Source organism: Limnothrix sp. FACHB-406, from assembly GCF_014698235.1.
Lineage (GTDB): Bacteria > Cyanobacteriota > Cyanobacteriia > CACIAM-69d > CACIAM-69d > CACIAM-69d.
In genome coordinates this window covers 1-230,686 of the sequence record NZ_JACJSP010000006.1, presented here as the reverse complement: position 1 = coordinate 230,686, position 230,686 = coordinate 1, and the positions used below count along the sequence as shown (strand labels likewise).

The window sequence follows — 230,686 nt, the reverse complement described above, 5'->3', positions numbered from 1 at the left end:
TCAGTAATACAGGGATAATTTAACTCAATTGCTGGGTGATGGTGGGTGGCTCCACGGGCCAGGGGGCTGCCCGTTTGGGGAGTTCACTGGGGCGATCGCCAGGCAGAACCCACCTTGCCAACTCGGGGGATTGGGCGATCGGGCAGGGGTAACCCAAGGCCAAGGAGAGCCAACGCTAGAGGCCCCCTCACCAAAATTTAAACCATCAGTTCGAGCCGCTAGTTCGAGCCATGGAAAAACTAGGGCGATCGGCAGTTGGGCCGCCGAAAGCACCAGTAGTTTCTATGGAGGCAGAATGAAGGAGAATCCAGCGTTGCGAACCCTGGATAGCAGTGAATTGGGAAATACAATCGGGATGACTGGATTCGAACCAGCGGCCCCCTCGACCCGAACGAGGTGCGCTACCAAGCTGCGCTACATCCCGAGGCAGATTCCGCGATCGAGCCAGTGATTTGACCGGCGCGAAATTTGACCTTCAGAATTATAGGGGATGGTGAGCCATTTGCACGCAACTGGATGAGGAATTTTTTGATTTTTCTCGCGCCATTTTCTTGTGCGCCATTTTCTTGCGCGCCTGGTTTGACCAGTTTCCTCTTGCCAGACCTGTTTTGATCACTCGTCTTGCTCAGCTCAGCCCCCGAGCTACAAAACCGATTCGGCCAGTGCTCCATCCACCGCCGTTTCCCGAAACTGAATGGAATCTTGGCGGGGATCCGCGTGGCTCACCTCCAACCAGAGGCGATCGCCCGGCGACAGATCGCGATGGAACCGCGTTGCCAGCTCCACCCCCAAATCCTCCAGCAGCACCGCCGCCAGCCCATCATCCTCGCGCAACCACCGCAACATCAGTGTTTGCCAAGGGCCGCGGTTGCGTCGTAAATATTCCAAAATCCAGTAGCGTGTGGTTTGGCGCTCCACCAAAGTCGCTTCATAGGCTGTGGAACTCACCCCTTGCACCAACTCCTGCATTTCGTTAATCGAAAAGGGCAGGGTTTCGCCTCGCAGGTGCGCCTTAATTTGAAAGTGACCCAAGAGATCGGTGTAGCGGCGAATGGGTGATGTGATTTGGGTGTAGGTATCCAGGGCGAGGCTGGAGTGGCGGGCGGGCGTGGTGCTCATTTCGCTGCGGGGCATACAGCGGCGGATGGCACAGGCGCGCACGGGGCCCGCTGGCAACAGCATCAATTCTTCTGCGGGGGGAAGTTCCGGTTGGGGTTGGCTGCGGAAGGGCATCGGCAGGCTATGTTCTTGGCCGTAGCGGGCGGCCACTTCCCCCGCCAGAATCATCATTTCTGCCACCAGCCCCCGTGCGGTGGAATCGCCCAGGACACGGATTTCAATTTCGTCATCCTTGACGGCGATCGAGGTTTCGGGCATTTCAATGCGGATTGCCCCTTGGCTGGCCCGCCAGCTTTCGCGGCGCTTGGCCCACTTGGCCAGGGCTGTGAGTTGTGGTTCGTCGGTGATGCCCAAATCGAGCATTTCGTCCACATCGTCGTAGGTGAGGCGGTAGGTGGGTTTGACGTGACTGGCGCGAATTTGGTAGTCCGCGACGGAGCCATTTTCGTTAAGGACGATGCCGAAGCTGAGGGCACAGCATTGCCGGCCTTGCACGAGGCTCATGGGGCCGGTGGCCAGCTCGTGCGGAAACATGGGCACGGGGCCCGTGGGCAAATAGACGGTGGTGGCGCGGCGGCGGGCTTCGAGGTCTAGCTCGTTTCCGGGTTCTAGCCAGCGGGTGGGATCGGCAATGTGTACCCAAATGCGCTCGGTGCCATCGCTGAGGAATTCCAGGCTGAGGCCGTCGTCAATTTCACGGGTGCTTTCGTCGTCGATCGTGTAGGTTTTGAGGTGAACGAGGTCGAGCCGATCGCGATCCAGATCGGGGGGTGGGGATTCGAGGTACGCACGGGCCACATCAAGCACCTTGGCAGAAAAACGGGTGGGCAGTTGCGATCGCCGCAAGTGCAAATTTTCGTGGGGACTCCACAGGCCCAGGGCCACAAGCAGATCAAATGCACCGCGTTCGGTGGTCGGGCGATCGAGCTTTGCGAGTAAGTCTAACGCAGCCGATCGATTGGTCATTTCATCGCCTTGGACGGCATACCGTTCCAGTAATTCAAGGCGCTGACGAAATGGGGAATCGTCGGGAATTTCGGGGCGATCGCCCGGGCTGCTGATGGCCGATTGAACCCACTCGCAAAAGGCCTGCTGTTCCTGTTCTCGCTGCCGGGTCAGCTCCTGTTGGCGGCGCATTTCTGAGACTTGGCTAGCGGGTCGAGGTTCGTAGCGATCGCCCTTCTGCTTAAAAAATAGCTTATCCTCGCTCAGCATCCGGTGAGCAGCGTAACAAGTGACCGGCGAAGCTTCCGAAAAAAGAATGAGGCTCAGTTCCTTGGCATCCACGGCGCGGTTGTCTTCCTCGCACAGCAGTTCCCAAGCCACTTCCAAACTGTCGGGGTCAAAGTAAGGCGCTGTGGCGGCTCGAAAGGCAGCAATGTCGGCGGGCTGAAACCCACCCCCAACGGTGTAGGTCACATCCTGGGGACGGATCTTGTGGTTTTTGCCCTGCTCGCCGATCGCGATGAAGAGTTTTTTGCCTTCTGGGCGATCGATTGTGGCCAACACCCGCTCGTCATCGAGTCGCAATTCAACCAGCGTTCCTTTGTCCATAGACTCGACACCAAGCCTGCACAGTTCGGCTCTTAGTGTAGGGGATTGACTGGGCCCGCGAACCGATCGCCCGGGAGAGGTTGTCGGCCGGAATTCAGAGCGTTAATCAACCGGTGGGTTAGGTTGAATGGACACATACAATTGCTTTCAATTGCCTTCAATCGCTTGTGGCTCCAACGTTGAGTTTCAATGTTGAGTTTTGCCATTGCTGTCACCCTCGCTGTAATCACCTCGCGGTCAGTCGCTGAAAATCTATGGCTACCTCAACGGTTAATCTGCCCTACTTCGATGCTTTGTTGGGCTTGCTGGATCGATCGCCCGCTGTGCAAACGGCCTTCCGCCGCCACGTCCATTGGGGCTATTGGGCCGATCCCGATCGGGCCCAAATCAGTCCCGCCGCCTTTGATGAAGCGGCCGAGCAGCTCACCCGTGAGGTGTACGGCACAACGCGGATTCAAAATGGGGCCAAGGTGCTGGATGTGGGCTGCGGGTTTGGCGGCACGATCGCCAGCCTGAATCAACAATTTTCAAACCTGCAACTGACGGGGGTGAACATTGACCCGCGCCAGCTCGATCGGGCGAAACAGTGGGTGACTCCGCAAAATAACAACACCATTGAATGGGTGGAGGCTAACGCGATCGAGCTGCCTTTTCCGGATGCGTCTTTTGATGTGGTGTTGGCGGTGGAATGTATTTTTCACTTTCCCGATCGACAGCGATTTTTCCAAGAGGTGCGCCGTGTTCTGAAGCCGGGTGGTCAATTGGCTATTTCAGACTTTTTGCCCAGTGATTTGTTAGCGCTGTTGCCTAATCTCAAATCTCCTTTGGATAGTACCGGGTTTTATGGTGGGTTTGACTTGAGCTACACCCTCAATTCCTATCGAAACCTGGCCCAAGAAACGGGATTCCGGCTCACCCAGGCTCGGGATATCACGGTGGAAACTTTGCCAACCTATAGTTGCTTTCGATCGATGGCGGTTGATAATCAATGGTTCGATCCGTCGGCGATGGTGCAAACCTTGGCGGTCGAGGTGGTCAGCCGTCTGCGGGCGCTCAACTATTGGATTTTGCAGTTCGATCGTTGGTAAATCTTGGGTGCGCAGCTTTGAAGCCTTGAAGTCTTGAAGCTTGCAAGTGTTTAAGCCTGCAAAAATTTAAGCCCGCAAGGATTTAAGCCTGCAAGCAAACTTCTCAGTTCATCAATGGTTCAGTTCATCAATCCATAATCCATTAGTTCGTCGATCTAGTAGCCCATCTAGTTCGTCGATCTAGTAGTCCATCTAGTTCATCAATTCATTAGTTCATTAGTCCATTAGTCCTTGAGACAGGAGATTTTGAAAACGTGTCTTCAAATATGAATCGATCGCCCATTACCGGTAAAACGCGATTGCTCGGCGTAATTGGGGATCCCATTGGCCATTCCCTCTCGCCAGTGATGCATAACCAGGCGATCGCCAGTTTGGGGGCCGATGCGGTTTATGTGGCTTTTCCGGTCAAGCCCGCAGACTTGACTAAGGCGATGGATGGCTTTGCGGCCGTGGAGGTGTTGGGTCTGAGCGTCACCATTCCCCATAAGCAGGCGGTGATGCCCCTGTTGGCAGAGATTTCCGATGTGGCTCGATCGGTCGGGGCCGTCAACACCCTGTGGCGAACCGATCGGGGCTGGGCTGGAACCAACACCGATGTGGACGGCTTTGTGGCCCCGCTCAAGGCGTTACGCGCCCATTGGCAGGGGGCCACGGCCCTGGTGCTGGGCACGGGGGGCGCGGCCCGGGCCGTGATTGCCGGAGCCAAGCTGTTGGGGTGCGATCGGGTGGTGGTGGCCGGGCGCGACCCCCAAAAACTGGCGGCCCTGCAACAGCACTTTGGGCCCCCAAACCCCCTGGCGATCGCCCTAGAAACGCTGGCGTGGTCAGACCTCGATCGGGTGCTGCCGGCCGCCGATTTGCTGGTGAACTCAACTCCCGTGGGAATGCATCCCTTGGCGGCCGACTCGCCCCTTTCGATCGCCCAATTGGCCCTGTTGCCCCCCAGCAGTATTGCCTACGATTTGATTTACACGCCTCGTCCCACGCGCTTTTTGCAAATGGCGGGCGATCGAGGCTTGCAGACGATTGATGGGTTGGAAATGTTGGTGCAACAAGGGGCGGTCGCCCTGTCCCGCTGGTTGGGTCAGCCGGCCCCGGTGGCCGTGATGCGATCGGCAGTGGAGGCATTCTTGGCCCCCGGATCTTGACCAGTTGTTGAGTAGCTGTTGAGTAGCCCTTTTGAGACATCCCCTAAGAGTCTGCAATTCTGATTGACATACTCCCTGCCCTAAAGGAACGGGGATTCTCTAAGCCTCGCGACTTAGATTCCTGCTTCTTAGCAACTGCCTCCACCCCAAAGGTTTCTCGGTCTTATGTTTGCTCCACAGGCTTAAATTCCCGGATGTCCCTCGGTATGTGTTCAGTTGTAGTACAAAGCCGCCCTCAAAGGGCGGGGTTTCAGACCCAGAAGTTTTGTTGATGAATCGATCGACGATCGTGCCCGCATTGGCCGCTGCTGCCTTCACCCTGTTGTCCTCCGTTGCAGCTTGGGTGGTGGATGATATCGCCCGCGATCGATTTGTTGGAGAAGCCCGCTCCAACCTCCTGTCTCGCTTGAGCGCCAAGCGGGCCCGGCTGGAATCGGCCCTGAACGCTCGCATTCAAACGGCCCAAGGCATTGTTCCCTACGAGCTGAACGCGGGGCCTCTGTCTCAAGGCCAATTCAGCGCCTTTGTTCGATCGCTCATGCAGCAGCAACAGGGCGTGATTGCGGTCTTGTTGGTGCGATCGGCCCAGCCCGGTCAGCCGCCGGCCCTGAATGATCCCCAAAAACTGCAAATTCTGACCTATCCGCCAAACACGGAAACCCAAGCCGTTTTGGATGACTACCGCCAACAACAACAGCGGTTTAAACGCCTCATTCCCAGTGGTCTCATTTCCCGATTACCTCAGCCCTACACCAACCGGGCACGCTATTTGGGCTACATCCCCGTTTGCGATGGGCGCTGCTCCAGTCGATCGCCCCTGTTGGGCATGGTGGTTGTGATTTTTGATGAGCTGGCCCTGCTGGCGGATGCGGACTTGCTCAACAACGACAACAGCACGGAATACGCCATCTATGAGCATGGGGCCAATGGGGTGGGGCGGTTGTTGTTTGGGTCGGCCACCGTGTTCGATCGCGACCCGGTGATTCTAGAAATTCCGTTGCTCACGGGGCGCTGGCAACTGGCCGCCGTGCCCGCCCAAGGTTGGACAGTGGTGTCCACTTCCATGCTCTGGTTGCGGGTGGGCGAAGTGGTGGCGATCGCCCTGGGCACGGTGTTGACCTTCCTGCTGGTGCGCCAACCCATGCGGCTGCGAGTGGCGATCGCCCAAACTCGTGAAACCAACCGCCTGCTGCGAGAAGAAATTCTCGATCGACAACTGGCCGAAGCCAAACTGCAAAGCCTGGCGGAACAACTGGAGCAACGGGTGCTGGAGCGCACCGCCGAACTGTCCAAAGCTTTGGAACAGGTGCAAAAGGCACAGGTGCAGGTTGTCCAGTCCGAAAAAATGTCCAGCCTGGGGCAGTTGGTGGCCGGCGTGGCCCACGAAATCAACAACCCGATCAACTTCATTTACGGCAATTTGGGCCATGCAAAGGACTACATCCATGGCCTGTTGGGTTTTTTAGAGTTATTGCACCAGGAGCAACCGGAACTCTCCCCCACCTTGACGGCCTATGCCGAGGCGATCGACCTGGAATTTCTGGAGGACGACTTGCCGCAACTTCTGAAATCCATGGAAATTGGTTCCGAGCGCATTTGCGGCATCGTGCAATCGTTGCGGATTTTTTCCCGGTTGGATGAATCGGATCTGAAGCGGGTGGACATCCACGAAGGCATTGACAGCACCCTAACGATTTTGAACCATCGCTTGAAGGGCAGCGACACCCAGCCGGCCATCCTCATCCACCGCGAATACGATCCGGCCATGCCTGCGGTGGAATGCTATGCGGGTCAGCTCAATCAGGTGTTTATGAACCTGTTGGTGAATGCGATCGATGCGTTGGAAGAGTCTGGCACATTGGATCCACAAATTACGATCGCCACGGCCCTGCTTGACCCCAATCAGCTCCAAATCCGAATTACCGACAACGGCCCGGGAATTGCCACGGCGGCCCAATCCAAGATTTTTGATGCATTTTTCACAACAAAGCCCGTAGGCAAGGGAACGGGGATGGGGCTGTCCATTTCCTATCAGGTGGTGGCCGATCGCCACAAGGGATCGCTGGAATGTGTGACGGAGCCGGGCCAGGGAGCCACATTTGTGATCACCATCCCGATCGAGCAACGGCCGGCTCTGGCCGAGTCTTCGGCCGTTGATCCAGCACCCTTAACAACCTAGGGGCGATCGCAAAACTCATCAAAACTCAAGAAAAGACTCCCCAGTCCAGAACCCTGAAAGCTAGGATCAAATCGTCAGGAATCTTTTCTTGGGCCGAAGCAAGTCTGTTGGGCTGATTGCTGATGGATGATCAGCAGCGGGCTTGCGCAATCAGGGTTGGTGCATCGCATGGGTTAAATCACGGTTCATGGATGAGTTGACGATCGGCGATTGGTGATTGAGATGGGCGACTTGAGATGGGCGACTCACGATTAGCCACCCGCGATCGGCGATTCAATAACCGAGATCAGTCAATTCGGTGACTGAGGCAACGTTCTTGGCCAATGGGCGAACGCGGGCCGGGTTTCCACAGCAGCGCCCCTTGCCCCAGCATGTTGATCAGTCCCGTTGGTTCCATTATTCAGTTGATTCGGTCTTGGCCGTCCTTAACCCAGTCTTTCAAAACCGTTTATTTGTCGGGGATGTTTCGGAGAGTTAGGGTTAATCAACAATGTCAGAATCCAGTACCCCTTCAGCAACCACCCTCAGAATCCTTGAGGCGGGCCAATCCATTCTGCCGATCGAAGTGCAACCCCCTGCGGACTTAGGCAGCACCACGACCGATGCTGCTGCCGCCATTGATTCCGCCACCGACTCCGCCATTGATCAGAATTCCCCCATTGAGCGCCTGTTATCGACTGCCAGCGAAACGATGGTGGATGTTGTGACCCATAGCCAAGTGTTGCTTGCGGTGGTGCAGCCGGACAGCTTTGAAGTGGACATGGCCAATGCGGCATTTTGTCAGGCGGTGAAGCTGGCCGGTCGTCAAGAGTCAGTGCGTGGTTTGGTGGCCGTTGGCCGATCGCTCGCGGATTTGTTGCCAGGACTAGAGGCCGAAGTCTTGCGCGATTGGCTGCGGCGACAGGTGGCCTACCGTCTGTTGCTCGATCGCCACCCCAAGGACAGCCGAATTCGGCGGTTGCTGAATGCGCCGAAGTTGGTGCAAGTGGCCGATCGCTGGTTGGAATTGTGGATGCGGCCGGGGGCCTTGGTGTTCGAGTCGATCGCCCCCGATGTGCAAACCCTCATGGAAGCCTCCACTTCCTTGCCCTCCTTTGAAAGCGCGTTTCAGTTGGAATGGTGCCAATTCAAGGGGCAACTGTTGTTGGAAGGGTGGGATGTGACCGCGCGGGAGCAATTACGCCGGTTGGGTCGCCTGTTGCTGAATGGCCATTCCATCTTGCAGCCGGAAAAATTTCGGGAGGTGGGGCAATCCATGCGATCGCTCTTTTCCGGTGATGCCACCTTTGTGTTGCGCACCGATGGCGATCGGCTGCAATTAACCCTGGGGAATGAGGCACGGCTGCGCACCGTCCGGGGCTATGACCTGGGGGACTTGCGCGAGTCGCCCTGCTTGGCGGCCATGCAGTTGGAGCGGGTGACGATCGTTCGGGATTTGGCCACCCAGGCCGTCACCCCCCTCGAACAGGATTTGCGCGATCGCGGGGCCCGATCGCTGCTGTTGATTCCCCTGCTGCTGCGGGATAAGGCGGGCGATCGTCCCCCCTTGTTGATGGGGTTAGTGGGGGTGGCCAGTCGTCTGCCCGATAACTTTGACCTGTTGGACATCAATCGAGCGGAACTGCTGCAACCTTCCTTGGCCGTGGCCTTGCGCCAGGCCGGCCAGTCCCACTTCAGCAACATCCACCCGGCCGTGGAATGGAAATTTTTGCAGGAGGCAGAGCGGCGCAGTTGGGGCCTGCCACCCCAGCCGATCGCCTTTGAAAATGTTTATCCGCTCTATGGCATCTCCGACATTCGCGGTTCATCCCTTGCGCGCGATCGAGCCATTCAAACGGATTTGCTGTCCCAGTTTCGGCAAGCCCTGGCCATTCTCGATTGTGCTTGTGCGGCCAAAGACCTGCCCCTGTTGCGGCAACTGCGCTTGGACTTGCAGGAATATATCCACAACCTTGAAGGCGGTGTGACCGTGGAAGCGGAAGTGCGCGGGGCCCAATACCTGCGGGAAAACATTGAAGACGACTTGGATTATCTGGCAGGGCTGGATCCAGCCACCGCCGCCGCCGTCACCGCCTATCGCCAAGCTTGCGACAATCCCCACGGGGCCGTCTACGAAGCCCGCGCTGAATATGACCACTTGGTGAGCGAAATTAATCGGCGGATGCGGGAAACCTGGGATCGCTGCCAAAGCAAAATGCAGTCGATCGCCCCCCACTACTGCGACATTGAATCCACCGACGGCATTGATCACATGATCTATGCCGGTAGCTCCATCTATCCCGACTTCACCAGCTTCCACCTCCGCAGCCTGCGGTACGAGCAACTGCGGGCTGTCTGTGCCTGTGCGCGGATGGGTTTTGAAATTGAGCGCACCCTTAGTGACCAATTACGCTTGACGCATCTGGTGCTGGTGCAGGGTTCCACGGTGGATATTCTGCATGATGAAAACACTGAGAAGCTGTTTGATGTGCGAGGAACCCGCGACACGCGCTATGAAATTGTCAAAAAGCGGATCGACAAGGCCCGCGATGCGATCACAGGAGAACGAATTACCCAGCCCGGCTGCCTCACGGTGGTCTATGCCACGGAGGATGAGGGCCACGAATATCAGGAATATTTACGCTACTTGGAACGCGAGGGCATGATTGGTTCCAAGCGCGAGAGCGGCGAGGTGGAATCGCTCCAGGGGGCCAATGGGTTGCGGTTTATGCGGGTGGCCGTGTTGCCGCCAGAACCCGATCGCTAACTTCAGGTCGATCGCCCTGGTAATGACGTGGTGATTAGCGGTGATGAATTCAGGACGGTCGAAGATTTGCCCGGTGGATTATTAACTGAGATCACTGGTTGAGATCGCTGGTTGGGATTACTAGTTGAGATCACTAGTTGAGATCACTGGGCGATCGAACCGTTCGTAACCGGTGTAATTGTCCGGAATTGCGGGCTGCTTTGAGGATGGCCAGGGATAGGAAGTGGGCCCCGCAACCCAACTGTTGGGAAGCAGCCCCCCGATCGCTGTTGGTTACTGTGTAGATGAAGTAGGCGACTATGCAAAGTTGGACAGAGGGCTATGTGGCCGAAGTGGACTACACCCATGGGTTTTATCGGGAATTAGCCCCCACACACCTCAATTACGTGTTGTTGTGCAAGGGGCTTCAGGCTCCCCCGCTCGATCGCGCCTTCACCTACTGCGAATTGGGCTGTGGACAGGGCAACACCACCAATTTGCTGGCGGCTGCCAATCCGCAAGGGGATTTTTATGCCACGGATTTCAACCCCAGCCACATTGTCCATGCCCAAACCTTAGCCCGCGAAATTGGCCTCAAAAACATCCATTTTTTTGATGACTCTTTCCAGGATTTTGCCGATCGGGCAGAGTTGCCGGACTTTGATTTCATCACGCTCCATGGCGTTTTTTCTTGGATTTCGCCCGAAAACCGACAGCAAATCGTTAACTTTATCCGCAAAAAATTAAAAGTTGGTGGCGTAGTTTATCTCAGCTACAACGCCATGCCCGGTTGGTCTGCATTTTTGGGAATGCGAGAGCTAATTCAAGCGCAGATGCTCTCCCAATCGGGGCAAATTACCAAACGATTTGATCTGGCTCTGAATTTTGCCAAAGCTATTGCTGAACAGGAGGCGATTTATTTCAAATCTCAGCCAGCCGCGCTCGATCGGCTCCAGCAAATTTCCACCATGTCTCGTAACTACTTGGTGCATGAATATTGCAATCGCCACTTCACCCCGCTGTTCCATCGAGAAGTGGTGGAACTGCTGGATGAAGCCAAGGCCAGCTTTTTGGTTTCGGCCCACTTGGGCGACCAAATGGAACACTTTCGATTGCAGCCTAACCAGTTGCAAACCCTACAAACCATTGAGGATCCCGTGCTGCGGGAAACCTTGCGGGACGTTTATACCAACCAATCATTTCGACGGGATATTTTTGGGCGCGGAACCGTGCCCCTCGCCTCTTTGGCCCAGCGCGATCGCTTGGATCAGCAAACCTTTGCCCTCACGCTGCGATCGCCCCAAATCCCCAAGGAATATCCCTGCCCGGTGGCAACGGTGCACCTGGATGCGGAACCCTTCAAAACCATCATTGCTGGCTTGAGCGATCGCCCCCACACCATGGCTGAGCTGGCTCAACAATTACCCAAACTGGCTTGGCGCGACTTGCACCTTTCCTTGGCGATCGCGGTGGATGGGGGGTGGGCGATGCCCGTGGTTCCCCAAGCTGCCGTCAAAGCGACCCGCGAAACCTGTCATCGGTTCAACCGGGCCATTGCTCGGCGCGCCCTCACAGAAAACAAAATTCAACTATTGGCCGCGCCGCTGGTTGGCAGTGGCATTGCGGTTGATCAAACAATTCTGTTGTTTTTAGAGTCCATGTGGCGCAAAACACCGGGCCCCGAATTAGCCTTTGAAACCTACAAACGAATGGGGCTAAAGCTGCAAAAAAACGGTGAAACCGTTGAGAGTGATGTAGAAAATTTGCAGCTTCTGAAAACCTCTTGGGAGCAATTTCAATCCCAAACTGGCCCCTGGCTAAAATCCCTCCAAATTTTGTAGATCTCTTATTCTTCCAATCAGACCTCCCCTAGTAGTGCAACAGGCTTAATTCGGCGGGTCAAAGTTGCGGAGTCAGTCACAGAAACAAGGGGCTTAAGCCCCTTGCTGCCTAACAATCAAGGAACAGGAACAGTCGAATTGATTGCCTAGAACAAGTCTGTCGTGCTACTAGGATTGGGCCGGAGCGGCGGGCTGGTCGGCGGCCCCGTTGGGGTCGGTGGCCGGGGGATTGGTCGCTGGTGGGTTGATCGCCGGTGGGTTAATGGGTTTGGCGATCGGGCAGGCGGCGGGATCCGGCTCCTGGGGAATGATCGTCACTGGCTTGGCTCCCTTGGGCAAGCCCGCTTGGGTCGGGGCCAACATTTGGCTGACCACCATCACAGCGCGTTTGTTGGCCTCATTGAGCAAGCCCCGTTGGCAGGCGGATTCCGTGACCCGATCGAGCGCTGCTTCTTGGGCCCGGGCCATCAGTTCGGGGCCCGAGTCGGGGCCGAGACCCAAAAAGCCCCGATCGTAGTCATAGACGCGCGATCGACCCACATCGATTTTGCGATCGAGAATTTCCGGGGCCGGCAACCGAATTTCTAGCTTGCCATCGGCTCCTTGGCGCACGTCTTCCGGTTTCAGTTTGTTGAAGTCAATCCCGGCGCTGATTTCCCCATAGGCGATGTAGAGCAGCTTGGTGGAACCGACGACAAATTGCCCCAACACCCGATCGCGCTGGGCCGGGACGATCGCCTCCATCGAAAACACCGTGGTCGTCAGTTCGCTGGCCCCGCGAATTTGGTCGATCGTCAGCGATCGTACATCGGCCTTGGCCGGTGGCTGCGGTGTGTTGAAGGGAGCCGCCACAAAGTCGCTAATCCCCTTGCCCCAGTTGCCAATCCCCGCCGCCGACGTGGCCACGATCGCTACCAGTCCCCCGGTCGCCATCAGGGCGAAATTATTGCTGAGTTGCCGCCATAACCCCGGTTGCCGCGACGGGGCGATCGGCTGGGGAGCTTGGGTGGGCTGAGCGCTGGGGGGACGTTGATCGACCTTCATAAACAAAGCCTGGAGAGAGAATCGGACGAAGACGTTTGGGGAGTCAGGGGCCACAGCAATCGCTGGGGGCAAGGGGCTTAAGCCCCTTGTCTGGTGCGGTGGTCTGGTGCGGTGGTCTGGGGCAGTTAAAGCTTGAAATGTTGGACTAAGCCATTGCCAGCAATTCTAGCAACTCAGCTTCTGAAATACAGACCAATCCCAGGGATCGCGCCTTGTCCAGTTTGGAGCCAGCCTCCTCACCCACCACTACATAATCGGTTTTTTTGCTGACGGAGCCGGTGACCTTGCCACCCGATCGCTCGATTAGCGCCTTAGCTTCTGGACGAGTCAGGGTGGGGAGAGTTCCGGTCAGCACAAAGGTCTTACCGCTGATGGCCGCGTTGGTTGGCGGGGCGATCGCCTGATCCGGATCCGGGTCGGCAGCCGCCAAGGACAACCCCGCTGATCGCAGTCGATCGACCAGCGATCGATTGGCTGCCGACCCAAACCATTCCCGAATCGACTTGGCAATTTCCAACCCAATCCCGTTCACCGCCGTTAACTCCTCTTCAGTGGCCGCGGCCAGGGCTTCCACCGATCGAAACTGGGCCGCCAGCAGCTTGGCATTGCTCGATCCGATATGCCGAATTCCCAAGCCATACAGCACCCGCGCCCAGGGCTGACCGGTTGATCGGGCGATCGCGCTCACCAGTTTCTCCGCCGACTTTTGCCCCATCCGCTCCAGGGTCAGCAACGGCGCGATCGTCAGCCCGTACAAATCCGCCACGGACTTGACCAACCCCGCCTCGCTCAACTGCTCCACCAACTTTTCCCCCAGCCCGTCAATATCCAACGCATCGCGGCTCGCCCAATGGCGCAGGCTGCCCCGGACGATCGCCGGACAAGAGGTATTAATGCAGCGCGTCACGGCTTCATCGGCCGGCTGCACCACCGCCTCGCCACAGGCCGGGCAATGGCTGGGCATTTGCACCCGCGTCGCGCCGTCGGGCCGCAGCTCCGGCAACACCCGCAACACCTCGGGAATAATTTCCCCCGCCTTGCGAATCACCACCGTGTCGCCCAGGTGCAAATCCAACTCCAGCAGTCGATCGCGGTTGTGCAGCGTCGCCCGGGCCACAGTGGTTCCCGCCAACTGCACCGGCTCCAGTTCCGCCACCGGGGTAATCGCCCCCGTGCGCCCCACCTGGAACGTCACCGACAGCAACCGCGAAGGTGCTTCCTCCGCCGGGTATTTGTAAGCGATCGCCCAGCGCGGAAACTTGTTCGTAAAGCCCACCGCCGTTTGCAGGGCCAAATCATCGAGCTTAATCACCGCCCCATCGGTCATGTAGGGCAAGTCGTGGCGGGCTTGATCCCAGCGTTGGCAATAGTCCCAAACGGCCGCCAGGTCAGCACAGCGATCGCGGTTCGGATTCACCCGAAAGCCCCAAGCCGCCAACTGTTCCAGCGACTCCCAATGGCTACGGGGGCGATCGGGCCAGTCCAACTCCTCCGGCCACTGGAGCGTGTAGGCAAAAAAGTCCAGCTTCCGTTCCGCCACAATTCGCGAATCCAGTTGGCGTAAGGTTCCCGCCGCCGCATTCCGAGGATTGGCAAACAGGGCCTCGCCCGCCGCCGCCCGATCTCGATTGATTTGCTCAAAACTGCTGAGAGGCAAAAACGCCTCCCCACGAATCTCCAACCGGGCCGGCGGATTGGCCACATTCAACCGCAACGGGATTGATCGAATCGTCTTGATATTTTGGGTAATCTCCTCGCCCGCGATCCCATCGCCCCGCGTGGCCCCGCGCACCAGCAGCCCCGCTTCATAGGTGAGGGCGATCGCCGAGCCATCGATCTTCAGTTCACACACATAGCGAGCCGGGGTCGCCGCCTGAAACAGAGGCAATTCCTCCAGAACGGGCGATCGCTCCCCGGTTCCGGCCACCTTTTGCCAGCGATCCTCCCAAGCCCGCAACTCCGCCAAATCAAAGGCATTTTCCAAGCTGTAGAGGGCGATCGCGTGTTGCACCGTCTGGAACCGCTCCGCCGGGCGATCGCCCACGCGCTGGGTGGGGCTGTCGGGCGAAACCAGCTCGGGATATTGGGTTTCCAGTTGCTCCAGTTCCCGGTAGAGGCGATCGTACACCGCGTCTTCCATCACGGGATTGTCCAGCACGTAGTAGGCGTAGCTGGCTTCCTGGAGTTTTTGGCGCAGTTGGTCAGCGCGGCGGGCCAAGTCAGCGGGGGCGGGCATGGGACGGCAAGGGGGCGATCGATCTCGATGCCATTGTCCCTATTCCGGCTGGGAATGCAAGAACCTTCCGGATGGCGCACGGGGCGATCGCTAGTAATGGTCAGGTAGATGCACCCTGACGATGTTCCCCTGGCTCCGGCTGGGGGATTTTTGTTGCAAATTTTTCAGCTACGATCCGAAGTAGTCCTCAGCTTCAAGGACGCGGATTATGACTTGGCTAGAATTGCGCGATCAAACGTTTCAGCTTTTAGTTGAAAGAAACCTGTAAAGTGAGCATTGCTCACCTTGCCAACCGAAGCAGTTATATCGTGGCGGGCAATAGCCAGCTACTCAACGTTCACTCACCACCATTTTTGTTTGAGGATGAGATGAATGCAAGCGCCCCCAGAAGAACAATGTTTAGCAAGAGGCCTATGATCGAAGCGGGAACCACAGCATAAAATAGTTCAACATTGTTTAGCGCAAATCCAAAAATGGAAATATTAAAAATGATGGCACTAGCATTGCCGGAAAACCCAATCAAGACACCGTAGCCTTGTAATAGCGGAGTCCAAAGATCAAATACCCATTTTGCAAGGTAGTAATACCACTCACCTATCTTTGAATGACCTAGCGGCCATGTCAGAAATCCTCCCGCAACCGTCCTGAGCGACGCAGAATTATCGGATGTGAAAGAGCTGGGAAGCAATCCTATTTGGATAATGCCCAAAAAGATCGTAGCTCCCAATGCCTGCCAACGGTGTGATAAGAAGGGACTAGATTCCTCGATGATTGGTGCTATTGAGGAGTTTGCACAGGAATTTAAAAATATAGCTACCGCTATCGGCAAACATGCCGTCATCAAAAAGCGGGATAACTTTCTATGGATAATCGTTCTCATGCCCATAACCCACCAATCAAGAGTCCAGTGCATTCTAGACCTGAAGACACTTCATATCCAATCGGCTAATGTCGGACTTTGTGGGATTTTGTATGCCAAGATTATAGTCAATGGTCAGTAACTACAGCTACCTCGTTCCATGTCAATTCATAAAGATGACTTACAAGAAGCACTCACAATTGCTGACAATCTGGTATTTTCTGAGCGTGGTAAGCATCTCAGTGACCTAGAGTTTGGCATTATTACGGGTGTTCTAGTTAAGAAAAGCTATGCAGTAATTGCCCAAGAACAGGACTGCACAGAGGGTCATGTTCGTGATGTAAGTCATCGCCTCTGGAAAACCCTCTCGCAGGCTTTGGGAGAAGGAGAAGTGATTAATAAACGCAATTTAAAAACAACCTTGCTACGAAGAGGATTGTATAACATCAAAAATAGCGGAACAATCAACAGCATCATAATAGGTGTAAATGATGGCAATATTCACTATGCCAAAAATGATGGCTATATTTACTGCGCTAAAAATGATGGCTATATCTACCGTGGCAAGGGTGAATCAGAGCAAGCAAGCTTTCAAGAAGGACAAAATTCAATTATTCGTAAATCTGTGCTTCGCATGAGTCAGATGAATTTTGACCTTTCAACGATTGCCGAAGTGTTGGAAATTGACATTAATCAAGTCCGATCCATCATTAAAGAGAGCCTCTGATAGTTAAAACTTTCTCTGGAGTCGATCAAGCTTCTGACCGGTCAAAGATCTAGGTAATAATCGATAATACTAGGGGCTTTCATCAAATACCCGAAACCCTGATTCTTGCGTTACGGGATCGTGGGGGCAAGGGGCTTAAGCCCCTTGTCTAGGACGGTTGGGCTGGGAAAATAGTCATTTCAGCTTCAAGACCACTTCATTTGATCACACACCCTAAGATCCCTGGGGTAATGAATAATTAATCCACAAAATTTCTTGTCGCGTATCTTTAGTGGAATGAATTGTTTTTTGGGGGCCAAGAATCTTTTGCCATTTTGCTTTGGGAAATAGATCTTGCATGACTGGATGATCGTATCCCGAAACAGCAACCATTCCCTGACATTGGTTTAGAGCGAGAGCTAACTCTTGATGTTCTTGCTCCGTCATTTCAAAACCGTAGGATTTGGTGTCACCTCGGGTTGCGTGCAGATAGGGCGGATCGCAGTAAAAGAATGTGTTGGGGCCATCGTAGAGACGAATGACATCTAGAGCGGGCCGGTTTTCAATCTGTACTCGCAAGAGACGGAGGGCGATCGCATCCAATGCTTCGACACCGCCCAGCCATCGAGACACAACCCCGGACATCCCCGATCGGCTGGTGTCTTTACAATTTGCCCATCGTCCTAAGGAGGCTGTTTGTGCTAAACCAGTTCTGGTTTGCCGAGCGCGAATATAAAACCGGCGGGCACGCTCAATATCATCTAGACTATCTAAATCGTCATAGATTGCCTGGTAATATTCTTCCCGGGAAAAGGGCGTAAGGGCGATCGCTCGGATTAATTCCTCTGAATGATTTCGTAGCGTCCGAAAGAAATTGACAACTTCACCATCAATATCGTTGTACGTTTCAACGGGAGATGGTTCCCGATTCAGCAAAACAGCCCCCGATCCGGAAAAGGGTTCGCAGTAATGATGACATGGGGGTAAAAGAGGTAAGAGCCAATCTAAGTGGGAAAACTTACCGCCATACCAGCCAAAGGCAATTTTACGACGGCTGCGAGGATGCACAGAAGCATGATTTTGCTCAAGGGAGCTGTTAGATTCTAAATTCAAAAAAATGGGAGAAGTTCGCCTAGATTTTAGACCCATAGTAATAACTAACTGTGAATTCTTTGATGATGTTGCTATCAATATATCAAATTCGTACTGTAGTTGCTTCTTCGTTGCTCTTGAGCAATCAGCTCTCAAATCTCAGCTCCCGGACGCAATCCAAGCAGCCTACGCCAATGCGCGTGACGAGGCCTATAGTGAGACCGGGTTAGCGCTGGAGACCTTCCCGATCGCCCCGCCGTTGACCTGGGAAGAGGCGATGGAACAACCCATCTACCTTGATCCCTAGCCAATAAAGAGGCTAAAGTTTTTGGACATGGAAGAGCCTGTTTCCCCCCAAATTCCCAGTTGGCTTGCTTGGGCGATCATGAATGGCCAAAAGCGCCAGCCCACATTCCTGGGTCATATTGTTTTGGTTCTGGTGCTTTTGAGCTTGGTTGGGATTGCTTATTATGTTTTGTTGCTCGTGAGTAGCCAATGGGAGCAAAAATGGATTACTGCACCCCAAAAGCTCACTAAGGAACAAATTGCTTTACAAACAGCATGGCTAAAGCCGAAGCCCTCTGTGAAATCAAGATTAATTTTTCAACTTCAGGATGTTGAGGTCTTGATTGATCGCAATGCTTCAATTATGGGCTTTTTCTATAAGCAGTATTATATTTCGCTGGCGATGATGTGTACGTTGGGGGCGATCGCTGTTATTTGTCTATTTTTTATTAGTAAAGAAGGTTGGGGCGAAGTCAATAACGCTGTCATCAATATTTTTGTGGTTTCTTCGGGGGTGGTTCTTTTTTACGGTAATTTGTCTTTGACTTTTAAGCAAGAAGAAAACATCAAAAATAGCCACGCCATCTATTTATCTTGCTTGAGCCTCAGAAATGAGCTGCTGAGTTATTTGGCAACCCGGCAAAACACGCGCGGTGTTGAGGAAAAACCAGAATCATTCATTCATTATGTTGACAAAAAGTTAATGTCGATTAGTTTGATTCAACTGGGCTTTAATCCTGGTCAACTGTCGGACGTTCCTAAGCCTATTAACACCTTGTCAACTCCGGCTATTACGCCGAAGAGTCCCTAGGTATTGATGCTGAAATTCTGAAAAATGAGTGCTTGGTTGTTGTGACTTTGCGGTGGTTTTTAAATGATGATCATGTCTGTTTCTAGTGGTGGTCGGGGTTTCATGTTTTTGGGGCAAGTTACCCGATCGCCCGTTTGCTGCTTTTCCACAAACTGACGGGCGATCGGGCGAGGGAAACTAGTCAATTTTTTGCAAATAGATGCAGTGGCGATCGCCCTCAGTAATTGGGGTTTTAAAGGCATCTACACCCAAAATTTCTGCGCCCCAATGGCTGAGGGGCTCTTGCAGGCTGGCTTCCTCCTCTGCGCTCCAGCGACCTCGATACAAAATCGCAACACCTCGCGGGGCCAACATTGGCAGGGCGTAGCTGGCGCAAAGATCCGCTGCACCCACGGCCCGCAAGGTCACCAGGTGAAAATTTGGTTTGGGGCCCGGTCGCCGCACGAACTGCTCTGCTCGATCGCACGCGGTTTGCACATTGCCCAACTCCAATTCCGCGATCGCCTCCGCCACAAACTGAATCTTTTTGCGCGTGCTATCCATCAGCAACCATTGCCATTCTGGAAAGGCGATCGCGCCCGGCAGCCCTGGAAAGCCGCCCCCGGTTCCCAAATCGGCCACGGTGATGGCTTGCGAGGCCCGCTGGGCCAGTACCGGTTGCAAAATCGGTGAAAATAGACCCCGCAGCGAATCCCAAAGATGCTTTTCCCAAAAGTCCAATGGCTCCGTAATGCGGGTTAAATTCATCCGCTGGTTACCCGCCAAGATCGCCTCATAGAGCCGCTGAAATTGGGCTTGGGTGGCTGTGTCGGGCTGCCATTGCAGGGTTGACTGCCAAAGGTCGATCGGGTTCGGTAAGGCGGGCGCTGTGGGAAGGGTCATGGCCATGGGGAGCAAGCTGCTAGGCAATTTAAGCGCAATCTGGCCCCGTTAACGTATTCCTTGAGTGCAATCGCAGCATGATTCCAACGGTAGTGGTGGCGGGAACCCACAGCGGAGTGGGCAAAACTTCAATGGCGATCGCCCTGATGCGAGCCTGGACACGGCGCGGATGGGTGGTGCAGCCGTTCAAAGTGGGGCCCGATTTCATTGACCCGGGCCATCACCGTCGGGCCACGGGTCGCCCGTCCCATAATTTGGATGGTTGGATGCTTCCTAAGGCAACAAACCAAGCGCTGTTCGATCGCGCCGTGGCCGGAGCCGATGTGGCGGTGATTGAAGGAGCCATGGGGTTGTTTGATGGTTATGGCGACCAAGAGGCGGGCAGCACGGCCGAGCTGGCCAAGTGGTTGAATGCGCCTGTGGTGTTGGTGTTGGATGGTCGGGGCCTGTCGCGTAGCGGGGCGGCCCTGATCTGGGGCTATGAAACCTTTGATCCGGATTTGCGGTTTTTGGGCGCAATTTGCAATCGGGTGGGCAGCGGAGCACATTTGGATCGGATTGCGGGGGCTGCTCGCGATCGCGTGCGGATGCCCATTTTGGGTGGTGTGCCCCGGGATGAGGCCGCATTGATCGATCGCCGCCACTTGGGACTCAAAATGGCCGATGAGGATCAGTTGGGGGAGGGATATATCGATCGGCTGGCGGACTTGCTGGAAACCCATCTGGACTTGGATCAGCTCTGGCAACGGTTGCAACGGGAGCAACCAACCCCGAAGCCCGAACCACGCGCGCCGATCGCCCCAATTGCTGTCAGTCGGCAACCGCCCCGCAAAATCGGGATCGCACGCGATCGGGCCTTTTGTTTTTATTACGAAGCCAATTTAGATTTTCTGCGCGATCGAGGGGCGGAGTTGGTGGAATTTTCGCCCCTGGTCGATCGGCCGCCCGCCGATTGTGACGCGCTCTATCTGGGGGGTGGCTACCCGGAGCTATACCTGGATCAGCTTGCTAACAACACCGATTGTTTAACGGCCATTCGCCAAATGGCCGCGGCCGGCAAACCAATCTATGGGGAATGTGGCGGTTTTATCTATCTGTGCGATCGCCTGACTCTGGCCGATGGCACGGGGCGATCGCTCTTGGGTTTATTACCGCTGCAAATCCAAATGACCCGCCGCCCCAAGCTGGGTTACGTGGAAGCGACGATCGCTCCTGGCGGCCCTTTGCCCTCAGGAGAAACCATTCGTGGCCATCGGTTTCACTACTCGGAAGTGGCAAACCCCGAAGCGGCCGGGGCGATCGCCCAATGCTATGACCTATTAACCTCTCGGGGCGATCGGCTCACGGAAGGCTATTGCGTCGGTTCCGTCTTGGGCAGCTATGTACATTTGCATTTCGCCAGTAATCCCCAAGTGATGACCGCCTGGCTCGATCGCATCCCCGCTGCCATGCATTGAAAGGCAAGTTTTCAGACCCAAAAACCCGATCGACTCTCAAGGGTTCGATCGGGCTAATCGTCATTGAATTGATCGTGGGCTAGGCCCTAAGCGCTGGGCCCAATCTGAGCACCAATTGATGATGACTAATCACCGATAGAAACCAAGAATGTTGCTTCCCCGTTGGCGTGGCGGCCAGAAATGACCAATCCTGAAATTGCTTCTCCATCGCCCATCTTGTGAATTGTCAGTTCAATGATCTTTGGGTCATCAAAAGCGGCAACCAGGGCCCGTTGACCTGCCTCTGCATCATCGATGTTGTCCAAAATCAGAGAAGCAGAGAGTTCAGCCTGGAAGTCATTTAACGATCGCAGCTCTGAAATAATTGCTCGCGGTGCATCTATTGATCGTCCATAGACCATCTTCCATGCATCCCGATAAGCCTTACTCCAGTGCTTACCCACAAAATACTTGTACTTCTTCAGCGCTACGTAGCTGAGGTCATCTTCGGGCTTCAAAACCTCATAGAAAACAGCGCTGCCAAGAAGCGACTGAGTGGGGCCACCATAAATTTCTTCCAAGTCAGTTACATACTGGGGTGAATTTTTGCGCGCAATCATGAACTTTTGCTCCGCAACCAATAAAGAGGGAAATTGCAACACTAAGTGGATCAACCTCGTGAATCAGTTTGCATTCCCCCCGGTTTTTGGCTTCTTGAAATTCAGATTCAACACTGATTGCTTTAAGAAGACAAAAAACCATGCTGACTCATGATTGCTTGATAGTGTATTTTGCTGCTTTGACGAAACTATCAAGAAAAATCGATTTTTGCAATCCCTGCCATCATTTCAAGGCTGAATTGATTTGTTAGAAGTATTACCGCTGTGATCAATTGATACCAAATTAGACCATTTACTTGTATAAACAATGACCTTGAGGAAATAATTCAAAATAAATCTGAGAAAAATTTAAACTAAAATTTGGTTTGGAATCTATATCGATAAAAATCAAGCAATTGATTGATGATTTCGTGAATTTGAATGCATGAACATATGTCTTTAGCTAAAATTTTGATTTCTAAAGTAGCAAATTTTGATCAAAGTCAACGTCCATTGAGGCCAAGGCTTGCTATCGATAGGGCTGTCATTAAGATGATGCGCTTTCGTCGCAAGGACTCACTGATCCCAAGCCGCGATCGATCCTGAAGGGACGTTGACTGGATCGCTGAACTGAACCGAAACTGACGGCCTGAGGATTAGCCCAAGACGAACTTCAAACGCATCATCAGGCGGGGAATGTAGGTATAAAACCGATCATGGCGAAGCTGAATCGCATCAATGCTGCAACTGCCGCAATGGACTCCTGGCGGCGGAACGGCAATCCGCTGCACCACTTGGTCGGAAACGCCGGCCCAGGGCAAGTGACCCACGGGACTTTGCAGGGAGCGGTTTAATTCCGACTCGTTGCGCCAATCGCTGCTGATGAAATCCTGTTCGGTGCGGGGGGCGGCGATTTTCCAACCAACGCGATCGCGGAAGTTGTTCACGGCCGCTTCCAGGTTGGTGGGATGGGCAATGGTGGCCGCTTGCCAGAGCCGCAACTGCACGCTGAGACCGAAGCGGCCGTTGCTGGCCGTGAGCCAGGCTTGGTCAATTTCGCGAATCAGGGCCGGGTCAGTTAAGGCGGGGCCGGCCGATGGCATGGTGGCAGATTCGGGGGCCAACAGGCGGCGCGTGAGGCGATCGGCCTCGACCCAGTTTTGGGCTTGCAGGTGGGTTTGGAGTTGGGCAATCAGTTGGCGGGCTGCTGCGTCGGTGGCTGGGGTTTCGGTTTGGCAAGTCCCAATGGTCGATCGGGCAAATTTGCCAGCTCCGAAGTAATGCACAATCTGGATTTGTTTGGGCTGGCCGGCCATGGGTCGCAAGCTGACGTAAAGCCCATGGGCCGAGGCGGGTGTGCCATAGAGCCGATCGCCATTATTGGGCTGCGCACGAAACTCACCATCAAAGGGCAAGCGGGAAAAGTCCGCATCGGGAGCCAATTGCCGATAATCCTGAACCACGGTGTTTCGGATCAGGGTTTGCAGATGCCCGTTGCGGGTTTGTGTCAACACCGTGAGGGTGAGGGGGGTTGTGCTGGAAGATTCGGGCCCCGCTACTGGCCCCGCCACTTGATAGGTCAAGGTGGTGTTGGATCCCCAAGTCGCCATGGTTTCACAGGTGAGGCGGGTTGGGCTGGTCTGGGTTGGATTGGTTTGGGTTGTACTGGTTTGAGCTGTACTGGCTTGAGCCGTGTTGGTTTGGATTGTCGTGACGGGAATCGCGTTGGTTGGGCCTGCGTTGGCCTGGGCCGCGATCGGGTGGGTGGCGGTGGCCATGAGAGCCAGGGTGAAAGCATGGCCCCATCGCTGGAAAAGCGCGAGTTTCAACATAACGGAATCACAAAATGACGGAATGGCAAGCAATTGGGTTTGCTATCCGTGTTATCCGTTCCGTTAGCGTTGGACTCAGGAGCAATGGACGCTTCCTGAAGTTGATCGCCATTAGCGGGCGATCGGGGGCTGGTTGCTGAAGTGGTTATAGGCGGCGCGGGAATAGTCGCGGATGGCTTCGGCGGCCTTGGGATCGTTGGGGGCCCGTTCTGCCAATACGGCAATTCCGTAGCGACGGCCGTTGGGGGTGTCTACCAAGCCTGTGTCTGCCAACAGCTTGGCCAATGTGCCGGTTTTGTGGGCCACCTCGCCACCTTTACCAACGCCCTTCGGTAGCAGACTGTTGGCTGCCGTGCCGCGCATGATGCTCAACAGTCGATCGCGCGATCGCATGGAAACCAATTCGCCCCGGTTAATCAATGCCGTTAATTGCACCAAGTCCCGAGCGGTGGTGCGGTTCAAGCCGGTAATATCCGGCAGCAAGTCGCGGATACTTGTGCCCTGTAGCCCCCAGGATTGAAACCGCTGGTTCAGGGGGCCGGAGCCGCCCGTGCGGGCCATGATCATGTTGGTGGCGGTGTTGTCGCTGATCACGATCATTTGGCGGGCGGTGTCGATCGCGGAGAATTTTTGGCCCGGTTTTTGATATTGCATCGTGCCCGCCTCGGGAGCCACAAACCGCGCCTCCATGGTCAGCATTTCATCAAGGCGAATTTTGCCCGCATCCACATCCTGAAAAAAGGCCACTAGGATCGGCACTTTAATCGTGCTGGCGGCGGCGACTGATCGATTATCGTTCCAGGCGGCAAAATCTCCCGTATCCAAATCCAAGGCAGCCGCATGAAGAATTAGGCTGGGATAGCGAGCGGCAATTTTTTGAAACTGATCGCTCAATGAGGCGATCGGCTGGCGAAAGGCGGATCCCGGCGGCGGCAACGCGGGGCTGGCCAGTTGCTTTTGGCCTTGGCGCACCACTTGGTTAATCTGTGTGCCAGCGGGGGAAGCCGTTTGGCGCATGGCCGGGTCAAAGGCCATCAACACCGTGCCCACGATCGCCCCTAAACCAGCCCCCACAATCAAGGTGCGCAAAGCCTGTAACCACAGGGGGTCGCCCTTGCTGCGGCGAGTGGGCGGCCGGTCTGGGGCCGTTGGGCGGGGCCGGGGCGATCGCCCGTTGGCCTGGCCCGGTTCCGGGGTGGTGGGCCGGGTCAGCCGATCGACCGTACTTTGCAACCAATTTTGGTGAGCGGGAGGCCGAGCACGGGAACGACGCGCACCGGGCGGCGGGGGCACAGCAGCCAGGGGCCGAGGGGCGGGCAAAGGGCGAGGGCGATCGGGCGGTTGGGGCATGGCAAGTTCGGTTTCAGCCCAAAATTTGGCGGCCATCCCGAGCCAATCTCAAGATCGGGATGGCTGGCATTTTACTGGCCAGAGTTGGGGCGCGGCAAATGGTCGATCGCCCAATTCAGTTGCTTAATGGCTCCCCACAACAGCGCCACATCATTTTGGGAAGGATTTGCCCGCTGCAAGATTCGCCGCAATTTTTCCATGCGACTGCTGGCCGTGTGGGGATATAAGAAGCCCGATCGCAACAACAAATCTGCCAAATCTTGATGGAAATGCTCCACTTGCTCAAAGGGGGCCAGGGCGATCGGCCCGGGGGCCACTTGGGGGTGAAGAGCAACCTCGGGGCCAGGGCTGGTTTCTGGGGTTGGGCGGGCCCACTCATAGGCACAAACCGCCACCGCTTGGGCCAAGTTCATGGAGGGATAGTCATCGCTGGTGGGAATGCGGATGAGTTGTTGGGCATATTTCAGCTCGTCGTTGGTCAAGCCCCGATCTTCCCGCCCAAAGACCAACGCCGCCGATCGCCCGGCCCGCAACCAAGGCAAGGCCGCCGCTGGTTCCCGCACCGGCACAGGAGAATCCCAATCTCGCCCGATCGTGGCTCCAACCCGATCGCACCCGGCCAGGGCCTCGGGCAAGCTGGCCACCTCGATTGCTTCCTCCAGCAAATCCCGTGCGTGGATGGCCATTTGCAGGGCTTCGCGCCCCAATCGATCGCATTGGGGATTCACCAATACCAGCCGCCGCAACCCAAAATTCTTCATCACCCGCGCGACGGAACCCACATTCAGCGGCCCGGCCGGTTCCACCAGCACGATCGTTAAAGACATGGTTCAAGAAAGGTAAAAATCAAAAGGCAAAAGGCAAAAAACACAGAGAAAAAACACAGAGAAATAGAACGGCTAGCCCAAATTTTCCTTTTTCCTTCTCCCTTTTTCCTTTTTCCTTTTTCCTTTTTCTCCTCACCCTAGGGGCCCTGTAGCCGTCGCCAAGTCCATTGGCCGTCCGGCTGTCGATGCCAACGCAGCAGTTGGGCTGGCGACTCGCCACCGTAGGGATCCGCCGACTCGGGCAGCCGACCCAGGGCCCGACGCGGCGCAATGGTGGCCAGGGCGATCGCCTGTTCCGGGGTGCAAAGTTGCCAACGAATCAGGTTCAAAACCCCCTCCAGCAGGCTGAGGGTTGTGCCCGACAAAGTGCCATCGGACAGGCGAGCTGTGCCGTTTTTCACCTCAATGGTGCGTTCATCCCAAGGATAGATTCCGTCGGGCAACCCCAAGGGAGCCAAGGCATCGCTCACCATAAACAGCCCCCTGGGGCCCTCGCTGGCCCGCAACAGCACTTGCAACATGGTGGGACACACATGCACCCCATCGGCAATGAAGCCACAGCGCACGCCCGATCGAACAATGGCCGCACCCAAAAGCCCCGGTTCCCGATGGTGCAGTGGCGGCATGGCATTAAAAGCATGGGTGACCATGGTGGCTCCCCGATCGAACGCGGCCATGGCTTCCGCTGCCGTGGCCTGGGAATGGCCAAGGCTGACGGTAATTCCGCGCGATCGCAGCCAATCGATCGCCTCGCCCGTGGGATCCAATTCCGGCGCGAGGGTCATCTTGGCCACCTGGGCCGCGTGGGAGCCAACCACCGCCGCCACCTGATTGACCGTCAGGGGCAACAGGAATTGCTGTGGATGGGCCCCGCGCTTTTGTGGATTCAGGAACGGCCCCTCAAGATGTGCGCCCCAAATTTCCGCCCGATCGCCCGCTGGGTATTGGGTTCGGTAGTCCTGATAGGCCGCCAGCGTGGCCAGGCTTTGGTGAACTTTCTCGATCGCCGTGGTCACAATCGTGGGCAAAAAAGCCTGCACCCCTTGCCGCCACAGCAATTGGCAAATGCGATCCACTTGGGGCAAATCGGCCAAGGTCAGGTCTGGAAAGGCCAAACCCAAGGCCCCGTTAATTTGCAAGTCCACCCCACCGGGCGAGAGCCAATCGCCATGCAGGTCGATCGCATCGGCATTCAGCAGCGTGTCCGCCCGATCGCCCACTCCAAAAATTTTGGGATCATGGGGGTCAATTTCCGCCACCAACCCCCGATCGTCGCAGGTCAGGTCATAGAGTCCCGGTCGATCGATCAGTCGGGCGCGGTGGATGCGTCGATTTTGCCAATGGGTCATCGATCAATCATGATTGGGTGGCTTTGGCGGAAGCTCAGAAACTGAAGCTCAAAAATCGGGTCTATATCAGGTCTAAATCGAGTCTGAATCGGGTTGATCACACCAGCTTGGTGCTGTGCGATCGCGCCAACGCCTTAAATTTGAACAGGTTAACCGACTCTTTCCCCCTGCACAACCATGGCCACCCCCGCCTCCCCCCTGATTGGCATCATCATGGGCAGCGATTCCGACCTGCCCACCATGGAAGCCGCGATCGCCGTTTGCGAAGAATTTGGCATTCCCACCGAAGTGGCGATCGTTTCTGCCCACCGCACACCCGATCGGATGGTGAATTATGCCAAAACTGCCGTTGATCGGGGCTTGAAAGTGATTATCGCAGGCGCAGGCGGCGCAGCTCACTTACCCGGCATGGTTGCCGCCCTGACGGTGTTACCGGTGATTGGCGTGCCCGTGAGCACCCGCCAACTCAGTGGCGTAGATTCCCTGTATTCGATCGTGCAAATGCCGGGGGGAATTCCCGTGGCCACCGTCGCGATCGGGAATGCCAAAAACGCCGGCCTGTTGGCGGTGCAAATGTTGGCGGCCCATGACCCAGAGCTGCTGGCCAAGGTGCAAGCCTATCGGGACGGCTTGCGGCAAATGGTGGAAGACAAACAAACCCAGCTCGATCGCCTTGGTTACCGGGCCTACCTGCAACAGGGTTAATTAGCGGCTGAGAACCAGAGCCAAGAAACAGAGCTGAGAAACAGAGCCGAGGAAGCATGGCTCGATCGCCCCGGAGGCCTGGGCGCAGACCTCAATCGCTTCATGGACTCCGGGGCGGCGACAGGACTTGTATCAAATTTGACTTCTAAAATTTTCTCAAAAACGTAAAACCTGAGTCTCGCTTGTGCCGGTTAATCATCGGTGAACTCGTGTTCTATGGCCTGAGTTAGCGATCGGCCTTTGGGAGATTTGCACGATTTTAGGGGCGATCGTGTCTAGGATGGCCGCTCAACCATCCCCCGTGGATTACTTTGCTCCTTGCATTGATCGCGATCACTCATGCCAATTGATATTTTGATGGCAATGACGTGATTGGGATCATGCCCAATTAATAAGTTTAAAAATTTGATAAAGTTTCGTCTAATCTTGAGCTGTTCCTAAATTTTTCATGAACAACCGTTCGATTATCATCGAGCTGGTGTGCTTAAGGGACAACTACGAACTCCACACTCTCCACAGCCACGTTCTCCACAGCCTTCTTTCCCTGCGAAAGATTGTCACGCTCTTCCCTTCTAGCCAGTCCCGATCGTTTCAAAATCAGACACTGAATCAGACTCTGAACGTGCTGATTGGGTTCCCCGTCTATCAATCCATCTGCCCCCTCTGATGCGTGGTTTGGTTGGGGTTCTGGGACTTTGGGTCACTGGTTCTGATCGCTTCAATCAGTTTGATTTATCGCAAGATTTCCGCGATCAATAGCCTGTAGGGGGCAATCCCCTTGAATGGTTCAACTCCCTCTCAAATAGATGGTTTCACCCCCAATTGCTGAGACCCATGATGAAGCCGCTTGGCCTATTTGGCAACGGTAGATCAGTGACTTCTGACTGCCCATGACTTATAGATTTGTTCTGTTTTTATCATTTTCAATTGTTTTTTTGTCAAATCATGTTCGCTTTGATACGCAAGGCTTCTGTTTTTTCGATGATCTGTGCCAGGATCCGTTTAGAGGTTTTCGTGATTTTTAATCAACTCCGCTACTCGCAGATTTTTGACACATTTCTAAATCAATTCCATCGAATAACTCAATTGCGTACTCGGTTTGATGATGGATAGACTTCTGACCCGATTTTGGCTTTAGTGCTGGCTGACTCTTAACGCTGTCGGTGATGAATTACAGGTCAGTTGCAGACAGGTTGCAAATTATTAACGCATCAGCCCGATTCCTTGTAATTTTCTTTTGGGATCAGTGATTTCAAGTCCCATAAAAACGGGAATAGTTATTTAGGGGAACTTGGATTTAGCAATGATTTTGGTCTTCAATTTATGCCTGGAAATTGGACTGGATTCCAGGCGCTCCAAGGGCTTGACCGTAAGGCATTTACGGGAAACCTGAAGGGCCAGTGCAGGATCTGACTTGGTGGCATTGATTGCCGATTCTGTTGTTGCCATGCTGGTAATAATTATGACGGAGTTTGAGGGGGGAAAGGGGGATGCAAGGGCTGTTGGCGGAGAGATGGAAAGGGTGCAGAGGTTATGGAGCGATTGTCGGAGGTCAAGCCGTTTGCGACTGGTTTGCAACCGCAGGGAGTGCAGTTGGTAATGGATCAAGAAACTGCTCAAGCGAATGAGCGGGCCCTGCGAACTTTAGAGCGGGCAATTGTGTTGTCAGAGGGTCAGTTTTCTCTGGTGTTGGTGCGTTGTAGTTATGAGCGCTTGCGTCAGAGTGTGTTGGATTGGGTGGCCGATCGCTCGGGAGAGGGGCAGCCGTTCGATCGGGTGACTTGCCTGGTGGTTCCGCCCACCATCAAAACGCTCTATCCGTTGGTGGCGGCGATTTCGGATCCCTGTCCGCCCCGGGCGGTGATGGTGCTGGGGCTGGAGATGGCGGAGTCGCTGGATACGGTGTTTGCGCTGGCGAACCAGATGCGCGATCGCTTCAAGCAGTTGCCGTTCCCGATCGTGTTGTGGCTGACGGATGAAAGCCTGGACAAGCTGAAGCGGGTGGCTCCGGATCTCAAGAGCTGGGCCGCCACGCCGGTTCGGCTGGAGATGGACACGCAGGGGGTGATTGACTTTTTGCGGGAGCGGGCCAGTCAGGCGTTCGATCGGGCCTTTGCGGCTTCGGCGGGCTATTCAATCTATCAACTGCCGCCGGCCTTGGCGGAGGCCCGCCACCGGCAGGAGCTGGCGGCGGCGCGGGCGGACTTGGCCAAACGGGGTGTGCAGTTGGATGTGGATTTGCTGGCGAGTGTGGAGTTCCTGGAAGGGTGGACGGCCATGGGCCGGGGGGACTATGAGCTAGCGCTGAAGATGTTTGGCAATGCGTTGGACAGTTGGCAAACCTTGGCCCAAGCCTTGCGCCCAGCGGCCGCCAATACCAACGCCAACGACAACGCCAATGAGCCACCGGCCGCTGTGAACACAGAGGGGGCGATCGCCCTGCCCCGGTTGCCCATTTCCCCGATCGAAGCCCAAGTGCGTTCAGGCCTGTTGCGGTTTTATGTGGGGTTTTGCCATGCACGCTTAGCCCTGGGCAACAGCAATCCCGTGGAATTGCCGGAAAGCCAGTCGGCCCGGGCCCAGCGCTGGCGACTGGCTCGGGAAGCGCTCCAGGCCTGTGCGGATTGTTTCGCAGCGCTCGATCGCCCCGATCTCACGGCCAAGTTCATTGGGTCATTGGGGGAAGTGCTCCAAGAACTCCACGACTGGTTGGGGCTGGAGCAATTGGCCCAGGTGGCAACGGCGCTCCATGGCGCACCGGATCATCCGGGGAACCGGGCTGAGTTGGCTCGGGACTGTTGCTTTTTGGCGGAAGTGGCCCTGGTGCAAACCCGTTGGGAACAGGCCTGCGAGTGGGCGGAGCGGGCCTTGAACCATCTGTCCCATGCCAGTGCCCATGACCCAACAGCCCTGGGGCCCGATCTGTTGCGGGCGGTGCGGTTGCGCCAAAGCCAAGCTTGGTTTCTGTTGGGGGAAGCCAATTGGCATTTGGGGCGCTCTGGTTTAGCCATCAGCCATTTGGAGCGGGCCCGGGCCACGGTTTGGAACTTCGAGCAACCCCAGTTGACGGTGCGGTTGTTGTCGCGGTTGCGGGAGGTTTATTTCCAGCAAACCCGCTACCTGGATGCGTTCCGAACGAAGCAAGAACTGCGGCGCGTGGAACACCAATGCAGTTGGTTAGCGTTTATTGGCGCGGGCCAACTGCAACCGCAACCGGCGGCCCTGGTGGACGATGGCATGGTGTTGCCGGTGGCGGCCCCGGAAATTGCCGCCTCTGGCCGCCAAAAAGATGTGGAAAATTTGATCGCTCGCTTGGCCCGGGCCGATCTGAAGCTCACGGTGGTGCATGGTCATTCGGGGGCGGGCAAGAGTTCGTTGCTGAAAGCCGGTTTGGTGCCGGAGTTGCATCGGCGGGCCTTGGGTGATCGGGATGTGTTGCCGGTGACGATCGAGGTTTATACGGACTGGATCGCAGCCACGGAAAATGCCCTTGATCGAGCGGCTGACCAAAAGGGTCTCGACAACGATCGCACCCTCACCACTTGGGACGACCTGGCGATCGAGGCAAATATTGCCCTGCCCAGTTTGGATCTGTCGGTCAACAGCCAAGGGCTGCGGTTGCGGGCCCTGCTCGATCGGCTTCAGCAGTTGAGCCAGCAAAACTTCGCCATCATTCTGATCTTTGACCAGTTTGAGGAATTGTTTTTCCACTGGCCCACGGTGGTCGATCGCCAGCCCTTCTTTGAGTTTCTGCGCGATTGCTTGAATGTGCCCTACGTCAAGCTCATCATCTCCATGCGGGAAGATTACCTGCACTTTCTGCTGGAGTGGGAACGGGCCACGGACTTGTCAATCATTGACGACAACGTGTTGGCCCGCCAGGTTCGCTATTACGTGGGAGACTTTTCGCCCGCCGATGCCCGTGCCACGATCCAAAGCCTCACGGAGCGATCGCGCCTGGGCCTGGAACCCGACCTGATTGATGCCCTGGTGGGCGAATTGGCCCGCGAAACCGGTGAAGTCAACCCGATCGAGCTGCAAGTGGTGGGGGCCCAACTCCAGGCCGATCGCATCGTCACCCTAGCCGAATACCAGCGGGAATATGGCTCCAAAGAAGTGCTCGTGGAGCGCTACTTGGAAAACACCATTCGCGACTGCGGCCCCGAAGGCGAAAACATCGCTCGCGAAGTGTTATTCCTGCTCACCGCCGAAAATGGCACTCGCCCCCTCAAAACCCGCACCGAGCTAGCCGTTGAACTGGGAGCTAGCGATGGGCAACTGGAACTGGTGTTGAACATTTTGTCCGGAGCCGGTTTGGTGGTCATGTTCCGGGAGTCCACCGCCGACTTTTATCAACTGGTGCATGACTACCTCGTCACCTTCATTCGCCAGCAACGCCAAGCCGACGAACGGGCCCGCTATCGTCTCACCCAGTCCCAACTAAACGCCATCCTCAAAAAACGAATTCAGGAACTCTATGCCGCTGGCGCAGTGCTCGGAATTTTGTTTTTGTCGTCCTCCAGTTTTGCGGTGTTGTTGGGGGCCGATGAAATCAGCGCCCAAATTGATGCCAGCACCGCCGTTTCGGAGGCCCTGATTGGTTCCAACCAGCCCTTTGAGGCCCTGCTCTCGGGTCTTCAGGCCTGGCAGCAACGGAGCCAACGTCAATGGCTGCTGTGGGCCAAACCCAACGCCCGCTTGGCCACGGAGCTGAAGGTGGGAGCCAGTTTGCAGCAGGCCCTCAAGCATGTGCGGGAGGTGAACCGCATTGAAGGGCGCTTGGGCCATGTGGAAATAGTTTGGGACGTGAGTTTCAGTCCCGATGGGCAATTTCTGGCCACGGCCAGCAGCGATCGCACCGTACGGTTGTGGCAGCGCAGCGGAGAACCCCTGGCGGACAACCAAGGGCGACCGATCGTGCTGAACCATGAAGGGGCCGTGACCAACGTGGTGTTCAGTCCCGATGGGGAATTTTTGGCCACCAGCACCGGCAAGCGGGGAACCGCTGGCAAATTGCGACTGTGGAACAGGGCGGGCAAATTGGTGCGGGAATTGGGTGAACATCCGGCCCGCATCAACAGCGCCGCCTTCAGTCCCGATGGGCAACTGATCGCCACGGCCAGCGACGATCGCACCGTGCGTCTGTGGAACCTTCAGGGTCAAGTGGTGCGCCAACTGACCACCCACGGCGGCCCCGTGCAATGGGCCAGCTTCAGCCCCGATGGGCAACTGATCGCCACGGCCAGTGACGATCGCACCATCAAGCTTTGGAACCTGGACGGCCAAGAACTCGCCACCCTTCGCGGCCATGGCAACAGCGTCATGAATGTGACCTTCAGCCCCGATGGTCAATTCCTCGCCTCCGCCAGCCTGGACAAAACCATCCGCATTTGGACCCGATCGGGCAAACCCGTGCGCATGTTATCGGGACACCGGGATGGTGTCTTAAGCGTGGCCTTCAGTCCCGATGGGCGCTATCTGGCTTCCACCAGTGAAGACAAAACCATTAAATACTGGACGTTTTGGGGCAACCTAGAACAAAACTTTGCTGGCCACACCGATCGGGTCACCAGCGTGGCCTTCAGTCCCGATGGGTCTACCCTGGTCACCAGCAGCTACGATCGCACCGTTCGGTTTTGGCGTTTGCAGCCGGAATCGATCACTCAAATCACGGCCCACACCGATCGCATCTATGGCGTAGACATCAGCCGCGATGGGCAAACCATCCTGTCCGCCAGCCGTGATCAACAGGTGAAACTGTGGGATCGCAACACCTACCGCCCCACCCACTTCCAGGATCCCGGCGGTGGGGTGCGAGTGGCCGCCTTCAGCCCCGACAGCCGTTGGGTTTTGGTGGGCAGCAACGATGGGCGGGTGCGGCTTTGGTCGCGATCGGGCCAACTGCAACGGGTCTTTGCCGATGAACTGGTGCTGCGGAACAACCCGATCGAATCCAACAATATTTCCAGCGTGGCCTTCAGTCCCGATGGCAAACTGATCGCCGCCACCTATCGCAGTGGTCGCGGTTACCTGTGGCAACCGGACGGCAAACAGGTGGCCGCCTTCAAGCTCACCTCCAGCGACGATCGCGCCAAACGACTCAACAGCATCACCTTCAGTCCCGATGGTCGCATCCTGGCCACGGGTGGAGATGATGCCCTGATTCGGCTTTGGACGTTGCAAGGGGAACCCATCCGCACCCTCGCGGGCCACAGCAGCTTTGTGAATGATGTCACCTTCAGTCCCGATGGGCGTTACATCGCTTCCGCTGGAGACGATAGCACCGTCCGCCTGTGGAGTGCCAACGGTTCCCTGCTGCAAGTGTTGGGCCATGGGGATGCGGTCAACAGCGTGCGGTTTAGCCCCAATGGTCAGTTTTTGGCCGCCGCCAGTTGGGATGGTTCCGTGACCCTTTGGAGTCTGGATGGCAAGATGATCAAGGTTTTTCGGGAGCACAAATCCGGCGTGGGCGGCGTGCGGTTCAGCCCCGATGGCAAGCTGTTGGTATCGGGAGGGTTTGATCAGCAGTTGGTGATTCGCGATTTGGACTTGGAAAACTTGCTCGATCGCAGTTGTCGTTGGCTTCAGGATTACCTGCGACCCAAGGGCGAAGCGGCGGGCAACTTGACGCAACTGGCGCGGGCCTGCCGCAATCGCTTTCGCCCCTAGTCGATCGATCCAATCCAGCAAATCAAACCAATCCAGCGAATCGATCGACTGGTAAATCCAGCCCTTGCTACTGAATCGACTAAATCGACGGCCTATCCAACACCAGATCCCGCGTATCCCCTAGGGCAGCATCGTGGCGGCGGCAGCTCGCATCTTGGAAAGGGCAGTCCGTTCAATTTGGCGAATCCGTTCCCGGGTGAGGTTCAAATCTGCCCCGATCGCCGCCAATCGGGCATCCCCTTGAATTAAGCCAAACCGCCGCATCACCACCAGTCGCTCCCGTTGATCCAACAGGCCCAGCAGGGTCACCAAAGCGGCGCGATCGTCCACCGCATCCAACACATGATCCAGATTCACACTGGCATCGGGAATCAGGTCGATCGCATGGTCAGAATCGCAATGATTCGTCAGCGGCGCATCCAAACTCTTGGGCGGCCGACCATAGGCTAACAACGTCTGCAATTCCGTAACCGTCAGCTCCATCGCCGCCGCCACCTGTGCCGTGGTGGGCGGGTGGCCCAACTGCCCCGACAGTTGAGCCGTCACCTTCCGCACCTTGCGCAGGCGATCGTTCACCTGAATCGGTAGCCGAATCGTCCGGCTTTGGTTGGCCAAGGCCCGCGCCACCGCCTGCCGAATCCACCAAGTGGCATAGGTGCTGAACTTGTAGCCCAAGCGCTCATCAAATTTTTCAGCGGCGCGATCCAGCCCCAAGCTGCCCTCCTGAATCAGATCCAGCAAATCCAGGCCCCGACCGGTGTAGTGCTTGGCAATAGACACCACCAGCCGCAAATTCGCCGCCACCAGCCGTGCCTTGGCCTGCCGCCCTCGCCGGGCGATCGCCTTGGCCCGCGCAGACTGGGGCTGATCTCGATCGCGCAGGGATTGCCAAGCCCGAATGGCCGCACCCAGTTCTCGCTCCTGTTCCGTGGTGAGGAGGGGAATTCGCCCAATTTCCTGCAAATAGACGCGCACCGTGTCAAAGTCAAGGGTTTTACGCATGATCGTGAGTGCTTCTTGCTTGCGACTTGCCGAAAAAGACTGCTAGCAATCCTCAGTCATCCCCAAAGGCAGCTCCAGAGATTGCCCCACAGACATCCCCACAGGCAGCCCCGCGAGAACGGTCACTGAGGGACGAGTTTGTAACGACAGCTTGGTGAATAGCGTTCGCTCTGGAGGCGACCTTGATTGGTGACTTCAATTGGCGACTTCGATTAATGTACAATATTCGTACGGATATCACAAGGCTAAAATCTGCGCAAAAAATCCTCAACGAAGCCGATCGCCCTTGGGAAGAGGGTAATCATGACTTTGAGCGTGAGTTTGAGCATGTTCAAGGATGGATGTCCCCTCAGCGAGAAGGTAGTGAGCATTGATCGCCCTACTCGCTGGTTGAGCTAGCTAATCACCAAATAAAAAGCGGGAGCCATCATTCACTGGCTCCCGCTCCGTCATCTCTACCAATATTTTTTTTTGCAACAAGTTTTGCAACAAAAAGCTGAGGGGATAGACCATCCCCACTGGCAAGCTTCTACAGGTTGCCGCCCCGGAAGGCCAGAATAAACACAATCACCGGGCCGGCAATCACTAGAAGTGCCAACGTGGTCAGTTGCCCCACCACCAACCAGTTAATGCCGCCGATCGCATCCGTCAGTGCTTCCATAGTCTTCCCAGTCCCTTTAGGTCTTGAAATCGGTTTTGAGTCGTTTTTGAGTCATTGATGATCTGAGACGCTCTGGATCATGAATGACTCGTTGATGCTCTGATCAGGGTCTGATCATGGGCCGAGTGGCTGGGCCAAGCTGGTTTCTAAGCCAGATGTTGCCACCCATCATTGCGAAAAATCGATTCAATTATCCTACGGTTGGCGACTCGGGAGATTTAAGAAAGTTTACAAAAATCCATCTCGACTCCCATGAAGCGGCTGGGGTTGTCTGTGGGTCGGCCGTGGGCTGGCGAAGTTGACCCGATCGCCCAATCCCCATCGAGCCTGAACGCATCCGTTTGATAGAATATCTCCGTTCGGGCGCTCGCTCGGTGGCATGGCCTGAGCGCGCTGTGTTGGAAAATACGGAAAAATCCTATGACGATCGCCTTTCAACTCGTTCTTTTTGCGCTGGTTGCGTTGTCGTTGGTCTTGGTTGTGGGTGTGCCAGTGGCCTATGCACTGCCCCAAAGCTGGGATCGTTCCAAGCCCCTGCTGTACCTGGGTTCCGGTGTTTGGTTCCTGTTGGTGATTGCGGTAGCCGTTTTGAACTTCTTTGTGGCTTAGGGTTCGATCGCAGCCGCTACCACAAGTCAAACCAATACCAATAGCCATTCAAACAGTAGCCCTGAGCCGCTGTGCAAGGTTAAAAGCAAGGTTGATGGGGGCGATCGCTTGCCCCTAATTTATTTTGGCCAAATTTCTTGGCGAATTGAGTTTCTTGGCCAATTGAGTCCAGTTTTGAGTGCAACATGGCTGTTTTTGAAGGAAGTTTCGATCGCGCTGGATCACAACGATTTGCCATCGTTATTGGCCGCTTTAACGACCTGATCACCAGCAAATTACTGGCCGGTTGCCAAGATTGCCTCAAGCGCCATGGGGTGGATATTGACCCCCAAGGCCGCCAGGTGGACTATGTTTGGGTTCCCGGTAGCTTTGAAATCCCCACCGTTGCCCGCCAATTGGCCCTCAGTCAGCGTTACGATGCCGTGATTTGCCTGGGCGCAGTGATTCGCGGCCAAACGCCGCATTTTGATTACGTTTGCGCAGAAGTTTCTAAGGGAATTGCTGCTGCCAGCTTCCAAACCGGTGTGCCGGTTGTGTTTGGCATTGTCACCACGGACACGATGCAACAGGCTTTGGAGCGGGCAGGCATTAAGAGCAACTTGGGTTGGAACTATGCCATGAGCGCCCTGGAGATGGCGAGTTTGATGGCACAGGTGCGGACAGTGGCTCCGGCGGTTGACGCACCCCCGATCGCCCTAGGATCTTTGCCTCCCACCCTCTCGGAAGCCTAAAACCCCCAAACCCAAATTGTCGCGTGATCAATTGTGGGTTGATCGCGCAATTAATTCATGATTAACCAGCATGAACGGGTATTAACGGGTAACAATTTGCTCGATCGCCTGCTTCAGTTCTTCGGCACTGAGATCCGTGATCACAAAGACTTCTTGAATTGTTTTGCCCTTGCGTGCAATTAACTTGTAGCCGCCTCGGATCGGTACGGAAACTTTGAGCTGTAATTGGGGGCTGTTGCTGCGACCATGGGAGAGCACGGCCGGCGTGATGGTGCTGATGCCCGTCACTTGGGTTAGCTTTTCCAAAATCGGAATTAGCCCATCCAAATGAGTGGAATGGTTCCAAACCAGCCGCCCTGAAGTGGGGGCGGCTTTGGCTTTTTTGGCGTTTTTTGGGGACTGGTCTGGCTCGGGCGATCGGGAATTGGCTTGGGGGGCAGGAATGGCGGCGGTGGGTTGTTTTTTGGATTTTGCCATGACGTTGGGCGCTGAATTTAGGCGCTTTCTAGGGGAGCCATGGTTAGTCCTTCGCGGCTCAGTTGTTGATGATAGAGTTCTGCTTGTTCTTGGGGGCCAACCCAAACAATGGCTTGTCCTTCGTTATGAATTTGATAGGTTAATTTCCAAGCCCGATCGGTTGTCATATTTGGAATATATTTCGACAAGCAATTGGCGACGTGATTGAAAGTGTTCACGTCGTCATTCAAGACAATTACTTTATAGTTTGGATAGGTTTTGCGTACGGTTTGATCGGTTCGTTCAGGAGTCTTGACCGGGGCTGTGGTGGCAGCCCGATGCAATGGTTGAGGGGCGAGCACAGCAGTCATAGGGGCGATCGAGCGGTAGTTTTGCGGGGACAGAAAGCAGCGATCGGTTGAGCCAAATACGCAATGATCAGACTGATGCAAATTGTAACAAAATGATTTGGATTCGCGGCTCGATCGCACCACTAGCGATCGCCCGCCCGATTCAATGCCAAATTCAACAATTGCTCGGCAATGCGGCGAGCAGCTCCGGGCGGGCCCAACCGTTGCCGGCCATTGTCGATTTTGACCTGCCATTGGGTTGAATCTCGAAGTAAGTTCTCGATCGCCCCCGGCAGTTCCGTTGGCTCCTGAATCCAAGTGACAGAGGGGCCCAACAGGCGGGTTTGGGCTTCCGCAAAAGCGGGGGTGAATTGGGGCCCGTTGCCCGACAGCGTAATGGCCGGCTTGCCCAAGCCCACCACCTGTTCCGTGGCAGTGCCAGCCGTGGCGATCGCAAAGTGAGCCGCCTTGGCCCAATCCCAAAACCGATCGCTAGCCAGCTCCAACTGGGCCAACCCGCAATGCCATTGTTCCCCGGTGCTCGATCGCCAGCCGGCCTGCTGAAGGGCCTGCCGAAGCGGTGCACGATCTATTCCAGGGGCGATCGCCGCCTGCAACATCACCACCCGTTGGGCCAAATCGGGCCAGGCTTGCAACGCCGTCAACATGCGTCGCCAATTGTCCAGTACCTCTGGAAAACGTGACCCCGGCAACAGCAACACGCGCAAGGGTGACCCCGGCTCCGGCCGAGCGCAATCGGGCAAATCCCCCGTGAAGCCGTCCATCATTGGATTGCCACAGTCAAAGGTGCGATCGGGCAGCCAGCGCCGCAAAATCTGAGCCGTCAGTGTGTCGCGCGGGAACAAACCCCGACAGCGCGATCGCCCCATCAACCACCGTTCCCAGGGCAGATAAACCGAACCCGACCAGCCCTCCCAACGCCGGGCCCCCAAAAACTGTCCTTGACTATCCCGCAGGTAATATTCCGATTTGGCCGTGCCCACAAAGCCATAGGGCGCACCGCTGGTCCAAGCAAACAACAGGGGCACAATGTCACCCACCGCCAACACCAACAGCGGTTCTTTGCTGGTTGCCCGGTGGGTTTGCACCCACTGCCGCACCGATCGCCACTGTTGCCAAGTCAGGCCCACCAGCCCCCCGCGCATGTCCCGCAGCAGTTGGCCCGCATCCATATAAACAAAACCGCCCGACGGCAGGGTTTTCACTTCGCCAATAATCGGGATTCCGGCGCGTCGGTAGGCGTTTCCTTCTCCCACCAGTGGCAAAGCGAATCGATCGGGCTGGGTGGGCAACTGTGCAAAGGCTTGCAGAATTTGCACCGCGATCGCGTCTTCACCATGGCCATTGCTGATGCACAGAAGCTTCATGGCACGAACCGATCGTTCAGCCGTTTTGGCACAACAACATCCATCAGGATCATTCAGCTCAAAAGACTAGTTAGCTCAAAAAACTAAGCTCAGAATCAAAGCGGGCGGCGGGAATCGAACCCGCAACGACAGTTTGGAAGACTGTAGTTTTACCACTAAACTACGCCCGCGAAGGCTGGTGGTTGGGTTTTTGGCAACCCGGGCAATCATTCTATCAGAGCCAAGGCCGATCGCACCGTCTCCGGTCAATTTAATTTCGGTCTGGCTTTGGCTGCTCGATCGGGGGCTGGGCGGTGGTGAATGTTTGGCGGCGGAGAGGCTGGCGCTACGTGATGATGGGGTGCGATCGCGATCGAGAGGTGGTGATTTGACAAACCAGCACCACCGCCACCCAACTGAGCTATCGACAGTAATGAACGACCATCCCAAAGCGATGCGGGCGAGCACGGAGGTGCGATTGATCTATCAAGGGCGATCAGACATCAACCAAGTGGAAGTGATCGACATGGTGACTGAACACCTCCGCGATCGCGCCACCACGCCTTGCAACCAATCACAGTGATCGCCGTGGCTAGACTGGGAGTGAGCAGCATTTGCGGAGGATGCCTATGTCTGTTTCGCCTGCGATCGCCTGGTCGTCTGATCCGGTGACTGATTCGGAGGCTGGGGCGATCGAACCAATTGTATATTTTAGGTCAGTTGGTCGATCAATGACTGAATAGGAATTCTGAGTTCAGGAATGTCTTGAGTAGCTGTGAGCCAGACTGTTTCAAGATCAACACCAAAATAGTGATGAATCAACTTATCTCTCATGCCTGCCATTTGACTCCAAGGAATTGACGATTGTTGATCCCGTAATTCCGATGAAATCTGCTTAGTTGCTTCGCCAATGATCTCTAGCTGACGAATTACACCATCTTGAATCAGTGAATTTTTAAAAACTTGTCTTTGTCAATTCCTTGCAAATAGAGACTTATTTTCTGAATAGCATCGAGAATATGTTGCAAGTAAATCGAGTCATTGAATTTTTTCATGATTTACAAAGTCTAATTTTTGAGAATCTTGATTTGCGTCGTAAATAATCTTTAATTTGCTCAGAATATCATTTCGCAAATAGGGAGAAATTGCGCCTTCGGTGAGGAGATCAACTGGGCGATCGAGGGCGACGGTGAGTGCTTGTTCGAGGGCAATGCAAGCTAACAGGCTAGTGGGGCGATCGAATGTCACCACTAAGTCGATGTCGCTGTTTTCGGTGGCTTCGCCTCGGGCCATGGAACCAAACAGACCAATTTTGCAAACATGGTGCGCTTGGCAAAGGGTGATCAGGCGATCGACATCAAAGGGCAAGGGCGGCATGGGGCGATCGAGCAGGGTAGTTGCTGTCTAGTGTATCGGGCGGGAAATGGCAGCGGCTAGACTGGGAGTGAGCAGCATTTGCGGAGGATGCCTATGTCTGATCAGGAGCGGTGGCCAGCGAGGTAAGCCAAGCGTCAGCCACTTGCGGATAAGTTACGGGAATTGGGCGTTGATCCAGATGCGTTGGAATGAGTGGCGTTAGAGTTCAGTTTTCTTCAAACGTGGAGTGAGCTAATGACCGGGCAATAGCTGGTGAGGATCGAGCGGCAACCACTATCGCGACTGGAAAATGTTTTGCACCATCACCCGATCGAGGCCCGCCGCCACCCGATCGAGTTCGGCCACTTCGCCCGCATCCAGCAACCAGCCGATCGCCCCTGTGTTTTCCTTGGCCTGAATCAGGGATTTGGCCCCAGGAATTGGCATAGCGCCCTTAGCGATGCACCAGTTCAGCGCCACTTGGGTGATAGTTTTGGCCCTTGCTTGGGCGATCGCTCCCAGGCAATCGAGCAAGGGTTGCAGTCCCGGTAATAGTTGCCGAAACAGCACCCCGCGAATTCCCTTGGGGAGGGTCGTTTGGGGGTTGTATTTACCCGTGAGCAAACCCAACCCTAGAGGGCTGTAGGCAATCAGTTTGATGCCCAGTTCATCGCAGGTGTCCTTCAGTCCCAACTCCGTGACCGGGTAGGTGGACAGCAAGGAATATTGCACTTGCAACGTGGCGATCGGGATGCCGCGTTCTTGGAATCGGCGGTGAACCTGTCGTAACCGCTGGGGGCCAAAGTTCGAGAGGCCCACGCCGCGCACCAGTCCTTGTTCATAAAGGTCGCACAGCCCATCCAGCAGGGCCCATTCTTGCCAGGGAGCATAGTTGGCCGTTGACCAGTGTAGTTGGGCCAAGTCCACTCGCCCCAGGCGCTGGGCTGAAGCTGCACAGGCCCTGACCATGGATCCCCGGGTCAGTCGCCAAGGATAGGCCGCGAGTTTGGTGGCCAAACAGAGGCGATCGCCCTGAGGGCCCTGATAGTCCCGGGCAAACTGCCCCAAAAGTTGCTCACTGCGGCCGTTCAGCCGTCCCGTGCCGTAGGAATCGCCCGTGTCAAACAGCGTCACGCCGGCCGCCACGCAGTGGTTAAACACCTGCTGCAACTCGCTGTCCATGGTTTCGTCATAACCCCAGAGCAGCCGGTTGCCCCAAGCCCAAGTGCCGCAACCCATCACGGGCAGGGCGATCGCCGAATTCTGCATGAGTCCGAGTCGGTTGACATCTTCCCCATCCTAAAGGAGTGGGGATTCTGGCCCTAGACCAACAACCGAAGTAGTTCGGCAAGACCATGGGTTGATGCTATCCCGTTTGATCCGACTCAGCACCCCCCACGGTTAAGCTTAATCATCGTCTCCTGGGAGTTGTCCCCTAGGCGATTTCTGGGACTCCGGTTGGGCATATTAAAGGTAAGGGACGATCGGAATCTTGTCCGTTTGGGAAAGGAACTGGGTTCGATCGGGCGATCCTCGTCAGGAGCCGGTTTTGTGAACCTGCCTGGTTCGTCTCCTGGCGTTGCTGGTTTGACCCGGGCACTGGGTTTGCCGACTCGATCGGCTGGTCTGGAGGATGATCGAGTCATCTGACCGAAAATGCTCAGTATTTTCAGGGATTTCAGCGGGGTCAATTAAGCTTGAGCGCCCTAGCTGAGCCTATCGATGTTTGAGCGATTTCGCCCCTAGTGAATTGATGGTTGAGTAATGAAAACCAAAGTTCTTGAATGTATAAAATGCGTCTTGAAACTCAATTGGGTTTAAGATTTTCGTCAATTTTCTGATCTGCACTATAAATTTCTCGATTTCGGGTTTCAGTTCCCTAAAATACCCTTTGGTTCTGATCGAAAATATTAATGTAATTTAACAGGAAAGTAATTGCTAATTTTTGTGGCAAGGACGGCTATCAAAGTTTGCTAATTTTTGTTTAAAAGGATAATAAGATAATCTCGGCATTTCTGGGATTTAGGGCTTATCGCTAAGACTATGGCTACTAACTTGCTCGTGGACGCAGAAGCGGATCAAGCCATTATGCGACATCCAATCCAGGTTGAATTGGACACGAGCCTTTGGGATGCCGTTGGGCAAATGTATCAAAATTGCCGATCCTGCTCTCTGAATGCACAAGATCATGATCATCATCGCCCTATTATCCATCTCGAATTTTCTCATCAAGAACTAACTGCCAACTCTACCCATTCAAAGAATAGTTGTCCAGCGGATGATATCTTGGCAACGCATGTTTCAGGCTCCTTGCTCAATGGGTCTGCCGCAGTGACAGCGAGCGATCAAATTCAAGCCATTGCTGAACCGAATTTGTCCTTGGGCGATCGCGAGTCTAGTGGCTTGGGGGGCGATCGGTTGGAGGCTAGTCATTCGCCGTTAAATTCTGAGTTGAATTCCGAGTTGACTTCTGAGGCGGCCGTGGCTGATTTGCCGGTTGCGGAGGTTCACTGTGTGGTGGTGGTCGATCGGGGTCAGCTCTGTGGAATTTTGAGCGATCGAACGGTAGTTCGGCTGCTGGCCAAAGGGGTGAATCTTCATCAGGTCAAAGTGGGCGAAGTGATGTCGCCTATTCCTTGCGTTTTAAGGCAATCAGAATTTAAAAATGCGCTGGTTGCTATTAATTTAATGGATCAGTTTGGTCTGGAATATCTGCCTTTAGTGGATGATCAAGGGCAGCTCATTGGGTTATTGAATGATGAAGGATTGCGGCGAATTACCAACCCTGTGGACTGGTTGCGATCGCGCTCTGTTGCGGATGCTTTGGTGACTGAAGTAGCCTGCGAGACCACTAGGGCCAGCGTCGCTCAGATCACTCGTTTGATGGCGGAACAGGATACGGATTGTGTGGTGCTGGTGCAGCTCCAGGAGCCGGATATCTTGGCGGCTGACTATCCACCGATTCCCAAACCAGTGGGGATGATTACTGAGTCGGATTTGGTTCAGTTTCAGACCCTTGGTTTGTCGGCGGAGCGCGTAATTGCTGAGGATGTCATGCAGGCGATCGAAAAGCCAGTTCGGCTTCAGGATTCGTTGTTGCTGACGCAACAATTCATGACCCGCCAGGATATTCAACAGGTGGTGGTGGTGCGTGATGATGGATCGCTGTTGGGTTTGGTGACTCAACGAAGCATTTTGAAACTGCTGAATTCCTCAGAGCTATACCAATGGGGTATTAGCCTAGAGCATAAGATTTCTCAATTGGAAGCAGAAAAATTGGCGCTTTTGGAGCAGCGAACTTCTGAGTTGGAACAACAAATTATTGATCGCACAGCTTCTTTGCAACGACAGGCGGAGCGCGATCGACTAATTGCCAATGTGGCTTCCCAGATTCGATCGTCTTTAAATTTATCGGAAATTCTAAATTCTACAGTTCAAGAACTGCGAAACTTGGTTCAGTCCGATCGAGCCGAAATTTGGCAATTCCAAGCCGATCAAACGATGGTGATTGCGGCGGTGGCTTTGCTAGATCCCAGTTTGGCTGTGCCCACCAACTCTGTGAAAGACTGCTGCTTCATGGAAGGACTCAGCCCCCTGACTAAGCAAGGCCATGTGCGCGTTGTGAATGATATCTATGCTGCACAAATGACCCCTTGTCATCGTCAATTGCTTGAGCGGTTGCAAGTGCGTGCCAAGATTTTGATCCCCCTGTTTCAGCAAGAAAATTTTTGGGGACTGCTGGCCGTTGTGGAAAGTAATCATCCACGCTATTGGCGATCGGAAGATATTCAACTGGTGCAGCATTTAGCCATGCATTTGGAGATTGCTATTCAGCAGGCAACGGCCTATGAACAACTGCAAACGGAACTCCATGAACGACGACAAACCGAAGAAAAATTACGAGCGAGTGAGCGTCGCTATGTCAGCTTAGCCAAAGCGATTCCCGTAGGAATTATTCGAACTAATCTAAAGGGTAAAAGCCTTTATATTAACCAACGATTCTGCGATATTTTGGGACTGGCGGCGAGGGTTATTCATCAAATTGGCTGGGAACGCTCAATCCATCCGGACGATCGCGCCTGGGTGATTGAAGAAATGCGTCATTACCGCAAACAAAAACAGCCCTTTTCGCTGGAATACCGAATTCAGCGTTATCAGGCTGGTGTTTGTTGGGTGTTGGCCCAATCCGTGCCCGAATATTCCGACCATGAAGAAGTGGTGGGCTACATCACCACGATCACGGATATTACCAATCAGAAAAAATCGGAAGCAGCACTGCAACAACTCAACCAAGATTTGGAAGCGAAAGTGCTGGAGCGAACAACAGCGCTCAAAAGCAGTGAGGAGCAGTTTCGGCGGCTATTTGAAAAGGAAAAAGTGCTCAGTTCCGTAATCCGACGAATTCGCCAATCCTTGGAATTGGAATCTGTTTTGTTCAATACGGCGGAAGAGGCTCGACAAATTCTATTTGCTGATCGAGTCGTGATTTACAAAGTCTATGAACAAAGTAGCGGCAAAATTGTGGCTGAATCTCGGATTGACCATTGCCCTAGCCTCTTGGGCATGGAATTTAGTGCAGAGGTTTTCCCGGATAGCTGCCATCAGAAATATATGAATGGTTATGTTTGCACCATTACCGACCGGGATCATGAGCATTTGGCTAACTGCCTGTCTAGTTTCATGCAAACCCTGCAAATTCGAGCTAAGCTTGCCGTGCCAATTATTGAGCAAAAATCTAATCAACTGTGGGGGCTGTTAATTGCCCATCAGTGTAGTTCCCAACGGTATTGGTGTACCGGGGAAGTGGAATTTATGCAACGGCTGGCTGAACAATGCTCGATCGCTATTCAGCAATCGGAACTCTATGCCCAACTGCAAGAAAGCAATTTACAACTAGCCAGGGCCACAAAGCTCAAGGATGAATTTTTAGCCAATATGAGCCATGAGTTGCGCACCCCTTTGAATGCAATTTTGGGCATGGCTGAAGTTATTCAAGATGGAATTTATGGAGAAATTAATAACCGCCAAGGGCAAGCTCTGAAAACAATCGAGCGCAGTGGCACGCATTTGCTGGAACTAATTAACGACATTCTAGATTTGGCCAAAATTGAATCAGGTCAAATTCTTCTGAATCGAGCACCTACGCAAATCAATCAACTCTGTCAAGCAACCATTACCTTTGTTAAGCAACAAGCGCTGAAAAAACAAATTAAGCTGGGGGTGACTATTCAGCCCAACCTCCCGGATATTTTTGTGGATGAGCGCCGAGTGCGTCAAGTGTTAATTAATTTGTTGAGCAATGCCATTAAGTTCACTGCCGATGGAGGGCAAGTGACCTTAACGGTTTCGCAGATTTTTGAACGACCCACTAACACCTTAAAGCACTTTACGAATTCTGATTCTCAGTCTACAGAAATTCAAGATGCGCACGCTCAAAACACCAAGCGCTCCCCATCGTTTATTTCCTTCAAGGTGACGGATACAGGAATTGGAATTTCTGCTGTTGATCTTGAAAAACTCTTTAAACCTTTTATCCAGATTGATAGCTCGCTCAGTCGTCAATATGCTGGAACGGGGCTGGGATTATCGCTAGTCAAGCGCATGGTGGAAATGCATCAAGGGCTGGTGTCTGTGACCAGTGAAGTTGGGGTTGGGAGTTGCTTTGAAGTTTGTTTTCCGGTGATGAAATTGGCAAACGCGCCAGTCACTGTTCCTGTGCCCCAACTGGAGACCTCCCCAACCACAATTGCGATGGATCAACCCCGCCCACCTGTGATCTTGCTGGTGGAGGATAATGAAGCCAATGTTAATACCATTTCCAGTTACTTAAAGGCTAAGAACTACCAAATTCTGCTAGCAAAGGATGGTGTGCAAGCGATCGAGATGGCAAAACTGCATCACCCCGATCTCATCCTCATGGATATTCAAATGCCCAATCTGGATGGCTTAACGGCAATGCAGCAAATTAGACAAACCCCAGAGCTGGCGAGTACAATGATAATTGCTCTCACAGCGTTGGCGATGCCAGGCGATCGAGAACGCTGTCTCAGTGCGGGTGCAAATGACTACTTCACAAAGCCAATCAAGCTCAAGCAATTAGCAGTCAAGATCCAAGAGCTATTAGCTGCTAAATAGCGAGGCATGACGCTGAAATCTCTTGGAACAGCACAGAATAGCAGGAGACAAATGATGACCATTCCTTCCATCTTAGTTGTTGATGATGAGCCGGATAACTTTGATGTTATTGAAGCTTTTTTGAGCGATCGGGATTATCAACTCCACTATGCCTGGAATGGTCTAGAGGCGCTGAAATCTCTACATGTTTTCCAACCTGATGTGATTTTGTTGGATGTGATGATGCCCGAGCTAGATGGGATCACCACCTGCCAAAAAATTAAGGCGATGCCCGAATGGAAATCAGTGCCAATTATCATGGTCACTGCTCTCAGCGACAAAGAAGATCTGGCCCGTTGCATCCAAGCAGGAGCCGATGACTTTATCAGCAAGCCGGTTAACAGCACAGAACTGAGGGCACGAGTGCAATCGATGCTGCGCATTCGGCAGCAGTATCAAAGCATCCAAGAACTATCCCAATTACAAGAAAGAACGATCGATATTCTTCAGGGTAGTCTTGATGAGTTGCGAGGCAGTTTATCGATGAGTTTGCCTCACGAATTAAATACTCCTTTAAATGGAATTTTTGGTGTTCTGGGCATCCTCATTGAGGAACATGAGGACATGGATCATGAGGAAATCGCAGAGCTATTGCAACTGGCTAAAACCTCAACCATGCGCCTAGAGCGGGTTAGTCGCCGCTACCTTAACTATATTCAACTCGTCCGTGACAGTAGTCTGAAATTGGTCAGTAATTCAAGCATGGCGGCCAATGTCGCATCGACAACTTCCGAGATTGCGCTGGAAACCATTGACAGTGCGGAATGGATTGCCAACGCTTCAGCATCTCAGACTAACTCGGTCAAGCGATCGGCTGATTTGGTTTTGGATTTGGCTACTGCGCAACTGTCTATGTCGATCAAGCATTTACAAACCATTGTTGAAGAATTGCTGGACAACGCTATCAAGTTTTCCCAGGCAGGTACGCCGATTACGATTAAAACGGAGTCGATGGATTCTTGGTTGTACTTGTCCATTACGAATCAAGGGCGCGGCATGACCGAGCTGCAAATTGCCCAAATTGGAGCATTTATTCAATTTGAGCGCCGCAGTTATGAACAACAGGGACTTGGGCTGGGGTTGGCGATCGTTCAAAAATTGATCGATCGTTATGGTGGCTCGCTCCTGATCCAAAGTGTTGTGGATCAAGAAACCACGGTGACGGCAAAATTACCCCTCGCAGTTCAACCGCAAATGGCCATGGTTTAGGGTTGGTGCTTGTTCATGACTGGACAGTTAACTTTCCATGGCAGGCACGAGATCACAGGGACAATATGGGAAACAGGTTAAGATAGGGGAAATCTCTGCTTCCGTTGTCTTTCCCTCATTTATGATTACGCAGTCATGGCTTACAGTTCAGTTCTGGTAGTTGACGATGAGCCGGATAATTTCGATGTCATTGAATCGTTACTGAGCGATCGCCCTTACCAGTTACACTACGTTTCCAACGGCATTGATGCCCTTGAGTCCCTAGACCTCTTCCAACCGGATGTGATCCTGTTGGATGTGATGATGCCCGGGCTGGATGGGATTGAGGTTTGCGCTCGCATCAAAGCCATGCCCGATTGGCACACGGTTCCGATCGTCATTGTTACGGCGCTAACGGAAAAAAAAGACCTGGCCCGCTGTATGGCGGCTGGGGCCGATGACTTCATTACTAAGCCCATTAATGGCATTGAACTGCGAGCGCGCGTGCAGTCAATGTTGCGAATTAAACAAACCTATATTGATCTTGAACAGCAAGTCCAAACCCGCACCGCAGCGCTCCAAGCAAAGGCCGAGCGCGATCGGGTTTTATCAATTATTGCTACTCAGATTTGCGCGTCCTTTGATTTCAACGAAATTGTTGAAACCACGGTTCAAGAAGTGCAACAGCTCTTCCAGTGCCGTGCGGTTGCAATTTGGCAATTACAATCCTCTATTGCGGATCACAATAGCCAAGTAGCCACGGTGGTGGCCGCGGCCCAGGATCCGACCATGGCTCCGCTCTTGAAAGATCGTGACCAAATTCATCTGAGCCGCGTCAGACTGCAAGCCTATCAGCTTGAAAAAGGCAATGATGCCACGGTGCATTTTCAGGATTTGATGACCGATTGTCCTGAAAAATTTCCACGAACAGCTCACTGTCAACAGCTTGCCGTGCCCATCTTGCAAAATGAAAAGCTCTGGGGATTTTTAAGCGTCATTAACTGTCAAAGTTCAGAGCATTGGCCCACGGAAGAACAGGAATTCTTAAAACAGCTTTCAACACAATTGGCGATCGCCCTTCAACAGGCCCAGGCCTATCACCAATTGCAAACGGAGCTAAACGAACGACGACAAACGGAAGTGCGGCTGCGGGAGAGCGAACAGCGCTACATCAACCTGGCCAATGCAGTGCCCGTTGGAATTTTCCGCACGGATGCCAACCATCAATGTCTTTACGTGAATCAACGATGGTCGCAGATTACGGGTTACTCCACCCGCGCGGCCATGGGGATGGGTTGGCTAGATTATATTCACCCGGATGATCAGGTGAAATTCCAAGACGAATGGCAGCGATTTGTGAATGAACAGCGGCCTTTTCAGTTGGAATATCGCTTGCGCAGTGATTGTCACGAAGATCCTTGGGTTTTTGGGCAAGTGGTGGCGGAATACGATGCCCAAGATCAGGTGGTGGGCTATGTGGGCACGGTGACGGATATTAGCGCCCTGAAGCGAGCCGAAGCCCAAATTCTGCACAATGCCCTACATGATTTGTTGACGAATTTGCCGAATCGATCGCTCTTAACGGAACGCTTGGAGTTAGCTATTAACCGTTCAAAGCGGGTCAGCAGTTATCGCTATGCGGTGCTGTTTTTAGATCTAGATCAATTCAAGGTGATTAACGATAGTTTGGGGCACTTAATTGGCGATCGCCTGCTAGTGCAAATGGCCCAAAACCTCAAAAGCTATTTGCGCTTTAGCGACTTTCTCGCCCGAGTGGGGGGAGATGAGTTTGTCATTCTCTTAGAAGATTTGGAAAGCTTGGATGCGGCGGTGCGCATGGCGGAGGGCATTCTCAGCAGCTTTGAAAAGCCGATCGCCATTGATGATTATGAAATTGTGATTACTGCCAGCATTGGCATTGTGCTGGGCAGCGCCGACTACGATCACCCATCGGATCTGTTGCGGGATGCGGATATTGCGATGTACCGCGCCAAGTCGTCGGGGCGCAGCACCTACAAAATTTTTGGAGCAGAAATGCATCACCAGGCGATCAATCGTCTGACCTTGGAAACCGATTTGCGCAAGGCCCTAACCCAAGAAGAATTTCGGGTTTACTATCAACCGGTGATTAATTTAGCCAAAGGCCGATTGGTGGGCTTTGAGGCTTTGGCCCGTTGGCACCATGCAACGCGGGGCTGGATTTCTCCGGCAGAATTCATTCCCGTGGCGGAAGAAACGGGCGTGATTCAACAGCTCAGTCGGTGGATTTTGCGCCAGGCTTGCCAACAGTTGTTGCACTGGCAGCGATCTTTCCCGGAGTTTGCACCCCTGAAGATGAGTGTGAATCTTTCGGCGCAGGAGTTGCGAAAACCAACGATGGTTTCAGAAATCTTGCAAACGTTGGATGAGGTGGGTTTGGAGCCTCATTATCTGACGCTGGAAATTACGGAGAGTATGTTAATTGAAGATATTAATCAGACGATCGAGCTGTTGACGGAGTTAAAACGTCACCACATTCAAATCAGCATTGATGATTTCGGGACGGGGTACTCATCCTTAAGCTACTTGCACCGCTTGCCCGCTGACTATTTAAAAATCGACCGATCGTTTGTGGGGCAAATGGAAAAGGGAAACCGCAATTTCCAGGTGGTCAGCACGATCGTGGCCCTCAGTAATCAGTTGGGTTTGGATGTGGTGGCGGAGGGGGTGGAAACCCAACAGCAATTGCGGTGGCTGGAACAATTGGGCTGTGAACTTGGCCAGGGCTATTGGTTTGCCAAGCCGCTGCCACCGCAGGAAATTGAGAACCAGTTCTTCACCAAAGGTTTAAATCCCGGATTGATCGAAGAGGAGCGGCGAAGCGTGATCAATCAAAGCTTGGTGAGCCATGACCAGCCCCGATCGGGGCCCTGTCCCAGTTCGTCGATTTAAGGGATCGGGCGCAGGAATGGGGAATCAACGGTAGTCAGAAGCTGGGTGAAATAGCGGTTGGCAAATTTGGCAAATGCCGCTGTTCGCAAATTCCACCGCCAGACCCCTTAAGATGATAGGCGCTAACCGCCCGATCGCCCGTTGGCTGGCTGCGACCCTTGCGGGCGATCGGGTTGTGTCCTTGGTCCATTTCACGATTCACTATGCGCGTCTTCGTTCTGCTCTTCAACGCCCGCACCGAAAATGAAGGCATCTACAGCATTTGGCTGCGAGATGGGGAAGGTGTGGAACGTAACTGCGTCCTGATGTTTGAAGATGAGGACGATGCCACTCGCTATGCGGGCTTGCTGGAGGCCCAGGATTTTCCCCTGGCCACCGTGGAGCCGATCGAGGATGACGAAGTGCGGGAATTTTGCAAAGAAGCGGGCTACGAGTGCCAATTGGTGGCCCAAGGGGAATTGGCGATCCCGATGGAAACCAATCGATCGACCGATGAAATGAGCTGGCAGGTGGAGGGGGAAGCGCCTCCCACGGCCAATGAAGAGGATGCCGGATCCATGAGTGCCGCCGAGCTGGAGCGAATCCGACGGCGATTGGAGGGATTGCTCTAGAAATGCCTGCCCTCGATGTCCAATCAGGTGACATTCACTGTGATATTCACTGATATTCACTAGGGATTATGCAGCACCGTTGACCAGCGACTGAGCAACCCTTCAATTGCCTGGAGACAGCGCTCACTGTCCCAACCGGCGGCACAACTGGCCGCGATGGCCGCCCCGCCGGCCCCAACTCCTTCCTTCACAAATCCGGCTTCATAAGCTCGTAATTGCGTCCAAGTGGACTGGGCAAAATTCAGCAAGGTTGTGAGCAGGATCGGTTCCTCCTCCGGTGGGGCGATCGCCTTGGCCAGGCCAAGGGTGTCGCCGCTGGCATCGTAGGCCACCCAACGGGTCGTGCCAACGGCGATCGCCTCCGGTTTCCAGGGCAACTGTCGGCGTTGGGCGATCGCCCGGGCCAGGGCATAGACTGCCAACATTTGTGTTCCTCCCGCCAACAGCACACCGCTGGTTTGGCTGGCCGCAAGGGCCATGCCCGCCGCCACCGGTTGCATGGGGTCGCCCACCGCCGCCACCACGGCCAGCGGATCTTGGTCGAGGGATCCTTGCACGCATTGGCGATCGGGATGCCACTCGCCCAGACCCGATCGCCGCAAGCCCGTAAGAGCTAAGTCCAATTTCTGGGCATGGTTACAGAAAATATGGCTGCTGTTGACCCGGTTGGTGGCATCAATCCCCAGTCCCAACAAGACCGCCAGGGCTGTGCTAGTGCCGCCCACAACGCATTCAGAAATCAGCAAATAATCCGGCGGCAGGGGGTTGCCCTCGGTGGCGAGCTGTTGTCCCAAACGATAGCCCGCTGCAAAGAGCTGCTCCACCACGGCTCGATCGAGCGCATAGCCCGTGCTTAAACAGCGAGCCGGCAGTCCGCCCATGCGGATGTGGGGAATGGAGGGCAAATCCTGTAGCCCCGCATTAATCACACGCAATCGCCAATGGAGCGATTCCAAAATGGCCCGAGAAATCAAAACCGGTGAGGCTCCCCCAGCCAAGGGAGGGAGCGGATAGGCCGGATTGCCCCTGGGCCCATTCACCAAAAATTCCGCATCGGCCAGGGCCGTGTAGCGGCGATCGGCCGGAGTAGCCCCGGCCGCAGAGATGCCCGGAATCAGCCCCGTTTCCGTGAACCCCAACACACAGCTAAACAGCGGTTGTTGGCCACGTCGTGATTGCACCCAAGCCCGTGCTCGATCGCCCCCCGCCAAAATGTGCAACGACGGGGGCAGCATCGAGTCGCAGTTATCCGCTGGCAATTGATCGATCGACAATGGCTGAATATCCTGTGGCTGCATCATTGCCATAGCGCAGATCGCCTGATCAAGCGTTCCTAGTCTATCTCGAGTAAGGTTTGAACCCAGCGCGGCGGCGGTGGCAACCGCAGGCCCAACCGCTCAAAGACGGCCCAGGAGACCAAATGCACCGCGAACACATACACGGCTGCATTGACCAGGATCATCAAAACCGTTGCTCCTTGAACCGCTCCCAGTTCCGGCCGCCAAAGCAGGCCCAACCGGGTGGCTCCCCACTCCAGCAAACCGGTGACCTGGACGGTGACGTAAGTCCACAGATCATCCCCAAGCAGGGTGGAAACCAACGCAATTCGGAAAAACAGCCCCGTGGCGCTCAGGAGCGTTCCCAGGGCAATGGAACGTCCCCAACCTACGCCACGCCGCCATAGACAGCCTAGCAAGACCCCCAGAAGTCCATAGGGCATCACGTATTGGATGCTGCGAGGCGGGCCCATCAGCACCGATAGCAAGAGTCCGGACACAATGGCCGCCATCCAAGCCGATCGGGATCCCCATCGGAGATAAACCAAGGCGATCGGGAGGGAAAAAAAGACCCGGAGCGCCGGCCCAAGGGGGAAATAAAAATTGACTAACCAGATGAGGCTGGCGGCACTGGCTAAGAAGGCCGTTTCCACCAGGGCTAATGGGGCGATCGTGTCTGTGCGGGGAGGCTGAAGCGGGCGGTTCTCTGGCTCGGGGGGTAAATCGGCGGGCGATCGGGGAGGGGAAACAGTCATGGGCTGAATCGATTGATGAAGATTGGTGTGTGATCAAGTGGCCCTAGATCGCCCCGATCGGTTCCAAAGCTGCCGTGCTCGATCGCCCCCACACCAGGCCTAAATAGCGTCGCCAACGGGTTCCGGCCGAAGCATCGAGAGCATACCACCCGCTAGCCAAGCATTGAAATGGTGATTGGGCCGCCAGCGCTTGATAGTCCGGATCCGCCAGGGAGTTGGGGGCCCAGCATGGATGGGGTAACAGACCGGGCGGAATTTCCCCCGCCAGCAGTTGTTGAATCGATCGACGGCAGGTGCGGCCGTGGATGCCATCTTGCGCCAAGGCTTCCAAGAGTCGATCGAGCGGTTGAGGTTCCGGGGTCAAATGGCGCAACAGGGCCGCAAACAGAAAGTAGTCATCATAGGGCTTGGCCTCATCCCAGGGCGGACAGTCCACCATCCGACTCAACCCCATGGCCAATCGTCCGAGCGGTTGGGAGGAGGGTTCCCAATGGAGGGTGGCGCTGGGGCATTTTTGACGCAGGTAATCCTGAAGGGCCCCGGTGGGGTCACTCGATTGGGGAGCTTGGGCGATCGCGCCACGCAACAAAATCCGTTCTACCTTTTGGGGAGCAATGCCCGATTGGGCCGCCAAATGATTGAGGGCTGAATTTAGGGTCTCAATCCATTGGGGCCAACCATGCCATGGACCAGTTAAGCCGTGGGTTTGGCCCAGTTGTCGGCCAAAGTCCCGATCGAGCAAGGTGATTTGGGTTAGGTGAGCTTGGGTTAAGGGGGCTGGGGTGGGCGATGGGGTCAGGGGCAAAGGGCCCGGCAGCGCCAGATCAATCACCCAGCAGCAGCCCCAACCTTGCAGCCCATCCCAACCCAGGGCCGCCCCCAATCCTTCGGCCACCGTCATCACCCGTTGACCATGGGTGACCAAGCCAGCCTTCAGCACCAGTTCTCGGCTGTTGAACCGGAAGGCTTCTCCGGAGGGGACGGGATAGCCCACTACCACGTCCTCAACCGATCGCAGCACCTGGCTTGGCACAGGCTTTCCGGTGGCGGTGACCCAAGCGATCGCCGGATCCCGCAACCTTGCCAGGGACTCGGCTAGTGTCTCCAGCAATTGTGGCAAGGGTCGCAATTCACCGGCCCAGGTGACCAGGGGATGCGCTTGGCCCGTTTGGGGATTGCGGTAGGGCAAACCTGCATCCAACAGCAACCGAGATCCGCCAGATTCCGGTGACTGCCCATCCAACGAACTCCAGGGTTGAACGAAGGTTGCGCCACTGACTTGGACTTGACCGAGCAACCCAACCCGATCGGACTGGCGATCGCGCAGGGCCACTGCCCAGAGGCCGTCTCCTAAGCTGAGGCCCAAACACCAGCGCCCATCGGTCGATCGGCTCATTCCTTCTTGGTTTCGTCCAGGTCAGTATCCGCCAGCAGGGATTCCGCCAGCAGCGCATCCAGCTCTGGATCCAGTTCGCCCAAGGGGGAAACCGATGATTCACCAAATTCCGTCAAGGCCGCATCCAGCGCCGTTGGGTCAAAATCAGTCCCACCGGTCAGATCCAGGGCGATCGGATCCAAAGATCCATCCGTTGGCGCATTGGGCAGCTCAAAGGCCGCCATTCCCATGTCAAGGGCTTGATCCAGGCTGCTGATTTCCAAGGGATTCGCCGTCACATCATCCAGCGACAGCGGCTCACCCATGGCCTCATCAAAGGAAGGTAGATCCAAATCCAGCGGATCCAAACCGGCCAGCGGCTCCGCGTTGGCTGTGGCCCCGTCGCCAAAGTCGAGATCCTCAGCTTCAGCATTGAAATCTAGAAGGGAAGGGGCGATCGCCCCATCATCCGTGGCCTCCCCCATCTCCAACAGCAGGTTATCCATCTCCAGCGGTGCAGTGTCAGCTTCCGGGACGATCGGGGGCGTGGAATCTGCGGCCCAATCAAAATCATCTGCGCTGGCTTCTGCGGCCAGGTTGAGATCCGCGCCGAGATCCAGATCGGTAGCGAAGTCCGATTCATCCTCAGCGGCAAGTTCCGGCAGTTCCAAGCCTGAGTCATTGGCAAACTCCAGCAGCGGATCGTCATTGGCTTCACCAACCGCCGCCAACAAATCAGGATCCGCAGCGGTTTCCAGATTGGTCTCCAAGTCCGCCAAAGGGTTGAACTCAGTGGATCCCAAATCGGCCCCTAGACCCGGGTTGAAGTCAGCGCTGAAGTTTGGCTCTAAGCCCAAATCATCCCCCACCTCATCGCTCAGTCCCTCGATGCCGAATGCCGTCCCGGGATCGTCGCCCAAATCCTCGATCGGGGAATCCAGGTCATCGCCCAAGTCTAGGGACTCCAGGGATGTCGGTTGATCTTCGGCTTCAGCGGCCGTTGACGGTTGATCGCTGAACTCCACGAAATAGGCGGCAAGATCACTGGACTCCTCTGGTTCATCGGCATTGGAATCGCTGGCGTTGTCTAAGTCAGTCCATGCGTCAGTCATGAATTGACCTAACTCCACAGGAGCGCTGATGCTTGGATCGTTGGCGTTGCCTAGATCAGTCCATGCGTCAGTGGTCGCCGCCTCTGTGGCCAAGTCGTCTGTGGCCAAGGCCTCGGCGGTCAAATCCTGCTCAACAGCCGGTTCCGCCAAGGCCGCTTCCCAATCCACTTGCTCAGGGAGATTTAGGGCTGCGTCGGTTTCCAGTTCCGATAACTCCGCTGTGACCTTGGAATCTAGAGCATTGCCAAAGGCGCTGCTGATGTCACCGAAACTCAGGTCGTCGCGCAACCCTGCGATCGCCTCTAAACCGGCATCGAAGGGATCGCTCTGGGTTTGTTCATCGGCGGGCAAAGACAGATCCAAACCCAAGTCGCCCACAGCAGCCGACTCGGCTGGGAATGCCTCTGCAAATTCGTTCGGCAATGAGGCTTCCGACGAGTCCAGAGGATCGGAAGACCAGTCCAGATCTGGGGTTTCCAGGGCCTCAAGGGCTGTATCCCCGGAGCTGGCGATCGCAAAATCGGTTGCCTCTGAGGTCAAATCAATCGCGGAACCGATGGCCGCGTCAGTTGTGAAATCATTGGGTTCCTCGATCGCCTCATCCACCGGCAAATCCAAACCCGGCAGCAGATCATCGCCAAAGTCTGCGCCAAGATCAGACCCGGAACCGTCTTCCGGCAAGACCAAATCTTCCGGTAATGCCAAATCGCCTAAATCCGACCCTTCGAGGCCCGGCTCGATCGCCCCGTCGGATGCCAACTCGGGTTCCGGGGCTGGCTGGTTCGTTTCGCCGTCCCAGAAATCAAACGTTACTGCCTCTTCGGTTTCGCCGATCGGTTGTCCCTGGTCGGGGGGCAACAGGCTACCGATGGGGGCGGCCAAGAATTCCAGGTTCTCGAAACCTGGGGTGTTGAGTTCATCGGCCGGAGTGGATTGATCGAGATCCGCGCCCAAGTCTGTGCCCAAGGCCGCTTCCAGATCCGAACCTGGGTCGTCAGCCAGATCAGTGGCCAAGTCCAAATCCAAATCATTATTCAGATCATTCAGATCACCACCCAGATCACTCGCCCCATCGCCCTCCAGTTCGATCGCTCCCAGATCAGCGACTCCCAAGTCTGCCAAGTCGCCCGCGTCCGGGTCAGCCCCTAAGCCCAAGGGCAGCGATTCAACATTGCCGGATAGGTCGATCGCTCCGAGGTCGCTATCACTGGCCACATCTAGCGCGAGGTCAAGGCCAAGGTCATCATCCGCCGCGCCTCCCAGGAGATCTGCTGGGGCCGCCGATTCCGCCGCCAGCAGATCGGAAGGCTCATCTGACCAGGATCCTTCAAACCCGGGCGTTTCTTCTGCCACCAAGCTGGTGTCGGGTGTGCCGTCGAAGGCAGACATCAACTCTGGCTCTAGTTCGATCGCTGGGTCGATCGCTGGGTCAATGCCTGGGTCAAGATCCTGCGCGAACAGATCATCCTCGGGCTGATCGAGCAACGGTTCAGGCAGTTGATCAAAAGATTCCTCAAAAGATTCCTCAGGGGGTTGCTCAAGGGATTGGTCAAACTGATTGGGCGGATCAAAGGTGGCAATAGCTTCCGGCGTTGGCAATTCCAAATCACTGGGAGCGATCGAGCTTTCAATCGGCTGTTCCTCTTCCTCCACTTGCCAGAAGGAATCTTCGATGGACGGGGCGATCGACTCCAGATCATCACTGACCCCAGCATCACTGGGTTGCTGCCAAGCGGCCAGCTCCGCCCGCAAATCACCGCCCAAATCTTCCGACTCGGAAGCCAACTCAGCGGCCAGCGGCGGTAACTCCGGTTCCGAATCCAGCTCAAGACCAAGATCCAGCCCAGCACTGGGGTCAGGCTCGGAGGGGGCGGAATCTTCGGCATCGGGTTCCAGGGATGGAACTTCATTCCCCAAATCCCAAGCATCGGTCGGCTCAAGGGGCGAGCTACCCGCATCCGGGGCTTCCACCGCAATCTGATCCCACTGGCTCACGTCCTCGGCCAGGTCTGCATCACCCGTGAGTTCCGAGTCCAGCCAAGGCTCCGGCAAAACGCTATCGGCGGGGGCGACCGCTTCCAAATCCGGCTCCACCGACCAATTCTCAAGCCCTGCGAGGGGGCTAAATTCACTGGCGGCGGCCGCTTCGATCGCCTCCGGTGCAGCAGTTGGCTCCCCGATCGCCTCAAAATTCACCTCTGAAGAGAGGTCTGAAGGGAGGTCTAACCCCAGCGCCGGGCTTGGCTCATCCAGATCCAAACCGTCAGCCGTGGTGAACGAACCCCCACCGCCGCTAAAGCTGCTCAAATCTGCCGTGGCGGTGGATTCTGCTTGCCAAGGCAGATCCAAATTGGTGACCTCGCTGGTAGCATCCACCGCGTCGATGATGTCCGCCGGGGATTGGCCATCGGGCAAGGGGGGGCTGTCGCTGAGATCCGGCTCTGCGCCGTAATCCAGAGAGGGGGGCGGAGCGATCGCATCGAGGGCGATCGGCAGGTCTGCGGGCGGGAGGGCCGCTTCCGCTGAAGCGGCCACGCCCAGCAGGCCAACGCCGGCCACGGTGGCCCCTGTCACGGCGGCTAGAGGATCCCAATCGCCTGGGTCGGCATCATCTGAGGCTGAATCACCCGGGGCGGTGGTTTCCGGCTCCACGGGGTCATCAAACCGGAAGATGGCATCCACATCCGAAAAAATATCTTCCTCGGAGCCAATCCAGGTGGGATCGCTGGTGTCTAGATCGTCGCTGTCGGTTGGTGCGGGCGCTTCGGTGGCGATCGCCTCGTTCAGTTCGATTGCTGAATCTCCCGCCGCGATCGATTCTGTTGTCAAGGGCGGCAGATCCAGGGCATCAAAGTCAATGTCGCCAATGGTCTGATCATCAACGGCCTGATCGGCAATGGCTTGATCATCAATGGCCCCGAGATCGTCCGTGGCGGCGCTGTTGTCTTGATCGGGAGCCAGCAACGGATCCAGTTCAGCCCTGAAATCAGCTTCCGAATTGGGAAGATCCTCGATCGGGGCGATCGTGCTCAGATCTGCCGTGGGGTCATGGACTGTGGAATCGATCGCCAGGTCTAGATCCAAATCCAGCGCATCCGGTGCTTGACCAGCCTCGGCCGTTGTCAGCTCACTCCCCTGTTCAGCGGCCTCAGGTTCACCGAAACCCGAACTCCCCGCCCAATCCGATGCGTCATCGGTGGGTAAGTCATAGTTCAGATCCAAATCGAGGGGTGCTGCTTCCGTAGCGTCGGCGGGGTCTGCGGTGGCCGCAGCCGTGGCCGCGATCGCCCCACCTCCCAGGGCCGACAGGGCCAAACTGGTGGCGATTGCCGATGAACGTTCGTCGGCCGCGTTGGTCGCCTCGGAACGTCCCTCGATCGCGGCTTCGTCGGCCGGCAAATCGCGGCCCAGGGCCGAAGCCAAACGACTGAGCCAGTGATCAAGCACCGCTTCACTTTCTTCGCCCAGCACATGCATCCGCTCCAGGGCCGCATTCAGGGCCTCTTCGTAGCGCTGCGAATTGGATTGCAGGGTGCTGGTGATGGCGTTGAGGGTTGTTTGCAAATGCTCCAGAATGCTGCTGGCGGAGCTGTCCAGTTCCGTGAGGTCTTGGGAGCTAGGGGCCGCTTCCTTACGAGCCACGAGCTGCGAAACTTGGTCGGTGATGCTGGTTTGCAGGCGATCGCGCACTTGTTGCAAAAAGTCGCCGATGATCTGCTCTTGGTTCGCCTGCTGCTGGGCCAGGGATTGGTAATACTGGCGCTGATTTTCCAGTTGGGCAATTTCTTCGCTCAGAATTTGGCGCTGTTGACGCAGAGACTCCAAATCTGACTGGATTGGGGCGATCGCCCCTTGGCGCAGTTGGTCAATCTCCTGCTGCATCGATCGCAACAGTCCTTGGGCCAAGGCTTGCACGGTGGTGGTGGCCGGTGGTTCCGTTTGCAAGTCCGGCGCGAGCGCATCCCAAGACTGCTGAACCCACAGGGCCTCATCGATCGCTACCTCACCGGCATCCGTGGTCGGAGTCGCCAATTGGGTTAAACGACTTCGCACCTGCTCGATTAAGGCTCGGGGCGCTTGAACCTGCGTTGTATCGTTACCAGCCGCAGCAAGAGCCGCGTCTAGGTCGGCCAAAAGGCTTTTAATTTCCAAGTCTTGATCGAGCGTCACGACGACAAACCCTTACCCAAACGTTTTGGTTACAGCGCTGTTGACATCTTCTCCACCCCTGATGGGCGGCGATTCCCGAGCCTCGCGAGTCGGGTTCCTGCTTCTTTTCGTTACGGCTTCTCTAAATCATGGCTGCGACTCGCCAGCAAATGCGGCAATCAGGAGGCTTCCTGCTTTATTGCGGCGAAGTCAGCTTCATCCGCTCAATCACCGTTGATTAACCCTTACGTTCTAACAGCTACAACCCCAGACATCAACCAACGCGCCGGTCAGCCGCTGGCTTTGTCCCTTTTGGGTCTTGTTCAATATCCCTGGGCGCGGGTGCGATCACCCTGCCCATTGACGAGCGATCGCGCTGGGTCGCTTGAAGGGGAGATAGACCGTTGATTAACCCCAAAGAGGGCCAGAGAATCACGATGGCCCCAAAGAAGGGCATGGTCACCGCCAGGCGCGGTTGTCCTTGCGCTCAATTCACGCCTACTTTGCTGGTGGTTTTGCGATTTTTTAACTATCTTTAACAACTGGCCGGGGGCCGATCGGCGGCCAATCCTAACCTCTAACTGGGTCTCTCATGCAATTCTGATGGGGTGGCGATTCCGGTGGGCTGTAATTCGTCCTGATCACCCCAACCATTTGCTTTTGGCGGCGAGGGCCTTGAAACTAGAGACCAAGGCTTGGCATGAGGGAGAGAGAAAGTGCTGGGTCTAAAGGTTAGGCGTAAGGTTAGATATTGATTAATGTTCGTAATTTTGGAGGCGATCGCGTCATGAATAGCTGTGTGTTGATGGCAGAGGTGGTGAAGGATCCCGAACTGCGCTACACGCCGGATAACTTGGCGATCGCGGAGATGTTGGTGCAATTTCCGGGGCAGCGCCCTGAAGATCCGTCCGCGACGATTAAGGCGGTGGGGTTTGGCAATTTGGCCAATGAAATTCAGCAGTCTTGCCATCAGGGCGATCGGGTGATTTTGGAAGGCCGACTCACCATGACCACGATCGATCGTCCCGAAGGATTTAAGGAAAAACGGGCCGAGTTGCGGGTGGGCCGTGTTCACAGCTTGGGATCGCTGGCCAGCTCAGCCATGGCCGCGCCCGTGGCCCCGCCCACCAATGCCAGCTATCGATCGGCGCCGCCGCCGGCTGCCACCGTGCCGCCTCGTCCGGCCCCGGCTCCGACCCCGGCTCCGGCTCCAAGTGATGAGCTGGATTATGATGAAATTCCGTTTTAACGAGTTGAATTCAGTTAAATTCAGTCAAATTTAGTTGAATTTAGCCGAATTCAAAGGTTCAAACTTCCGAACTGAAACTCCTTGAATCAGGCCGTCAGGCTACGATCTCGCCCGATCGCACCGTCAGCACCTGGGCCGAATCCAGCCAGCGAGCATCAAAGGCTCCCAGGTGCGTGGTGGTGACAATCGTTTGAAACCGATCGGCGATCGCCCCCAATAATTGGTTTTGGCGGGCTAAGTCCAGTTCCGCCAACACGTCATCCAACAGCAACAGCGGCGGTTCCCCCACCACGGCCTCGATCGCGCAAAGTTCCGCCAGCTTCAGCGCCAAAACTAACGTGCGTTGTTGCCCTTGGGAGCCGTACTGTTTAGCCGGGGCATCATCCACCGCCAGGGTCACTTCATCCCGGTGGGGGCCCACCAGGGATGTGCCTTGGTATTGCTCAATTTCCCCCCGATCGCGCATTTGGGCCAGCAAGGTGGCTTCAATGGCCCGCGCTTCTTCCAGGGCCGGCAATTGCCACACATCCGGCGCGATCGCCACATTCGGCGCGTAGGTCAACGTCAGGGTTTCCACGCGGCCGCTAATGGCCCCATGCCAACGACTGGCCAAGGGGGCTAACCGGGCGATCGCCCTGGCCCGCCGTCGAATTAGCCGGGTTCCCGTGGCCGCCAATTGCGCATCCCAAACGGCCAGCTCTGCCGCCCGATCGCTCAAGGCCTGACCCTGGCGGCGTTGCTTGGCCCAATCCCGCAACAGGGCATTCCGTTGGCGCAACACTCGCTCGTATTGGCGTAACAGGTGCGCATAGATTGGCTCCAGTTGCATCACCAAGCCATCTAACCAACGGCGGCGCTGTTCCGGCCCGCCCCGCACCAAGTCCAGATCAAGACTGGAAAATTCCACCGCATTCAGGGATCCCAGTCCGTCGAGTTGCCGCCGCAGGGTTTCGCCGCTCCGTACCAGGGTGCGTCTGCCCACCCGTCGCAGGCTCAAGCTCAGTTCCAGGGGCCCCGCTGCTCGATCGATCCAACCGGTAATTTGGGCGCAGTCTTGGGCCGATCGCACCAAATCTCCATCGCGGCTGGTGCGGTGCGATCGCAGGGTGGCCAGCAGCTCCACCGCCTCCAAGAGGTTGGATTTGCCCTGGGCATTGTCCCCCACCAGGATCGTCTTGGGTGCAACAAATTCAACCCACTGCTCGGCATAGTTCCGAAACTGGCGCAGATGCAGACGCTGGAGATACACGACGGCGACCGGGGCGATCGAAAAGAACCCAACCATCAAAACACCAAACGTCCTCTCCCAAGCACCGCAAATTCGTTGTGCCGGTGCAAACCCGTTCGTTCGGGGGACTGAAGCTTATGCTGCTAACGAATACTCCAATGGGCGCTCATTAGAAGATGCTTAGATATCTTCTAGGATCACTTGTGGCGGGCCGCACGAATCACGTGGGGCAATACACCAACGGCCGCCGCTAGGACTTGATCCGGTAACTTGTCAATATCTGAGCGATCGAAAAATTCTTCAAACTGATCCAGCAGTTTGCGGGCCCGCTGCTTGGCATCGCCCCGCGCCGTGAATCGTTCCACCAACTTCAGCCATTGCAACCGAATTCGATAGCCTGTTTCCTGCTCCTTTAAAGACTTGGGCAGCAACAGCTCAAAATCTCCCAACGGAATCACCGCCTGACAGTCTTGATCCACCAGACCGCCCACCGCTGCCCCGGGCCCCGCAAATTCGGCATAGAACTCTTTGATCAACAACAAGCCGTTGCGGCGGCGATTGTTGACAATCCAAACCTGACCACTCAGAACACGGCCGAGGGGCGATTCGGGGTTGATCGGGTCGAGGGGCGGCGGGTCAAGCTGAAACACAGAGGCGACGTGGGACGGGTCTCGATGGGCGGCGGTAGAAAAACGATCGGGAGAGAGAGAGAGGCGAATCACGGTCGTAGCTTACCCCAATGGCTTTTGCAACAACAGACGTGTGGAACGTTGCCAACTGGGTCGAGAACCACCGCCCGATCGCCCGCTGGGGACAAAGCCAGCTCGATCGTATAACCGCCTCGCCGCACAATTATCGGCCAGGACATGAAGATACAGGGCGGAACTATCCCAGTGACGTGCCACTTCTTCGCAAGCGGACAGGAGTTGGAGTGCAACTCCCCGCCGACGATAGTCGGTGCGTACCGCCAGATTGGAAATGTAGGGATAGTGATGTTGGTTCAATCGCCAAGGCAGATTGGAGCGTGCTGCAATCTCGATCGTGCCGATCAGCTCAGGATGCTGAACCCGACCCGTCGCCGCCGTGGGGGCCGTGAAAGCCACCAAACACAGACAGCGATCGCGCTGGGATTGCAGTCGCGTTCGCAAATCTTCGTAGATGCCAGCCCGCAACAGGGGGAACAGCCAACGCCACCAGCCTTGTCGTCGGTGAAAGCTGTCCGCCAACAAATCGGCTAACTCGGCTAAGTCTCGAAACTCCGCCGGTCGGATTTGCAAAGGCAGGTCAGTGCATGGGTAACTCGATCGAACCAGGTTTTGGGGAATCAGCATGAGCAACGGGGCCACAATCTTTAGGAACACCAACCACCCATCAACAGCAGCGAACTGCCTTGATGCTAACCATCTTCACACCTGTGCCGACTGTTGATTAGCCTCCTCAGTCTCGGGCATTTTCTGGGGTGCGTTTGAGGCCCCCGATGGGGACTCTTTTGGGGGTCTTTGGGGGATGGGGTGTCTGGTCACCTAGCGATCGATCAACACTCAACACCATGGTTGATAACAATCGATAGGGAAAATTGCGGGAAGGCTAACTAAATTTTGCCCACCTAGCAATCACGTCCCTGTCGATGTCAATCCCATGAAATTTCATTGCCCCAATGCCACATTGGCAATCTCCTAGAACTCATTTATCTCCGCCTAGAACCAACAGTCCGGTGGTTTCTAAGGGGGTTTTTAAATTGTCTTTTTAGGAAAAGAGCAAAGCTTGCGTTCGATCATATCCTGACCAGCCCAGAATCAAATCAGGATCTGATCCGAGGCGATCGGGTATTGATTGACACATGGAGATCTGGGAAATTCGAGATCTGCAAAAAAGAGGAGCGATCGCCTCAATTCAGTCTGCAATTAGGTGCTTAGAAAGAAGACCGCAACAATCGGCCAAGTATGGGATTTAACCTGAATTTGATCAATTCAGGCTTTGTTGCGATTATGAAGCAACAAGGACAAAGTTGGATTTAGAAAAAACACCATCCAAACTTCAGCCTAATTTAGACCCCAAACGTTGACCAATGGGTATGGCCACAGCTTCCTGACAGACTTTCTTGAATTGTGCCGCGCACTATCCTCACAGCACCCATACAACCCATCTTGAGTTGATTCTTGGGTTGTCGTTAAATTACGATTCATCCATTATTTGGCGAAATCCATAAAAACTCAATCTATCTCTCCAATCTTCAAGCAATCTTTAAATAAGATCGACAAAATTAGTTTGCTTATCCATCACTTTTGCTAAAGGGAGAAGTCAGGTTTTCGGAGGGGTGGAGACGGATTTTGGCAGCAACCAATCCCCACAGGACGCAATGGGGCTGGTTGCTGAAGGGGCTGATGCAGCCCATCGATCGGCCGCGCTTGGGCAAGGATTAGCGATTGGAGCGGAAGGCGGGATTGAAAAAGAGTCGGCGGATGGTTTGTTGGCGGCGCTCTCGGTTCTCAGAGGTCAAATTCCAGAGGCTTTCATAGAAAAAGAAGGACACGCCGGCCAGTTGCTTTTGGCGCACCAGTTGCACTTGGGTGGCCACGCGATCGATTGGCATGGGCTTGACCTTCAGCCCCGTGAGAATGCCGACGCTGACGGGAATTTTGTAACTGGCAATTTGTAAATCCCGATCGAGCAGTTCCGCCTCAAAGAGGGCCGGATCTTCCCGGTAAATTTGCACAATCAGTTCATCAATCCAGCCGCGCCCCACCCAGTCTGACCAAGATTGCAAGGAAGTGCTGTAGGCAAAGGGTTGGGGATTGGGCGAAAGGGACATGATCGCCGTCGATCGCTTGGCCTTGAGGGTTTGTTGAATTTGCCCCATCAATTGCGTTAGCCGACCCGATCGCCAGCGCATCCAGTCTGGATCTGTGGCTAAATCCGGCGGGGTTTGGCCATCTCGCTCCAGGGCGTATTGGGCCAAGGTGGTGGGGTCATAGCCCAACTCCACCGGATAGGCGAAATGGTCATCAAATTGAATGCCGTCCACCGGGTAGCGAGCGGCCAGCTCATCCACCAAATCGGTCATGAATTTCTGCACATCCGGGTGGCCAGGATTCAGCCAAACCCTTGTATCGCGTCCGTACTGAAACCGGTTGGAACCGTCACGGCGCTGGGCAATCCAACCTGGATTCCGCCGAGCTAACTCGGAGTTGGCCGGAGCCATTAACCCAAATTCCAACCAGGGCACAACGGCCAAACCTAAACGACGACCTTCAGCGATCGCCTCGGCGAGGATGTCTCGCCCTTGCAGACCAGGGTGGGGGTCAATGCGTTGGCCGCTGGCCCGTTCGGCCACGTCGCTGGGGTAGAGGGTGTAGCCACCGTTCCAAACGGTGATGTAAACGGTGTTGAAGTTGGCGGCTTTCAGGTTTTCAAGGGCCTGACGCAGGCGATCGCGATCGAACAAGATATCGCTGTCAATGTTGGTTAACCAAGCGCCGCGTGTTTCCGGCGGCCGGGCCACGAAGGGCGTGAAGGCATCGGTGGCGGGGGTTTCCAACCGATCATTCAGGGCTTGGCAGAGGAAAGCGGCGGCCTCTCCTCGGGTGACCGATCGCTCCGGTTCCAAGCGACGGGGGTTGGGATAGCTCACCACCTTGCCGGCCCGGACGGCGGCGGCCACGGCCGGTCGCACTGGAAATTCCACCCGTTCACCATCTTCAAAGGTTTGGCGCAACAGGGTTCCGGCCCGAGGGTCAGCCGCGTTATCCGTCCAGCCCAAGCGGGTCATGATCATGGCAATTGCTCGATCGCGGCGCAGGGGTTCGTTGTCCTTGCCGGTGCGGGCGATCGGGGGGCCTTCTGGGACAGCCTGATTCAGCAGCCGCGCCAAATCTTCCGGGGTGGCTGGCTCATCGGGCTGAAATTGCCCAGCGCTGTTCAGGGGTAACCATCGCCGCTCGGCCAAAGCTGCCAAACAGCTTCGCGACCAATGATCGCCGCCATCGGTGGGAGCTGCGATCGCCCCCAGCGCCAGGGGCCCCGCCCCGATCGCGCCCGAGAGTAATGTGCCCGAGAGTAATGTGCCCGGCAATAGCCTGCCCAACCCTAACGGCTTGGTGAATGGCTTGTGGAATGGCTTGCTGAATAACTGGGTTAATCGCTGGTTGAATGGCTGGTTGACTGGCTTGGCTAAGGCTTGGGATTTGGCCAAAACGCCGGATAGGGGCGCTGGGGATCGTGTCATGGTGTTTGCTGCCCGTTCGATCGCATGTTCACCGCAGGGACGGAAATGCCCAAGGATATAGCGCAATACGAACCATTTCTGACGAGGCCGGCATAGATTGCCTAAAAATCTCCGCCTATCCCCCTAACCTTCACCCTTCTCGCCACAGAGAATGAACAGCGGGTCGATCGCCGCCAAAACCTGGCTATTGGCCCGCCGCTCCAAGCGATTGCCCGCCGCTTGCACCACCTCAATGTTCAACGCTTGCACCTCCGCCAGGGCTTCCGAAAGGGCGTATAGACCCTCCAGGCTGGTAGACAGGGCCACCACGCGCCCCCCCAAAGGCAGCCGCTCCCACGCCGTTTCCAACAAGTCCTTCAGGGGCCGCCCACCACCGATGCAGACCCGATCGGGCGGTTGCTTCAGCAGGCCAAAACAGTCCGGCGCGCTGCCTTCCACCACCCGCACATTCTTGACCCCAAAGCGATCGCAGTTAGTCCGAATTAGTTGCACCACATCGGAATCTCGCTCGATCGCCACCACTCGCCCTTGCGGGATCATCAAAGCGGCTTCCACCGAAATCGTCCCCGTTCCTGCGCCGATATCCCACAGCACGGAATTGGCCGACAACCGCAACATGGACAAAATCGCCAGCCGGGTTTCGCGTTTGGTCATCGGAATGCCCGGCAACCGCTCAAACAAATCATCGGGAATGCCGGGTGTGACGTAGGGCCAAAGAGGTGTGGTCATAAAAATTCAACGATATCAAGGTTTCGAGAACTGGGGTTTCGATCGACTGGCCGATCGCCCCGGAATGGGCTGATTTATAAATTAATAATTCTGATTAATCAAGATTGGTTTCATTAGTTGATTGGATGATGCTTGATTCTTCAATCGCTTTATAGTTATAAAACGAATACAGGTTCGGGCTGGGGTCACTCAATTCCTGGGAGATTGAGCGTCCCATCTCAATGGGCAATGCCCGGAATCAAAGGCTGAAGGCTGACTGGGCGATCGCTTGCGGGTTGCTCAAAGCATTAGCTCTCTGAATCTAAGGCATTGCCCGTCACTGGAGTGCTAGTCCCATAGGGGCATAGGGAATCGCTTTCGACTTGTTCGATCGCCCCTGTGCCCCCATTTAATTCCTGCTTACCCGGCCTCCAGTAGCCATAACCCCAAGTCTGGTGGGCTTTCTGAGTCCCCAGAATACCAACCTTAACCAAGGTTTGACAGAGGTAATCATCCATGACCCTATCTTTGCGATCGACTCCCGCGCCTAGTCGCTGGGATCGGTTTTGTAACTGGATCACCAGCACCGAAAACCGCTTGTATGTGGGCTGGTTTGGCGTGTTGATGATCCCCACCATGCTGACCGCCGCGATCGTCTTTATCCTGGCATTCATTGCCGCGCCGCCCGTAGACATTGACGGCATCCGCGAACCCGTTGCCGGTTCCCTGCTCTATGGCAACAATCTGATTTCCGCCACCGTGATTCCCCCATCCGCTGCGATCGGGTTGCACTTTTACCCCATTTGGGAAGCCGCCTCATTGGATGAATGGCTCTACAACGGTGGCCCCTACGAGCTGATCGTTTTCCACTTCCTGATTGCGATCTACAGCTACCTGGGTCGCCAATGGGAACTGAGCTACCGATTGGGAATGCGTCCTTGGATTCCCGTGGCCTTTTCGGCTCCCGTCGCTGCTGCCACCGCTGTTTTGTTGATTTACCCGATCGGGCAAGGTAGCTTTTCCGATGGCATGATGCTCGGCATTTCTGGCACTTTCAACTTCATGATTGTGTTCTCGCCGGAACACAACATCCTGATGCACCCCTTCCATATGTTGGGCGTGGCTGGTGTTTTTGGGGGCGCACTGTTTTCCGCCATGCATGGCTCGTTGGTGACCTCTTCCTTGGTACGGGAAACCAACATGAACGAATCGCCTAATCATGGCTACAAGTTCGGCCAAGAAACGGAAACCTACAACATCGTGGCAGCCCACGGTTACTTTGGCCGGTTGATTTTTCAATATGCCAGCTTCAACAATTCCCGTTCGTTGCACTTCTTCTTAGCCGCTTGGCCCGTGATTGGCATTTGGTTCGCCGCCTTGGGCGTTTCCACCATGTCTTTTAACCTGAATGGATTTAATTTCAATAACTCCATTTTGGATAGCCAAGGACACCCGATTAACACCTGGGCTGATGTGCTGAATCGAGCCAACTTGGGCATCGAAGTGATGCACGAACGGAACGCACACCAGTTTCCTTTAGATTTGGCAAGTTCGGCGGACTTTCAACCCGTTTCGGCCTTGCAATCGGACTTTCAAGCGGACTTTCAACCCGCTAACCTGACAGCTCCCGCAATCGCAGGCTAACTGAAAGTTTGTGACAGGCTAACTGAAAGTTTGTGGTGTCGAAATTGGTCTTGAGGCTGATGGAAATGATGAATCAATGTCATGGTTGGCATGAATTCGTTACCCCGTAGAAGCGCAACAGATTAACTTCTCAGGTTAACTTCTCGGATTCGTCATTCTCAGCACTCATTGAATGGGGGAGACTGCGCGATCGCACCTCCCCTTTTTGTTCGGCCAAACCACCCTAGCCGAAATCACCGGTTTATTTGTGGCTCTTGAGGAGTTGTGTTCATGACCGTTATTTGGAAACAGCTATCAACCGATCGTCCACCGGTTCAATTAAACCTGTGGGCCGTGGGCTTCTTTGCTGTCTTTCATCTTGTTGCCCTCTCTGCTCCTTGGTTTTTCTCTTGGTCAGCACTGGGAGTTTGCCTCCTGTTGCACTGGCTATTTGGCAGCATTGGCATCTGTCTCGGCTTTCACCGCCTCCTCAGCCATCGCAGTTTCCAAGTGCCCAAACCCCTAGAATATTTGATTGCCTTAATTGGCTCCATGGCGCTGCAAGGGGGGCCAATCTTTTGGGTTGCGGGTCACCGATTGCACCACGCTTTCACCGAAGATGAAGACAAGGATCCCTATTCCTCTCGGCGCGGCTTTTGGTGGAGCCATATGCTCTGGATGTTGTATCCGCGGCCGGAGTTTTTTGAATACGATCAATACCAACGCTACGCGCCGGATTTGGCCCGCGACCCCGTTTATCGGTGGTTAAATCAAAACTTCCTGTGGCTGCAACTCCCGATCGCGATCGGGTTGTATTTCTGGGGTGGTTGGTCTTTTGTGATTTACGGCATTTTCCTGCGAGCCGTTTTGCTTTGGCATTCCACCTGGTTCATCAATTCCGTAACCCATTTGTACGGGGGCTATCGTCCCTTTGCGACTGAAGACACCACCCGCAATCTCTGGTGGGCGGCCATTTTGACCTATGGCGAAGGTTGGCATAACAATCACCATGCCTACCCCCATGTGGCGAAATGTGGTTGGCGTTGGTGGGAAATTGATATGACCTGGTGGGCGATTTGGGTGCTGTCTATTTTGGGCTTGGCGCGCAATATTCATCAGCCGCCGGAGTTACTGGAATCATAGGCCTTTGATCCGGAAGCTTGAAATAGGATCCGTGATTCAATAACCGAAAAAATTGAATTGAAAATCATCGGAACAAGGGGCTTAAGCCCCTTGTCTTCGTTAGCCCGTAGGGTGGGCAATGCCCACTGAATTGTTGCTTCATGGCATTTGCGATATGGCGTGCCAATTATTTTAGGTAAAGACTGTAAACCTTAAAAATAAAGCTTAAAAGATAAACCTTAAAACCCACAAATTGATCGATCGACTTGATAGACCCGACCATTAACCATTATTGAAACGATCGAACCGGTTGACGATCGGGTCATGTCGTTCGGGAAGCCGTGCGGCATAATGGGGCGTGGTCTCGGCTTTGGGGCCGATCGACTGGGATTTTTGACCGAGATCGCTCGCCATGATTGAAGTGGAACAGTTGCGGAAGGTCTACGGCAGCACCGTAGCCATTCGCGAGGTGACGTTTTCTGTGGAGCCGGGAGAAATTTTGGGGTTTCTGGGCCCCAACGGTGCAGGCAAAACCACCACAATGCGAATTTTGACCGGCTATCTACCGGCCACCAGTGGCACGGCGCGGGTGGCGGGATTTGATGTGCATGACGATTCGATGGCGGTGCGCGAACGGATTGGCTATTTGCCAGAAACGCCGCCTCTCTACCCAGATATGACGGTGGAGGGATTTTTGAACTTTGTGGCGCGAATTAAGGGCGTTTCGGCGGGCGATCGGGCGGAGCGGGTGCGCTGGTCGATCGAGCGCTGTGGTTTGAGCGATCGCCGCAAAACCATCATTAATAAATTGTCGAAGGGCTATCGCCAGCGGGTAGGGATTGCCCAGGCGATCGTGCATGATCCACCGGCCATTGTGTTGGACGAGCCAACGGTGGGTCTGGATCCGCGCCAAATTGCGGAAGTCCGTAACCTGATCAAAAGTTTGGCGGGCGACCATACGGTAATTTTGTCTACCCACATCCTGCCGGAAGTGAGCATGACTTGCAGCCGGGTGGCGATCGTGAACGGTGGGCGAGTGGTGGCCACCGACACCCCCGACAACCTGATGGCGGGCCGTGTGGGCGGCGCGGCCTACGACTTGGAAATTGATGGCGCTGAGTCGGCGTTGGTGACCCTGACGGAAGGAGAGCCGCCGCAATTGCTCGATCGGGCGGCCCAGTTGGTGGAGCGGTTGCAAACGTTGGCGGGAGTCCGATCGGTCACGCCCCAAGGATCGCCGGGCGATCGACCCGATCGATTGCGGTTGAAAGTGGCGATCGAGCGAGATACGGAACCGGCCCAGGAAATTGCCCGCGCCGTCATTGCCGCCGATTTGGGGCTATGTGAATTGCGCCGCAGCCAAGCCACCTTGGAAGATGTGTTTTTGGATTTGACCACGGAGGAACCGACAACCCCAACGGAGATAACTGGGGCGATCGACTCCCATGATCCGGTGGCTGCGGATCCCGAACCGATCGACCTTGCTATTTCCCCGGACTCGCCCCCGGAAGCGGCTGAATAAGGCCCGCTTGGGTTGATCTGTCATACCAGTTTTGAGCTGCCAGCTTTTCTGCCCATGGCTGGCGAGTTACGGAGACAGAATCGGCAATCGGCTAATCAATGAATTGCATAATCAAAGATTGCCTTCTTCGAGCGTCTTCTCCTGACCTGGTTTCCTAATACTTTCCTGCTTTAATTGCCACGACTGATTCTTCTTACTTCTCAACTTTCAATTCTGAATGCTGGCTTCTCGATTTTGCTTGCGCATCTTTCACGGCTAACTTTTAGATTTTTCTCAAGGATGGTTGAAACTGAGGCATGGCTGTTAACTTAGGACATCGATTGCGAGTGATTTTGGCCAATATTGTGGCCATCTATCAACGGGAATTACAGAGTTATTTTGTCTCTCCCTTAGCCTATGGAGTGGCTAGTATTTTTTGGTTAATTGCAGGCATCTTCTTTGTGGCGGTGCTGCTGGGGCCGGCGGGCATCATTGCCCAATCGGCCATGCGCGATATGCAGGGCCAGCAAATGGGCATTCCTGTGCCGCCGATCGATGTTCCCTATGAATTTCTGAAAATTTATTTGGGGAGTTTGGGGTCACTATCCCTTTTCATTCTGCCGATTTTGTCCATGAGTCTCTATACCGAAGAGCGCAAACGCGGCACGATCGAGCTATTAGCCACATCACCAATTACGAACTGGGCCGTAGCCCTGGGCAAGCTCTTGGGGGTGCTGACCTTTTTTGCCAGCATTTTGGCTCCGATTCTGTTGCTGGAATTGATTGTTTTGGCGGCCTCTAATCCACCCATTTCTCCTTGGGTGGCAGTATCAGGACACCTGGGGCTGTTGCTGATGGGGGGTGGCGTTTTGTCTCTGGGAATGTTCCTGTCATCCCTGACGGCTAGCACGGTTTTGGCGGCGATGATGACCTTTGCCCTCAATCTTTCCCTCTGGATTATTGATCTATTGGCTAATGCGATCGGGGGTGATGTGGGTCAGGCGATCGGGCATTTATCTTTGCTGAAACATTACGAAGCGGCGGTGCGTGGTGTGCCCGAAACAGGCAGTGTAATTTTGTTTTTGAGCTATATCCTACTCGGCATTTTCTTGACGGCTCAATCGGTGGAAACCTTCCGTTTTCAGCGCTCTTAGGCATATCCTCAGCAGTCTGGATTTTGGGGCGATCGCCTAAATTTCATCGCCTGAGTTCAAGCGCCTGAGTGCGATTAGGGAAATGCAATTGAGAAAATCGACTAGGGAAATGCAATTGTGCGCGTGAAATTGAGCAAGTGAAATTGAGCGAATTCAGTATTAATTCTGGCTTGTTTGCCATTCAGGGGGAACTGATTTAGTGGCTATGAAACTGGCATCTGTGCGGCAACTGTTGCCTCGTTATCTCAAATCTGGGCTTAGATATCTCGGTAAATATCTAATTTTCGTGGGCCTGTTCCTGATGGCGGCGGGTCTGTCAGCGGGCTTTATGGGTGGCTGGGGCCCCTTGGCTGGGGGGCTGATGGTGGCTGGCATTGTGGCGATCGGGATTTGGCTGGTCACCCACGGTAATTTGCGCCGCACTTGGAGCCAGCGATCGACCCAATCCAACACCAATGCATTGTTGGCGACCTTGGCCGCGTTGCTAATTTTTGGGGCGATCAATTTCTTGGGATCTCGTTACAGTACCAAGTTTGATTTAACCGAAACTCAACTGTTTACGCTGGCTCCCGAAACCCAGGAAACGGTACGCAATTTGGGTCAAAAAATCAAAATCTTGGTTTTTGATCGATCGCTCTCTGATACCGATCGGGAACTGCTGAATAATTACGCCAAATTAAATCCCAATTTCACCTATGAATTAGTGGATCCACAGGTGGATTTTGGCCGGGCCCAAAGTTTTAAGGTCAAATCCTTTGGGGAAGTGTATTTGGAAGCAGGTGAACAAAAACGCTTAGTGACCACCTTGGGGCCCGAAAGTCGCCTGAAGGAAACGGAGTTAACCAACGCGATCGCCCAGCTTTCCAGCACCACCCAAGCAACGATTTATTTCCTGCAAGGTCATGGAGAGCGCCCAATTGAAGGGGAGCAGGGCGGTTTGACGGAAGCGGTGACGGGCCTGAAAACCAAAAACTTCATCGCCAAACCCTTGAACCTGATTCGCGAGGGCAAAATTCCCGAAGATGGCATTGCCTTGGCGATCATTGGCCCCCAACGTCCTTTGCTCGATCGGGAATTGGTGCTGCTGGAAACCTATTTGCAGCGGGGTGGGCGGCTGTTGGCGCTGTTGGATCCCGCGTCCGATGGCGGCCTCAGCCAGTTGCTGACCCGTTGGGGGGTGAAGCTGGATAACCGCCTGGTGGTGGATGCGTCGGGAACGGGTCAGTTGGCCGGTTTAGGCCCCGATGCCCCGATCGTCACCCAATATGGTGACCACCCAATCACCCAGGATTTCAAAGGCGGGGTTTCGATTTACCCGGTGGCGCGATCGCTCGAAATCGTCACCACCAGCGGCATCACGGCTACACCTCTCATCAAAACCGACGAAAAGAGTTGGGCTGAAAGCGAACCCACCGCCCAACAGCTCACCTTCACGCCCCCGCAAGATCGCCAAGGGCCGTTGGTTTTGGGGGTTGCCTTGGAACGAGCGATCGCCCCTGAACCGGCCGCGAGTCCCTCCCCCAGTCCTAGCCCGACGGCCAGCCCCAGCCCAGCCGCCTCTCCAACGGCATCCCCAACGGCCAGCCCAAGTCCGACCGTATCTCCAACGGTATCTCCGACCACATCCCCGACGGCTAGCCCCAGCCCGACGGCATCCCCAACCGCATCCCCGACGGCCAGTCCCAGCCCGGCCCCTAGTCCTTCGCCGAGTCCTTCCCCCAGCCCGGCCCCTCCGAAAGCCGCTCGGCTGGTGGTGATTGGTAACTCGTCGTTTATGGCGGATGGGCTATTTAGCCAGCAGCTCAATGGCGATGTGTTTCTGAATTCGGTGGGTTGGTTGGGCGATCGCGCGGAAAGCAGCCTTTCCATTCGGCCGCGCGAACCTAATAACCGACGTTTCACCATCACGAATCAACAGTCTGCGCTGTTGCTGCTGTTGGCGTTGGGGGTGTTCCCGATCGGGGGGCTGACCTTGGCGGGTGTGATGTGGTGGAAGCGACGCTAGGGAGCGAACGACCATGAAGCTCAAATCTTCGACCCTTTGGATTTTGGCGATCGCCCTGGGGGTGGCCGGTGGCGTGGCTTTGTTTGAGACGCAATCCACCCAAAAACAAGCCCAACAACAGCAACAGGCCAAGCTGTTTGGCTTTGCGGAAGCCGATATTCAACAGTTGACCCTGAAACTGGGCGATCGAACCGTGCAGCTCGATCGCCGGGCCAACTTCCAACCGGGGCAAACCCTGTGGGAACTGCGGTTGAATAGAGGTGCAGCGGAACCGGCCAGCGATGGAGCCGTGGCGTTTTTGACCAGTTTGCTGGCCTCGTCTCAGCGCGATCGCACCATTGAGCGATCGCCCGCCCAGCTTGCAGAATTGGGCCTCGATCGCCCCCGTGCCGAAATCACGATGCGCCTGAAAACCGGCCAGCAACATCGACTGGCGATCGGGCAGGCTGGGTTTGACGATTCTTTTCTCTATGCGCTGGTGGATCCGCCCCAACCCTTGCCGGGCAAGGTGTCTGTGGCCTTAATCCCCAAGGATTTCCAGCTCGCCACGGTCGATCGGCCCTTGGCGGAATGGAAGCAACCGCCGCCGCCCCCGAGTCCCAGCCCGAGTGGATCGGTCACGCCCAGCCCGACAGCCGGCCCCACAGTCAGCCCGACGGCTAGTCCCACAGCCAGCCCCAGCCCCACGACCTCACCATCACCCGCAGCCTCACCGTAGGGGCGCATCGCCATGCGCCCTCCGGTACGCCAAGTCTCGAATACCCAACCGAGATCAGGCGATCAACCCTGATCGCCCGCAGCCTCACCGCAGGGGTGCATCGCCATGCGCCCTCCGGTACGCCAGATCCCCCAATACCCAAAGGAGATCAAGCGATTGATCCTGGCGGAGGGCGTACAGCGGAGGGCGTACAGCGGAGGGCGTACATCGGTACGCCCCTACGGAATCTACGGCCCTGTGTTCGTCAGGGTTTCGCTTAAAATTCAAAGGTTCGATCGCGCCTGCCACCTTTGCAAACATGTCTTTAGCCACTGCAACACTGCTCATTAACTGTCCAGATCAACGGGGTTTAGTCGCCAAAATTGCCAGTTTTATTGATGCCAACGGTGGCAATATTTTGCACGCCGACCAACACCAAGACCCAACAGCCAATCTCTTTTTGAGTCGGGTGGAATGGCAACTGGATGGGTTTAATTTGCCCCGCGATTTAATTGATCCAGCCTTTGGGGCGATCGCCAAACCCCTCGGCGCAACTTGGCAGCTTCACTTCTCTGACGAAGTGCCCCGGATGGCCATTTGGGTTAGCCGCCAAGATCATTGCCTGCTGGATTTGCTGTGGCGGAACAAAGCCGGTGAAATTCCCGCCAAAATCGTTCTCATTATTAGCAATCACCCGGACTTGGCCCCGATCGCCCAACAATTTGGCATCGACTATCACCACGTGCCCATCAGCAAAGACACCAAGGCCGAAGCTGAAGCTAAACAATTGGAGCTACTGCGGGAATATCAAATTGATTTGGTGGTGCTGGCGAAATATATGCAAATTCTTACCCCGGGATTTGTGGCGGCTTTCCCGAATGCAATTAACATTCACCATTCCTTTTTGCCCGCATTTCCCGGAGCCAATCCCTACCAACGGGCACACGATCGGGGCGTGAAAGTGATTGGCGCAACGGCCCACTACGTCACCCAAGATCTGGATGAAGGGCCGATTATTGAACAGGATGTTTCCCGAGTCAGCCACCGCGACACCGTTGAGGATTTGGTCCGCAAGGGGAAAGATCTAGAACGGGTGGTTTTGGCCAGAGCGGTGCGGTTGCACTTACAAAACCGGGTGTTGGTGTATGGCAACCGCACGGTGGTGTTTGAGTAGGTTTTTGAACCAGAGATTCACCGAAAATGGGTGATGCAATCGGTTACGCGATCGGGTCAGGAAATTCACCGAAAATTTAGCCGATCGCCTGGGATGCCGCCAATTGAATTCCGTGGCGATCGAGCAGCTCTTGCACCGGAATCTTGGTGTAATCCTTGCTGTAGAAATCATCATGCACCACTTGCCCATCCCAAATGATGATATCAAGGTCGATCGTCCGGGGACCAGATTTAATTGGCCCCTTGACACGCCCTAGGCGCTTTTCCAAATCCTTCAAATATTGATTAAATTCCAAATAGCTTAAGTGGGTGGATACCCAATAGGCCCCATTCAAGAAATCATCCTGATCTTGATAGCCAACGGGAGCGGTCACAATGTAAGCGGATTTATCAACCAGTTGATGTTCCTGGGCTAAAATTTGCTCCGCTTGCTGGCAATGGTGCTGGGGTTCAATGTTGGAACCAACGGACAAAATTGCTTGATACATGGAATTTAGCCTCAGAAGCGGGATCAAATGTTGGTTAAACGGGAACAGGCGATCGCTGGAAAAAAGGGCGATCGCCGGTTGGGATCGCCCTTGTGTTTATTGCTTAATTTGGGTGGTCTGCTCGTAGGTCACGGCATTTTGCCCCACATTGGTTAGGGATTCGCCCCCATCCACAAACAAAATTTGCCCATTCACAAAAGGATTATTCAGGATATAGTTCACCGCTTGGGAAATGTTTTCCGTAGAGCCTTGTTGCTTCACGGGAATGCCCTGAACTCGCCACTGAATATAGTCACTGGTGCGGCTCCCGGCGGGCAAAATGACACCCGGAGCAATGCCATTAACCCGCACTTGGGGAGCCAGTTCGATCGCCGCCAATTTTGTAAATTCTGCCAAGGCTTTTTTGGAGAGCAAATAGGCCGAATATTGATATTGGTTGAAAGCCACCTTGTTGTCGATGATGTTAATCACACAGCCGGTTCCGACGTTTTTGGCAAAGGCTTGGGTGAGGAAGTAGGGGGCTTCAAAATTCACCTTAAATTGCTTGGCAAACAGGTCAGGCGTTGTCTCCGCGATCGGGGCTGCGTCATACACGGAAGCACTGTTAACCAACAGGTTTAAATCGCCAAAGCGCGATCGCACGCGATCGATCAAAGACTGCATGTCCGGTTCATGGAGCAAGTCAAAGGGAAACAGCTCGCATTCCACTCCCAAAGCGCGAAATTCCGCCGCCGTTTCTTGGGCTGCATCGTGGGAGGAACCATAGTGCAGGGCAATGTTGTAGCCTGCTTTGGCCAAGCCGAGGGCGATCGCCTTGCCAAGCCGAATGGCGGAACCCGTAACCAGTGCCGTACCTTGAGTTTGGGTCATGATTGGGGGAAATAAAGTATCAGAATGTCCTGGGCAATCGCGACCCAACGAGTTCAAAACAACGCAATTAAGCAGTTTAAACTGATTATTAATATTCTGTTACGTTCTGGCTCATCTGTGGTTGATCGGTAGCGGATGAGCGCTCAAGGGCTTTGGAAAAATTCTGGCTTGTTCTGAGAGGATGTCCAAAAAGCCCAAACTACTACCTTGTGGGTTGTATTGATCGACGAAGACAAGGGGCTTAAGCCCCTTGCCCCTGCGGCTACTAGCACCTTTACAAGTACCCCAAGTTACTTCTCAGATATCCTTTCAGAACGAACGGCTTGAATGCCTGCAAAGATAACGGAAGGATCCTGGTGTAAATCAACCGTGAGGGTTGGGTCAATTGCCCGGAGATATTGCGCGATCGCGGGGCCATCGCCGCCGGTAATCACTGCCGTGCCGTGGGGATAGCGCGATCGCCAGGTTTGCAACCAAGTTTGCGCCAGGACGGCCACGCCCCAGACCACCCCACTGGCGATCGCCCCGATCGAGTCCTGGGCCCAGAGGGTTGGGAGTTGGGTGGGTGGCAGCACGGCCGGCAGGGCGGCAGTTTTTTCCGTGAGGCTGCGCAATTGCAACCCCAATCCCGGCGCGATCGCCCCGCCGATCAGTTGCCGGTTTGGATCCACAGCCGTCACGGTCAGGGCCGTGCCGCCATCAATCACCAGGGCCGGGAAGCCGTAGCGCTGACCTGCGCCCAGCACAGCCAAGGCGCGATCGATCCCCAAGGTGGAATACAGCCCCCCGATCGGGAGATCGGCCAACGTGATGATGCGCCAGTCAGCCCGATCGCTCCATCGATCGAGTGCTCCCGGAACCACTGAGGCGGCCCAAACGGGTCGCTCTAGGGCCAGGTGATCCGGGGGCGGCTGTGCATCATCCCAGGTGCAATCGAGCCGATCGCCCGTCCAATCGCCCCAATGCCAGCGCGAATTTCCCACCATCAGCGATCGCCAGCGATCGGCCCCATCGTTGCTCGTCGCCATCGGGAGCACAATTAATTAAACCTGATGGGAATTAAACCTGATTGGGTGAGGCCTGCTTAGAACTGGCGCAAAAACCGGAGATCGCTTGCATAAACCCGGCGAATATCGTCGATTTGGTGCAGAACCATGGCGAAGCGCTCCACCCCAAAGCCCGCCGCAAAGCCTGAATAGACCTCCGGATCCAGCCCAGCGGATTTCATCACGTTGGGATCCACCATGCCGCAACCCAGCACCTCTAGCCAGCGCCCTTTCCACTTCACATCCACCTCCGCCGAGGGTTCCGTGAAGGGGAAGTAGCTGGCGCGGAACCGCACTTCCACTTCCCCGAAAATTTCGCCCAGGAGGGTTTCGATCGTGCCTTTCATGTCCGTGAAGGTCAGGCCCTCATCGATCGCCAGCAGCTCAATTTGGTGGAACACGGCCGCATGGGTTGCATCCACCGTGTCGCGTCGATAGACCCGGCCGGGAGCCACAACGCGGATGGGCGGTTCGCGCTCTTCCATGTAGCGAAGCTGCACGGCGGAAGTGTGGGTGCGCAGCAGGTTGCCATCGGGCAAATAGAAGGTGTCGGCCATGTCGCGGGCCGGGTGGTCGGCGGGCGTGTTCAGGGCCTCGAAGTTGTAATAGTCCGTTTCCATTTCGGGGCCATCGGCCACCGTGTAGCCCAAGCCAACGCAGATATCGACTACCCGGTCGATCGTGCTGGCGAGGGGATGCTTGCGGCCTAAGGGGCGATAGGTTCCCGGCGCGGTCACATCCAAGGTTTCCGCATCCAGCCGGGCCCGAATGGCCGCCGCTTGCAGATCTGCCCGTCGGCGATCGAGCAGGTCTTGCACCGCGTCTTTCACTTCGTTGGCCTTGGCTCCAATCCGCGGCCGATCTTCGGCGGGCAGCTTGCCCATGCCCCCCAGCACGGCGGAGATTTTGCCTTTTTTGCCCAGGAAGGCAACGCGCAACTGCTCGATCGCGTCGAGGTCAGGGGCTTGGCCGATCGCGCTTTGGGCTTCGGCTTGCAGTTGGCTCAGTTGGGCTTCGAGGTCGCTGACCTGGGTGGCAGTCATGGCTGAAAACAATTGAGAAAGGCGGCATGGAGTTGGGTTTGATGAATTCGCCGAATGCGCCAAAAAATCGCAAAGCGATCGGCTGAAATCATCACCCGTCCCATCAAAGGATAGAGCATCGGGCGATCGCCCGCTTGTTTTCTGGCCTAAGATCCTGGCCTTAGGATTTGGTTAATTAATGATGAGCGAACCTCAAACGGTTGAGACCAGCTATCTGGGCCAGACAAGCCAGCGCCAAACCCCGAATTCCCCGGCGAATCCCCTGGCGATCGGGCTGTTGGGTTTGCTGGTGACCGGTGGAATGCTCGGCGGGGCGATCGGGATTTTGAATTTATCAGCCCCCCGGGCGATCGCCCAAACCCGCCCTAGCCAGCCCAGCGCCCCCAACGTCCTCAATATTCTGCGCGGGTTGCCCCAACCGACCACCGCCCCCGCCAACCGGCCCGCCATCTTTGCGGCCAATAGACCTCTTGCGCGAATCAGTTAACAGCCCTCATCCCCCAACCCCTTCTCCCAAGGAGGGCGAAGGGGAGCCAGAAATCGGGAATAACGGCGATTTCGTTGTTGGTTGCCAAGTCCCTCTCCCGACTTGGGAGAGGGATTTAGGGTGAGGGTTTTGATTGATGCAAGAGGTCTAATGCCTACGGTCAGCAAAGCCTGAACTTCCAGAGCAAATCCAACGCAGAAGCTGCCATCCAGTTCTATCGCCAAGCGCTCGGCCGCTTGGGCTACACCGAACGCACCACCAACACCACGATCGGGCCATGGGGGTTCAGCATTGTTTTTGACCCGCCGGCCAGCTTGGGCCTCAAACCCAGTAGCACCGCCCCGCGCAACACCCTGGAAGTGGGCGACCAAGTGACGGTTCAAGGCAGTGGCAGCCCCTCGGTGGTGTTGGTGTTGCAAGGAACGATGCTGTCTCCTGACACCATGAACACCAACATTCGCTTTGAGGAAATTTAGGGCGCGATCGGGCAAACAAGTTGAGAGATGGGACTTGAGGGAGGGACTGAAGGACTAATGGCCGCTTTAACCCTGCGAATAATCCTGCAAACGCCACGTGATCGAGCGAGCGATCGGGAAAGCTGGGCAATTAATGGCAAGCCATAGGTTCGGTTAGCACTCCCTTTCCGAGAGTGCCAAATTTGCATACAGTCTTGGGGTGAACCATTGGTAAATCACGGATAGCGACCCCACACCCCTATGGTTAAGATCGTCTCCTTCAGCGACGAATCGCGCCGCGCCCTCGAAAACGGTGTTAACGCCTTGGCCGATGCCGTGCGCGTCACGCTGGGCCCTAAAGGCCGAAACGTTTTGCTGGAAAAGAAATTTGGCATTCCCAGCATCGTGAATGACGGCATCACGATCGCGAAAGAAATTGAACTGGAAAGCCCCCTGGAGAATACGGGTGCTCGCCTGGTGCGCGAAGTGGCCACCAAAACCAAAGATATTGCTGGTGACGGAACCACGACGGCCACCGTGTTGGCCCAAGCCCTGGTGCGTGAGGGCATGAAAAATGTGACCGCCGGTACCAACCCCGTGGCCCTGCGGCGCGGGATTGACAAAACCGTTGCCCGGTTGGTGGCGGAAATTAACGAGCTGGCGCAACCGATCAGCAGCAACGAGGCGATCGCCCAAATTGCCGCCGTGGCCGCCGGTAGCGACCCAGAAATCGGCAGCACGATCGCCAACGCCTTCGATCGGGTCACCCAAAACGGCGTGATCACCGTGGAAGAGTCGAAATCCTTGACCACCGAAGTGGATGTGGTGGAAGGGATGCAGTTCGATCGCGGCTACACCTCGCCCTACTTCGTGACCGATTCCGAGCGGATGATCACGGAGTTGCACAACGTGGCTGTGCTGCTGACAGACGGCAAAATCAATAGCCTCGCGGAAATTGTGAGCATTCTGGAAGGAGTGGTGCGCGATGGCAAATCGCTGTTGATCATTGCCCAAGATATTGAAGGTGACGCGCTTTCCACCTTGGTGATCAACAAACTGCGGGGCGTGCTGAACGTGGCCGCTGTGAAAGCTCCGGGCTTTGGCGAGCGTCGCAAGTTCATGCTTGAAGATATCGCCCTTGTGGTCGATGGCCAGGTGGTGAGCGAAGAGACGGGCACGAAGCTCGAATCCTGTGATACCAGCGTTTTGGGATATGCCCAAAAGGTGACGATCACCAAGGACTCGACCACGATCGTGGCGGGCGATCGGGCAGATCAAGCCGCCATTGCCGCGCGTGTGCAACAGCTCAAGGACGAACTGGCCGCCACCGACAGCGACTACGACACCGAAAAGCTGCAAGAGCGGATCGCCCGCTTGGTGGGCGGTGTGGCTGTGATTAAAGTGGGCGCGGCCACCGAAACCGAACTGAAGGAACGGAAGCTGCGCATTGAAGATGCCGTGAACGCCACCAAAGCCGCGATCGCGGAAGGGGTGGTAGCCGGTGGTGGGGCAACCCTGATGCGCCTGGCCAAACTGGCCGAAAGCTTCAAGGCCACCCTGAACGCGGAAGAGGCGATCGGGGCCGGTATTGTGGCCCAAGCCTTGACCACGCCCCTCAGCCAAATTGCCGAAAACGCCGGTTACGAAGGCGCTGTGGTGGTTGAAAAGGTGCGTAACCAGGGCGATCACATCGGCTTCAACGCGCTGACCGGAGCCTACGAAGACACCCAAGCGGCGGGGATCATTGACCCGGCCAAGGTGTTGCGGACGGCCCTGCAAAATGCCGCCTCGATCGCCGGTTTGGTGCTGACCACCGAGGCGATCGTGGTTGACAAACCCGAACCGAAACCCGCTGCTCCCGCTGGTGGTGATCCCATGGGCGGTATGGGCGGCATGGGTGGTATGGGTGGCATGGGCGGTATGGGTATGGGTGGCATGGGTATGGGCGGTATGGGTATGGGCGGTTTCGGGATGTAATTCCTGGCTCGATCGCCCGTTCCAGTTTCCCTAGCTGCAATTGGGCCCATGAAGATGGGCCCGACCGCAATTCCCATCATCCAAAAGCTTGCCAGCGCCCCAGCTCAAACACTGAATCAGCGATCACTGATGCGATCGCATCAGCAATTGAGTTTTAGTGACTGAGTCTCGATTGCGGAGACGTTGAGGCAAACGCAAAAACGCAAAAACAGAGGGCCAGGAATTATCCCGGCCCTCTGTTGCATTGTGGTGAGTTGTTGAGCTTCGTCCTGCAAAACCCAGAAACCGAGCAATGACTAGGGGCCCCAAGACCCTGGCAGTCATCGCCCGATCGCCCCACCTAGCACTTGCGATTAGCGCTTGCGATAGGGCACAGCGGTAGCGATGTTGATGTTGGCCAACGGCGTGCGGGGCACCACCGGCAGCGAGGGAGTCACCGAACGAGCCATGCCGAGGAACCCAGCGGGGCTGCCAGCGCCAACCTTCTTCTCTTGGGGAGTGAAGCGACGCACCGAGTTTTGCCACACCACTTGCGGGAAGCCCAGTTGGCTGCGGTGGTAAGCCTCGTAGCGAGGAGTCTTCAGGTTGAAGGGGGTTTCGCCTCCGGTGCGCTGGGGCAGCACACGACGAAGCTGGTAAGGAACCGTGTTGTCGCCAAAGTTAGCGGCGTATTCTTCGCTATCCACCAGTGCATCGATGAAACCTTGCAGGCCCTTGGTGGGCAGCAGGATCGACCAAGCAATCTTTTCCCGCTCGCTGTACACGTCGCGGCCCAAAATCCGCTGGACGCAGATTTCCACGAAGCGATAGTTGCTGTTGGTGTCCAGGTTCAGGCGGCGGAAGCTATCCGACGTGGCCAAGCCCCGGATGAAATCCTTAACGGTGATTTGACCGTAGCGGAGTTGCGATTCCAGGAAGGTTTGGCGGTTGTTAGCGATGTTTTGGTGCTCGCTGAAGACCTGGCGATAGGCCGCCCAGATCAGCTCGTCCATGTCACCGCCAGAGAAGACGTTTTCGATTGCGTAAATTTTCGGTTGCTCTTCACTGCCCACTTCGTAACCAGCCACACGTTGGTTTTGCGAAGAAGGGGAGAAGCTCAATACAGGAATAGCCACGTCAGAATCTCCGTAGTCTCGGTAGTCTCAAAAAGTCACGGGCTTTGTTAACGTGCGCTTGTTAAAGGCACATCGGCTGGCAGGAACCAACAAGGTGACGCTGCCAAATTTGCCATTTTTCAGGTTACGAGATTGCCGCGAGGGCAAGCACGGTTCCTGAAAAACGCTTAATAAAGCTTGACATGCACGGGGAGCCGCGCATGGTTCGCTGTGGGAATGGTGCGATCGCGCCTGTGTTGGCCGGATGGGGCCAGGCGTTGATCGCCCGGTCAGCAGAAGCGCCGAAGCACTCCACTGTTTAAAAGCATTGCTAGCTATCGCAAATTGTACCAAAGCGTTTCGCGTCGCTGGTGGTTCTTCACGAACCAAGTCGGATTCTGAGGAATTTGGCGGGCGATCGCCCCTCGATGGCCAACCCGGGATTGGCTAACCCGATCGTGACCCACTCAGGCATTACCAACCCAGGGCCGAGATCGCCTGCTCCCGATCGCCCCCGGCCGCCACCGCCGATTGATCACAACCCACCCGCACTTCCGTGCAAAACGTGGCCGTGTTGAAACCGCCAAACCGCTTCAGCACACTGGTGCGCATCCGTAAATCCGGATTGGGAAACCAAAAACGCTCCACGGAACTCATGGTTTCGTATTCCGTGGTTAAAACCATGCCCCCTTCCTCGTCCAGGTGATATTCACCGGCTACGGGAGCCGTTTCCGCATAGCCCCGTTCCCGCAGCAGCTTGCCCCGGCGATCGTCCGTGGCATCCGGCACAATCACCATCACCGTTTGTCCCTCGTGGTTGTCTTCTTCGGAAGCATCCCAGGCCATCAAGCTTTTCCAGGTCACCAGGGCCCCACCGGCCGCGGCGGCAGGGTCAATGTCATACATCTGGCAAATTTCGGCCAAACGCGGATCGGTGACCTCTAGCATTTCCACCTGAATTTCCGATTCGCCCACTTCGGCCCGCCGAAAGGCCAGGTGGTGGGTGACCCGCTGGGATTGCCATTGACCGGCGCTTTGGCGGAAATAGTCGAGGGCGCTGGTGAGCTGAGGTGCGGTGCTGGTGGCGGTCATAGGATTGGTTTGCAAAGGTTAATTAACAGGTTGAGACCGGTTTGAAGTCGCTTGGGCAGCGGGCCAAAGTGGGATTCTTGAAGACGCGAAAGCGCGGTGGCAGAATTGCGGGTAAATGAATCGGCTAGCGAATGGGCTGATGAATGGTTTGATTAATCGTTAATTTTGAAACAGGTGGCGACCAGCAGGAAACCCCACTTTGGATTTTGCCGGAAATCTTGGGCTGAATCTCGGGATGATTGTCCGAATGGTTTTCTGAATCAACGGACGAATTTGGAATCAAGTTGGACAGTTGGTGAAAGACCATGCCCGATCGCCCCGTTGCTCGATCGACCCATGTTGTTGCTCCGGAAGGCTTGCCCATTCACTACCAACCGGCAACCCGATCGCGCCGGTTTTGGTGGGGAGCGGCCTTGGGGGCGATCGCCCTTCACGGTTTAGCCCTCTGGAGTGTGGGGCGATCGGGGGCCCAAGCGGGGCCGACGGCGGGGCCCTTGCCGGTGGTGCGGGTGACCTTGCCAGCGGCCGGTGGCTCGGCAACTTCAACGGGGCCGATCGCCCCTAATAATCCCGCCAACCCCGTTCCCGCTAATCCCGCGAGTGCTGTGGCGGCTAATCCGGCTGCTTCCGGTGCTCCTCCGGTAAATCCCACTGCGGGGCAACCGTTGCGGCCGTTGGCTCCCTTGCGGCAAGTGGATCCGGGTCAACTGCAAGGCTCGGGGGCCGCCAGCCAACCCCGCTGGCCCGGCGAGCCGACTGGTGGGGCCCCGATTCCCGATCGGCCCTTCAACCCCGACCCGATCGATCCGAACATGCCCCCGGACTATGCCGCTCCCGGTTGGCAAAATGCGCCCCCAAATCGCCCGATCGCCCCGAATTCTGCTCCCAATGGCACGGGGCCAAATCCCAATCGCCCGCCCGCTCCCAATGCCGGGGATTCCGGCGGCCCAAGCACCAACCCCAATCCAGGCCAGGGGGGAAACCAAGCATTCGGCCTGGCGATTGTTGGGTTAGAACTAACCACACCGGGAGATGGCAGCCCGATCGTCCAAGCGGCCGACCTGAGTCGCCTGCCCCAGTTGCAATCCGCGCCGCCGAGTTTGAACTTGCGAGACTACCCAGAGTTAGCCAATTGGGCCGATCGAGCGGTGGATTTACGGTTAGCCGTAATGGCCGATGGCTCCGTTGGCTTTGCAGGATTGCTGACCCCGGGTTTAAGTGCGACAACCCAACAGGCCCTCGAAGCCCGCGCCGCCCAACTGCGATTTTTGCCGGCCCTCACTGCCACAGGTCAGCCGATCGCCATCTATTTACGGCTTACAATGCGCTTGTCGCCCAAGACGTGAGCGCGATCGGCTAGAAAACTCATCCAAAGAGCAGGAAAAAGAACCAGAAATCACATTTTCTTATTAGGGACTGTCGTCATTTCCTAGGATCAGGTGGCAACGATTGATTGTCCATGTCCCAGTTCATGTCCCAGTCGTTGTAACAAGGGGCTTAAGCCCCTTGTCCCCCACGATCTGCCAACGGCGGAATCAAGGTTTCAGACGATTTGACGACACGCCCTAGTCCCAAATTCCAAATTCCAAATCCTAAATCTCAAATCCCATTTCGTAAATTTCAATTCGTAATTAGGGTCCAAGGTCAGCGTTGAGTCAGTTTTCTCCCTTTTCCTCCCCCACGGATCAACCGGCTCAGCCGCCCGCCACTCCCTATTCCGATCGGCTGGGGCGGTGGATGGCTGCCGATTGGCAACAGCCGCGATCGGGCTGGTTGGCCCGCTTGCTGTTTTGGGGCATGGCCGGCGTGGCGATCGGCACGATTTCAGCCACCTTGGGAGCCGCCGCCGCCCTGTTCATGCCCCTGGATCCGGCCGTGATGCCCCTCATGCGCCACGAAACCCTAGAGCACCTGTGGCGCAGCGGGTTGCAATATCGCCTCCTGCAACCGCTCACCATTTTGGTTTTGGGGGTGGAGCCTTCGCCCGGAATTCCTCTGGGTGCGCCGGAAGCCTTGAATGGTCATGCGGATGCCATTTGGCTGGCCCGATTTGATCCCACCGATGACACTGTGACGGTGATGTCGTTGCCTCGGGATACGCGGGTGGTGTTTCCCAGCGGAGCTGTGGGTGCATTGCACGAAGCGGACAGCATCGGCGGTACGGCCCTGGTGCAGCAGTCCGTGAGCAACACCCTGGGCGGGTTGCGGATCGATCGCACCGTGCGGTTGAACCCCGAAGGCTTGCGAGAATTGGTCGATCTGCTGGGTGGGGTGGAACTGTCTGTGCCCCAGGCGATGCGCTACCGCGATCGGGTGGGACAACTAAAAATTCAACTGGATGGCGGTTGGCAAAGCTTGGATGGCAGTGCTGCTGAACAGTTCGCCCGCTACCGAGTGGATAGTGCTTGGGGCGAACTTGATCGGGTGCAGCGGTTGCAATTGCTGTTACGGGCCCTGCGCGATCGGGCCCTTAGCCCCAGTGTGTTGCCCCAGTTGCCCCAAATTGCCCAACGGGTTCACAAATACCTGCGCACGGATCTGGCGCGCCCGGAGGTGCTGGCCCTCGTTCACCTGTTGATTCAGCAGGAGCCGGAGCAGGTGCGTCTGTTGCTGTTGCCGGGTCAGATGGATGCCAGCAACTTTTGGAACCCCGATCCCAAGGCCGTTGCCCGCCTGTTGGAAAGCTACTTTCCGCCCGATCGACCCGGCGTTGGTCGGCGCACCAAACTCCTCAGCGCCAGCGCCCGCGATCAATATGGCCAAACCTTCAGCCGCATTTCCGTGCAAAATGCCAGCGGCGATCCGGCCCGATCGGCGGCCGCGATCGCCCAATTGCGGCGGGCGGGGTTCCAGCAAGTGCGAGCGATCGATGCTTGGCCCCAAGTGCAACGGGACACCCAAATCATTGTCCAGGGCGGCGATCTGGATCTGGCTGAGTTGGTGCAACGGCGGCTAGGCTACGGTTCCTTGGATCGATCGGCGACGGGCGATTTAGGTTCCGATATTACGGTGCGCCTGGGCAGTGATGCCGCACCCTAGTGTTGAGCGCTACTCGTCAGCCAACTTGCGAATTGCATCAAGTGGCGACTCATCAGGTTCATCCTCTGTGAGCTGCGGCACATTGTCTGTATTGGTTGAAATTTCCAAATAGAACCTGACTTTTCCGCTCACCCAGTTTTTAGAACCTGGCCGCAGAATTCTGCATTCAAATCCATCCTTGAAAATCTTCCACTCTGGGCAATCCCCAGAGAATCGGTTTCTTTGAGAAATTAATAGATCTTCAATTAGGCAAGTGTTACCGCCAACGAAAGGCAATTTCCCTTTATCGACTCGCAAAATATCGCCATTGTCTAGTCGATACAATCTGTGTGATTCTGGCAACTTTTCTTCAGAAGTCATAAGAATTAACCATTGGCTAAACGACAAAGTTCATCGAGTGAAGATGACTGATTGGTCTCTACTTCTGAATCAATCTCCTGGGGTAGATCCAAGTGTAGCTCCAAGACGAAGCGTAATTTGCCTGATAACCAGCTTTTATCGCCAGGACGCAAAATTACACATTCAATACCTTGGGAGAAAATTTGATGACGCGCATCTGTTTCACCGTACCTGAAAACCTGTTTGAGAACGACATCTTTCAGGTCAGTCGCAAGACAAGTTTGTTCACCAATGAAGGGTAACTTGCCCTCCTCTTGACGGATAACATCACCTTCATCAACGATATAGACTTTCACTGGACTCATGATCATTTCCTTTTGTTGATTGGTTTTGACCTTGATATTACCTGTGAGATGATAGGCTAATTGTTTTAAGTAAAGGCTGCATTGCTCAAAAACTTTAACCGCCTAAAGCAATTTTTCTTAGCAAAAATATCTCTCCAGTCCCCATAATTAACCGATCAAGTCGCTGAGAGAACTGGGTCGATCGCCCTCAAAAACTGGGATTGTGAAGTGGAATTGGCTGCCGCGATCTTTGCCGTCTGACTCGGCCCAAATTTGCCCGCCCAGACCGAGGATAATTTGCCGACAGATCGCCAAACCCAGGCCGGTTCCGCCCACGGTGCGCCGGAGGGAGCCTTCCTCTTGATAGAACCGATCGAACACGGTTTCCAGGCGGTTCGGTTCAATGCCGCGCCCCGTGTCCGTGATCACCACCTCGATCGCCCCGTCCGGGGTGGGGCCCGCCTCAATGGTCACGGCTCCTTCGGGCTGGGTGAACTTACAGGCATTGTCCAGCAGCTTGGACAGCACTTCTACCAACCATTCCCCATCGGCCCGCACGGGGGGCAACGCTTCAGACACTTGCGAGGCAATGCGGGGCAGTCGATCGCGGGGCACGCGGGCCCGAACACTGCTGAGGGCCAGTTCCACACATTCCGTGAGCGGCAAGGCTTCCAGGTTCCAATTAACGCGCCCGCTTTCCAGGTGAGACAAGGTGAGAAAATCCTGCACCAGCACGCGCATTCGCTCCGCATCGCCCAAGGCCGTATCCAACATCACTTGGCGCAATTCCAGGGGCATATCCGGTTCCGAGGCCAAGCTTTCAAGGCAAACCTGGATCGTGGAAAGGGGCGTGCGCAGTTCGTGGCCGGTGATCGCAATCAGGTTGCTACGGGTCCGATCGAGCGCTTCCAGTTGCTGATTGAGATCTTCGAGATCGGCGTAGGTTTGGGCCTGCATCAGGGCCGCACCCAACTGAGTGGCAACCGCATCCATCAACCCCGTTTCATCGGCAGACCAAAGGCGCGGCAAACTCCCGCAGTGATGCAGTTCGATCGCCCCCAACAGTTTGTCCCGATAGCACACGGGCACGATCGACCAGGAGGCGATCGCATACTGTTCCGCGATCGCCTGCACCAAGCCCGGTTGGGGTTCCTCATTCAAATCCAGAACGCAAACTCCGCCATGGTTCTGAAGGGCCGATTGAAAACAGTCCTGACTAATCAGCGGCCAGGATTGTCCCAACAGGGAGGGCACAGCGGCTCCCAACATTTCATACTGCACCGTGGCCGTAGCATCTCCGTCCTTGCAGCGGTAAGCAATGCAGCGACAAGAGCGGAGAGCTTGGCCCAATTGGCGCACGGCCACCCCCATCACCTCTGAAGGATCCAAAGATTGGCGGATGGCTGAGGTGATCAGGTTAATTAACCGCTCCTTGCGCTCTTGGGTGGAAATGGAGCGATAGGCTTTCAGAAGCTTGTATTGCCCCGCTTGCAGATAGGTAACGAGCCGGTGGGCAAAGGGTTCCGGGTCAATTTCGGGCAGGGTGGGGCCGCCACCTTCGGAAAACTCGGCCAGGGTGCGATCGATCTTGTCACCCAACTCGGGGCGGTAGGTGCGAATTCGCTCCAACAAGAGGCTGGCGGCCACTTGGGTGGCCTGTCGATCGAACGTCCAGACCCCCTCAAACCGCCGCACCCGATCATCTGCCCCAAAGCTGCCGGCCCGATCGGCCTGGGACTCACCGCCCTGGCGCTCCGCACAGATCAAACAGGCCGCATACCGATCGCCCAACACCACCAAGTGCCACTCGTTGGCCAACGCATCGGTGGGTTCAAAGGCCACCGTTTCGTATTCCCCCGAAGCACTGCGAAACTCCGCCTCCGGGGCCGAGAGCACATAAACCCGATCGCTCTGGTGCGCAATCCGATGGTAGCGGCGGGCTTCCTGACGATAGAACCGTTCTCGCTGAAAGCTGGCAATCACTAAGGGGCGATCGCCCGGCCCCGCCAACACCAAATCCTCGATCGCGTGGGAAAGGGCCGTCAGGGATGCTTTGAAATAGCTTTGGGTGCGCAGTTGCGGCAATTGGCCCAACAGCAGATCCAGAATTGACGCGGTTTTGACCCCAGCCAACCGCTGAGGCCCACCCGCCCGCTTCGAGGATCTGGAACGGCGGGCACGATTGATTGAAGAACCCACAGGAGGAGCGCCTTCCATGCGATCCGTTTCAGACATTGCTTTAGGACTTGGGCAGGGGCAAGGGGGCCGCAACCGCCGTTTCACCATTCTGCCATTGCCCGAGCGCCGGATTCGTGATTTTTGGGAATTTGCCGGGAATTGAATCGGGCATCAGTTTGGTGCTGATCCAGGCGATCGACCCCGAGTCTGCTGCTGGGCGATCGGCTGCTGACAGGCCGGCTGCTCACAGGCTGGCCGCTGAGAGCCGTTGACTAACCCTATTTTTTGCGTAATTTCTTGCCTAGGCGCGGGGTCGATCGGGATGTGGTTGTGCCATAGCGCATCTCCCAAGCCTTCAGCACAATCAGGTACTCGTAAAAACTCTGGAGCACACACCAGGCAAATCCCCCGCGTCCATCCAAACAGCCCCCCAGCACAAAATACATATACACAAATCGCACCAGGGGGCGACAGGGCAACCGCAGGGACAAATTCTTGAGGGCCCGCCGCCTTGCCACCTCCGTTTTACCGAAAAATAAGTCGCGCCAAGACACGTTGCCCCGCGTCAGTTGGGCCAAGGTTTCCTGGGCCTCATCGGTGGAGTAGCGGTTGTGCTTATCCAGCCAGCGGCTCAGGCCCTTGCTGCAAGTGAAGTGGGGATAGGTTTCTTGTAAAAAACCCGTGGTTCCTTGCACCACCTCCCGCTCCGTGTGGCCGTAGTCATCAAACCGGACGGCATCTTTCCGAAACAGTCGTAATTGGTAGCGGGGATATTGGGTGCTGCGGCGAATCCATTGCCCCATGAACATCACCCGCTCGGCCACGTAGTAGGCCTCATGGTGGGCCCGTTGGATGGTTTGGCAACATTCCTGAAAGAGTTCAGGGGTCATCCGTTCGTCGGCTTCCAGGATGTAAACCCAGTCATGGCGCGTGGGAATGTGATCGAGCATCCAGGTGCGCTGTTTGCCGTGGCTTTCAAAGGCATGTTGCACCAACCGCACGGGCGATCGCTGGGCGTAGTCTTGCACGATTTCCACGGTGCGATCGGTGCTGAGGGAGTCAACGACGATGATGTCGTCGGACAGCAATGCAGACTCGATGCAATCTGCAATATCGATTTCTTCGTTGTGGGTGAGGATATAGATCGAAAACATGGTGATTTGAATCGGTGGGCGATCGAGCGGTGATGGCCGATCGAGTCGATGCACCGTTAATTCCGTTATGACTTTCCCAACAATTGCTGTAATTCGCTAACGAGTACTGCAATCAGGATGCTTCCTGTTATGGCGTGGCGAAGTCGGCTTTGTCTGTAAGTTGGTCTGTAAGTGGGGTGGATCATGATCAGGCTGGCCGCTTGTGGAAGATTGATCGCGGTGTTCAAGTCGCGATCAATCTCCAATCCACTCTCTCCAATTCAAAATCAACCTGAACTGAATTCAAACTGAATCCAATGAGCGAGGCGAGCCGGTCAGTTAAGCCGGTCAGTTAAGCCAGTCCAAAGATTGCCCTAGCTGGCTCGGCTGGCCGGACGTGCGCGGGAGCCGCGTTTCGTGTAGCCCATCCAGCTCATGAACAAATAACCGACACCCAAAACCAGGCTGCTGAGACCTGTGCGGAGGGTGGTTTTCATGGAGCCGGTTTTGGTGCGCTGCACAAGCTCGGTCTTCCGCTTGTCAATCTCCTGTTGCCGTTCTTGCTTGAATTGGTTGAATTGAGAATCCAAAACGGCCGGGTTCGATCGCGCCTGTTCCAGTTGTTGCACCACTTGCGGCGGCACTTGACCGCTCTTGATCAACCGATCGAGTTCTTGGGGATTTTTCAGCAGGGTTTTCAGCCGATCGCGAAATTGCTCCGCCGGTTCTCCTAGCTGATCCAGGGCGGCCTTGGCTTGAGCTTCGATGTTTTCCACTTCCTTGGCGCTGGCCTTGTTCACGCCGTTGATGTAAATCGGTGATAGCACCAGGAACAACACACCCAAGGCGCTCGACAAAATCAAAACCCAAAGCCGAGGATTCATCAGCGATGTTTTCTTGGCGGAGGGCAAGCCCGATCGGGAATTCATCCACAGCCCCGCAAACAGGAAGCAAATTCCAACCATGGGCACAATGCCGCGGCCCACAATTTCAGAAATAGTGTTGAGCAACCATTGAGGATTTTGCAAATCCGGCGGGAAGATCAGAATTAAATAGTCCAGCAGCGAGGAAATGACCAACACGGTTCCAACCACAATGGCGATCAGGGCGGCCAAAGGGGGCGAGGGGCGTTTACCAGCTTTCGTCATAGTCTTAAACTCTCAAACTCTCGGGTTACGCAGAACGTCTGGATCGGAATGGTCAAGAAGGGCGAAAAAGAGCCAAAACAAGGGTCAAAAGATTGAGGTTCGCATTGAAATATTGGGTCGAAATGTTAAGTCGAAACATTGAGTCGAAATATTGGGTCGAACCGAAGGCGAACTTAAGCCGATCGACGGCGGCGCGGGGCAGGGCGACCACCCGATCCCCCCAGCCCTAACCAGGCGATCGCCAGGTAGGCCACCGATAGGGCAATGCCGCTGGTTCCTGTTTGCACGCCCAACCGCAGGGCCGTCGTTCTGGCGCGGGTTTCTAGCTCCTGCCGCCGCGATCGAATGCGGGCCAGCAATTGCAGGGGAAAATCATTCACCCGCTGGCGAATCACCGTTTCCAAGTCAGCCGGATTTGCCTTCAGCCGCCGCATGAACTCCTTCTGGCGTTCATCAAACTGCGGGCTGTTAATAAATTCATTAAACCGAGCATCGTCTTGCAGCAAAAACTGCATCTGCTCCCGAAAAACCTGTTGCTGGCGCTGCAAACTGTTTTTAAATTCGGGTGTATCAATTTGTTTTTCGGCTTCCCGCGATTGGCGGGTAATGGCGGCGAGGGTGGATTGGGCTTCGGCCCGCACAGACAGTAGGTGCGTGGGGGCCATCACCAAAAACAACAGTCCCATCAGCGCCGAAAATGCCAGGGTCGCAACACCCACACCCCTACGCCAAGACCGGCTGACACCGGATTTGATTTCAATCCAGAAGCCCCAAAACAGGAGGCTGACACCCATGGCTGGCACGATGCCCCGATCGATCAATTGGCGGGTGGTGTCAATCACCCAGCCTCGGTTGGCAAAATCGAATGGAACGGCAACGGAAAGGAAATCAATTAATCCAAGGGCGATCGCCACTGCGCCCCCGATTTGCAGCACAACGGCCGCTATGGGGGCGGAAGTCTGGGAGGAATGTGTACTAGTCGTCATGGAGCGTCCTTAGGAAGCGCTGTTACAGAAGGGAATTACAAGAGCCGGCAGCCAAATCAGGAGGCGATCGAACCGGCTACCATTGCGCCAGGCCAACGGGCGATCGCAATGGGTTGCGAGCCACGATTGAGATCGAATGAGATCAAAAATTGCAGCCAAAGTTTTTGAGCCAAGGTCGGCCAAAGTTTGCGGCCAAAATTTGAAGTCAGCGTTTCATGGCTTTTCCCGTGCCCTATTGTTTCAGCAACTTAGGATAATCGCCCGCTGATTTCGATGAAATTTTACACTTCCAATTTTGGCTCCCAATTTTGGCTTCGAACTTTGGTGGATCTTAATTTTGGTGGATCTTGGGCGGGTCTTTCGATTAGCTGTTATTGAATTTCCGATCAATCGGTTAGGCTAGGGGAGTTGACCGGGCCGGGTGGCGGCTCGGGTCTTTAGCATTTTTCGATCATGACCTCAGCGTTCCCAGATCCTGCCAGTGGGGCAACGGATGCGGCTTCCGGGGCCGATGCCCGATCGGAGTCGGTGAATTCGTCTAGTCCATCATTCCCATTTCCTGCTGAATCGCTTCCGGCCCAACTGCCAACGGTGGAAATTTGGCCCGATCGCCCTGAGCTAATTGAGCGGGCTGTGGAAGTGGTTTTGAGTCAAATTGACCATGCCCTGAAGCGATCGGGCCGTTGCACCATGGCTCTGGCCGGCGGCAGCACCCCTAAGCCACTCTATGAACAGTTGGCTCAAGCGGATTTGGATTGGTCAAAGCTCTTTATCTTTTGGGGAGATGAGCGCTATGTGCCGCCCACCAGCCCAGACAGTAACCAGCGGATGGCCCGGGAGGCTTGGCTCGATCGGGTGCCCATTCCCGCCGTCAACTGTTGGCCCATGCCCACCGACGGAGCCAGCCCAGCGGAGGATGCGGCGCGGTATGAGGCTCAATTGCGGGCCTTGTTTTGCGACCAGTGGGGGCTAGAGGCAGACTTTCCCAGCCTGGATCTGGTGTTGCTGGGTTTGGGAGATGATGGACATACGGCTTCCTTGTTTCCCAACACCGCTGCCTTGGCCGTGCGCGATCGGTGGGTGACGGTGGGCAATCGGGGTGACGATCCCCGCATTACCCTGACCGTGCCGGTGTTGAACCAGGCAAGCTGTACGATTTTCTTGGTCTCGGGGGAAAGCAAGCAACCCGCGATCGCCCAGGTGTTTGCACCTTGTGACGATCCCACCTTGGCGGCTTTGCTAGACCAAACCTATCCAGCCCGATTGGTGCGCCCGGTGTCGGGGGAACTGTGGTGGCTGTTTGATCAATCGGCTGGAGAGCGACTGGAGTTCTAGGCGCTGGCTGATCGGTTCATCAGCGGTCAAGCCCGGTGGTCTGGAGTCCGAAATCATCCGAACTCGTCCGTAATTGACTGAACGACTGAATTTTGGTTCCTTTGCTCCTTTGCAAGCGCCCAGGCGCGATCGGCTCCATGGTTAATTGTCCTAATTGCAATCACGCCAACCCCGATGATGCAGTAACTTGTGAAGCCTGCTTCACGGCTCTTCCCACTCTGCAAAGCTGTCCCCGTTGCGGTGCGCCGGTTCTGAGTGATGCCAACTTCTGTGGGCAATGTGGTCACAATCTTCAGGCGGCTCCCTCGATCGCGCCCTTGCCGGCCCCCAGCCCCGTGGCGGCTCCGCCTCCCTTGCCAGCGCCGCCAGCACACCCCGACAGTGACGAAGAGATCACCGATCTCACACAGCCGATCGGGGCATCGCTGTTTCCAGTCAGTCCCGAAATCGAGCCGATCGGGTCTTTGGGCGATCCCGCCGAGCCGCCCACGGCCTTGATGGGAGCCACCCCCGAAGCAGCGCCCATTCCGGGAGCCGTGACGCAATTGCAGCGGACGATCGCCCGATTGGTGCATGTTCATAGCGGCGCGGTTGTGATGTTACCGGAGCAGATCAGTCTCATCCATTTGGGTAAACCCAACGATCGCGTACCGCCGGACATTGATGTTTCAGGATTTCCCCACGCGGAAGTGGTGTCTCGGATCCATGCGGACATTCGAGTGGAGGGCGATGCCCATTACTTGGAGGATACGGGCAGCGCTAATGGAACCTATGTCAACGGGTTGTTTTTGGCTCCGGGCAATCGGCATCGGCTGCGGCCGGGCGATCGGATTGCCTTAGGCAAGCATGATCTGGTGTCGTTTTGGTTCCAACTGGGCAGTTAAGCCTGTGATTAATCTTTTAATCTTTCTCCGTTGGCCCTACAAATTGCCTAGCATGTGCTGAGTATTTGCTGAGTATTCATCAGTATTCAGTTGAATTGGCTGCCGCAAGTTGCTTGAATGAAATGGCTGTAATCGGTAGTTACCATGAGCATCAATGTTGTCAATCTGGTGGGCCGCGCTGGCAGTGATCCCGATGTGCGCTATTTCGAGTCTGGATCGGTGAAATGTCGCTTGACCCTGGCGGTGAACCGCCCTTCACGCAATCGCGATGATGGGCCCGATTGGTTCAATTTGGAAATTTGGGGCAAAACCGCTGAGGTGGCCGCCAACTATGTGCGCAAGGGCAAGGAAATTGCAGTGCAAGGCAGCCTAAAAATTGATACCTGGACCGATCGCCAGTCTGGGGCCCAGCGGACTAGTCCCGTGGTGGTGGTGCGAGATTTGCAGCTTTTGGGTTCCAAGCGGGATGCCAGTGAAGGGGGCGGCAATGGTGGCGGCTATAGCGACTACGACGAATTTTGATCTGCAAGTTAGTTTCTGCAAATTAATGGGGAATTGATCTGCAATTGGTCTGGGATTGATCTGAAGCATTAGCCATGAGCGGCGGTTGGTTAACATGCAATTCGGCGCTGCGACTGCTGATTAAGAAGCCTGTTTGAAATTTCAAATCTGACTATCCAAAATCGATCCTTTACTAACTCCAACAGTCAAAAAAGACAAGGGGCTTAAGCCCCTTGCCCCTGACGATCGCCCAATCAGAACATCAAGATTAAAGGCAATTTGATGATGTGGCTTCGGCTTCCCTTTCCTGAGGGTTGCTGGCCTTGGGTTTGACATCGCAAAATTTGACATCGCAAAAATCGCAAAAGACGTTGCCAGCGGCCCCTGAACAGGCGATCGAAACCAGTAATCTGAACAACGCTAAAACCCGTTAGGGCGCGTGATCGCTTGGTGGGTGAGTTCCGTACCTTGTCGGCGGTTCCGACCGGTGCAACACTTGAGAGCAATTAGCCGCCCTTGATGGTGCTGGCCGCGTGACGGATCGCTGTGCGGCAAAGAGCGCTATCCTGGGCGATCGCGCTTCTTTCACCCTGCATTTTCCCTTCAACCCCATGCAAGCTCGCCGAATTGCCCGTGAACTGGCTCTCCTCAGCATTAGCCAGCTCCCCAATAAACCTGAAAAACTCCAAGACCGTGATCTAAAAGATCTGTTGCAAGCGGCCGTGCGTACCCTGATGGCTGAGGTGCGGGAAACCCTGGAGATGGCCAGCGCAGAATTGCAACGGGGCAATGAGCGTTTGCTCAAAACGGAACTGTTGCGGGAGGAAATTCGGGCCAGCGATGCTCAGCGATCGGTGGCCATGGTGAAGGAGGCGATCGAGTTTACTCAGTCAGCAATCAATCGCTTGGGCATGGCTGTTGAACTGCCAGAGATGCTGCAAGCGGCGGGACAACTGAACGTGCAAGATTACGCTCTGGATTTGGTGACAAAGGTGGCTCGCTACCAGGCGGAGATTGACCAAACCTTGACGGACAGCATGGTGGATTGGCAATTAAGCCGATTGGCACGGATCGATCGGGATATTTTGCGCATGGCGATCGCGGAAATTTGTTATCTGAAAACGCCACCGCAAGTGGCGGTTAACGAAGCAGTGGAGCTGGCTAAGCGCTACAGTGAGGCCGACAGCTACCGATTCATTAACGGTGTGTTGCGCCGGGCGATCGACCAAATGAAGGCCACCCGTGCCTAGGGGCCGCGCTACTCTGTCTTTAACTTTTTGTTTCCTGGCTCCTTTGCCTTCCTGTCACTGCTAAGGTCGCGATCGATGGTTTTTAACTGGTTCCAACGTCAGTTTTCCCAAGAGAAGTTTTACGTTGAGTTTGACTCCGACAAGCCCACGGATGCACAGCCCACGGAAACAGCCCCGGAAACGACCCCCACGGCTCCAGAAGGGGAAGCGGAACCCGACCCTGAGCCTCAGTCCGAGCCAGAACCGGAGCCGGTCGCGGTTGAGGTGCTGACGGTGGAGTTGACCCCGGAGCCAGAACCGGAACCGATCGCTGCTTTGGAACCGGAGCCGGAACCGGAGCCGGAACCGGAGCCAGAACCGGAGCCGGAGTCGATCGCCCCAGAGCCAGAAGTAACCGAACCAGAATTACCGGAACCAACCGAGCCAGAATCAACACCGGAGCCGGAACTGATCGCCGCACCGGTTGCGCCCGTGGCCGCTCCCCCGTTGGTGGCTGAAGCGCCGGAACCCGCCCCAGAGCCGGAACCAGTGATAACAGCTCCTTCCAACGCGGATGAGTTGTTGCAGTGGGCCAAAGCGGCTTACCAAAACCTTCAGCAACCGCCAGTTGCCCCAGAGCCGGAACCGGAACCCGTTGAGCCAACGGAACCGATCGCGGCAGCTAGCCCCACCCTTTCGGAGTCGGCTTCCTTGCTGGAGCGGGCCGAGGCCGATCGCGCGGAACGGCTGGAACGGGTCAAGGCCGAGGCGATTGTGGAACCGGAACCGGAGCCGGAACCCGTGGCCGAAGCGGAACCGGCAGCCCTGCCACCGGGGGCGATCGTTTTTGATGAAAACTTCCTGTGGTCGGCGGAAATTTTGGCGGCCCAGGGTCGTCGCCCGGAAGACATTTCCGCCGAGGAAATTGAGTGGCTCACCCGTTTGCGCCAAGGGCTAGACAAAACCCGCCGCGGCCTGGTGAATCAGCTCAAGTCTTTGGTTGGTCAGGGGCCGCTGAATGCGGATGCGGTTGAAGAAATCGAAGCCCTGCTGCTCCAGGCCGATGCGGGCGTGGAAGCGACGGATGCGATCATTGGCGCTTTGCAAGACAAGGTGCGCGAAGAAGCCCTGCCCCCCGAAGCGGCGATCGCCTATTTGAAACAGATCTTGCGGGATTTGCTCGATCGCCCCATCCGCGAGGCGGGCGCAGATACCTTGCCCCTATTGGCTCCCGAAAAAGGCAAGCTGAATATTTGGCTGATTGTGGGTGTGAATGGCGCAGGCAAAACCACCACGATCGGGAAGTTGGCCCGCCTGGGCAGCAAGTCCGGTTACCGCTGTCTGATTGCAGCGGGGGACACCTTCCGGGCCGCCGCCGTGGAGCAGGTGAAAGTTTGGGGCGATCGAGCCGGTGTGGAAACGATCGCTAACCCCGGCAAAAATACCGACCCCGCCGCCGTGGTTTTCGATGCGATTACCGCCGCCACTGCCCGCGAAACGGAATTGCTGTTGGTGGACACCGCTGGCCGTCTGCAAAACAAAAAGAATTTGATGGATGAGCTGGCTAAAATTCGCCGGATCATCGACAAGCAGGCCCCCGGCGCGATCGTGGAGTCGCTGTTGGTTTTGGATGCCACCCAAGGACAAAACGGCCTCCAGCAAGCTAAGGTCTTTGCAGAAGCCGCTAAACTGAGCGGCGTAGTCCTCACTAAACTCGACAGCACCGCTAAGGGGGGGATTGCCCTGGCGATCGCCCAGCAGCTCAATCTCCCCATCCGGTTCATTGGTGCGGGGGAAAGCATTGAAGCGCTGCGCCCCTTCTCTAGCTACGAATTTGTAGAGGCGCTGCTCAACGGTTAGGCGATGGTTAGTCAACGGGTAGTCCGTGGCAATTGGGGGGGTGGGATTGACCAACAAAACCCAACACCCGATCGAACAGTCCTACTGACAAGCCCTCTCTGAATTCTGTTGTTTTGTTGGCAGTCCAGTGATTTGGCGCTACCATAGCTAACTCAAAACTGGGCGCTCTGGCACGATCGCTCATCGATCCTTGAAATGTCCGCTGCCCCTGCCCCTCACACCTCATCGCAACCTCCTGACCCGGCTGATCTGTTAGCGGCGGGCGACAATACCCCTGTCTTTGCCCTGAAGGAACTGGTTGCCCGTCTCAACCGCGAACAATACAAAGTCCAAGACCTGCTCAGTTCCCTGGGGTTCGCCCTCCGGAGCTTCAAAAATCTGAATCAGTTTCTGGAACTGATTCCCTTGATTGCCACCCGAGTTGCCGATGCGGACGGCGGGGCGTTGGTGCTGTTTCGGCCCAATGGGCAAGTACGCCTAGAACAGTTGCACTGTCAGGAGTTAGGGGATCACCGCTGTCAGGTGCGGCCCATCCGGCGGGCCCTGGAGTTGGCCACACGCAAGGTGACAGGGGTGCTGACGGCCAATGCCACCAAGGATCACAAGGTGGAATTTGATCCCGGCGCGATCGCCCTGTTGGATCAAACCGTGGCCGATTCCTTGGGAGCCGGTGTGCGGGTTTTTGGGGCATCCATTTTGGTGAACGAGGTGGAGCGGGGCCGGCTCTATGCCTTCTGTTGTGCGCCGGATTTTGCCTGGACTTCCAAGCGCCAAAAACTGGTGCGACTGGTGGCAGATCAAACGGCCGTGGCGATCGACAATGCCGACTTAACCGTTGAGCTGCGGAAAAAGGAACGGCTCGATCGGGAATTGGAAATTGGGGCCGAAATTCAACTGCGGTTGCTGCCGCGCCAATATCCCAAAATTCAAGGTGTTGATCTGGCGGCCCGTTGCGAAACGGCCGATCGGGTGGGTGGCGATTATTACGACTTCATTCCCGTTTGTCGCAATGGTTCCCCCAGCCTGGGTCGCAACGCCCAAACAAAACTCGGCGGCACGGAAACCACCCCCTGGAGCATCGCGATCGGGGATGTGATGGGCAAAGGCGTGCCCGCTGGCCTGATCATGACCATGACCCGGGGCATGTTGCGGGCTGAGGTGTTGAACGGCCATTCCCCCGCACGAATTTTGCACCATCTGAACCGGGTGATGTATGCGGACTTGGAAAATTCCCACCGGTTCGTCACCCTGTTTTATTCGGAATATGACCCGAAAACGCGGATTCTGTCCTACAGCAACGCGGCCCATAACCCACCGCTGCTTTGGCAATCGCGATCGGATCAAATCGTGGCTCTAGATACCGAAGGCATGTTGATTGGCCTAGATGCCAACAGTGAATTCAACGATGCCCAAATTCAGCTTTATCCGGGCGACACGATCATCTTTTTCACCGATGGCTTCACCGATGCGGCTGATCCCCGTGGCCAACGGTTTGAGGAAGATCGCCTGCGGGATGGGTTTTATTGGGCTTGCCACAACTACGACAACGCCCAAGGAATTCTGAATCACTTGTTCGATCGGGTGCAGGAGTTCATCGGTTCCGAAAATCGCAATTCCGACGACATGACCGGCATTGTTCTGCGCATTACCCAGGAACCGCAACTGCCAGACTTACCGCGATCGACCGCCATGCAGTTAGTCTGAGGCAAGATTCAGGAATATTTTGGAGAGTTAATCAACTTTGCTGAAGAGCAGCGTTTGCTGAAGATCAGCGAGTATTTCCCAGGCAGATTGCCCACTGGGTTTGCAGGTCAGGCTCCCCGGCCAGAACTCCTGACGATTGACCAAATCGGTTGAATTTTCTCGCAAACTGGTTACTGTGGAAGCACTCAACCCGAGGGGGGTGCCCTGAAGGATCGTTGTCGCAGAGGTAGTGATTATGCGTCATCCCATGGATTATGAAACGTCTTCCCAGCCGCCCGTTAATTCCACTGGGCGACGGCGCTGGCTGCGGTTCGATCGACGATCGAGCTGGGTCAGCACCTTGCTTTGGGCTGTGATTGGCTGCTTAGTGGTGTTCCTGCTGGGCAGCTTGGCCCAAGGGGCGATGGCCGGCGGCCCCAGCTTGGCCCATCCCACCCTTTTTGCGGCTCAGTTTGAAACTCCCGATTTCATGGGGCAAATCCAGCGATTTTGGTCTCATTTTGTGCAAACGGGGCAAATTTGGGCCCTATTGATTGGTCTCGTGTTGGGATACATCATTCGCCAAGCCACCACCTACGGCTAAGGAAGATGGCGCTTCGATGGCGGGCAGCAAGCTTTGGATTGTCGTCGCAATAAGCACATTTCCTTAACGTTGGCATGGGATACTGATTGCCGTTCCTGATTGCCACTTTTGACTGTCGTGAGCGGCGGTCGATCCTTTGCCCACCATGAGCAATTCCAGCCAAACCCAAACCTGGAGTCAACGTTTTGAAAGCGCGTTGCATCCGGCGATCGCCCGTTTTAATGCCAGTATCGGGTTTGATATTGAACTAATTGAATATGACTTGACCGGTTCCCAGGCCCATGCCCGGATGTTGGGTCACCAGGGGATTATTGCCCCCGAGGAAGCCGAGCAAATTGTGGCGGGTTTAGAGCAAATTCGCCAGGAATATCGCGCCGGTCAGTTCAACCCGGGTGTGGAAGCGGAGGATGTCCACTTTGCGGTGGAACGACGGCTCACGGAACTGATTGGCGATGCGGGCAAAAAGCTGCACACGGCTCGATCGCGCAATGATCAGGTGGGAACCGATACGCGCCTGTATTTGCGAAACCAGATTGACCAAATTCGCCAGCAATTGTTGGACTTTCAAGGGGCCCTGCTGACTTTGGCGGAAACCTATGTGGAAACGCCGATTCCGGGCTATACCCATCTGCAACGGGCCCAACCGGTGAGCCTCGCCCATCACCTGCTGGCCTATGTGGAAATGACGGCTCGCGACTGGGAACGGTTGGGCGAAATTCGCCGCCGCACCAATCTTTGTCCTTTGGGAAGCGGGGCCCTGGCAGGCACAACGTTCCCGATCGACCGCCACTACACCGCCCAACTGCTGGGGTTTGATCGCCCCTACGCCAACAGCCTGGATGGGGTGAGCGATCGGGACTTTGCCGTGGAGTTCCTCTGCGCCGCCAGCCTGATCATGGTTCACCTGTCACGCCTCTCCGAGGAAGTGATCCTCTGGTGTTCTGAAGAATTTGGGTTTGTGAAACTGGGCGACACCTGCTCCACCGGTTCCAGCATCATGCCCCAAAAGAAAAACCCTGACGTGCCGGAGTTGGTGCGCGGCAAAACCGGGCGCGTGTTTGGCCATCTCCAAGCCCTATTGGTGTTGATGAAGGGCTTGCCCCTGGCCTACAACAAAGACCTGCAAGAGGATAAGGAAGCGCTCTTTGACACGGTGAAGACGGTTCAAGGCTGCTTGGAAGCCATGACCATTCTGTTCTCCGAAGGATTGAGCTTCCGCACGGCTCGGTTGGAAGCGGCCGTCAGCGAAGATTTCTCGAATGCGACGGATGTGGCTGATTACTTGGCCGCCAAGGGCGTACCCTTCCGGGAAGCTTACAACCTGGTGGGCAAGGTGGTGCGCACCTGTTTGGAAGCGGGCAAGCTGCTGAAGGATCTGACCCTCGAAGAATGGCAGGCGCTGCACCCGGCGTTTGAGGCCGATATCTATGGGGCGATCGCACCTCAGCAGGTGATTGCTGCCCGCAATAGCTTTGGGGGAACGGGGTTTGCGCAGGTGCGAGAGGCCTTGGCCGCCGCCCGCGATCGACATCAGACCGCGATCGCTGCTCCACAGGGTTAATCAAGGGTTCATTCATTAAGGGTTAATCAAGGGCTAGGGCAGGTATTTCTGCACCACAGTCCAACCGGTTCCCAATACCCACAGCAAGGCCAAGCACAAAACCAAATTAGTGCGCCAATGGAGCGATCGGGCCCAAGGGCGCTCGATCGCAATCCGACTCGCACTCCAAGCCGACAAGCCGACCAACCCCACCACGGTCAATCCCGCCAGCAGGTGGGGCGAGTGGCCCAAGCTGCCAAAATGCCCCAGCGTGCCGACAATTCCCACCCCCAGCAACAGCAACACCAACGCCACCAACCCAATGCCCAGGGTGATGTGCAGCGGGCGCAGCCAGCTTGGAAGGGTCGTTGCCATAGTCGTTGTCATAGCTAAGGCGCGATCGCTAGACCTTAAGCGATCGCGCCTCAACACCACTCCCGTCACACCCAGCAAACTATAGGCCGTCAGCGTCAGGCCCATTGACCATGCGGCAATTCGCCACAGCCACAAAAAATCCGGCAGGTTCAAATCAATTCGCTCAAGTTGCTCAAAACTGAAGTGACAAGATGAGATGGAGCACCCGATGAATTAACAATCAGTTAACAAAATGTCACAGCATTTCTTAACCATCGGAGATCCATAACAGCGCTTCCATCGAGCCTAACATCTACGCTGCCTGTCTCGCGCTGCTCATCTAGTGCCATGGCCTCAGAACTCAGCACCACCTTCAGCGTCGTATCCATCACACCCAGCCCAATCCGAGCTGTCCCCCCTGACCGCCTCATTACTCCTCTGGGCGGTCTTTGGACCAGCAACTAATGGGTCACTAGGCCCCAACCGAAACGGCCGGTTCCGGATCCGAACGGGTTTCGGTTTCCCGATTAACGGTTTCATTCGCACGCTCGGGCGAGTCAATTAGACTCTCCATGTCTTCCTCAAAAGACAATTCTGAACAGGGAATTCGATCAGAAAGAATTGAGCTAGCCATCATGCCCGTGTGAATTTCCAGTTGTGCTTCTGGCAGCGCTTCAAAAACCAAGCGTTGTCCCGGAAAAACCACCCGTTCAAAATACCAATTCGCAATGTTCGTGATCCGAGCAACTTGAATCTTGCTCGTGGCATTGACGTAGCAGCAAAGGAGCTTTTGCCGATCGTCATTGGGAATGGGATCGATAATTTGTGCCATGGTTGCAGGGATAGGAGCCAAGGGTAGATCAAGGGAATAGAACGATTTTGCTACGCTAACACCCCCTTTGCCGACAAGCTGTAAACCCGATTACCAACGAGCGGCTTTTCAATTTTCGAATCTTTAAGAAAATCTAACGAACATCAATTTTCCAAATCAAGATCCTGACAAGACTCGACCAAAGCTCGATTAAGGATCAACCAAATCTCAACTAAAACGGGTCTCAATTGAGCTGAAAGTGGCGGCTCAATAGCAATCTCCCACAACCCAAGCTCTATTGGGTACAGGTCTTGAAAAGAACCTAATTTTTCTGAAAAATTCAAATAAAATCTCCCTCAAACTTCCTTGAATTTCTTGTGAAGTTCTCTGCAAATTCTATGAATTTGATCAACTCTTACCAATTGGTTCAATTGCCAGTTGATCTATTCTTTCATGCTAGCTCAAGGCTCCCGAAATCGTGGGAGCTTGACGATTCAAGGTGTGGAATCGTCACCATTTGCTAACGGACAAGACCCACCCGCTACGATCTGGAGACTCCAGGGACGACTCTTGCGGGCCCAATTTTTGAAGAAAATTAGCCCGAAATGGTGGCTCGGGTGAAATCCGGCCAAGGTCTGATGCTATCGTTAACTTATATGAACAAGCCTTAATGATCCGTTGCGACAGTTAGGGAAGTGGATGATGGCCGATCGCATTTTGTACGTCCGACTGCCCTGTAACCCCATCTTCCCGATCGGGGTGGTTTATCTCGCTGACCACGTACACAAGCAGTTTCCCGCGATCGAGCAGCGGCTTTTTGACCTGGGAACCGTGCCGCCCTTGGACTTCAAAGCGGCCCTTGATGCGGAAATCGATGCCTTCCGGCCCACCCTGCTGGTTTTTTCCTGGCGCGACATTCAGATCTATGCACCCGTGGGCGGCCGTGGTGGCAATCCGCTGCAAAATGCCTTCGAGTTTTACTACGCCAAAAACCCCCTGATCAAGCTTCGGGGAGCCTTGGGTGGTTTGCGGGTCACCAGCGCCTACTATGCGGAACTTTGGCGCAATCAGGGCCTCATTCGGCGGGGACTGCGCCGGGCCCGACGCTACAATTCCAGCGCCCGGGCAGTGGTGGGCGGCGGGGCCGTCAGTGTGTTTTATGAACAGTTGCAGCGATCGCTTCCCAAGGGCACGATCGTCTCCGTTGGGGAAGGGGAAACCCTGCTGGAAAAACTGCTGCGAGGCGAGTCCTTAGACCAGGAACGCTGTTACATTGCCGGGGAAACGAAGCCCCGTGTGGGCCTGGTGCATGAACCACCTGCGCCCTTGGAAAAAACCGCCTGTAACTACGCCTACATTCAAACGATCTGGCCGGCCTTTAGCTACTATTTCCGCGATCGGGACTTTTATATCGGTGTGCAAACCAAGCGCGGTTGCCCCCATAACTGTTGCTATTGCGTCTATACCGTCATTGAGGGCAAGCAAGTTCGGATTAATCCGGCCGTTGAAGTGGTTGCAGAAATGCAGCAGCTTTATCAATTGGGTGTTCGCAACTTTTGGTTCACCGATGCCCAATTTATCCCGGCTCGGCGCTTCATTGAAGATGCCAAGGAATTGCTCAAAAATGTCCTGGCGGCTGGCATGACGGATATTCATTGGGCTGCCTATATTCGCGCCGATAACCTCGATCCAGAACTCTGTGATCTGATGGTGAAAACGGGCATGAACTATTTTGAAATTGGGATTACTAGCGGATCCCAAGAACTGGTGCGCAAAATGCGAATGGGCTATAACTTGCGCACGGTTCTGCAAAATTGTCGTGACCTAAAAGCGGCTGGTTTTGAGGATGTGGTTTCGGTTAATTACTCCTTCAATGTGATTGATGAAACCTATGAAACCATTCGCCAAACCATCGCCTATCATCGGGCCCTGGAGGAAGTTTTTGGGGCTGACAAGGTGGAGCCAGCAATTTTCTTCATTGGTTTGCAACCCCATACTCACCTGGAAGAATATGCCCTCAAGAAGGAAATTCTGAAACCCGGTTATGACCCCATGAGCCTGATGCCTTGGACGGCGCGGAAGCTGCTCTGGAATCCGGAACCGTTGGGGTCGTTTTTTGGGGAAGTGTGCCTGGAAGCTTGGCGCAGCAACAGCAATGATTTCGGCCGGGAAGTGATGCGAATTTTGGAGCGTCGGTTGGGCCGCAGCTCGTTGGAGGCGGCCCTTTCGGCCCCGATCGCCCCAAAAACCCAAAGCCGCGAGCTGATCAAAACGCCCTAGGGATGTTTGAGCGGTTGCTTTTCCACTTCACCCCCCCGAGCCATGGAGCCTTCAACCCCCGAGCCGATCGCCCTGCGTCCTTTGGCCCCCTATGAAGATCGGTTGCTGTCGGCGTTGGCTTTTTTCCGAACCCAACGCAGCCGCAACAATCAAGCTCATCACTGCTTGTCGATGTATTTGCGACAGTCGGAAGGGCGAATTATGGCCGAAGTGGGGTTCTATGCCCGGGCGATCGGTCAAGATCCTGGGGCCTTGCTGGAACTGATTTACACCAATCCCGATCGGGCAGAATCCCTGATTGCGGAGTGGTCTGGGTCTCAAATTTCTCAGGTTTTTGAGCCTGAGTTGCCAACCCAATCGGAATCGGAAATCGGGTCATCGGAAATCGGGCGATCGGGAATCGAACCTGAGACCGCACCATAATTGCCCCATCAATTGCACCATCGCGATCACCATTGAGGCGGCCAAGAAGGCGATCGAAATTGACCGCACAATTGGCAGCGAAATTGACAGCGATCGCCCATGAACAGAATTGAGCCTTGCTTCGGTTTAATTGACCGCAGGCTGAGGCTTCTCGGGCGATCGCTCCGGGTTGTCCTTGGGGGTCACCGCCGAATCAAAAGAATCGTTGGTGAAGTAAACATGGCCCAAGGGGCGGCCTTGATAGGAGCGTTTGGTAAATCGCCATCCGGGAAAAAGTTGCAGCTTCAAAAATCCAGAAGTGAATCCTCGGGTGCTGGCAATGTCCATCACCGGGCCACCATTGGCACCGAAGGGCACTCCTTGCAACACCACTGAATTAAATCGACGGCTGAGACGGAGGGAATATTGCAGCCCTAAATCACGTTTGGCTACTCGAACAGAGAAGCCATTGCTATCAATGCTACGTCCACAAATACCTGTGAAATTGAAGTTAACCAGCAATGGATCAACCACTACGGGGTAGTTTCCACTTTCGGCCCAGCAAAGCCGCTGGTTAGACACTTGCTCCAAAACCAAGAGCTTAAAAGAATCCGTGCCAAGGGGCTGCGCAATCGCAATGAAGCGCGATTGGTCAACTTCCTGTTGATCAAATGTAGTGGATTTAGGCGTGGCTGGGGTGGGTATTGCGGCCCATGATCCCATCGCTCCCATTGTTCCCAAACCAAGACCCAAAGCCAGTGAGAGGATCCCTAGCCCAGGGTTGCTAAGGGAGTAGTTCCGAGAATTTGGAGCCATAGGATTGTCCTTGGATTGACCAATCATCAACGACCAGTGCAAACAGTCATTAAGCAGAGTAGGGTTAGCCGGAATGCTCAGCGGGCGATCGGGAAAAGTGCAAACAAACGCTTAGAGATGGTCTTGGAGAATGCTGAAGAAGCTGGTTGCGATTGGATTCGTTCCGAGGGATGGCGATCAATGGCTCAAGAATGGCTAAATCAGGAGCAGCTCAACGGGCGATCGAGAGATTACATCAAGAGATTACAGAGAAGGATAGGGACTATCGAAAAAGTTCCTATCCTCACTGTAATGTCCATCAAAAAGTAATGCCCATCCAAAATCAAACCGTAGCAATCAAGCAGCGGCAATCAAGCAGCAGAATCAAGCATGAGGCATCAAAAATCAAGCAATCACAAAGCTTGAATGAAGCACTCAATTCAGACCTGATTTAGGCAGCCAGGGCCTGCTCGATCGCGCCGATCAATTCAGCCGAATCCGGTGCGATGCGGCTGGGGAAACGACCCAGAATTTCGCCATTTTTACCAATCAGAAACTTTTCAAAGTTCCACGCCACATCCCCAGTCGGCTCGGCTTCCGAGGTTAGGCGGGCATAGAGCGGGTGTTGCTCGGCTCCCTTGGCATGTACCTTGTCAAACAGCTCAAAAGTCACGCTGTAGCGCGTTGAGCAGAAGGTCTTAATTTGGTCATTGGTTCCGGGTTCTTGGGAACCAAAATCGTTGCAAGGAAAGGCCAAAATCCGCAGACCTTGGGCACTATATTTTTCATGCAAGGCCTGAAGTCCTTGATATTGCGGCGTGTAGCCACAATAGGAAGCCACGTTCACAATCAAAAGCACCTGCCCTTGATAGCTGCTGAGGGCACGGTCTTCGCCGTCAATGGTTTTGACTGAGAGATCGGTGATGGTTGCCATGATGAGTGTGCTTGTCGTGTCGCCGGTGATGGTTGTCTAGGATAGCGGTTTGGGATGGAAATGATCCCGGGGGTGACCCTTCGGGGGGCTAGCCCAACCCTTGCACAATTTTGAGCGCTTCGGTCACGTGGCCCTTGGCATTCAACAGATCGTTGAACTGGTGGCGCACAATGCCCGCTTTGTCGATGACGTAGGTAACCCGGCCCGGAACCACAAACAGCGTGTTTGGGACACCGTAGGCCTTGCGCAGGGCCCCATCGCGATCGCTCACGAGGGCGAAGGGCAGACTATATTTTTCCGCGAAGGTTTTGTGGGAATCCACGGAGTCGCTGCTCACGCCGATCACTGCTGCGCCGGCCCCTTGAAAGGCTTCGTAGCTATCGCGGAAAGCACAGGCTTCGATCGTGCAACCGGGCGTGTCGTCCTTGGGGTAAAAGTAGAGCACGACGGGTTGCTTACCCGCAAACTGACTCAGGGTAATGGTTTCGCCCGTTTGAGCTGGCAGGGAAAAATCCGGCGCGCGATCGCCCACTTGAATAGCCATAGGAACCTAAGGAAATCATTGCGATTTGTGAACCATGGCTAATGCTACCGCAGGGCCCATGGCGGCTGACCGATCGGCCCAAGGAAGCAGCGGACGGCGGAGCAATTTTCAGGATTGCCTAAGGGAGGCCGTCCCCTTCTTCAAAGTCGGGCTGACTGGGGCGATCGGGCTGCCACCGCACCGGCCGCTGATTGAGGGGCACGCGGCCCGTTTCCGCTTCAACGGTGGCTCGATTGCGTGCGGGGTCAAAGTTTTGGGTCATTTCCGATCGCAAGGTCTGCACTCGGGTTTCCACCAGGCGCACTTCCGCTTGCAGTTGCCGTAATTCTGCCCGACGGGTGGCATAGAGCGGGATCCACTGCACCAGCGCCGCGATCGCAATGAGCGCCAACAGGCTGTTAACGGACAGCTTGAACAGGCTTTCCAGGGCGATCGACCGATAGGACGCAGACTTCGGCAGTTGCTTGGGACGCAACCTGGGTCGGCGTTGTACCGGTGGATCAGGACGGTGCTGGGGCTGGAAAGCGTTCATCAAAACCAGTGAGTGAGCGCAGTTAAGCAGAAATGGATAGTTGAGCTAGTGGGCTGCACCCTGATACACGATGTGATCCCCCAGCATGGTCTGGGTTTCAGGAAACCCAAATCCCCCAAGGTTCTAGCAATTTGCTTGTGATTCGGCAATGTGCTAGGGGCAGTAGGGAGGATTACCCCTCTCCGTAAAACTGGTGCAATGGGGGTGACTTTTTTAACGACGGCAGAACTGAAATTCGTGACCCTAAAAATCAGAGAAGATCAGCAGCAATCGATCGTTGAGTCTGGCGGCTGCCCATAGTTAGTTCATCCAGAATGGGGGATCAGATCCGGATGAATTCCTAACGACTCATAAATCAATGAATTGAGTAATCAAACAGACTAATTAGACTAGCTCGTTAGCCAGACGATTAATCAATTTATTAATCAATTCATTAATTGCCCTTGTTAATTGCCCTCGAATTGCATCACCCTTGAATGGCGCATGGTTTGCCTTGGAAGTAAGCCAGCCTACCGCAAGCCAATCTACTTTGAAGCCGATGCAAACCTATCTTGAAATCCTGGGCAACAGGTGATCGATCGGTTGAACGCGACATTTTCAGCAGCATTTTTGCATCAATGTCTCTAAATGCCTCTAGAGGACTGTTGAATCCTGTTGAGATTCTTGGCTCTTTGGCATCAATGCAATTGCAACGCAATTAAAGCAAGCGAAAGTCTATGATCCTTAAGCTTTTGGAGGTGTTATCAATCCTGCGGAAGGACTTGATCAGGATGATGTTTGGTGCTGGGAAAATCTTTTGAGAATTTCTGAGGAAGGCTTTGAGGGCTAATTCTTTGGGGGCTAATTGAAGAATGATTCAGAGGATTCAGATCTTGAGCTTGGGCATGGTTAATCATGATCAGTAGCAACAGCAGTGTTAGTTCAGAAAATTTCACTCGAATTTAAGTGGGTGATCTTCTTGAACAAACGCTGTGAAATCAAAAGCAACAGCAGTGTTAGTTCAGAAAATTTCACTCGAATTTAAGTGGGTGATCTTCTTGAACAAACGCTGTGAAATCAAAAGACTTTGACGGAGTAACTAACCCTAAGCTGACAGCTTTAAAACCATCGACTGGGGGTTGAGACTTTGGGTCAGAGCCTTCAGGATGTTACCGCTAAAATGCCCAAACACGGCATGAAGAGAGCACCCGCAGGGGTTAAGTCTTGGTTAATGGCGGATTGTCCGCAACCACCCCGCCTAGTCCTAGCACGCGATCGCCCCTGAAGCAAGGCGATCGGGCTGAATAATGAGTGGTTCCGTGTTGGGCGGGGTTGGTGGGGTATTATTCGGTACTCGCGCAGCCGCCGATTTGTCAGCAATTTCTTGTTGATTTACTGCCGATTCGCAGTCGCCCAATCAGCGCTTGCTTCGTGTGCTTGCGGGAATGCCCCTGATTCGAGATCACCCCGCGATCGGGTCGAGCACCGTCAAGCGCCATCAATCACCATCAAGCGCCATTAATCGCCATCAATCACCGCAAATTAGCCCGGTGTATCCTCAAAACCGTGCAGGAATGTGCCTGGGAAACCGCTGCCCGATCGCCCTGGGCCAATCCGGCCGACTTCCAGCCAATGGAGCGAGCAGCCTTTGGTAGACTGGACAGCATCTATCAACCCCAGCCATCAATTTGGCGGCTTGGGTCTCAGCTCCCTGCCCTAGCGCGGGGTCAACCAACACTTCAAAAGACACCTAGAGGCATCATTCCATGCAAGTTAATGATCTCGGCTTCATTGCCAGCATTCTGTTTGTGGCAATTCCTGCTGCCTTTTTGCTGATTCTTTACATCCAGACCGCCAGCCGCGAAAACAGCAAGGGCTAATTGGCCAAAGCTCGCTTGGGGCTAATCAACAGTTGAGTCGTGATCGTTTTCAACTCGCCAGTTCTGATCTGTTGCGATCGGGGGTGGCGCTGAGGCGGTGAGCAAGGAAAGTTTTTTAAAATCCGTTTGGGAGAGGGTCTGGCGTTGCCGGGCCCTTTCTTTATGGAGGTTATTGGGTTGTTGAGGGGCGGTTTGTGCGCGATCGGGATTGCCTGGGATTGCTGGTTGAGGGTCGATCTCCTGGTTGCGGAGTGGTTGGCGATGGCGGTTTGTGCGTGATCGGTGGGCGGGAAGGATGGGATGGGGATGGGATGATGCCATGCTCGATCGAGCAAATCCGATCAAGCAAATCTGATCAAGCAAATCCGTAAGCAAAAGCTGACTTATTGGCGCTGTTCGATCGCAAGTTCCCACTCCGGCTCTACACTAATGGTCTCTCGGATGGTCTCTCGCGTGGATCCAACTTATTCACGACGTAGTGATGACACAGGCGACAAGGCAATGGCAACCGGGCGATCGCGTCCCCCAGCCGATCGCCCGGCGATGAACCGTGACTGATGAGCCGCGACCGGTCGGCAACCCGGCCAACTGAGTAACCACCCCTTTTTTGTAGCGAATCAATCCGGCTGATGGATAACAAATTGATGCTGATGATTCCGGGGCCCACCCCGGTTCCGGAACCCGTGCTGCTGGCCCAGGCCAAACACCCGATCGGTCACCGGAGCGGCGACTTTGGCAAGATTATGGCCGAAGTGACCGAAAACCTGAAATGGCTGCACCAAACCCAAAATGATGTGCTGATCTTGGCTTCGAGCGGCACGGGGGCCATGGAAGCCGGCATCATCAACTTCCTGAGCGCGGGCGATCGCGTGTTGGTGGGCACGAACGGTAAGTTTGGCGAACGCTGGGCCGAGGTGGCAGAAGCCTACGGTCTAACGGTGGAAACCCTGACGGCGGATTGGGGCAAACCTTTGGATCCCCAAGCCTTTGCCGATCGCCTGAGTGCCGACAGCGACAAGAGCATCAAGGCCGTGATCGTCACCCACAGCGAAACCTCCACGGGGGTGATCAACGACCTGCAAACTATCAATGGCCATGTGAAGGCTCATGGTGCGCTGATGATGGTGGATGCGGTCACCAGCTTGGGCGCAACCAGCGTCCCGATCGATGAGTGGGGCCTGGACGTGGTGGCTTCCGGCTCCCAAAAGGGCTACATGATTCCGCCCGGTTTGGGCTTTGTGGCCGTCAGTCCCAAGGCTTGGGAAGCTTACAAAACCGCAACCCTGCCCAAGTACTACTTAGATTTGGGCAAATATCGCAAGGATGCCGCCAAAAACAGCACGCCCTTCACGCCCCCTGTGAACCTGTTCTACGCGCTGCAAGAGGCCTTGCGGTTGATGAAGAAAGAAGGGCTGGACAATATCTTTGCGCGCCATGCTCGCTTGCGGGCCGCGACCCGGGCGGCCGTGGCGGCCCTGAATTTGCCGCTCTATGCACCCGATGATTGCGCCAGCCCGGCGATTACGGCGGTGATGCCCCAGTCCGTGGATGCGGAACAGGTGAGATCGGTGATGCGCAAGAAGTACGACATCGCCTTGGCCGGTGGTCAGGATGCGCTGAAGGGCAAGATCTTCCGCATTGGTCACTTGGGCTTTGTGAGCGATCGGGACGTGCTGACGGCGATCGCCGCTCTGGAAGCCACTTTGATTGAGTTGGGGGCTGAGGTGACCTCCGGCGCTGGGGTGGCAGCAGCGGCCAAGCATCTGATCGGCTAATTCCAGCGGGTTAGTGCAATTCTGGATTGGGGTGTACGGCCGTACACCCCTACAGGATTCGCGCCCCCAACGAAAAAATTCCTAAACCAAATTTCTACAGTAGTAGCGCGGCTGCCTTAACTCATGGGGTCAACGTTGCGGAGTCAATACAAAAACATGACGACTTCAGGGGTGAGAACGCGGCGATCGCGCAATTGGCATCGGCGGTTGGGGATGTTGTTGGCCGCCTGTGCCACAACGATCACAACGTTGCCTATGGCTGCTCGATCGTTGGCCCAAGAGACGGGCCAAACAATTCAGGCGATCGAGCTGCTGCTGCAACCCAATGCTCCGGCTGCACCCCCGATCGCGCCAGATTCCAGCGGCCCTGACCTAAATTCCGTCCCCAATTCCACACCCAACTCCAGCGCTAATTCCGGCTTCGCGCCCACTTTCGAGCCGAACAATTGCCCCTTTACCCTACCGCCGGAGTTTGCCCGGGAAACGGTGCGCTGCGGCATGGTGACCGTGCCCGAGCGGCACAGTAATCCCACCGGGAAAACCATTCGTCTGGGGGTGGCAATCTTAAAAAGCAAGAGTGCCAACCCGCAACCGGATCCGCTGGTGATGGCCCAAGGGGGGCCGGGTGGATCAATGTTGGAGTTGTTGCCGGCCTTTTTGCCCTCGTTGGCGGGAATGCGCGATCGGGACATTATTTTGTTCGATCAACGGGGCACACGCTATTCAGAACCCTTTTTGTTTTGCCAAGAAGTCTATGATTTCAAGGTGCAAAATGCGCGGTTCCCCGACTCACCGGCCCTGCGCGATCGCTATCAAGCGGCCGTGGCGGGCTGTCGCGATCGGCTCAAAAATTCCGGTGTGGATTTGGCGGCCTACAACAGCCTAGAAAGTGCAGCGGATGTGCCCTTGGTGGTGCAAGCGGCGGGGTATGGCGGCCCGTTCAATTTTTATGGGGTGTCCTACGGGACGATGTTGGCCCAGCACCTGATGCGCGATTTTCCCGATCGCCTGCGATCGGTGATTTTGGATTCCGTTGCGCCCCTGGATACCAGCTTCATCGTGCATTTACCGCGCAATACTGATCGGGCCCTGCGGCGGTTTTTTGAAGCTTGTCGGCGCGATCGCCTTTGTGGTTCCACCTACACCACCCTTGAACAGGACTTTTTGGGAGCCGTGGCCAAGCTGCGGGCGCGCCCCCAGGTGATTCAGTTGCCCAACTATGGGGAGCTTCAGGATTTGTTGGAAGGTCGGCTCTCGATCGAGAATTTGGATCCGAATCGGCTGGCGGTTCCCGTGTTGTTGGATGGGGATGGGTTCATTTCTGCTGTCAGCACGGCGTTTTATTCCTCCGCCAGCATTCCCAAGTTGCCCCAGGCCCTGCGGGAAACTCGCCAGAACAATTATGCGGGAATTTTGCGCGTGTTGCCGCTGTTGCTGTTTAGCAAAAGCCAGGCCGATGGGGTTTATAACTCCGTGATGTGTTCGGAAGATGGCGGATTTACCTTGGCGGAAGTGGATGCCAGCGGTGTATATCCGGAAATTGCCCCGGCCCTGCTCCAAGCGCCTGAGGAACTGTTGCGCACCTGTCAAACTTGGCAAGTGCCGGCCCTGGCTCCTAAGGCGAATCAACCGGTGCGCAGCTCTGTGCCCTCGTTGCTGTTGTCTGGGGAGTTGGATCAGGTCACGCCGCCAGAGTTTGCGGAACGGGTGGCCCGGGGGTTGGATCGCCACTATCGCTACGTGCTGCCGGGTCTGAGTCACGCGGTGTTCGGGAGTTCCGATTGCGTGAGCCAAATTATGGGAGGGTTTTTGCAAGCGCCCGATCGCGCCCCCAATGCGGCCTGTGTGTCGCAAATGCGGACGCAATTTGAAGTGCCCAAAACTCTGCGGTTCACGCCGGCCACGGCCAACAATCTCGGGATCAGTATGGTGATTCCAGCGGGTTGGCGCTTGAGTATGCAAGGACTGGCTCCGGTTTGGAGCGAGGTGGATGGCAGCGGGTTTGCCACGGGGCGGGTGTTGGCGGTGTCGGTGGCCCAACAGTCCACGGCGGAAGTGTTGCGATCGCTCCCTTACCCCACCCGATCGCTCGGAGAACGACGCTATCGGAACCGGCGCTGGCAACTGTATACGATCGATAATCCATCCCTGGCTTCGATCGTTGCCCTGTACACGCGCCAGGGCAAAACCTACGTGGTGGCGATCGACAGCGATTCCCTTTGGCATCGGGATGCGGTTTTGGAAGGGGTGCTCAGTAATTTCCGAATTCAGTCCCGCTAGGTGGGGGCCGCTTTGGAAAATGGGAATCATCCCTTCATGGAGTGACGGCAGCCGCCCGGAGCCTATGGATACCCCTGTTGCTGATGCTTGGCAGTTACTCAATTGGCATGTCATTGACCCTAAGAATATTGGTGATTTGCTCGCGGCTCCGAGTCGTTATTTGACATTAGCCGCCGATCAACAGGCGATCGATCTGCGCCGCTTAGATCCAGAAACCCGCGACCAAACCCAAGCGGAATTATTATTCGGTGATCGCCCGATCGTGCATGTGTTGGGTGGAGGTGGCCTATTGTTCGATCGCTTTCAAAAGGCGATCCAAGCCCTGGTTCAGCAACGACAACAATCACCCGATCGAACCAAACTAATTGCCTGGGGCCCCGGTCAGCAGATCTACGGCAAATTTACACCCCAACAAATTCAAAATTTTGACTATCGAACCTATCTGGATGGGTTTGATTTAGTGGGGTTGCGGGATGCCCATGTGGAGAATTTGGGCTTGGGTTACCATTGGCTGCCCTGTGCCAGTTGCCTGCATCCCGCCTTTGACCAACCGAGGCTGATTCGCCATGAGTTTGTGGTGTTTTCCCACAAAAAATTCCAGATTGATTTCCCCGATTTTCCCCGCATGACCAACGAGGAAACGGATTTTGAAACGGTTCTCAATTTCCTCGGATCCGGCGAAACCATTCTCACCAGTTCCTATCATGGAGCCTATTGGGGAACATTGTTGGGGCGGAGGGTTTTGGCCTTTCCGTTCACCAGCAAAACTCACACCCTGAAACATCAGCCGGGCATTTTCCCGATCGAGCGGTGGCGGCCCGCCGGTTGGCAACTGAAATTACTGGGAAAAACCTGGATCGATCGCCGTCGGTACGATCGATTCACCTGTGATGTGACGGGCTGGCAACGCTTTTTAAAACAATGCCGCACCTATCCCGAAAGTTTGCAGGAAACGCGCGATCGTAACCATTGGTTCTATCAACGAGTCCTGGAGTTAACCAGCGCCGCCCCGACTTGAGTTAAACTCATAGACTGGTTTTCGCAACTATTTCCCGTCCCCGATCGCCCTGCTTACCCCCGCCCTATGCCGTCGCCAGCCCCCCTCAGCGGTTCCCAAATTCGCGAAAAATTCCTGGCTTTCTTCGAGGCCCAGGCCCACAAGCGCCTGCCCAGCGCCTCCCTGGTTCCGGAAGATCCGACGGTGTTGCTGACGATCGCCGGGATGTTGCCCTTCAAGCCGATCTTTTTGGGTCAGCAAGCGCCCGCCACGCCACGCGCCACCACTTCCCAAAAATGCATCCGCACCAACGACATTGAAAACGTGGGCCGCACCAAGCGCCACCACACTTTCTTTGAAATGTTGGGCAACTTTAGCTTCGGGGACTATTTTAAAAAAGAGGCGATCGCCTGGGCTTGGAAACTCTCCACCGATCCCGAAGTGGGCTTTGGCTTAGACCCGAAAAACATCGCCGTTAGTGTGTTTGAAAGCGACGACGAAGCCTTTGCAATCTGGCGCGATCAAGTCGGTGTACCCGAACATCGCATTAAACGGATGGGCGAGGCCGATAACTTTTGGGTCTCTGGCCCCACCGGCCCTTGCGGCCCTTGTTCGGAACTCTATTACGACTTTTTCCCCGACCAAGCAGGCGAAGTTGACCTAGAAGATGATGAGCGGTTCATCGAGTTTTATAACTTGGTGTTCATGCAATACAACCGCGATGCAGACGGCAATCTCACGCCCCTGCAAAACCAAAATATCGACACCGGAATGGGCTTGGAACGGATGGCCCAAATCCTGCAAAAAGTGCCGAATAACTATGAAACGGATCTGATTTTTCCGATCATTAAAACGGCCGCCGATATTGCCCAGGTTGACTACACTAAAGCCGACGAAAAAACCAAGGTTTCCCTCAAGGTGATTGGCGATCACGTGCGCGCTGTGGTGCATTTGATTGCTGATGGGGTGACGGCTTCTAACCTCGGTCGGGGCTACATTTTGCGGCGGTTAATTCGGCGGGTGGTGCGCCACGGCCGCTTGATTGGAATTGCCGGTGAATTCACCACAAAAGTGGCCGAAACGGCCATCGCCCTGTCGGAAGCGATCTATCCGAATGTGCGCGATCGGGCCGACTACATCAAATCGGAATTGCAACGGGAAGAAGCCCAATTCCTGAAAACCCTGGAACGGGGCGAGAAACTGCTCGCAGAAATTCTGGCGAAAAATCCCCAACAAATTTCGGGAGCCGATGCTTTCGTTCTGTATGACACCTTTGGTTTTCCGCTGGAATTGACCCAGGAAATCGCCGAAGAGCAGGGCATTTCCGTGGATGCGGCCGGGTTTGAAGTGGAGATGGAAAAGCAGCGGGAACGGGCCCGCGCCGCCCACGAAACGATCGATTTGACTGTCCAAGGCTCGATCGACTCCCTCGCCGAAAAAGTCCAAAAAACCGAATTTTTGGGCTACCAAAACAGCGCTAGCACCGCCCAAGTGGAAGCGCTGCTGGTGGCGGGCAAAGTAGTAGAAACTGCCAGCGCCGGGGACGAGGTGCAAATTCTGCTCGATTGCACCCCCTTCTATGCGGAATCGGGCGGACAAATTGGCGATCGCGGTTATTTCAGCGGCGATGATTTGCTGGTGCGAATCACCGATGTCAAAAAGGAATCGGACTTTTTTGTGCATTTCGGGCGAATCGAGCGCGGCATCCTGAAAGCCGGTCAAACGGTGTCGGCAACGATCGATCAAGCCTGCCGCCGCCGGGCCCAAGCCAACCACAGCGCCACCCACCTGTTGCAAGCGGCCCTGAAGGCGCTGATCGACCCCAGCATTTCCCAAGCCGGTTCGCTGGTGGACTTCGATCGGCTGCGGTTTGACTTCAACTGCCCCCGCCCCCTGACCGCCGACGAGGTGGCCCAGGTGGAAAGCCAAGTGAACACCTGGATTGCGGAAGCCCACGGCGCGGTGGTGGCGGAAATGCCGATCGCCGATGCCAAGGCCAAGGGCGCAACGGCGATGTTCGGCGAGAAATACGGCGACGTGGTGCGCGTGGTGGACTTCCCCGGCGTGTCTATGGAGCTGTGCGGCGGTACCCACGTGAGCAATACGGCGGAAATCGGCGCATTCAAGATTATTTCCGAAGCGGGCGTGGCTTCCGGCATCCGACGGATTGAGGCGGTGTCGGGCCCGGCAATTTTGGACTATTTGAACCTGCGTGATCGGGTGGTGCGCGACCTGAGCGATCGGTTCAAGGTGAAGCCTGAGGAAGTGCTCGATCGGGTCAGCACCCTGCAAGAGGAGCTGAAAACCAGCCAAAAGCAACTGGATGCCCTGAAAGCGGAACTGGCGATCGCCAAGTCCGATAGTTTGGCCAGTCAGGCCGAGGCGATCGGTGACTTCCGCATTTTGGTAGCGCGGTTGGATGGAGTCGATGCGGCTTCCCTGACCACGGCGGGCGATCGGCTGGCCCAAAAGCTGGGCGACGGCGCGGCGGTGGTGCTGGCTTCGGCTACCGATGACGGCAAAGTGAGCCTGGTGGCGGCCTTCGGCAAAGCGACGATCGCCAAGGGCCTACAAGCGGGCAAATTCATCGGGGCGATCGCCAAACTCTGCGGCGGCGGCGGCGGCGGCAAACCCAACCTGGCCCAAGCGGGCGGCCGCGATGCCAGCAAACTGGACGAAGCGATCGCCGCCGCGAAAACCCAACTGCAAGGTGCGATCGGGTAACGCAATCGCAATTGGCCTAAAAACTCGTTAACCAGCAGATGCCGATCGCTCCTAGGTCGGCATCTGTACTTTTATGCTGACTCAATGGGATCAGCGATACTGGAGCTAGGCACTTCTGGTCAGAATTGTGCTTGGACTATTAACTGGAACTCCTTAAATGCAAGCAGATTTAGTTGTGCGCGGTGCAGATGGGCGTTTGGTGCTGATGGTTGAAGTCAAACGCTACCGCCAAAAATCGCCTAGTTGGGTTGCTCAGTTTCGCCAGAATCTGTTAGCCCATGGCGATCAGCCCAACGTGCCTTATTTCCTATTTGCATTCTTAGATCATTTTTATCTTTGGTGTGATGCAGAGCCTATCCCATCGCTCCGAGAACCTGATTACATCATCAACGCAGAGTCAATTCTTCAGCCCTACTTTGATCGTGCCAATATTTCTAAAGATCAAGTCGCTGGGCAAAGCCTGGTCTTAATTGTTTCCACTTGGTTGGCAACACTAATCTATGCCAATCCAGAGCCGAGTGACTTGGATGAGTCTCAAAGCTGGATTCTGGAATCGGGGCTTTATTCAGCTATTCAAGGAGGAAAAATTGAGCATGAGGTTCTGGTTGCATGATCAGTGTCTATGTTGAGACTAACTTTTTTCTAGAGTTGGTCTTTCAGCAGGAAGAATATGAATCTTGTGAAGTAATTCTGGCGCTATGTCAATCACATCAACTGAAGTTGATCGTACCTGCTTACTCATTAGTTGAACCCAATGACAAGCTGTATCGACAAGCTCAAAAGCGTAAAAAGCTTCAAGAAGAGCTTAATCAAGAGCTGAGTCAGCTACGAAGGTCAGAAGCTCATCGAACTCGTATTCAGAATCTACAAGATACTGCCAGCTTAATCATTGCGAGTACTCAAGAGGAACAATCAAGGTTTTTGCTTTATCGGAATCAGTTGCTTGACGCGGCCGAGATCATCACTCTTTCTCAGAAAATTTTGAATCATGCGACTATTTGCGAGTCTGAATATGGCTTAAGTGCCCAAGACTCAGTTGTGTATGCTTCGGTTATCCATCATTTGGAAGAGAAGAAGCCGCAGGAAGCTTGTTTTCTGAATCGAAATTCTAAGGACTTTGATCGCCCTGATATTGTGGAGTCCCTACAAAATTTGAACTGCCGAATGATTCCTAGATTTGATCATGGTCTTCAGTTTATAAATTCACAACTATCAGATTAGAGCTTTACTCTTGGTCGAGAAATTCAACTGAGACACATTAAAGTCTTGAGTCATAATCAAATAAGGCGATCGCACTGAGGCTAACAATCCATGATCGATCTTGCAACGATCGCACCGAACCCAATCGCTGCTTCCTTGGACGAAGGCTGGCTGGCTGGCGCTTGGACAGATTTTCGCCAGCAAGCCGATCGCCCCGAATTCGCAGCGGCTCGATGCTTTTATCACGATGGTTGGTTTTTGATTGATATGTCACCAGTTGGGCCACTGCACGGACGAGATAACACACTGCTGAGTGCAATCATTTTGTTGTATGCCATGCAGCAAGGCATACGAGTTCATGGCTACACAAACACAAGCTTCCAGAAACCAGGAGAACGGGAAGCTCAGCCAGACATTGCGTTTTATTTGGGGGACGATCGCCGCTTGCTACCAGCTAATAATGCAATCGTCGATCTGAATCAGTATGCGCCGCCCACGTTGGTGATCGAAATTGCCGCCAGTTCCCTCAATACAGACTTGGGATTTAAGCGACTGTTGTATGAACAGTTAGGAATTCAGGAATATTGGGTGGTGGATTCGGTGCAATCCCAAGTGATGGCATTTGGAATTGATCAGGGTCGTAGCGGCGTGATTGAAACGTCCGCAGTATTACCCAATCTGTCGATCGCCCTAGTTTCCGAAGCCTTGCAACGGAGCCAACAGGAGAGCCAAGGGGAAACAATACAATGGCTGATGCAACAGTGGACTCAGGCAGAGCAAGCCGGATAATTCCTGAGGTTTATGCGTGACACCCTAGAGTCCGTGTAAGAGTTTTTCGGTTAGAACTTGGGCGCGATCGACTGGAATTCCTTGCTGCTGATCGATGAATAGTTGATCAATTCCTTGCTTAGGCTGATGAAGCAGGACTTTGGGGCGCTGCTGACCCATTTGGATGTAAACATCGCCCGATCGCATCGACTCCACGGGATATTCAGGAATGCGATTTGAGATCCACCCAAAGAAACCATCGCCCTCAATCGGGTCATCAAACGTGGCAACATAGCGATCAAAGCTCTGCTCACTTGCTGAGACCCAAATTCCCCAGAGAAAGGGGCGATCAATGCCATGAATGGGGACTTCCAGCACTGCTCGAACAAATCGATCGACTGTGCCATTTTCATAGCGAATCACGCATAGATCATCGGTCAGCGAAGCGATCGACTGCTTCTGTTCCTCGCTAAGTGCCACGTAGGGATCGGGCGCTGTGAATCCAAAGCTTGGTGATCCTTCATGCACTTCATGACAGTAGGTACATTGAAACGAAAAGTCCATTTGATCTATAAATCTTGAACTTGGGGACACAATCCTGAGCTGAGTTTCGCTACATTGGAGAAGCAGATCAGGACTTAACGCCCGATCGTCCACCTATTATTGTCCGGTGAACCGATGAAGACGCAACCTGATGATCTTAATCCAGACCAGAACCTGACGACTTGGCAGCGATTTTGGGGCGGCACTGTTCTGGGGCTTTTGGGACTGGCTTTCGCTGCGCTCTACTGCTATGGCGTGGCGGATGTGCCTTGGCCGGTGGGTGGTTGGTTTTTGGGTTTAGCGGCTAGTGGTTTGTTGGGTCTGGTGGCGGTGAAGCTGAAAGCCGATCCAGGCCGAATGTTGACTGCTTTGCTGGATTCGTTACCCGGTTGAGCACAACCAACGCGATCGAGTTAACCCCTGGAAATCAGGTAATGGCTCGTTCTATGGCAGTGATTAGCCCCGGCAATGCCAGATGAATAGTGTCCCAAATGACTTCGAGATCGATCGCATCATATTCATGAATCAGGCGATTTCGCATCCCAATCACTTTAGCCCAAGGAATGCTCGGAATAGCTGCTTGAGTTTCAGTAGAAATTCTACGAGCGGCTTCACCAATGATCTCAAACTGACGAATGACCGCAGCTTGGCGCATTAAATCTTGTTCAAATACTTCCCAGTCAATACCCCGCACAAAGCTTTGCGCCAATTGTGCAGCGTTTAGCATATCTCGTAGGTAGTTTGGTTCACGAGGCTGCATAAATCACTTGAGCAGAATCTAGGATGGCTTGACGGCGTTGCTCATTGCGGCTGCGCTCTAGTCCTCGGCGACTGATTAGATCAACTTTTCGTTGGAAAATTTGTTGAATTTCATCTTCCATATCTGCCCAGTCAAACAGTGTCCAATGCGCATCCGGGGAAAACGAAATAAGCACATCAATATCACTACTTTCGGGTTGGAAATCGTCTCTTAGGACTGACCCAAACAATGAAAATTCCGTAATTTTCCAGCGCTGGCAGAAGGCTGAAATTTGGTTCTCATTGATCGCAACTTTTGAGGCGCTGACTCGAAAGCTTTGCATGAGTAAATCTCCATTGACCACTGACAAAAAGCTAGTAGGGTGGGCATTGCCCACCACCCTCTAGCCCAGGTGTTATCTATCTTCCAATCCATGATGACCCTCTGCCAAAGGTGATCGGATGTGCAGAACGATGATTATGAGGTGGGCAGTGCCCACCCTACTGCTGCTACTATGAGCTAGCAGTGCGGCTATTCTCTGACACCAAATCGGTTGTATAGCATCTTTTTCAGTGCATCACTACCTCGCGCAACAAACTCATCTTCAGTTTCAGTTGGGGATGGTGATCCAACTTGGTCACTTAGCTCCGAAATGAATTGATCATCATGGATAAAATTTGTCACTCTCTCTGCAAATTTGTATTTTTTAGACAATTCATCCTCACTTTCATCACTGCCTGGTGCTGAAGGCAATAGGCTACTTACTGCTAGAGTCAGCGAACTCTCGACAGCCGATACCAATGAGTTCGCAGATGGCAAAGCTGATGCAGATGAGCTTTTAAGTTGCTGCATGAATTCTTTAAACGTTGTCATACCTAGCCTTGACCTTTGGATTGATTCTTCCAGTTTCGATAGAATGCACGAAGTAGTTCTCCGAACTCTTTCACGATTGCGTCAATAATTTTGCGTTTCGTTGGTTCGTCCAACTGATTCCAAAAACTTTGCACCCATGATGCAATTTTCTGTATCCAATTGATGATCATGTATCAGCCCTACCAGTCATCCGTAGTATCTCAGTATTTAGTAGGTTGGGTTTCGTGCCTCAACCCAACGCTAACCTTCTAAGTTTACTCCGGTCACTAAGCTGTGATTGTAGTAGCCGGTTGTCGATCGCGCAGTTCCAAATAGATCAACAGCGCGTTGATATCCGCCGGGTTCACGCCGCCGATTCGCGAGGCTTGCCCCACCGTGAGGGGACGCACCTTTGCCAGTTTTTCCCGCGATTCCTTCGAGAGCGTGTCGATCGCCTGGTAATCCAAATTTTCCGGTAGGCGGCGATTTTCTTGGCGGGCGATCGCCTCGATTTGTCGTTGTTGCCGCTGGATGTAACCGGAATATTTGATTTCGATTTCTGCTCCTTCCGTTTCGGTGCGATCGAGGTCGGGATTGCCTAACCCAAACTCCGCCAATTGTTCGTAGTGGAAGCCCGGCCGCTTCAGCAATTCCGCCAGGGTTACGGAGCCTTTGATCGGGCCGCCTGTGGCCGCCACGATCGCCGGAGCTGACGGGTCGTTTTCCTTAACCCGCGAGGTTTGCAGCCGTTCCTGTTCAGCGGCAATATTCGCCTGTTTGGTTTGGAACAGATCCCAGCGGCGATCGTCAATCAAGCCAATTTCGCGACCCAAAGGCGTTAACCGGCGATCGGCATTGTCCGATCGCAACAACAGCCGATATTCTGATCGCGAGGTCAGCATTCGATAGGGTTCGCGCAATTCTTTCGTGCACAAATCATCGAGCAGCGTGCCAATATAACTGCTTTCGCGCGGCAAAATTACGAGCGGTTTTTGTTGTGCCAACCGAGCTGCGTTGATGCCCGCCACTAACCCTTGGGCGGCTGCTTCTTCGTAACCCGTGGTGCCGTTAATTTGTCCCGCACAAAACAGCCCTTCCACGGTTTTGGTCATCATCGTGGGATAGCACTGGGTGGCGGGTAAGTAGTCATATTCCACCGCGTAGGCTGGGCGCAACATCGTGCAGTTTTCCAGCCCCGGCAGCGATCGCAACATGGCAATTTGCAAGCGTTCCGGCAAGCCCGTTGAAAAGCCTTGAATGTAGAGTTCCGGGATTTCTCGCCCTTCCGGTTCAATGAAAATTTGGTGCGATTCCTTGTCGGCAAAACGCACGATTTTGTCTTCAATGCTGGGGCAATAGCGCGGGCCCTTGGCATCGACCCAGCCGCCATAGACCGGCGACAAATGCAGATTTTCTTGGATTAGGCGATGGGTTTCGGCGGTGGTGCGGGTCAAATAGCAATTCATTTGCTCCCGCTCAATGTGAGCTGCCGGGTCGAAGCTAAACCAGCGGTTATCGGGGTCGGGCGGTTGGGGTTCCATTTTGCTGAAGTCCACCGATCGCCGATCGACCCGGGCGGGCGTGCCGGTTTTCAGGCGATCGGTCTCGAAGCCCAGCCGTTTCAGGGTGTCCGTCAGCCCCACGGCGGCGAATTCCCCGGCGCGACCGGCGGGCATCGACTTGTTGCCGACCCAGATGATCCCGCCCAGGAACGTGCCCGTGGTCAGCACCACCGATCGACAGCGGAACGCCACGCCAAAATAGGTTTCTACGCCGATGATTTCGTCGTTGTTTCCCAAAATCAGATCCGTGACCATCGCCTCCCGGATCATCAAGTTGGGCTGATTTTCCACCACCTGTTTCATTTCGGCGGCATATTCGCGCTTGTCCGTTTGGGCCCGCAGCGCCCAAACCGCTGGGCCGCGGGAGGCGTTCAATACCCGCTTTTGCAGATAGGTGCGATCGGCGATTTTGCCAATTTCACCGCCCAATGCATCAGCTTCATGGACAAGCTGCGACTTGGCCGGGCCGCCCACGGCTGGGTTGCAAGGCTGCCAGGCAATTTTGTCCAAATTCAGGGTAATCAGCAGGGTTTTGCAACCGAGCCGGGCCGCCGCCAAGGCCGCCTCGCAGCCCGCATGGCCGGCTCCCACGACAATCACATCGAAGTCGTCTTGGAAATCGGGTTGAACGGGGCGATCGAGAGCGGCGACAGTCATGGGAAATTTGGGGCGCAAATCAAGGCGTACAGGAATTTTGACACATTTGGCTGAGGTCTTGGATTCGCCATGGGGCTGATCAGAGGATCATTCAGGCGATCAGATGGCGACCAAATCTTGATGAGATCTCAATTAGATTCCCAGGCACTTTTCGACGGATTTTCTAAGCAATTTTTAGTGGATGGGGGGCATGGATTGCCGGTGCGATCGCCAGCGCAATAGCCCAAACACGATCGCCATGAATCCCAACCCCGACACACTGGCCAATGGGTTGCCACCAATGCCCGTGAGCCAAGCGGGCACGGCCGGGTTGTAGTGCCCCATGCCACTGAGGCTCAGAACAGTAATGGTGCAAACCCAACCGCCATGCATCCCGATCGACCAACCCAAACTGCCCGGTTGGGCCCGCCCCAAGGCCCGCGCCTGCACCATGGTCATTCCCAGCAACCACAGGCCCGGCCATTGGGGCCAAGTGGCCAAAACCGCATCCAAAGGCTTCAAAAAATGCAGGGTCGCAAAAATTGCGCTCGTCCAAATGGCCGCTTGTTTCCGGGGCATGGAGTGGCGAAATTCTGCCAAAAACCAACCTCGAAAAAACAGCTCTTCGAGGAACGCAATCCCCACGCCGTTGAGGATGCCATTCAGCCAAATGGTTAACCAGGACTGATTAGGCGGCATTTCCCACCAAAACCAACCCAACAGGTAATAGAGACCATGGAGCAGGGCAAAACTCCCGATCGCGATCGCCACGCCCATCGCCAAATCCTGCACCATGCCCCGGTTCCAAGACCAACCATAGGCGGAGAGCGGCCGTTGCTGACCGCGCACCCGTCGCCCCCACAGCCACAGGGTGGTCAGAATGGCCAAATATAAGGTCAACACCGCCATCAGGTTGGTGAGGTTGTGGCTCCAACCCAGGGACAGCACCAGGGGCCAGCAGGTGAGGGCCGCCACCGGCAACCACAACACCAACAACACACCGATGAAGCTGGCAATCCGCAAGGGCAGGGGATAGGCCGCGAGCTTGGGAGCTTGGGCCAAGAGGCGATCGAACATGAGCGCTACAGTTTCTCCGTCGTGGCAGGACTAACGCAGTCAACGGCACGGCGCACTCAGGCTGGTGCGGGTGGCTGAAGCTGAGGGCTGCGGTTCCAATGGGTCAGTTTAGAACTAACTCAGAACTAACTGAGAGCCAAATCAGGGTCAACTCAGGGTTCATCAACAGGTCAATTTAGACCTAAATGAAGATGCCTGAGAAGTCACTTGGGGGACTGGCAAAGCGCCAAGAGTCCCGGGTTCGAGGAGCTTCAGCCCCCGGTCTGCGTCGATCGAGGCGATCCACAGGGTAGCAGTTTTGGTTTTTCAGACCTCCTGCCAGCCAAGACGAGGCCAAGACGACCTCACCGGATTTGACGGAGATCGATTATGTGGCAATCATGCGGCAATTTGCTCAATTTCTCACGCCACTAATCAGGAAAATTAGGCAGTTTCTTTGTGATCGAGACTGATCAAACGAAGTCTGGCGATGTTTAAGTGGCCTATCTGTGGCATGGTCATCTGGATTGCCAGAAAGTCAACTTCAGCGGAGCTACTATTCATCTTCAAAAGATAGAAATCAATCAGAGATATAGGAAAAATCGAAGAATGAAAGAAAAAACAAAATAGAACCAGAACAAATTGAATGCTCCGGTTCTATGAAAGATGAAAGTACAGAACTCGATTGACAGCTAGCTGTGAACCGCTTTTAGCAGGCTCTGAAATTGGGGCTGAAATGGAGTGGCCCCAATCAAGAGCAATGCAATGGTATGAAAGCCTAGGAAGCAACGTTGAAGAGATTAAGCACTGACCGGGTTCAACACCTTGCGAGGTCGGTACTGCTCTCCTTTCAGTTGATTGCGCAGTTGATTCAATAGGCTATAGAAGGTGGGTAACTGTCCAGCGATCGAGAAAACAGCTTTTTGGGGAGTTGACAGGTAGTAATAAACCAACTCTTTAACCCGCTGTTGCATTTGCCAATCACCGCTCATAATTGCCTTGCTCATCATGGTTTTGCCCAGCTCCATGAAGATTGATTGGCTGATTTGATAGTGATCGCGGTGCTTCAAAAAGACCCGAAACTTAGCGGTTAAGCGCTGTTCGTTGGCATGGGCAGTGCGGGAGTAGCTGGCAGGATTGCTGCATCGATACAGGCTGGAAGGCACGGGATCGTAAGCCCAGGTTTGGCCATGAATGACCCGCAAAACCAATTCTAAATCCTCTGCACCGGATGCTTTTTCATCAAACCCACCAACGGCTTGCAGGTGCGATCGACGGGCGGCCAAACTCGACAGTTCCAAGATGCCATGCTTGCGATAAAGCTGGAAATAAGTGGCGTGATCTAGTTGCCCCGTTGGCTCTGAAAATGGGCCCGTATCGGACATGGAAACCACTCGATCGGCACTGATGGAATAGTGCTCAGCGGCGGCCAAATAAAGCACATCGTCCGAGTTGCCAACTAAGTCTTGAATGCGTTCTAAGTGGTTTGGTTTCCACCAATCATCGGCATCTAAAAAAGCAACCCAATCACCAGTGGCGGCGGCAATTCCTGCATTTCTGGCTCCTCCGGGGCCCAGATTGGGTGTGCGCAAAATTTTGGTTGGTACTGGGCTACGACGGAGGCACTCGATCGAGCGATCGGTAGAACCATCATCAACCACAATGACTTCGCTAGCTGGAATGGTTTGTTCGGCAATGCTTTGCAAAGCCTGATTGATCCATTGTTCGGCGTTATAGCAGGGGATAACAACTGAGAATTTCATGAAGAGTCACCAAATGAAGACGTAGAAGAACATTTGGTTAAGTACCGCTTGATCCCAATCATAGATTTTGAGACCTTTTTTCGCCTAGTCTCTTCATCAACACTTCATAATAGCGATTTGGATTGTGAAAAACTCATGAAGATTTTATATTTCCTCCGGATTTCGCTCCACGCCAAGTCCCCCGGGGCAGTCGATCGCCCCGTTCCCTATAAAGCCAAAAAATACGCCGGATCAAATTGACCCAGCGTAATATAGTAATATAAATGGTCGATTAAAAAACGAACTTAAGTTCAGCAACAGAAGTTCAGCAACAAATGAGCACCAAATCCTTAACTGGCTAGGTATTCACGGATGTCTGCCTTGTGTTTGCGGAGCTTGGTGAGAGCTTCGCGTTCAATTTGGCGGACGCGCTCGCGGCTAATTTGCAGGCGATCACCAATTTTGGCCAACGTGAGCGCCTGACCGTCACTTAACCCAAAGCGCAGAGAAAGCACTTCCCGCTGTTGGGGGGTCAAGTCGGCCATGATGGTTTCAATGTCGCCGCGCAGGGAAGACTGGGTGGCGAATTCCTCTGGGGAGGGCCCTTCGTCTTCGAGCAGCTCACCAAGTTCCGTGTCTTGGTTGTCACCCACTCGCAAATCCAACGATAGGGGCTGGCGGGCCCGTTCCAGGTAATCCCGGATTTGCTTGGGAGAGAGGCCAATTTCGTCGCCCAACTCGGCGATGGTGGCGCTGCGGCCCAGTTGTTGCGACAGGGTGCGCTGGGCTTTTTTGATTTTGTTCAGTTTCTCGGTGATGTGGATCGGGAGGCGGATGGTGCGCCCCTTTTCCGCGATCGCCCGAGTGATGGCCTGACGGATCCACCAATAGGCATAGGTACTGAACCGATAGCCCTTGGTGGGGTCAAACTTCTCAACGCCGCGCTGCATCCCGATCGTGCCCTCTTGGATCAGATCCAGAAGGTCCACATTTCGCTTGATGTATTTCTTGGCAACGGACACCACGAGGCGCAGGTTTGCTTCCACCATTTTGCGTTTGGCGCGATCGCCCTCGCGAATGGCGGCTTTCAGCTCATCTAGGCTCAAACCGATTGCCGCTGCCCATTCCGCCAAGCCGGGTTCATAGCCCAGGCGCAGGGTCAGCTTGTCTTTTTCCTCTTGCAGAACGTTGAGGCGTTGTACCTGCTTGCCCAAGACGATTTCTTGCTCGTGGGTGAGCAGGGGAACGCGACCAATTTCACGAAGGTAGGCGCGAACGAGATCCGTAGCTGTGGGGTCTTTTTTCATGGCAGTTCGGCTCCGCGAACGACCGCTGGGCAACTGAGGAAACTCTATAGTAACGAATTTTGAAGTCGTTTTGCGGTTTTGACGGCAAATTAGTAAAGAAATATCAAAACTCGAAATCATTGCGTTCTCTAATTTTAGAATACCCACCTTTGGCGAGGTGGTCTGCATCTTGAATCACAAAATCCTGAATTGCCCGTCATTGTGCGGCTGGCCAGGGTTTGACAAAACCAGGGCGATCGGGGAAACCAGCGGCTGAGATCGGGCAAAAATGTGCTGATTTTCGCAATAAGCAAGATGGATGGGCGCACAAAACCCGGTTTGCAAAATTCGTGACTGCCTGATGGGGCCCCACGGGGCGATCGGCTTCAGGGGATCGGTGGGGATCGGCAGCAATAAGCACTCCCAAAACACCGAACCGCTGGTAAAACAGTTACAGCCCTGCATAGCATCTGATCTCTATATAGAAGCGATCGCCCCATGAGAATCCTGTTTGTTTCCGCTGAAGTAGCTCCCCTGGCCAAGGTGGGTGGCATGGGCGATGTGGTTGGTGCGTTGCCCAAGGTGTTGCGGGCCATGGGCCACGACGTGCGGATCTTTATGCCGTTCTATGGCTTCATCGCTGACAAGTTAGTGGACGCGCCCAAGGAGCCAATTTGGTGGAGCGATGCCATGTTTCAGCGGTTTGCCGTCTATGAAACAACCCTGCCGGGAACCGATGTTCCCCTATACCTAATGGGGCATCCGGCATTTTGGCCGCGGCGTATCTATTCTGGGGATGACGAGGATTGGCGGTTTACCCTGTTTGCCAATGCCGCCTCGGAATTTGCCTGGAACTATTGGAAACCTCAGATTATTCACTGCCACGATTGGCACACGGGCATGATTCCGGTTTGGATGCACCAATCGCCGGACATCTCGACGGTCTTTACGATTCACAACCTGGCTTACCAAGGGCCTTGGCGCTGGAAATTGGAGCAAATGACCTGGTGTCCTTGGTATATGCAGGGCCACAACACCTTGGCGGCGGCGGTGCAATATGCCGATCGGGTCACCACGGTGTCGCCCACCTATGCCCACCAAATCCAAACCCCCACCTATGGCGAGCAGTTGGAGGGGTTGATGTCTTGGATTAGCGGCAAGCTGTCGGGAATTGTGAATGGGATTGACACGGAGGTTTACGACCCAGCCACCGATCGCGCTTTGGTCAAACCGTTCACGGCCGAGACGATCGAGAATCGCCGGTTGAACAAGGTGGCCCTGCAAGAGGAGATGGGCCTAGAGATCAATGCCAACACGTTCCTGGTGGGGATGGTGTCGCGGTTGGTGGAACAAAAAGGGGTGGATCTGATCATGCAAACGATCGATCGCTTCTTGGCCTACACCGATTCGCAGTTTGTGCTGCTAGGAACGGGCGATCGCTACTATGAAACCCAGATGTGGGAACTGGCGGCCCGCCATCCTGGCCGCGTTTCAGTCTTTTTGCTATACAACGATGCCCTTTCCCGCCGGATTTATGCCGGGTGCGATGCGTTCCTGATGCCGTCGCGGTTTGAGCCTTGCGGAATCAGTCAAATGCTGGCCATGCGCTATGGTTGCATCCCGATCGTGCGGCGAACCGGCGGCCTGGTGGACACAGTGCAACATAACGATCCCGTGGGCCAAGCGGGCACGGGCTATTGTTTCGATCGCTATGAACCGCTGGATTTGTTTACCTGCATGGTGCGGGCTTCGGAAGCCTTCCGGTTCAAGGCGGAATGGCTCAAGTTGCAGCAGCGGGCTATGGGCCAAGATTTCAGTTGGGAAAAATCCGCGATCGAATACGTGAAGCTTTACGGCAACCTGCTGGGAATCCCCGAATCGGAACTGGGGATCCTAACGCCCGTGGCGGAACCGGCCGCCCACGATCGCCTAGAGGCGGCCTTGTCCTAGGGGCTGATGCTGCCTCCCAGGCTTGCAACGTTCTTTAACAATTTGAGCCAGATTCTCAGAATCCGGGCTTTTGTTCCTCAGCGATCGGCCATGGCCGATCGCTTTTTGATGGGCTGTCTTGGGTGGCTCGGGGCAAAAAACCGGACTTTGGAGGGATCAAACCCGGCCATTACCGTCACCAGAAACCCTTGAATGGGCGGGATTAGCCGACGTTGGGCACGGTGAGGCAACGCGAGGAAAACCATCCCGAGGGATTTGCTTGACAGATCGTAAACATGTTGTTACATTTATTTACATAAGGCAACAAAGCGTTGCGATCACCCCGAGAGGTTGTCATGGTTTTACTCATCGCACTGTTCGCGATCGGCTGGCTCGCAGCCGTCGTCCTCGGAACCCAAGCCTATTTCCTGGGCGAGCAGACCAAACCGATCCACTCGCGCAACTGGAATTCCCAAGAATTTGAAACCCTGGCCCAAGCGATCACGGGTTCCTCGATCGATTACGGCAAGCGCCGCCCCGCCTATGCCTACGCCATGGATGCGTATACCAGCAAGCAGGTGACCCAACAGTAGGGGCAGGTTTTGAACTGCAAAAGCCTTTAGCTGAATTTCAGCCGCGTTAATCGTCTCATTTCTTTTCTCCTCTCTCGACGGCTTCAGTCTTTGTGCTGAGCCGTCGTTTTGCTGTTTTGCTGTTTTTATAGTATGTTCAATTAGGAATGAGACAGCATGACCTACAGCAAAGACCTCAGACAACGAGTCTTGGCTGCGGTTGCGCAGGGAATGCCTCCCACAACCGCTAGTCGCACCTTCCAGGTGAGTCGAGCCACTCTGTACCGCTGGTTAGAGAATCCAACCCCCAAGCCCCTACCCAAGATTCGGACTCGAAAACTCGATCCCAAAAAGCTCCTCGACCATGTGCGACGTTACCCTGATGCCCGCCTGCGAGACCGAGCTGCTGAATTTGGGGTTTGTCCCAGCGCGATCAGCTATCGACTCAAGCAACTGAAGGTGACTTGTAAAAAAAACAGCTTCGCTATCGACAACGCTGCCCGCACCAACGCCAGCTCTACCTCCGTCAGTTGCGGGCGCTAAAACAGGCCGGCTGGTCGATTGTCTACTGCGACGAAAGCGGATTTGAGCCAGATGCCCCTTGTTTGTACGGCTGGTCACCCCGAGGGGTGCCCGTCTATGGAGAGCGGAGTGGCGAGCGTCGTCCAAGAGAAAACCTGCTGGCCGCTCGAACTCGCCAAGAGTGGTTAGCGCCGTTGTTGTTTCCAGGTTCAGTGACAGCGCAATTGTTTGAGCAGTGGTTAAGCGAACAGTTAATTCCGTCGCTGCTTCAACCCTCGGTTTTAGTCCTGGACAATGCGGCGTTTCATCGACCCCACAGGGTAACGGAGTTAATGGAGCAGGCCGGTCATCGAGTGTTGTTTCTGCCGCCTTATTCTCCGGACTTCAATCCGATTGAAGGGGATTTTGCGGCCCTCAAGAAGAAGCGAGCCTATGAGTCAGACGAGACATCCCTGGATGAGCTGGTGGCATCGTACCAGCCCCAAGCGGGTAGACTGTCTCGTTCTTATTTGAAATGACTATAATCCTTGGCCGATCGGGAAGCGATCGGGCGGTGGGGCGATCAGGACTCGTCTGGCCGCAATAGCCGGCCATCGGTCATCACTCATTTCTGCCATTGCTGGCCATCCCGAAAGTTTTGTAGAGTCATGATGGTTGATTGATGTGGTTGCTATGGTTTCTCATCGGTTGTTGGCAGACTCTTTGGCTCCCGCTTGGTCTCGATCGCGATCGGTGGCCCTCCGGCGTTTCGCTGTGCTGGCTTTGGCGATCGCCCTGGGGGGGGGTGTGGCGGCCTGCGGTGGTTCCGCCAACAATGCCAACAATGCCAACAGCTCGACGAACAATGGCATCGTTAACCAAAGGGCCGCTGCGCCTGCGGTGGCGGGTAACTATCCTGTGCAACAGGCCAGCTACAACAACAGCACCGGGGAATATACCCTCATGTTGCTGAATGCGCCGCCGGGGATGAGTCCCTACCGGATCAGCAACTTGCAAATGGCTCAGATTCCGGAAGCTGAAGCCAAAGCGGGCAAAACCAGCTATCTGGCCGTCAGCAGCCCCACGAGTTCTCCGGTGTTGCATCTGCTGCCCACTTTCAAAATTGAAATGTTGAGCGGTGAACCGACCCAAGTGCAACAGGCGGGACTGCAACCCACCTACTGGCAACCGATGCAGCGCGGTGGGGAGTTGGAAATTGACCTCGACTTTTATCAGCCCTACTACTACGTGCCGCCGCCCTATCGATCGGGATCGGTGCTGACGGGATTTGGCGGCTATGGCGGAACCTATGAACAGGCCGCCGGGCAATACCAACAGCGCTACAACGCTCCCCCAGCGCCCGTGCAAAATCGCAACTTCCGCACCACCCAAAATTTGCGACCTTCGCCAGCAAACAGCCCCACCCGCAGCCCTAGCCCCAGCCCCACTTCCCGATCGAGCGGCTTTGGTTCCAACACCAGTGGTTCATCTCCGGCCGCAACGCCCAGCACAACCCCTGACTCCACCACAACCGCCACGCCGTCCAGCGCCACTCGTTCCCCAAGCCGCGATGGCAGCCGATCGACCGGGGCCGGCTTTGGCAGCAGCACCTTTCGATCGTCCGGTTCTTCCGCGCGGGAGCGATCGCGTAGCTCGGGATCTTCCAGTCGGCGCAGTGGTTTTGGCAGCAGTGGCCGTCGCCGCTAGCTGAGTTGCGAGCGAAGCTGACCACGCGGCTGGTTAATTCGCAGCTCCCAGTTGGGGAAATCGGGAGCGCCGCAATCCAGGCTAGAGTGGATCGGGTTCGGCTGCGTTGCAACTCCCATGTCTTTTCTTGATCCTCACCTCAACCTCACACCCTCTTTGCTGGGGTCGATCGCCCTAGTGGCCGCCTGGTTGGGAGCCACCATCTTCACCGCCGAATGGCTCTATCGCCGCCAGGTTGCGGGGCCCGAAGTGGGGCGCAAAGTGGTACATATCAGCACCGGCCATGTGTTGCTCTTGGCCTGGTGGTTGCAAATTCCGGCCTGGGTGGGGATCGCGGCTTCTCTGTTGGCCGCCTTGGGGGCCTGGCTGTCCTATCACCTACCCCTGCTCCCCAGCGTGAACGGCGTGGGTCGCCGGAGTTTGGGCACGCTGTTTTATGCCATCAGCATTGGTCTTGTCATTGCCCTTTGCTGGCCAGCCGATCGCCCCCAATATGCAGCGTTGGGCATTTTGGTCATGGCCTGGGGTGATGGGTTGGCGGCCTTGGTGGGGCAGCGGTTTGGCCGCCATCCATATCAATTAGGCGGCATCACCAAAAGTTGGGAAGGTAGTGCCACCATGGCCATCGTTAGTTTTCTGGTGGCCGCCAGTATTTTGTTTAGCACCCAAGGGTTCAGTTGGCCGGCTGGGGCGATCGCCCTGGGAATTGCCGGGTTGGCAACGGGGTTGGAAGCCTTCTCCAAGTGGGGAATCGACAACCTCACCGTGCCCATTGCGAGCAGCGTGATTGCCCTGTTGGGCGATCGGCTCTGGCTTTGATTGTTGGCTAGTTGGTGCGCTGGTTAGTTGGTGAACCGTTGATTAGCCCAGCGTTGGTTAACCCAAAGCCAGCAGATCCATGCCGCATTGGTCAACCATGATTAGCCCAGCGTTGGTTAACCCAAAGCCAGCAGATCTATGCCGCATTGGTCAACCAAATAGCAAGTGGCGCGGAATCGCAGCCCCATCAACTGTTCATAGAGCGGGTTCAGCTTGCACAGGGGCGGAATCCGAAACAACAAGCGCCCAAACAACTTCACGTCCCGAGCAAAGGGGCATTGGCTGGGGATGAGGCGATAGATCAAAAGGGCCATTTCCCGATCGCGGATTTCAATGCGATCGATGCTGTCACGAAGGAATTGGAGAAGTTGGAACATCTGGAAAGTTGAAGAAAGCTAACAAGTGACGCTGAAGCGTCGTGATTGCAGAGGGGGCACACCGAGTTTGGATGCCGCAGCCACCGACCAAAATTGATGAATGGGGGTAGCCGTTTTGGAAAAACCGTTCAAGTCAGGTTGAGCAATGCTTCAGAGACTCAGATGATGTCTCAACAGGTACAGCGGACAAGCTGCAAACCAAGATCCTGTTTGGCTGGGCACAAAAACAACCAATTTGTTGCGAAAACCGATGAGGCTTTGGGGTAATTTCGCTTCGTGCGATCGAGATTTGACGTGAGAGCAGGCCATACTTCAAGGCTCATTGCAAGATACACTCCCCTTGCCTCGATTTCAGCTTAAAAAGTCTAAGCCAGACCCAGTTAAAGAAACGTATAAAATTTGCCGTTTTTGCGTAAAGACTTGGTGAAGTGGGGGTCTAAAAGCGTGACTTTTGGGGGGTTGCCCTGGAACTTGTTAAGGGCAACTTCATATTAGCATTATTTCTGAAATGTTTCGTAACAGTCCCGATCATGGCTCAAATGACCATCGGCCGCTTGATCGGGGCTGAGCCGCAAATTCAGGGGATCACGTCGTAGGAGCATCCCCTCGATCGATCATGGCCAAACGCGCAATATTTGGCCGTTTAGGGCTGGCTCCGCAGGCACATTTGGGCAAATCAGCGCCAGACTCTGGGGGAGTTACTGCCAAATTGCCGCTTCATTGAGCGCGAATTTGTGCCAAATTTTTAACCGGTTTTGATAACTCGAACTCGATATGAATTTTAGTGGTGAATGATCATTGTGAATTTTGAGCGTCCGTGACCGCCGTGAATCGTGCTGCTGCGTTAGGGCAATGGGGAATGGCTGCGCGTGATTGCAGTGACGATCGGCAAGGGCGATCAACAGTAACGATCGGGAATCAACGCCAGTCTAGGGCACAGAAATGCTGTCGGGAACTGCTTAAAAATTAGGGTTATTGAGAATGAAAATAAGCAATCTTGGATCAAGCCATTGAATATTTCGATGAACGATCGGTGATTATAACGACCCTTTCAATTGACGAATGGGGTGAATTGTCATTAGATAGATTTCATTACAACTCTTAACAAACCTAAGGGCGAGCTAAGGCAATCAGTTTGCAAATTGATTGCGAAATTCGCTTGTCCATCATCAGGTCACTAGTAGCATATGAGACTGATTACGGATTTCGACGGCCCGATCGCGGATGTTTCAGAACGGTATTACCAGGTCTATCAATACTGTTTGCGGGAAATTGCTCGATCGGGTCAGGAAATCCACCGTTTGTCCAAGCGGGAATTTTGGAACCTGAAACGGGCCCAAGTCAAAGAGGCTGAAATTGGTGTGCGATCGGGCTTGGATGGAACCCAAGCGGATCAATTTGCCCAACTGCGGCGGGACACGGTTCACCGCATGGAATATATGTCGCTGGATCAACCGGTTCCCGGTGCAATCCAAGCACTGGAGCGGGCCCAAGACATGGGCTGGGAGCTGGTGGTAATGACGATGCGCCGGGTGCGGGAATTGGATGAAGCGCTGGAGCGGTGTGGCTTGGCGCGGTTCTTCACACCCGATCGCCGCTATTGCCTACCGAATGACTATGTGAAAACCCGCGACGTGGAAGACAAGCCCAAACTCATGGCCAAGGCCATGGGCGAGTTGCCGCCCGCCGCCCTGACCTGGATGGTGGGAGATACGGAGGCGGATATTGCAGCGGCTCGATCGGCTCAAATCCCGATCGTGGGTGTGCTCAGCGGAATTCGCGATCGGGATCGCCTGGAACGGTATGAACCCGACGCGATCGCCCCGAATCTGGCCGGAGCGATCGACTACATCATTGCGAAAACGAACCGAGCCACCAAAACAACGCTGCCGCGCGAAGGTAGCCTGCCGAGAACTGGCTCCTAGGGGCTAGGGTTGCGGGCGATGGGACAGGCTAGCCCTAATCCTGTTGGGCGTTTTTGATGGCCCCAAAGAAACTGGCGATCGTGACAGGGATGCTCAAGCCCAGAATGGTTCCTGTGGTGACGGTTCCCAATTCCGGTTCGCCGGACGTGAGTTCAAACACACAACCCACCGCTGCGATCGCGGCAACGCAGGCGATCGCCAAAAATAAGCCACTCTTAGGAGTCAGCATGGGTTTTGATTTGCTCCGAATTTTTGCTGAATTTTTGCTGAAAAATCTGGGCCGGCATTGGCCTGAACTGGCTTGAGATCGCCTTCTTGAAATGGCTTTCTTGAAATGGCTTTCTTGAAGTAGCCTGGCTGATATCCTCTTGATCCCGCAGGTTTGGGGATTCCGGCCCTAGCCCAGCAACTTCGGTTACTGGGCTAGGCCACGGTGTGAAATCGATTAGCGCAGCTCCTCCGCATTAGCGCACAGGACGCACATCGCCATAGACAAAGCCTTTTTCCTTGAGGGCTGTGGTCAAGGCCAGCTCGTTTTCGACCCGATCGACAAACATCACCCCATTCAGGTGATCCATTTCGTGCTGAATGGCGCGGGCCAAAAGCCCATCGGCCTTGAGGGTGCGCGGGCGGCCCGTTTCGTCTTTGTAGGCCACTTCAATTTGGGTGGGGCGCTCCACATCCAAATAGACTCCCGGGATGCTGAGGCAACCTTCTTGGTCGCATTCCAGGGGGCCGCCTGCGGACTTCACCACGGGGTTGATCAAAATTAGGGGTTCCACATCGGCCTTGTCTGGCTCGATGTCAATCACAATAATTTGCTTGTCGATCGCCACTTGGGGAGCTGCGAGGCCAATGCCGTCAGCGCTGTACATGGTTTTCAGCATGTCTTCAGCGATTTTGCGCACTTCAGCATCCACTTTGGCCACGCGCTTGGCCGGACGACGCAGCACCCGATCGCCCAGGGTGTGGATCTCAAGGGGCGGATTCTTTAGCTTTTTCTTCTCAACCAATACTTTCGCGGTCATGGGTGGGGCGGTCTTTGGCGGTTACCTTTCTGCCTTCCCATCCTATCGAAAGATTGGTTTTTTCCGTGGACTGGTGCTCAGGGTTGCGGCTGGCTGGCAGCAACGCCCGAGTCGCAACCCATTCATGCCCAGGCAGCCGCCTAAGCAGCGGCCGGCGGATCAAAGCGGCCGCGACCACAACAGGGTTCAATGCCCATCCGATCGAGCAGTAGCTCACTCACCGCATTGGCGATCGCAAATTCACTGAAAAAGCTCTTGGAAAAGTCAAACCCCTGCATTTCCGTCAAAATCGCGATCGCAATGCCATCAATATCATCCTCGCCTTCCATGCGTTGACGGATATAGGCATTGGCGGCTACGCGGGCAATTTGGCTGTTCACGGCCTCGGGAATATATTCCGAGTCGAGGAGGTTTGCGAGGGACTGCTCCAGCCATTGGCGTTCGCGATCCAAATCTTCAACGGGGGCCAAAATGACGGGCGGAACGGGTTGGGCCATGCCGATCGCTCTCCTGGTGAAAGAGTCCAATGCTTCTGTAGGCCACCATCTTAGCCAAATTGCGTTGATGGTCGATCCTGGGGGCAATCCCAGTGGTGGTCACTGCCCGATCGCCCCAGGTCGTGAGGCCGGTTTGAACCTGTGTCTTAGGCTAGGAAATGATGATCTAAGAGCGGCGAGCCGTGAACCGACTGACCAAACTGCCCAGACCTTCCCGCACTTGGTCGATCGCCCCTTGCAGCGGCCCAGGCAACACCGATGTGGGTTGAACCGCAAGGGTAATCGGATCGTCCTTGTAGGCCTTAATCCGATAGCCATATTCCAAATTGCCCTGCTGTTTTTTCAGGCGCGGAAAAAGACGGAACGCCCCTTGGCGCAGGTCATTTTCATTGGCAAAGATGGCCTGGTTAATTTGATTGCTGCGGTTCACCGCCAAGGCCCCAACCGGGTACCAGGGTTTCTGGTCTTTGACCCGCACGTAAACTTCAAATTCCGGCATTCCCTTCGATCGCATCTCATCAAGCTGACTGGCAGCGGCGGCGCGGCGATCGTTCGATTTTGCTTTGGGTTGGGCTTTGGGCTTGCCGAATCCGGTGGGGGTTGCCAAGGGTGGGGCCTCCAGGGGGAAACTCAGATTTGAAATGTTTTGTTACGAACCTGCCATCGAGTTTACCCTGCGCTGGGGGCGGGCCACACCTCGCCGAGGGGTACGGATTGCCGTGCTCCCGTGGCGGCGGGCAGGTTGCCGGGGCGATCGAGCAGTCGCCAGTAGCCCAAAACCGCAAAGGCGATCGCCTCCTTGCTGCTGGCACAGAGTCCCCATTGATCCGTGGTTTCCAGCGGGATTGATCCCAAATGCTGTTGCAAACGGGCCCAGAGGGTGCGATTGCGACTGCCGCCCCCACAGACCAAGACCCGATCGGGCAGTTGGGGCAAGTGGTTGCGGTAACTGTCGGCAATGGAACGGGCCGTCAGTTCCGTGAGGCTGGCTAACCAATCGGCATCGGACAGACCCAGGGCGATCGCCGCTTGGCGACTGCGGGCCAACCAGTCCGGGCCAAAGTGCTCGCGTCCCGTGGACTTGGGTGGCTCCTGACTAAAGAAGGGATCCGCCAGCCACTGGGCCACCAGGGAATCTGAAATTTGCCCTTGGGCAGCCCAGGCTCCATCGCGATCGAAGGTTTGGGCCCCGTCCGTTAGATGTTGCACCGCCAAATCCACCAACACATTGCCCGGCCCCGTGTCCCAACCCCAAACGGCCCCCTCCCACGCTGTCAAATTGGCGAACCCCCGCCGAGCCGGGAGATAGGTCACATTGCCAATGCCGCCAATATTTTGCACACAGCGACATTCCTGCTCATCCCCCAACAGGTAAGCATCCACCCGAGGCACTAACGGCGCACCCTGGCCCCCCATGGCCAAGTCGCCCACCCGAAAGTTGCTGACGGTGGTGATGCCGCTCCAGTGGGCGATCGCGCTGCCGCGACCCAACTGCAAGCTGTAGCCCAAGGATTGTTCGTCGGCCGTTTGGGGTGGGCGATGGAACACCGTTTGTCCGTGGGAACCGATGAAGCGAATGGGTTGTGAGTCCGGTTGGGCCGTTTGGATTGTTTTGGCGGCCGCCGCAAATTCCCGAGCGATCGCGTCGTCCAACTGGGCCATGGCCGCCATGGACAGGGATTCACCGGCACAAACCGCCAAAATTTGCGATCGCAAGGCCGCTGGATAGTCAAAGGTTTCGGAACGGAGCAACTTCACCTCCAAGTCCGTTTCCGTCCCCGACAGTTCCACCAATGCCGCATCGATTCCATCAACGGAGGTGCCGCTCATTAACCCGATCGCTCGCATTCCCATGGCCATTTTGGAGGTCTTAAAATTGAAGCTATGCCTTAAATCTAAGCAAATCTAACCGAAATTAAGCATCGGCTCCCAATTCTTTTTAGTCTATAGATTCTGCGGTAGATCCTGTGATAGATCCTGCGGTCAAAAATTCCCGGTTTTTCTGAAGCCCTCTGAAGCCAAATGTCCTATCGACTCTCACCGGCCAAATTAACCACCTACCAAACCTGTCCCGCTCGATATCAATTTCGCTATGAATATAAAATTCCGACGGCGGGTTTTGGAGGCGCGGCCCTGGGGCGATCGCTCCATGGGGCACTCACGCGAATTTACCGCGATTGGGACTATAGCTATCCCCAAAAACCAGGACTCAGTTGGATTGATGCTTGCTGGACTCAGGAAACCGCTGGCCTCACGGAGCGTCAAATTGCTGAGGGCTACGATATTTTGGTGCGCTATTTCCATCACTGGATTGAACCGATCGATCGCTTCCTCAAACCCCTGGCCACGGAGGCAAAAATTCAAGGTCGATTACAAATCAATGATTTGGAATTTGCCCTCACGGGTCGGCTCGATCGCCTCGATTGGTTTGATTTAGATTCCCTTGAGCTAATTGAGTACAAAACCTCACGGCAATTTGTGGAGCCAGATTTCGATCAGCTCACAATGCAAGTGGGCCTCTACGCGATCGCCATCAATCAGCAATGGGAACGAGAGTTGAAATACATCAACCTCATTTTTTTGCGGCCCGGAGAATCGGTGCGAATTCCCGTCACCGAAGAACGGCTAATCGCAGCCCAGGCGGTGATTGCAGACTTGGCCCAGCGATTACGAACCGATCGCGCCTGGGAACCCAATCCCGGAACCCATTGCGATCAGTGTCATTACAAACAATATTGCCCAGCCCAAACCACCAGCCCCGAGCCAATTCCAACACCGAATCATCCCGCTTCAATTCTGCAACTGTCGCTGAATTTGAAACCTTAATGATGGGAATGTTGATGATGAGCGTGATCATGGGAATGGCCATGATGATGGCTGTGGTTGCCACCATGATCATGACTGTGATTGTCCCCATGATTATGACCGTGATCATAACTGTGATCATGGCTATGGCTTTGGTGGTGATGATGCTCGGAATCGAGGCTGGAGCGATCGAACCCAGCGAAATGAATCACAGCGCTGGTTTCTGCCAATAACTCCGTAATTAGAGGATCAACCCAATCCGCTGCCATGGTCAAAAACTCAGGGTGATCATTCACGCAGGGTAATTGTTGATAAACCACCTCAGGATATTGACGCTGGAGCGCTAGGAAAATATGGTCCACATCCAGCAATGTTTCATGGTTTTCGGTGGCAAACCCGATCGGGGCCATCAAAATTGCCTTGGCTCCCAGTTCAATTAAATTGCGAGCAGCCAATTGAGCATTGGGCTGTGTCCAATCGATCATGGGCGTATCGTGATTGAGCCAGCCGATCGAAATCAGGGGGTAGCGAGTGATCAGCTCCCGACGCACCGATTCATACAGGGCTTGGCTTTCGGAAATTCCTGACACAAATCCCTTGGCTTCATGGGGACAACCATGATTCAGCAGCACAATCCCAATTTGCGATGGCAAAAAGTGCGATCGCCAGTCCCGATCAATTTTTTCGCTCACCAACTTTGCCAGCAGTTGAATATAGCTAGCCTGGTCATAAAACGACGGGAGATAGCGCATCGATCGCACCCAATGGGTGTCGCCATCGGTTAACTGACTCAAGGCCCGGTTCACCTGCTCAATGGCAATCCCACTGGTGAAAATAGAGTCCACTACCAGCAAGGGATAAATCAGTAACTTGCTAAATCCCCGATCGCGAATTTCTGCCAAAACTTGCTCGGGCAAATGGGGACGACAAAAGTTAAACGCCTTAAACACCGAGACTCGATCGCCCCAACGTTGTTGGAGTGCTTGCTCAATTCCTGATCGTTGGCGCTCAAAAATTGCATTGTGGGGAGAAATAAATTGACCATGTTGGTGACTCCACTCATGCAAATCAAAGGCCGCCAATAATTTCGCCAGGGGTGGATAAACCCACTGGGGAACCGGTGCAAACTTGGCAGTCAACAGGTTCAAAGCCTGTTCGTTGTAATTGGCAAAATCCGCATAGGACTCCACTTCGCCATAGCCCATCAGCAAAACGGCTACCCGATCGTCGCCGGGCCCGATTTCGACTTCTGATGGGTCGATCGCGCTGATTGGGGTTGCCATCAGGGGGGATTGACCTTCAGCCTTTTGGGAAGACGCAGCCACAACAAATGCCTCGTGGGGGGATTCATTTCTATTATGAAAGCGGAATCAGATTTCAGTTGGTCAATCGGAACCAGTTGAGGGAAATTCTTGAGAAGAAGACAAGTTTCTTTGGAGATCTTGAAGAGAGTTCTTGTCTTTTTGTAATGCTTGATCATTAAACGCAAACATTAATGGGAAATGGGATAACAATCTCCATGAAAAATTCAAATAAGTATGCAAATGCTTGGAGCGCTGGCAATTGTTGCAATGGAATCGGCCAAGCCCCTGATTTTCAACTCCATGGCCCTCAAAATGACGCTCCACTGACTTGCGAGGCTCAAGCGCCCAGACCTCAGCCCCAACGCACCCAGGCCGCCATGCCGATTTGTTGCATTTGTCCCGGCTTTGCGGATCGATCGGCGACGGAACAGTTTTTAGCGGCCACCTGGAAACCCGCCTGGCCCCAGCCCTTGGTGATTTGGGAGGCCACCTATCAGGGCGATCGGGTGCTGGAGGCGCTGCGGGCGATCGATCCCCAACGGGCGATCGGGCTAATTGGCTTCAGTGCAGGCGTGGTGGCAGCCTTGGGAGCCGCCCAGGCTTGGCAGCGGCGCGGTGGGCGAGTGCGGGCGGTGTTTGCCTGGGATGGTTGGGGGGTGGCGCTGCCGGGGGGACTGCCGATTTATCGGTTCAGCCATGATCAATGGACGCACCGCAGTTCCGCTTGGTTGGGGCCCGGGCGGGCGCAGTTTTGGGCTGATCCCCCCTTGGACCATCAGGCTTTTTGGCGATCGCCCGATCGCGCCTGGGGGTGGTGGTCTGTGCCCGATCGGTCCCCCAGCCGCACGACGGCCGCCACCATGCTGCAAACCTATCTCCAAGGTTGGTATGGTCTGGGCGAGGATGGCACAGCTTAAGGGATCAATGTCCTTCAAGGCTTGAAACGACTTAAGGAAGTCAGCCAATGGTTAGGAGTTGAGGCGCGGACGATTTACCACGTCTCGGATCCGTTCCCGTTGATTGGGGCGATCGAACTGCTCCTGGAGCTGCAGCCAGTTTTCCCAGGCTCGATCGCGCTGTTGTTCCAGCAAGCCAGCCCAAACGGGCGCATCAGTGGCCCACTGAATCCCGATCGTTTTCACCAAAAAGTTTTCCAGCACGGCGATATCTTGCAAATCGCCCAACACGGTTTGGATATCGCCAATGGTGTCGAGCAATTGCTCGTAGTCACTGCCATAGAAATCGGTAAAAAGGGCCATTTGGTAGCGCACCCGCTTGGCCACCTTGCGCAGGTCATGAATCACCGCCCACTCCAACAGTGAAAGATCCGTGACCGATCGCCCTTCGGTTTGCACCAACCAGCCGGGATGCATTAACCAGTGGGACAAAACCGGTAACAGCAGGTCGGGAACCACCACCACGGCGGGCCAATCGGCGGCGGGTCGCAAGCGCGGTTGGGCAATCCAACGCCCCAGAGCTGTGTTGATGGCGGGCCATTCGCGTTTTTGCAGGGTTTTGCTGACGCGACCGAAGGCTTTTTGGCGTTGGCCGGCCAGCTCTTCGCGAACCGTTTGCAAAAGGGGCTGTTCTTCCGGGGGCAGGTTTTGCAGGTAGCGATCGCGCAAGGCTTCGTCCATTACGTCCAAATCGCGTAGTTCTCCCAAAATTCTGGCCACTTGCCCCACGGCCCGCTCGCTGGCTCGTTTGGGCAGGTCAATGGCCACGGCAAAACCCACAATGGCCGATCGCAGCCGTCGCAGGGCCACGCGCATTTGGTGTAGCTCTTCGGGATCCTGGTCTTTGAGGACGGCGGCTTCGTGGCGACCGGCCTTGGCCCAATGCTTTTCGATCGCGGTTTGGGCCGTGGCCCCAAGGCTGCGGGAGTTGGGGTTGGCGGGCGAGTCTAGGGGCTGATCGGGCTGATCGCCGGCCACCCGATCGCGATCGCCAGCAGGGCCGCCAGCAGGGTTTGCAGACCGTTCACGACTTCGTTTGTTAACCACGGTTGCTGCTCCTGCCAAGTCGCGCCCACAATACTTTCCACTGTTGTAGCCAGGAATGCGGCGATCGCGCATCCCAAAATTCCGAAGGGAGAAATTAAGCCCACACCCCAGGCCACAAGGGCTTGGGCGATCGAGGCGGCAAAACCGGCCAAGGTTCCTTCCAGGCTGACGGCTCCTTCGGTTCCCGGCGGCACGGGCTGAAAGGAAATCACCGAAAAGGTGCGCCGGCCATAGGCTTTGCCAATTTCGCTGGCGCAGGTGTCGGAGAGTTTGGCGCTGAAGCTGGCGGCATAGGCCAAACTGAGAAGGGGGATCCAGGTTTGGGCGATCGCCTGGTCAGCAGCTAAGGACAACAGCCCGATCGCCCCGGCACAGAGGGCCCCGCCCAGGGCCGATCCCCAAACGTTTTCCGGGCCCCTTGCGCCCGATCGTTTCTCGGCAATGCCAGCGGCTTCCTTGCGAGCCAAACCCACCCGAGTGACGGCCGACCCCGCCAAAAAGTAGAACCCCACCACGGCATAGCCCGGCCAACCCATGCAACCCCACACCAACACACCCAAAATCCAAGCATGGACAATGCCGGCCGGCGTGAGCAGTTTTTTGGGGGCGATCGCCACTAGGGTGAGCAATAGCGTGTTCAGCACCGCGGCCGTGAGCCAAGGGTGTTGGGTCGCTTGCTGGGTAATGGGCGTTGCGATCGCGCTGAAATCCACGGCAGCCTTTTCCTTCAGACTTCTTCTGTCATGCTATCAGGTGGATGGTGGCTCCCTCTGACTTTGGCAATTTCTCTAAACCGTTCTCATCATGATCACTTCAACAGCGATAACTTCAGCAACCGGGGCTTCAGCAACCGGGGCTGTAGCTACTCCCGCAAATTTGGAAGTAACTCCCACGGGTCAACCCTTCGGTTCCGAAAATTCCCGGGCGATCGCCCTGTTTCACCTGGCCTTTCCGGTGGCCGACCTGGCCCAAACCAAGGCCTTTTATATTGATGGGCTAGGTTGCACCGCTGGACGCGAGGGGCCCAACTCGCTGATTTTGAATTGCTATGGCAACCAAATTGTGGCCCACGTGAGTCCTGGGGCCTGCCAACCGCAAAAGGGGATCTATCCGCGCCATTTTGGGTTGGTGTTTGCGGCCTTGGCCGACTGGCAAGCCTTGATCGATCGAGCCGAGGCCAAACAACTCACCTTTGAACAGCCCCCGCGCCGTCGGTTTCCTGGGGAACAATTGGAGCATTACACGGCATTTTTAGCCGATCCGTTCCACAATTTGCTGGAATTTAAGCACTATGTCCATCCTGAGGCGATTTTTGGGGCCGTTGATGACCAACGGGTGGGCGATCGCTAAAAGCCTGGGAATTGCGAACACTTGCCCCGATCGAACGCTTGCGCCGATCGCAGATTGCCCCGATCCGCCGATCAAACGCCGATCAGACACCGATCAAACAATGACCCAGAGATCGAACCGGGCTGTGCAAACCGCCAAGGGCCTAGACGGAGCAAGCTAGACTAGAAACAGTCCACACCGCCAGCAGCTTTCAGCATGATGCGCTTTTTTGGAATGGGATCTCCCTCGGAATCATCGCACCACACCGCTAACCGATCGCAGGCCGATCGAACCGGTGGGGGGCATCCCGGTTCATGGATCCTACCCACCCGATCGCGCCATCGTCGGCGACGGGCGATCGCCTCGGCCCTGCTGCTGTTTAACCTGTTGACGGTGACCGCGCCCGCCTTAGCCCAAGGTCAACTGGCCCAAGGCCAACATAACGATCGCTCTTCTTCGGAAGCGACTTCCACGGCTGGCCAATCCGGCAGCTCATCCGCCAGCCAACCTGCCAACCAGCGCCGCGGCCGCACCCTCACCTACGGCGATCTGATGGAAAAGTTGGAGGCGGGTCAGGTCAAGCGGATTGATCTGTTTCCCGCAGAACAACTGGCCCGGGTCTTTTTGGATCAAAATGGTCGCGCCAGCTCGCCCTACGAAGTGACCCTGTTTGAGCGCAACCCGGAATTGATCGAAATTGCCCGGGCGAAGGGGGTGGAACTCTCGGTGCAAGAGTCGGTCGATCGCACCGCGGCCCTCAGTCTCATCGCCAATTTGCTGTTTGTGGGGTTGGTGATTGCCCTACTGGTGAACATTGTGCGCCGCACGGCCAACGCTTCGGGCCAGGCCATGAACTTTGGCAAATCCCGCGCCAAGTTTCAGATGGAAGCCAAAACCGGCGTGACCTTTGATGACGTGGCCGGGGTGGAGGAAGCCAAGGAGGAGCTACAGGAAGTGGTGACCTTCCTGAAGCAGCCGGAACGCTTCACGGCCGTGGGGGCCAAGATTCCGCGCGGGGTGTTGTTGGTGGGGCCGCCGGGAACGGGCAAAACCCTTTTGGCCAAGGCGATCGCCGGAGAAGCGGGCGTGCCCTTTTTCAGCATGTCCGGTTCGGAATTTGTGGAAATGTTCGTGGGGGTGGGTGCGTCTCGGGTGCGGGACTTGTTCCGCAAGGCAAAGGAGAGCGCCCCTTGCATTGTATTTATTGATGAAATTGATGCGGTGGGTCGCCAACGGGGCGCGGGTATTGGCGGCGGCAACGATGAACGGGAACAAACCCTCAACCAACTGCTGACTGAGATGGACGGGTTTGAGGGCAACTCCGGGGTGATTATTATTGCCGCCACGAACCGCCCCGATGTGCTGGACTCGGCCTTGATGCGACCGGGCCGGTTCGATCGCCAAATTACCGTTGATTTGCCCAGTTATACGGGTCGGCTGGCGATTTTGCAAGTTCATGCCCGCACCAAGAAGGTTGAAGAAGGGGTTTCGATCGAGGCGATCGCCCGGCGCACTCCCGGTTTTGCGGGGGCCGATTTGGCGAATTTGCTCAACGAGGCGGCGATTTTGACGGCCCGGCGACGGAAGCCGGCCATCAGCCTGGAGGAAATTGACGACGCGATCGACCGGATCACCATTGGCCTGAAGTTGGCTCCCCTGTTGGATAGCAAGAAAAAACGCTTGATTGCCTATCACGAGGTGGGCCACGCCCTGTTGATGACGCTGCTGAAGCATTCTGACCCGTTGAATAAGGTAACGATCGTTCCCCGATCGGGCGGCATTGGTGGGTTTGCCCAACAGGTTTTCAATGAAGAAATGGTGGATAGCGGTCTCTATACCCGTGCTTGGATTCTCGATCGAATTGTGATGACCCTGGGGGGACGGGCGGCCGAGCAGGAAGTGTTTGGCGATTCCGAAATCACCGTCGGAGCCAGCAACGATCTGAAGGTGGTCAGCACCTTGGCCCGCGAAATGGTCACGCGCTATGGCATGTCTGACCTGGGTACGTTGGCCCTGGAAAGCCAATCGGGCGAGGTGTTTTTGGGACGAGGTTGGATGTCGCAGCCGGAATATTCCGAAGAGGTGGCCGCCAAAATCGATCGCGCCGTGCGGGAAATTGCCGTCAACTGCTACGAAAAGGCCTGTCAGATCCTCCGTGAGCATCGAGAACTGGTCGATCGATTGGTTGATCAACTGCTCGACGAAGAAATGATCGAAGGGGATGAATTCCGCAAAATTGTTCGTTCCTACGTCCCAATTCCCGACAAGGATTACCCGGAGGATCGACAAATGCGTCAAGCCAGCAATGTTGGCAACCCGGCTGCGGCCAGGGTTTAGGGCCGCGATCGCCCGATCGCTCTGGATCGATCACCCTGAATTGATCTGGATTGCTTTGGGTCGATCGCGTTGGCTTGATTGCTCTAGATCGGTTAATCACAATCGATTGCTTTGGGTCGATCGCGTTGGGTTGATCTCGATTAATCGTCCCGACTTGCTTAGTTTGCTTGGACTGAATGGATTGATTGAAATCCAATGAGATCGATTGAGATCGATGCCCAAGCCGATCGCCTCCCATTGCCCCCCAATTCCCCATTGCTTGGAACCATGACGATCGAACAGCCCGCCCCGTCCCCGCAAACGTCCGTGCAAATTGGCCCCTACCAAGCCATCACCCAGCCGGGAGGGTTTCAACTGCAATCTTTTTCCACCGATCAGGTCTATCGGTTTGCCGGAGCGGGAATGCCCACCAGCAGCATCAGTGAACCGATGGTGGATTTAGTGACCAGTTACATTGCCGAATGGGAACATCTGGTGTCGCCCAACGAGCGATCGGGAGCCATGTCATTTCGGGAAGTGTGGCAAGAGGCCGCAGACTACTTTGAGGCGATCGAGGGCATCGCAGAGGGGCGGCGCGGCTAACGGCTCACTAATCGTTGAGGGAACCACTCAACGGGTTTCCCCTGAGCGCCGCCGATCGGGGGGCGCAGGCGGTGGCGGAGGAGCGGTCTTTTGCTCCAGTCCCAACAGAATTTCTGCCCATAGCGCGTTTGAGTCTGCCAGATCGGGTGTTTCGGCCGCTGGTTCCATCCCTTGATCCAAGGGGCGATCGGGGTTGCTTGCCTCACCCTGTGCCGCCTTGGAATTTTCAGAGCTTTCGGGATTCTCGGAATTTTCGGGATCTTCAGGATTTACGGGAGCCTGGGGGTCTTCGTCCTGTGGGTGCCGGCTGCCCATATAGCGCTCAATGTCCTCGATCGCTGCTTCCAAGTCCTCCAGGGTAATTTCCTGGTTGGCGGGAGGTGCGGTTTCGGTTGCGGCCTGGGCGCTGGGGGCTGCTTCGGGTTCCACCGTGTCAAGGGCGGCCGCATCTTCAGGATCGGTCAGATTTTCCCGTAGGCGTTCGAGGGCCTCTAAGAAGGCCTGTTGGGCCGCCTGCCTGGCCCCATGATGCCGCTCCATCATTGTTAATTACGCTCCTAGTGGCTGTGCGATCGCGAATCCCCGCGCCCTGACCCTGGTGATTGAACTGGGCTGCCGCTGAGACGTTCCCGATCGATCGGCTGCCAAAACCAGTACCTCAGCCTTCGCTAGGACTGTCTCGATTTCAGTTCAACAGGCTGAATACTTCAATCCTATGCAATTCAGGTCTGTGGTTGTTGGATTCATCAACAACTCAGGAAATTCGCCCGTTGATTTATGTATCCCGCGATGTGTCCCGTGATGTGTCCCGCGACTTATCCCGCAATGCGTCCCGAGATCTATCCCGAGATATATTCGGCGATCCATCCCGCGATCGACCGGGGTACTTTACAAGATTGAATACGAACAAAAAATAAGTAGAAGCAATAAACAGAAGCAATTAGCAAAAGCAATCAACAAAAGCAATCAACAAAAAAAGAGACCCGGAGACCGCGCCTATCTCAAGCATCCCTTAGTGCTGCTGCCTTCCGGCTCTGACACGGTTCGGGCGTTGGGATTGCGCGGGTCCAGGTCGCAATAACCATACCATGAAGGGCCCCCGTTAACGCAAGGGCGAGAAACTCGGCGGTTTCTGAACCCGATTGATGGATGGAGGGTTAGGGACGCTTCCAGGTGGCGATGTTCCAGGTGTCACTGTCCCAAGGGGTGAGATCCACGCCCTGCAATCGATCGCTGACGGCTCCCACTTTGGCCCGGGCAATGAGGGGAATCAGGGCCACATCCTGAATCAGTTGGTCATTGAGGGCAATCAGGGCCGCCTGCCGTTTGATCGGATCCAATTCCTGGTCGGCTTTGGCCCAAGCTTGGTCATAGGCTGAGTTGCAATAGCGGGTGTAGTTATTCCGGTTCCAGTCGTTGGCTTTGCTGGCAATTTCGGCGCAAGTCCACCATTTCAGGTGTGCGCTGGGATCTGGGGAGGTGTTGCCGGTGGTGTAGAGCTGCAAATCGGCTTGGAAGCGGTTTACGGTGTCGGCGTTGGCCGGGTCGCCGGAGAAGAAGGCTCCGGCATCCACGGACTTCAGTTCCACGCCAATCCCGATCGACTCCCAAGCTTGCTTCACAATCTCCTGGGTTTTCTGGCGCAGGGGATTCACCGAAGTGACAAACAGCACCCGCATTTCCACGCCGTTTTTGTCGCGAATTTGGTTGCCGTTGGTGTCTTTCCAACCCGCTTGATCCAACAGTTGGGCTGCTTTTTGCAGGTTGAATTCCACTTGGTTGTTGGGTGAGGCAAACTGCTGGGGAGCGATGATCAGATTGGCTGTGGGATTGCCGGTGGGGCCATAGAGCTGCTGGGCGATGGTGGCGCGATCGACCGCGAGGGCAAAGGCCTGGCGCACGGTTTTATCCGTGAAGAAGGGGTGGGGAAACTGCACGCTTGATCGCTCCCCGTCGGCAGTGGCCCGGTTGGGGTCAGTGAAGTTAAAGTGAATCCGCTCCGATTGGGCCCCGGTCACGGCCAGCAGTTTGCCCTTGCCGCCGCTTTCCAGTTGTCTCAAAATCGGCGCTTCCACCTGCGGATTGTAGGCATAGTCGGCATCGCCGGTTTGCAGCACGGCCCGGGCGGCCGAGGTGGCATCGCCGCCGCCTTTAATTTCCACCTGCTCGAAGGCGAGGCTGGCCCGATCGCGATAGTTGGGGTTTGGTTTGTAGACGATCGAATCACCCGGCTTAAAGGACTCCACTTGATAGGGGCCCGTCCCGATCGGCTTCAGGTTGGCCGGTGCTTCCTTGGCCCTGGCTCCCACATAGTCCTGAAAAATGTGTTTGGGCAAAATCATGCCGTTGTAGCCAGTGAAGGGCTGAGACCAACTGGCCGTGGGCGCTGTGAATTCAATCCGCACCGTTTGCGGATCGATCGCCCGCACCGATTTCACCATGGCGTAGTCCGTGAGGGTGGCCGCGCCGGTTTTAGGATCGCTCAAAAACTCATAGGTAAAGACCACATCCTCAGCGGTGAAGGGTTTGCCATCGGCCCACTTCACGCCGGATTTCAGCTTCCAAGTGACCGATCGCCCGTCCTTGGCCACGCCACCGTTGGCCGGGGTGGGTTCTTCTGCCGCCAAAAACAAAACCAATTTGCCCGTTTTGTCGTAGCTGGCGAGGGGTTCATAGACCACGCGCGCCCCGTCAAAATCCTTATTTCCTGTGGCCAGGTGGGGATTCAAAATGGTGGGGGCTTGCCAATAGAGCAACTTCAGGGTTTTATCCGCCGGGCCGCTGGCGCTGGGACGGTTGGCGGAGTTGGTGGATGTGCCGCCGCCACAGCCCCCCACCAGCAAGCTGGCCACCAGCCCGATCGCCCCCAACGACTGACGCAACTGGGGCGATCGAGCCGGAGCGATCGCCCTTGTCCATTTCCGAGGCCAAAACAGGTTAGGCATGAATCGCCACCAGACACCACAACATCAATCGAAAACCACAATAACAGCCAACAATAATCCGTCTGCCTTGGTCTGTCTCGTGCGATCGATCAACGTTCCCGCAACATTCCCACCACGTTCTCGCAATGCTCCCGCAACTCCCCCACAATTCTCCTGTAATGCTCCCATAGCTCCCATCGCTCCGTGGCCGGTGGCCGCCGTCGACCCAATCAATTCCTGAAATCACTTCTAGAATGAGATTAGGGAAATAAAATTCAGCAAAAATCAATCCTAATCAACAGCATTTGAATCGGGTGAATCGCGAAATTTTTTAACCAAGCTCTTGATCACCGTGGACTGGCCCGGAACAATGAAGGATTCGGGATCACCAGGGATCGACCTTGAACGCTGTTTGTCGTTGCAGGGTGCGGCGGAAAACACCATGAATGCCCAGTCATCCGAGAGGGTGTCTGAAGATTCAACGGCGCTGTTGAATGGTTCTGAATGTTTGGCCGGATGGCAAACCACAAACCAATCAGAGGACGAGTCAGATCCTGAAGCTTGGAGGCTTATGGAAAATCAAGCGAGTCCAGGGTTATTGCCGGTGACCCTGGAGTTGTATGAACGGGCGATGGCTTCGGCCAGTTGTGGCATTGCGATCGCCGATATGAGCCGGCCTGATCGCCCCCTAATCTATTGCAACGAAGCCTTCGAGACCATGACAGGCTACCGCCGGGAAGAGGTGTTGGGGCGTAACTGTCGGTTTATGCAGGGGCCTGACACGGATCCGGTGGCGGTGGAGCAACTCAGCCAGGCCATTCGCCGGGGCGAGGCCTGTGAGGTGGTGTTGCTCAATTACCGTAAGGATGGCCGGCCCTTTTGGAATCGCCTTTCGATCGGCCCCGTGCATGATGCGGCGGGCCATTTGACCCACTACATCGGCGTGCAAACGGATGTGACCGAAGCGGTGGAAGCCCGCAAGCGCCAAAATCGGCAATTGCAAGAGGAACAACTCCTGAGCGGTGTGACCCAGCGCATTCGCCAAGACCTGGACTTGACGGCGGTGTTGAGCACGGCGGTGAATGAGGTGCGCCAACTGCTGCAGACCGATCGGGTGGTGGTCTATCGCTTTAACCCCGACTGGAGCGGCATGGTGGTGGCCGAGTCCGTGGGCGAGGGTTGGGATGCGTCGTTGGATGTGACGATCGAGGACACCTGTTTTCAGATCAGCCGCGCCCAGGATTACCAACAGGGACGCATTAGCGCCATCAGCGACATTGAAACGGCTCCCCTGAGCGAGTGCCATCGCAATTTGCTGCGTTGGTTCCAAGTGCGGGCTAATTTGGTGTTGCCCATCTCTGACCATGGCCGGCTCTGGGGTCTGTTAATCGCTCACCATTGCCACAGTCCGCGCCAGTGGCATCCGAACGAAATTCATTTGTTGGAGCGGTTGTCCCATCAGTTGGCCGTGGCCGTGTTGCAGGCGGAACTGTACGAACAGGCCCAAGCGGAAATTCGGCGGCGACAGGCAGCGGAGGACAAGCTCGCGGATAAGGCGGCTCAGTTGGAGGCGGTGTTGCAGGCCCTGAAGTGGCAGCAGGCCCAGTTGGTGCAGGCGGAACGGTTGGCGGGGCTGGAACAGTTGGTGGCGGGGGTGGCCCATGAGGTGAACAATCCGGTGGCCTTCATTGCGGGCAATTTGGCCCACGCGGGGCACTATATCCAGGATTTGTTGAATTTGGTGAATGTCTACCAAGCGGAGTGGGCGCGATCGGGGATGGCTCCTTCGGCTGAGGTGGAAGCGTTGGTGGAAGAGGTGGATCCTGCTTACATTGCTGAGGATTGGCCACGAATGTTGCAATCGATGCGATCGGGCGTGGAGCGAATCCAAAAGATTGTTCGATCGCTGCGGGCTTTCTCGCGGTTGGATGAGGCAATTGTCAAGAGCATTAACCTCAACGAGAGTTTGGATAGTGCCTTGGTGTTGTTTCAAGGGCGGCTGAATGCTTTGCGCAGCGGTGATCAACTCCACTCAATTCAGCTCATTCATGAGTGGGGAGCACTGCCGGCCATCACTTGCTATCCGGGGCCGCTGAATCAGGCGTTGGCGGCGCTGATTGAAAATGCGATCGATGCTTTGACGGTGGCGATCGAGTCGCCCCCATGGTTAGCCAAGGAGGAACGCCCCACCATTTGGCTGGTCACGGCCCTGGATCCGGCCAGCGGGCGGGCGGTGATTCGGATTCGAGACAATGCCCTCGGCATTCCGGAAGCGGTGCACGATCGCATTTTGGATCCTTTCTTTAGTACGAAGCCGATCGGGCAAGGGACGGGGTTGGGCCTGTCGATCGCCTATCAAACCATTGTGGAGCAGCATGGGGGGCGGCTTTGGTTTGAGTCGGAACCCAATCAGGGCACGACCTTTGTGGTGGAGTTGCCCCCTGCGCCGCCTGCGCTGGAGGAGGCAGAATCGGCGGCGGATTTGCCCGATCGATTTCTGATTCGGGGTAATTTGGGCGATCGACCCATACCGCCCATGCTGCCCAATGGTGGCGGGCGATCGATGCCGTCTCTGTTGTTGTCTAGCTAGGGGCTGGCTCCTGGGCTGAAACGCCCGTCAGCCCAGGAGCCAGACTTGAGGCTGACTTTTGAACCCGCTAAGCACCAGTGATCAGCGCGCAAATTTGGTCGGGATCCGTGGGCAAATCGGCCGTGAGCACCTCCGGCCCTGTCGCCGTGACCAACACGTCATCCTCAATCCGAATACCGCGCACATCGGCAAATTGGGCCAACCGTTCCCAATCAACACAGTCGTCATAGCGATCGCGCCGAGCGGGGTCTTGCAGCAGGCCCGGCACTTGATAAAAACCGGGTTCGATCGTCACCACCATGCCCACCTCCAGGGGGCGATCGAGCCGCAGGAAACACCAGCCAAACCGCTTACTGCGTTGGCGATCGGGCGCATAACCCGCGCGATCGCCCAGATCCTCCATGTCATGCACATCCAGCCCCAACAGGTGACCCACACCATGGGGAAAAAACAGCGTATGGGCATCCCGATCGACCAACTGCGCCGGTTGCCCCCGCAAAATGCCCAAGTCCACCAGGCCTTCCACCAACACCCAAGCCGCCTTGTGGTGGATGTCGCGGTATTCCACCCCCGGCCGCACCGCCGCCACCGCCGCATCATGGGCCGCCAACACCACCTCATAAATTGCCCGCTGCGTGGTGGAAAACTGCCCCGATACGGGCCAGGTGCGGGTAATGTCGGAAGCCCAGCCGCTGGCCACCTCAGCCCCCGCATCCACCAACAACAAATCTCCCGGCGTGAGGGGGTGGTGGTAGCGCTCATTGTGGAGCACTTCGCCCCGGGTAGTGACAATGCTGTTGTAGGCGGGGCAAGCCTCCTGGGCGATCAAAGTGGCTTCGATGGCCGCCCGCACGGTCGCTTCCGTGAGGGCTTGGCGAGTGGCCGCGAGACCGGCCCGGTGGGCAGCCACCGCGATCGCCGCCGATCGCCGCAACTCCCCTAGGGCTATCGGATCCTGGGTCGATCGCACCGCCACGATCGCATCCACCAGGGCCCCATCGGGGCCGTTCGCCTGGGCCGGTTGGGGGAGCGATCGCCCCAGCAATGTTTCCTGATCGGCCCGAGCCGCAGGCGACTGCACCGCAATGGTGGCTACCTCCACCACCCGATCGCCCAAATAGCTCGCCAGCTCCGCCAGGGGATAGGCATCCTCCACCCCCATTTGGGCCGCCAATTCCGCCCGCGAGGGTTCCGGCCCGTGCCACAACGCATCATCAACCGTGGGCTGATCCCAAAACAGAATGGAGCGCCCGTCCAGGATCAGCAGCACGGCCCGCTCGAGGGACAGACCCGCAAAGTATAGAAAATGACTACTGGCCCGAAAAGGATAGCGATTGGCGGGAAAATTTCGCGCCGCCCCTTGCCCAGACCACAGGGCCACCGGAAACGACACCCGATCGCTTAACCGGCGACGGCGATCGCGCAACCCATCGACAAAACTGTAATCACTCATGCTCTGATCTCTGTTGCTGATCTCTGTTTCTGATTGTTGCTCGCTGATCGGCATTGAATTTCAGGCTATGGAGCCTAGGTTATTAATTTCGGATTATTGGTTCCAGGTTATTGGTTCTAGGCTATTAGCTCTAGGTTATTAATTTCAGGCAGTCTGTGATCGAAATCTCCAACCATTTCGCAAGCTGCTCAAGATCCGTGAATGGGCAAACTCATCAGAAACTGAGACCCCTGGCCCAACTCCGATCGCACCATTAAGCTACCGCCATGTTTTTCCACCACAATTTGGCGAGCGATCGCCAAGCCTAACCCTGTGCCTTTGCCAACGGACTTGGTAGTGAAAGTGGGATCAAAAATCTTGGCTTGTAATTCCTCGTTCATGCCCTTGCCATTGTCTTGAATGGTCACTTGCACGTGATCATCCACTCGTCGAGTGCCAATCGTAATGGTTTGCGGATGGGCCGCTAACGCCTCGAATGATTGCCCTTGCGCTAGCTCATCGAACATGTCGATCGCGTTGGCCAAAAGATTCATAAACACTTGATTAAGCTGTCCCGGAAAGCAATCGATTGCCGGAATGTCCCCATAGTCTTGACTGACTTCAATAGCGGGGCGATGCTCATTGGCTTTTAGTCGATATTTCAGAATCAATAATGTGCTGTCGATTCCTTCATGTAAATTGGCTTGAACTTTATATTCAGTATCTGCCCGTGAAAAAGTACGCAGACTATTGCTAATACCTTTGATGCGATCGGTTGCCAATTGCATCGATTTCAACAAGGTTGGCAAATCTTCACTCAAAAAGTCTAAATCAATCTCTTCTGCATTTTCTGTGATGCTGGGTTCAGGGTTGGGATAATGTTGTTGATAGAGTTCTAAATGACCAATGAGATCCTGAAAAGAATCTTGCAAATTTTGAATGCTGCCATTTAAAAAGCCGATCGGGTTATTGATTTCATGGGCAACTCCCGCCACCAAGTTTCCCAAAGATGCCATTTTTTCACTTTGAACAATTTGTAGTTGAGATTGTTCAAGCTGTTGAGCATAGGTGCGTGCTTGCTGATAGAGCCGAGCATTTTCCAGTGAAATCGCTGCTTGGGCACAAAGGAAATTCAGAACCAAGAGCCGATCGCTCGTAAATACATTTTTCGCAGCTTGGTTACTGAGATACAAAATGCCCACCAATTGCGCTTGGTTGAGGATTGGTAAGCACAACACGCTTTGGGGCATCGGGCGATCAAGAAAAGCATCCCCGATCGGCAAATGGGTTTGACCTTCATTGATCACCACCGATTCTCTAGTATTTTTCACCCATTGAATTAGGGGTAAAGGCAGGGAATTTTCATTCTGAAGAGGAATGGTGCAAAGCTTGGTCGTTTCCGTGGAGGCGATCGCCCGCACTAACCATTCACCATCATGATCAGGAACCATCAAAATGCATTGGTCACCGCCGGAATATTGCAAAATAATTTGCGTTAATTGTTGCAGTAGCTCCTCTAGTTGAATGGTGCTAGCGATGCTTTGAGATGCTCGAATGATAGTTGCCAAATCGAGCATGACATTGAGATTATTACTGCTGGAATTTTGTGTGGCGGTGGAGCTATAGGTTGCTGTCGCAACAGAAACAAATGTTTCCAGAGGATTTAATTTCTCGGAAGTCGATTCGAGAATAGGAGCCAGCAATTTGGGATAACGCTGTTCGATGTCACTGACCTTCGCCTTTGCACCCCATCGGGCATAGCAGTAATAGGCTTCTTGCATATAGCTGGCAGCGAATTTTTCCTTGTTCCAATCTAAATAGAACTTGGCAGCCAGTTCATTCGCTAAAGCTTCTTCCTGTAAGAATCCCTGTGCCTTGGCTCCATCAATGGCGCGATCGTACAAAATACCGGCTTCGTAAAACTTTTCCAGCACGCGGCACTTTTCTGCTTCTAACAAATCCACCTTATGTTGATGATTAATTGGCGATTGATTGGCCCAAGTGGCTAAGGTAGCTTGCTGCTGTTCTCCGAGAGATAAGGCCCGCGATCGCCCTAAGCTAGACTGAGTAGTGGCAACCCGAAAGTAGGTTAACCCTGCATAGAAATAGAAAACTGAAATATGAATATGTCCCGTGATGATATACATGCAAGGGGAGCCTGCGTTGATATAATCAATAGCCCGCTCATAATGATCAAAAAGATAAGCCAAAATCAATTTATAAATATAAGCAAATGCCAAGCCGGACGATTCATTTTTTTGGACATACTGGGGGAACATCACAGTTTCATCATAGCTCTCACCAATTAGTCGATCGGGGTAATCAGTGTTGGTCACAAAGCCTTGAAAAGCCTGCTGCTGCATTCGCAGATAACTTACAGGGTTTTCTCGCTTCATTTGGCTCAAAATGATGCAATATTGCTCCATCTCCGGTTCTATGTCAGTTAGACAAAAGCCAGAGAAAAATTGATTAAAAAAGTAATTATTAATGCTATAGACTGCGTAGAGTAAATTGCCGGTTTCCATTCCCAACAGATAGCTTTCCTTGAGCATGGGAATGGTTGATCGCAAAGAGTTATGGCGATGCTGAATAAAAATACTAAATAGAAAAAGGGTCATGGCCCGATATTCAGGAGCACTGAAGCGATCGAGCAACTCTAAGGACACCTTGCCAAACTGATATCCCTTTTCAAACTCATTGTAAGAATTGGTCAAAATTAGGCCATAGCCACTGTAGCCAATCATGGAAACAGAGCTGTTGCCAAATTCTAAAGATAAGCTCACCATCCGCGCACAAACCAATGGAAAGAGTTCTATCTTCACCATGTAGATCGGTGCAAAAAGTGCTGCCATTAACTTCATAGCTGCCATGATCCGAGGATTGGTCATGGGAGCAAGATGCCCCAGATCCTCAATGACATAATCTTCAAGTTGCTGAGCTAATGCTTCAAGCACTTGATGACTCATGGTTGAGTCGGCTTGGGTGGGCAAGGCCACACCCAGTTCCGAAAGTGCATTGGCCCCGACTGCGATCGCCTCTAACATTTGGTTGCGAGTGGCGAGAGCATTAATTTGAATTTTGTAGATTTCTACCTTGTCTAATGGATTTTGGGCTGCCGTTAAAACCTGTTGACAATGATTGTCCATCTCGGCAATGTCGCCCATGAGGCATGCCACCTCGGCCGCTAAGATATGTAGCTCCAAACTCAGGTGGTATTGTTTCTGCCAACGATCATTAGATAGGAGCGATAACCCCGTATTAACAAAGTTGCTAGCAGCCGCATAGGCCGTTGCCATTTTGGCTTTTTGGGCAGCTTCCAAATTACTTTGAGCCAAGGAAAACCGTTCTGTATCGGTGGTGAGTAAGTCTTGGCCTAAATTTAGGTGATTAATAATATCAAATCGTCGATTTTCTAACTCTGAACCCGAGAGCTGAGTCTGCAAAAGTTGACCAATCATCAGATGGGTCATGGGTTTCTGAGCCGGATCAATCAGGGAATAGGCAGCCTGTTGGACGCGATCGTGTAAAAAACGATAGGTTGGATTAACCTGCGGTTCCTGCACCTCCCGATCGGCTGGGGTTAGTACCTCCGGCTGGAAAAATTTATAGACCTGACTGTTGGGTAAAACCAAGCCCTCTTGCAATGACTTCCAAAGGGTATTGGCTGTTTCTGCGGCAGATTGTTGAGCAATAATCGAGAGGGTTGTTAAGTCAAATTGGTTACCCAAACAAGCCGCTAGCTTTAAGACTGATCGCGTGGATTCAGGCAGCTTTTGAAGCCGCGCCGCCATAAACTCCACCACATCATCAGTGGTGGTTAGGGTGTAGATGCTGGAAATATCACATTCCCAATAGCAGGCTTCTCGGTTGAATGTAATCCAGCCTTCCTCGTGGAGCGACTTTAGAAATTGTGTTGTGAAAAAAGGATTGCCCTGGGTTTTCCGATTAATTGATTCAGTTAAGGGTAAGGCTCGATCGGGCGGGCAACGCAACGTATCAGCCACTAAATCATTGGTATGTTCTAGACTCAGTGGATCTAGGGTAATGGTGTTAACAATCGCTTTTTCTTTGATCAATTCTTCCAGGGTAACCATGAGGGGGTGAATGGGCGAAACCTCATTATCGCGATAGGCTCCCAACATGAATAAGTGGGCACTATCCCCCATCAAAACCTTCAAAAGTTGCAAAGAAGCTAAATCTGCCCACTGTAAGTCATCTAAAAAAATGACCAAGGGATGATCGGGCCTTGTGAAAACCTGAATAAATTTCTGAAACAGAAAATTAAACCGATTTTGGGCGGCTGTTCCTGATAGTTCGGGCACGGCTGGCTGAGACCCAATGATGGTCTCCAGCTCGGGAATGACTTCAACCAAAACTTGTCCACTTTCTCCCAAGGCTTGCAAAATTTTGGTTCGCCATTGGTTTAATTGACGATCTGGCTCAGAAAGCAAATAGCTCATTAAATCGCGGAAAGCTTGCACAAAAGCCGAGAGAGGAACATTGCGATTGAATTGATCAAATTTCCCCTTAATGAAATAGCCTTTTTGGCGAGTGATAGGCTTGTGAATTTCATGAATGACGGCGGTTTTGCCAATTCCGGAAAATCCCGCCACCAGCATCAATTCTGTACTTCCTTGGGCAACGCGTTCAAAGGCTGCTAATAAATGAGCAACTTCCCGATCGCGCCCATAGAGTTTGTCAGAAATCAGGAATCGATCGCTTAAATCTCGAGTTCCCAACTCAAAAGGCTGAATTTGTTGAGTGGCCTCCCACTGTGTCCAACATTCCTCCAGGTCATGCTTTAACCCTTTCGCGGTTTGATAGCGATGTTCTGCATTTTTTGCCATTAATTTAGAGACAATGGCTGCCACCATGGAAGGAATCGCGGGATTCACCTGGTCAAGCGCTGTGGGTGTTTTGGCAATGTGACAGTGAATGAGTTTGAGGGGATCCGCTGCTTCAAAGGGGAGCCGACCACTCAACAATTGATAAAAGGTGACTCCAAGGGCATAAAAGTCCGTGCGATAATCAATGCCGCGATTCATGCGGCCGGTTTGTTCAGGGGCTAAATAGGCAATGGTTCCCTCAAGAAGATTAGGGTTCTGAATTTCCTGAGTTTCCTTGGGCAGCACGGAAGCAATACTAAAGTCAATAATCTTGATTGCTTTGGTGCTGGGTTGAATCAAAATATTGGCGGGCTTGATATCTCGATGAATAACGCGGCTTTGGTGTAAGTCATGAAGAATTTCGGATACCTGTAAGGCAATAAACAGAAAATCAGTTAATGAAATTGAATATTGTTTTCGGTAATTTTCTAGGGAGATAGCACTGAAATCTTCCATCACTAGGGCATAACTGTTGCCATAGGCTTCTAAACTATAGGGATGTACAATACCCGTAATGTTCAAAGACTTGGCGATGCTATATTGATTGCGAAATTGTGTCAGCTCGTTAAAGCTGGGATACTCATGGCAAAGAATTTTGATGACGACCGATCGCCCTGTATCCGTCTGAATTGCCCGGTAAACGGCTGTGCGAGATCCTGAGTAAAGTTGCTCAGTAATTTCGTAACCATCAAGGTTGGGCCACAAAGTGGGTGATGTTTGTTGCAGTGGGCTAGTCATGGGCCACGGTCATGCAGTTGAGGGGTGGATTCAGCGCCTTAGTCACGACCCAAGCCTTGAGCGAGGCTGATTGGGTCATGGTCTTGAGTGGAGTTTGAAGAGCTTTGGGGCTTAACTTGACGACTGCTTGAGATCATGTTGGCTTAGCCCTGATCATAGCAATTGCAACGATAGGTTGCTAGATTAGTAGGCAGAAAATTGAATCAAAACTAGAAAAAAATAAGCTGAGCTGTGTTAGGAGAAGACTTTGAAGTGAGTTATCGAATGTTTTATAACTAAATAGTTATTTTAAGAATTATGGAGCAATTTGCTTTAAAATTGGCTCAAAAATGCAATTAAAAATTTATTGAGAAATTAATTTCAAAAGATTCAGACAGTAGCCATGATAAAAATCTTTTATAAAGAATAACATTTTTAGATAACTTTATTTCACGAGGAGATTTGAAAGGTGATTTTAATGCTCACAAGCAATCAATTAATTGCGCAAACGGGATAGCTCTTTGACTGGTGCTATTGAGCTAGTTCCTTTGGTTCGTTGATTGATGAGATGAATTAGACATGGGCTTTGCTGCTTCAAATATTCTCTGAATTAACCTTGAGAATCAAATGCATAAACTGATGAGTATGGAATCAATTGTCGAAATTCTGAAGGCAGACTATCAGAAATTTCCTAAGGATCAAACATTTGAAATTTACGATCGGGAGGTTTATTTCAAAGATCCAACGAGTGAATTTCGAGGAGTTGATCGCTACCGAAAAACGATCGCCTTTATTGATCAATGGTTTCAGGATCCTTGCCTCAGGCTGCATGAAATTGCTGTGACAACCGATCGCACGATCCGCACAGACTGGACTCTGACTTGGACGACACCAATCCCCTGGAAACCGCGAATTTCGATCACCGGTTGGAGCGAGCTGGGGCTGAATTCCCAGGGTTTAATCAACTCCCACATTGACTATTGGCAATGTTCCATCTGGGATGTGTTGAAACAGCATTTTGCTCGCGCAAACGGTTGACAGATCGCGCAACCTAACTGAGACAGGCTTCAAAAAGCTTTACAAAAAACGCCATAATGGAGGCGCACTGGGCGATCGTCTCCTCCGAAACAAAGGCAATTCCATCATGCGCGTAATTTTGATGACCGGCAAAGGCGGAGTCGGTAAAACCTCCGTCGCCGCAGCCACCGGCCTGCGCTGTGCCGAGCTGGGCTACAAAACCCTCGTCCTCAGTACCGATCCGGCCCATTCCTTAGCCGATAGCCTGGATTTAGAGTTGGGTCACGACCCGATCGCGGTGCGACCGAACCTGTGGGCGGCGGAGTTGGATGCCCTGGCAGAATTAGAAGGAAATTGGGGCGCAGTGAAGCGCTACATCACGCAAGTCCTGCAAGCGCGTGGCCTAGAAGGTGTGCAAGCGGAAGAATTGGCGATTTTGCCGGGAATGGACGAAATTTTCGCCCTGGTGCGCATGAAGCGACACTACGACGAGGGTGAATACGAAGTCTTGATCATTGACTCAGCCCCCACGGGCACGGCCTTGCGGCTTTTGAGCCTGCCGGAAGTGGGCGGTTGGTACATGCGCCGCTTCTATAAGCCGCTGCAAAGCATGTCTGTCGCCCTGCGGCCATTGGTAGAACCGATCTTCCGCCCGATCGCTGGTTTTTCATTGCCGGATAAGGAAGTGATGGACGCGCCCTACGAGTTCTATGAACAAATTGAGGCGTTGGAAAAGGTCTTAACCAACAGTTCCCAAACTTCGGTGCGGCTGGTGACCAATCCAGAAAAAATGGTGATCAAGGAATCGCTGCGGGCCCATGCTTACCTGAGTTTATATAACGTGGCAACCGATATGGTGGTGGCCAATCGGGTGATTCCGGCGGAGGTGAGCGATCCCTTTTTCGATCGCTGGAAAGCCGATCAACAGAAATATAAGGATGAAATTCACGAGAATTTCCGCCCCTTGCCGGTGAAAGAAGTGCCGCTTTTTTCTGAAGAATTATGCGGATTGGCAGCGCTCGATCGCCTGAAGGAAACCCTTTACCCGAACAACGAAGATCCTGCTCAGGTTTATTACAAAGAAACGACCTTGCGTGTGGTGCAGGTGGACAACACCTACAGTCTGGAAATGTACTTGCCGGGCATTCCTAAGAGCCAGATTGAACTGAGCAAAACCGGTGATGAACTGAATGTTCGGATCGGTAACCATCGCCGTAATTTGGTGTTGCCCCAAGCCCTGGCGGCTCTGCAACCAACGGGTGCTAAAATGGAAGAAGATTACCTGAAAATCCGCTTTTCAGAACCCGCTAAGGTCTAGCGTTGATTATCTGGTTTCCGTCACCTCAAATCCTGAAGGCTTAAAAGTCACGAACCTGGAAAATAATTTCCCCAGAAGATCGTGATCTTGGCAGATCGTGATTGTGCAAAAGTTCGGGGGCAAGGGGCTTAAGCCCCTTGTCTTTTGGGGAACTAGGTTAAGATAATTTGGGCTAAATAGGTGCTGAGTTAAGACCAAACCGGCTTGTTCAGCATGGGTGACAGCAGGATCAGAGCTAGCCAGAACTGGATAGGTAATGATTTGGTTTTATAAAACTTCCTTGGTTCACAAGAATCATGAAAAAAACAATATTTTCGGTAGCGCTCTTTGGTAGCGCTTTTTTACTATTTTGGGTGCAATTTATTGTTGCAAAAAGCCTGCTGCCTCTGTTGGGGGGAACACCGGCCGTTTGGAATGTTTGCCAGGCTTTCTTTCAAATGATGCTGTTGGCCGGCTATGGCTATGCGGCTTGGTTGAGCGATTGCCCGTCGTTACGCTCTCAGTTTTGGATCCATGGAGCTGTGGCGATCGGGGGTGGGTTGGCGCTTTGGAGTCAGTTCAACCAAGTCTTGAGTCAATCAATCATTACTGTCGATCGCCCCTTAATCACTCTGCTCCAAATTTTGTTTTTAGGAGTGGCTTTGCCGTTTTTTGCCCTTTCAGCAACGGCTCCCTTGTTGCAACGGTGGGTATCGCAAACTCGCTTAGATTTAGGTAAGGATCCCTATGTCCTTTATGCTGCGAGTAATGCGGGCAGCTTGTTAGGCGTTTTGGGATATCCAGGGGCTATTGAGCCGCTCTTTTCCCTGCTGGAACAGCGACAATTTTGGCAATTGGGCTATGGGATTGAGCTGCTTCTCATTGGGGCCTGTGTGCTAATTACTTGGCGCGATCGCAATTGGAATTCTGCGGGCGACTCAAATGACTTAGAACAATTTCTGCAATCAAAACAACAACCAGGATTAGAAAATTTTGAAAGTTTAGGAGACTTTAAAAAACTAGAAAGCCTCGAAAATCTAGAAGAATTAACAACATTACCAGAGCAATTAACCACCCTCGGCAATACACCAGCTAGTTCAAAAAATGGCGCAGTGGTCAATCGCTTAACGTTTGCTTCTGAGCCGGATAGCTCGCCAAACAAACCCTTGCAACCCACTTGGCGCGATCGACTCCAATGGGCCCTATTTGCCTTCTTGCCAGCCAGCTTATCGCTGGGTGTCACCACCTATGTCACCACGGATTTGGCGGCAATTCCCCTCTTTTGGGCAATTCCCCTCAGCCTTTATCTACTAACTTATATTGTCGCTTTTTCCAATTGGCGATGGAGCGCGATCGCCTATCCACTGTCGATCGCCAGCTTGCCATTATTGGTGACTCCGTTGGTGTTTTGGTCGCGCTTGGATGGGGCCCAAAATTTGTGGGTGATGTTGCCATTTCACTGGCTGGGATTTGCGATCGCGGCCTTTGTTTGCCATCAAACTCTGGCGCTAATTAAGCCATCCGTAACCTACCTAACGCAGTTTTATTTCTGGATTGCTTTGGGGGGAGCTTTGGGTGGATCGTTTAACGCGATCGCTGCGCCCTACCTGTTTCCCACAACCCAAGAATATCCCCTGATTCTGATTTTGACGCTGCTGTCGGTGATTAACTCCCACCGCTTGCCCAAGTGGAGTTGGATTGCGATCGGGCTGGGGTTTGGAGCGCTGCTAGCAGGAATTAATTTCAATCATCTGGCAGACTATTGGGCCGCCTATGGCGTTGCTTTTGGCTTGCTGGCCTCGATTGGTTGGGCGCTGCAATTGCGCAAAACCAAAATTATTTCTGCGGGACTGGCCATTATTTTAATGATGCAATTTTCCGTGGGCTTACGGGGCGAGGTGTTGTTAATTGATCGCAGCTTTTTTGGAGTGAATCGGGTGGTGCGCGATCGCTCAAGACAGGTCATGTCCTTGCTCCACGGCTCCACACTCCATGGCCAACAAAGCCTGCTGCCCCAACGGCGCGATCGACCGCTCACCTACTTCACAGAAACGGGTCCGATCGGGGAATTTTTTGCGGGGTTTAATCAATCTCGGCGCGATCAGGTGGCGGTTTTGGGCCTGGGCATTGGCACGTTGGCCAGCTATGCCCAACCGGATCAGCAATGGACATTTTATGAAATTGATCCCACAGTGAAGTTGATCGCTCAAAATCCCACCTATTTCAGTTTCTTGGAACTGTCGAAGGGCAAGGTAGCGGTGGAAATTGGGGATGGCCGTTTAAAAATGCAAACGGCGAGCGATCGCTCCCTAGATTTGGTGATTATGGATGCCTTTAGCTCCGACTCCATTCCTGTGCACTTAATTACCCGTGAAGCCATTGCCAGCTATCTCAACAAGCTGACCGATCGGGGCTTGATTTTGGTTAACATTACGAATCGCTATCTTGACCTGTTGCCCGTCTTGGGAGCCATTAGCCAAGATTTGCGTTTAACGGCGATTCATCGCTGGGATTTACGGGTTTTGGAAGCGGAAAAAGCAATCGGTAAAACCCCTTCCCATTGGGTGGCAATCGCCCGATCGCCCCAGGATCTGAATTGGTTAATCGATCGCCCCCAAACCCAATGGCAACCGGTTCCACCCCAACCCCCTAGCCAACTTTGGACAGACGATCGCTCCAGTTTGCTATCGGTGATTCGATCGCGCTAAATCCGTTCCCAAGTGGTCAGAAAATTGAGCGAACTTGATCTCTGAAAACCTATTGGGGTGGTAATCCATCGAGCGTAATAATCGATTCCAAAATCGGCTTAGCCGCCGGAGCCGCCACCACCCCGCCAGAACCACCCGGAGGTTCATCAAAAATGGTCATCACCACATATCGAGGATTTTCAACGGGAAAAATGCTGACAAAACTGGCAATGACAGCCCCGCGCCGATAGCCGCCCCGTTCATCTTGTTTTTGGGAAGTGCCGGTTTTGCCCGCAATCCGATAACCCGGAATTTGAGCCCGTTTGCCCGTGCCCTGAGACACCACGGTTTCCATCATTTTCAGCACCTCGCGGGTGGTGGCGGCGGAAAAGACGGGCATCGGTTCCGGGTGGGCCGGTTGCCAATAGGGTTGCCCTTCAACGGTGCTGAGGCTGTCCACAATGTGCGGCGTGACGAGTTTTCCCCCATTGGCCAGGGCCGCGATCGCCCGCACCAGTTGTAGCGGTGTAATGGCAACCCCTTGACCAAAAGAGGTGGTGGCGCGGTCAATTTTGGAGGCTAAAAAAGTCTGACGATCTTTAATTTGACCAGGGGTTTCAAAGGGCAAATCAACCCCGCTAGCTTGATTAAAACCCAGGCGTTGTAAGTATTGATAAAACACCCCTGGATCTAATCGCAAACCAATCCGAACTGTGGCAACATTACTCGAAGTTTGGATGACTTTGCTCAGATTTAATTTTCCTAGCCTGGCAAAGTTGAAATTGCGAATAATTCGATCGCCCACTTGCACCGAACCATTGTCATCAAAGGTGTCATCCAAACTCAACACCCTCGAATCCAGCCCCATAGCCATCACCAGCGGCTTGAAGGTTGACCCCGGTTCGTACAAATCCGAAACCACCCAATTCCGGAAACGGGCAACATCCGCCTCTGAGTAGCGATTGGGATTGTAATTGGGTTCACAAACCAGGGCCCGAATGGCTCCCGTTTGCACATCCAGGACGATCGCGGCTCCCTTTTTGGCGCGGCTGGCGGTCATTTGAGCTTGCACGGCGGCCCGGGCGGCCCGTTGCAATCGCAAATCAAGGGTTAATTTGAGCTGTAAATCGTCTAAATAGGTCAACTGGTTCAGCCGATCGTTTTCCAGACTGCCCAAGCGCGGCAGGGCATAGCCACCGGGGGCCCGTTCCAGGGTCACAGGGCTGACCGATCGCGCCAACAGTCGCCCCATGGAATATTCCAAGCCGGTCTTACCTTGGCCGTCAAATAGGTTCACATAACCCACAATCTCCGCCGCCATCTCATCCTGGGGATAGACCCGGCCGGGCCGCTCATGCAACTCCAGCCCATCCAAGGCCGTGCGCCGAATCCGTTGGGCCTGGTCTTCCGTCAGGGACTCGTGGAGCCGAATGCCGCTGCGGCCCCGCTCCAGTTTTTGGGCCACCTCCGTCACCGGTTCCTGCAAAATCGAAGCCACAAGGGCCGCCACCACGGATTTGGGCTTGTTGAATAGCTTGGGGTGGGCGTAGAGGGTGTAGGTGACCCGATCGAGCGCCAGCGCCACCCCGCGTCGATCGACAATTGAGCGGCGAGGCGCAAAGGGTTTGACCGTTACTCGCTGTTGGGCGCGGGCCCGGTTGGTGAGGGTTTCGCCCTGAACGCCCTGTAACCACACCAACCGCAACACCAACCCCGCCACAGCCGCCAGCAAAACGCCGCCCACAACCGTCACCCGTTGGCGGGACGGGTTCACCTGGCGTGGGTCGGGCAACTGGGCGCGAATTTGCCGCCAGGTTTGCTCCCATTTTTGGGCCCGTGAGTCATCCCGATCGGGCGTTGGCCCCAACCAAGATTGAGGGCGCGATCGAGGGCGCGATCGGGCGCTGGGGCCCGGCTCACCGGAGCGATCGCCCCGTTTGCGAAATGCTTTGACGTTGAACGCTTCCAAGGGCCAATCGTCTCCTGCTCCTTGCCAATCGGCCGCCGATCCAAAGCTGCGGCGCGATCGCGCATCCCGATCGCCCGAGGCAGCATCTTCAGCGGGGTCAAACCGACTCATGGGCAGGCACAATCAATCGCAAGCGGTAACAGATCAAATCTTAAGGGGCGGTGGAGCGTTTGTGTGGGGAATAAATCGATAAAATAGCCTCGTCGCTGTGGTCTCAAAGCTTTCGGGCTATTTCTTTCCCCAATTTCGTTTTCCAAGCGATCAATACTCCATTTTTTGAAAGGTGCAAGGGATTTATGCGTGTTTTAGTGATGGGTGGAACGCGGTTTATTGGCGTTTATCTGACCCGATTACTGGTGGAAAAAGGTCATGAAGTCACCCTGTTGAATCGTGGTCGCAAGCCCTCGCCCGTTGAAGGTTTGGAAGTCATTCAGTGCGATCGCACCCAAGGCGATGAATTGAAATCAAAGCTAGCCCATCGCCACTTTGAATGGGTGTTTGATAATAACGGTCGCGAACTCAGCGACACGCAACCGCTGGTGGAAGTGTTGCGCGGCAAAACCGAGCATTTTCTCTACATGAGTTCGGCCGGTGTTTACCTGAAAACCGACCAATTGCCCCACTGCGAAGCAGACCCCGTTGATCCCAAAAGTCGTCACAAGGGCAAACATGAAACGGAAAGTTATTTAGCCCACCATGATGAACCCTTCACATCGTTTCGACCAACCTATATCTACGGGCCCCTGAATTACAATCCGCTGGAATCTTGGTTTTTTGATCGGATTGTGCGCGATCGCCCGATTCCCATTCCCGGCAACGGATTACACATCACCCAACTGGGCCATGTGGCTGACTTGGCTAGTGCAATGGTGGCGGCGGCTGGTAACCCCAAGACCATTGGCAAAATCTACAACATTTCGGGCGATCGCTACGTCACGTTCGATGGCTTGGCGCGGGCCTGTGCATTGGCTGCCGGTAAAGATCCGGAGCAATTGCAACTGATTCATTACGATCCCAAGCAATTTGATTTTGGCAAGCGAAAGGCTTTTCCAATGCGCGTGCAGCATTTCTTTGCCAGCAATCAACAAGCAAAACAGGATTTGGGATGGCAACCTGCCTACGATTTGGTTTCTGGGTTGCGAGATGCGTTTGAAAATGATTACTTACCGTCGGGAGCCGATCGCGCGGAAGTGGACTTTTCAACTGATGAAGAAATCGTGAAAGCCTTGGCTTAAATCTGCTGAAAATTCTCGCGAAATTGTGGGGGACAAGGGGCTTAAGCCCCTTGTCTGGTTGTGTTGAGGATGTCCATAGATTCTGATTAGGGTCGAGAGCGACCTGTGAGCAGAAATCCGAGGCGAATGATGCAGGTGATGATGACGCAAACCAGCCCGATCGCCCCGGCCAGCACGATCAATTCCAACAGGGCTAACCCGTTTCGCAACAGAGGAATCAGGCTGACTACCCCGATCGTAATCACCGGCAACAGCAACAAATCCCACCGCTCGATCGTCCGCGACTGTTGCAGCGCCACCAAAATAATCAGCAACCACAGGCCCGGCACGGCCGCCTCAATGCCGAACAATTGCCCCAAACTTTGCCCAAAGTTCCAAATTAATGTGCCCTGAACACCAGTAAACAGGCTGTGGCTGATCCACTCGCGCGTGCTGAAGGGTGTGCCCGATCGCGCCTTGCCCTTGCTGGGTTTTGGGGAGGTGGCGGGTTGCGGTTGGGTTGGCGCTGGAGGATGGGGCGCAAGGGGGGCGGGGCCGGCGGCCACTGGCTGAGAGGTGCTGAGTTTGGGTGGCACGCTCAAAATTTGCAAACTGGGCTGGCCCGCGCCGGGATTCACCAACGGCAAAATGGTCACCTGATCAAGCCGCGCCAGCACCTCTTGGGCTGAGCTGAACCGTTGATTGGGCGTGAGCTGCACCAGCCGATCGAGCACCACGGCCAACTCATCGCTGACCGTCACCCCCGATCGCCAGCGCCATTGGCCCTGAAACGAGTCATAAAGGGTTTCAGGCGCTTGCCCCGTTAACAACACCAGGCAAGTGACCCCCAAGCTATAGAGATCTGTGGATGGGAAAACCATCCCGCCGGTTACCTGTTCCGGCGGCGCAAATCCGGTGGAATAGATGCTGGTGGACTGGTTATTCGAGCCTTGGGCCGCCAATCGCACGGAACCAAAATCCAACAAAAACAGCCGCCCATCCCGCCGCCGCATCAGATTTGAGGGTTTGATGTCTCGATGAATGGCTCCCCGATCGTGAATGAAATGCAGCACCTTCAGCACTTCTCGCAACACGATCCGCGTTTCTGCCTCTGAGAAAGGGCCCTGATCTGCTAGCTCCTCTTCCAGATTTTGCCCGTCAATGAATTCCTGAACAATGTAGAAGTAGTCCTGCGTGCGATCGCCCGTTGGGGTGGGAACCGTGAGCGGAAAAAAGGCGAACAGATCCGGAATTTGGGGATGCTCATGGCCCAAAGATTCCAGCACCGCCGCTTCCTTCACAAACAAAGATTGGGCCAGGGCTAGGCGATCGCCCTGAAGGTCGGCCGGCGGCAAAAACTGTTTCACCACGCATTTACGGGTTGCGGGGGTGTAGCGATCGATAGCTAAATAAGCCGCTCCGAAGCCGCCCTGCCCCAACAGACGAATCGGCAAATAGCGACCGCCCAAAATTTGCGGCATTCCGCAGCGCGAACAAAACTTTTGCCCCACAGACACCAGGGTCTGAGGGTGATCCAGATCGGGAAACTCGTTCCGGGGGCGATCGCACCCCGGCCGCGTGCAGTAAACCTCCATGGGGATTGCCTTCGGTCGCTGCCTCCAGTCTAAGCCAGGGGCCGCAACGGCCGGCAATTATTCCCCAGAAGGTCAATGGTTCAGATTTCTGATCAACTTTCTGATCAACCGGTTTCTGATCAAAATTTTAAAATTGGTTTCCGATTTGGTTGCCTATTGTTTTTTGATCACTTGTTTTCTAAAAATCGGTTAACCCAAGATTGATTAGTCCGAGATTGATTAGTTCGAGATTGATTAATCCAAGATTAATTAACCCAAGATTAATTAGCTTGAGAAGGATTAATGCCAAATTGACTAATCCAAACTAATCAGCATTTCCGGTTCCGGAGAGCTAGGGACGCTCGGGGGCGGTGGATATAAATCGGCCGAAGCAAAATGGGGCAAAATGTCGCGAGTGAAGGCTTCTGCGGCCTTGGAGCGATAGCGGTTGGGGTTGGTAATCACCTTGAGGATTCGCTCAACCCGGAAGTTTTCGATTTGGCTGCGGTGGAGGTGGCCTAATTGCAGTTCTTTTTCGATCGCCGCTACGGAGACAAAGGCCGCGCCGAGACCTGCTTGAACTGCGTTTTTAATGGCTTCGATCGAGTTCAATTCCATATCCACCTTGAGGCGGCGGGTGTCAATTCCCGACTGACTCAAGACCGTATCAATCACTTTGCGGATGGTGGATTGGGAGTCAAGGGCAATGAAAGACAACCCATAGAGATGTTCCCGATCGATGGGATCAAGCTGGGCCAATGGGTGCTGAGGTGGCAAAATCAGCGCCAGCTCATCGCGGGCATAGGCCAACACTTCCAAGGACTCTTGCAGCTCGGCCGGCACTTCGCCGCCAATGATGGCCAGGTCGATTTGGCCGTTCGACACGCTCCAGGAGGTGCGGCGGGTGGAATGCACATGCAACTGCACCCCCACCTCGGGATATTTGTCGTGGAACATGCCAATCATCCGAGGCAGCAGATAAGTCCCGGTGGTTTGGCTGGCCCCCACGATCAAGGTTCCGCCTTGGAGGTTTTGCAAATCTTTGATCGCTCGGCAGGTTTCCTGGCAAAGGGTCAGGATCTTTTCGCCGTAACTCAGCAGCATGTGGCCTGCTTCGGTTAGTTGGGCCCGGCGACCGCCGCGATCGAACAGGGGCACATCCAATTGGCGCTCTAGGTTTTGTACCTGCAAGCTCACCGCAGGTTGCGAAACATAGAGGCTATCGGCGGCCCGCTTAAAGCTCCCTTCGGCGGCGATCGCCTTGAGGATGCGGAGTTGGTCAAGCGTGAATGGCAAATCGGACATAGACAGTACTACAGCCTGGAGAAAGCCATCGAGTGGAATGGGATGGAAATCGATCGGGAGTTGGCGAAGAAAGCCGTTGCTGCAAGATGTCGTGGCGCGATCGGGTGAAACGGCACAGGGCGAAACAGCACAGGGCGCAACAACACGAGGCGAAACAACACGAGGCGAAACAACACAGGGCGAAACAGCCTTTTGGCGGAAGGTTGCACTGGGAAGAGTCCCCAACGACAACCATCAGGGCCCGGGCCAAATTCACAGGCCCACCATTCTGGAGAAAGGGGGCGTGAATCGAGAGGTCACGGGGTGACTGAACCGTAGACAGTGAACCTTAGGCGATCGAACGGTGACAAATGATCATCAACCTAGGATCTCATCTCGACCTAGCCGCACGATCGCCCGTTCTTCATTATTCTGAAGCAGACCCCCACCATTTGATTAAAAACATTTATGAGAAAATTTCGGTTCCCTGATAGACCCAGGATCAAACACAGCACCAATCCCTGCGGCGCACCGACCAAAAACCGGTAAATTCCTATCCTGGAGCGCTGAGGCCGGTTGCTGCCGTCTTCCAGCCACCTTTGGGGATCTCCAACTCTCTCTGGGGTTGTTTCCAGCTATCTTGGGTTGCCTCTGGTGATTTCCAGCAATTTTCGGGTCGATTTCTGGCGCTCTCGGGTCACCTGTGGCGATTTCCAGTCACCTTTGGTCATTTTCGATTATTTCGGGTTTTGCCCGACTGGATCAACGATCCTCCCTCTGCCCTCACCGCCGATTGCGTGATTGATTGCATCATGATTTCCATTTTCTCCCTCGGATTTACTGGATCGATCGGCTCGATCGGGGCAATGAGTTCCCTCCTGGGTTTGGCCCCTTGGCTCACTCCCGCCTGGTTTCCCGCCAGCCATTGGATCATGCTGGGTTTGTTGGTGGGGTTTGCGGTTTTGCACAGCGGACTAGCAGCCCTGCGGATCAAAGGCGAAGCCCTGATCGGCGCGCGGGCTTACCGGGTGTTGTTCGCCTTGGTCAGTTTGCCGGCCGCAGGATTGTTGATTACCTACTTTTTCAACCATCGCTACGACGGGATCCAACTTTGGCAACTGCAAGGGGAAGCCTGGGTGCAGCCGGTGGTTTGGATCTTGTCGGCCATTTCATTTCTGTTCCTCTATCCGGCCACCTTTAACCTGTTGGAAGTGGCCGCCGTCGCCAAGCCCCAAGTTCACCTGTACGAAACGGGAATTATTCGGATCACTCGCCATCCCCAGGCGATCGGGCAAATTATTTGGTGCGTGGGCCATGCCCTTTGGTTGGGAACCAGTTTCATGATGGTGACCTGTGCCGGTTTGATTGCCCATCACCTGTTTGCAATTTGGCACGGGGATCGGCGCTTGTATGGCCGCTATGGCGATGCATTCTTAAAAGTCAAGGAACGCACATCAATCATTCCTTTTCGGGCAATTTTTGACGGCCGCCAAACCCTTCAGCTTGCGGAATTTTTGCGTCCGGCCTATGTGGGGGTCACGGCCTTTGTGTTGGGATTTTGGTGGGCCCATCCGGCGCTCATTCGGCTAACGGCTAGCGTAAACTGGTAGGTATCGATCGCCGGGGACAGAGGACATTTCTAGATTGGTTTGCGTGACTAGCCTTCCTGAAATGTGCCAAATTCCCGGCGATTTTTGATTATTTTCGTTTATTGCTCGTCCAGCGTTTTTTAATATTTCTTTGCCGGTTCATAATGCTAGATACCATGGATGACTCCAGCTTCGATCGGGAAGTGCTACAAACGCCCGGTTTGGTGTTGGTGAACTTTTGGGCCCCTTGGTGTGGATTGTGTCGTTTGATTGATCCCCTCCTGAATAAACTGCGATCGGACTGGGGTGAGTCGATCAAGTTGGTTAATGTCAATGCAGACAGCAATCTGAGATTAGCCAATTCCTATCGCCTCACCACCCTGCCGACGGTGATTTTGTTTCAGGATGGAAAACCAATTTTTCGGCTCGATCGCTTTGAAGGCAAAGAAGAGTTTTTGCGCCACCTAAACCGCGCTGTGAATCAAGTGGAATTGTCTCGATCGCTTACGTCCTAAGCAGTTTTCAAGCCGCCGTCGGTTCAAAGCCCCCTAAAACCGCCGATTGCGTCCTTGGCGACTTGATTGGCGACCTGCGCGATCGGGGTGGGTCTGCTCTGCTGTTGGCGAACTCAAGCCCGCATCAGCCTCTTGTTGCCGTTTCCTGTTGCCGTTTTATGGATTGGTATCGCGTCCTTCGTCCGTTGGTGTTTTCGCCCTTGGCTCCTAGCCCCGAACGGGCCCACGACCAGGCCATGGAGTTATTGCAAGGGTTGGCTCAGTTGCGGCGATCGGCCACGGGGCGATCAATGCTCGCCAACCTGCGCCATTGGTTCACTGCCCAAACACCGGAACTGAGTCAAACCCTCTGGGGCTTAAAGTTTGAGAACCCCGTGGGCCTGGCGGCTGGTTTTGACAAAGATGGGGTAGCCGCCGGGGCTTGGGAGCAACTGGGGTTTGGGTTTGCGGAGTTGGGCACGGTGACGCTCCATTCCCAGCCGGGCAACCCGCAACCTCGGCTCTTTCGCCTGCTGCCCGATCGCGCCGTCCTGAACCGAATGGGATTCAACAACCAAGGGGCTGCGGCGCTGGCTGAACGGCTGGCCGCCCTTCGCCCTTCCCCCTGGGAAAATCCCAACATCCCGATCGGGGTCAACCTGGGCAAGTCCAAAATCACTGAATTGGAAGGAGCCGCCGCCGACTATTTGGGCAGCTTCCGGCTGCTGAAGAATTGGGGCGATTATTTCGTGGTGAATGTGTCTTCGCCCAACACACCCGGCCTGCGATCGCTCCAAGATGCCGATCGACTCGGGGAAATTTTGGACAGCCTTCAGCAAGACAACCAAGGCCAGAAGCCCCTGTTGGTGAAAATTGCGCCGGATTTGGAATGGAGCGCGATCGATGACGTAGTGGGCCTTGCCCAGCGCTTTGGCCTAGCAGGGGTGATTGCCACCAACACCACCATCCGCCGCGACCAACTGCAAACCAAAACCCTGAAGCAAACGGGTAACCCAATCACCGCCGAAGCCGGGGGCATTAGTGGCCAACCCCTGCGCGATCGGGCCACGGAAGTCATTCATCATATCTATCGCCAAACCGCTGGCCAACTGCCCATCATTGGTGTGGGTGGTATTTTCAGCGCCGAGGATGCCTGGGACAAAATTGCCGCCGGGGCCAGTCTCGTGCAGGTCTACACCGGCTTTGTCTACGAGGGGCCGGGACTGCCCCGCCGCATTGCTGAGGGCTTGGCGGCCAAGCTGGCGGAGCGTGGCTGGTCATCCATCACCCAGGCGATCGGCTGTGGTCACGGTTCCTTGGAGCGATAGGCTCGATCAAGCTGATCAAACCCAATCGATCTGATCCAATCGATCAAACCCAATCGATCTGACCTAATCGGTTAACTCGAATCGGCCAAAGGAAATTGGTCAAAACCAGCACCGTTGCTACGGGAGAGCGATAGAATTCAACCTGTAAAACCCCTTTCATGAGTTTTTGACCAATGAAAGCTTGGATGAAATCGATCGCCCGTCGCGCTAGCCTGCTGGTGGCTGCCGTCGTTCTGTTTGCCGGTGTGTTGTTCGCCGTGGCCCCCAGCGCCCTGGCCGAAACCCACAGCGTGCAAATGACCAACCTGCTGAAGTTCTCCCCTGAAACCGTGACCGCCAAGGCTGGCGACACGATCGTTTGGTCGAACCCCGCTGGTTTGCCCCACAACGTGGTGTTGGAAGATGCCTCGAAGTTTGACGCGGCTGAAGTGAAGAAACTGGGCCAACTGTTGGGCAAAGGCGAAGCTGGCTTCACCCTGCCGAGCGACCTGCCTGCTGGCACCTACAGCTACTACTGCGCACCTCACCGTGGCGCTGGCATGGCCGGCAAGATTGTGGTTCAGTAACCACCGGCTAATTTATTAGGCTAATGACATTGGCTAACTACTTGGCTGACTACACCTTGTGGCAAGCCAGATAGCCCCAAGAATGCGATCGAGCGATTATGGAAAATGCAACCATGGGCCTAGTGCCTAAGGGGCTAAAGCCACGCTCAAAATCGCTAAAACTGACAGGATGATTGGGATCTAGGCTGATGGACTAGGAGCGACCTGGCTCCATCACTTGACAGGCTTTCGGTTGACGAGTTCTTGATTGATAGGTTTTTAATTCACGAGGTTTCGATTTTTTAGATCAGCTTAAGTTGGCTTCAGTCGGCTTTAGATCAGCTTTAGGGCAGATTTAAATCAGCATTGTTTTCCCTTGCTTGAGACCAGTATTAATGCATTTGAAGATCGGCGCGCAACTCAAATGGCGAACGGAACGCTAACGGTATTAACAGGCCCCAGCGGCGTGGGTAAGGGCACATTGGTGAAGCTGTTACGCGAACGCCATCCCGACTTGTATTTATCCGTTTCTGCCACCACTCGATCGCCCCGTGATGGCGAAGTGGACGGGCAGGATTATTTCTTTGTGTCGCGCGATCGGTTCATGGCCATGGCCGAAGCGGGTGATCTGCTGGAGTGGGCTGAGTTTGCCGGTAATTGTTATGGAACCCCGCGCCAACCGATTGTGGAGCGTCTGGCGCGGGGCGAGCAGGTGTTGTTGGAAATTGAGTTAGAGGGAGCGCGTCAGGTCAAAACCACGTTTCCCGAGGCGTTTCGGGTGTTTGTGTTGCCGCCGTCGTTGGATGAGTTGGAACGACGGTTGCGATCGCGTGGCCAAGATGCCGAAGCAGCGATCGAGCGGCGTTTGGCCCGGGCCCGCGAGGAAGTGGCCGCTGCCGATGAATTTGATCAGCAGGTGGTGAACGACGACCTAGACAAGGCGCTGATTCAACTGGAATCGATTATGTTCTCCCCGATCGCAACCCCTGTGGCTGGCGAAAGCTGATCAACCCTTTCGTTGCCAGTTCCCAAAGCCAGTTCCCAGACTTTTCGCGAATCGAAATCATGGGTCTTTGGGGCCTGTTTTCATTGCCCCAATCATCGTAGGGGTTGGGTCTCCCAACCCTCACCCGGGCGATCGCCACAACCTTATCCACCCCTGGGAACACCCAAGGATCACGGGAATGGGCGAGGAGACCTCGCCCCTACGACTGATTGTTTGAAGAACGAGGTCATCAGGGTTTCAGGCGATTTGACGACGGGCCCTAATCCTCCGGGAGGTCATCCCGTTCCAGGTCATAGAGCACCTTTTCCAAATACCAATCCTCATCCATGTTGGGGTAATGGTCTCGGGCCCGATCGAGCAAGGTTTGTGCGATCGCTTCCTGGCCGCCAACCCGCCCCAACAGCCGCTGCCAAAGGGGATTTTGGGATTTTTGGGGCAACCCCGGAGACAGGTTCACCGGCTGCTGCAACATCTTGAGTTGTTCCAAGGTGGCGCGATAGCGTTCCCAGTCGTTGCGATCGCAAAACAAGCTGGCGGCGGTTTGGTAGTCCTCGATCGCCTGCTTCAGGTTTTCCTGGCGAACGGCCGCTTGGGCCCGCAACAGCAAAATGGCGGGCCGATCGCCCCCCAGCTCCAATGCTTGGTTATAGTCCCCGATCGCGGCGCTGTAGTTGCCCAGTGCCTGTTGGGCATCGCCCCGCGCCAACCACAGCAGCGGGTTTTGGTCATCTTGGGCTAAGGCTTGATCTAAATCCGTCAACGCCCCCGCCCGATCGCCCATTTCCAGTCTGGCCCTGGCCCGGTAACGGTAAAGTGTGGCATCAGCCCCACCCCCTTGAATCGCCCGGTTGCAATCCGCGATCGCCCCTTGCCAGTTGCCTTGCTTAATGCGCACCGCTGCCCGACAAGCCAGCGCCTTTGGATCCTGTGGATCCAACTTCAGGGCCCAATCTAACTCCGCGATCGCCCCCTGCACATCTCCCGACTCCGCCCGGTTCAAAGCCTGGGCATAGAAGGCTTCTGGGCGCATCATTGCTCCCACGGGTGCGACCGCATTGGGTGTACCTGTATTGGATGTGCCCGTGCTGGATGTGCCCGCAGTGGACGCACCCGTGGCGGTGGCCTGCAAACTGGCCAACGTGGGCGGCGCATTAAACGGGGGCAACGGTTCCGTCAGCACGGGCGGACTGGCGTTGGGTTGTAGCTGCTTCAGTAAATCCAAACATTGCCGGGCCCCCACGGGATCGCGGCGATCGAGATAAAGCTCCGTCGCCTTGCGCAGGCTGACGATCGCGGCGGCCAGATCTCCTCGCTTGCGCAGGGCCGTTGCCTTCAGTTGGTGGGCTGCTGGATTTTGGGGATTGAGCTGAAGCAGACTGGCTAAATCATCCAACGCTCCATCAAAGTGATCCAAAACCACACGAACCAAGGCTCGGCCATAGAGAGCCGGTTGATAATCATTGGCCAGTTCGATCGCCCGTGAATAGTCAAAGGCAGCCTGTTGCAACCGGCCCATATCAAAATAGGCCAAACCCCGCCGGTAATAGGCTTCAGACCAATGGGGATCCGCCGCAATGGCTTGGTCAAAGCAAGCGATCGCCGCTGCTTGGTCGCCTTGTTTTGCCTGCTCGATGCCCTCCCAAAAGGCCGCATTATCAGTCATCACGCCGCCTCGCTGATCACATACCGACCGCCATCATTAGGGCAATCCTAGCAATTGGTAGAGAGCTTGCGGTGATTTGTATCAATCCATACGGATTTTGAGGCGAACTTTCTTGGGTTGCCGCCCCCAATTCCTCAACAACAGGGCTGACTATCAACAACCCTTGGTGAAGACCGGGCCAACCCACTCATAATAAATGCGGAGCTGTTGATTGCTGGTTAGTCCCGCCGTGTGGTGACTGGCCACTCGGCTTGGTGGTTGCTGCAAGCTGTCCACCGCTCGATTCATCCGACAATTGATCCAGTAGTCCATCTGGTAATCCAGTCGGTGATTCAATTCGGCGATTCCATGGGGATTCAATAACGAGCACCTCAGTTCGTGCATCTAGTCGGAGATCTGGAGATCTAGTACATCGGGAAATGCATCAGGCAATCCATCAGGGTCTTGGGATGAATGGGTTAGGATCAGGTGATCGCGCGGCTCTGTGCGGCGATAAACAGCCCTAGCACTGTTTGAGTACTGATTTTGGATATTAATTTGGATATTAGTCGTGATCAATTAGCCCCAAGCCGCCCGCTTACCTCTTAGCGATTGCTGGGGACGTTGCTCATGGTCAGCCGGCCCCATCGGCCCAAACACTGCATCACGGCTGCCAAAAACGATTCAAACGATTTCACTGATTCAGGCGTTTGCTTTTTCCTATCCTGTGCTTGATTCTCACCAAATTATTCCCGCTGTCCGTTCCCTGTCCCTGGGCGAAGCTGGCTACCTTGCGGCAACGCAAGCGCTGGTGATTTCAGCGGACAAAACTATCGCAGACATGGTGCAGCATCTTCAGGGAATTCACCCATCGCAGATTGCTGAATCACAATTGATTGTGCTGGTGTTGCCGACGGCCCAGGGCGAGAAGCCGATCGGGGTGCTGACGGTGAGCGAGCTGGCCTGGGCCGTGGCGACCCAGCGGGAATTGGCCACCTCTGCCCTCATGAGCCTGGCTAGACCACCCGTGACCTTGCCCGCTCAGACCAATTTGCAAACCGCTTGGGACACGTTTCAGGCTCAAAAATGCGCCTGGTTAGTGTTGCTAGAGGAGCAGGGAGTTTTTGCGGGGGTCATTTCTCGTACGGCTTTGCTGGAAGCGGTGGTGGAACGGGGCGGCCTGACTGGTCAGTTGTCAGAACCAGCCCCAGACTCAGACTATTCCCCGCTAATTTGTTCGCAGCCAGTGCATGGCTACTGGTCTGCCGGCTTGACCCATTTCCTGGGACAAGTGGGCGATGGGGTTGCCCAAGTGGTGAACGATGGGGTTTGGGAATGGAACCTAACGACCGATCGCCTGGTGTTGTCGCCTCGGTGGAAGGCCCTGTTGGGCTATGGCCCCTCGGAGTTGGCCGATGAGTGGGCCACTTGGGAACAGCGGCTCATTGAGGAAGATCGATCGACCCTGAACAATCTGCGGCAGGCGGTGCAGGTGAACCAGGCCAACTGCATTCAACTGATTCAGCGGTTTGAGCACCGCAATCAAAACATTGTTCATGGCCTGGTGCGGGCGGTGCGCCACAGCGCAGTCAACGGGGAAGATATCCTTTGGGGAGTCCTGACGGACATTAGCGAATTGGCCCGCACCCAACAGGAACTGGCGGATATTCTCGACAGTTCGATCGATGGAATTGCTGCCCTGCGCACGATCCGCAACGGGGCCGGGCAGATTGTGGACTTTTTGTGGACGGCGGTGAACGCCTCGGCCGAAATGGTGCTGGGGCGATCGCGCAATCAACTGCTGAATCGACAACTGCTTGATCAAGTGCCCCTTGTGCGCCAAGACGGCCTCTTTGAAGCCTATGTGCGGGTGGTGGAAACTGGCCAAGCCTTCAGTCGATCGCTCCGAATCACCCAAGTTGACGGCCGCGATGCTTGGTTGCAACTCACGGCGGTGAAATTAGGCGACGGCCTGACCCTGACTTTTCGGGATGTGACCCAAACCAAGCAGGCCGAACAGGTGCTTCAGGAAACCAATCAACAACTGGAGCGACGCATTGAGGAGCTGAAGTTTCGCAACCGCGAAATGGCGCTGCTGAGTGAAATGATTGATTTCCTACAGGTTTGCGTGACCGTGGAGGAAGCCTACACCGCCGTGGCTGACCTGGTGCAAGCCCTGTTTCCCGGCTGTTCTGGGGCCCTGTTTACCCTGGAATCGACCCGCGTGGCCCTGGAGGCGGTGGCCACTTGGGGCCCTGACCCGATCGGGGAAACCCTGTTCTATCCCGATGATTGCTGGGCCCTGCGTCGTGGCCGCATCCATTGGGCCGAGCACAAACACACGGGGTTGCTCTGTCGCCATGCCCACCCCCTGGGATCCCAAGCGGAATCCCTTTGCTTGCCAATGATGGCCCAAAGCGAAACCCTCGGACTGCTGTATCTTTGCACCCCGCAGCACGATTCCCTTTCAGCTCCAAAACAACAGCTCGCCCGCACCGTGGCGGAGCAGGTGGCCTTGGCCATTTCCAACCTGCGATTGCGGGAAACCCTGCAACAACAAAGCATCCGCGACCCGCTCACCGGTCTCTATAACCGACGCTATTTAGAGGAAGCCCTGGAGCAAGCGGTTTGTCGGGCCCGGCGCGATCGCTCCCCGATCGGGGCGATCATTTTGGACATTGACCATTTCAAACAATTCAACGACACCTTTGGCCACGATGCCGGGGACTTGGTGTTGCAGGAAGTGGCGCAATTTCTGCAAAGTCGCATCCGAGGTTCCGATATCGCCTGTCGCTATGGTGGCGAGGAAATGACACTGATTTTGCCCGGAGCCACCCTCGAAGAAACGGTGCAACGGGCGGAGGTGATGTGCCAAGAGCTGAAGTATTTATCCTTGCGTCACGGTGGGCAAACCCTGGGGGCAATTACTGCCTCCTTTGGGGTGGCCAGTTTTCCGCAACATGCGGTTACCGTAGCCACCCTGTTGCAAGCGGCCGATGCCGCTCTCTATCAAGCGAAATGGGCCGGGCGCGATCGAGTTGTTGTGGCCCAAAGTTAAAAGAACCCAAAATTAAAAGAACCTAAGGTTAAAAGTCGATCTTGAAAGCAATCTTGAAAGCAAAATTTCAGGGCTAATCAAGCCTCAAAAACGATAATTCATCCCCTCTCATCAGAGCGCAAATTTCAATAAAAAATTGCCAGCCAAATGGTTTCCACATCCGGGTCTGTCCAAGCAACCCGATGTTTTTGGTGGGCAGGAATATTGAAATAGTCGCCAGGCTTTAGCTCAACCTTGCCTTCCGGTAGTTCCAAATGGGCACGACCTTGAAGCACCAAAACCCATTCGGATTGCGCTTGGTCGTACCAGAATTCGGGTTCCGATCGATGTCCCTTCGATAAAATTCGCTCAATTTTGATCTCGGGAGTTTGCAAAATCGTCTCAAAGATCTCTTCGGGTAACTCGATCGGGAGATTTTGAAAGAGATTATTGATAGAAGCAGCAATTTTAGAATCTGTCATAAAGGCTATATTTCAATCTGTTTAAAGTCGTTGTTCACCACTAAATTAAATACTTGGCTAGAGTGCTTATATGATCACTAGCTGCCGATACTGTAGTCGGTAATCGATATCCTCCACCATGACAAGATAGCACCGGACAATTAAAATGGTGGGCAACTCGTAAGGTGATCTCAGTCAATTGTACAAAGTCTTCATTAGTCCAGTTGGTTGTATCTTCTCCACAGTCTTTTCGATGAGAGTCATATCCTGAGAAAATAGTGATCAAATCAGGTTTCCATGGTAAATGACTTAACCGTTCTTGAAATACCTTAATACTTTCCTTGCCCTCATAAAATTCACCACCTAAACCGTCTTCTGCAAGCGCAGTGCGCGGAAAATTCTTGGGAATAATTGGAATATTGCAATGACCCACGCGATCAGCTTGTTCTGTAGTTCCCCACTGAAGACCAGAAGCCTTGGCCATGTAAATATCTACAGTGCTATGAATACTAATACAATAAACAGATGAATCATGGCTGAAAATTTCTTGAGTGCCATCACCATGATGAATGTCCCAATCAATGACAATGACCTTGGCGAAACCATTCAGTTGGGCATAACGTACTGCTGCCGCTAAAGGATTAAGTAAACAATATCCATGACCCCATTCACGATGGGCATGATGACCAACCATACTAAAGCAATAAGCTCGCTGAAGAATGCCCTGTTTCATCCAATCAAGGGCCTCTAGCATACCGCCCAAGCCATATAGATAGCCTGGAATCGCATACTCAAGTCCCTGACAGTCAGAACCAATAGCTGGCAGCGCAAGGCTGGCCTGATCCAATGGGCGATCAAGCGCTTTCAGAATTAGCTTTTTCAGATAGGCTTGACTATGAACACTGGCATAGTCTGCTAACTGAGCTTTTCTAAGGGGCAAGGACTGATATTGTGAACAGCTTTGAGCAAGGGCTTGGCAAACTTGCTGATAATAGGGCAATGAGTATCTGCCGAATGTAATATCGTTGAGTGGCTTGGAAAGGTTGAACGATTGAAGATGAAGATAGGTTGCAAAGCTCATCTTTGTCTATGATTGATGGATATTGTCAACGAATGATGTAAGCTAATAAAATGGCTTGAATAGATTTCGGATTTGAAATTCAATTTGAAATTAAAAATAAAATTGATCCACATTTTTTTAAGAGTCAATAACTTTTTAAGAGCCGATTTTTAAGAGCCGATATTGAATATTAGTTGATTTCTACTAAATCAAAAAAGCAAAATTATAATCCTAGTAAGTTACTTGATCTCACCTGATTACCCCTGTGATTTAACACCAGACTATAGAGATGATAGCCTACTTGTTTTGAGTTTTGGGCAAATATCATAGACTTCTAGGGATTAAACGCAGTCATTTCTCGATGGTTATGTTAAAAATAACTACGGCGAGTCTGGAATGAACCAATAATTTCGCGCCCAAGACCATCAATAATTTATCAGGCTGGCTCGAATTGTTCAATTGGTCAGCAATTTTTCGCTAGTCCATCATCGTTAGGGGCAATCCACCATGTCGCGGAATCGGTTTTTGGAAGCATTTTGGGGTTTGAGTGCAGATGAAGCGCGATCGTTTCAACTTCCCGGAGCCAAGCCCCACTATCTCCCCGATCGCCCGGTGCGCACGCAACATGTGGCCCTTGATTTGGTGTTGGATATTCCCAATTGCCAGGTCACGGGAACTTGCTCGATCGACCTGTTGCCCGTACAAGATGGAGTCGATCGCCTGGAATTAGATGCGGTGGCGATGCAAATTCAAGGGGTACGAGTGGGCAAAACCGCCCAAAAATTTGAGTATGACGGCAAAAAATTAGCTATTACCCTTGCGGAACCAACCCAGCGCAATCACCTCTTTAAATTAGTCATTGACTATCAATTAGATCGTCCCCAACGAGGCATTTATTTTGTGCAGCCCACGGCGGACTATCCCAATAAAAATGTGCAGGTTTGGACTCAAGGCGAGGACGAAGATTCTCGGTTTTGGTTTCCCTGCTTTGATTTTCCAGGGCAACTCTGCACCTCCGAAATGCAAGTGCAAGTGCCCAGTGGTTTGCTGGTGCTCTCAAATGGAGAGCTGATTAATCAGACCACTAAGGGCAAAACCACCACTTACCATTGGCATCAAAAACAGCCTCATCCGGTTTATCTGTTTACCCTGGCTGTGGGAGATTTCGCAGAGATTAAGGATGAGTGGCGCGGCCGACCTGTGAGCTATTACACCGCTCAGAATCGGGCTTCGGAAGCCCAGCGCACCATGGGCAAAACGCCCGCGATGATGGATTTTCTCAGCGAAAAATTTGACTATGACTATCCCTATAGCAAGTATGGACAAGCTTGCATGGAGGATTTCATTTTCGGGGGTATGGAAAACACCTCCATGACCCTGTTAACCGATCGCTGTTTGTTAGATGAACGAGCGGCGATCGATAATCGCAATTCCGAAGCTTTGGTGGTTCATGAGCTGGCTCACCAGTGGTTTGGTGATTTGCTGGTCATTAAGCATTGGTCTCATGCTTGGCTGAAAGAAGGCATGGCTACCTATTCCGAAACCCTCTGGACTGAGCATGAATATGGATCGGAGGAAGCGGCCTATTATCGCCTGGGTGATCAACGGGCCTATTTAGGGGAAGATCGGCGGCGCTACCGGCGGCCCATGGTGACCCATGTTTATCGCGAGCCGATCGAACTTTATGATTGCCATACCTATGAAAAGGGCGGCTGTGTTTATCACATGCTGCATCAGGAATTGGGCGATGATTTGTTTTGGAAATCAATTCAAACATTTGTCAAAAATCATGCCTTTGGTGCCATCGAAACGATCGACCTCTTGCGAGCCATTGAACAGACAACGGGTCGCAATTTGTTGTTTCTGTTTGATCAGTATGTGTTTCGAGGAGGCCATCCTGATTTCAAGGTTGCCTATAGCTGGGATGGGGAAAATAACATTGCAAAATTGACCGTGATTCAAACCCAAGCTAAGGAAGGGGATTTGGAGACGCTGTTTAATTTAAAAATTCCGGTGGCCTTTGCAACCCTCAGCTATGAAGCAGCCAGCCCCACTCCGAAATCGAAAAAGTCAAAAAAAGCGTCAGCCCCCGCCCCCAAGGTCACATTCAAAACCGTGAAGCTGGCCATTCACGATCGGGAACAAACCTTCTATTTCCCCTTGGAGCAAAAACCAGATTTCGTCAGTTTTGATCCGGGGAATCATTGGCTCAAAACGGTGGAGCTAGATTATCCGCTGCCGGAATTGAAAGCCCAATTGCAGTTTGATCCTGACCCGATCGCCCGGGTGTTTGCGGCTAAAGCGATCGCCCAAAAAGGCACGCTGGAGGCCTTGAATGCTTTGGCCCAATCCCTGACCCGCGATCGCTTCTGGGGGGTGCGTGCCGAGGTGGCCGATAACCTGGCCACCATTGGCTTGGACGGGGTGTTGGCGGCCCTGAAGCCAGGGCTGAAGGATTCGGATCCCCGCGTGCGTCGATCGGTAATTCAGGCCATTGCTTCCCTCAAAACCGAGGCGGCTTATTCGGTGCTGGAGCCGATCGCCAAAAAGGGTGATGCCAGCTATTCCACCGAGTCGGCGGCCTTGGCGGCCATCGGGTCGATCGCGTCTGCCCAACCGGCCTTGGCCGATCGGGCGATTACGCTGCTCAAATCTGCCCTGAAAAAGCGATCGGGCTGGAATGAAGTAGTCCGATCAGGGGCCATCAGTGGCCTGAGCGCCCTCAAAACCTCCGCCGCCGCCCTGGAACTGATTTTGGAAACCAGCCAACCGGGCATTCCCCAGGCCCTGCGCTTGGCGGCCATTCGGGCCCTGGGCGCAGTGGCCAACGGTCAAGAAGCCCCAGCGGTCGATCGGGTTTTGAATGGGCTGCAAACCTACGCCCGCGAGAGCTTTTTCCTAACCCAAGTGGCGGTGGTGGCGGCCTTGGGACAACTGGAAACCACCAAGGCGATCGGGATTTTGCAAGGGTTGGCCAGCCAGTCGCCCGATGGCCGCGTGCGTCGGATGGCAGAAGAAGCCGTGAAGCGAGTGCAGCACAATGCGGGTTCCGATCGCGCCTTGGATCAGGTACGCCAAGAGTTAGATCAACTGAAAAAAGACAACCAAACCCTGCGATCGCGCCTGGAAGATTTGGAAGCCAAATCGAAACCGCAACCCGCAAGCTAAGGGCCATGGCGCTCGATCGCGCTCAACGGGATGCTCTCAACGGGACTGAGAACGCTCTGAATCAGGGTCTCAGTCCCGCTGCCGGGTTTGCGGACTTCCCGCCTAGCGAGCCGCCACCACAAAATCATCCGTGAGGGTCAGGTTCAGATTCGTTTCCGGTTGCACCACCAGCACATCGATGCTGTTGCGACCCAAGAACCGCTCGATTAGGCTCAAGAGCGCACCGCCACCCGCACCGATCAGCAACTCTTCCGTGGCGATCGCCCGATCGCCCGTCACCGCCGAGATGGCCGCCGCCGCCGCCGTCCCGATCGCCGTATTCTTCAGCAACCGACCCAAATCAGCCCCCTTGCGCACCGTTTCCGTCGTTGTAATCACACTGGACGTGGCCTTCAGGGAGCGCGTTGAACCATCGGGCATCACAATTTCCTGCGCCACAAACTGTGTCGCCTTGTCGCCGGCCGGCCGCAGATTTCCCTTCACTTGGCTGCCCGCCGGAATCAACACCTGGCCCGTGGTGGTGGTGATGTTGTTGCGCACATTAAAAGTCACCGGCAAGGTTTCATCCGGCATCAGCAGGATTTTTTCCTTCATGTAGCTCACAGGCAGGGATGTGCCCGCCGCAATCCGATAGTTGGTGGCCACGGTTTGAGCATTGGCAATATAAGGCGAACTCAGAGCCGCCACTCGCCCTTCACTGGTCAAGGCTTGGTAGAGAAAAGCCGCCACTTCCGCTCGGGTGGCATTGCGTCCAGGGTTCAAATAGCTGACGTTCGGATAGTTCACCACCATCCGTTTTTCAGTGGCTGCCGCGATCGGGCCGCGGGCAAAATTGGAAATGGCCCCACTATCCGCAAAGTTGCCTAAAACCTGTTCCGTGGGAGCCGCTGCTTGATAGTTCAAACCATTTGCCAACGCCACCAAAACCTGCTCACGCGGAATGTTTTGTTCCGGCAAAAAGATGCCATCGGGATAACCAGAAACAAAGCCCATTTCATAGGCGCGGCGAATGGCATCATAGGCCCAATGGCTGCTGGGCACATCTACAAAATTGATCGCGCTGCGGATGCTGCCCCGTTGATAAACCTTGCGTAACATGGCTGAAAATTCTGCCCGCGTGACCGGTGCATCGGGGCGAAAAGTGCCATCGGGAAAACCCGCCAAAATGTTTTGAGAAACCAGCGCGCGGATGTAATCACTGGCCCAATGATTGGCAGGTACATCAGGGAATGAAATGGTTTGGGCCACGGCCGGAGCAGGGGCAGCCAGAGGGGCAACCAGCATCGGGGTGATGGTGGTGACGTTCATTCCGAAGGTCATCAACAGAGCGGCGGCGGCTTTCCAGCGATTGCGATTCAGCATGGTTTTAAATCCTGAGGAGCGAGGGGGAACCCGATCAAGAATCCCCTGAAAAATTCTGAGAGAAGCATTCTGTGCGCTTCTTTGCATACTTCTGAAAAGGGGTTTAAAATCCGGAGATCGGAGGGATGGACAGTTGAAAAACTGGCAAATCTTGACGGAGCCGAGTATTTCAAAATTCCCAAACCCGATTGAATTCCGAGGTTTTCCTTCTCAGTTGCTTTATCAGACAACTGCGGTTCTCGGTTGGTTTCCTGGGGTGGGCCAGTTATCAATCTGTCAGGTTTGCAACTACTTGAAGCAACGAATCAGGGTGTTGAATTTCCTGGTTTTGAAAGCTTGTGACAATTAAGAATTTGGATGTTAATCACTGAAAATTGGAATGTTGACGAATAAAGAATCAGGCGATTCTTGAATCAGAAACCGAAAGTGCAAAATCGAAAATAATCAATCCAACGGCTTGAATAGCGGTTAAGGAAGGGGCTGAATTACTCACCCGAAAATTAAGGCCCTAGCCCCGATCGCAGCACTGGCGTTTGGGATTGACGATCGGGATTCGCCAACGGTTACCCCACCTGGGAATCAAAACCGCTACAGTAGGAGCAACCTGCCATGTGGGAGCGGCTGCGCGATGCCTGCTTTTTTGCCTCAAAATGCCGATCTTGTCCTGCGAGGGGCCCAATATCGCGATTTGGATGCGATCGCCCAGCTTGCGGCGGACTCAGCGGACTTTGACGGGCTAGGAAGCCCCCTGGAAACGGCAGGGGTGGATTGGCCGCGGCTGCGCACTTGGTATGGCTTATCGGCACTGATGGAGATGCTGGCCCCCAGCCAGCGACGGTTACGGGCCAGCGTGGCCGAGCGCGATCGGCGGGTTTGCGGGGCGATCGCAGTGATGCCCGTGAATCGATCGCGCAGCACTTGGCGTGTGAAGCAGGTGGCTGTGATGCCGGAATGTCGCAGCCAGGGCATCGGCTCCGAGCTGTTGCGCTACTGCTTTGAAACCATTTGGGAAGCACGCACCTGGATGCTGGAGGTGAATGTGCATGGCAAAGATGCCCTGGCGCTCTATCGCCAAAACGGATTCCAGCCGATCGCCCAGTTAACCTATTGGTCTATTCCGCCGGCCGCCCTCACAGCCCTGGCGGAGCGGGAACCGGACTTGCCCAACCTGATGCCGGTGGGGAATGCCGATGCGCCCTTGCTGTATCAACTGGATACGGCGGCCATGCCCCCCCATGTGCGCCAGACCTTTGATTTGCGCGTGGATGACTTCAAGGCGGATTGGTTGGCGGCCCTGGCGGACACCCGGCAGCGGATGGATGGGCTGGAAACCACGATGGGTTATGTGTTTGAACCCCAACGGAAGGCCGCGATCGGCTATTTCCAAGTGCGATCGCACCGATATGCAGCGCTGCCCCACCGGGCGGAGTTAACCGTGCATCCGGCCTATACCTGGCTCTATCCCGAGTTGATGGCCCAAATGGCGCGGATTACCCGATCGCTCAATCCCGATTTGCCCCTCTTGCTGGCTTCTGCGGACTACCAGCCGGAGCGGGAAGCCTATCTGGAAAGTATTGGGGCCGAGCGATTTGAGCATTCCTTGCTGCTGTCGCGATCGGTTTGGCACAAGCTGCGGGAGACTCGATCGATCTCTTTGGATGCTCTGCAAGAGATGCTGAACGGCTGGCAACCGGCCAAACCAATGACCGGCGGCGGTCGGGTCTATTGGTCGAGTGCTTGGGATGGGCCCACCTTTGACCCGCCGGAAGATCCCCCGGAGAATCCCGAAACGCCGGAGCCACCCGCCCAACCTTGAGCTAGCCCCCTTAGCCCATGGCGGGATAGGCGGCCCAAAGATCGGTGGTCTCGCGCAGGCTGCGAAATTCCCCATAGCCCACCACCAAATGATCCAACAGCGGCAGTTCCAGAAAATGGGCCCCTGCCAAAAGCTGCTCCGTGAGGGTCAAATCCTCAGGACTGGGGGTTAGGTCGCCCGAGGGGTGATTGTGAGCCACAATGCAGGCGGCAGCGCCCTGACGAATCAGCTCCCGAAAAATATCGCGAGGATGGGCCAGGGTTTGGGTTTCCGTCCCGATCGTCAGGACTTGGGTGGCTAGGAGTCGATTTTTGGAATCTAACAACAACAGGGCAAACCGTTCCTGCGGTTGCCACATCAAATCCTGACTGAGGGCAGCGGCGGCGGCGGCTGGGGTGTCAATCACGGCCCGATCGAGCGGTCGGGTTTGCAAAATCCGCTTGCCCAACTCCACTGCCGCCAAAATTGCCGTCGCCTTGGCATCCCCCACCCCGTGAATTTGGGTCAGTTCCGCCAAGGATGCATCGCGCAGGACGGCTAGCGGATCCTGGCGATCGCCCCCCAAGGTTTGCAAAATCAGTTGCCCCAACCCCACGGCCGAGAGCTTGCCCGGCCCTTGGCCCGTGCCCAACAAAATGGCCAACAGTTCCGCATTCGAGAGGCTGCGGGGGCCAAAGGCTGCCAACCGCTCCCGGGGGCGTTCTGTGGCGGGTAGATCCTGAATCCGAGGGTTGTAGGTCATAGGGCTGACATTTTGACCGCCCTTTATGATACTGAAAACCGCCGCCACAAAAGCAGAATAGACCTCTGATATCTCCGGTATTTCCGAGATTTTTGCGATCCGGGTTAGGATGCACGGCTGCCCGACGGGATTAGACTTGGGGCGATCGCCTCGGATTGCCCCTGATCGATTCAGATTGCTGCCAATTGGCTCAAGATGATCGGGGACGATCGATCAGCAAATTACTGTAGGGGCCCGGTCGCAGCCGCACGGCCAGGGCCTGCCCCAAATCCCCCAAACAGCCCAACCACCGATCATCCAAGGGCGCGGCGGCCATGGAACCCTGCCACCAGAAAAAGAGCCGCTCCTGCACCAAATCTAGATCTAAGGTGAGTTGAAGCGATCGGCTGAGGCTGGTGAGTCGCTCGATCGCATCCACAGCCACCCGGAACCCGCCCAGGGACTGTTCTGGGTCAGCGGCAGGATGCCCGCTCAGTTCCGTTTCCACCAAGCCCAATGCCCGTTCCAGCAACCGCCCGATCGCCCGCGTAATCCAAGGGGCAATTTCCAGCCCATCCAATTGACAGTGGAGGCGCTGGGCTTCGGCGGCCACCGCTTCCAACTCCGTTAGCGTTCCCGGCCCGGCCTCGATCGCTGCCAAGGGCCAAGTTTCCAACTCGCCGGCCAACCGCTGCACCAAGGCCAACACCCGCTGACCCAAGGCCAACTCCGCCGCCACCTGTAATTCGCGGGGAACCGGCAGCGCATCTCGATAGAACCGGGTCATGATCCCGCAGTTGTCACGATAGGCGCGATCGTACAGCGTATCCAGCCTTGCCGTTGTTTCCTGTACCAGCACCCGCATCAGCCGATCGCGATCCTCCGCACAGAGATCCGCCAAGGCAAATCCCCGGGACTGGCCGCCCATGGTGGCACTCAGGGCCAAGACCACCTGGGCCGCACTGGCAGACTCCAACGCCGCAAACAGCCGCTCCTTCAGCTTGCTGTAGGCTAATCGGCCTTGGAACGGCTGCACACAACAGTGAAAATCCCAACCGCCCAAGTGCAAGGCTCCAAAGACAAAATGGGCAGACTCGCCCGCAATATCCGAAGTCACCACCAACTCGCCCACGGCCAAAGCCAGGGATCCCAGCCGTTGCAGTTGGTAATCCTGCTGTTCGATCGTGTAGCAATAGGCTCGGCTTTGGCGTGGTTGGTTGGGAATCAAAGAGCCGATCGCGTGGGCCGCCACCACCTGCTCAAAACTGACATGATCATCCAAAACCAACTGTCGATAAACCTCCGCCCCGTCGCCAAATTCCGGCACGTTGCTAGGGGCCGCTGCCAGTTGGGCCACAAAGTCCGGCTCCAAATTCACGCCGGCCACTTCGGCCGCCAGCTCGATCGCCCGGCTGGCATAGCGCAAAATCTGCACCCCTTCCGGGCGAGAGATTTCCTCAAAAAACCAGCCGCAACTGGTGAACATCAACAGGGCATGGCGCTGCATTTCCAGCAACCGCAGGGCATCGATTCGCTCCTGGGCTGACAGGGGGCGGGCCCGATGACGTTCCAAAAATGCTGTCATCCGATCGGGCGATCGATCCAAAACCAACTCAATATATTCATCGCGGGCCTGCCAAGGATCCCGCAGCAGTGGTGTGGCATAGCGTTCAAACACCGCCACCAGTCGATCGCGCAAATAGTTCAAACTGTCCCGCAACGGTCGCCGCCAGCGCTGATGCCAGCCGCCGCCGCCGCCACAACCGCAATCATCCTGCCAGCGATCGACCCCGTGGGAGCAGCTCCAGGCCGTCACCGGCTTCATGGCCACCTCCCACTCCGGCGGGTGCAGGCTTAGGTAATGGGCAAAATTGGTGGTACACCAGCCTCGCCCCGGAAACTCCATGCTGAGGGCATAGGCCAAGCACTTTTCCTTATCGCGCTTGTGGTGACCAAAGGTTTCCCCGTCGGTGGCCACGGAAATGACCTGGCTGGGGCGATCGGCCCGCACCGCCGATCCCAACCGATCGGCAAAGGAAGCGGCACTGGTCAGCACATCCCCAAAACCCATGTCGCCGGAAATTGGCCCATCGTAAAAAAACAGATCAATGTAGCGATCGCGGGCCAAGGTGGCCGCCGGATCCGAAGGCGCTGCCGGGTCGATTGGCTCCGGTTCCCCTCCCTTAGGCACAAAACACCGATAAGACCGAGTGGGGTCAATTTGCCCCGATCCCACATCCACCCAATCCGGCTCCGGATCGGCTTCCGTGGGCAGCGGTCGGCAGCGCTGGGCCTGGGATGGGGCAAAAATCACAAATTTAATGCCCTCGTCGATGAGCACATCAAGGGTGGCGTAATCCACGGCTGTTTCCGCCAACCAAATGCCTTCGGGCGATCGACCAAAGCGCGATCGAAAATCCGCCACGCCCCATCGCACCTGGGTTTGCTTATCCCGCCGATTGGCCAGGGGCATGATGATGTGGTTATAGACCTGGGCGATCGCGTTGCCATGGCCCCCCAGCCGAGCCGCGCTCAGGCGATCGCCCTCCAAAATTCGGGCATAGGTGGCCGGGTCAAACCGCTCCAACCAGCTCAGCAGCGTTGGCCCCGCGTTAAAGCTCATCCACTCAAAATTGTTCACCAACCCCACGATCGCCCCCGAATCATTAAAAATTCGGGCGAAGGCATTGGGTCGATAGCATTCCCGATAAACCCGCTCATTCCAATCGTGGCAAGGGGCTGCGCTGGGCTGCCGCACGATCGCCTCCAAATAGGGATTTTCGCGCGGGGGTTGATAAAAATGCCCATGCACTACCACATAAACCCCAGAAGCGGGGCGATCGGGCATTGGCGAAACGGGGGCTGCGACGGTGCCTTCGTTCGATCGTTTTGCCATCCCCAAGCTCCTAAGCGCCAATTTCCGGTTGATTAACCCTCTAGCGGTTTAACACAAGCGCCGATCTTCCGCAAAATCTCGATCGATTTGTCCCATGGTTCCGTCTTCGGCGATCGGTTGGCGGCCGCTGATCCCCTGCCCAAGCGCCCGCAAGAACTCAGCAACCGGTGCGGGCTATGATTGACCCAAGCCCATGGTGAGGATAAAGCAGGCTAATTCTGACCAGCACCCCTGTGGCACAATGGCGACGATCGCCCCCATCGGCTGGGGTGATTAACCCAAGGGCAGATCGCCCGGTCTCTCGCCCGTTATTTCGTCTGTGGTTTCCCATGTCTGAAGCATCTTCGGCCAGCCTTGCCCGTTCCGAGGCCTTCCAAAAAGCCTTCCAAAACTTGCAGCTTCAACCCCTGGTGGCCGACCAAGATTGGAAAAACTTTGGGGTGAGCTACAACGATCGCTGCTTGGCGGAACTGGAGCAGCTCGTGGAAGACAGCACCGAGTCAGACAATCAATTCATCTTTGCGGGCCATCGCGGCTGCGGCAAATCGACGGTGCTGGCGGAATTTGCCAAGATGCTGCGCGATCGCTACTTCACCGTCTTTTTCTCAATTGCTGATTTGATTGAAAGCTACTCAATCAATCACATCAATATTTTGTTCACCATGGCCGTGCAGTTGATGGCCAAGGCAGAAGCCGAGAAAATCGCGATTTCCCCCAGCAAGATCAACGCCTTTCGCAACTGGTTTAAAACCCGCACCCACATTGAAGAAGCATCAGTGAGTGGCGAGGCAGAAGTGGGCTTCGATCTATTTGGCTTGCTCAAAACCAAGCTGAAGACCGATGCCAAAATGCGGGAGGAAATCAAAACTGAATTTTCCAAGGATCTGCGTGATCTAATTGATACGATCAATAACATTGCTACCGAAATTCGGCTGGCTAGCGGTCAACCCATTCTGGCGATTATTGATGATCTAGACAAACTAGAGTTGACGCAAATTGATGAGATTTTCTACCGCAATTTGAAGTCGCTCCTAGAGCCAAACTTCATTGTGATCTACACAATCCCGATCGCCACCATTCGGGACACGCGCCTCAAAAGCCATCTGGAAACCGAAACCAGCACCAATATCTATGTGATGCCCGTGCTGAAGTTGTTTGCCAAAAACGATAGTCACCGGCCCGATGGGCAGCCCGTGCCCGATAAGTTCCAAACGCTATTGCAGATTCTCCATCGCCGGGTCGTGCCAGACCTGTTTGCCGAGGGAGTTGCTGAAAAAATTGTGCTTTATAGTGGCGGAGTCAATCGGGAATTGATTCGGATTGCCAAGGAATGTTGTCGCCTGATGCGGGTGGAGTTGCGTGTGCAACAACGGCGGGGTGCAGACATTAGCCAAGCTCAAATCGATCAGACCATTTTGCAAGAGGCGTTGGATTCGCTCCGCAATGAAATGTCGATTACCCTTGGCAAATCTGATCGCGAAATTCTGGAGCAAACCTATTTCAACTATCAGCCCGATGATCCAAAAGCCGATGAGTTTTTGAATCTCTTGCACAGCTTGTATGTGATCGAATATCGCAACAAAGAAAGTTGGTACGATGTGCATCCTTTGTTGATTGATCAGTTGCGAATTGAGCAGCGGATTGGCGGATGAACCCTGACGATCGCCCAGAAATCACCCCCGAAAACGATCGCACCTACGATCGCCTCGTTGCCTCCTTGGAAATGGGACTGGGGCAATTGCAGGTTTTGTTGGCTCGGTGCGACCACGATCGCCAACGGTTGGCCTGGATTGAGCGCTACGAATCCGAGTTGGCGGGCCAGGCGCAACCCCTGCGGGCCCGGCTGGATGCCCAAGACCCCAGCTTGCACCGTGCCGTCAGCCTGGCCTTGGCGGAGGCGGGGTCGGCGTTGCCCAGCCTGGTGACGGTGGTGGGGGCGGAGTCGTTGGGGCTGACGGGCCCCGAGCCGATCGAGAAGTTCCTGGGCTATTTGCAATGGACGCGGGAAGCCTTGCGGGAGTTGGCGCTCCCGATTGTTTTGTGGTTGCCATCACAGGTCTGGCCAGAGTTGCCGAGAAAAGCACCGGACTTTTGGAGCTGGCGGGATGGCGTGTTTTTGTTTGCGGTGGTGGCTCAGGAAGCGGCTACTTCATCAGAGATCCGTCCCGATCGCCTTGAGTCGCTGCCCTCGGACAGTGCCGATCCGGTGGGGCTATCAATCGCCGATCTAGAAGCTTCTTTAGCTGCTGCCGAAGCTGAATTGGGGCCGACCAGCCTGGCCGTGGCGGATCTGCTGCGACAGTTGGGCGATCGCTATGCCGATCGCTACAAAGCAGGCCGGGGGACGGGGGAAGCGATCCCCGCTGAGGACTATTTCCAACGGGCGATCGCTATTTACGACACCCAGGAACCATCGGAAAACCTGGCCCTCAGCCTGAACAACTTGGCATTACTCTACTCATGCCAGGGACGTTACGAGGCAGCGGAACCCCTCTACCGGCGATCGCTGGCGATCCGAGAGCAAGTCCTGGGAGCCGACCATGCCCACACTGCCGAAAGCCTTAACAACTTGGCAGGACTCTACTGGTCGCAGGGACGCTATCCTGAAGCCGAACCCCTCTTCCGGCGATCGCTGGAAATCCGTGAGCGAGTGCTGGGAGCCGACCATCCCGCCACTGCCGACAGCCTCAATGACTTGGCATTACTCTACTCATGCCAGGGACGTTACGAGGCCGCGGAACCCCTCTACCGGCGATCGCTGGAAATCTATGAGCGAGTGCTGGGAGCCGACCATCCCTTCACCGCCACCAGCCTCAACAACTTGGCAGAACTTTACCATTACCAGGGACGATACGAGGCAGCAGAACTCCTCTACCAGCGATCACTGGAAATCCGTGAGCGAGTACTGAGAGCCGACCATCCCAACACTGCCCAAAGCCTCAACAACTTGGCAGCACTCTACGAATCTCAGGGACGGTACGAGGCAGCGGAACCCCTCTACCGGCGATCGCTGGAAATCCGTGAGCGATTGCTGGGAGCCGACCATCCCTTCACCGCCACCAGCCTCAACAACTTGGCAGGACTCTATGAATCCCAGGGACAGTACGAGGCAGCGGAACCCCTCTTCCGGCGATCGCTGGAAATCCGTGAGCGAGTGCTGGGAGCCGACCATCCCGACACTGCCCAAAGCCTCAACAACTTGGCATTACTCTACTATTCCCAGAGACGGTACGAGGCGGCGGAACCCCTCTACCGGCGATCGCTGGAAATCTATGAGCGATTGCTGGGAGCCGACCATCCCGACACCGCTATAACGGTTTGGGGTTTAGCAGACTTACACCGTGCACAACAAAAATTTGAGCTTGCAGAGCCTGGATACCTTTGCTGCTTAGACGTATTCAGTCGAAGTTTGGGTGATGGGCATCCTGACACTCAAAAGGCTCAAGAACAATTTCGAGCCTTCTTGAAACAAGTCATCAAAGCCGATCGCACCGCCGAACTCTCCGACCACCCCCTCACCCAATCCCTCCTACAACAACTCACCACCCTACCCAATCCGTAGGGGCGCATCGCCATGCGCCCTCCGATACGCAAGATCTCCGCAAACCAATTCGGTTCAGGCGATCAATCCTGGCGGAGGGCGTACAGCGGTACGCCCCTACCGGCGCGGGAAAATCGATTCTTGTGGGGCCACATCGCCATGCGCCCTCCGATACGCAAGATCTCCGAGGGTCGATTCGTGTCAAGCGATCGACCCGGTTGGAGGGCGTACAACGGTACGCCCCTACCTGGCGTGGGAAAATCGATTCTTGTGGGGCCACATCGCCATGCGCCCTTCGATCCGCAAGATCTCCGAGGGTCGATTCGTGTCAAGCGATGAGGAGAGCGCCCAAGCCAAACCCTGAGACCGTCAGCGGTTGAACGTCGCTTCTCCCACCATTGCCACAGGGGACGGAATCTGGCAGGAGGCGATTTTCACAGCGGTTGTTTTATAAGATGGCTGTCTGGTCGCTTCATTGACCCGCTCCTAGCCATGCCCTACGAACCGCTGCACCACAAATATCGCCCACAACGGTTTGCCGACTTGGTGGGCCAACAGGCGATCGCCCAAACGCTGACCAACGCGCTTCAGCAGAATCGAATTGCGCCGGCTTACCTGTTTGCGGGGCCTCGGGGAACGGGCAAAACCTCCAGCGCTCGGATTTTGGCGAAATCGCTCAACTGCCTGAGCAGTGAGGGGCCCACGGCGGAACCCTGCGGCCATTGCCAAACTTGCGTGGAAATTACGCAGGGGCGGGCGCTGGATGTGGTGGAAATTGACGCAGCCAGCAATACGGGGGTTGACAACATCCGGGAGCTGATTGAGCGGGCCCAATTTGCCCCGGTGCAATGCCGCTACAAGGTTTATGTGCTGGACGAGGTGCATATGCTGTCGGGCGCGGCGTTCAATGCGCTGCTGAAAACCCTGGAGGAACCGCCGGCCCACGTGGTGTTTGTGTTGGCCACGACGGATCCGCAGCGGGTTTTGCCGACGATTATTTCTCGTTGTCAGCGATTTGACTTTCGGCGGATTCCCCTGGTGGACATGGTGAGCCACTTGGGGACGATCGCCCAACAGGAGTCGATCGAGATTGTGCCGGAAGCGTTGACCCTGGTGGCCCAAATTGCACAGGGGGGCTTGCGCGATGCGGAAAGCCTGCTGGATCAACTAAGCCTGGTTCCCACGGGGGTGACGGTGGAGGCCGTTTGGGATCTGGTGGGGGCTGTGCCGGAGCGAGATTTGCTGGCTTTGGTGTCCAGTTTGGCGGCGGGTGATGCGGAAGGGGCGGTGGATTGTTTGCGGCGGCTGATGGATCGGGGGCGGGAACCGACGATCGTGCTGCAAAATTTGGCGAGTTTCTATCGAGATCTGCTGATTGCGAAGACTGCGCCCGATCGGGGTGATTTGGTGGCCCTGACGGAGCCAACTTGGCAGCAACTCTGTGAATTTGCCCGCAGTCAGGAACTGAGCTGGATCTTGCATGGGCAGCAGTACCTCAAAACCGGCGAATCGCTACTGAAAAACTCCACCCAGCCTCGGTTGTGGTTGGAGGTGACTTTGATGGGGCTGTTGCCGGGGGCGGTGGCTTCGGTAGGGGCTGTTGGGTCGGTGGCTCCGATGCCGCCTCGCCCGATCGCCCCGATCGCGCTTCCGGCTCCTGTGCCGGCCCCGATCGCGCCCGTTGCGGTTCCTGCGTCGAGCGATCCGCTCTCGACTCTGTTGGCCCAGTTGGGGCTAGATTCGGGGGCGATCGCCCAATTTGCCCAGGGCGTGACCCAATGGGCCCAAACGAATCCAGCCGCGCTGATGCAGTTGATTGGTTTGTTGCAGTCCATGGGAGGTGTGGCTCCAGCCCCGATCGCAACAAGCACCCCCACCGCAACTCCCCCAAGCGTAACAACGGTTCCGGCGGCGATCGCTCCGGTGGCCGCTGTTTCCCAACCGGCCCCCGTGCCCACTCCCGTTCCCGAGCCGGCCCCGGTCAGCGCTGGGCCCGATGAAACCTTTGCACCGGAACCCAGCCCGATCGCGCCGGTTCCCGCTTCTGCGGAGCTGGATCAACTGTGGCAAGCGACCTTGGCACATGTGCAACCCCCGGCCACCAAGATGATGTTGTCGCAGATGGGGCAACTGCTGTCCTTTGATGGTCAAAACGCCGTCGTGGGGATTCCGCCCAGTTGGGTTGCCAAGTTTGAGTCCCGCACCAAGGCGATCGAAACGGCCTTTCAGCAGCACCTGCAACGGAGCGTCACGGTTGCGATTCGGGCCAATGTGGTGATGCCCCCCCAGACCAGCGCGCCCGCGTCCTTCCCAAAAAATCCACCCAGGGGAACGCCCCCCCCGCCCCCGAGCCCAGCCCGGAACCCGAATCCGATGCCGACTACGGCCGCGAACCCAACGGCGGGCGGGTTTGGTGGGATCGCGACTAGGGTGGCTCCCCCGCCCACCGCATCCCCAGCCCTGTTGCCCACAGCTCCCGCTGCGAATCCCCTGCCGGCCCCGGCCCGGCCCCTCGCCCCCGATCGCCCTGTGCGATCGCCCCAACTGCCCCCCGCCGCATCTCCCCAATCCGTTTCGCCCCCTTCGCCAGCGGGGCCACCCCCGCCACCGGAGCCCGATGACTTGGTGGCCCGCAGTGCCCGCAGCTTGGCGCAATTGTTCAATGGCGAAATTGTGCAGGTAGACGATCTCGACATGTTTTGACCGGCGGTTGGGGCGATCGCTCAGTTGACCGGTGGGCGGATGGAGCCGATCGCGGCTAAGGCTGGGTCTGGTTGAACCGTTTGCTCAAACCGTTCGCTCAACGTTTTTTCAGCTTTTTCAGCCCCCCTTTGCGCCCTTGTGGGTGGCGCGGGAGAAAATTTTCAGAAAGTAGTTGCTTTTTCTAGGGCTTCCGGTTATATTTGAATTCGCGCCGCGGGGTAGAGCAGTCTGGTAGCTCGTCGGGCTCATAACCCGAAGGTCAGTGGTTCAAATCCGCTCCCCGCCACCAAATCATCTGAACATCAAGTCAGAGCGAACTGAAGAAGAGACCCCTCAAAAGTCTCGAAATCTGAAACCCTAAAGACCGCCCCGCCACAGATTCGTAGCGGGGCGCTTTTAGTTTAGTGCGATCGCCAGATTTTGGTGCGATCGCCGTAGCAACGAATTGATCAACCCTTTGATCAGCCCCCAATTGGCAGCGGGCTACAGAACCCGTGGCCCTTCGGCAAAGGCTTGGGCCACTTGGCGATCAGTCGCATCCACCACAACTCCAATGATTGGCCCCACGGCTCCGCCCACACGAATCAACACATCCTTCACATCGGGACTGCCAAAACCCACAATCCGCGAATAGTCGAGGGAATTATCAAAAAATAGGTCTACCTGACGACTGATCGCGATGAAATCTCCACCGTTGAAGTCGAAATCCACAATCACATCGGCGTTCGCAATGGTTGTGGTGGCATCATCAACCGCCAGAACGAAGGTATCGCGCCCAGTGCCGCCGATTAGGGTGTCGATGCCCAAGTCGCCGGCCAGCAGATCATCACCCTCTTGGCCGTAGAGAATATCGTTGTCGCGACCGCCACGGAGGGTATCGCGTCCTGCGCCGCCTTCTAGTTGGTCGTTGCCCAGGTTGCCCGTGAGCAGGTCATCCCCATCGCGACCAATCACAAAATCAAAGCCCTGGCCCCCAAAGAGCACATCGCTGCCTTCGTTGCCGATCAGGGTGTCGTTGTCGCTGTTGCCATAGAGGGTGTCGTTGTCGCTGGAACCGTTGATGTAGTCGTTGCCTGCGAGGGCCCGCACACCCAGGCGGCCCTGCTGGCCGGCTGCGAGGGAGATGGTTTCGCTGTTGTTGGTGAGATCGAGATAGTCAATATCCGTCCGAGCCATGGTGAAGAATCTGTCCTCTGTTCAGGAATGGGTGGTCTTTAGGAATGGGTTAGGAACCGTCCAGCAATGCCGAGATGACCCGGGCAAGTGGAGCTGAGCTGGGTGTTATCGCCGCTCGCGGCTGTTCATGAGGGCTTCCCGAACGCGCTGGATTGACCAGCCTCCCCGCAGCCGTTCGAGGTAGGTGCGCATTCCTCGGCTGTCGGCCCGGCGACCCAAAATTTCTTGATAGGCGCGATCGATGGCGGATTCGGCCTCGCGGCTGTTGGCTAATTCGTCCCGCACCCGTTGCAGTGACCAGTTGCGATCGCGCACCCGATCCACATAGGTACGCAGTCCGTTGCGATCGGCGGGCCGGCCCAACACTTCGCGATAGAGCCGATCGATCCGATCTTCCAAGTCCTGTCGATCGCCTCGATAGTTGTTGCGATCGTTGTCGTAGTCGTCGCGATACCGTTCTTCGTTGCGATCGTAGTAGCGATAATCATCCCGATCGCGGTCTCGATTCCGGTTGCGATCGCTGTCCGATCGGCTGCCATCATCACAGCGCAACTGGCCCCCTTCCCAGCGGCAGGAACTTTGGGCCATGGCTGGCTCGATCGCGCCCCCATGGGCCACTCCTAACCCTAACAAAAATGCTGCCAATGCAGTACAGGTGCGGTTCACAGAACGGTTCATAGGAATCATCTCCTGATTGAATGGTTGAGCCTCCATTGTGTCTCCTGGGGAGATGTCACGATGGATGAACTGTTTTTTGATTGTTTGGCATCCCTCTAAATTAGCCACAAACCTCCAGGCTGAGTCTCTCGGCTCTGGGGACGGAATTCAGGAATTGCAGGGATTTTTTTGGATTTTTTCTGGTGGCATTAACATCAGTGAAACAGCATGGAATGATTCATGAAATTTTCCAAACTATTCATGAAGCTCTCCAAGCAGTCACCCGAAAAAGCATTAGCAAAACGACTCATGTAACTATCAACAAAACCAGCCATAAACGATCAAGCCTGTGTTTAACGGTAAAGGGGACAGCAGCCGAATTTGGGTGGGTTTTAGCCGCTTGTTGCATTGTCTTGCCCTCGGAACTTTTTGGGCCGTGGGGCCGTCTCGCGCCCCTTCTGAATCTTCCGGTGGTCGTTGGCTCAGAATGGAGGCCGCAGGGGGCTGAAAAGCTGATTCACTGGGCATTTGAGGGGCAGCATGACCACGGGAACGCTAGGTTGGGGTCAAAACCACCCCGTACAATGAAGCCATTCCTTAACGCGACGGCTCCAATGGGAGCTGCTTCGGCCGTGTTGTCACAACCAAGTCGATCGAACTGGCTGCCTTGGGTCGATGTGGCAGCGATCGCAGCGTGGGGAGCGCTGATGTTGCACTACTGGCACGGTGGCCGCTTGGCCCTGCTGATCCATCCCGCCTATCACGGCTTGGTGGTGGTCACGGGGTTTTTGTTGCTGATGGCGGCGGCCAGTCTGGCGATTAATTTGGTGCAATCTGGGCGGTTGTTGCGGCGGCGATTGTCGTTGGCGGCGGATCCTGACTCAGAACAACACATCAGTTTGCTGCCCAAGGGGTGGGCAACGCTGTTATTGCTGTTGGCGGCGATCGGGGGGTTTTGGATTGCGCCGCAGCCCCTCACCAGCCACAAAGCTTTGCAACGGGGCATTGGCGACCCCACCACCGCGATCGCCCGTGCGCCCAAGGCCTTTCGCAGCAACAAGCGCCCGGAACAGCGATCGCTGATTGAGTGGGTGCGGACTTTGGAGGTTTATCCCGAACCGGAAGCCTACCGAAACCAACCGGTGAACATCAGCGGTTTTGTCACCAAGGTGGAGGGCTATCCGGCAGATGTGTTTTGGATTTCGCGGTTTACGATCACCTGCTGTGCGGCGGATGCTTACCCGATCGGGCTGCCCGTGCGCCGGCCGGCCAATATGCCGGACTATCCCCCTGATACTTGGCTAGAAATTCAGGGGCGAATGGCGGTGGATGAAATCAAGGGCGAGCGAGTGTTGAGCATTGCGCCACAAACGATGCGCCCGATTCCGGTTCCCAAAAATCCCTATGAGTTCTAGATGAGTTTTGGGCATGACCCTTGGGCGTGACCCTTGGGCGTGACTTTTGGGCATGACTCTTGGGCGTAATTTTTAGGGGCGATCGGGCGGAAGCAAAGGCGCAATCCGGCGCAATCCGGTGCAATCAACTGAGGAATTTCTGATTGGGTATGTGGCGATCCGTGCAACATCGATGGCAAAACAGCCCCAAGGGCAATCCCCAATGGCAACCCATTGACCGAGCCGCCTGGCTGGTGATCGCGGCTTTGGTGGTGGCGATCGCGGCTTTGTTGGTGCTGGGCGATCGATCGGCGGCGCGGGTGCGCGATTTCTCATGGGCCGATCGCACCATTGGAGCGGACGATCGCGCCTTTGTGTTGGCCTTCAATCGGCCGATGAATCGAGACAGTGTGGAGGCTAATTTAAAACTGGATCCTCCTCTGGAAGGGAAAGTTAGCTGGGCCGGAACTCGCATGGCCTTCACGCTCGATCGCCCAGCGCCCTATGGCACTAGCTTTCAGCTCCAGTTGGGAGCCGGGGCCCGCGACACCCGCGAAGACAGCAAACCGGCGGAGTCCTTCTCGGCGGCATTTCGATCGCGCGATCGGGTTTTTGCTTACATTGGCACCGAAGGCGAGGAAGCCGGCCGCCTGATCCTGTATGAACTGACCCAGCAGCGGAAAACCATCCTCACCCCGCCGAACCTGTTGGTGAACGACTTCAAGCCCTATCCCAACCGTGATCGGATCCTGTTTTCTGCCACCGAAACCAGCACCCTGGAAAAAACCGACAGCCCCAGCCTGCTCGAACAGCAGTTTTATACGGTCACCACAGGCTTGAGCGTCACCAACCAAGCGCCCGAACCGGCTGGCGAGGTGATGCCAGTCTTGGATAACCGGGATTATCAAAACTTGAAATTTGACTTGGCCCCCGACGGTTCGGCGGCCCTGGTGCAACGGGCGGAGCGCAAAAATGCCAGCAATGTCAGTCTGTGGCTGCTGCGCGATCGGCAAACGCCCCAAAAGCTGGAGAGCCAGGGCGGCGGCGAGTTTGTGATTACGCCCGACAGCCAATCGATCGCCATTACCCAGGGGCAGGGGGTGGCCATTTTGCCCCTGCCCAAAGCTGACACGGGCAACAACGATCGCTACCGGCGGGAAATTCAACCCCTGGACTTTTTGCCCAAGTTTGGAACCGTGTTGGGATTTGCCAGCGACGGTTCAGCGGCGGCCCTGGTGAAATTCAACGGTGACTTTACCCGATCGCTCTTTGTGGTCACCCCCAGCGGCGAAACGGAACTGGCCCGAATTCAAGGATCAATTTTGCGCGCTGAATTCACCCCCGATAACCGTGTGCTCTACGCCTTGGTTACCCAACGGGTTGAGGATGAAAACTACCGCGAACAGCCCTATATCGGAGCCTTTGACCTAAAAACCAAGGCCCTGTCGCCCCTGTTGCTGTTGCCGGAGCAGCTCGATATTGCCCTTGATCTATCGCCGGATGGTGCAGCCCTGTTGTTTGACCAAATCGACACCAAGGCAAAGGCCAAGGACGATCGCGCTGATCAGTCCAATCAGTCCGATCAGTCCGAAGCAAGCGAAGAAGAAACCACCCAGGACGATCGGGAATCAGGACGGGGCAACCGTGCGGATCGATCGACCACCGACCCCGAAGTTTCCCGCCGACCCGAAGCCAGTGATGGCAATAAAATCGAGCACAGCCAACTTTGGTTGTTGCCCGTGGCCCAAAATCCCGATGGAACCTTTGCCAAATTGACCCCGCAGGCGTTACCACTGCCTGGGGCCCGTCCTCGCTGGCTCCCCTAACCGAAGTCCGTTGATTAACCCCCAGCAGAAAACGCAAAAAGCAAACAAACACAAAAAAGAATGAGCAAAAAAGATCTCGTCTTCCTCATCCTTTTGGGGTTTATTCCCGTCTCGATCGCGGCGGAATGGTTGCACTGGAGTCCGCTGGTGGTGTTCATCACCGCTTGCTTGGCGATCGTGCCCCTCGCCGCCTGGATGGGCCATGCCACCGAAGAACTCGCCGGGCTGGTCGGCCCCTCCCTGGGGGGATTGCTGAACGCCACCTTTGGAAACGCCACCGAATTGATTGTGGCCTTGGTTGCGCTCAAAGAGGGCTACGTTGGCGTTGTGAAAGCCAGCTTGACCGGTTCCATCATCGGCAACCTGTTGTTGGTCATGGGGCTGTCGATGTTGTTGGGTGGCTTGCGCTTTAAGGAGCAAACCTTCCAGCCCGTCATTGCCCGCATGAATGCCTCGTCCATGAACCTGGCCGTGATTGCCATGCTGCTACCCACAGCGGTGAACTTCACCTCCGTGGGCATTGCCGAGAGCGTCTTGCAAAAGCTTTCGACAGCGGTGGCGGTGGTCTTGATTTTGGTCTATGTGATGACCCTGCTGTTTTCCATGAAAACCCACAGCTATCTCTACGATGTGGCCGTGGCAGAAGGGGACGTGCCCGATCCGGAAGCCAGCGACGAATCGGCCGGCGAAGGGGAAGCGCACCGGCCAAACCTGCCCCTCTGGGTGGGGGTGTTGTTGGCGGCCACGATTTTTGTGGCGATCGAGTCGGAATTGTTGGTGCATTCCCTGGAAACGGCCACCGAACAGTTGGGACTGACGGAACTGTTCACCGGGGTGATTTTGTTGCCGATTATTGGCAACGCAGCAGAGCACGCCACCGCCGTCACCGTGGCCATGAAAAACAAAATGGACTTGTCCGTTTCGGTGGCCATGGGTTCCAGCTTGCAAATTGCCCTGTTTGTGGCTCCGGTGTTGGTGATTGCCGGTTGGTTTTTTGGGCAACCCATGGATTTGAACTTCCAACCCTTTGAGCTGGTGGCCGTGGCCGTTTCGGTGTTGATCGCCAACTCCATCAGCTCCGACGGGGAATCCAATTGGCTGGAGGGGTTGCTGTTGTTGGCGGCCTATTTGGTGCTGGGTTTGGCCTTCTTCTTCCACCCCACAATTGCCAGTTAGGAACTTGAGGGCATCGGTTTTTGGGGAACAATGAACCTGACGGACGCTTGGGAAGGGGAAACCATCACGATCGCCACGATGCATGGCAAGGAACAGGTGATTGCGCCGATTTTGGAGCAAGCCTGGGGCCTGCGCTCGATCGTGCCGTCGGAACTGGATACGGATCGGTTTGGCACTTTTACCCGAGAAGTTGATCGACCCGGCGATCAGCTTGCCACGGCTCGGGCTAAGGCCCTGGCGGCCTTGGCGCTAACCGGTGGGTCGATCGCCCTAGCCAGTGAAGGTTCCTTTGGCCCCCATCCCAGCGTTCCCTTCGCGGCGGCTAACCGGGAATTGGTGCTGCTGATTGATCAATCCCTGGGGCTGGAGTTGGTCGGTGAGGCCATTTCCCTAAAAACCAACTATCGCCAAGGACGGGTTCGCAGTTGGGCGGAAGTGGAAAAATTTGCTGAAACCATTGGTTTTCCCGATCACGGTCTGGTGGTGGGTTGGGGCGAACCCCAAAACCTGCAGGGGGTGACGAAGGGCCTGCGCGATCGCTCGGCTCTGGCGGCGGCCGTCACCGAGGCCCTGACCCGATCGCCCGATGGCTCCCTGTGGGTGGAAACGGATATGCGAGCCATGCATAACCCCACGCGAATGCAGGTGATTGCCCAAGCCACGGAAAACCTGGTGGCCAAGGCGCGATCGACCTGTCCCGTTTGTCACTGGCCGGGGTTTTGGGTCACGCAGCGGCTGCCGGGGTTGCCCTGTGGTGAATGTGGGCTGCCCACGTCGCTCATTCGCCTGCATCGCTCCATTTGCGATCGCTGTGGCCACCAACAGGACGATCCCTTTCCCCAAGGCGAAACCACTGCGGATCCCACCTACTGCCCCTTCTGCAATCCTTAGGGCCTCAAAAACCAGGGCCTCAAAAACCGGCTCAAAGCTCGGAACCAAAATCAACAGCCAAATCAAAAGCTCCAGCAATCGATCGGGGACTGCAAAACCGGCCCTGGATGGGTTCGATCGCTCCTCATGGAGATTACATTTTTTTACATACTCTCATTTTCAGGGATTTTGGATTAACAGGCGATCGAGAACAGAATCATTGGCGATCAAGCACAAATTAAGCGTAAACCGATTGAGATTTTGCAATTTCCAAAGAAGATCAAATTTATTGAATCTTCAATCTCTGAGAAAACCTTACAAATACTTGCAAAAAACCGCCTTTGGAGTTGAGAAGAATTGCGGAATCCTACTTTTCTCAAATGACTAAGCTTAATTACTCATGCCCTAACCTATGCTGAAGCAGGTTGTGGTTTAAACCTCAGAAGAATGTTGTTCAACATTGTTGGCAATTTGATGGATTAATCTATTCAGTTGCCTTCTTTAAAATCTCCTTCCCTGCTAGTGCCAATCTGCTCTGGACTGAACAATCTTTTGATTCCAATTTCCAGAGCAGTTCTTCAGCAAAACTGAGCAGATTCCAAAAATTTGGCTTCAGCTTTGGCTTCGGCTTTGGCTTCCAACCAGGAGCCACCGAGCTTCTATAAATCCGGAATTGAAACTGAAAGAGTGATTGGTTTATGGCACTTCCCCTTCTGGATTACCCCCTGACTTCTCAAAACCAGCGAGTGGATGGTTTTGAAGTTGCCAATCAAGGTGGTTTGCGTCTCATCACCAATGAGATTGATGAGGTGACTCGCGCGGCCTATCGGCAAATTTTTAATGAGCAACAGCTAACGGCCAGCAGCCGTCTTTTGGCGCTGGAATCTCAACTGCGTTGCGGTCAAATTTCGGTGCAAGACTTCATTCGCGGCCTGGCCACTTCCGAAGTGTTTCGCACGCGCAATTACGACACCAATAATAATTATCGCTTTGTGCAGATGTGTGTGCAGCGAATTTTGGGTCGCGAGGTTTATAACGATCGGGAAAAACTGTCTTGGTCGATCGTTTTGGCCACCGAAGGTTTGAATGGCTTCATTGACTCGTTGCTCAACAGCGAGGAATATCAAACCCACTTTGGACGGGACACGGTTCCCTATCAACGGCGGCGGATTTTGCCTCAGCGATCGAGCGGTGCAGTAACCTTTGCGCACACGGCTCGCTATGGCGAAGATTATCGCGATCGCTTGCCAAAACCCATGGATGTGCAGTTTGGTTTGTTCAATTGGGAAACCTTTATGCGCCAGGCCGATTGGCCCACGGCGATCGGTTTGTTGGCGGGCATGTCGCTCTTGATTGCGGCGTTGTTGCTGTTCTCTGTGACGATCGGAAGCAGCGCGGCCTAAGCCGGTTCCCTTTTTTGTGGATGTAGATCAATCCTTCCCTTACAGATCAACTCGGCTCAATGCAGCCTAGGATTCTGTGAGCAAAGCCAGACGACCCAGATGCTGCTTCGGGAGTTTTCCGTGCTCTCCCGAGGCAGTTTTTTAGATTTTCAGATTGCAATTGCTGATCAAGACTGAATTAGAGGATGTCTACAAGGTATTTTTTAACGCGGATCAAGCACGAACCGTCGTTGGGGCAAGGGGCTTAAGCCCCTTGTCTTTGTTGTTTGGTCAGACCCGTAAGGTAGCAATTTAGGCTTTTCAGACACCCTTGTATTGACAGGTATTGACAGCCCAATTGATGAGGTTTTAACTCCAATCTTCTTCATCGCGACGACGGCTATTGACCTGATAAATATTGCCTTGGGCGTGCAATTCGCGAGTTTTTTGATAGAGCGATTCCTCATCAAACCCCCAGCGGCTGAGGGCTTTGTCCAGGTCGGCTTGAATTTGTCTGGCTCCCGGAAAGTTGCGATAGCGAATTCGTAACCTGGCTAATTCACAAACATAAAAATCGGTGGGATCGCTGGTCAAAATGGCTTGCACCAAGTTGCGATCGACCATTTCTTGTGGGTGTTGTTGATCTTGCTGTTTCATGTTCAATTATTTTTTATTTTTACGTTTTTATTTTTATTTACTTTTAACTTGTCTTTCTCTCTGTTTTCTCTCTTATTTTGACCTTACTTCTGGTTGCTGTTTTTCGGCTTCATCGTTTCCCAAACGCCGGCCGTGGCGCTGGCTAAGCCTGAGAGACCCAGTGTGGCCACTGTTCCGATCGCCTGGGACAAGAACAAATGCACCAAAAAGCCAAACCCGAGAAAGGGAATGACACTGAAAATGGAGGCATAAAAAGCGTTTTGGGATTCGCGAACAGTCCGAGTTTTTTCAAATTCTTCCGTGGAAAAATAGAGCGATCGCTCGGCAAAATCAAACCAGCGAATCAAGAGATCCATCAGCCGATCGCTCACGGCCGGCAACGCCAAATAGAGAGCGAGTGACCACAGGCCTGAACTTGCCAAAAGGGCTGCATCCACATGCAGAGACAATGGCAGCAGATCAGTAAACATAGGGCTTGGGGTCACTCATGGTGCTCGGTATTATACCCGGTTTGTAGCGTAATATACATTTCCTCATTGTTCCCCATCGGCTAGCATCGGGTTGTGTTGCGGCGAAACGGCCCAACGGCTGTTACTTGGCTCGCGATGAGAACAGGGCAAAAGGCATTAGGAACTGTAGAAACTGATGGATTCTCTTGCGCGACTTTCTCGATGGTTAATTCCGGCGGCGGTGGCTGGCCTCAGTTGGGGCACGGTTCAGGTTCATCCTATGCAGGCTGATTCCGGGATTCAAGGGTTTGTGTTACCCAGCGGTAACATTATCTGTGGCTCTTGGATGGATGGCGGCCAGGGCTATTTGCGCTGTCATGTGCAGTCGGGGTTGCGGCCACTGCCCCCGCAGCCCGCCGATTGTAATTTGGATTGGGGTCATGAAATCTTGCTGAATGCCAACGGCCAGACCGAGGTGCTTTGTGTGGGAGACACGATCGCGGGCCCATATCCTCGATTGAATTACAACCAGGTTTGGGAGCGAAATGGATTTCGTTGCGAAGCCAAAACCACCGGTTTAACCTGCCGTGCTCGGAATGGTCGGGGCATGTTCTTGAGTCGAGAACGCTGGCGAAAAATCTAGGGGATATCCCTTTGGGTTCTAAGCCGATCGATGGCGGCTAAATAATCGGGCAGCGGTTCTTGGCCGGTTTGGCAAGCGAGCCGATCGACTGCAATTAAATCACTGCCAAAAAAGACCCGATCGAGCGGTAGGGTTTGCCCTTGATCGGGTCGATAGTCGGGGCTGAAATATTTGACCGTGCCATCCACCACCGCCCCGTTAAACAGATGGCCAATGCAGAAATAAACATCCTGTAAAACCTGCGGCACAGAGGGGCGATGGAGCTGGCCACGGGAGTGGGGGCTGCGTGCTTTGTAGCGATCGCGCGGAAAGAGACCGTAGAGATTTTTAAGGGAGGCGGAAATGAGGGGAGCCTCTTTCAAATGGGTGCGTTTGAGGGCCCCGATCGAGATTCGACAGTCCACCTCCCGCAACAGGGCCGGGGCCCACATGGAACGAAAGCGCACGGGTAAGGGCGATTGATTCTCGTATTCCGCCAAGGGCAGGCTGTCTGCATCAACCAGGGTCATGCCCTGATCCAATAACCGATGCAGACCACGCCGCTGGGCAATTTCTGCGAGGGAAACCGGCGAGCACACACCTTCCACAATCAGGATTTCCGCTTGGGGAGCAACCGATCGCAAGGTTTGCAAAACAGTGGCCAAGACTCGATCGCCCACGGTGACCGGTGGCCCCACGGGATAGCCCAAGTTGGGTTTCACCAAAATTCGCTGTGCCCCGATCGCCTCGGCAGGGGGTTGATAGCTCCAAGCCTCGCTGGCCACAACGGCCGTGGGCGGGATGGTGGGGGAAAGGGTGGCAGTCATGGAGAAAGGGGGACGAAGCGATCGTGATGGAATCGTTGGGCTAGGTGGCTTGCCGGCCCAGATAATCCGCAAGAATCATAAACTCGCAATTAACCAGCAAAGGACGATCGACCCTAGGGGGCTGGTGGTGGGTTGGGTGCGTCGGCTGGTTCCGGATCGGGCGGGTCAAGGCGGGAACGATCGAAGGCCCGATCGAACGTGGCTTTCATGGCGGCCTGGATGCGATCGGGATCCGGTTTGCGGCCGCCCATTAAGTCTCCGAAATAGACACAGGCTCCCTCTCCCAAGGCCAGGGTATAGGCCGCCGCCCAGGAAGCGGCGATCGCACTGCCAAAACCGGGGACAAATTTCACCAACTCCCGCCCGATCGCCTGGGCCAAAAATCCGCCCGCGATCGTGCTGATGATGCCGCCCACTTGCGATCGAGTGAGTTTTTGGCCATAGAGCTGTCCCAACAGGCCAACCATGGAAACTTGCAGCGCCGTCAGCACCGGCATGGATGCAAAGGGCAAGGGTACGGCCTCAACTGCCGCCGCGGCCGCCGCAAAGGCCAACACATAGCGTCGCCCCACGTCCCGATAGAGGTTGCTGATTTGGCGGCCCGGCTCCCCGTCCAAAACCGAATCCAACAATTGATGGATGGTGCGGGCTTCGGCTTCCGGCAGCAAATCCGCCAGGGCATCGCGCAAGGCTTCCAGACCATAAAAAGTGGGGTGATAGTCATCCTCCTCGCGGGTGAAATCCAACAGCACAGCGCGATCGAACAGGCCCGCAAAGGCTTCCTGCAATGCTGCAAAGGGCCGGGCCACCGCCTCCAAGCTCAGAGGATCCGCCGGGTGATCTTCAACCGTTGCCGGATAAACCTCATGCAAACAGGTGACCGCCAGCAAGCAAGGCACGGCGGGATAGCGTTGGCGCAGGGTGGCGACCACTTGCCGCAGGGTTTCGGTGGCAAAGTCGTTGATCTTCACTGTGAGGATCAAAATTCTGGCCCGATCGGGATCTTCGTCAAAATCCGTCAGCAGGGCTTGAGCGATCGCCTGGCTGTCCCGTTCCGCATCCCCCAAACCCACCGTGTCCGTAAAAATCAGCAGCGGCAACTCGTCGGAGGGATAGGCATAGCGTGCCGTGTGTTGCGTGTGGGGCCGAAAGCCTTGGCCCACAATTTCCGCCGAAACTCCCGTTAGCCCTCGGACGATCGAGCTTTTGCCCGCCTGGGGTTTTCCCAACAGGGTCACTTCTGTGGTGGGCAGTTGGGCCCGCACTTCCGCCAACACCGCCGCCACCCGATCGTCACTGACGCTAAACCATTGGGTCAGGGATTGCACCCCCTGGGCCAGGGTTTCGCCGGGCTTGAGATGACCTAGGGCGGCAGATAGATCCGACAAATTCTTTGGTAGATTCGGCAAATTTTTTGGCAAATTTGGCAAGTTCGGCAGATTAGGTAAATTCGGCAGATTAACCGACCAATTACGAGGCAAATTGGGTAATTCCGTCGGCAAGTTGGGCAGGTTGGGCAAACTGGGTAAATTCGGCAAATTCAAGCCCGTCAGCCGATCCTTCGCCGATTGCCAAGCATTGGTCCACAATCCCGGGCGCTGTGGCTCGCGGGGCGACTCCCCGATCGACGCTGAAGACGGCTCCGCATCCTGGCCCGTTGCGCCTTCTGGAATCATGTCCGGCGGCATCACTTCCGGCGGCTCGATCGCCCCCGACGAGGGCCCATCAGCCGGGCGATCGGCCCCTGAGGCTTTGATTTCTGTTGGTTCAGGAGCGGGGGAATCAAAATCCGGCATATCAGCAATAGTTAGCGGTGGTTGCTGTCTGAAACGGGTCTTGAACAGGTCTTGGACGAGGATCGAGTGAAATTTGAATTTCCTTAAAGTTTGACTGAGAACTTGCGCTTGAAATTTAATGAATTCACTCAAATCTCAACAATCCAAAGCATAACTTTAAACCAAGGATTCAATCTCTCAAAATCGCGGCCGTAATCGGTTAGAACAGGTCTAGCGCCTGAAGATTGTCTGCAATTCCTACACCGCTCCTCTCATTCAATGGCATTGGTTACGGGTGATGACAGGTGAGCATTCAGCCCTGGTCTGGGACAGCGATCGCCTGCCAAACTAGAGAACTGGGATTTTGTAGCGAATCGATCGGTTCCTGATAAAAGGTGCTGGCTACGATGGCGGATCCCAGTTGTGTTTTAGGAGTGGCGATCGGATGGTACAGAGTCCTTGGAGAACTGAGCAAGTTCCTCGCCCCAACCGTCAACAGCCGGAACTGTGGCAATTGGCCAATGGTTTGCGGGTGGTTTATCACTATGTGCCCGTTAGCCCGGTGGTGACCATGGATGTGTGGGTGAAGGCGGGGGCTGTGGCTGAACCGATCGCCTGGGATGGGATGGCGCACTTCCTAGAACACATGATTTTTAAGGGCACTGACCGGTTGGGCCCCGGGGAATTTGACCGGGCGATCGAGAGTCGCGGCGGAGCCACCAACGCCGCCACCAGTCACGATTATGCCCATTATTTTGTGACCACGGCGGTGGAACATGCGGAAGCCACCCTGCCCCACTTGGCGGAGTTGTTGCTGAATGCGACGATTCCCGACCAGGAATTTGAGCTGGAGCGATCGGTGGTGCTCGAAGAAATCCGCCAGGCCTATGACAGCCCCGATTGGGTGGGATTTCAGATGCTGCTGTCGCGGGTCTATCCCGACCATGCCTATGGGCGATCGGTTTTGGGCAGTGAAGAATCCTTGATGAAGCGATCGCCCGCTGAGATGCGGCGGTTCCATGCCTGTCACTACCAACCGGAAAATCTGGTGGTGGCCTTGGTGGGAGGGTTGCCGCCCGATCACGCCCGTCACTTGATGGAATCGGCCTTTGCGGCCTTTGGTCAGCCCCAAGCCTGTCCTCCCCAGCCGATCGGGCAAACTCCGCCGATTGCCGCCGTCCATCGCCAAGAGCTACACCGGCCCTATCTTGAACAAGCTCGGGTGATGATGGCCTGGACGGGGCCCAGCTTGCAAGACATTGGCGATACCTATGCTTTGGAAGTGCTGGCCACCGTTCTCGGCATTGGGCGCACCTCGCGCTTGGTCAGCGATTTGCGCGAAGACCGGCAATGGGTTTTGGCGATCGACTGCGAAGCCAGTGCCCAACGGGATGCCAGCTTACTCACGATCGGCGCTTGGCTAGATGTGCGGGATGTGGGCGTGGTGGAAGCCTGCATTTGTGATCATCTGGCCCTGCTGCGCGATCACCCCATTAACCCGATCGAGCTGAAGCGGGCCCAGCGTCTTCTGTGCAGCGACTATATTTTCGCCACGGAAACCCCCAACCAACTCGCCAGCCTCTATGGCTACTACGGCCTGTTGGATCAACTGCCCGAAGCAACGGTTTATCCCGATCGGATCCAGGCCGTGGGCCCCGAAGACGTGCAACGGGTGGCGCAAAAATATCTTTCCCCCGATCGCTATGCCATGGTTACCTTGGTTCCGTCCTAGAGTGGGATCGATCGACCAAGACAATGGGTTTCAGTTCCTTGCGCTCATCGTGATGAATGCTTGGCAAGTCCGAAAATCAATCGGCTTGCATAGCAACCAACTCCTAACTGTTGATTAACCCGTCGATTAACCCTTGGTCTTCATGGCCAACTCGCGCCGCCAGAAAAAGGCCGCCGCTCCCCACAGCCCCACCATCTTGAACGTTTCCGAAGCCAGCGTCGCCCAAATGGCCCCCGCCCAGGAATAGGACGGAATCAAGATTAGGTTCAGCACCACATTCAAAATGGCAGCGGTGACTTGAATTAAGCTCCGTTGCCCCTGGTGGCCCGAAGAGGTGAGGCAATCGGCCGCCAAATACTGCATTCCCAAGATCAAATGCACGGGGGCGAACCAACGCAACACCCCGATCGCCTCGCGATATTCCGACCCCAAAATCCACTCCACCACCGGGGCAAAGAAAAACATCCCCAATCCCCCCAGCACCCCGTAGCCCGCGATCAGCGGAAACAGGCGCTTGGCAAATTGAATACTGCCGTCAATGCCATTAGTGCCCGCTTGGAAAAAGCGAGCATAATTCGCCGCGCCAATGGCCAAGATCGGCTGGTAGCCCACATCCACAAACCGATAGCCCGCCCCATAGATCCCGGCAGCCTCTTCATTCACCAAGCTAGAGAGCAGGGTTTTATCCGCATTGGCATTAATCGTTTCAGCGGAACCGGCAATCGAAAAGTAAAACCCTTGACCCAGTTCCCACTCGCAATTGGGCTTGGGCCACAGGGGCCAGCCCGCCTGCCGACTGGCCAACACAAAGGCCACAAAGGCCGGCAACACTGACGCAATGCAGTAAAAAATCGACCAGGTTTCTGCCGATCGCCAGTCGGGAACCAACCACAGGGCCCCCACCGCCAAAAGCTTCACGGCACTGAAAAGCACCTTGAGTTGGGCTGGGCGAGCCGCCACCCCCACCGATAAAAACGCCGAACTGCTAAATTCCAGCAGACAAACGCCCCAATAGTCCCCCAGGGCCATCCACAGCACCAACCAGGGGGAAACTTGGCTGCCCCAAATTCGACTCGCCAGCAACATCACCAACCCAATGCCCAGCAGGGAAGACCAGCCCCAAACGAATAGGGACTTCCCCCACTCGGTGCGGAAACTGCTGCGATCGCGCGAAACCGTCCGCATCAACAAGTGGGCATAACCAACCCCAATGAAAGGCGAAAGCATGGCCACCAAGGACAACACCCCGATCAGTTCGCCATACTCTTTGGATCCTAAAAACCGCGCCACAAAAATGAAGTACAGCGCCTGGATCGCCACGCTAATCACCCTGGCGGCAATCATCCAGAGATTGTCTTGCACCGAGGATTTCCCCAGAGTGGTGCGCAGACGTTGCAGGACTCCTTGAAGGTTGGGCATAGGAGCTAGTGAGTGAAGAGTGAAAAGGAGTGGAAAATTGCACCCAAACTAACACCGTCGCTACACAAAACCTCTGGAAAAGATTACGGACTGGTAATACTGGCCAGCAAACGAACGTAGGCCGCTTGATAGTAAATGGCTGGCTCCGTGAGTTCCCAACTATTCACCGGCCAGCCGGTGGGTGAGTCGAGATAGCGCTTTTGGATGGGCTGTTGTTTGACGGATTCTTGGTTGCCGGTGTAGTCGCGGTTGGGCCCGCCCACCAAATATCCGGGAGCCGGGCCCGGTTTTCCGGGGGCAACGCGCTCATACTCACCACGCCCCAACCATTCGTGATACATGCTGGTGACCGATCGCTCGGCTCCCAGACTGCCCATGTTGGTTAGGTAAACAAACCCCAAGGGATTCACGCCATGGAGGTAGTGCAAATGGGCCATAGCCCGGGCTTGTAGGCTGGTGTTGCGATCGGGCACTGCGCCATAGCGAATTGCGTCCCGGTTGCTGTTGCCATAGTTGGCCTGAACTTGGTTGCTGCCCCAGTGATATTGCTCATCGGGCAGTGACACCCGATAGGGATCCAGATCCACACGCAAGCCGTAGGCCTGGGTTTGGGTGCGCACCATGTCCACGAATCGATCGCGGATTTGCTTAACCAAGGCGGCATCTGCGTTGGTCAAGCGGGTATAGAGCAGCAGCGCATCGCCTTCGTGGGCCCGATACCGACCCCAAACGTTGTCGTTCCAAGGCTGGGAAGCGGTGAGATATTTTGCAAGTTGGGTGCTGTAGTCGGGGTTACCGGTGAGGGCAAACAGGTGAACAGCGGCGGCGGCAGCATTGCCTTGTTGCTCGGTCACGGGGCGATCGGCATCCCCGGCTTTAATTTCCTGGGTGTCGCAATCGGTCTTGAGGGGATTTTGCTGGAACCAGTTCCAAGCCCGAATGGCCCGCTGTTCCAAATCTCGGGACTCCCCTTGCAGGGCGGGAAACTGCCGATAGACTCGGGCCGCATGGGCAAAGGCGGCCGCCGTGGCGATTGTGGAGGAAGAGCATTTGGGCCCGTAATATCGGGGGCGACGATCTTGGCTGGGGCGATCAGCCGCATTGTGATCCAGCACGCCCACCTTGATCAACACGCCGCCATCGTCTTCCTGCATTCGCTTCAGCCAATCCACCTCCCACTTAATCTCATCGATGAGGTCGGGGATGCCGTTGCCCGATTCGGGAATGTTGAACCGATCGGTGAAGGCTCGAGGGTTTTCTTCGTAGGCCGTCAGCAGTTGATTCACCACGGGGCCCGCAAAGGTGCTGTATTTGTTCGTATCACCTGCATCAAACCATCCCCCTCGCAAATCGCGGGCCGTGGCGGGATCATCCTTGGCACTGACCGATCGAGCCTGGGAATCCTGATTGGGGCCCAAAAAAGCCGCCCCATCTTGCCATTTGCCAGCCACAGAACCCGTTTTGTTGAAACCGGCCCGCTGGTAATAAAACACACGTGTGGCGGTTACCAGGTTTTTTTGGTAAACATTGGCCTGAATTTGAAAGGGAAATGATTGCTCGCCCCGTTCCCGATCGACCACCACATAGGTTCCCGATTGTTTCACGGTCGAAAAATCAAAATGCCAGGCCCGATCGCCCGATTGACCGTGGATTTGGCCCCCATTCCAAGGGGTAAGAGCACCCGAAAAAACCACCGCATTAGTCGAGGCATTTCGAACTTCATAGACCGATCCCGGCGTGAAGGCTCGGTTGGCATTTTCACCCCGCTGCGGAGAAGCAATCACCGCCACTTTGGGATCCTGAGGTCGATAGCCAAACTGATCCACCAAAATTCGAGGAATGGGTTCATTACCACCCCCCGTTCCCCCGTTGAATAGCAGTGATGCCCAAGCCTGCATGGTGTATTGGAACAGCGATTGATTCGCCAAGGATTGAGACCCAAAATCCATGATCCCTAGCCCCGCTAGCAACGCTCCACTCAGCCAAACCCACTTCCAACGTTGCATCACAAACCTTTCTCCTTGGGACAGGTGCTATTAGCCAAATTTCATTACTAGGCAGGACAACTGAAATCAGAACTCTAGGCAGTTATCTCAGATCATAATTTCAAGTCATAGTTTCAAGTCATGATTTCAAGCCATAGTTGCAAGAAAATCAAATCAACTATTTGAGAAGGTGACTAGTATCGCGACAGGCTTAATACATTGGGTCAAAGTTGCGGAGTCAGTTGTGGTAACAAGGGGCTTAAGCCCCTTGCTGCCTAACGATTTGGTGGCGATAATAGCTATGTAATTTAACCCAGCAAATTAAGGCAGCCACGCTACTAGAATGATTTGAGATCGGTCAATAATTAAATAATGCTGGAAAAGAAAATGCTGAAAAAGAATGATTTATTATGTTTTCAGTGTGTATCAAATTAAACAACAAAAAACAGTAATTGAATTGATTGTAAGGCTGATCATGGTTGAACCCATGAATGGTTACTCTCAATTGGTCAAATGGGTTGAGGCTGTGGTGCTTGTCAATTCCCAAATTTTGAATTCTTTTGAATTTTAAGTTGGGTTGAGCGCGATGCCATCTGAATTAGCCTAGCCTTTCTATCATACTAATGGAAAAAGCGTCTGGGCCCTGAAGGGAGATAGTCTTTAGATTAATCTTTTTTTGAAAGCAGTCGTTAACCGAATCTTCACAAATTAGGTTTCCAGATTGGCATTGTTTTTTGGCACAAACTTGCTGGAAATCTCGCAATTATGCCAACGGGTTGCGATCGGGAAGGAAAAAGAACCGCCAAAAACCAGCCCTAATCCTGCCCGATCGCCCCCTGATCCTCGGCAGCTTTAGGCTTTTAGGAATTCTCGTAGGGCTACCAGTTTTTCCCAGGCGGCCCCGCTCGCCAGGATTTCCTTGGCCCGAGCCACACCAACGGTACAGGCTTCCGGCGACCCGATCGGCTCAGCGATCGCCCCGGCAACTTGGAGGGCCAGGGATGCATTCAGGGCCACGGCATCCCGCTGGGCGATCGAGCCTTGGCCCTGAAGCACTTGGCGCAAAATTTCGGCATTTTCGCTGGGATCACCACCCACCAAGGCAGCCGTGGGCGCGGCCGCACAACCGGCCGCCACCGGATCCAGCTCAAAGCGGGCGATCGCCCCATCGGCCAACACAGCCAGATCGGTCACATCCGCCAACCCCCCTTCATCCAAACCTTCGCGCCCATGGAGGACGATCGCCCGCTGAGTGCCCAGCCGATTCAGGGCCCCGGCCATCACCTCAATCAAATCGCTTTTGAAAGTACCGATCACCTGGCCCGTGGGCCGCAGGGGATTCACCAGGGGCCCCAACAGGTTAAACACGGTGCGCACCTTCAGGGCTTGGCGAATGGGCGCGACGGCTTTCATGGCCGGATGCCAACCGGGCGCAAACAGAAACGTGATCCCCACCTGATGCGCCGCCGCTTGGATTTGGGCAGGATCTGCACCGAGGCGAATTCCCAGCGCCTCAAGCACATCGGCGGATCCCGATTTGCTGGAAGCAGCCCGGTTCCCATGCTTCACCACCGTGACCCCAGCGGCCGCAGCCACAAAGGCAACGGCCGTGGAAATGTTGAAGGTGGAAGCCCCGTCGCCACCCGTGCCGCAAGTGTCGATCGAGGGGCTGGGCAGCGGATCGCCCGTCACGCTCACCGATTGGCTCAGCAAAACCTGGGCCATCCCAGCCAGCTCATCGGCCGTTACCCCCTTGGCCTGGAGAGCAGCCAAAATTGCGCCCGACAGGGCCGGAGCCAGCCCATCATCCAACCAAGCTTGCATCAGTTGGGCGGCCTGAGCTTGGGACAGGGAGGCTCGATCGAGCAGTTGCTTCAACAGGGTGGGCCCATCAAAGGTCGTGGCGGCGGCAGTCATAACCGAAGCTCCAGGGGCGATCGCGCGAGAAAGTCCAGTGCTAGAATACTATCCGCGCTCAAAATTCCGGGCCCCCAAGCTGAGAATCAACCTACCAATCCCCCTTGCTTGAGGGCTGGCTAGAGGTTGATTCAGTGGCTCAAAGGCAAGCAATTGGGGTAAAGTAACAACCGCGCGGGTGTAGTTCAGTGGTAGAACGTCAGCTTCCCAAGCTGAATGTCGTGGGTTCGAGTCCCATCACCCGCTTGCAATTCACCATACTCAGGTGTCGCCATCAGGCTCCTGAAATCACAACCTTTTCCTCTGCGAGAATGGCGGCCACTAGTTCGCAGAAACCTTCTCCCTCAGCGCTGGGAGTGATGTGCGCCGGTTGATGGAGCAGCTCGCTGAGGTAGGGACGCACGTTGGCCACGCCGACGGAGCGGGGAAAAAGGGTCGGGTCAAACAGGCTTTCATCATTGGGGCTGTCCCCGATCGTCAGGATTTGATCGAGGGGACAACCGGGCCACAACAGTTCGATCGCCCGTTGGAGTCCCGCAGCCTTGTTTTGTTCTGGGAGCTTGATGTGGGCTTGCACGGCACTGTAGGTAAATCCCCAGCCCAAGACCGCCAACGATTCCCCCATGGCCGATAGGGTTTGGCGATCGATGCCCGGCAAATCTGCCAGATCAAAAGTCCAATCGGTGATTCGGAAGCGGTTATCGGGGGCCGGGTGCAGGTGGGGAAAATGGTGATGAAATTCCGTTTGGAGGATGCCAAAGACATCGGCCAAGGCATCGCGATGGGCGATCGGGTCGGTTACGTCCACTAGCCATTGTCCCTCGGGTCGATCGCGCCGATAGAGCAGACCGCCGTTTTCCGCGATCGCCCCTGCGATCGGTAGGTATTCCACCAAGGCGCTAACCCAACCGGCTGATCGCCCGGTGACGATCAGGACGGGAATTCCGGCCTGTTGCAAGCGCTCTAAGGCCAAAAACAGGTGACTGGAAAATCGACCCGATCGGGTCAAGGTGCCGTCCATATCGGTAGCGATCGCCCGAAGGCCGGGAGCAAGGGCAGCGGCCATCGCCGCCAGCGAGGACTGAGGAGACAGGGGCATAGCGATCGACCCGTTTGCAAATATCGCAATGTACAGTGGGGAATGTTTTGGCCGCAAGTGGCGCGATTGCCCCATGGTCTGAATTGTCTGAACAAATTCTGATTCGGCCTTCAACGCTCCTTCAAGGCCGTCTAAACCCTGCAAACGTATTTAAACGTATTTAACGGATTGGCTGGACCCATGGCTACCACCGCACTTGATCGGGACGCGCATCTGTTTCACCTGGCTGCCCAGCGAGCGGGAATTCATATGCCCATTTTGCCCGCGCTCCAGGAAGCCCATGATCAGCCAACCCCAGAAGGGGAAAGGGGGTTGGGCTTAACCAGTGCGGATCAAGAACAGGTGGACAGCCTGCCGGATCAGGTGATGGAAGCGGCCCTGTTGGTGCGACGGTTAACGGATTCTTTGATCCAATCCGGTTGGAAGGCCGATCGAATCTGGCAGGTGAACGCTGGACAATATAGCCCTGAAGTGTTGGCTGTGTTGGCTCGGGGGTTTGAAGACAAAACCATTGGCGGGCCAATTCTGGCTGGTTGCTCGCTCGATCGGCTGACGGCCGCCTATCGCCAATTTTGCACCTTGGAGCGATCGACCCAGATTGCTCCCGCCAACACCGCCCTCACCGGCAGCACCTTCACCATCGATCGGGCCCTGCTCGACACGATCGAGCGTCTGCCCCAGTTCTATCAAGGCTACGTGCATCAACGGGAAGCCCTGATTGAAGCGACCCGCATTTGGCGTGGCCTGGCCACCCGGGAGGACACCTTGGTTTCCTTGGGGTTGCCCGCCTTGAACTACACCGATGCGGCCCTGGACACGGCCTTGGTCACCTTCATCCGGCGTTTGTCGCCCAACTATTCCGGCTTTCCGCACCAGCGAGAGGCCCTGTTGCGGTTGGTGCAAATTTGGCGGCAACTGGATTCGCGCCAATCGGCGATCGCCTCACTCAGCGACAGCAACTTAAGCCTGTTGCCCCGTAATTACGATCCGGCCCTGCTGGCCTTTGTGCTGCGGGTTCCGGAGTTCTATGCGGGCAGCGGCACTCAGCGCAATGCGGCCACCGAAACCGTCCGCATGTGGCGAGATTTGGACAATCGCAACGCGGCCCTCACCAGCTTGGGGGTGAATCCGATTGTGTTTGCGAATCCGGCGGCCCCTGAAGCCAGCACCGCCGCCGCCCAGCTCGATCGGGAATTGCTTTCTTTTCTGCGGCGGTTGCCAGCCGCCTACCGAGCAACCCCAAATCAACAGGGTGCTTTGACGCGGTTGGTGCAACTGTGGCGCGGTTTGGAAACCCAGCAGGCCGCGATCGGCTCCCTGGAAACGGATCTGCGCACCATGCAATGGCAGGTGATGATCCTAAAACAGAACACCGTCCTCAAAAGTCAACCGGTTCAGGCTAGCGCCCTGCCGCGAAACGAAGTGGCCGCCATGCCCGCCGGGGAACTGTCGCTGATTGACTCGATCGAGCAAGGAACCCACTATCGCATCCTGACCGTGGAGCCAATCCGCGATCGACGGGAATGGTTTGTTTACCGGGGCCATGCGGACTTTTTGGAACCGGCCACCATGTTGGTGAAAACCAGTACCTTCCTCAAAACCCGCCCCTTGCAGTCCAGCAGCTTGGGCAATGCGGAGAAGGTGGCTCTTTCCCCCGGAGAATTCCAAATTCGCAGCTATGAGGACGTGGGCGATCACCTGCGGATTCGGCTGGTGAAACCTATCAATAACCGGCTGGAATGGTTCATTTTTGAGGGCCACATCACCCTGCTGAATGTGGATGACTATCCCTCACCTCGGGATCCCGCGCCTGCGCCCGCACCTGCGCCCGTACCTGTACCTGCCCCCGCGCCCGCACCTGTCCCCAGGCCCACCCCGGTTCCCACCCCTGCCCCTGTGCCCGATCGGGGACGGCGGATTCAAGTACCCGGGCTGGGCACGGTCTGGACTCGTGACCCGATTATTGCGGGCGGTAACTTTAGTTGGGGTGAAGCCACCAAAGATGGCACGCGGATTCCCGAAAATTCCACCATCACCCAAAACATCATTGCCATGGCCCGGCGAATGCAAGAGGTGCGGGCCCGGCTGGGCAATCGCACCATCACCATCACGAGCTGGTATCGGCCCCCGGCCGTGAACCGGGCCGTGGGTGGGGCCCGCAACTCAACCCACATTCGGGGCCATGGTGTGGACTTTGTGGTGGCGGGGTTGTCGCCGCGTGCGGCCCAACGGATTTTGGATCCCTGGTGGCCCGGTGGTTTGGGCTATGGCTCCTCCTTTACCCATTTGGATAATCGGGGATATCGGGCCCGGTGGAATTACACCAATTAATGAGTGATCCAACCAAGGGGATGGCGGGGGAGGTCGATCGGGTTCAGTCCAGCGATCACCCAACGGCTCCACCCAGCAGCAGCACTTGAATTTCGCTGTGGGCGGCAATTTCGCTGGTTCCTTGGGGAACTTGGGCCAGGGCGGTGGTTCCCGCTAGGTTAATCAAGTTGCCAGAACTGTGGCTGCCTTTGGCCAGGCTAAAGACTAGTTGCCCTTCGATGATCTGCAATGATCCCCAAAGGTAAGTTTCTCGCCGCCCGGCCCCTTGCAGATCCTGCGCCGATCGCGCCGTCAGCCACTGCACCCCGTGGGGGCCCGATCGCCCCGACAGCTTCCGCAACAGGGGAGCCACAAACCGCCAACAACCCACCAGGGCCGAAACGGGGTTTCCCGGCAAGCCCACATAAACCTTGGGGCCAAAGGTGGCCAGGGTCAGGGGCTTCCCGGGCCGCACGGCCACGGATTTGACGTGAATTTCGCCGCCCAACTCCGCCAAGACCGCATCCACATAGTCATAGTCCCCCACGGACACGCCCCCCGTGGACAGCACCAAATCTGCTTGGTCGATCGCCTGTTCAACGGCAGCTTTCAAAGCGGCGCGATCATCCCGCGCCACCCCAAGGGCGATCGGCTCCACACCCATTTGTTGCAAAAAGGCGATCAGGGCGTATTGATTGGAATCAACAATTTGCCCCGGTTGCAGGGGTTGATCGATCGTGCCCAGTTCATCGCCCGTGGAAAACACCGCCACCCGCGGCCGCCGCACCACCGTGACCCGATCGCACTGGGCCGCCGCCAACACCGCCAATTCAGCGGGCCCGATCGCCAACCCAGCGGGCAAAATCTGATCGCCCGATCGGCAAAACATCCCCTTCGCCCGCACAAATTCCCCCACGGCCGGCTGGCTCAACACCTTCACCCGATCGGGCCCGGCCGGTTCCGTGTCCTCTTGAATGGCGATCGCGTCGGCCCCCGGCGGCATCATCGCCCCGGTGAAAATCCGCGCTGCCTGGCCGGGGCCCAAAGTTTGTTGCGGAGCCACCCCAGCCGGAATCGTTTCAATCACCTGTAATTCTGTTGGCCCCTGGGCCAGGTCAGCTTGGCGCACCGCGTAGCCGTCCATGGCGGAGTTGTCCCAGTGGGGAAAGTCCAAGCGCGATCGCACCGGTTCCGCTAACACCCGACCCAGGGCCGCCACGCTGGCGATCGATTCAGTGTCGGTGATTGGCGGCGTGATCCGTAGGGCGATCGCTTCAGCTTCTTGGGCGGAAATCATTAGTGAGTTGGGCATAGGGAGCGATCGTCAGTTTAAAACTCCCGGCCCGTGACTACAATTCCCGCAAGAATTCCCGCAAGAATTCCCGCAAGGCGCGATCGCCACCCGCCCGCCTCCACCCTGACCGCCCCAGCAGAATGCGATATCGTTGGGGGCAAGGGGTTTCAACCCCTTGTCTATGATTGTGATCTGTTACCTGCTCGCTATTGCTTTTTGATCATGCCCCGCGCTAAAGCCCAACCCAGCCCTCCTGAAACCGCCCCCGATTGGCATTACGAAACGGCCATGGCCGAGGTGGAAACGATCGTGCGGCAACTGGAAACGGGCGACTTGGATTTGGATCAAGCTTTTGATCAATTCACCACTGCGGTCGATCGCCTGCAACAGTGCGATCGGTTCCTGCGCGATCGACAGGCCCAAGTGAGCCTAGCGATCGAAACATTGGATCATCTCGATCTGGAATAAGCTAGATGGTCTCGATCGCCAAATCGCTCGTCGTTGTTACGCGGTTACGCCCCTACCCGATCGCGCCCCATTGACGCGGGCCGGCCAATGCGCAAGATTTCCTTACCCGATGCGCCTGGGGCGAGTCGATCGACGGGATTCAATCGGGGTGTTTGGGGGTGGTTCAATTTCGTAGAGCACCTGGCCATTGCGAACCGCCACAAAGGACAGGGACAGGGGGCCGGCGGTGTAAATGTCGCGGGCTGCAATCACCCGCACCTCGACGGGTTGGGTTTGAGACTCCAGCCAGCGCACAAATTGGATCAAGCCCGGCACATTTTCCACCCGGAAGCCATCGGCGGCGACTCCCGCTCGCTGGGCCCGAAACAGGGCTTGGCCCAAGGCGAGTTCCAGACGATCGCGCAGTTCCGGTTGCGACAGGTTGGCAGGATCCAGGGAAGACATCGCCAGGGTTTCGCGACGGGTAAAGAGAATTTGATTCAGCGCCACATCCAAAACGACGCGGATGGGCGGTTCTTCGCCGGTCAGATAGTTGGCGGTGGAAATTACTTTCACGTAATATTCGCGACCATCGCGCACTTGAGAGATCACCTGCTCCACCTCTCCCCGCGAGAGAGAAATGGCCTGTTGATTGGCTCCGATGCCCGGCTGGGTGCGTTCGAGGGCGGCGCGGTTGGCGGCCACTAACAACCGCTCGATCGCCGCTTGGGTCATTTCGGGCGAGGGAATTCGCAAAATGCCGGCCGCCAACACTTCGCCCCGCCGCAGGGCCACGTTTCCTTCCCGCAGGGCCTGGGATTCTCGCTCCAGCCGCCGAACGGAAACTTCTAAGGATTGCAGCTCCGATTGGGCCGACTGAAACCGCTGGTTGGCATCTTGCAGCCGGGATTCCACGTCCTTGAGCCGCTGTTCCCGATCGCGGATTTGGACGGTGCGATCGCGGTTTTGGGCAATTAGGGTTTGATTCTGGCGATCGAGGGCCGATCGCTCATCCAAAAGACGCGATCGATCCCCCTGAAGTTGGCGATTTTCTCCCCCAAGGCGTTGCAGGTCGCTTTGCAGGCTGAGCCGCTCGCCCTGGAGGGTTTTGATGTCGCTCAGCAGTTGCCGTGCCCGGCGGGAAACCTGGGTGAGTTGGGCCTTGGCGAGTCGGAATTGTTTATCGGCCTGGAGCAGACGCTTTTGGGCCACATTGAGGCGATTTTGGGTTTGGGCTTGCCTGGCCAGGGAGGCTTGCAGCGATCGGTTGATTTGGCTCAGTTCAGCGCGGGCCTGATCCTGTTGGACGCGGGCTTGATCCAGTTCCCGCCGGGCCCGCCCTAGGCGCGTTTGAATTTCCTCAAGTTCAAAAATGCCCGCCAAGAACAACAGGCCCAAGGTGGAGGCGGAAATCAGGCTGCCGGTCACGATCGTGACGAGGGTGGCCGTTTGGCGCGGTCGCAGGTTGAACAGGCTGAGGCGAGCTTTGCCCACGCGGGTGCCGAGCCGATCGCCCATGGTGGCAATCGCCCCACCTAACACCAAGGTGGCTAGCAAAATTAGTACATACCCGATCGTCATCGCCCTCTGTGCGATCGCTCCTTAAGCGGCCTTTGCCCAACAATCTAGGCCTTTGCAATGATAGTTTGGGCGAGGACGTTGGATGGTTAGGTAAACTGGTTCCCCAGGCTCACGGGGTTGTGTACCGTAATTTTCTTTTTGTGGATTGAGATGGCCTTGCGATCGCGCAAATCCCCGAGTAGCCGAGTCACTGTGACCCGAGTAGACCCGATCGCCTCGGCAATGGCTTGGTGAGAGAGCTTCAGATCGATCGTGATCCCATCGGAGCTGGGAACCCCAAAATCCCGGCACAGAATCAGCAAAAAGCTCACCAACCGAGATCCCATGTCGCGGTGGGCCAGGGTTTCGATCATCATCTCCGTTTGCAAAATTCGCGATGACAATCCCTGGAGCATCACCATAGCCAAGTCGGGATCATCCTTGAGGGCCTTTTCCACCCGATCGATCGGCACCGACAGCAACTCCACGGGCGTGAAGGCCACGGCGTGATAGAAGCGATCTGATCGATTGCCCGTCAGGAGCGACAACACCCCAAAAACCGTGTTTTCGCGCAGCAGGGCCACAGTAATTTCCTCGCCGGCCTCATAGACACGGGAGAGTTTCACGGCCCCTTTCACCAAAAAGTAAACCCGTTCAGCCGGATCACCCGGGAAAAAAATCGTTTTGCCCCGATCAAACCGCTCAGTGGGCGGTGAGAAAGAATCTCCGCTCAGTTGGCGGAAAACAACGGCTAAAGGCTTGTCTACTGATAAGGGCATCTCGCTGCGCCGAACTGCCGAACTACTGAGAAACGTTATACCAAGCGCGATCGATTCGCGCATTTTTTTCGGATTTGATTTTTTGAGAGGTGGATACAAGACCCGATCTCAATCGATTAGGTTCGCGATCGCCAAGCCCAAAACTCAAAACCCGCGAAGGTCTTTCAGAAGCCCCTGACCGGTCTAAACTGATTCAGGTCACCTTCGCAGCACTACAATCTCGAACATTGTAATTCGCTCGTTGTAGCCTCTGATACGGTTTGAGTCAACAACGGGCTGCCAATCCCCATTGAATGGCAACTTTGCAACCCACCACTGCCCCATCAAGCCCCTCGCGCCCGATCGCTGACCCGATCGCCAAGGGAAACGCCCTCGGGACTCGGTGATTGGGATTTTGAGTTGGTGTTGGGATCTTGAGTTGGTGTTGGGATTTTGTGATTTGAGATTCTGTTGCTGAAATTTAGAACACCTATGCTGCTCAACCTCTCTGGAAAAAAAGCCCTCGTTACGGGGATTGCCAACAACCGCTCGATCGCCTGGGGCATTGCCCAACAGCTCCACGCGGCCGGGGCCGAAATTGCCGCCACCTATCTCCCCGATGACAAGGGCAAGGCCGAAAAGAAAGTGGCCGAGTTGATTGAACCCCTCAACCCCACCTTTCTGGTGCCCTGCAATGTGCAGGACGATGCCCAGGTGGCCGAAACCTTCACCACCATCCAGAGCAAGTGGAGCAACTTTGACATCTTGATCCACTGCCTGGCCTTTGCTGGCAAGGAAGAACTGACCGGAGATTTCAGCAACACGTCCCGCGAAGGCTTTGCCCGCGCTTTAGACATCAGCGCCTATTCCCTGACCAAGTTGGCAGCAGCAGCCAAGCCCCTGCTGAACGACAACGGCAGCATCATCACCCTCAGCTACCTGGGCAGCGTGCGGGCTGTGCCGAACTACAACGTGATGGGCGTGGCCAAGGCGGCCTTGGAAGCCAGCGTGCGCTACTTGTCCACGGAATTGGGTGAAAAGGGAATTCGGGTGAACGCCATTTCGGCGGGCCCCATTCGGACGCTGGCTTCTTCGGCGGTGGGCGGCATTTTGGACATGATTCACCACGTGGAAGAAACGGCCCCCCTGCGCCGCACGGTCACCCAAGTGGAAGTGGGCAATACGGCGGCCTTTTTGTGCAGCGATTTGTCTAGCGGGATTACGGGCCAGGTGATTTACGTGGACGCGGGCTACAACATCGTTGGGATGTAGCTGTGGAATGTAGCTGTTGGCCCCATTCTCCACAGCCTGAGATTCGTCCTGGGATTCGTAACCCATAACCCATGGGGGCTAGACGGGCGATCGCCCTTGTCTGCCCCCCCTTTGCCTGATCGCCCCTGTTGCCGTTTGCCCTCCGATCGTTCCTCAGAGCTGATTTATAAAGACAATATTAATCAGCCATCCCCGCTAATCGTTTCACCATCAAATGCATTAAGCAGCCGTAGATCATCCCTTCGCTCGTCTCCGA

186 protein-coding genes, 4 tRNA genes and 1 other RNA gene are annotated in these 230,686 nt (G+C 55.2%); 92 read left to right on the top strand and 99 right to left on the bottom strand.

What is annotated here, in order from left to right:
• Positions 1 to 19 precede the first annotated feature (19 nt).
• The 3 genes from H6G53_RS08760 to H6G53_RS08750 form a co-directional block, all read right to left on the bottom strand.
• Entirely contained in the window at positions 20 to 157 is a 138-nt protein-coding gene (locus H6G53_RS08760; protein WP_190532047.1) for a hypothetical protein, read from the bottom strand.
• 193 nt (positions 158 to 350) lie between these two features.
• A tRNA-Pro gene (locus tag H6G53_RS08755) sits at positions 351 to 424 on the bottom strand.
• A gap of 218 nt (positions 425 to 642) precedes the next feature.
• Positions 643 to 2,673 carry a ribonuclease catalytic domain-containing protein gene (locus H6G53_RS08750; protein ID WP_190532045.1) on the bottom strand — a complete coding sequence of 677 codons (2,031 nt, stop codon included), beginning with the start codon at positions 2,671 to 2,673 and terminating at the stop codon, positions 643 to 645.
• 254 nt (positions 2,674 to 2,927) lie between these two features.
• Between H6G53_RS08750 and H6G53_RS08745 the strand changes: the two genes are divergently transcribed.
• From H6G53_RS08745 to H6G53_RS08725, 5 genes are all read left to right on the top strand, one after another.
• The gene (locus H6G53_RS08745) at positions 2,928 to 3,761 is read left to right on the top strand and encodes a class I SAM-dependent methyltransferase (RefSeq protein WP_190356005.1); all 834 of its coding nucleotides are present in this window, start codon (positions 2,928 to 2,930) and stop codon (positions 3,759 to 3,761) included.
• A gap of 266 nt (positions 3,762 to 4,027) precedes the next feature.
• A complete protein-coding gene (locus tag H6G53_RS08740) occupies positions 4,028 to 4,909 on the top strand; it encodes a shikimate dehydrogenase (RefSeq protein ID WP_190532087.1) in 882 nt (293 codons plus the stop codon).
• Between the two features lie 271 nt (positions 4,910 to 5,180).
• A complete protein-coding gene (locus tag H6G53_RS08735; protein WP_099532188.1) occupies positions 5,181 to 7,088 on the top strand; it encodes an ATP-binding protein in 1,908 nt (635 codons plus the stop codon).
• A gap of 490 nt (positions 7,089 to 7,578) precedes the next feature.
• A complete protein-coding gene (locus H6G53_RS08730) occupies positions 7,579 to 9,834 on the top strand; it encodes a GAF domain-containing protein (protein WP_190527086.1) in 2,256 nt (751 codons plus the stop codon).
• 299 nt (positions 9,835 to 10,133) lie between these two features.
• Positions 10,134 to 11,654: a methyltransferase regulatory domain-containing protein gene (locus H6G53_RS08725; RefSeq protein WP_190532043.1), complete on the top strand. Its 1,521-nt coding sequence runs from the start codon at positions 10,134 to 10,136 to the stop codon at positions 11,652 to 11,654.
• A gap of 168 nt (positions 11,655 to 11,822) precedes the next feature.
• Here H6G53_RS08725 and H6G53_RS08720 read toward each other — a convergent pair whose 3' ends face one another.
• From H6G53_RS08720 to H6G53_RS08710, 3 genes are all read right to left on the bottom strand, one after another.
• On the bottom strand, positions 11,823 to 12,698 hold the full coding sequence (locus tag H6G53_RS08720; protein WP_190532041.1) for a DUF4230 domain-containing protein: 876 nt from the start codon (positions 12,696 to 12,698) through the stop codon (positions 11,823 to 11,825).
• Positions 12,699 to 12,843: 145 nt separating this feature from the next.
• Positions 12,844 to 14,934: an NAD-dependent DNA ligase LigA gene (ligA, locus tag H6G53_RS08715; protein WP_190532039.1), complete on the bottom strand. Its 2,091-nt coding sequence runs from the start codon at positions 14,932 to 14,934 to the stop codon at positions 12,844 to 12,846.
• 337 nt (positions 14,935 to 15,271) lie between these two features.
• A complete protein-coding gene (locus H6G53_RS08710; protein ID WP_190532036.1) occupies positions 15,272 to 15,847 on the bottom strand; it encodes a hypothetical protein in 576 nt (191 codons plus the stop codon).
• A gap of 106 nt (positions 15,848 to 15,953) precedes the next feature.
• Here H6G53_RS08710 and H6G53_RS08705 point away from each other — a divergent pair, with 106 nt between their 5' ends.
• Positions 15,954 to 16,520 carry a hypothetical protein gene (locus H6G53_RS08705; protein WP_190532034.1) on the top strand — a complete coding sequence of 189 codons (567 nt, stop codon included), beginning with the start codon at positions 15,954 to 15,956 and terminating at the stop codon, positions 16,518 to 16,520.
• A 213-nt stretch (positions 16,521 to 16,733) separates the two neighbouring features.
• Here H6G53_RS08705 and H6G53_RS08700 read toward each other — a convergent pair whose 3' ends face one another.
• Entirely contained in the window at positions 16,734 to 17,648 is a 915-nt protein-coding gene (locus H6G53_RS08700) for a DNA adenine methylase (RefSeq protein WP_190532032.1), read from the bottom strand.
• Between H6G53_RS08700 and H6G53_RS19240 the strand changes: the two genes are divergently transcribed.
• Positions 17,617 to 17,898, top strand: a complete 282-nt coding sequence (locus H6G53_RS19240) for a DUF29 family protein (protein ID WP_190532030.1) — start codon at positions 17,617 to 17,619, stop codon at positions 17,896 to 17,898. The two genes, H6G53_RS08700 and H6G53_RS19240, sit on opposite strands and share 32 nt — an antisense overlap.
• 27 nt (positions 17,899 to 17,925) lie before the next feature.
• Positions 17,926 to 18,687, top strand: a complete 762-nt coding sequence (locus tag H6G53_RS08690) for a hypothetical protein (protein ID WP_099532196.1) — start codon at positions 17,926 to 17,928, stop codon at positions 18,685 to 18,687.
• A 59-nt stretch (positions 18,688 to 18,746) separates the two neighbouring features.
• On the opposite strand, the gene H6G53_RS18965 is transcribed toward H6G53_RS08690, so the two are convergent.
• Positions 18,747 to 18,872, bottom strand: coding sequence for a hypothetical protein (locus H6G53_RS18965; protein ID WP_255512351.1), 126 nt, complete (start codon positions 18,870 to 18,872; stop codon positions 18,747 to 18,749).
• Positions 18,865 to 19,569 carry a 16S rRNA (guanine(527)-N(7))-methyltransferase RsmG gene (gene rsmG, locus H6G53_RS08685; RefSeq protein WP_190532028.1) on the bottom strand — a complete coding sequence of 235 codons (705 nt, stop codon included), beginning with the start codon at positions 19,567 to 19,569 and terminating at the stop codon, positions 18,865 to 18,867. Before rsmG ends, H6G53_RS18965 begins: the two co-directional genes overlap by 8 nt.
• Positions 19,570 to 19,646: 77 nt before the next feature.
• On the opposite strand from rsmG, the gene H6G53_RS08680 reads away from it, so the two are divergent.
• A complete protein-coding gene (locus H6G53_RS08680; protein WP_190532026.1) occupies positions 19,647 to 21,026 on the top strand; it encodes a cobyrinate a,c-diamide synthase in 1,380 nt (459 codons plus the stop codon).
• A gap of 125 nt (positions 21,027 to 21,151) precedes the next feature.
• Here H6G53_RS08680 and H6G53_RS08675 read toward each other — a convergent pair whose 3' ends face one another.
• From H6G53_RS08675 to nagA, 5 genes are all read right to left on the bottom strand, one after another.
• Positions 21,152 to 21,625 (bottom strand): hypothetical protein, encoded by a 474-nt coding sequence (locus H6G53_RS08675; RefSeq protein WP_190527108.1) that lies wholly within the window; start codon positions 21,623 to 21,625, stop codon positions 21,152 to 21,154.
• A 635-nt stretch (positions 21,626 to 22,260) separates the two neighbouring features.
• Entirely contained in the window at positions 22,261 to 23,436 is a 1,176-nt protein-coding gene (locus H6G53_RS08670) for a GUN4 domain-containing protein (RefSeq protein ID WP_199309183.1), read from the bottom strand.
• A gap of 111 nt (positions 23,437 to 23,547) precedes the next feature.
• Positions 23,548 to 24,822, bottom strand: a complete 1,275-nt coding sequence (locus H6G53_RS08665; protein ID WP_190532024.1) for a serine hydrolase — start codon at positions 24,820 to 24,822, stop codon at positions 23,548 to 23,550.
• A 35-nt stretch (positions 24,823 to 24,857) separates the two neighbouring features.
• A complete protein-coding gene (locus tag H6G53_RS08660) occupies positions 24,858 to 25,613 on the bottom strand; it encodes an RNA methyltransferase (RefSeq protein ID WP_190532023.1) in 756 nt (251 codons plus the stop codon).
• Positions 25,614 to 25,750: 137 nt separating this feature from the next.
• A complete protein-coding gene (gene nagA / locus H6G53_RS08655; protein WP_190527112.1) occupies positions 25,751 to 26,962 on the bottom strand; it encodes an N-acetylglucosamine-6-phosphate deacetylase in 1,212 nt (403 codons plus the stop codon).
• 177 nt (positions 26,963 to 27,139) lie between these two features.
• Between nagA and purE the strand changes: the two genes are divergently transcribed.
• Both purE and H6G53_RS08645 read left to right on the top strand, forming a co-directional pair.
• Positions 27,140 to 27,667, top strand: coding sequence for a 5-(carboxyamino)imidazole ribonucleotide mutase (purE, locus tag H6G53_RS08650; RefSeq protein WP_190355285.1), 528 nt, complete (start codon positions 27,140 to 27,142; stop codon positions 27,665 to 27,667).
• Positions 27,668 to 29,266: 1,599 nt separating this feature from the next.
• Positions 29,267 to 34,336: a WD40 repeat domain-containing protein gene (locus H6G53_RS08645; RefSeq protein WP_190532020.1), complete on the top strand. Its 5,070-nt coding sequence runs from the start codon at positions 29,267 to 29,269 to the stop codon at positions 34,334 to 34,336.
• Between the two features lie 120 nt (positions 34,337 to 34,456).
• On the opposite strand, the gene H6G53_RS08640 is transcribed toward H6G53_RS08645, so the two are convergent.
• Complete coding sequence (locus H6G53_RS08640) at positions 34,457 to 35,338, bottom strand: RNA polymerase sigma factor RpoD/SigA (RefSeq protein WP_099532927.1); 882 nt, start codon at positions 35,336 to 35,338, stop codon at positions 34,457 to 34,459.
• Between the two features lie 529 nt (positions 35,339 to 35,867).
• Positions 35,868 to 35,999 carry a photosystem II reaction center protein Ycf12/Psb30 gene (gene psb30 / locus H6G53_RS08635; RefSeq protein WP_099532928.1) on the bottom strand — a complete coding sequence of 44 codons (132 nt, stop codon included), beginning with the start codon at positions 35,997 to 35,999 and terminating at the stop codon, positions 35,868 to 35,870.
• Positions 36,000 to 36,419: 420 nt separating this feature from the next.
• Between psb30 and psbZ the strand changes: the two genes are divergently transcribed.
• Together psbZ and ribH are read left to right on the top strand one after the other, a co-directional pair.
• Entirely contained in the window at positions 36,420 to 36,608 is a 189-nt protein-coding gene (psbZ, locus tag H6G53_RS08630; protein WP_099532929.1) for a photosystem II reaction center protein PsbZ, read from the top strand.
• Positions 36,609 to 36,793: 185 nt separating this feature from the next.
• Positions 36,794 to 37,339, top strand: coding sequence for a 6,7-dimethyl-8-ribityllumazine synthase (gene ribH, locus H6G53_RS08625; protein WP_099532930.1), 546 nt, complete (start codon positions 36,794 to 36,796; stop codon positions 37,337 to 37,339).
• An 81-nt stretch (positions 37,340 to 37,420) separates the two neighbouring features.
• Here the strand turns inward: ribH and H6G53_RS08620 are convergent, their stop codons facing one another.
• From H6G53_RS08620 to H6G53_RS08605, 4 genes are all read right to left on the bottom strand, one after another.
• Complete coding sequence (locus H6G53_RS08620) at positions 37,421 to 37,690, bottom strand: DUF2103 domain-containing protein (protein ID WP_242027903.1); 270 nt, start codon at positions 37,688 to 37,690, stop codon at positions 37,421 to 37,423.
• A 143-nt stretch (positions 37,691 to 37,833) separates the two neighbouring features.
• The gene (gene clpS, locus H6G53_RS08615; protein ID WP_099532939.1) at positions 37,834 to 38,166 is read right to left on the bottom strand and encodes an ATP-dependent Clp protease adapter ClpS; all 333 of its coding nucleotides are present in this window, start codon (positions 38,164 to 38,166) and stop codon (positions 37,834 to 37,836) included.
• 122 nt (positions 38,167 to 38,288) lie between these two features.
• Positions 38,289 to 39,533: a lipid-A-disaccharide synthase-related protein gene (locus H6G53_RS08610; RefSeq protein ID WP_190532018.1), complete on the bottom strand. Its 1,245-nt coding sequence runs from the start codon at positions 39,531 to 39,533 to the stop codon at positions 38,289 to 38,291.
• A 99-nt stretch (positions 39,534 to 39,632) separates the two neighbouring features.
• Positions 39,633 to 39,703: transfer RNA gene (locus tag H6G53_RS08605), tRNA-Gly, on the bottom strand.
• A gap of 8 nt (positions 39,704 to 39,711) precedes the next feature.
• Here H6G53_RS08605 and H6G53_RS08600 point away from each other — a divergent pair.
• The gene (locus H6G53_RS08600; protein ID WP_190532016.1) at positions 39,712 to 40,095 is read left to right on the top strand and encodes a hypothetical protein; all 384 of its coding nucleotides are present in this window, start codon (positions 39,712 to 39,714) and stop codon (positions 40,093 to 40,095) included.
• A 128-nt stretch (positions 40,096 to 40,223) separates the two neighbouring features.
• On the opposite strand, the gene H6G53_RS08595 is transcribed toward H6G53_RS08600, so the two are convergent.
• From H6G53_RS08595 to H6G53_RS08585, 3 genes are all read right to left on the bottom strand, one after another.
• Complete coding sequence (locus tag H6G53_RS08595; RefSeq protein ID WP_370567800.1) at positions 40,224 to 40,424, bottom strand: DUF86 domain-containing protein; 201 nt, start codon at positions 40,422 to 40,424, stop codon at positions 40,224 to 40,226.
• A gap of 126 nt (positions 40,425 to 40,550) precedes the next feature.
• A complete protein-coding gene (locus H6G53_RS08590) occupies positions 40,551 to 40,889 on the bottom strand; it encodes a nucleotidyltransferase family protein (RefSeq protein WP_190532014.1) in 339 nt (112 codons plus the stop codon).
• Between the two features lie 273 nt (positions 40,890 to 41,162).
• On the bottom strand, positions 41,163 to 42,137 hold the full coding sequence (locus H6G53_RS08585) for an aldo/keto reductase (RefSeq protein ID WP_190355278.1): 975 nt from the start codon (positions 42,135 to 42,137) through the stop codon (positions 41,163 to 41,165).
• 1,062 nt (positions 42,138 to 43,199) lie between these two features.
• Between H6G53_RS08585 and H6G53_RS08580 the strand changes: the two genes are divergently transcribed.
• The 3 genes from H6G53_RS08580 (at position 43,200) to H6G53_RS08570 (ending at position 51,161) form a co-directional block, all read left to right on the top strand.
• Entirely contained in the window at positions 43,200 to 47,003 is a 3,804-nt protein-coding gene (locus H6G53_RS08580) for a GAF domain-containing protein (protein WP_190532012.1), read from the top strand.
• A gap of 6 nt (positions 47,004 to 47,009) precedes the next feature.
• A complete protein-coding gene (locus tag H6G53_RS08575; protein WP_242030777.1) occupies positions 47,010 to 48,251 on the top strand; it encodes a response regulator in 1,242 nt (413 codons plus the stop codon).
• Between the two features lie 135 nt (positions 48,252 to 48,386).
• A complete protein-coding gene (locus tag H6G53_RS08570; protein ID WP_190532010.1) occupies positions 48,387 to 51,161 on the top strand; it encodes an EAL domain-containing protein in 2,775 nt (924 codons plus the stop codon).
• A 24-nt stretch (positions 51,162 to 51,185) separates the two neighbouring features.
• Here the strand turns inward: H6G53_RS08570 and H6G53_RS08565 are convergent, their stop codons facing one another.
• Positions 51,186 to 51,356 (bottom strand): hypothetical protein, encoded by a 171-nt coding sequence (locus H6G53_RS08565; RefSeq protein WP_190532008.1) that lies wholly within the window; start codon positions 51,354 to 51,356, stop codon positions 51,186 to 51,188.
• An 8-nt stretch (positions 51,357 to 51,364) separates the two neighbouring features.
• Between H6G53_RS08565 and H6G53_RS08560 the strand changes: the two genes are divergently transcribed.
• Positions 51,365 to 51,772: a DUF3110 domain-containing protein gene (locus H6G53_RS08560; RefSeq protein ID WP_099532308.1), complete on the top strand. Its 408-nt coding sequence runs from the start codon at positions 51,365 to 51,367 to the stop codon at positions 51,770 to 51,772.
• A 59-nt stretch (positions 51,773 to 51,831) separates the two neighbouring features.
• Here H6G53_RS08560 and cobT read toward each other — a convergent pair whose 3' ends face one another.
• From cobT to H6G53_RS08540, 4 genes are all read right to left on the bottom strand, one after another.
• Positions 51,832 to 53,007 (bottom strand): nicotinate mononucleotide-dependent phosphoribosyltransferase CobT, encoded by a 1,176-nt coding sequence (gene cobT, locus H6G53_RS08555; RefSeq protein ID WP_099532318.1) that lies wholly within the window; start codon positions 53,005 to 53,007, stop codon positions 51,832 to 51,834.
• Positions 53,008 to 53,105: 98 nt separating this feature from the next.
• Positions 53,106 to 53,804 carry a DUF2232 domain-containing protein gene (locus tag H6G53_RS08550; RefSeq protein WP_190527139.1) on the bottom strand — a complete coding sequence of 233 codons (699 nt, stop codon included), beginning with the start codon at positions 53,802 to 53,804 and terminating at the stop codon, positions 53,106 to 53,108.
• 43 nt (positions 53,805 to 53,847) lie between these two features.
• Positions 53,848 to 55,200, bottom strand: a complete 1,353-nt coding sequence (locus H6G53_RS08545) for a hypothetical protein (protein ID WP_190532006.1) — start codon at positions 55,198 to 55,200, stop codon at positions 53,848 to 53,850.
• Complete coding sequence (locus H6G53_RS08540; protein ID WP_190532004.1) at positions 55,197 to 60,461, bottom strand: hypothetical protein; 5,265 nt, start codon at positions 60,459 to 60,461, stop codon at positions 55,197 to 55,199. Before H6G53_RS08540 ends, H6G53_RS08545 begins: the two co-directional genes overlap by 4 nt.
• A 766-nt stretch (positions 60,462 to 61,227) precedes the next feature.
• On the opposite strand from H6G53_RS08540, the gene H6G53_RS08535 reads away from it, so the two are divergent.
• The gene (locus H6G53_RS08535; RefSeq protein WP_190355271.1) at positions 61,228 to 61,689 is read left to right on the top strand and encodes a single-stranded DNA-binding protein; all 462 of its coding nucleotides are present in this window, start codon (positions 61,228 to 61,230) and stop codon (positions 61,687 to 61,689) included.
• 94 nt (positions 61,690 to 61,783) lie between these two features.
• Here the strand turns inward: H6G53_RS08535 and recF are convergent, their stop codons facing one another.
• The 5 genes from recF to cbiT form a co-directional block, all read right to left on the bottom strand.
• Positions 61,784 to 62,938, bottom strand: coding sequence for a DNA replication/repair protein RecF (recF, locus tag H6G53_RS08530; RefSeq protein WP_190355308.1), 1,155 nt, complete (start codon positions 62,936 to 62,938; stop codon positions 61,784 to 61,786).
• 176 nt (positions 62,939 to 63,114) lie between these two features.
• On the bottom strand, positions 63,115 to 63,639 hold the full coding sequence (locus H6G53_RS08525; protein WP_199291502.1) for a hypothetical protein: 525 nt from the start codon (positions 63,637 to 63,639) through the stop codon (positions 63,115 to 63,117).
• A 9-nt stretch (positions 63,640 to 63,648) separates the two neighbouring features.
• Entirely contained in the window at positions 63,649 to 64,263 is a 615-nt protein-coding gene (locus H6G53_RS08520) for a GNAT family N-acetyltransferase (protein ID WP_190532002.1), read from the bottom strand.
• 1,073 nt (positions 64,264 to 65,336) lie between these two features.
• Positions 65,337 to 67,142 (bottom strand): glycoside hydrolase family 10 protein, encoded by a 1,806-nt coding sequence (locus H6G53_RS08515; RefSeq protein ID WP_190532000.1) that lies wholly within the window; start codon positions 67,140 to 67,142, stop codon positions 65,337 to 65,339.
• 123 nt (positions 67,143 to 67,265) lie between these two features.
• Complete coding sequence (gene cbiT, locus H6G53_RS08510; RefSeq protein ID WP_190355268.1) at positions 67,266 to 67,871, bottom strand: precorrin-6Y C5,15-methyltransferase subunit CbiT; 606 nt, start codon at positions 67,869 to 67,871, stop codon at positions 67,266 to 67,268.
• Between the two features lie 495 nt (positions 67,872 to 68,366).
• On the opposite strand from cbiT, the gene psbA reads away from it, so the two are divergent.
• The 7 genes from psbA (at position 68,367) to purU (ending at position 77,126) form a co-directional block, all read left to right on the top strand.
• The gene (gene psbA / locus H6G53_RS08505) at positions 68,367 to 69,494 is read left to right on the top strand and encodes a photosystem II q(b) protein (RefSeq protein ID WP_190531998.1); all 1,128 of its coding nucleotides are present in this window, start codon (positions 68,367 to 68,369) and stop codon (positions 69,492 to 69,494) included.
• Between the two features lie 270 nt (positions 69,495 to 69,764).
• Complete coding sequence (locus H6G53_RS08500) at positions 69,765 to 70,616, top strand: fatty acid desaturase (RefSeq protein WP_099532315.1); 852 nt, start codon at positions 69,765 to 69,767, stop codon at positions 70,614 to 70,616.
• 391 nt (positions 70,617 to 71,007) lie between these two features.
• Positions 71,008 to 72,117, top strand: coding sequence for an ABC transporter ATP-binding protein (locus H6G53_RS08495; RefSeq protein WP_190531996.1), 1,110 nt, complete (start codon positions 71,008 to 71,010; stop codon positions 72,115 to 72,117).
• A 320-nt stretch (positions 72,118 to 72,437) separates the two neighbouring features.
• The gene (locus H6G53_RS08490) at positions 72,438 to 73,250 is read left to right on the top strand and encodes an ABC transporter permease subunit (protein WP_190355307.1); all 813 of its coding nucleotides are present in this window, start codon (positions 72,438 to 72,440) and stop codon (positions 73,248 to 73,250) included.
• Between the two features lie 205 nt (positions 73,251 to 73,455).
• Positions 73,456 to 75,255: a Gldg family protein gene (locus H6G53_RS08485; RefSeq protein ID WP_199309182.1), complete on the top strand. Its 1,800-nt coding sequence runs from the start codon at positions 73,456 to 73,458 to the stop codon at positions 75,253 to 75,255.
• A 13-nt stretch (positions 75,256 to 75,268) separates the two neighbouring features.
• Complete coding sequence (locus H6G53_RS08480) at positions 75,269 to 75,973, top strand: DUF4340 domain-containing protein (protein ID WP_190531995.1); 705 nt, start codon at positions 75,269 to 75,271, stop codon at positions 75,971 to 75,973.
• Positions 75,974 to 76,271: 298 nt separating this feature from the next.
• On the top strand, positions 76,272 to 77,126 hold the full coding sequence (gene purU / locus H6G53_RS08475) for a formyltetrahydrofolate deformylase (RefSeq protein ID WP_099534156.1): 855 nt from the start codon (positions 76,272 to 76,274) through the stop codon (positions 77,124 to 77,126).
• Positions 77,127 to 77,202: 76 nt separating this feature from the next.
• Here purU and folK read toward each other — a convergent pair whose 3' ends face one another.
• The 4 genes from folK to pheS form a co-directional block, all read right to left on the bottom strand.
• On the bottom strand, positions 77,203 to 77,613 hold the full coding sequence (gene folK / locus H6G53_RS08470; protein ID WP_099534157.1) for a 2-amino-4-hydroxy-6-hydroxymethyldihydropteridine diphosphokinase: 411 nt from the start codon (positions 77,611 to 77,613) through the stop codon (positions 77,203 to 77,205).
• Between the two features lie 96 nt (positions 77,614 to 77,709).
• Entirely contained in the window at positions 77,710 to 78,483 is a 774-nt protein-coding gene (locus tag H6G53_RS08465; RefSeq protein WP_190531993.1) for an SDR family oxidoreductase, read from the bottom strand.
• Positions 78,484 to 78,773: 290 nt separating this feature from the next.
• Entirely contained in the window at positions 78,774 to 79,511 is a 738-nt protein-coding gene (locus H6G53_RS08460) for a pantothenate kinase (RefSeq protein ID WP_190531991.1), read from the bottom strand.
• Positions 79,512 to 79,567: 56 nt separating this feature from the next.
• Positions 79,568 to 80,572 (bottom strand): phenylalanine--tRNA ligase subunit alpha, encoded by a 1,005-nt coding sequence (gene pheS, locus H6G53_RS08455; protein WP_099534160.1) that lies wholly within the window; start codon positions 80,570 to 80,572, stop codon positions 79,568 to 79,570.
• Positions 80,573 to 80,753: 181 nt separating this feature from the next.
• Between pheS and H6G53_RS08450 the strand changes: the two genes are divergently transcribed.
• The 3 genes from H6G53_RS08450 (at position 80,754) to groL (ending at position 83,491) form a co-directional block, all read left to right on the top strand.
• A complete protein-coding gene (locus H6G53_RS08450; protein ID WP_190531989.1) occupies positions 80,754 to 81,059 on the top strand; it encodes a hypothetical protein in 306 nt (101 codons plus the stop codon).
• Positions 81,060 to 81,295: 236 nt separating this feature from the next.
• On the top strand, positions 81,296 to 81,535 hold the full coding sequence (locus tag H6G53_RS08445) for a hypothetical protein (protein ID WP_190531987.1): 240 nt from the start codon (positions 81,296 to 81,298) through the stop codon (positions 81,533 to 81,535).
• Between the two features lie 240 nt (positions 81,536 to 81,775).
• Positions 81,776 to 83,491: a chaperonin GroEL gene (gene groL, locus H6G53_RS08440; protein ID WP_190531985.1), complete on the top strand. Its 1,716-nt coding sequence runs from the start codon at positions 81,776 to 81,778 to the stop codon at positions 83,489 to 83,491.
• A 353-nt stretch (positions 83,492 to 83,844) separates the two neighbouring features.
• Here the strand turns inward: groL and H6G53_RS08435 are convergent, their stop codons facing one another.
• Positions 83,845 to 84,606: a phycobilisome rod-core linker polypeptide gene (locus H6G53_RS08435; protein ID WP_190527633.1), complete on the bottom strand. Its 762-nt coding sequence runs from the start codon at positions 84,604 to 84,606 to the stop codon at positions 83,845 to 83,847.
• A gap of 453 nt (positions 84,607 to 85,059) precedes the next feature.
• Positions 85,060 to 85,677 carry a phycobiliprotein lyase gene (locus tag H6G53_RS08430; RefSeq protein WP_190355259.1) on the bottom strand — a complete coding sequence of 206 codons (618 nt, stop codon included), beginning with the start codon at positions 85,675 to 85,677 and terminating at the stop codon, positions 85,060 to 85,062.
• 305 nt (positions 85,678 to 85,982) lie between these two features.
• Between H6G53_RS08430 and H6G53_RS08425 the strand changes: the two genes are divergently transcribed.
• Together H6G53_RS08425 and H6G53_RS08420 are read left to right on the top strand one after the other, a co-directional pair.
• Entirely contained in the window at positions 85,983 to 87,023 is a 1,041-nt protein-coding gene (locus H6G53_RS08425) for a hypothetical protein (RefSeq protein ID WP_190531983.1), read from the top strand.
• Positions 87,024 to 87,327: 304 nt separating this feature from the next.
• The gene (locus H6G53_RS08420; protein ID WP_190531981.1) at positions 87,328 to 88,716 is read left to right on the top strand and encodes an LCP family protein; all 1,389 of its coding nucleotides are present in this window, start codon (positions 87,328 to 87,330) and stop codon (positions 88,714 to 88,716) included.
• A 9-nt stretch (positions 88,717 to 88,725) separates the two neighbouring features.
• Here H6G53_RS08420 and H6G53_RS08415 read toward each other — a convergent pair whose 3' ends face one another.
• From H6G53_RS08415 to H6G53_RS08405, 3 genes are all read right to left on the bottom strand, one after another.
• On the bottom strand, positions 88,726 to 89,076 hold the full coding sequence (locus H6G53_RS08415; protein WP_190531979.1) for a KGK domain-containing protein: 351 nt from the start codon (positions 89,074 to 89,076) through the stop codon (positions 88,726 to 88,728).
• 5 nt (positions 89,077 to 89,081) lie between these two features.
• The gene (locus H6G53_RS08410) at positions 89,082 to 89,420 is read right to left on the bottom strand and encodes a KGK domain-containing protein (RefSeq protein ID WP_190531977.1); all 339 of its coding nucleotides are present in this window, start codon (positions 89,418 to 89,420) and stop codon (positions 89,082 to 89,084) included.
• Between the two features lie 147 nt (positions 89,421 to 89,567).
• A complete protein-coding gene (locus H6G53_RS08405; RefSeq protein WP_242030791.1) occupies positions 89,568 to 91,532 on the bottom strand; it encodes a DICT sensory domain-containing protein in 1,965 nt (654 codons plus the stop codon).
• 82 nt (positions 91,533 to 91,614) lie between these two features.
• Between H6G53_RS08405 and H6G53_RS18960 the strand changes: the two genes are divergently transcribed.
• Positions 91,615 to 91,740 (top strand): hypothetical protein, encoded by a 126-nt coding sequence (locus tag H6G53_RS18960; RefSeq protein ID WP_255407529.1) that lies wholly within the window; start codon positions 91,615 to 91,617, stop codon positions 91,738 to 91,740.
• A 115-nt stretch (positions 91,741 to 91,855) separates the two neighbouring features.
• On the opposite strand, the gene H6G53_RS08400 is transcribed toward H6G53_RS18960, so the two are convergent.
• From H6G53_RS08400 to H6G53_RS08390, 3 genes are all read right to left on the bottom strand, one after another.
• Entirely contained in the window at positions 91,856 to 92,731 is an 876-nt protein-coding gene (locus tag H6G53_RS08400; RefSeq protein WP_190532075.1) for a glycosyltransferase family 2 protein, read from the bottom strand.
• 353 nt (positions 92,732 to 93,084) lie between these two features.
• Entirely contained in the window at positions 93,085 to 93,858 is a 774-nt protein-coding gene (locus tag H6G53_RS08395) for an HpsJ family protein (protein ID WP_099532494.1), read from the bottom strand.
• A gap of 173 nt (positions 93,859 to 94,031) precedes the next feature.
• Positions 94,032 to 94,844, bottom strand: coding sequence for an HpsJ family protein (locus H6G53_RS08390; RefSeq protein ID WP_143472951.1), 813 nt, complete (start codon positions 94,842 to 94,844; stop codon positions 94,032 to 94,034).
• Positions 94,845 to 95,297: 453 nt separating this feature from the next.
• Here H6G53_RS08390 and pgl point away from each other — a divergent pair, with 453 nt between their 5' ends.
• The 8 genes from pgl (at position 95,298) to argH (ending at position 104,501) form a co-directional block, all read left to right on the top strand.
• A complete protein-coding gene (pgl, locus tag H6G53_RS08385) occupies positions 95,298 to 96,179 on the top strand; it encodes a 6-phosphogluconolactonase (protein WP_190531973.1) in 882 nt (293 codons plus the stop codon).
• A 137-nt stretch (positions 96,180 to 96,316) separates the two neighbouring features.
• Complete coding sequence (locus tag H6G53_RS08380; RefSeq protein ID WP_099532497.1) at positions 96,317 to 97,063, top strand: FHA domain-containing protein; 747 nt, start codon at positions 96,317 to 96,319, stop codon at positions 97,061 to 97,063.
• Between the two features lie 144 nt (positions 97,064 to 97,207).
• Complete coding sequence (locus tag H6G53_RS08375; RefSeq protein WP_099532498.1) at positions 97,208 to 97,585, top strand: single-stranded DNA-binding protein; 378 nt, start codon at positions 97,208 to 97,210, stop codon at positions 97,583 to 97,585.
• A gap of 590 nt (positions 97,586 to 98,175) precedes the next feature.
• Positions 98,176 to 98,814, top strand: coding sequence for a transcription antitermination factor NusB (nusB, locus tag H6G53_RS08370; protein ID WP_190355305.1), 639 nt, complete (start codon positions 98,176 to 98,178; stop codon positions 98,812 to 98,814).
• A 75-nt stretch (positions 98,815 to 98,889) separates the two neighbouring features.
• Positions 98,890 to 100,653, top strand: a complete 1,764-nt coding sequence (gene ftsY, locus H6G53_RS08365; RefSeq protein ID WP_190531971.1) for a signal recognition particle-docking protein FtsY — start codon at positions 98,890 to 98,892, stop codon at positions 100,651 to 100,653.
• Positions 100,654 to 100,848: 195 nt separating this feature from the next.
• Positions 100,849 to 102,357 carry a PP2C family protein-serine/threonine phosphatase gene (locus H6G53_RS08360; RefSeq protein WP_099532500.1) on the top strand — a complete coding sequence of 503 codons (1,509 nt, stop codon included), beginning with the start codon at positions 100,849 to 100,851 and terminating at the stop codon, positions 102,355 to 102,357.
• A gap of 403 nt (positions 102,358 to 102,760) precedes the next feature.
• Positions 102,761 to 102,940 (top strand): hypothetical protein, encoded by a 180-nt coding sequence (locus H6G53_RS19235; RefSeq protein ID WP_370567123.1) that lies wholly within the window; start codon positions 102,761 to 102,763, stop codon positions 102,938 to 102,940.
• Positions 102,941 to 103,085: 145 nt separating this feature from the next.
• Positions 103,086 to 104,501, top strand: coding sequence for an argininosuccinate lyase (gene argH, locus H6G53_RS08350; RefSeq protein ID WP_190527621.1), 1,416 nt, complete (start codon positions 103,086 to 103,088; stop codon positions 104,499 to 104,501).
• A gap of 33 nt (positions 104,502 to 104,534) precedes the next feature.
• Here argH and H6G53_RS08345 read toward each other — a convergent pair whose 3' ends face one another.
• On the bottom strand, positions 104,535 to 105,008 hold the full coding sequence (locus tag H6G53_RS08345) for a DUF4079 domain-containing protein (protein WP_190355253.1): 474 nt from the start codon (positions 105,006 to 105,008) through the stop codon (positions 104,535 to 104,537).
• A 298-nt stretch (positions 105,009 to 105,306) separates the two neighbouring features.
• Positions 105,307 to 105,666 (bottom strand): DUF1830 domain-containing protein, encoded by a 360-nt coding sequence (locus H6G53_RS08340; RefSeq protein WP_190531969.1) that lies wholly within the window; start codon positions 105,664 to 105,666, stop codon positions 105,307 to 105,309.
• 681 nt (positions 105,667 to 106,347) lie between these two features.
• Here H6G53_RS08340 and H6G53_RS08335 point away from each other — a divergent pair.
• Both H6G53_RS08335 and H6G53_RS08330 read left to right on the top strand, forming a co-directional pair.
• Positions 106,348 to 107,925, top strand: a complete 1,578-nt coding sequence (locus H6G53_RS08335; RefSeq protein ID WP_190531967.1) for a photosystem II high light acclimation radical SAM protein — start codon at positions 106,348 to 106,350, stop codon at positions 107,923 to 107,925.
• Positions 107,926 to 107,967: 42 nt separating this feature from the next.
• Positions 107,968 to 108,348: a hypothetical protein gene (locus tag H6G53_RS08330; protein ID WP_190531965.1), complete on the top strand. Its 381-nt coding sequence runs from the start codon at positions 107,968 to 107,970 to the stop codon at positions 108,346 to 108,348.
• A gap of 126 nt (positions 108,349 to 108,474) precedes the next feature.
• Here H6G53_RS08330 and H6G53_RS08325 read toward each other — a convergent pair whose 3' ends face one another.
• The gene (locus H6G53_RS08325; protein ID WP_199291503.1) at positions 108,475 to 109,050 is read right to left on the bottom strand and encodes a DUF3747 domain-containing protein; all 576 of its coding nucleotides are present in this window, start codon (positions 109,048 to 109,050) and stop codon (positions 108,475 to 108,477) included.
• A 263-nt stretch (positions 109,051 to 109,313) separates the two neighbouring features.
• Between H6G53_RS08325 and H6G53_RS08320 the strand changes: the two genes are divergently transcribed.
• Positions 109,314 to 109,577, top strand: a complete 264-nt coding sequence (locus H6G53_RS08320) for a hypothetical protein (protein WP_190531964.1) — start codon at positions 109,314 to 109,316, stop codon at positions 109,575 to 109,577.
• Here the strand turns inward: H6G53_RS08320 and H6G53_RS08315 are convergent.
• From H6G53_RS08315 to H6G53_RS08305, 3 genes are all read right to left on the bottom strand, one after another.
• Positions 109,574 to 110,056 (bottom strand): glutathione peroxidase, encoded by a 483-nt coding sequence (locus H6G53_RS08315; RefSeq protein ID WP_190527614.1) that lies wholly within the window; start codon positions 110,054 to 110,056, stop codon positions 109,574 to 109,576. The genes H6G53_RS08320 and H6G53_RS08315 overlap by 4 nt on opposite strands.
• 88 nt (positions 110,057 to 110,144) lie before the next feature.
• On the bottom strand, positions 110,145 to 110,600 hold the full coding sequence (locus tag H6G53_RS08310) for a peroxiredoxin (protein WP_099532508.1): 456 nt from the start codon (positions 110,598 to 110,600) through the stop codon (positions 110,145 to 110,147).
• 118 nt (positions 110,601 to 110,718) lie between these two features.
• Entirely contained in the window at positions 110,719 to 111,132 is a 414-nt protein-coding gene (locus H6G53_RS08305; RefSeq protein WP_143472955.1) for a hypothetical protein, read from the bottom strand.
• A gap of 1,745 nt (positions 111,133 to 112,877) precedes the next feature.
• Between H6G53_RS08305 and psbM the strand changes: the two genes are divergently transcribed.
• The 8 genes from psbM (at position 112,878) to H6G53_RS08265 (ending at position 122,756) form a co-directional block, all read left to right on the top strand.
• A complete protein-coding gene (gene psbM, locus H6G53_RS08300) occupies positions 112,878 to 112,991 on the top strand; it encodes a photosystem II reaction center protein PsbM (protein WP_099532510.1) in 114 nt (37 codons plus the stop codon).
• Between the two features lie 629 nt (positions 112,992 to 113,620).
• Complete coding sequence (locus H6G53_RS08295) at positions 113,621 to 114,766, top strand: alanine--glyoxylate aminotransferase family protein (protein ID WP_190355251.1); 1,146 nt, start codon at positions 113,621 to 113,623, stop codon at positions 114,764 to 114,766.
• Positions 114,767 to 114,922: 156 nt separating this feature from the next.
• Positions 114,923 to 117,046, top strand: coding sequence for an alpha/beta hydrolase (locus H6G53_RS08290; RefSeq protein WP_190531962.1), 2,124 nt, complete (start codon positions 114,923 to 114,925; stop codon positions 117,044 to 117,046).
• 64 nt (positions 117,047 to 117,110) lie between these two features.
• Positions 117,111 to 118,064: a hypothetical protein gene (locus tag H6G53_RS08285; protein ID WP_190531960.1), complete on the top strand. Its 954-nt coding sequence runs from the start codon at positions 117,111 to 117,113 to the stop codon at positions 118,062 to 118,064.
• A 66-nt stretch (positions 118,065 to 118,130) separates the two neighbouring features.
• Positions 118,131 to 120,767, top strand: coding sequence for an alanine--tRNA ligase (alaS, locus tag H6G53_RS08280; RefSeq protein WP_190531957.1), 2,637 nt, complete (start codon positions 118,131 to 118,133; stop codon positions 120,765 to 120,767).
• 205 nt (positions 120,768 to 120,972) lie between these two features.
• Positions 120,973 to 121,380: a hypothetical protein gene (locus H6G53_RS08275; RefSeq protein WP_347343112.1), complete on the top strand. Its 408-nt coding sequence runs from the start codon at positions 120,973 to 120,975 to the stop codon at positions 121,378 to 121,380.
• The gene (locus H6G53_RS08270) at positions 121,377 to 121,988 is read left to right on the top strand and encodes a PIN domain-containing protein (protein WP_199309181.1); all 612 of its coding nucleotides are present in this window, start codon (positions 121,377 to 121,379) and stop codon (positions 121,986 to 121,988) included. The genes H6G53_RS08275 and H6G53_RS08270 overlap by 4 nt, the downstream gene beginning before the upstream one ends.
• A 90-nt stretch (positions 121,989 to 122,078) precedes the next feature.
• Positions 122,079 to 122,756, top strand: coding sequence for a Uma2 family endonuclease (locus H6G53_RS08265; RefSeq protein WP_190531955.1), 678 nt, complete (start codon positions 122,079 to 122,081; stop codon positions 122,754 to 122,756).
• 24 nt (positions 122,757 to 122,780) lie between these two features.
• On the opposite strand, the gene H6G53_RS08260 is transcribed toward H6G53_RS08265, so the two are convergent.
• Positions 122,781 to 123,299, bottom strand: a complete 519-nt coding sequence (locus H6G53_RS08260; RefSeq protein ID WP_190355246.1) for a DUF2199 domain-containing protein — start codon at positions 123,297 to 123,299, stop codon at positions 122,781 to 122,783.
• Positions 123,300 to 123,413: 114 nt separating this feature from the next.
• Between H6G53_RS08260 and H6G53_RS08255 the strand changes: the two genes are divergently transcribed.
• Positions 123,414 to 123,671: a hypothetical protein gene (locus H6G53_RS08255; protein ID WP_190355245.1), complete on the top strand. Its 258-nt coding sequence runs from the start codon at positions 123,414 to 123,416 to the stop codon at positions 123,669 to 123,671.
• A gap of 34 nt (positions 123,672 to 123,705) precedes the next feature.
• On the opposite strand, the gene H6G53_RS08250 is transcribed toward H6G53_RS08255, so the two are convergent.
• From H6G53_RS08250 to H6G53_RS08220, 7 genes are all read right to left on the bottom strand, one after another.
• Positions 123,706 to 124,005 carry a DUF86 domain-containing protein gene (locus tag H6G53_RS08250; protein WP_242030780.1) on the bottom strand — a complete coding sequence of 100 codons (300 nt, stop codon included), beginning with the start codon at positions 124,003 to 124,005 and terminating at the stop codon, positions 123,706 to 123,708.
• A 19-nt stretch (positions 124,006 to 124,024) separates the two neighbouring features.
• Entirely contained in the window at positions 124,025 to 124,360 is a 336-nt protein-coding gene (locus tag H6G53_RS08245) for a nucleotidyltransferase family protein (RefSeq protein WP_099532522.1), read from the bottom strand.
• Between the two features lie 188 nt (positions 124,361 to 124,548).
• Positions 124,549 to 124,890 carry a hypothetical protein gene (locus H6G53_RS08240; protein ID WP_190531951.1) on the bottom strand — a complete coding sequence of 114 codons (342 nt, stop codon included), beginning with the start codon at positions 124,888 to 124,890 and terminating at the stop codon, positions 124,549 to 124,551.
• Positions 124,891 to 125,156: 266 nt separating this feature from the next.
• The gene (mnmG, locus tag H6G53_RS08235; protein ID WP_190531949.1) at positions 125,157 to 127,088 is read right to left on the bottom strand and encodes a tRNA uridine-5-carboxymethylaminomethyl(34) synthesis enzyme MnmG; all 1,932 of its coding nucleotides are present in this window, start codon (positions 127,086 to 127,088) and stop codon (positions 125,157 to 125,159) included.
• Between the two features lie 174 nt (positions 127,089 to 127,262).
• Positions 127,263 to 128,144 (bottom strand): CPBP family intramembrane glutamic endopeptidase, encoded by an 882-nt coding sequence (locus H6G53_RS08230; protein WP_190531947.1) that lies wholly within the window; start codon positions 128,142 to 128,144, stop codon positions 127,263 to 127,265.
• Positions 128,145 to 128,923: 779 nt separating this feature from the next.
• Positions 128,924 to 129,886, bottom strand: coding sequence for a glycosyltransferase family A protein (locus H6G53_RS08225; protein WP_190531945.1), 963 nt, complete (start codon positions 129,884 to 129,886; stop codon positions 128,924 to 128,926).
• Positions 129,887 to 130,215: 329 nt separating this feature from the next.
• On the bottom strand, positions 130,216 to 131,172 hold the full coding sequence (locus tag H6G53_RS08220) for an RNA polymerase sigma factor, RpoD/SigA family (protein ID WP_099532528.1): 957 nt from the start codon (positions 131,170 to 131,172) through the stop codon (positions 130,216 to 130,218).
• Between the two features lie 477 nt (positions 131,173 to 131,649).
• Between H6G53_RS08220 and glgA the strand changes: the two genes are divergently transcribed.
• Positions 131,650 to 133,101 carry a glycogen synthase GlgA gene (glgA, locus tag H6G53_RS08215; RefSeq protein ID WP_099532530.1) on the top strand — a complete coding sequence of 484 codons (1,452 nt, stop codon included), beginning with the start codon at positions 131,650 to 131,652 and terminating at the stop codon, positions 133,099 to 133,101.
• A gap of 77 nt (positions 133,102 to 133,178) precedes the next feature.
• Here the strand turns inward: glgA and H6G53_RS08210 are convergent, their stop codons facing one another.
• Positions 133,179 to 133,346, bottom strand: coding sequence for a hypothetical protein (locus tag H6G53_RS08210; RefSeq protein ID WP_190531943.1), 168 nt, complete (start codon positions 133,344 to 133,346; stop codon positions 133,179 to 133,181).
• A 90-nt stretch (positions 133,347 to 133,436) separates the two neighbouring features.
• Here H6G53_RS08210 and H6G53_RS08205 point away from each other — a divergent pair, with 90 nt between their 5' ends.
• From H6G53_RS08205 to H6G53_RS08185, 5 genes are all read left to right on the top strand, one after another.
• The gene (locus tag H6G53_RS08205) at positions 133,437 to 133,673 is read left to right on the top strand and encodes a photosystem II protein, Psb35-related (protein WP_099532531.1); all 237 of its coding nucleotides are present in this window, start codon (positions 133,437 to 133,439) and stop codon (positions 133,671 to 133,673) included.
• A 156-nt stretch (positions 133,674 to 133,829) separates the two neighbouring features.
• Positions 133,830 to 134,195 carry an IS630 transposase-related protein gene (locus H6G53_RS08200; protein WP_190526237.1) on the top strand — a complete coding sequence of 122 codons (366 nt, stop codon included), beginning with the start codon at positions 133,830 to 133,832 and terminating at the stop codon, positions 134,193 to 134,195.
• The gene (locus H6G53_RS08195; RefSeq protein ID WP_190531941.1) at positions 134,183 to 134,692 is read left to right on the top strand and encodes a transposase; all 510 of its coding nucleotides are present in this window, start codon (positions 134,183 to 134,185) and stop codon (positions 134,690 to 134,692) included. The genes H6G53_RS08200 and H6G53_RS08195 overlap by 13 nt, the downstream gene beginning before the upstream one ends.
• Positions 134,693 to 134,846: 154 nt before the next feature.
• The gene (locus H6G53_RS08190) at positions 134,847 to 135,860 is read left to right on the top strand and encodes a hypothetical protein (RefSeq protein WP_199309180.1); all 1,014 of its coding nucleotides are present in this window, start codon (positions 134,847 to 134,849) and stop codon (positions 135,858 to 135,860) included.
• Between the two features lie 117 nt (positions 135,861 to 135,977).
• Positions 135,978 to 136,679 (top strand): diacylglycerol/polyprenol kinase family protein, encoded by a 702-nt coding sequence (locus tag H6G53_RS08185; RefSeq protein WP_099532532.1) that lies wholly within the window; start codon positions 135,978 to 135,980, stop codon positions 136,677 to 136,679.
• Positions 136,680 to 136,795: 116 nt separating this feature from the next.
• Here H6G53_RS08185 and H6G53_RS08180 read toward each other — a convergent pair whose 3' ends face one another.
• Positions 136,796 to 137,056, bottom strand: a complete 261-nt coding sequence (locus H6G53_RS08180; RefSeq protein WP_190527583.1) for a Mo-dependent nitrogenase C-terminal domain-containing protein — start codon at positions 137,054 to 137,056, stop codon at positions 136,796 to 136,798.
• A gap of 1,187 nt (positions 137,057 to 138,243) precedes the next feature.
• Here H6G53_RS08180 and H6G53_RS08175 point away from each other — a divergent pair.
• Positions 138,244 to 138,981 carry an HAD family hydrolase gene (locus tag H6G53_RS08175; protein ID WP_190531939.1) on the top strand — a complete coding sequence of 246 codons (738 nt, stop codon included), beginning with the start codon at positions 138,244 to 138,246 and terminating at the stop codon, positions 138,979 to 138,981.
• Positions 138,982 to 139,015: 34 nt separating this feature from the next.
• Here the strand turns inward: H6G53_RS08175 and H6G53_RS08170 are convergent, their stop codons facing one another.
• The 5 genes from H6G53_RS08170 to H6G53_RS08150 all read right to left on the bottom strand — a co-directional run bounded on the left by H6G53_RS08170 (position 139,016) and on the right by H6G53_RS08150 (position 142,366).
• A complete protein-coding gene (locus H6G53_RS08170) occupies positions 139,016 to 139,210 on the bottom strand; it encodes a hypothetical protein (RefSeq protein ID WP_099532535.1) in 195 nt (64 codons plus the stop codon).
• A gap of 235 nt (positions 139,211 to 139,445) precedes the next feature.
• Complete coding sequence (gene def, locus H6G53_RS08165) at positions 139,446 to 140,009, bottom strand: peptide deformylase (protein WP_099532536.1); 564 nt, start codon at positions 140,007 to 140,009, stop codon at positions 139,446 to 139,448.
• A 140-nt stretch (positions 140,010 to 140,149) separates the two neighbouring features.
• Complete coding sequence (locus tag H6G53_RS08160; RefSeq protein ID WP_099532537.1) at positions 140,150 to 140,506, bottom strand: hypothetical protein; 357 nt, start codon at positions 140,504 to 140,506, stop codon at positions 140,150 to 140,152.
• Positions 140,507 to 140,672: 166 nt separating this feature from the next.
• A complete protein-coding gene (locus H6G53_RS08155) occupies positions 140,673 to 141,113 on the bottom strand; it encodes an HHL1-like protein (protein ID WP_099532538.1) in 441 nt (146 codons plus the stop codon).
• A 62-nt stretch (positions 141,114 to 141,175) separates the two neighbouring features.
• Entirely contained in the window at positions 141,176 to 142,366 is a 1,191-nt protein-coding gene (locus tag H6G53_RS08150; RefSeq protein ID WP_190531937.1) for an anhydro-N-acetylmuramic acid kinase, read from the bottom strand.
• Positions 142,367 to 142,528: 162 nt separating this feature from the next.
• Here H6G53_RS08150 and H6G53_RS08145 point away from each other — a divergent pair, with 162 nt between their 5' ends.
• Complete coding sequence (locus H6G53_RS08145) at positions 142,529 to 143,332, top strand: PD-(D/E)XK nuclease family protein (RefSeq protein ID WP_190531935.1); 804 nt, start codon at positions 142,529 to 142,531, stop codon at positions 143,330 to 143,332.
• On the opposite strand, the gene H6G53_RS08140 is transcribed toward H6G53_RS08145, so the two are convergent.
• Positions 143,329 to 144,594, bottom strand: coding sequence for a ferrochelatase (locus H6G53_RS08140; RefSeq protein WP_242030792.1), 1,266 nt, complete (start codon positions 144,592 to 144,594; stop codon positions 143,329 to 143,331). The genes H6G53_RS08145 and H6G53_RS08140 overlap by 4 nt on opposite strands.
• Positions 144,595 to 144,992: 398 nt before the next feature.
• Here H6G53_RS08140 and H6G53_RS08135 point away from each other — a divergent pair, with 398 nt between their 5' ends.
• On the top strand, positions 144,993 to 145,532 hold the full coding sequence (locus H6G53_RS08135; protein WP_190531933.1) for a hypothetical protein: 540 nt from the start codon (positions 144,993 to 144,995) through the stop codon (positions 145,530 to 145,532).
• 51 nt (positions 145,533 to 145,583) lie between these two features.
• On the opposite strand, the gene H6G53_RS08130 is transcribed toward H6G53_RS08135, so the two are convergent.
• Positions 145,584 to 146,618, bottom strand: coding sequence for a CHAD domain-containing protein (locus H6G53_RS08130; RefSeq protein ID WP_190531931.1), 1,035 nt, complete (start codon positions 146,616 to 146,618; stop codon positions 145,584 to 145,586).
• Positions 146,519 to 147,304, bottom strand: a complete 786-nt coding sequence (locus H6G53_RS08125; RefSeq protein WP_099532579.1) for a TIGR00297 family protein — start codon at positions 147,302 to 147,304, stop codon at positions 146,519 to 146,521. The genes H6G53_RS08130 and H6G53_RS08125 overlap by 100 nt, the downstream gene beginning before the upstream one ends.
• A gap of 190 nt (positions 147,305 to 147,494) precedes the next feature.
• Between H6G53_RS08125 and H6G53_RS08120 the strand changes: the two genes are divergently transcribed.
• The 3 genes from H6G53_RS08120 (at position 147,495) to H6G53_RS08110 (ending at position 150,866) form a co-directional block, all read left to right on the top strand.
• Positions 147,495 to 147,968: a VOC family protein gene (locus H6G53_RS08120; RefSeq protein WP_242030781.1), complete on the top strand. Its 474-nt coding sequence runs from the start codon at positions 147,495 to 147,497 to the stop codon at positions 147,966 to 147,968.
• Positions 147,969 to 148,163: 195 nt separating this feature from the next.
• The gene (gene ftsH / locus H6G53_RS08115) at positions 148,164 to 150,284 is read left to right on the top strand and encodes an ATP-dependent zinc metalloprotease FtsH (RefSeq protein WP_277924579.1); all 2,121 of its coding nucleotides are present in this window, start codon (positions 148,164 to 148,166) and stop codon (positions 150,282 to 150,284) included.
• A 195-nt stretch (positions 150,285 to 150,479) separates the two neighbouring features.
• Positions 150,480 to 150,866: a hypothetical protein gene (locus H6G53_RS08110; protein ID WP_190531929.1), complete on the top strand. Its 387-nt coding sequence runs from the start codon at positions 150,480 to 150,482 to the stop codon at positions 150,864 to 150,866.
• Positions 150,867 to 150,893: 27 nt separating this feature from the next.
• On the opposite strand, the gene H6G53_RS08105 is transcribed toward H6G53_RS08110, so the two are convergent.
• The 4 genes from H6G53_RS08105 to H6G53_RS08090 form a co-directional block, all read right to left on the bottom strand.
• Complete coding sequence (locus H6G53_RS08105) at positions 150,894 to 151,409, bottom strand: hypothetical protein (RefSeq protein ID WP_190531927.1); 516 nt, start codon at positions 151,407 to 151,409, stop codon at positions 150,894 to 150,896.
• Positions 151,410 to 151,843: 434 nt separating this feature from the next.
• An RNA gene (gene ffs / locus H6G53_RS08100) (signal recognition particle sRNA small type) lies at positions 151,844 to 151,940 on the bottom strand.
• Positions 151,941 to 152,023: 83 nt separating this feature from the next.
• A complete protein-coding gene (locus tag H6G53_RS08095; protein ID WP_190531925.1) occupies positions 152,024 to 153,811 on the bottom strand; it encodes a peptide ABC transporter substrate-binding protein in 1,788 nt (595 codons plus the stop codon).
• A gap of 270 nt (positions 153,812 to 154,081) precedes the next feature.
• The gene (locus H6G53_RS08090; protein ID WP_190532090.1) at positions 154,082 to 154,234 is read right to left on the bottom strand and encodes a hypothetical protein; all 153 of its coding nucleotides are present in this window, start codon (positions 154,232 to 154,234) and stop codon (positions 154,082 to 154,084) included.
• Positions 154,235 to 154,361: 127 nt separating this feature from the next.
• Here H6G53_RS08090 and H6G53_RS08085 point away from each other — a divergent pair, with 127 nt between their 5' ends.
• Positions 154,362 to 156,380: a GAF domain-containing protein gene (locus tag H6G53_RS08085; RefSeq protein ID WP_199309179.1), complete on the top strand. Its 2,019-nt coding sequence runs from the start codon at positions 154,362 to 154,364 to the stop codon at positions 156,378 to 156,380.
• A gap of 67 nt (positions 156,381 to 156,447) precedes the next feature.
• Here the strand turns inward: H6G53_RS08085 and H6G53_RS08080 are convergent, their stop codons facing one another.
• Together H6G53_RS08080 and H6G53_RS08075 are read right to left on the bottom strand one after the other, a co-directional pair.
• Positions 156,448 to 157,833, bottom strand: a complete 1,386-nt coding sequence (locus H6G53_RS08080) for an aminopeptidase P family protein (RefSeq protein ID WP_190531923.1) — start codon at positions 157,831 to 157,833, stop codon at positions 156,448 to 156,450.
• 188 nt (positions 157,834 to 158,021) lie between these two features.
• Positions 158,022 to 163,436, bottom strand: coding sequence for an ATP-binding sensor histidine kinase (locus H6G53_RS08075; RefSeq protein WP_190531921.1), 5,415 nt, complete (start codon positions 163,434 to 163,436; stop codon positions 158,022 to 158,024).
• Positions 163,437 to 164,054: 618 nt separating this feature from the next.
• Here H6G53_RS08075 and H6G53_RS08070 point away from each other — a divergent pair.
• The 3 genes from H6G53_RS08070 (at position 164,055) to H6G53_RS19230 (ending at position 168,437) form a co-directional block, all read left to right on the top strand.
• The gene (locus H6G53_RS08070; RefSeq protein ID WP_190532057.1) at positions 164,055 to 164,453 is read left to right on the top strand and encodes a DUF2358 domain-containing protein; all 399 of its coding nucleotides are present in this window, start codon (positions 164,055 to 164,057) and stop codon (positions 164,451 to 164,453) included.
• A gap of 106 nt (positions 164,454 to 164,559) precedes the next feature.
• A complete protein-coding gene (locus H6G53_RS08065; RefSeq protein ID WP_190531919.1) occupies positions 164,560 to 165,750 on the top strand; it encodes a TRC40/GET3/ArsA family transport-energizing ATPase in 1,191 nt (396 codons plus the stop codon).
• A 353-nt stretch (positions 165,751 to 166,103) separates the two neighbouring features.
• Positions 166,104 to 168,437: a fused MFS/spermidine synthase gene (locus tag H6G53_RS19230; protein ID WP_190531917.1), complete on the top strand. Its 2,334-nt coding sequence runs from the start codon at positions 166,104 to 166,106 to the stop codon at positions 168,435 to 168,437.
• Positions 168,438 to 168,486: 49 nt separating this feature from the next.
• Here H6G53_RS19230 and H6G53_RS08055 read toward each other — a convergent pair whose 3' ends face one another.
• Positions 168,487 to 170,496 (bottom strand): penicillin-binding protein 2, encoded by a 2,010-nt coding sequence (locus H6G53_RS08055; protein ID WP_199309178.1) that lies wholly within the window; start codon positions 170,494 to 170,496, stop codon positions 168,487 to 168,489.
• Between the two features lie 185 nt (positions 170,497 to 170,681).
• Here H6G53_RS08055 and H6G53_RS08050 point away from each other — a divergent pair, with 185 nt between their 5' ends.
• On the top strand, positions 170,682 to 171,620 hold the full coding sequence (locus tag H6G53_RS08050) for an NAD-dependent epimerase/dehydratase family protein (RefSeq protein WP_099532553.1): 939 nt from the start codon (positions 170,682 to 170,684) through the stop codon (positions 171,618 to 171,620).
• 86 nt (positions 171,621 to 171,706) lie between these two features.
• Here H6G53_RS08050 and H6G53_RS08045 read toward each other — a convergent pair whose 3' ends face one another.
• The 3 genes from H6G53_RS08045 to H6G53_RS08035 all read right to left on the bottom strand — a co-directional run bounded on the left by H6G53_RS08045 (position 171,707) and on the right by H6G53_RS08035 (position 174,654).
• Positions 171,707 to 173,194 carry a serine/threonine-protein kinase gene (locus tag H6G53_RS08045; RefSeq protein WP_099532554.1) on the bottom strand — a complete coding sequence of 496 codons (1,488 nt, stop codon included), beginning with the start codon at positions 173,192 to 173,194 and terminating at the stop codon, positions 171,707 to 171,709.
• Between the two features lie 294 nt (positions 173,195 to 173,488).
• The gene (locus H6G53_RS08040) at positions 173,489 to 174,478 is read right to left on the bottom strand and encodes a LysR family transcriptional regulator (protein WP_099532556.1); all 990 of its coding nucleotides are present in this window, start codon (positions 174,476 to 174,478) and stop codon (positions 173,489 to 173,491) included.
• Positions 174,479 to 174,486: 8 nt separating this feature from the next.
• Complete coding sequence (locus tag H6G53_RS08035; protein WP_190531915.1) at positions 174,487 to 174,654, bottom strand: hypothetical protein; 168 nt, start codon at positions 174,652 to 174,654, stop codon at positions 174,487 to 174,489.
• Between the two features lie 669 nt (positions 174,655 to 175,323).
• Here H6G53_RS08035 and H6G53_RS08030 point away from each other — a divergent pair.
• The 5 genes from H6G53_RS08030 to gmk all read left to right on the top strand — a co-directional run bounded on the left by H6G53_RS08030 (position 175,324) and on the right by gmk (position 179,419).
• A complete protein-coding gene (locus H6G53_RS08030) occupies positions 175,324 to 176,067 on the top strand; it encodes an NnrU family protein (RefSeq protein ID WP_099532584.1) in 744 nt (247 codons plus the stop codon).
• A gap of 155 nt (positions 176,068 to 176,222) precedes the next feature.
• Positions 176,223 to 176,561, top strand: a complete 339-nt coding sequence (locus tag H6G53_RS08025) for a co-chaperone YbbN (RefSeq protein ID WP_234406677.1) — start codon at positions 176,223 to 176,225, stop codon at positions 176,559 to 176,561.
• Between the two features lie 158 nt (positions 176,562 to 176,719).
• On the top strand, positions 176,720 to 177,868 hold the full coding sequence (locus tag H6G53_RS08020; RefSeq protein ID WP_190531913.1) for a quinone-dependent dihydroorotate dehydrogenase: 1,149 nt from the start codon (positions 176,720 to 176,722) through the stop codon (positions 177,866 to 177,868).
• A gap of 173 nt (positions 177,869 to 178,041) precedes the next feature.
• Positions 178,042 to 178,434, top strand: a complete 393-nt coding sequence (locus H6G53_RS08015; protein ID WP_199309177.1) for a plastocyanin/azurin family copper-binding protein — start codon at positions 178,042 to 178,044, stop codon at positions 178,432 to 178,434.
• 403 nt (positions 178,435 to 178,837) lie between these two features.
• Entirely contained in the window at positions 178,838 to 179,419 is a 582-nt protein-coding gene (gmk, locus tag H6G53_RS08010) for a guanylate kinase (protein WP_099532560.1), read from the top strand.
• A 259-nt stretch (positions 179,420 to 179,678) separates the two neighbouring features.
• Here gmk and H6G53_RS08005 read toward each other — a convergent pair whose 3' ends face one another.
• Together H6G53_RS08005 and H6G53_RS08000 are read right to left on the bottom strand one after the other, a co-directional pair.
• Positions 179,679 to 181,082 carry a tetratricopeptide repeat protein gene (locus H6G53_RS08005; RefSeq protein WP_190531911.1) on the bottom strand — a complete coding sequence of 468 codons (1,404 nt, stop codon included), beginning with the start codon at positions 181,080 to 181,082 and terminating at the stop codon, positions 179,679 to 179,681.
• Positions 181,083 to 181,235: 153 nt separating this feature from the next.
• Positions 181,236 to 181,394 (bottom strand): hypothetical protein, encoded by a 159-nt coding sequence (locus H6G53_RS08000; protein ID WP_190531909.1) that lies wholly within the window; start codon positions 181,392 to 181,394, stop codon positions 181,236 to 181,238.
• A 394-nt stretch (positions 181,395 to 181,788) separates the two neighbouring features.
• Between H6G53_RS08000 and H6G53_RS07995 the strand changes: the two genes are divergently transcribed.
• Complete coding sequence (locus tag H6G53_RS07995) at positions 181,789 to 184,119, top strand: diguanylate cyclase (protein ID WP_190531907.1); 2,331 nt, start codon at positions 181,789 to 181,791, stop codon at positions 184,117 to 184,119.
• 125 nt (positions 184,120 to 184,244) lie between these two features.
• Here H6G53_RS07995 and H6G53_RS07990 read toward each other — a convergent pair whose 3' ends face one another.
• Together H6G53_RS07990 and H6G53_RS07985 are read right to left on the bottom strand one after the other, a co-directional pair.
• The gene (locus tag H6G53_RS07990; protein ID WP_199309176.1) at positions 184,245 to 184,580 is read right to left on the bottom strand and encodes a cupin domain-containing protein; all 336 of its coding nucleotides are present in this window, start codon (positions 184,578 to 184,580) and stop codon (positions 184,245 to 184,247) included.
• Positions 184,581 to 184,620: 40 nt separating this feature from the next.
• On the bottom strand, positions 184,621 to 185,640 hold the full coding sequence (locus H6G53_RS07985) for a histone deacetylase (RefSeq protein ID WP_190531905.1): 1,020 nt from the start codon (positions 185,638 to 185,640) through the stop codon (positions 184,621 to 184,623).
• 486 nt (positions 185,641 to 186,126) lie between these two features.
• On the opposite strand from H6G53_RS07985, the gene H6G53_RS07980 reads away from it, so the two are divergent.
• Positions 186,127 to 188,787 carry a M1 family metallopeptidase gene (locus H6G53_RS07980; RefSeq protein WP_190531903.1) on the top strand — a complete coding sequence of 887 codons (2,661 nt, stop codon included), beginning with the start codon at positions 186,127 to 186,129 and terminating at the stop codon, positions 188,785 to 188,787.
• 102 nt (positions 188,788 to 188,889) lie between these two features.
• Here the strand turns inward: H6G53_RS07980 and H6G53_RS07975 are convergent, their stop codons facing one another.
• Entirely contained in the window at positions 188,890 to 190,149 is a 1,260-nt protein-coding gene (locus tag H6G53_RS07975; RefSeq protein ID WP_190531901.1) for an S-layer homology domain-containing protein, read from the bottom strand.
• 628 nt (positions 190,150 to 190,777) lie between these two features.
• Here H6G53_RS07975 and H6G53_RS07970 point away from each other — a divergent pair.
• Positions 190,778 to 191,965, top strand: coding sequence for a GNAT family N-acetyltransferase (locus tag H6G53_RS07970; RefSeq protein WP_190531899.1), 1,188 nt, complete (start codon positions 190,778 to 190,780; stop codon positions 191,963 to 191,965).
• Between the two features lie 10 nt (positions 191,966 to 191,975).
• Here the strand turns inward: H6G53_RS07970 and radC are convergent, their stop codons facing one another.
• Positions 191,976 to 192,707 carry a DNA repair protein RadC gene (radC, locus tag H6G53_RS07965; protein ID WP_190531897.1) on the bottom strand — a complete coding sequence of 244 codons (732 nt, stop codon included), beginning with the start codon at positions 192,705 to 192,707 and terminating at the stop codon, positions 191,976 to 191,978.
• 190 nt (positions 192,708 to 192,897) lie between these two features.
• Positions 192,898 to 195,582, bottom strand: a complete 2,685-nt coding sequence (locus H6G53_RS07960; protein WP_190531895.1) for a DUF3536 domain-containing protein — start codon at positions 195,580 to 195,582, stop codon at positions 192,898 to 192,900.
• A gap of 329 nt (positions 195,583 to 195,911) precedes the next feature.
• Between H6G53_RS07960 and H6G53_RS07955 the strand changes: the two genes are divergently transcribed.
• The 4 genes from H6G53_RS07955 (at position 195,912) to H6G53_RS07940 (ending at position 202,115) form a co-directional block, all read left to right on the top strand.
• Positions 195,912 to 197,234 (top strand): P-loop NTPase fold protein, encoded by a 1,323-nt coding sequence (locus H6G53_RS07955; protein ID WP_190531893.1) that lies wholly within the window; start codon positions 195,912 to 195,914, stop codon positions 197,232 to 197,234.
• Positions 197,231 to 199,144, top strand: coding sequence for a tetratricopeptide repeat-containing protein (locus H6G53_RS07950; RefSeq protein ID WP_190531891.1), 1,914 nt, complete (start codon positions 197,231 to 197,233; stop codon positions 199,142 to 199,144). Before H6G53_RS07955 ends, H6G53_RS07950 begins: the two co-directional genes overlap by 4 nt.
• A 471-nt stretch (positions 199,145 to 199,615) precedes the next feature.
• A complete protein-coding gene (locus H6G53_RS07945; RefSeq protein WP_190531889.1) occupies positions 199,616 to 201,826 on the top strand; it encodes a DNA polymerase III subunit gamma/tau in 2,211 nt (736 codons plus the stop codon).
• 212 nt (positions 201,827 to 202,038) lie between these two features.
• A tRNA-Met gene (locus H6G53_RS07940) sits at positions 202,039 to 202,115 on the top strand.
• 194 nt (positions 202,116 to 202,309) lie between these two features.
• Here the strand turns inward: H6G53_RS07940 and H6G53_RS07935 are convergent.
• The gene (locus H6G53_RS07935) at positions 202,310 to 203,002 is read right to left on the bottom strand and encodes a calcium-binding protein (protein ID WP_099534363.1); all 693 of its coding nucleotides are present in this window, start codon (positions 203,000 to 203,002) and stop codon (positions 202,310 to 202,312) included.
• Between the two features lie 105 nt (positions 203,003 to 203,107).
• Positions 203,108 to 203,680 (bottom strand): DUF4214 domain-containing protein, encoded by a 573-nt coding sequence (locus H6G53_RS07930; RefSeq protein ID WP_190531888.1) that lies wholly within the window; start codon positions 203,678 to 203,680, stop codon positions 203,108 to 203,110.
• A 563-nt stretch (positions 203,681 to 204,243) separates the two neighbouring features.
• Here H6G53_RS07930 and H6G53_RS07925 point away from each other — a divergent pair.
• The 5 genes from H6G53_RS07925 (at position 204,244) to H6G53_RS07905 (ending at position 210,328) form a co-directional block, all read left to right on the top strand.
• Complete coding sequence (locus H6G53_RS07925; protein ID WP_199309175.1) at positions 204,244 to 205,074, top strand: TIGR03943 family protein; 831 nt, start codon at positions 204,244 to 204,246, stop codon at positions 205,072 to 205,074.
• Positions 205,075 to 205,223: 149 nt separating this feature from the next.
• Positions 205,224 to 206,879: an Ig-like domain-containing protein gene (locus tag H6G53_RS07920; RefSeq protein ID WP_190531886.1), complete on the top strand. Its 1,656-nt coding sequence runs from the start codon at positions 205,224 to 205,226 to the stop codon at positions 206,877 to 206,879.
• 60 nt (positions 206,880 to 206,939) lie between these two features.
• The gene (gene cax, locus H6G53_RS07915) at positions 206,940 to 208,055 is read left to right on the top strand and encodes a calcium/proton exchanger (protein WP_190527541.1); all 1,116 of its coding nucleotides are present in this window, start codon (positions 206,940 to 206,942) and stop codon (positions 208,053 to 208,055) included.
• A 30-nt stretch (positions 208,056 to 208,085) separates the two neighbouring features.
• Positions 208,086 to 208,946: a DUF6671 family protein gene (locus H6G53_RS07910; RefSeq protein WP_190531884.1), complete on the top strand. Its 861-nt coding sequence runs from the start codon at positions 208,086 to 208,088 to the stop codon at positions 208,944 to 208,946.
• Positions 208,947 to 209,623: 677 nt separating this feature from the next.
• A complete protein-coding gene (locus H6G53_RS07905) occupies positions 209,624 to 210,328 on the top strand; it encodes a phycobilisome rod-core linker polypeptide (RefSeq protein WP_190531882.1) in 705 nt (234 codons plus the stop codon).
• A 348-nt stretch (positions 210,329 to 210,676) separates the two neighbouring features.
• On the opposite strand, the gene H6G53_RS07900 is transcribed toward H6G53_RS07905, so the two are convergent.
• Together H6G53_RS07900 and H6G53_RS07895 are read right to left on the bottom strand one after the other, a co-directional pair.
• Complete coding sequence (locus H6G53_RS07900; protein ID WP_099534356.1) at positions 210,677 to 210,970, bottom strand: DUF3288 family protein; 294 nt, start codon at positions 210,968 to 210,970, stop codon at positions 210,677 to 210,679.
• A 77-nt stretch (positions 210,971 to 211,047) separates the two neighbouring features.
• Positions 211,048 to 211,434 carry a hypothetical protein gene (locus H6G53_RS07895; protein ID WP_099534355.1) on the bottom strand — a complete coding sequence of 129 codons (387 nt, stop codon included), beginning with the start codon at positions 211,432 to 211,434 and terminating at the stop codon, positions 211,048 to 211,050.
• Between the two features lie 175 nt (positions 211,435 to 211,609).
• On the opposite strand from H6G53_RS07895, the gene H6G53_RS07890 reads away from it, so the two are divergent.
• A complete protein-coding gene (locus tag H6G53_RS07890; protein ID WP_190527535.1) occupies positions 211,610 to 212,056 on the top strand; it encodes a DUF6636 domain-containing protein in 447 nt (148 codons plus the stop codon).
• Here H6G53_RS07890 and H6G53_RS07885 read toward each other — a convergent pair.
• Positions 212,053 to 212,862: a DUF362 domain-containing protein gene (locus H6G53_RS07885; protein ID WP_190531880.1), complete on the bottom strand. Its 810-nt coding sequence runs from the start codon at positions 212,860 to 212,862 to the stop codon at positions 212,053 to 212,055. The two genes, H6G53_RS07890 and H6G53_RS07885, sit on opposite strands and share 4 nt — an antisense overlap.
• 113 nt (positions 212,863 to 212,975) lie before the next feature.
• Positions 212,976 to 214,658: a GTPase family protein gene (locus H6G53_RS07880; RefSeq protein WP_242030783.1), complete on the bottom strand. Its 1,683-nt coding sequence runs from the start codon at positions 214,656 to 214,658 to the stop codon at positions 212,976 to 212,978.
• A 424-nt stretch (positions 214,659 to 215,082) separates the two neighbouring features.
• Between H6G53_RS07880 and H6G53_RS07875 the strand changes: the two genes are divergently transcribed.
• Positions 215,083 to 216,369, top strand: coding sequence for a pitrilysin family protein (locus H6G53_RS07875; protein WP_190531878.1), 1,287 nt, complete (start codon positions 215,083 to 215,085; stop codon positions 216,367 to 216,369).
• A 126-nt stretch (positions 216,370 to 216,495) separates the two neighbouring features.
• Here H6G53_RS07875 and H6G53_RS07870 read toward each other — a convergent pair whose 3' ends face one another.
• The 3 genes from H6G53_RS07870 to trpD all read right to left on the bottom strand — a co-directional run bounded on the left by H6G53_RS07870 (position 216,496) and on the right by trpD (position 221,690).
• Positions 216,496 to 217,788: a polysaccharide biosynthesis C-terminal domain-containing protein gene (locus H6G53_RS07870; RefSeq protein ID WP_190531876.1), complete on the bottom strand. Its 1,293-nt coding sequence runs from the start codon at positions 217,786 to 217,788 to the stop codon at positions 216,496 to 216,498.
• 83 nt (positions 217,789 to 217,871) lie between these two features.
• Positions 217,872 to 219,794 (bottom strand): glycoside hydrolase family 9 protein, encoded by a 1,923-nt coding sequence (locus H6G53_RS07865; RefSeq protein ID WP_190531874.1) that lies wholly within the window; start codon positions 219,792 to 219,794, stop codon positions 217,872 to 217,874.
• A gap of 831 nt (positions 219,795 to 220,625) precedes the next feature.
• Entirely contained in the window at positions 220,626 to 221,690 is a 1,065-nt protein-coding gene (gene trpD, locus H6G53_RS07860; protein ID WP_190531872.1) for an anthranilate phosphoribosyltransferase, read from the bottom strand.
• Between the two features lie 174 nt (positions 221,691 to 221,864).
• Between trpD and H6G53_RS07855 the strand changes: the two genes are divergently transcribed.
• A tRNA-Gly gene (locus tag H6G53_RS07855) sits at positions 221,865 to 221,936 on the top strand.
• A 28-nt stretch (positions 221,937 to 221,964) separates the two neighbouring features.
• Here the strand turns inward: H6G53_RS07855 and H6G53_RS07850 are convergent.
• Complete coding sequence (locus tag H6G53_RS07850) at positions 221,965 to 222,789, bottom strand: HAD family hydrolase (protein WP_190531870.1); 825 nt, start codon at positions 222,787 to 222,789, stop codon at positions 221,965 to 221,967.
• A gap of 180 nt (positions 222,790 to 222,969) precedes the next feature.
• On the opposite strand from H6G53_RS07850, the gene H6G53_RS07845 reads away from it, so the two are divergent.
• On the top strand, positions 222,970 to 225,120 hold the full coding sequence (locus H6G53_RS07845) for a D-Ala-D-Ala carboxypeptidase family metallohydrolase (protein ID WP_190531868.1): 2,151 nt from the start codon (positions 222,970 to 222,972) through the stop codon (positions 225,118 to 225,120).
• Positions 225,121 to 225,175: 55 nt separating this feature from the next.
• Here the strand turns inward: H6G53_RS07845 and glp are convergent, their stop codons facing one another.
• A complete protein-coding gene (gene glp, locus H6G53_RS07840) occupies positions 225,176 to 226,396 on the bottom strand; it encodes a gephyrin-like molybdotransferase Glp (protein WP_190532051.1) in 1,221 nt (406 codons plus the stop codon).
• A 219-nt stretch (positions 226,397 to 226,615) separates the two neighbouring features.
• Between glp and xseB the strand changes: the two genes are divergently transcribed.
• Positions 226,616 to 226,861, top strand: coding sequence for an exodeoxyribonuclease VII small subunit (gene xseB, locus H6G53_RS07835; protein WP_190355294.1), 246 nt, complete (start codon positions 226,616 to 226,618; stop codon positions 226,859 to 226,861).
• A gap of 102 nt (positions 226,862 to 226,963) precedes the next feature.
• Here xseB and H6G53_RS07830 read toward each other — a convergent pair whose 3' ends face one another.
• On the bottom strand, positions 226,964 to 228,421 hold the full coding sequence (locus tag H6G53_RS07830; protein WP_190531866.1) for a DUF3084 domain-containing protein: 1,458 nt from the start codon (positions 228,419 to 228,421) through the stop codon (positions 226,964 to 226,966).
• Positions 228,422 to 228,507: 86 nt separating this feature from the next.
• Entirely contained in the window at positions 228,508 to 229,179 is a 672-nt protein-coding gene (ntcA, locus tag H6G53_RS07825; protein WP_099533558.1) for a global nitrogen regulator NtcA, read from the bottom strand.
• Positions 229,180 to 229,653: 474 nt separating this feature from the next.
• Here ntcA and fabI point away from each other — a divergent pair, with 474 nt between their 5' ends.
• Entirely contained in the window at positions 229,654 to 230,430 is a 777-nt protein-coding gene (gene fabI / locus H6G53_RS07820) for an enoyl-ACP reductase FabI (protein ID WP_190355293.1), read from the top strand.
• Positions 230,431 to 230,686: the final 256 nt, after the last annotated feature.

Coding starts and splice junctions, on each gene's coding strand:
- H6G53_RS08460 (WP_190531991.1), bottom strand. CDS start 79,511: ATGGCGACGAGCAACGATGGGGCCGATCGCTGGCGATCGCTGATGGTG.
- H6G53_RS08050 (WP_099532553.1), top strand. CDS start 170,682: ATGCGTGTTTTAGTGATGGGTGGAACGCGGTTTATTGGCGTTTATCTG.
- H6G53_RS08660 (WP_190532023.1), bottom strand. CDS start 25,613: ATGTCTTTAACGATCGTGCTGGTGGAACCGGCCGGGCCGCTGAATGTG.
- H6G53_RS08320 (WP_190531964.1), top strand. CDS start 109,314: ATGGCGATCAATGGCTCAAGAATGGCTAAATCAGGAGCAGCTCAACGG.
- H6G53_RS07930 (WP_190531888.1), bottom strand. CDS start 203,680: ATGAACCGTTCTGTGAACCGCACCTGTACTGCATTGGCAGCATTTTTG.
- H6G53_RS08400 (WP_190532075.1), bottom strand. CDS start 92,731: ATGTTTTCGATCTATATCCTCACCCACAACGAAGAAATCGATATTGCA.
- groL (WP_190531985.1), top strand. CDS start 81,776: ATGGTTAAGATCGTCTCCTTCAGCGACGAATCGCGCCGCGCCCTCGAA.
- H6G53_RS08410 (WP_190531977.1), bottom strand. CDS start 89,420: ATGAGTCCAGTGAAAGTCTATATCGTTGATGAAGGTGATGTTATCCGT.
- H6G53_RS08090 (WP_190532090.1), bottom strand. CDS start 154,234: ATGGTGTTTTCCGCCGCACCCTGCAACGACAAACAGCGTTCAAGGTCG.
- H6G53_RS08740 (WP_190532087.1), top strand. CDS start 4,028: ATGAATCGATCGCCCATTACCGGTAAAACGCGATTGCTCGGCGTAATT.
- xseB (WP_190355294.1), top strand. CDS start 226,616: ATGCCCCGCGCTAAAGCCCAACCCAGCCCTCCTGAAACCGCCCCCGAT.
- H6G53_RS08270 (WP_199309181.1), top strand. CDS start 121,377: ATGATCAGTGTCTATGTTGAGACTAACTTTTTTCTAGAGTTGGTCTTT.
- psbZ (WP_099532929.1), top strand. CDS start 36,420: ATGACGATCGCCTTTCAACTCGTTCTTTTTGCGCTGGTTGCGTTGTCG.
- glgA (WP_099532530.1), top strand. CDS start 131,650: ATGAGAATCCTGTTTGTTTCCGCTGAAGTAGCTCCCCTGGCCAAGGTG.
- H6G53_RS08225 (WP_190531945.1), bottom strand. CDS start 129,886: ATGAAATTCTCAGTTGTTATCCCCTGCTATAACGCCGAACAATGGATC.
- H6G53_RS08240 (WP_190531951.1), bottom strand. CDS start 124,890: ATGACAACGTTTAAAGAATTCATGCAGCAACTTAAAAGCTCATCTGCA.
- glp (WP_190532051.1), bottom strand. CDS start 226,396: ATGATTTCCGCCCAAGAAGCTGAAGCGATCGCCCTACGGATCACGCCG.
- H6G53_RS08080 (WP_190531923.1), bottom strand. CDS start 157,833: ATGAGTGATTACAGTTTTGTCGATGGGTTGCGCGATCGCCGTCGCCGG.
- H6G53_RS08005 (WP_190531911.1), bottom strand. CDS start 181,082: ATGACTGATAATGCGGCCTTTTGGGAGGGCATCGAGCAGGCAAAACAA.
- H6G53_RS08700 (WP_190532032.1), bottom strand. CDS start 17,648: ATGGGTCTAAAATCTAGGCGAACTTCTCCCATTTTTTTGAATTTAGAA.
- H6G53_RS08330 (WP_190531965.1), top strand. CDS start 107,968: ATGGAGCCTTCAACCCCCGAGCCGATCGCCCTGCGTCCTTTGGCCCCC.
- H6G53_RS07950 (WP_190531891.1), top strand. CDS start 197,231: ATGAACCCTGACGATCGCCCAGAAATCACCCCCGAAAACGATCGCACC.
- H6G53_RS08745 (WP_190356005.1), top strand. CDS start 2,928: ATGGCTACCTCAACGGTTAATCTGCCCTACTTCGATGCTTTGTTGGGC.
- psbM (WP_099532510.1), top strand. CDS start 112,878: ATGCAAGTTAATGATCTCGGCTTCATTGCCAGCATTCTGTTTGTGGCA.
- H6G53_RS08290 (WP_190531962.1), top strand. CDS start 114,923: ATGACGACTTCAGGGGTGAGAACGCGGCGATCGCGCAATTGGCATCGG.
- H6G53_RS07830 (WP_190531866.1), bottom strand. CDS start 228,421: ATGACGATCGGGTATGTACTAATTTTGCTAGCCACCTTGGTGTTAGGT.
- ftsY (WP_190531971.1), top strand. CDS start 98,890: ATGGTTTTTAACTGGTTCCAACGTCAGTTTTCCCAAGAGAAGTTTTAC.
- H6G53_RS07975 (WP_190531901.1), bottom strand. CDS start 190,149: ATGCTGAATCGCAATCGCTGGAAAGCCGCCGCCGCTCTGTTGATGACC.
- H6G53_RS08205 (WP_099532531.1), top strand. CDS start 133,437: ATGGTTTTACTCATCGCACTGTTCGCGATCGGCTGGCTCGCAGCCGTC.
- purU (WP_099534156.1), top strand. CDS start 76,272: ATGTCTTTAGCCACTGCAACACTGCTCATTAACTGTCCAGATCAACGG.
- cax (WP_190527541.1), top strand. CDS start 206,940: ATGAGCAAAAAAGATCTCGTCTTCCTCATCCTTTTGGGGTTTATTCCC.
- H6G53_RS08140 (WP_242030792.1), bottom strand. CDS start 144,594: ATGGCAACCCCAATCAGCGCGATCGACCCATCAGAAGTCGAAATCGGG.
- H6G53_RS08640 (WP_099532927.1), bottom strand. CDS start 35,338: ATGCGTAAAACCCTTGACTTTGACACGGTGCGCGTCTATTTGCAGGAA.
- H6G53_RS08610 (WP_190532018.1), bottom strand. CDS start 39,533: ATGAAGCTTCTGTGCATCAGCAATGGCCATGGTGAAGACGCGATCGCG.
- H6G53_RS08190 (WP_199309180.1), top strand. CDS start 134,847: ATGGTTTCTCATCGGTTGTTGGCAGACTCTTTGGCTCCCGCTTGGTCT.
- H6G53_RS08735 (WP_099532188.1), top strand. CDS start 5,181: ATGAATCGATCGACGATCGTGCCCGCATTGGCCGCTGCTGCCTTCACC.
- ntcA (WP_099533558.1), bottom strand. CDS start 229,179: ATGCCCTTATCAGTAGACAAGCCTTTAGCCGTTGTTTTCCGCCAACTG.
- alaS (WP_190531957.1), top strand. CDS start 118,131: ATGCCGTCGCCAGCCCCCCTCAGCGGTTCCCAAATTCGCGAAAAATTC.
- H6G53_RS19240 (WP_190532030.1), top strand. CDS start 17,617: ATGGGAGAAGTTCGCCTAGATTTTAGACCCATAGTAATAACTAACTGT.
- H6G53_RS07885 (WP_190531880.1), bottom strand. CDS start 212,862: ATGACTGCCACCCTTTCCCCCACCATCCCGCCCACGGCCGTTGTGGCC.
- H6G53_RS08590 (WP_190532014.1), bottom strand. CDS start 40,889: ATGCCGCCCTTGCCCTTTGATGTCGATCGCCTGATCACCCTTTGCCAA.
- H6G53_RS08200 (WP_190526237.1), top strand. CDS start 133,830: ATGACCTACAGCAAAGACCTCAGACAACGAGTCTTGGCTGCGGTTGCG.
- H6G53_RS07935 (WP_099534363.1), bottom strand. CDS start 203,002: ATGGCTCGGACGGATATTGACTATCTCGATCTCACCAACAACAGCGAA.
- H6G53_RS08160 (WP_099532537.1), bottom strand. CDS start 140,506: ATGGCCCAACCCGTTCCGCCCGTCATTTTGGCCCCCGTTGAAGATTTG.
- H6G53_RS07925 (WP_199309175.1), top strand. CDS start 204,244: ATGAAGCCATTCCTTAACGCGACGGCTCCAATGGGAGCTGCTTCGGCC.
- H6G53_RS08275 (WP_347343112.1), top strand. CDS start 120,973: ATGGTTGAAGTCAAACGCTACCGCCAAAAATCGCCTAGTTGGGTTGCT.
- H6G53_RS08230 (WP_190531947.1), bottom strand. CDS start 128,144: ATGTTCGATCGCCTCTTGGCCCAAGCTCCCAAGCTCGCGGCCTATCCC.
- H6G53_RS08295 (WP_190355251.1), top strand. CDS start 113,621: ATGGATAACAAATTGATGCTGATGATTCCGGGGCCCACCCCGGTTCCG.
- H6G53_RS08705 (WP_190532034.1), top strand. CDS start 15,954: ATGTCAATTCATAAAGATGACTTACAAGAAGCACTCACAATTGCTGAC.
- H6G53_RS08545 (WP_190532006.1), bottom strand. CDS start 55,200: ATGAGCCGATCGACCGATGGGCGCTGGTGTTTGGGCCTCAGCTTAGGA.
- H6G53_RS08360 (WP_099532500.1), top strand. CDS start 100,849: ATGTCCGCTGCCCCTGCCCCTCACACCTCATCGCAACCTCCTGACCCG.
- H6G53_RS07910 (WP_190531884.1), top strand. CDS start 208,086: ATGAACCTGACGGACGCTTGGGAAGGGGAAACCATCACGATCGCCACG.
- H6G53_RS08500 (WP_099532315.1), top strand. CDS start 69,765: ATGACCGTTATTTGGAAACAGCTATCAACCGATCGTCCACCGGTTCAA.
- H6G53_RS08550 (WP_190527139.1), bottom strand. CDS start 53,804: ATGACTGTTTCCCCTCCCCGATCGCCCGCCGATTTACCCCCCGAGCCA.
- H6G53_RS08425 (WP_190531983.1), top strand. CDS start 85,983: ATGCCCGATCGCCCCGTTGCTCGATCGACCCATGTTGTTGCTCCGGAA.
- H6G53_RS08340 (WP_190531969.1), bottom strand. CDS start 105,666: ATGGCACAAATTATCGATCCCATTCCCAATGACGATCGGCAAAAGCTC.
- H6G53_RS07985 (WP_190531905.1), bottom strand. CDS start 185,640: ATGAGCTTTGCAACCTATCTTCATCTTCAATCGTTCAACCTTTCCAAG.
- H6G53_RS08465 (WP_190531993.1), bottom strand. CDS start 78,483: ATGACCCAAACTCAAGGTACGGCACTGGTTACGGGTTCCGCCATTCGG.
- H6G53_RS08145 (WP_190531935.1), top strand. CDS start 142,529: ATGTCCTATCGACTCTCACCGGCCAAATTAACCACCTACCAAACCTGT.
- H6G53_RS08020 (WP_190531913.1), top strand. CDS start 176,720: ATGGATTGGTATCGCGTCCTTCGTCCGTTGGTGTTTTCGCCCTTGGCT.
- H6G53_RS08335 (WP_190531967.1), top strand. CDS start 106,348: ATGGCCGATCGCATTTTGTACGTCCGACTGCCCTGTAACCCCATCTTC.
- pgl (WP_190531973.1), top strand. CDS start 95,298: ATGACCTCAGCGTTCCCAGATCCTGCCAGTGGGGCAACGGATGCGGCT.
- psb30 (WP_099532928.1), bottom strand. CDS start 35,999: ATGGAAGCACTGACGGATGCGATCGGCGGCATTAACTGGTTGGTGGTG.
- H6G53_RS08015 (WP_199309177.1), top strand. CDS start 178,042: ATGAAAGCTTGGATGAAATCGATCGCCCGTCGCGCTAGCCTGCTGGTG.
- cobT (WP_099532318.1), bottom strand. CDS start 53,007: ATGCTGCCCCCGTCGTTGCACATTTTGGCGGGGGGCGATCGAGCACGG.
- H6G53_RS08665 (WP_190532024.1), bottom strand. CDS start 24,822: ATGGCCGCCAAATTTTGGGCTGAAACCGAACTTGCCATGCCCCAACCG.
- H6G53_RS08255 (WP_190355245.1), top strand. CDS start 123,414: ATGAAGACGCAACCTGATGATCTTAATCCAGACCAGAACCTGACGACT.
- nagA (WP_190527112.1), bottom strand. CDS start 26,962: ATGACCCATTGGCAAAATCGACGCATCCACCGCGCCCGACTGATCGAT.
- purE (WP_190355285.1), top strand. CDS start 27,140: ATGGCCACCCCCGCCTCCCCCCTGATTGGCATCATCATGGGCAGCGAT.
- H6G53_RS08730 (WP_190527086.1), top strand. CDS start 7,579: ATGTCAGAATCCAGTACCCCTTCAGCAACCACCCTCAGAATCCTTGAG.
- H6G53_RS08110 (WP_190531929.1), top strand. CDS start 150,480: ATGAGATCGATTGAGATCGATGCCCAAGCCGATCGCCTCCCATTGCCC.
- H6G53_RS07955 (WP_190531893.1), top strand. CDS start 195,912: ATGTCTGAAGCATCTTCGGCCAGCCTTGCCCGTTCCGAGGCCTTCCAA.
- H6G53_RS08210 (WP_190531943.1), bottom strand. CDS start 133,346: ATGGTTTTCCTCGCGTTGCCTCACCGTGCCCAACGTCGGCTAATCCCG.
- ftsH (WP_277924579.1), top strand. CDS start 148,164: ATGATGCGCTTTTTTGGAATGGGATCTCCCTCGGAATCATCGCACCAC.
- H6G53_RS08135 (WP_190531933.1), top strand. CDS start 144,993: ATGCCGATTTGTTGCATTTGTCCCGGCTTTGCGGATCGATCGGCGACG.
- H6G53_RS08315 (WP_190527614.1), bottom strand. CDS start 110,056: ATGGCAACCATCACCGATCTCTCAGTCAAAACCATTGACGGCGAAGAC.
- ligA (WP_190532039.1), bottom strand. CDS start 14,934: ATGCCCGCCCCCGCTGACTTGGCCCGCCGCGCTGACCAACTGCGCCAA.
- psbA (WP_190531998.1), top strand. CDS start 68,367: ATGACCCTATCTTTGCGATCGACTCCCGCGCCTAGTCGCTGGGATCGG.
- H6G53_RS07990 (WP_199309176.1), bottom strand. CDS start 184,580: ATGACAGATTCTAAAATTGCTGCTTCTATCAATAATCTCTTTCAAAAT.
- H6G53_RS08680 (WP_190532026.1), top strand. CDS start 19,647: ATGATTCCAACGGTAGTGGTGGCGGGAACCCACAGCGGAGTGGGCAAA.
- H6G53_RS18960 (WP_255407529.1), top strand. CDS start 91,615: ATGCGATCCGTTTCAGACATTGCTTTAGGACTTGGGCAGGGGCAAGGG.
- H6G53_RS08395 (WP_099532494.1), bottom strand. CDS start 93,858: ATGACGAAAGCTGGTAAACGCCCCTCGCCCCCTTTGGCCGCCCTGATC.
- H6G53_RS08150 (WP_190531937.1), bottom strand. CDS start 142,366: ATGGCCATGGGAATGCGAGCGATCGGGTTAATGAGCGGCACCTCCGTT.
- H6G53_RS08185 (WP_099532532.1), top strand. CDS start 135,978: ATGTCTTTTCTTGATCCTCACCTCAACCTCACACCCTCTTTGCTGGGG.
- def (WP_099532536.1), bottom strand. CDS start 140,009: ATGACCGCGAAAGTATTGGTTGAGAAGAAAAAGCTAAAGAATCCGCCC.
- H6G53_RS07865 (WP_190531874.1), bottom strand. CDS start 219,794: ATGCAACGTTGGAAGTGGGTTTGGCTGAGTGGAGCGTTGCTAGCGGGG.
- H6G53_RS08260 (WP_190355246.1), bottom strand. CDS start 123,299: ATGGACTTTTCGTTTCAATGTACCTACTGTCATGAAGTGCATGAAGGA.
- folK (WP_099534157.1), bottom strand. CDS start 77,613: ATGTATCAAGCAATTTTGTCCGTTGGTTCCAACATTGAACCCCAGCAC.
- cbiT (WP_190355268.1), bottom strand. CDS start 67,871: ATGACCACACCTCTTTGGCCCTACGTCACACCCGGCATTCCCGATGAT.
- H6G53_RS08000 (WP_190531909.1), bottom strand. CDS start 181,394: ATGGACTACTGGATCAATTGTCGGATGAATCGAGCGGTGGACAGCTTG.
- trpD (WP_190531872.1), bottom strand. CDS start 221,690: ATGACTGCCGCCGCCACGACCTTTGATGGGCCCACCCTGTTGAAGCAA.
- H6G53_RS08040 (WP_099532556.1), bottom strand. CDS start 174,478: ATGTCCGATTTGCCATTCACGCTTGACCAACTCCGCATCCTCAAGGCG.
- ribH (WP_099532930.1), top strand. CDS start 36,794: ATGGCTGTTTTTGAAGGAAGTTTCGATCGCGCTGGATCACAACGATTT.
- H6G53_RS08585 (WP_190355278.1), bottom strand. CDS start 42,137: ATGCAGAATTCGGCGATCGCCCTGCCCGTGATGGGTTGCGGCACTTGG.
- H6G53_RS08515 (WP_190532000.1), bottom strand. CDS start 67,142: ATGACACGATCCCCAGCGCCCCTATCCGGCGTTTTGGCCAAATCCCAA.
- H6G53_RS07970 (WP_190531899.1), top strand. CDS start 190,778: ATGCCTGCTTTTTTGCCTCAAAATGCCGATCTTGTCCTGCGAGGGGCC.
- nusB (WP_190355305.1), top strand. CDS start 98,176: ATGCAAGCTCGCCGAATTGCCCGTGAACTGGCTCTCCTCAGCATTAGC.
- H6G53_RS08720 (WP_190532041.1), bottom strand. CDS start 12,698: ATGAAGGTCGATCAACGTCCCCCCAGCGCTCAGCCCACCCAAGCTCCC.
- H6G53_RS08105 (WP_190531927.1), bottom strand. CDS start 151,409: ATGATGGAGCGGCATCATGGGGCCAGGCAGGCGGCCCAACAGGCCTTC.
- H6G53_RS07850 (WP_190531870.1), bottom strand. CDS start 222,789: ATGCCCCTGTCTCCTCAGTCCTCGCTGGCGGCGATGGCCGCTGCCCTT.
- gmk (WP_099532560.1), top strand. CDS start 178,838: ATGGCGAACGGAACGCTAACGGTATTAACAGGCCCCAGCGGCGTGGGT.
- H6G53_RS07845 (WP_190531868.1), top strand. CDS start 222,970: ATGGCTACCACCGCACTTGATCGGGACGCGCATCTGTTTCACCTGGCT.
- H6G53_RS08645 (WP_190532020.1), top strand. CDS start 29,267: ATGGATCAAGAAACTGCTCAAGCGAATGAGCGGGCCCTGCGAACTTTA.
- H6G53_RS08575 (WP_242030777.1), top strand. CDS start 47,010: ATGACGCTGAAATCTCTTGGAACAGCACAGAATAGCAGGAGACAAATG.
- H6G53_RS08170 (WP_099532535.1), bottom strand. CDS start 139,210: ATGCTGACTCCTAAGAGTGGCTTATTTTTGGCGATCGCCTGCGTTGCC.
- H6G53_RS08285 (WP_190531960.1), top strand. CDS start 117,111: ATGGATACCCCTGTTGCTGATGCTTGGCAGTTACTCAATTGGCATGTC.
- H6G53_RS08480 (WP_190531995.1), top strand. CDS start 75,269: ATGAAGCTCAAATCTTCGACCCTTTGGATTTTGGCGATCGCCCTGGGG.
- clpS (WP_099532939.1), bottom strand. CDS start 38,166: ATGACTGCTGTGCTCGCCCCTCAACCATTGCATCGGGCTGCCACCACA.
- pheS (WP_099534160.1), bottom strand. CDS start 80,572: ATGACTGCCACCCAGGTCAGCGACCTCGAAGCCCAACTGAGCCAACTG.
- H6G53_RS07895 (WP_099534355.1), bottom strand. CDS start 211,434: ATGTTTACTGATCTGCTGCCATTGTCTCTGCATGTGGATGCAGCCCTT.
- H6G53_RS08180 (WP_190527583.1), bottom strand. CDS start 137,056: ATGTTCCAACTTCTCCAATTCCTTCGTGACAGCATCGATCGCATTGAA.
- H6G53_RS08415 (WP_190531979.1), bottom strand. CDS start 89,076: ATGACTTCTGAAGAAAAGTTGCCAGAATCACACAGATTGTATCGACTA.
- H6G53_RS08220 (WP_099532528.1), bottom strand. CDS start 131,172: ATGAAAAAAGACCCCACAGCTACGGATCTCGTTCGCGCCTACCTTCGT.
- H6G53_RS08065 (WP_190531919.1), top strand. CDS start 164,560: ATGCGCGTAATTTTGATGACCGGCAAAGGCGGAGTCGGTAAAACCTCC.
- H6G53_RS08430 (WP_190355259.1), bottom strand. CDS start 85,677: ATGACCGCCACCAGCACCGCACCTCAGCTCACCAGCGCCCTCGACTAT.
- H6G53_RS08710 (WP_190532036.1), bottom strand. CDS start 15,847: ATGCACTGGACTCTTGATTGGTGGGTTATGGGCATGAGAACGATTATC.
- H6G53_RS07875 (WP_190531878.1), top strand. CDS start 215,083: ATGGTACAGAGTCCTTGGAGAACTGAGCAAGTTCCTCGCCCCAACCGT.
- H6G53_RS08375 (WP_099532498.1), top strand. CDS start 97,208: ATGAGCATCAATGTTGTCAATCTGGTGGGCCGCGCTGGCAGTGATCCC.
- H6G53_RS08305 (WP_143472955.1), bottom strand. CDS start 111,132: ATGAACGCTTTCCAGCCCCAGCACCGTCCTGATCCACCGGTACAACGC.
- H6G53_RS08390 (WP_143472951.1), bottom strand. CDS start 94,844: ATGACGACTAGTACACATTCCTCCCAGACTTCCGCCCCCATAGCGGCC.
- H6G53_RS08085 (WP_199309179.1), top strand. CDS start 154,362: ATGGAAAATCAAGCGAGTCCAGGGTTATTGCCGGTGACCCTGGAGTTG.
- H6G53_RS08095 (WP_190531925.1), bottom strand. CDS start 153,811: ATGCCTAACCTGTTTTGGCCTCGGAAATGGACAAGGGCGATCGCTCCG.
- argH (WP_190527621.1), top strand. CDS start 103,086: ATGAGCAATTCCAGCCAAACCCAAACCTGGAGTCAACGTTTTGAAAGC.
- H6G53_RS08075 (WP_190531921.1), bottom strand. CDS start 163,436: ATGACTAGCCCACTGCAACAAACATCACCCACTTTGTGGCCCAACCTT.
- H6G53_RS08045 (WP_099532554.1), bottom strand. CDS start 173,194: ATGGAGGTTTACTGCACGCGGCCGGGGTGCGATCGCCCCCGGAACGAG.
- H6G53_RS08030 (WP_099532584.1), top strand. CDS start 175,324: ATGAGTTCCCTCCTGGGTTTGGCCCCTTGGCTCACTCCCGCCTGGTTT.
- rsmG (WP_190532028.1), bottom strand. CDS start 19,569: ATGACCCTTCCCACAGCGCCCGCCTTACCGAACCCGATCGACCTTTGG.
- H6G53_RS08055 (WP_199309178.1), bottom strand. CDS start 170,496: ATGAGTCGGTTTGACCCCGCTGAAGATGCTGCCTCGGGCGATCGGGAT.
- H6G53_RS08690 (WP_099532196.1), top strand. CDS start 17,926: ATGGAAGAGCCTGTTTCCCCCCAAATTCCCAGTTGGCTTGCTTGGGCG.
- H6G53_RS07980 (WP_190531903.1), top strand. CDS start 186,127: ATGTCGCGGAATCGGTTTTTGGAAGCATTTTGGGGTTTGAGTGCAGAT.
- H6G53_RS07920 (WP_190531886.1), top strand. CDS start 205,224: ATGTGGCGATCCGTGCAACATCGATGGCAAAACAGCCCCAAGGGCAAT.
- H6G53_RS08535 (WP_190355271.1), top strand. CDS start 61,228: ATGAATAGCTGTGTGTTGATGGCAGAGGTGGTGAAGGATCCCGAACTG.
- H6G53_RS07870 (WP_190531876.1), bottom strand. CDS start 217,788: ATGCCCAACCTTCAAGGAGTCCTGCAACGTCTGCGCACCACTCTGGGG.
- H6G53_RS08560 (WP_099532308.1), top strand. CDS start 51,365: ATGCGCGTCTTCGTTCTGCTCTTCAACGCCCGCACCGAAAATGAAGGC.
- H6G53_RS08750 (WP_190532045.1), bottom strand. CDS start 2,673: ATGGACAAAGGAACGCTGGTTGAATTGCGACTCGATGACGAGCGGGTG.
- H6G53_RS07905 (WP_190531882.1), top strand. CDS start 209,624: ATGGCACTTCCCCTTCTGGATTACCCCCTGACTTCTCAAAACCAGCGA.
- H6G53_RS08265 (WP_190531955.1), top strand. CDS start 122,079: ATGATCGATCTTGCAACGATCGCACCGAACCCAATCGCTGCTTCCTTG.
- H6G53_RS08025 (WP_234406677.1), top strand. CDS start 176,223: ATGGATGACTCCAGCTTCGATCGGGAAGTGCTACAAACGCCCGGTTTG.
- H6G53_RS08070 (WP_190532057.1), top strand. CDS start 164,055: ATGAGTATGGAATCAATTGTCGAAATTCTGAAGGCAGACTATCAGAAA.
- H6G53_RS08175 (WP_190531939.1), top strand. CDS start 138,244: ATGAGACTGATTACGGATTTCGACGGCCCGATCGCGGATGTTTCAGAA.
- H6G53_RS07945 (WP_190531889.1), top strand. CDS start 199,616: ATGCCCTACGAACCGCTGCACCACAAATATCGCCCACAACGGTTTGCC.
- H6G53_RS07890 (WP_190527535.1), top strand. CDS start 211,610: ATGGATTCTCTTGCGCGACTTTCTCGATGGTTAATTCCGGCGGCGGTG.
- radC (WP_190531897.1), bottom strand. CDS start 192,707: ATGACCTACAACCCTCGGATTCAGGATCTACCCGCCACAGAACGCCCC.
- H6G53_RS08495 (WP_190531996.1), top strand. CDS start 71,008: ATGATTGAAGTGGAACAGTTGCGGAAGGTCTACGGCAGCACCGTAGCC.
- H6G53_RS08250 (WP_242030780.1), bottom strand. CDS start 124,005: ATGCTAAACGCTGCACAATTGGCGCAAAGCTTTGTGCGGGGTATTGAC.
- mnmG (WP_190531949.1), bottom strand. CDS start 127,088: ATGACTGTCGCCGCTCTCGATCGCCCCGTTCAACCCGATTTCCAAGAC.
- H6G53_RS08310 (WP_099532508.1), bottom strand. CDS start 110,600: ATGGCTATTCAAGTGGGCGATCGCGCGCCGGATTTTTCCCTGCCAGCT.
- H6G53_RS08670 (WP_199309183.1), bottom strand. CDS start 23,436: ATGTTGAAACTCGCGCTTTTCCAGCGATGGGGCCATGCTTTCACCCTG.
- H6G53_RS07880 (WP_242030783.1), bottom strand. CDS start 214,658: ATGCCGGATTTTGATTCCCCCGCTCCTGAACCAACAGAAATCAAAGCC.
- H6G53_RS19235 (WP_370567123.1), top strand. CDS start 102,761: ATGGCCGGCGGCCCCAGCTTGGCCCATCCCACCCTTTTTGCGGCTCAG.
- H6G53_RS08485 (WP_199309182.1), top strand. CDS start 73,456: ATGAAACTGGCATCTGTGCGGCAACTGTTGCCTCGTTATCTCAAATCT.
- H6G53_RS07960 (WP_190531895.1), bottom strand. CDS start 195,582: ATGGCAAAACGATCGAACGAAGGCACCGTCGCAGCCCCCGTTTCGCCA.
- H6G53_RS08570 (WP_190532010.1), top strand. CDS start 48,387: ATGGCTTACAGTTCAGTTCTGGTAGTTGACGATGAGCCGGATAATTTC.
- H6G53_RS08245 (WP_099532522.1), bottom strand. CDS start 124,360: ATGCAAAGCTTTCGAGTCAGCGCCTCAAAAGTTGCGATCAATGAGAAC.
- H6G53_RS08380 (WP_099532497.1), top strand. CDS start 96,317: ATGGTTAATTGTCCTAATTGCAATCACGCCAACCCCGATGATGCAGTA.
- H6G53_RS08450 (WP_190531989.1), top strand. CDS start 80,754: ATGAGCGAACCTCAAACGGTTGAGACCAGCTATCTGGGCCAGACAAGC.
- H6G53_RS08725 (WP_190532043.1), top strand. CDS start 10,134: ATGCAAAGTTGGACAGAGGGCTATGTGGCCGAAGTGGACTACACCCAT.
- H6G53_RS08675 (WP_190527108.1), bottom strand. CDS start 21,625: ATGATTGCGCGCAAAAATTCACCCCAGTATGTAACTGACTTGGAAGAA.
- H6G53_RS08325 (WP_199291503.1), bottom strand. CDS start 109,050: ATGGGATCATGGGCCGCAATACCCACCCCAGCCACGCCTAAATCCACT.